Origin of the sequence: Streptomyces sp. NBC_01515 (assembly GCF_045040345.1) — a bacterium.
Lineage (GTDB): Bacteria > Actinomycetota > Actinomycetes > Streptomycetales > Streptomycetaceae > Streptomyces.
Genome location: NZ_CP109416.1, coordinates 4967011 through 5197696 on the forward strand (window position 1 = coordinate 4967011; position 230686 = coordinate 5197696).

A 230686-nucleotide genomic window follows, 5' to 3' on the forward strand; every position below is an offset into this window, starting at 1 on the left:
ACAAGCTGGGCAGCTGAGCCACGGAGCCACGGAGCCACCAAGTCTCCCGCGGCTACGGCACGTTCACGGGGCGTGCCGTAGCCGCGGGTCGGGATCGTCAAGTCGAGGCCGTGTCACCTCAGTTCGCGTGGAACCTCGCCGGTGCGTTCGTCGGGTTGCCCCCGGTCGGCAGAGCCTGCTTGGAGCAGGTGGAGAGGACCTTGACCATCGCGGCCTTCTCCGCCGAGGTGACCCACAGCCCGTACTTCTTCTTCACGGCGACCTGCGCGGCGACATACGTGCACCGGTACGCCTTGGGCGGCACCCAGGTCGCCGTGTCGCCGTCGCCCTTGCTGCGGTTGGGGCTGGCGCCGACGGTGAGGAGGTTGAGCGGGTCGTTGGCGAGAGCTATGCGCTTGCTGGCGTCCCAGTACTTGGCGCCCTTCTGCCAGGCGTCGGAGAGGGCGACCAGGTGGTCGATGTCGACGAGGCTGGCGCCGCGCTTGTAGACGACTTCCTTGCCGGAGTACGGATCGGATTCGAGGACGCCGTACGACACCTTGCAGTCGCCGTCGGTGAACTTCACCTGCTTCAGGTCCCGTTTGAGGATGTCGTCCCTGGTGTCGCAGCTGTTGGAGTCCGTGTCGGCCCAGGCGGTGCCGAACCGTTCACGGGAGTAACCGGTCTTCGGCGCACGCCCCTTCACCGTCAGGGACTCCGCGGCGGTCAGGGCCGCGCCCCCGCCGGAGCCCGTGCCGGAGCCTCCTCCGGCCGTCGCCTCGGGCCCGGAGTCGCCCGTTCCCGTGGTGTCCGTCTTGCATCCGGCGACCGACAACATGACCAAGGCGGCAATTGCCGCCCCACCCCTCAGACGCATCACGTGCGCCCCTCCCCTTGCTCACCCGGCCCCGCCCCTGAGAGGGCGGATATTGCCTGGTCCCACGGTAGCGGCGGACGCGTCACGGGCATACGGGACCTAAGTCCCCATGGCACGCAACTCGCCTGTATCGCAGCGGTGGAACAGGCCGAAGTACCGGCTTCCCTCACCCCCTCTCCTTACTCCCCTTACTACGCCCCGGATTTCACGCTCTCTCAGACCGTCGGACCGTCAGACCCGCACCCCCTCAGACCTTGCCGATGCCCAACGTCGACTCCGAGGGCAGCAGCCCGGACCCGAGTACGGCGACCCAGAACTCGCCCAGCAGGTCGGCGAGTCGGTCGGTGTCGGTCCGGCCGAGGAACTGCCATGGCGTGGCGGCCAGTTGGTCGGTGCGGCGCTCGATCTCCTGGCGCAGGTCGCGGCCCGCCCGCGTCGCCGTACCCATGTCGTCTATGACGCCGCGGACGACCAGCCGTTCGCGGGCCGCCGCCCACTCGTCCCGGCTCCAGCCCCGGCTCTCGAAGCGCTGGACGGAGGCGGCTCCGATCGCGGCGAAGGAGACCAGGGACTCGACCGGGTCGAGGTCGGCGACGAGGAGGGCGGCGAGGTGGCCGTCGCCACGGTGTTCGCGCAGGATCGTGGCCGCCTGCCACAACTGGAGGTGGGGTTCCGCGGGCCAGGCCAACTCGGCGTTGGCGGCGGCGAGGGGGCGGCCGGCGGTGTTCGCCGCCTCGGCGGCGCGGCGGGCGAGGGTGGCGGCCTCCGCCAGCTCGGGGCTGTCGACACGGTCGCCGAATATCGCGCGGTAGGCCCGGTCCATGCCGCGCAGCCTCGCCTTCAGTACGGCGTCCGGGCTCGCGGTGCTCCACGCCGAGTCCATGTGCTCGGCGACCATGCGGGGGTCGAAGCTGTAGAAGGCGGAGGTCACCCGCTCACCGCCGACCGGGCCCAACGGCGCGGCGCGCAACGGGAAGTAGCTCGGCCAGCGCTCCCCGGTGTCGTATCCGAGCGCGGCGGCCTCCGCGAAGACCTCCGGCGCGTAATACAGCACCGCGTGCAGGGGTTCGAGCAGATGCCAGAGCCGGCGCACGCGGCCCAGTTCCACGGTGGGGAGGCTTTTCGTGGTCTCCACTCCACGCACGCTTTCCGACATGACGTAACTCCTCGTCGCGTCCCGGTCGTTCCACAACTTGACACTGACAAGATTGCCCCACCCGCCCGAACTTGTCAATGCCTAGATTCGGCGTACGCTGCTGACCATGAGCACAGCCAAGCCCGCGAAGACGGACGAGAGCACCAAGACTTCCGAGGGCAGCCGCCGCCCGTACCACCACGGCGATCTGCGCCGCGCGATCCTCACCGCCGCGCTCGACGTCATCGCCGCCGACGGCCCGTCCGCGCTGAGCCTGCGGGATCTCGCCCGCCGTGCCGGTGTCTCGCACGCGGCGCCGGCGCATCACTTCAAGGACCGCACAGGGCTGTTGACGGCGATCGCGGCGGAGGGCTTCGGGCTGCTGGCGGGCGCGATCGGGGAAGCGGCGGACCTGAAGGACGCGGGCGTCCGCTACGTGCGCTTCGCGCGCGAGCATCCGGCGCACTTCCAAGTGATGTTCGCGCCCGAGCTGTTGCGCGACGGCGACCTCGAACTCACCACGGCCCGCGCCCTCGCCACCGACGCCCTGCGCCACGCCGTCTCCGCCGTACCCCCCGAGGGCCGCGGCCCCGACGACCGTCTCGCCGGTGTCGCCGCGTGGTCCCTGGCGCACGGCTTCGCGACGCTGCTCCTGGGTCACAACCTGGACGGAGCGGTGGGTGAGCAGGATCCGGAGGAGGTGTTCCGGGTGCTGGCGGGCATGCTGTTCCGCCCGGCCTCCGGCCTGACCCCGCCCCCCGTCTGACGCAACCGACCAGCGGGCACCTCTGCCCCCGACCGACCGGCAGACGCCTCCACGCCCCCGGCCGACCGGTCCCCCTACGGCTCCCTGCAGCTCTCGCTACGACTGCCTACGACCCCAGGATCGTCGCCAGGAACTCCCCCACCCACCCCAGCAACTCCCGCCCGACCAGCGGCTTCCCGCCCACCTTGGCCGTCTTCGGGCGGGGTACCAGCACCTGGTGGGCGGCCGGCTTGATGACGGTGCCCGGGTAGAGGCGCTTGAGGCGCAGCTCCTGGGACTCCCTCAACTCCACCGGTGCGAAGCGGATGTTGGTGCCCTGGAGGACGATGTCGCCGACACCGCACGCGCGCGCGAGCATGCGCAGGCCCGCCACCAGCAACAGGTTCTCCACCGGTTCGGGCAACTTGCCGTAGCGGTCGACGAGTTCCTCGCGTACGGCCTTGATGTCCTCCTCCGTGTTGGCGGAGGCGATGGACCGGTAGGCGGAGAGGCGCAGGCGCTCGCCGGGAGCGTAGTCGTGCGGGACGTGCGCGTCGACCGGGAGCTCGATCTTGACCTCCAGGGGCGGCTCCTCCTCGACACCGCCCTCCAGGGAGGCGCGGTAGTCCGCGACGGCCTCGCCGACCATGCGGACGTACAGGTCGAAGCCGACGCCCGCGATGTGGCCGGACTGCTCGCCGCCCAACAGGTTTCCCGCGCCCCGGATTTCGAGGTCCTTCATCGCCACGTACATGCCCGCGCCCATCTCCGTGTGCTGGGCGATGGTCGCGAGGCGCTCGTGGGCCGTCTCCGTGAGGGGCTTCTCCGGGGGGTACAGGAAGTACGCGTAACCCCGCTCGCGGCCACGCCCCACTCGCCCACGCAGCTGGTGAAGCTGCGACAGGCCGAAGTTGTCGCCTCGTTCGACGATCAGCGTGTTGGCGTTGGAGATGTCGATGCCCGACTCGACGATCGTCGTCGACACCAGGACGTCGAACTTCTTCTCCCAGAAGTCGACGACCACCTGCTCCAGCGACTGCTCCGACATCTGGCCGTGGGCGGTCGCGATGCGCGCCTCCGGGACGATCTCGCGCAGTCGGGCCGCCGCGCGGTCGATCGACTCGACGCGGTTGTGGATGTAGAAGACCTGGCCCTCGCGCAGGAGTTCGCGGCGGATCGCGGCGCCGATCTGCTTCTCCTCGTAGGGGCCGACGAACGTCAGCACAGGGTGACGCTCCTCCGGGGGCGTCGTGATCGTCGACATCTCGCGGATGCCGGTCACCGCCATCTCCAGGGTTCTGGGAATCGGGGTGGCGGACATCGTCAGGACGTCGACGTTCGCGCGCAGCTTCTTCAGCTGCTCCTTGTGCTCGACGCCGAAGCGCTGCTCCTCGTCGACGATGACCAGGCCGAGGTCCTTGAACTTGGTCTCGGAGGAGAACAGGCGGTGGGTGCCGATGACAAGGTCCACGGAGCCCTCCCGCAGGCCCTCCAGGGTCGCCTTCGCCTCCGTGTCGGTCTGGAAGCGGCTCAACGCCCTTACGTTGACCGGGAATTGCGAGTACCGCTCGGTGAACGTCCCGAAGTGCTGCTGCACGAGCAGGGTCGTCGGGACGAGGACGGCGACCTGCTTGCCGTCCTGTACGGCCTTGAAGGCGGCCCGTACGGCGATCTCGGTCTTGCCGTAGCCGACGTCGCCGCAGACCAGCCGGTCCATCGGGATCGACTTCTCCATGTCGTCCTTGACCTCGGCGATGGTGGTCAACTGGTCGGGCGTCTCCACGTACGGGAAGGCGTCCTCCAGCTCGCGCTGCCAGGGCGTGTCCGCGCCGAACGCGTACCCCGGGGCCGCCATCCGGGCCGAGTACAGCTTGATGAGGTCGGCCGCGATCTCCTTGACGGCCTTCTTGGCGCGCGCCTTGGTCTTCGTCCAGTCCGCGCCGCCCAGGCGGTGCATGGTAGGGGCCTCACCACCGACGTACTTGGTGATCTGCTCCAGCTGGTCGGTGGGGATGTACAGCCGGTCGCCGGGCTGGCCGCGCTTGGCGGGCGCGTACTCGACGACCAGGTATTCGCGCGTGGCCGTCTGCACCGTGCGCTGCACCATCTCGATGTAGCGGCCGACCCCGTGCTGCTCGTGGACGATGTAGTCGCCCGCCTCCAGGGTGAGCGGGTCGATGGTCTTGCGACGGCGGGCCGGCATCCGGACGCCGTCCTTGCCGGCGGCCTTCTGCCCGGAGAGGTCGGTCTCGGTGAGGACGGCGAGCTTCAGCGCCGTGTCGACGAAGCCGTAGTCGATCGAACCGGTCGCCACGTGCACCACGGAGGGGGCGATCTCACCGAGTTCCGTCTCCAGGCGAGCCGCCACGCCCTCGGTACCGAGGACCTCGACCGTGCGGGCGGCGGGGCCGTGGGCCTCGGTCACGAAGACCGTGCGCCAGCCGTCCGCGAGCCAGCCCTTGGTGTCCGCGAGGGCCTTCGCGGTGTCGCCCCGGTAGGTCTCGGGGGCGTGCATGCCGAGCTTCAGGGTGTCCGCGTCCAGCTCCTCGTCGGCCGCGAACGGCGACACCGACCACCACATCATGTCCAGCTCGCGCGCCCGGTCCCGTACGTCCGCGATGGCCCACAGGGAGGCAGCGCCGACGTCGATGGGCGCCTCGCCGCCACCGGCGGTCGCGGCCCAGGACGCCTGGAGGAACTCGTGCGAGGTGGCGACGAGATCGGACGCACGCGTGCGTACCCGCTCCGGATCGCATACGACGGTCATCGCGCCCTTGGGGAGCACGTCGAGCAGCAGCTCCATGTCGTCGACGAGCACCGGGGCAAGGGACTCCATGCCTTCCACGGCGATGCCCTCGGCGATCTTGTTGAGCAGCTCGCCCAGTTCGGGGTGCTGTTCGGCGAGGGCACGCGCACGCGTGCGGACGTCTTCCGTCAACAGGAGTTCACGGCAGGGGGGTGCCCACAGGCCGTGTTCGGCGACCTCCAGGGAGCGCTGGTCGGCGACCTTGAAGTAGCGGATCTCCTCGACGTCGTCACCCCAGAACTCGATGCGCAGGGGGTGTTCCTCGGTGGGCGGGAACACGTCCAGGATGCCGCCGCGCACCGCGAACTCGCCGCGCTTCTCGACGAGCTCCACGCGCGCGTACGCGGCGGCGCCGAGCGCGTCCACGATCGCGTTCAGGTCGGCGCTCTGGCCCGTCCGCAGGGCGACCGGCTCCAGGTCTCCGAGCCCCTTGACCTGCGGTTGCAGGACGGACCGCACGGGCGCCACGACGACGGAGACCGGGCCCGTCTCCGGGTCGTCCTCCCTGGGGTGGGCCAGACGGCGCAGGACGGCGAGGCGGCGGCCCACGGTGTCGCTGCGCGGGCTGAGGCGCTCGTGCGGGAGGGTCTCCCAGGACGGGTAGTCCACGACGCCGTCCGGCGGGAGCAGTGAGCGCAGGGCTGCCGCCAGGTCCTCGGCCTCCCTGCCCGTCGCGGTCACCGCGAGGACGGTGCGGCCGGTCTCCCTGGCGAGCGCTGCCACGGCGAAGGGGCGGGTCGCCGGGGGGCCCACCAGGTCGACGTGCATGCGGTTGCCGTCGGTCGCGGCGCGGGTGGCTTCCGCGAGGGCGGGGTCCTTGACTACGGCGTCGAGCAGACCGTGCAGGCTCATGGAGGGCTTTCCGTCTGGGGGTGGGCAACACGAAGGGCCCGACGCGGGTGGTGGGCCGGGGGGTATCCAGCGTACGTCGGTGCGGTGGCTGACGCCGGGGCTGTGGATAACCCCGCTTTCTCCGCACCCTGCGCTGGTGTTGACGTACCAGGGGGCTCCGCCCCCTGGGCCCCCGGGCCTGTGCCCACCCACCACCCGACTCGGTCCGCCCCAAAGTCACCCCTCAAAAGCAAAAACAGCCCCTCAAGGGCACCAAACAGGCCCAGCCCGACAACAAAACAAACCCGGCGCCGAGAAGTCCCCCGTGACTTCTCGGCGCCGGGCCTGCCCCCGTTGGACAGTGGCTCAGTTGGCTACTCGGTGGCGATCGCGTTCAGCACATTCATCCGCCCCGCCCGGAACGCCGGGATCAAGGCCGCGAACAAGCCCACGAACGCCGATCCGATGAAGACCGCGATGATCGTCCCCCAGGGAATCTCCAGGACCTTCAGCCCCTCCAGGGCGAGCAGCCGCTGAGCCGTGGCCCCCCAGCCCATCCCCAGGCCGAGGCCGAGCAGCGCTCCGAAGAGGGCGATCACGACCGACTCCATGCGGATCATCCGGCGGAGCTGGCGGCGGGACATGCCGATCGCCCGCATGAGGCCGATCTCCCGGGTCCGCTCGACGACCGACAGGGCGAGGGTGTTCACGACACCCAGGACCGCCACGATGATCGCCAGAGCGAGCAGACCGTAGACCATGTTCAGGAGCTGGCCGATCTGGTCCTTGAGTTCCTGCTTGTAGTCGGTCTGGTCGCGGACCTGGTACTGCGGGTACGGGTCCATGGCCTTCTTCAGGGCCGCGTACGCCTGCTTCTCCTGGCCGTCCTTGGCCTTGGCGAACATGATCTCGTTCGGCGGGACCTTGTTGGCCGGGAGGTACTTCTGCATCGTCGCGATGCTGGTGTACCGCGCGCCCTGGTCGATGGCGACGTCGTCGTCCGTGATCGCCGCGACCTTCAGCTTCGCCGTCTCGCCGCCCTTGAAGGCGACGCTGATCGTGTCGCCGACGTGGACGCCGTGCTTCTTGGCGTACTTGGAGCCGACCGACATCGCGTTGGTGCCGTAGGCGGCGGACAGGTCGCCGGCCGTGGTGGCGCGGCGCAGGTCCTGGGCGTAGGACGGGTCGGCGGCGGTGATGCCGTCGGTGTCCTTCTGGCCGTCGGGCGAGGTGAGGGTGGCGTCGATGTCCTTGTAGCGGGTGACGTGGACGAGGTCCGGCGACTGTTCCATCGCCTTCTCCGCCTGCGGCACGATCCGCTGGTTGCCCTGGACGATGAAGTCGGCGCCCACGGACTTGTCGAGTTCACTCGTCGCCGAGGCGACCATCGAGGAGCCGACCACCGAGAGGCAGGCGACCAGCGCGAGGCCGATCATCAGGGCCGCACCCGTAGCACCCGTACGCCTGGGGTTGCGGAGCGCGTTGCGTTCGGCCAGGCGCCCCACCGGCCCGAAGGCCCGCAGCAGGACCACACTGATGACCCGTACTACCCCGTTGGCCAGCAGCGGGCCGATGATCACGAAGCCGATCAGCGACAACACGACGCCCGCACCCAGGACCAGCGAACCGTCCGTCGCCTTCTTGGCGGTGGCCGCCGCGAACAGGGCGGCGACACCGGCCCCCGTCAGCACCAGGCCGATCAGACCCCGTACCCAGCCCGCCTTGCCGTCGGCCGGTGTACCGGCGTCGCGCAGCGCGGCCATCGGGGAGACCTTCCCGGCGCGGCGGGCCGGCAGGTAGGCGGCCAGGATCGTGACGATGACACCCAGCAGCAGGCCGAGCACCGGGGTGGTCCACTTCACCGTCAGGTCCCGGGTCGACAGGTCCATGCCCGCCGCGCTCATCAGTTTCATCAGGCCTACGGCGATGCCGACACCGGCGCCGACACCGAGGATGGAGCCGACGATGCCGAGCAGGGTCGCCTCGACCAGCACCGAGCGGTTGACCTGCCCGCGGGAGGAGCCGACCGCCCTCATCAGGCCTATTTCGCGGGTCCGTTGGGCGACCAGCATCGAGAAGGTGTTGATGATGAGGAAGATGCCCACCAGGAACGCGATCCCGGCGAAGCCGAGCATGGCGTACTTGATGACGTTCATGAACTGGCCGACGCCCTTGCGGTTCTCGTCGGCGTTCTCCTTGGCCGTCTGGATCTTGTACGTCCCCGTCGAGGCGAGGGTCTGTGCCACGTTCTGCTTGAGCTGAGTGTCCGTCACACCGCTCGCGGCGGTGACGCCGAGCTGGGTGAACCGGCCTGTGGCGCCCAGGAGTTCGTGCTGCGCGGTGGCGGTGTCGAAGTAGACGACGGCCGCACCGGGGTTGGTCACCTTGAAGGTGGCGATGCCGACGATCCTCGCGGTGAAGTCACCGGTCTGCGAGATCGTGCGCAGCGAGTCGCCCATTTTCAGGTGGTGCTTGTCGGCGGTGTCGGCGTCGACCATGACCTCGGTCGGGCCGCGCGGGGCGTGGCCGGAGGTGATCTCCATCGAACGCAGGTCGTTCTTCGTCCAGTTGCCCGCGATGGTGGGCGCTCCGGTCGACGATCCCATGTTCTTGTTGGCGCTGTTGACGACGGTCACGTTCATCGAACTGACGCCGCCCTCAACGGACTTGACGCCCTGGGCCTTCGCCACCTGCGCGACCGTGGAGGCCGGCAGCGACTCGGGCAGTCCGTTCTGCGGGGTGCTGCCGTCGGCCTTGGCCGCCTTCGGCAGCACCGTCACGTCGGACGCGGTGGCCGCGAAGAGTTTGTCGAACGTCGTGTTCATCGTGTCGGTGAACACCAGCGTGCCGCAGACGAACGCGACCGACAGCAGCACGGCTATCGCGGAGAGCGCCATCCGCCCTTTGTGCGCGAAGAAGTTGCGCATCGAGGTCTTCATGACGGTCATGACGTACGCCCCCGCGCGTCGAAGTCCTTCATGCGGTCGAGGACGGCGTCCGCGGTCGGCTTGAACATCTCGTCGACGATCCGGCCGTCCGCGAGGTACAGGACGCGGTCCGAGTACGACGCGGCCACCGGGTCGTGCGTGACGATCACGATGGTCTGGCCGAGGTCGTCCACGGAGCGGCGCAGGAAGCCCAACACCTCAGCGCCCGCACGGGAGTCGAGGTTTCCGGTCGGCTCGTCACCGAAGATGATCTCGGGGCGGGCCGCCAACGCCCGTGCCACGGCGACGCGTTGCTGCTGTCCGCCGGAGAGCTGGTTGGGCCGGTGCTTGAGCCGGCTCGACAGACCGACCGTGTCCACGACCTGCGCCAGCCAGCCCTTGTCGGGCTTGCGGCCGGCTATGTCCATGGGCAGCGTGATGTTCTCGATCGCGTTCAGCGTCGGCAGCAGGTTGTACGCCTGGAAGATGAACCCGATCCGGTCCCGGCGCAGTTGGGTGAGCTTCTTGTCCTTGAGGCCGGTGATCTCGGTCTCGTCCAGGTAGATCTGCCCGGAGGTCACGGTGTCGAGCCCGGCGAGGCAGTGCATGAGCGTGGACTTGCCGGACCCCGAGGGGCCCATGATCGCGGTGAACTGGCCGCGGGCGATGTCCACGTCGACATGGTCGAGGGCGACGACGCGGGTCTCCCCGGCCCCGTACGCCTTGACGACCTGCCGCGCTCGCGCGGCAACGGCCGTACGCCCTCCAGTGCCCCCGTGCCTGGGAATGGTCACAGCCGATGTCACGGTATGTCTCCTAAGTCGGTCGGCAGCAGAGCGTGCCGGTGTCCGGTCGATGCGGTTCAAGTGGTTACGACGATGAGTCTGGCGGTGGGAGGGGGTCCGGCGCGCTGGTGCTCAGCGCAGTCTTTCCCGGGGGAAAACCCCACCCTCCTGGGTTCGGCCTGCCGCCCCCCAGCGGCATAAAGCCAGGTTAAGGACGACCCCCCGCCCTTCTCCTCCTCCGCCGGTACGAACCCTCCCCGGGTCGTAGTGGGGAGGGACCCCTAGGGGGTCTCCACCGACGGGTGGAGCCGTTCTCGGGGTCCGGTCCACCCACCGGCCCGGCCGGCTTCCGGCCTGCCGCTACGTGAGGGTCAAGTGGGAAGCTGGTGCGCGGCAGATAGATGCAAGGGGAAAGGAATCCTGTGGACCAGGGGGACAGGGACACCGACGCCGATACCGAGATACGAACCGAGGCGGCCGAGCAGCCCACGCCGGCGCCTCCCGACCGGCGCAAGCGCGCGGTCGTCGCGGCCCTCATGCTCGCGATGGCCCTGGCCGCCCTCGACTCCACCATCGTCTCGACCGCCGTACCGCAGATCGTCGGCGACCTCGGCGGCTTCTCCGTCTTCTCCTGGCTGTTCTCCGGCTATCTGCTGGCCGTGACGGTCACCCTGCCCGTCTACGGCAAGCTCTCCGACACCTTCGGCCGCAAGCCGGTGCTGATCGTCGGGGCGGCGGTCTTCCTCGCCGGTTCGCTGCTGTGCGCGGTGGCCTGGAACATGGGCGCGCTGATCGCGTTCCGGGTCGTACAGGGCCTGGGCGGCGGGGCGTTGCAGGGCACCGTGCAGACACTCGCCGCCGATCTGTACCCGCTGAAGGAACGCCCGAAGATCCAGTCCAAGCTGTCCACCGTGTGGGCGGTGTCGGCGGTCGCGGGCCCGGGAGTGGGCGGACTGCTCGCCGCGTACGCCGGCTGGCGCTGGATCTTCCTCGTCAACCTCCCTGTCGGAGCGGTGGCGTTGTGGCTGATCGTCCGCCACCTCCACGAGCCGGAACGCGCCCGCACCTCCCGCCCCCGCATCGACTGGGCGGGCGCACTGGCCGTGTTCGCGTGCGGAGGCGTACTGATCACGGCGCTGGTGCAGGGCGGGGTCGCGTGGTCCTGGCTCTCGGCACCCTCAATGGCCTTGTTCGGTACGGGACTTGCGCTGGCCGGACTGGTGGTCGCGATCGAGCGCCGGGCGGCCGAGCCCATCATCCCCGGGTGGGTGTGGCGGCGCCGTACGATCGCGGCCGTCAACTTGGCCCTGGGCGCACTGGGGTTGCTGATGGTGGCGCCGAGCGTGTTCCTGCCGACGTACGCGCAGTCGGTGCTCGGGCTGGCACCCGTGGCGGCCGGATTCGTGCTGTCCGTATGGACGTTGAGCTGGCCGGTGTCGGCCGCGCTGAGCCAGCACGTGTACCGGCGGATCGGTTTCCGCAACACGGCGATGCTCGGGATCGGGACGGCGACGCTGATCCTGTTCGCGTTCCCGTTCCTGCCGTATCCGGGCGCGGCCTGGCAGCCGATGGCGCTGATGCTGCTGCTCGGCGCGGCCCTCGGACTCTTCCAACTCCCGCTGATCGTCGGGGTGCAGTCGACGGTGGGGTGGGAGGAACGGGGCGTGACGACCGCGTCCGTCCTGTTCTGCCGCCAGACCGGCCAGACGATCGGCGCGTCCGTCTTCGGGGCGGTCGCGAACGGGGTGCTGGCGTCCCGGCTGGGCGGCGCGAGCGACCTGGACTCGGTCACGCGCGGCCTCGACGGGGGTGCGGTTCCCGAGGCGACCCGGCGGGCGATCGCGGACGCGGTGCACGCGGTGTACATCGGCGCGGGGTGCGCGGCGGCGGTGGCCTTCCTGGTGCTGCTGTTCCTGGCACCGCGACGCTTCCCGGTCCTCAAGGAGCAGTGAGCGGGCCCGAGTTGGGCGGCGCCGCGTCAACACCCGAGGTCAGCGGGTGTTGACGCGGGGGCGTCCCCCGACCGCCCAGTTCGGCGAAAACCACCCACATCCCCCAACCGGCGAGTAACGTGCGTGACCCCCGCCGCCCACTCCCTGCGGTCCGCCGCCACGGACCCGAGCCACGCAAGGAGCACGGGATGTCCTACGACCCGTACCCTCCGCATGATGCGCACCGCCCGGATGATGTGCATTCGTCACCCGACCCGTACACCCCGTACGACCCCGAGATCGCCCGCTACACCCCGTACGACCCGGACGCCGACCCGTACACCCCGTACGACCCCGACTCCGTCCCCTACACCCCGTACGACCACGCACCACCTCCGACACCACCCGCGCCCCCGCCGCCACGCACCTCCCCGCCCACCGTCACCTACCCCTGGCAGCCGCCCCCGCCGCCACCCGAGCGCCGCCGTCTGCCCCGTCGCCCCGCGCTCGGCAATCACAGCGATCTGCGCATCCTGCGCGGCGCGTACCGGCGTCAGCGGCGGGTGGCGACCAGCGCAGCGCTCGGCTACTTCTGCCTCTTCCTCGGACTCTCCGCGTTCGCGCCCTCGTTGATGTCGAGCACCGGCACCGGCGGTGTGCCCACCGGGCTGCTGCTCGCGCTGGCCCAGCTGCCCGTCACCTGGCTCGCGACAGCGCTCTACGAGCGCACGGCCCGGCGTCGCGTCGACCCCCTCGCGGACCGCTTCCGCAAGCAGGCCGAACTGGACGCGAGACGGGAGGCGGCACGATGACCGCAACGGCCGCGATGACGACGGTGACCGCGATGACCGGCCTCAGGGACTCCTCGCAGACCATGTCGCTGGTGGCCTTCACCTCAGTCGCCACGATCACCCTCCTGCTCTGCGTGATGACGGGTCCGGACCGCGACGACCTCGACGAGTTCTACACGGGCTACGGCTCCCTCTCTCCACTCCGCAACGGCCTTGCCATAGCGGGTGATTACATCTCCGCGGCGAGCGTGCTGGGCGCGGGCGGGGTGATCGCCCTGTACGGCTACGACGGGGTGGTGCTCGCGCTGAGCACGGCCCTGTCGCTGATGCTGCTGATGTTCCTGCTGGCCGAACCGCTGCGCAACGCGGGCCGGTTCACGATGGGCGACGCGCTGGCCCGCCGGATGCCGGGGCGTTCCGTACGGATCGTCGCGTGCGCGGTGACGATCATCGCCCTGCTGCCGCTGATGCTGGTCCAACTCGCGGGCGCCGGACAGCTGTTGGCGTTCATCCTCGGTTTCTCCAGCGACTTCCTGCAGACCGGCTGCATCATCGGCCTGGGCGCGCTGATGATCAGCTACGCGGCGATCGGCGGCATGAAGGGCACGGCCCTCATCCAGATCCTGAAGATCGTGATGCTGCTCGGCTCGGGAGCGGTGATCGCCGTACTCCTGCTGAACCGGTTCCACTGGGACCTGGGTTCGTTCTTCGACACGGCGGCGGAGCGCAGCGGCGCCGGACCGGCCTTCCTGCGCTCGGGACTTGAGTTCGCCGGAGGCCCAAGTCCCCGGCTCGACATGATCAGTTCGGAGCTGACGGTGGTGATCGGCGGCGCCTGCCTGCCGCACATAACCATGCGCATGTACACCGCGTCGAGCGCCCGGCAGGTGCGGCGGTCGATGTCGTGGGCGGTGTCGAGCGTGGCGATGTTCGTGGTGATCGTGACGGTCGTCGGGTTCGGCGCGACGGCGCTGCTCGGCCGGGCGGCGGTCGCGCGGGCCGACCCGCAGGGCAACACGGCGTATCTCCTGGGCTCGCGGGCGGTGTTCGGGGCCGGCATGTCGACGACGGAGACCCTCCTCTTCACCACCGTCACCACGGCCGTCTTCCTCACCCTGCTCGCCTCCGTCGCCGGGATGATCCTCGCCTGCGCCAACTCCCTTGCCCACGACGTCTTCGCGACCCGCGTCCAGGACATGCCGGTCCGCCGCGAGATGACGCTGGCCCGCTACTCGGCGCTGGCGGTGGGCGTTCCGGCGATCCTGCTCGCGACGCTGGTCCAGCACCGGGGCCTGCAACCCCTGGTCACCCTGTCCTTCTGCCTGGGCGCCTCGGCCATAGCGCCCGCCCTCGTCTACAGCCTCTTCTGGCGCCGCTACACCCGAACGGGCCTGCTCAGCACGCTCATTGGCGGCACGCTCGCGGTCCTCCTCCTGATGCCGGCCACGAACCTGGTCTCCGGCTCGCCCACCGCCGCCTTCCCCAACGCCGACTTCAACTGGTTCCCGTTCACCACGACGGGCCTCGTCACGATCCCCCTCGGCCTCGCCTGCGGCTGGCTGGGCACGGTCGCCTCGGGCCGCCGCGAGGAGGAGGAACAGCGCAGGCGGTACGACGCGATGGAGGGCTGGATCCTGGCGGGCGCGGTACGGAGAGACAGCGGCGAGCCGCACGGAGAGCCACCGCATGACCGACGCAAAAGACCCGCATGACCGGTGTTGTAGCCGTGCATGACTCGTTCTTTGCCACACCACCACCCCGACTCCCGCTGTTCACCGCTCCTTTCCAGACTCTGCACGTCCGAGCGTGAAGGTCCCTGCATCAGCGGGAGTTGAACATGAGCCACGGCCACAGTCACGGCGACCACGGTCACCACCATCACCACCACGGGGACGGCGACACCTCGTCGCTGCCGCCCGCCCTCGACACGTCCATCCCGGACACCGAGTTGACGCCCGGTCAGCTGTCGCGGAGAGGCATGCTGCGCCGAACGGGCCTGCTGGGCGCGGGACTCGCGGCGGGCGGCGTGCTCGCCGGCGCGGGGGAGGCAGCCGCGTCGGTACAGCAGGCGGCGCAGCAGCAGGCGGCCAAGTCGTCGAAGGGCAACGGCCGTTACCTGTGGCTGGCGGGCGACCACCACATCCACACGCAGTACAGCAGCGACGCGAAGTACCGGGTCATCGACCACGTACGCCAGGCGAACGCGCACGGCCTGGACTGGATGGTCATCACCGACCACGGCAGCGTCGCGCACGCCAAGATCGGCGTGGAGAAGGTCAATCCGGACATCGTCGAGGCCCGTGACCAGACCGACGACACCCTTGTCTTCCAGGGCCTGGAGTGGAACATCCCGGGCGCCGAGCACGGCACGGTGTTCGTGCACCCCGGCGCCAACGAGGTAGCCGTACTCAAGGAGTTCGAGAACTCCTTCGACGGCAGCGTGAAGAACGCGAGCGGCAACTCGCCCGCCAACGAGGCCCTCGCCATCGCGGGCGTCGACTTCCTCGCCGACCAGGTCCGCCGCCGCAAGGTCAAGGACGCCCTGTTCCTCGCCAACCACCCGGCGCGCAAGGGCATCGACTCCCCGCACGAGATCCGGGGTTGGCGCGACGCGCAGCCCTCGATCGCCGTCGGCATGGAGGGCGCCCCCGGCCACCAGGCGGGCGGCATCCCCAAGCCGAACGGCCCCGGCGGCGGGCGCGGGATCTACGACGGCAGCCCGAGCGCGGACTCGTTCCCCGGTTACCCGCTGGAGAGTTACCGCACCTGGGGCGGCTTCGACTGGATGACGTCGACGGTCGGCGGCCTGTGGGACAGCCTCCTCGCCGAGGGCAAGCCCTGGTGGATCACCGCCAACTCCGACTCCCACAACGTCTACGCGGACACGGCGGTTCGCGGCCCGGGCGGCGACTTCAACGCCAACGGCCGCTACGAGGACCCGGTCTACGGCACCGGCATCAGCCTCACCGACACCGACTTCTGGCCCGGCCAGTACTCCCGCACCCACGTCGGCGCGACCTCCTTCGCCTACAAGGCAGTCATGGACGGCATCCGCGCGGGCCGCGTCTGGGTCGACCACGGCGGCCTGATCAGCGGCCTCGACGCCCGCCTGTCCTACGGCGGCCGCGAGGTCACCCTGGGCGGCACACTGCACGTACGCCGAGGCGCGCAGGTGGACCTGACCATCAGGATCAGCCTGGCCAACGGCCCCAACTGGGCCCAGTTCCAACCGACTCTGGCCCGCGTCGACGTCATCCAGGGCGACGTCACCGGCCCGGTCGCGGACAAGGACGTCTTCGCCACCCCGAAGACGAAGGTCGTCAAGTCCTTCGAGGTCGACAGGTCCACCGGCACCGTCCGTCTCACGTACTCCCTCGGCCGCCTCGACAAGCCGGTCTACGTCCGCCTCCGCGGCACCGACGGCAACCGCTCCGCCGTGGGCATCAACGGCGCCTCCGTAGACCCCGTAGGCCCCGCGATGGACGTCCTCGGCGACGCCGACCCGTGGAAGGACCTCTGGTTCTACTCCAACCCGATGTGGGTCCTCCCCGCATGACCACCCCCTACGACCCGTCCGGCGTCCACCCCGTCATCGGGGTGGACGCCGGCACGACGACGCTCCGCGAGGCGGACCACCTGATCCGCGACCTGGCGATCTCCCTTGCGCTTCCACCGGGGACGGTCGCGTGCACACACCTGATCCGGACGGAGGGGCGGAGGGGTACGGCGGTCTCACTCGCCCTGCCGGAGGGCGGAGAGTCGGCGGAGGAGGTCTGGCGACGGCTCACGGCAACAGAGATGGGCGCGGCCCTGGGCGACCGTAGACACGGCCCCGCCGAGGCGGCCAACACTGCCGCCATGGCAGCTGGCGAGCACGCGGCGCGCCGGTCAGGCCGAGCCGTTCTTTTCCCGGGCGTGGATCAACTCACCGGCACGGTCACGGTGGCCGACCTCCTGCGACTGTCCGCCGTGGACAGAGTGATCGTGGTGGGCGCGACGTCGGGCGACGGCCCCGACCCCGTCATACCCGTACAGACACAGGACCACGTACGCCCCGAATGGCGCGAAGGGCAACTGGTCCTGGCTCTGGTACCGGCCGCAGGAAACACCCTCGCCCCCTTCGAGGTCCCCAACCCGACACCATGCTGCGCCGACCACACCAGCTAACCCAGGGGCGCGGGGCTGTGTTCAATTTGCGGCTACCGCCGCGTGGGCGCGACCAGCCCCCACCGGGCCCGCACACAACCACAACCGCGCCCCGTCACATCACTCCGCCGCAGCCCGCCCCGTAAGCGCCGTCAAACTACTCCGCACATGATCCATGTGCGCCTGCACGTCATCCCAGGTCTCCCCATGCTCGCGCAGCACCCGCTCCGTATCCCGAGCAACCCGCTCCGCCCGCACCCGAGCCTCCGCCACCACCTCGGCCGCCCGCTCAGCCGCCTCGTCCTGTCGCCGCCGATCCGACAACTCCGCCTCGGCGAAGGCCTGTTCAGCCTCCCCCAACGCGGCCTCCGCGAGAGCCACCCGCTCGGCATACTCCGCATCCAGCGCAGCCGCCCGCGACGACGCCTCCCGCTCGGCCGACGCCCACCGCTCGTCGTGCTCCTTGGCCTGCTCCCCCAACATCGCGGCGGTACGCTGCCGCACCTCACGCAAGGCGGAAAGCGCCTCGGTCCGCCCCTCCTTCACCTCACGCCGAGCCCCGATCCGAATGTCGTCGGCCTCGGCACGGGCGGCGAGAAGCCGCTGCCGAGCCCGTTCCTCGACCTCCGCACGGAGCGCGTCGGCGTGCTCCCGCGCAGCCTGGAGCACACCCGCGGCGCACGCCTCGGCCTCCGCGACCCGCTCCTCCGCCGCACGCCGCGCGGACTCCCGTAGAGCGGCGGCTTCCTCCGCCCCCAGCTGGAACAGCCGCTGAGCCCGCTCGCCCAGCGTCTCGTACGTCTGCGGAGCGAGCCGGGACACGGCGACCCGCATCCGCTCGGCCTCCGCCTCCATGTCCTTGCCCAGTACGGTCAGCCGCGCGGCCCGTTCCCAGGCCACGTCCCGGTACCGCGAGATCGCCGCCGCGTACGCGTCGACCTGGTCGGGGCGGTAGCCGCGCCCCCGTACGGCCACGAAGCCACGTGGTGACACCGATGCGCTGCTCATCCTGGAACCCCTCTCCATACGACGGACACGACATGATGATTTGCCGCATATCTTGATGGATCGGGCGTAAGTGTTCATAACGCGACACTCCGCAGACAGGTCACGGGCATCACGCGACGCAAAAGGGCCGGACCCGATCAGACGACCGGGTCCGGCCCTTCAATCCTTCAATACGGCCTGTTCAACAGACCGTCGGCGTCACAACAACCCGTCCCACATCTGCTCCAGCAACACCGACCACCAGCTCTCCGGCGAACCGAGCGCCGCCGGATCCAGCGAAGCGAGCTGCGCCTGGAAGTCGACGGTCCACCGGCCCGCCTGCTCCTGGTTGAGCCCGTACCGCAGTCGCCACATCCGGCCGAGCAGCGCCAGGCAGCGCGCGAACTCGGGCAGCCCCGTGTTCACGAACTGCGGCGGTACGGGCGCACCGCCCGGCCCCGCCTCCACCGGCACGGCGACGATGTTGGCCGTGCCGTACTGGACGCAGATCGCGCGGCCGAAGTCGCTGCCCATGACGAGGTAGGAGCCCGCGTCGGCGGACGGCCGCACCCCGCGCTCCTGCGCGAGTTCGGCCAACGTCGGTACGGGGCGCCCCGGTTGGGCCTGCGCCCAGAAGAACGGGCCCATGTCCATCGGCAGTCCCGCCGCGACCAGCGTGTGCGCGACGACCGGCGGTACGCCCTGCCGGGACACCGCCGCCTGCTCGAAGCGGAACACGCCCGGCCCGAACGCGCCCGCCAGTTCCTGCGCGATCGCCTCCGGCGGGATCGGCGGCGTCGGCTGCACCGGCGGCAACGGCGCCCGCACCGGGGCGAGTCGGGCCGGCCCGTCGGCGACCTGGTGCAACTCGCCCTGGTGGGCGATCAGTTCGCGCATCCCCTGCTGCCGGCTCGCGTGATCCGTGCCGTACGGCGCGATGCTCGCGATGCGGGCCTGCGGCCACTGTTCGCGGATCATCCGCGCGCAGTACGCGCCCGGCAGCTCGCAGGACTCCAACTCCGTGTGCAGTTCGAGGACTTGGTCCGGCGGGATGTTCATGCCGCGCAGCTCGTGGAAGATCTGCCACTCCGGGTGCGGCGTCCCCGGCGCGGACCGCCGGATCAGCTGCTGCTCGGACCCGTCCGGCGCGCGGTACCGCAACACGGCCTGATAACCCGGCCCTACGGTCGGCAGCCCCTGCTGCGGATAGCCGTAGGCGGGCTGCTGCTGCCCGGGGAACGGCTGCCCCGGCGCGGGCGGCATGCCCTGACCGGGCATGGGCTGCCCCGGCGGCGGCATGGCACCCGGAGGCATCGCCCCCGGCGGCATACCGGGGGCGCCCAACGCACCGGGCGCGCCCGGGAATTGCGGCGGCGGAGGCACCCCGGGCCCACCCACCGGAGGCCCGGCGAGCATGGTCTCCGCGTGATGCACGGCACCGTGGGCACCGCCCTGCGAACCGGCGTTTCCGGGAGCGTTCGGCGGCTGGGGCGCACCGGGAGAGCCGGGGGCACCATGACCACCAGGCGTACCCGGAACACCCGGTGCACCGGGCGCATGCGGCACACCAGGGGCACCCGGAGGCCTCGGCCCCGCCGCCCCGGGCCCACCCTGCCCCGGATCGGCAAGCATCGTCGCGGCATGGTGCACCCCACCCGGAGGCGTACCCCCGGGAGTATTCGGAGCACCGGGCACACCGGGCGCACCAGGCGGCTGCGGCGCACCGGGCCCCGCCTGACCGCCCTGACCTCCCTGCCCGCCAGGCCCGTCCGGCCCGAGCCCCGAAACCATCTGCGTCGCCACATACCCACCCGGCGGCGGAGGAGGCGGAGGCGATGCGGGCCCACCACCCGGCCGCGCACCCGGCGTCCCCGGAGCACCCGGCGGCGGAGGCGTCGTAGAACCACCGCCCCGACGCGGCGGAGGCGCCGCCTTGCTGGTCGCGGCGTCGGCGATGTCCCCGGCGTTGGGCGCGAGCGCCCGCCCAGGTACCCCGGGCCCACCGGGAGGCTGAGGCACATTACCGGCACCTTGGGGATACCCGTACGACGGCGGAGCCGACTGCGGCGCACCCTGCGGATACCCGTACGACGGCGGCGTGTCGCCCTGAGCCGCACCACCAGGTCCACCAGGCCCCTGTGAACCACCAACCCCACCACCGGAGTTGGAGCTGGAGCGGGACTCATCGAGTGCCGGAGACATTGCCGTACGCGGGAGTTGGCTGCCCCCGGAGATGAGCGCGGTCTTGGCGTCGGGCGGGGTGTTGTCCTCGGGCTCCCGCAGCGGCGGCGCGAACACGGTCGCGGGCAGCGGTACCGAACGGTCCTCGCCGGAATCCGCGTTGGTGTCGGTGCCCGCCCAGGGAGTCGCCCCGGCAGGCACGGCGGGCGCGTCGTCCGGCACCCCGGACCCGCCGGCGTCGGGCCACGCCGAAGCGGCGGGCACCCCGGCCTGCGTCTCCGGAAGCGAACTCCGCGCCGAACTCTGCACCCCAACACCCGCACCAGCAGCCGGAGTTGAAGCCGACTCCGCCCGCCGGTCCGGAATCCCCAGTTTGTCCGCCGCCTCCTGCAACCACTCCGGCGGACTCAGCAGGAACGAGGTCTGATTCAGGTCCACCCGCGCGGGAGCGGCCGGTACCGCGTCGGCGATCTCGTCGGATCGGCCGTACTCCTCCTCGTAGCGGCGGACGACCTCACCCACCGGCAGCGCGGGCCACAGCGTGGCCTCGCCGCTGTCGCGGGCGAGGACCATCCGCTGTGCGCCGCCGTCCGAACGCGGTCCGTCGGCGCGGTCCTCGGCCCAGATCACGAAGCCGAGTTCGAACTCCCGCACCCGCACCTCGCGATGCTGGTACGACGGCACATCGCCGTTGATCCACTCCTCGGCGCGCTCCTGCGCCTGCGCGAAGGTCACCATCGGTCAGCTCACTCCCCCGCCGCGGACGCCGAGGCCGCGGACGACACCGGAACGGACTGGGCGAACCCGCCGTCCACCATCAGATTCGCCACCGTCTCCAACTCCGGGGGATTTCCCGCGAGTCGGGCGAGGAACTGGTCGAAGTCGTCCCCGGCGGGCAGCAGCAGCCGCTCCACGCGCAGGGCCGGCGCCCAGGACGGATCGACGTCGCGGGCGTCGTCGTAGGCACAGAACCACACGGAACCGATCCGCTGCCCCTTCACCTTGACGGCGAGCAGGCCGCCCTGGACGAAGCCGACGGCCAGGTAGTCCTTGGTGAGATGGTCGCGCAGGCATTTGTTCACGTACACAAGGTCGTTGACGGCGGCCTCGTCGCGGACCGTGAAGAACGGCTGGTCGATCAGCAGCCCCAACTCGGCGTCCAGCGCGGTGCCGATGGGCGCGGAGCCGCCGGCCGCCTTGAGGAACGACCGGTAGGCGCCCGGGAGTCGGTAGCCGAGGTCCTCCTCGACGCCCTGCACCTGCGCCTCGGTCACCGCGACCGTCGACTTCGGCAGTCCGAAGTGCGCGGGGCGGGTCTCCTGGAGCGGGCGGGTGCCGCGCTTGTCGTGGTCGACGGCGGCCGTGGCGATCCCGCCGTGGTGGCGCAGCAGCGCCTTCACGTCGACGGGGACGAGTGCGAGGCGCCGGGTGCCGACCACGTGGTGCCAGGTCCAGCCGTGCGGGGTGGCCACCGCGGGCACGGTGTCCCACAGCTCGTGCCCGGTCGCGGCGAGGGCCGCGTTCGCCGACACATAGTCCGTCAGCCTCAACTCGTCGACGCCGAAGCCCTCCGGAGGCTCGGCGATCTCGGCGACCGCGCGCGCGTACGGCGAGAAGTCGGGGTAGCCGTGCTCGTCCATCCGCACCCCTCTGGGGTGGCGGGCCGCCCGGACCGGGTCCGGGAAGTGCACGACCTGCCCGGCGTAGGCCGCGTTCGGTGGCGCGGCTCGCTGCCCGAGCCGACCTGTCGTCATGGCGGTTGCCCCCTGCGGCATTCAGTACGATTCACAACAGGCGCATGTCCAACTCGCCCCGCTGTGCCCCGTATCGACTGTCTCGTCTTCTTGACGTCTGCGTTCGACCGTCTCCCCGCGTGTCTCCACGCGTCGACCGCATGGATCGCGGTGCGGACAGCCTATGCGGTACGGCGACACCGGTCACCGGCAGCGGTCGGCCGCACCCGCTCACCGCTCCCCTCACCGAACGCACCGCATCCGTCACCGAACCCCCACTTCCGTGACCTGCCGTCACCCCGTCGTGACAGCCCGCCGAAGCCCTGGCGTGTCGCACCGCCCCAGCTACCGCACCAGCCACGGCATTTGGCACTCTGTGACCCGCCGGGGGATGCTCGGGAGGGGATGACGATCATGAACGCGACGCAGACGGGACCGCACACCGGGGCGCACACCGGACCTTCAGGCGACCCCCGGGTCGGCTGGAGCGCCACCGAGGCCCGGCAGGCGCCGGCCCTCAACCACCGCCGTGACGGCATACTTCCGACCGTCGCCGCCGCCCTCTCCGTGCGCGGCGCCACCACCCTCACCGGCACCGCCGCCCGCGCCGACCAGGCGCCCGCGCTGCACCCGCTCGTGCAGGACTTCCTCGACACCCTCACCAGCGCCCAGCGCGACCGGTTCACCGGCCGCTGTGCCGAGGCGATCCTCATCTCCCGGCACATCACCGCCGCCGACGAGGCCCGCAGCAAGCGCGCCGCGCGCAAGCCGATGACCAACGGCGAGGCCCGCAAGACCCTCAAGCAGGCCAAGCTCACCGCCCGCCGCATCCGCGAGGACGGCGACCCCCTGCACGGCAGCTTCGCGACCCCCTGCCGGGCCTGCACAGCCCTGAGCGCCCACTTCGGCGTCCGAGTCGTAGACCCCGCGACAGATTCCGACTGACCCCACCCCCACAAAACCAAGGCAAGACAGCACCAGCACAGAACTCCAGCACGACGGCTCCACGGCTCCACGGCACGACCAGCACGACCGCACCACCGGCACCACAGCCCCACCGCACCACAGCCCCACCGCACCACAGCCCCACCGCACCACAGCCCCACCGCACCACCGGCACCACAGCCCCACCAGCACCACCGTCCCTGACGCCGACGATCGAAGGCAGATGCAAGCCGACCGCGACCGCCACTACTCCACGCGCTTCTCCGTACCCGTGGACGCCGCCCTGCGCGCCGCGGGCTGGCAGCCCGGCCGCTGGGACATAAAACAGGCCGAGATCTGGGCGGACACCCTGCGCGACCACACCTCGCCCGCGGGACACCAGCACGCCGTCTTCCCGGCGGCGGTGGAGGCCTGGGCCGAGTTCGGCGGCCTGCGCATCACACCCTCCGGCCCCGGCCGCCAGATCTCCCCCGTGGCGCTCCACCTGGACCCCCTGCACGGCCTCCACATGGCCCGCACCCTCGGCGACCTCGGCCGCGCCCTGGACACCGACGTCAGCCCCCTGGGCGAGGAACCGGACACCCAGTCCCTCCTGGCCATCGACTCCGAGGGCCGCGTCTACGCCCTGGACCACACCGGCGACTGGTACCTGGGCCCCGACATCGACCAGGCCCTCGCCACCCTGGTCTCCGGCATAGAACCGGTACGCCTCACAGCGGGCTGACCGCACCCAGGACGGCCGCAGCCCTCGTACGGCGAGAAGGCGACGTGTCGGGGGGTGTCCGCCCGCAGCGGTCGGCGCTCAACACCGCCCACACTCTTGCAGGAACCTTGCCGCGCCGATCCGAGGACGGAGACCCCCCGGCGCGGCGCCGACCCCCAACGCACCGCGGGCAAACCACAACGCACCCGCACAGAGCCACGAGTCGGCACCCCCACAACCCAGGGGCGCGGGGAACTGCGCGACCAGCCCCCACCGGGCCCGCACCCGACAACTCAAGCCGCCGGAATAACCGCCGAAACCCGAAACCCACCCGCATCCGTAGGCCCGGAAACAAACACCCCGCCCAACGCAAGCACCCGCTCCCGCATCCCCACCAGCCCGTTCCCCCCAGAGGGCAACCGCGCCGCAGACGCAGACGCCAGCTCAGGCGGCGGCTCGTTCTCGACCTGCATCGCGATCTCCGACACCCGATGCGCGAGCCGTACGTGCGTCTTCGCACCCGCCGCATGCTTGTGGACGTTCGTCAACGCCTCCTGCACCACCCGGTAAGCGGTCTGCTCGATCTCCGCGGCGTACGAGCGGGTCTCGCCCTCCACCGAGAGATCCACGGCCATCCCGGCCGCCGCGGACTGCCCGAGCAGTTCGTCCACGTCGGACAGACACGGCCCCTCGCCCGCACCCTCGCCCGCGCCCGCCCCCGCCCCCTCGTCGTCGACGGCCCGCGAAGCCGCAGCCGCAGCCGCCGCGGCCACACCCACCGCGACCAGCGGCACGGCCGCCCGCTCACGGACGTCCCGGCTGTCCCCGCTCCTCAACACCCCGAGCATCTCCCGGAGTTCGGTGAGCGCCTGCCGCCCCATGTCCCCCACGAGCGCCGCGTTCTTGACGGCCTTCTCGGGATCCTTCCGAGCGACGGCCTGCAGCGCCGCCGCATGCACGACCATCAGACTCACCCGATGCGCGACGACGTCGTGCATCTCCCGCGCGATCCGGGTCCGCTCCTCGCCCCGCGCCCACTCGGCACGCTCTTCCGCCCGCTCCGCGAGGAGTTGGAGCTCCCGCTCCAGACTGTCCGCACGCTCCCGGAGACTCTCCATCAGCCGCCGCCTGGCACCCACGTACAGCCCGAGCAGCACGGGCGGCGCGGTCATCCCGACCGCCGTGGTGATGGAGGCGAACGGAACGAACCAGTCCCCCAGTTCCCACGTCCCCCGCTGCATGTCCTGGCGTACCCGCACGAACATGACGATCAGCATCCCGAGGAACGACATCCCGGCCAGCGACCCGATGATCCGGCGCGGCAACTCGGAAGCAGCCAGGGTGTACAGCCCCACGATGCCCATCAGGTAGCCCATCTGGGCCGGGGTGATGGCGATGGAGACAAGCACGACCGCGATCGGCCACTTCCGCCGGACGATCAGCGCCGCCCCGGCCAGCACCCCGAAGACGACTCCCACCGCGGCCGGGATCCCCGCGTCGTGCGCGAACCGGACCCCCTCCGCCCCGCACTCCGCGGCGGACCCCGCCGCGAGCCCCGTGTCCAGCACCGCACTGCGCCACCTGGTCCACCACCACGGCCCTCCCCGGGCCGTGGCATGGTCTTCCCCCGTCGTGGTCATGCCTCCAGCCTACGGGCGCACGGGCGCGCTTTTCCGGTGAGTTTCCGACGACCGGCCCACACCCCAGCACGTACCGACCCCACACCACAGCCCGTACCGACCCACACCACGGCCCGTACGGACCCACACCACAGCCCGTAATCGAACAGCCACGAACCCGATCTCCCGGGACAAGTCCCGTCGCACGGAGGGCATCACGTACGGCATAGTGTTCTGTGCCCACTCGGCGACCAGGCTGAATGTCTGTTTCAACCGAGTTTGATCCCCCGTGGTGTAATCGGCAGCACCGTGGCTTTTGGTGCCATTTGTCCGGGTTCGAGTCCTGGCGGGGGAGCAACAACCTCTTCCAGCAACCCTGTTAGGGCCCTGACAGCACTGTCAGGGCCCACTCTCATGTCCCCCATGAAACGCCCCGGTATCCTGCGAATGTCCACCCCCCAGCATTCCGAAGCCGAAGGGCAAACCCGTGAGCGCCATTCGCCCGGCAGCCGTCGTCGTCCTCGCAGCGGGTGAGGGCACCCGTATGAAGTCGGCCACACCGAAGGTCCTGCACGAGCTCTGCGGCCGGACCCTCGTCGGTCATGTGCTGGCCGCCGCCCGCGAGTTGGAGCCGGAGAACCTGGTCGTCGTCGTGGGCCACGCCCGCGAGCAGGTGACCGCGCACCTCGGCGCGACCGACCCCGGCGTACGGACCGCGGTCCAGGCCGAGCAGAACGGCACCGGGCACGCCGTACGCATGGCGCTCGAAGAACTCGGCAGCGTCGACGGCACCGTGGTCGTCGTCTGCGGCGACACCCCCCTCCTGCGCGGCGAGACCCTGCGCACCCTCACCGCCAACCACTCCGCCGACGGCAACGCGGTGACCGTGCTGACCGCGGAGGTCCCGGACGCCACCGGCTACGGCCGCATCGTCCGCGACGGCGCCTCCGGTGCCGTCACCGCGATCGTCGAGCACAAGGACGCCTCCGACTCGCAGCGCGCGATCCGCGAGATCAACTCCGGAGTCTTCGCGTTCGACGGGCAGTTGCTCGCCGACGCCCTCGGCAAGGTCAGGACCGACAACAGCCAGGGCGAGGAGTACCTCACCGACGTCCTCGGCATCCTGCGCGAGGCCGGACACCGGGTCGGCGCCTCCGTCGCGGGCGACCACCGCGAGATCGCCGGCATCAACAACCGCGTGCAGCTGTCCGAGGCGCGCCGCATCCTCAACGACCGGCTGCTCACCGAGGCCATGCTCGGCGGGGTCACCGTCATCGACCCGGCGACGACCTGGATCGACGTCGACGTCACCTTCGCCCAGGACGCGATCGTCCACCCCGGCACCCAGCTGCACGGCACCACCCACATCGGCGAGGGCGCCGAGGTCGGCCCCAACACCCGCCTGACGGACACCACCGTCGAGGCCGGCGCCCGCGTCGACAACACCGTCGCCGTCAGCTCGCACATCGGCCCGCAGGCGTCCGTCGGGCCGTTCGCCTATCTCCGTCCCGGCACCCGGCTCGGCACGAAGAGCAAGATCGGGACGTACGTCGAGACGAAGAACGCGACGATCGGCGAGGGCACGAAGATCCCGCACCTCTCCTATGTCGGGGACGCGACGATCGGCGAGTACACCAACATCGGTGCCGCCAGCGTCTTCGTGAACTACGACGGCAAGGACAAACACCACACCACCGTGGGATCGCATTGCCGGACGGGTTCGGACAATATGTTTGTGGCACCCGTCACGGTCGGGGACGGCAGTTACACCGCCGCCGGCTCCGTGATCACGAAGGACGTACCGCCCGGTTCGCTGGCCGTGGCCCGTGGCCAGCAGCGGAATATCGAGGGCTGGGTGGCCCGCAAGCGTCCGGGCAGCGCGGCGGCGAAGGCCGCGGAAACGGCTTCCCGCCAGGGCGAGAGCGAGAACTGACCGGAAACGGGCGCGTCGAACACGGCGTACCGTGATAAACGCACACCCAGTTGAATGACCTCTGAGGAGACAGTGCTGTGACCGGGATCAAGACGACCGGCGAGAAGAAGATGATGTTCTTCTCCGGCCGCGCCCACCCCGAGCTTGCCAAGGAGGTCGCCCAGCAGCTGGGTGTCGGGGTAGTCCCGACGAAGGCCTTCGACTTCGCGAACGGCGAGATCTACGTCCGCTTCGAGGAGTCGGTGCGCGGTGCGGACTGTTTCGTGATCCAGAGCCACACGGCTCCCATCAACCAGTGGGTCATGGAGCAGCTCATCATGATCGACGCGCTCAAGCGCGCGTCGGCCCGCTCCATCACCGTCATCGTGCCGTTCTACGGCTATGCCCGGCAGGACAAGAAGCACCGCGGCCGCGAGCCGATCTCGGCCCGCCTGATCGCGGACCTGATGAAGACGGCGGGCGCGCACCGCATCCTCACCGTCGACCTGCACACCGACCAGATCCAGGGCTTCTTCGACGGGCCCGTGGATCATCTCTTCGCCCTCCCGCTCCTCGCGGACTACGTGGGCTCCAAGGTCGACCGCAGCAAGCTGACCGTCGTCTCCCCGGACGCCGGCCGCGTGCGCGTCGCCGACCGCTGGTGCGACCGCCTCGGCGCGCCCCTCGCGATCGTGCACAAGCGGCGCGACAAGGACGTGGCGAACCAGGTGACCGTCCACGAGGTCGTCGGTGAGGTCAAGGGCCGCGTCTGCGTCCTGGTCGACGACATGATCGACACCGGCGGCACGATCTGCGCAGCCGCGGACGCCCTGTTCGCGCACGGCGCGGAGGACGTCATCGTGACGGCCACCCACGGCGTGCTCTCCGGCCCGGCCGCGGACCGTCTGAAGAACTCCCGCGTCAGCGAGTTCGTCCTCACCGACACCCTCCCCACCCCGGGCGAGGTCGGCGCCGACCTCGACAAGATCACGGTCCTGTCGATCGCCCCGACCATCGCGAGCGCGGTCCGCGAGGTCTTCGAGGACGGCTCGGTGACGAGCCTCTTCGACGAGCACTGAGACAGCCCGTCGTAGATCGATTTCTGTTACGGCCTCCCCGCCGAGTAAGCTGCCACAGTTGCTCGGCGAGGGAGGCCGTACCGGTTTTGGGGTACGGCGGTCCGTTATCGACGCGCTCTTCGTAGCAGGCCGATGTTCGGCCGGGTGACCGCCTTCCCCGACTGTTCTACGAGGAGTGACCATGGCCGACGTCAAGCTCGCCGCCGAGACCCGCACCGAGTTCGGCAAGGGTGCCGCCCGCCGTATCCGCCGTGAGAAGAAGGTCCCCGCCGTGGTCTACGGCCACGGTGTCGACCCGCTGCACATCACCCTGCCGGGCCACGAGCTGCAGCTCGCCCTGCGTACCCCGAACGTCCTGCTCACCCTGGACATCGAGGGCACCACCCAGCTCGCCATCCCGAAGGCCGTCCAGCGTGACGCCATCAAGGGCTACCTGGAGCACGTCGACCTGCTCACCGTGAAGAGCGGCGAGAAGGTCACCGTCGAGGTCTACGTCCACACCGAGGGCGAGCTGGCCCCGGGCTCCTTCCTGCTGGAGCACGTGCTGAGCACGATCACCGTCGAGGCCGAGGCCACGCACATCCCCGAGTCGGTCACCGTGTCCATCGCGGGCCTGGAGGCCGGTGCCGCCATCGCCGCCAAGGACATCCCGCTCCCGGCCGGCACCACGCTGGCGATCGACGAGGACGCGGTCGTCCTCCAGGTCCTGGCCGCCCAGGCGGAGGAGGCGTCCGCGGACGCCGAGGCCGAGGGCTCCGAGGCCTGATCCGCACCGCTCACCGTTTCGTCAGCCGCTGTTCCCACCGGGAGCAGCGGCTGGCTGCCTGAGGTCCAGGGGATGTCCCCCGAAAAGCACAGCAAGGAGACATGGACGTGACGACCGACGCCAATGCCCCCTGGCTGATCGTGGGACTCGGCAACCCCGGCCCCGAGTACGCGAACAACCGGCACAACGTGGGCTTCATGGTGGCCGACCTGCTGGCCGAGCGGATCGGCGGCAAGTTCAAGCGGGCCGGGAAGGCACAGGCGCAGGTCCTGGAGGGCCGGATCGGGGCGCCGGGTCCGGCGAGCCGCCGGGTCGTGCTGGTCAAGCCGACGTCGTTCATGAACCTGTCGGGCGGCCCGGTCAACGCGCTGCGCGACTTCTACAAGGTGCCGCTCGCGAACGTCGTCGCCGTGCACGACGAACTCGACATCGACTACGGCACCCTCCGCCTCAAGCTCGGCGGCGGTGACAACGGCCACAACGGCCTGAAGTCGATGACGAAGGCGATGGGCCCCGACTACCACCGGGTGCGGTTCGGCATCGGACGACCGCCGGGCCGGATGCAGGTCGCCGACTTCGTCCTGAAGGACTTCTCTTCCACGGAGCGCAAGGAACTGGACTTCCTGGTGGACCGGGCGACGGACTCCGTGGAGTGCCTGGTGAGCGAGGGACTGGAGCGGGCGCAGAGCGCGTACAACTCCTGAGCCGTCCGACTCACCCGGCTCACCCGTCTTGCCCGACTTAACCGGCTTGTCCCATGCGGGAGTTGACCGCGCGTGCGGGTATGGCCAATGATCCCCGCCATGAACTTCGGACGGCTCGCGGCGATGGGCACGGTGACCGTGCTGATCCTGATCGCCGGGGTGTGGGGTTCGTGGCCGACCGCGCACAACGTGATGCTCACCAAGGGCCGCGAGAGCGGCACGATCCAGGTCACCGCGTGCGGCGACGCCACCTGCACCGGCCCGTACACCCCGGTCTCGACGGGATCGAAGGCCCGCGCCGAGGTCGTCATCGACCACACGGTCGCGGTCAAGAAGGGCCAGACGTACGCGGTGGTCGTGCGGCCCGGTACCGACGAGGTCATGCGCTCCGGTCCCGCCGGCGTCCTCTACGCCTGGGTCCCCCTCGGCGGCGCCCTGTTGCTCGCCTCGGTGGTGGTCGCGGGCGGGCTGCGGCTGACCCGGGCCGCGTGGGTGCTGGCGGGGACGGGGATCGCGCTGCTGACGGCGGCGTTCGTAGCACTCTGACGGCAGCGGTCCGTCGTACGACATGAAGGTGCCCCCGAGCTTCTACGACAGCTCGGGGGCACCCTTCGTCCGTATCCGGTCAGCCGGTGTTGCGCAGGCCCGCCGCCACACCGTTCACCGTGAGGAGCAGGGCCCGGCTCAGCAGCGGGTCGGGCTCGGCGCCGGCCGCCGCCTCGTCGCGCTGGCGCTTCAGCAGGGTCACCTGGAGATACGAGATCGGGTCGAGGTAGGCGTCGCGAATGGTGAACGTCTGCTTCAACACCGGGGTGGCGTCGAGGAGTTCGGCCTCACCGGTGACGCGGAGCACCTCGGCGACGGTCAGATCGTGCTCGGCCCGGATGGTGTCGAACACGTGCTTGAGGTCGTCCGGGACGAGGGTGTCGACGTAGTGCTGGGCGATCCGCAGGTCCGTCTTCGCGAGGGTCATCTCGACGTTGGAGATGAAGTTGCGGAAGAAGTGCCACTGTTCGTGCATCTCGTCGAGCACGCCCTCTCCTCCCAATGTCGCCGTCAGGCCCGCCTCGCGCAGCGCCTTCAGGCCCGAGCCGACACCGAACCACCCCGGCACGATCTGCCGGGACTGGGTCCAGCCGAACACCCACGGGATCGCGCGCAGTCCGTCGAGCGAGACGCCCGAGCCGGGGCGGCGGGAGGGCCGCGAGCCCAGGTGCAGATCGGCGAGCTGGTCCACCGGGGTGGAGGCGAGGAAGTACGTCGGAAGGTCCGGGTCCTCGACCAGCCTGCGGTAGGCGGCGTGGGCGGCGTCGCTGACCACGTCCATGGCCGCGTCCCAGCGGGCCAGCGCCTCGTCGGACTGGCGGGGCGAGGTGTGCAGCGCGGAGGCCTGGAGGGTTGCCGCGACGGTCAGTTCGAGGTTCTCGCGGGCCAGTGACGGCACGAGGTACTTGTCGGAGATGACCTCGCCCTGCTCGGTCACCTTGATCTCGCCCTCCAGCGTTCCCCACGGCTGGGCGAGGATCGCGTCGTGGGACGGACCGCCACCGCGGCCGACGGTTCCGCCGCGACCGTGGAACAGGCGGAGGCGGACACCGTAGCGGTGCGCCACGTCACGCAGGCGCCGCTGCGCCCGGTGGATCTCCCACTGGCTCGTCGTAATGCCACCGAACTTGGAGGAGTCGGAGTACCCGAGCATGACCTCCTGCACATCCCCGCGCAGCGCCACGAGCCGCCGGTAGGACGGGTCGGACAGCATGTCCTCAAGGATGGTGTCGGCGGCCTTCAGCTCGTCCGTGGTCTCCAGCAGCGGGACGATGCCGACCTTCGCCCACCCGGAGTGCAGGTCGATCAGCCCGGCCTCGCGGGCCAGCACGGCGGCGGCGAACACGTCGTCGGCACCCTGGCACATCGAGATGATGTACGACTCGATGACCTCGGGCCCGAAGACGGCGAGGGCCTTCTTGACGGTCTCGAAGACGCCGAGGGTCTTCTCACCGGCCGCGTCGACGGGCGCGGGGGTGGGCGCCAGCGGACGGCGCGACCGCAGCTCCTTGGCGAGCAGCTTGGTGCGGTACTCGCGGGGCATGTCGGAGTACCGCCAGGACTCCTCGCCGAGCCGGTCGAAGAGCTGGCCCAGCGCGTGGTGGTGGGCGTCCGCGTGCTCGCGTACGTCCATGGTGGCGAGCTGGAGGCCGAACGCGCCGAGCGTGCGGATCGTACGGTCCATGCGGCCGTCGGCGAAGAGGCCGCCGCGGTGGGCGCGCAGCGAGGTCTGGATCAGGGTGAGGTCGTGCAGCAGCTCGGCGGTGCCGAGGTAGTCGCGGCCGTCGTCGTGCGGGGTGCCCTTGGCCAGCCGGCTCTTGGTGTTCTCCAGCTTCTGCCGGATGCAGGTGGCCTTGAGGCGGTACGGCTCCTCGGCGTTGAGGCGCTTGTAACGGGGGCTGATCTCGGGCAGCCGCTCCAGGTCGGTCCGGAGGGAGGTGAGCAGCTCCTCCGTCGCGCCCGTGTAGCGGATGGAGTTGGAGAGGAAGCCGCGCAGCTCGTCGATCGTCTCCAGGGCGTCGTTGATGCCGTGCTCGTGCTGGAGGATCAGGACGTCCCAGGTGACCTGCGGGGTCACGTTCGGGTTGCCGTCGCGGTCGCCGCCGATCCAGGTGCCGAAGGTGAGCGGGCGGGTGTCGTCGGGCAGCTTGACGCCGACGCGCTCCAGCTCGGCCGTGAGGTCTTCGAGGACGTCGCCTACGGCGCCCGCGTGCAGCTCGTCGAGGTAGTAGATGGCGTTGCGGGCCTCGTCGGCGGGCTCCGGGCGAACGACCCTCAACTCATCCGTCTGCCACACCAGGTCGATGTTCTCGGCCAGCCGGGTGTCGTAGCGGCGGCGGTCGGACTCGATGACCGGGGTCTCCAGGAGCGTGGCGATGCGCCGGAGCTTGTTGAGGACGGACCGGCGCGCGGCCTCGGTGGGGTGCGCGGTGAAGACCGGGCGGACGTTCAGGTTCTTGACCGTCTCGCGCAGGTGGTCGGGGTCGGCGTCCTTGAGGCGGTCGGCCGTGCGGGCGAGGAGACCGCCCTCGGCGGCCCGCCGGGCGCGCAGCTCGCGGCCGCGGTGCACCTGCTCGGTGACGTTGGCCAGGTGGAAGTAGGTGGAGAAGGCGCGGACCAGCTTGGCGGCGGTCTCCAGCTCCGTGCCGCGCAGCAGCTCGGCGGCGGCCTCGCCGTCCTCCCGGGTGAGGCGGCGGACCTTCTCGACCAGTTCGAGCAGTTCGGGGCCCTCCTGGCGGACGAGGGTCTCGCCGAGCAGGTCGCCCAGTCGCCGGATGTCGGCGCGCAGCTCATTGTTGGTCGTGGTGGCCTGGTCGTCGGCACTGCTCACAGGTGCGGCTCCTTGCAGTGTTTGAAGCTCGTCTGGAGGGAACCCGGACGGCGGTCCCACGGCGGCTGCCGCATACGGGACGGACATCCGGGAAGAAAACAGAGCGGACCGCGCTGTCCGACCGACACCCAGGATAGGTGTCCACTCTGACGCGCGGTCTCACGGGCTTCGTCCACCGGTCGACGCGCTGCCATACTTACGTCGCCGTAGGTTACGGAACCGTAGGGAAGTCCATGCTGAACTGTTGCGGCCCGGCTCCCGCCGTCCGACGCTCCGCCTCCACCTCCGAACCCCACAGGGGACGCCCATGACCACGAGCTCCGATGTGATCGACGACGCCCCGCGGGCGAACGACGACGGCACGCCGCTCCCCGCCGCCACGCGGGGTGGCGAGAAGAAGGGGTCGCTGGAACAACTCACTCTTCTCCTCTTCATCACCGCCCCGTTCCTGGCCCTGCTCGCGGCGGTGCCGCTGGCGTGGAGCTGGGGCGGGGTGAGCTGGCTGGACCTCGGCCTGCTGGTGTTCTTCTACTACCTGGGCTGCCACGGCGTGACGATCGGCTACCACCGGTACTTCACGCACGGCTCCTTCAAGGCGAAGCGCCCGCTGCGGATCGCGATCGCGATCGCCGGGTCGATGGCGGTCGAGGGGCCGCTGGTGCGCTGGGTGGCCGACCACCGCAAGCACCACAAGTTCTCCGACGCGGACGGCGACCCGCATTCGCCGTGGCGCTACGGCGAGACCGTGCCGGCGTTGATCAAGGGCCTGTGGTGGGCGCACATCGCATGGATGTTCGACGAGGAGCGCACGCCGCAGGAGAAGTACGCGCCGGACCTGATCAAGGACCGGACGATCCGGGCGATCTCCCGCCAGTTCATCTTCTGGACGATGCTCTCGCTCGCGCTGCCGCCGCTGATCGGCGGACTGGCGACGATGTCCTGGTGGGGCGCGTTCACGGGCTTCTTCTGGGGCTCGCTCGTGCGGGTCGCGCTGCTGCACCACGTCACCTGGTCGATCAACTCGATCTGCCACGCGGTCGGCAAGCGCCCCTTCAAGTCGCGGGACCGCTCGGGCAACGTGTGGTGGCTGGCGATCCTGTCCTGCGGCGAGTCCTGGCACAACCTGCACCACGCCGACCCGACGTCCGCGCGGCACGGTGTGATGCGCGGCCAGCTCGACTCCTCGGCGCGGATCATCCGCTGGTGCGAGCAGCTCGGCTGGGCCTATGACGTGCGCTGGCCGTCACGCTCACGTATCGATTCGCGCCGTATCTCCGGTACGGACGGCTCTCAGCCCCGGAAGGAGTCGGCGGAGGCGGCATGATTGACGCCGTGGCGACCGATCCCAGCAGCACCCCGAGCAACGAGAAGCCCCGACGCGCGCGCCGCACCCGGATGACGGGAGCCGAGCGCCGGGCCCAGCTGCTGGAAGTCGGCCGCACGCTCTTCGCGACGAAGGGCTTCGAGGCGACGTCGGTGGAGGAGATCGCGGCGAAGGCCGGGGTCTCCAAGCCGGTGGTCTACGAGCACTTCGGCGGCAAGGAGGGCCTGTACGCGGTGGTCGTGGACCGCGAGATGCGCCGCCTCCTCGACATGGTGACCAGCTCCCTCACGGCCGGCCACCCCCGCGAACTCTGCGAACAGGCGGCCTTCGCCCTCCTCGACTACATCGAGGAGTACACGGACGGCTTCCGCATCCTGGTCCGCGACTCCCCCATCCCCCAGTCCACGGGCTCCTTCGCGTCCCTGATCTCGGACATCGCGACGCAGGTCGAGGACATCCTGGGCCGCGAGTTCAAGAGCCGGGGCTTCGACGCGAAACTCGCCCCCCTCTACGCCCAGGCCCTCGTCGGCATGGTCGCCCTGACCGGCCAGTGGTGGCTGGACGTCCGCCGCCCGAAGAAGGCGGAGGTGGCCGCCCATCTGGTGAACCTGGCCTGGCACGGGCTGGACGGGCTGGAGTCGAAGCCGCATTTGATAGGGCGCCGAAAAAGCTGAACCCGTAGGTACGGAGAAAAACCCGTAGGTACGGAGACAGTGGCGGGGCCCCCGCTTCTCAGCGGGGGCCCCGCCACTGTCGTCCACCGCAGGCGCGTCAGCGCTTGAAGGCGTCCTTGGCCTTCTCCTTGGCCTCGCGCGCGTCACCCTTGGACTTCTCGACCTGCCCCTTGGCCTTCAGGCTCTCGTTCCCCACGGCCCGGCCCACGGTCTCCTTGACCTTGCCCTTGGCCTGCTCCTTCTTGGCCTTGGCCTTCTCGTCCTTCGCCACGGTTCATCAACTCCCGGTCGGATCGGAACTCGGTACTCGGAAACTCGGCGCCACCGACCGGGTAGCCGCGAAGGCGAGGGGCAAACACCGATCAGACGTCGGGCTCCAGGAACTCCAGCCGATTCCCCACCGGATCCTCCGAGTAGAAGCGCCGGTACCCCGGCAGGTCCGCGTCCCAAGTGACCGACGCCCCAAGGGACTTCAGCCGGGCCGCATACGCCTCGATGCCGGTCACGCGGAGCCCGGGGTGAGCCTTCTTCGCGGGCCGGAAATCGGTCTCGATCCCCAGGTGAAGCTGGACAACCCCCGCCCCGAACCAGCACCCACCCCGCGCCGCCGGCACCGGCGGCTTAGGGATCTCAGCCATGCCCAGGACGTCGACGTAATACCTCCGCAGCGCGTCCTCCGACCCCGCCGGAGCCGCCAGCTGCACATGGTCCACGGCCGCGAGCATCCCTCACGCCTCCTTGCGGGCCACCGCGAACAGGCGGCGGAACGGGAGGACCGTGCCGTAGTCCGCCGTCGGGTACGCCTCGCGGAGCAGGTCGCGGTACTCCGTCACGAAGGCGTCCCTCGCCTCCGGGTCGTCCGCCAGGGCGGTCAGGGCCGGGCGCAGGCCGGTGCCCTTGACCCAGTCGAGGACGGGGTCGTCGCCGGGGAGGATGTGCTGGTACGTCGTCTGCCAGACGTCCGGCGCGCAGCCCAGGCGGGCCAGGTGGTCCAGGTACACACCGGGCGCGTGGACCGAGTCCTCACGGCGCAGCACCTCGCCCAACCGCGCCTTCCAGCGGGCGCTGCCGGCCAGTTCGCGCATCAGGGCGTGCAGGGGGGCGTCGATGTTGTCCGGCACCTGGAAGGCGAAGGTGCCGCCGGGGGCCAGCGCGGAAACCCAGTCGCCGAACCGGTCCAGGTGCCCCGGCACCCACTGCAGCGCCGCGTTCGACACGATCAGGTCGTACGTCTGCGACGGCGTCCACTCCGTCGCGTCCGCGTGGGCGAAGTCGAGCCGGCCGCCGCCGGGGGTGGGACCGGCGTAGGGCTCGGTCTTCGCGAGCATCTCGGGCGAGTTGTCGTAGCCGGTGATGTGCGCGGTGGGCCAGCGGTCGGCGAGGACGGTGGTCACGTTGCCGGGGCCGCAGCCGAGGTCGGCGATCCGGGGCGCGGCGCCGGGGAGGTCGGTGACGCGGGCGAGGAGGTCGGCGAACGGGCGGGCGCGGTGGCCGGCGTGGCGCAGGTACTGAGCGGGGTCCCAAGTCGTCATGCCGTCCACTCTCCTCGGCCATATATCTTGATGTCAAGAGACTCCGAATCGAGAGGCTTGATATCAAGAGACTTCATGTCGACACAACCACTACACTGATCGTCATGGAGGACGAGGTCGATCGGCTTGTCGCAGCGTGGCGCCGGGAGCGCCCCGACCTCGACGTGGAGCCACTTGAGGTGCTCAGCCGGGTGAGCAGACTGGCCCGGCACCTGGACCGGGCCCGCCGGCTGGCGTTCGCCGAGCACAGCCTGGAGCCCTGGGAGTTCGACGTGCTGACGGCGCTCAGGCGCGCGGGCAGCCCCTACCAGCTCTCCCCCGGCCAGCTGCTGACCCAGACCCTGGTCACGTCCGGCACGATGACGAACCGTATCGACCGGCTCGCGAAGAAGGGCCTGGTCGAGCGGCTCCCCGACCCCAGCGACCGCCGGGGCGTGCTGGTCCGCCTCACCGAGGAGGGCCAGGACCGCGCGGACCAGGCCCTGGCCGGCCTGCTGGCCCAGGAGCGCGCGATCCTCGCGGAACTCTCCCGCGCCCAACGGGGCGAACTGGCAGACCTGCTACGCCAGTTGACCGCCCCGTTCGACAACATCCCCGGCTAGATCGACGGGACCCACCCCCACGCGGCACACAAGGGTGAAGTGGACGCCCAACTGCCCACCACGCGCGGAACCCTCCCGCACCCAACAGGCCGAACCAGCAGACCCGCTGAGCCAATTGACCACCCCGGCCCCGTTCGCCAACATCCCCGGCCAGACCGACGGGACCCACCCCCACGCGGCACACAAGGGTGAAGTGGACGCCCAACTGCCCACCACGCGCGGAACCCTCCCGCACCCAACAGGCCGAACCAGCAGACCCGCTGAGCCAATTGACCACCCCGGCCCCGTTCGCCAACATCCCCGGCCAGACCGACGGGACCCACCCCCACGCGGCACACGAGGGTGAAGTGGACGCCCAACTACCCACCACGCGCGGAACCCTCCCGCACCCAACAGGCCGAACCGGCAGACCCGCTAAGCCAGTTGACCGCCCCGGCCCCGTTCGACAACATCCCCGGCCAGATCGACCGGACCCACCCCCACGCGGCACACAAGCGTGGAGCGGACGCCCCACCAGCCCGGCACGCGCGGAACCCTCCCACGCCCAACAGGCCGAACCAGCAGGCCCGCTAAGCCAGTTGACCGCCCCGGCCCCGTTCGACAACATCCCCGGCCAGATCGACCGGACCCACCCCCACGCGGCACACAAGCGTGGAGCGGACGCCCAACCAGCCCGGCACGCGCGGAACCCTCCCGCACCCAACAGGCCGAACCGGCAGACCCGCTAAGCCAGTTGACCGCCCAGGCCCCGTTCGACAACATCCCCGGCCAGGCCGACGGGACCCACCCCCACGCGGCACACAAGCGTGGAGCGGACACCCAACTGCCCACCACGCGCGGAACCCTCCCGCACCCAACAGGCCGAACCGGCAGGCCCGCTACGCCAGTTGACCGCCCCGCTCGACAACATCCCCGGCCAGGTCCACCGGACCCACGCCCGCACGCCGGGCGAGAGCCACCGCCGCGAGGGTGGAGTGGACGCCCAACTTGCCCAGCACGTTTTGCATATGCGTGCGGACGGTGTGCGGGGAGAGGAAGAGTCGCTCGGCGACCGCCTTCCGGCCGAGACCCGCCACCATGCAGCGGAGCACTTCCCGTTCCCTCGGAGTCAGGGACTCCACCAGGCGCTCGCTCTCGGTGCGGTGCTTGCGTGCGGCCGTCAGCTCACGCAGGACGCCGGTCAGCAGGGCGGGTGGCAGGTGCGTCTCGTCGCGAAGCACCCCTCGGATGACGGTTAAAAGCCTGGACAGCGAGCAGTCCTTGGCGACCCAGCCGGACGCCCCGGCCTGCAGGGCCAGCGCGGCCCGGCGCGGATCGTCCTTCTCCGCCAGCACGACCATCCGTACGCTCGGCTGGGCCGAACGGACCCCGGCGACCAGGGAGATCCCGTCCACCAGCCCGTCCTCGTTGCCCGCCTGTACGGGTACGGCGGGCCGGACGCCCGGCACGTTGCCGCCCAGATCGGCGTCCACGAGCAGGACGTCGAATCTGCGGCCCTCGGCGTTCGCGCGCTCCATGCAACGCAGCGCGGCGGGACCGCTGCCCGCCGCGGACACGTCGACATCGGGCTCGGCGGCCAGTGCCGCGGCGAGCGATTCGGCGAAGATGCGATGGTCGTCGACGACCAGGACTCGGATGCGAACCACGAAACCCCCTTCCCCAGGCTCCTGGTGGAGCAGGGGATACCTCATCGTCGGGAGACGAAGTGATGGTTGCGGGTACGACGCCCGGGAGAGGCCGAAGCCGCACGGCCGCCGCCGTGCTGACACTGCTACCCCCACATCGGGCGTCGTACCCGACTTGTCTCGCCCCCTGAACAGCACCGGCCCCCACCGGTGCTGCTCACAGCGTACGGCTGGGGCGCAGCAGCGGAACCCAATTTGCAGAACTGATTGTCCGGCACGTTTATGGTGAGCCGCATGTTTCGTATTGAGACGGAAGTCGACAAGGAGCGACGCGATCTGCTCCGCGCCCGGCTGCTCGAAACCAACACGGCAGCATCCCCGGTGCTGCGCGCCCTGCGCGGAACCCCTCGCGAACGTGAAGTTCCGCTCCAGGTGTGGGCGTTGGACGACGCTGGCGAGCTGGCGGGCGGGCTGGTCGGCCACACCTGGGCGGACTGGCTGCACGTGACGTACCTGTGGGTGGACGGCCGCCACCGCGGCACCGGCCTCGGCTCCCGCCTCCTCGCCGAGGCGGAACGCATCGCCCACGACGAGCGCGGCTGCGGGGCGGCCCGCCTGGAGACGTGGAACTTCCAGGCGCCGGACTTCTACAAGAAGCAGGGGTACGAGGTGGTGTGCGTGATCCCGGACTATCCGCCGGGGCTCACGGAGTACACCCTGACGAAGAGGCTGGACCGGACCAACCCCGGGTGACCAGGCCGCCGGGGACGCGCTCCGTCCGGCCGGGCCGGTGAAGTGGCCGGTTGTGGACGCGCGTTGAGGTCGACCCTCTAAAGTCCCTGGCCGTGACACTCACTTCGACGCAGGGCTCCGGAAAATCCTCGCTGTGGCGTGAGCGGCCGTTCGTGCTGCTCGCCTCCGCCCGCACCGTCTCCGTACTCGGCAACGGATTCGCCCGGGTCGCACTCGCCTTCGCGGTACTGGCGCTGCCCGGCGCCGGACCGGGCCGGCTCTCGCTGGTCCTGGCCTGCCAGGCGTTGCCGCAGCTGGTGTTCATCCTGGTGGGCGGGGTCATCGCGGACCGGATGTCACGCGCCCGCCTGATGGCGCTGGCGGATGTGCTGGGGGCCGGGGCCTACACGGCGCTGGCCGCGATGGTCCTGACCCGGCACGCCCCGCTCCCGGCGATGTGTCTGCTGGCGGTGGCGGCGGGCACGGCGACCGCGCTGTTCGCCCCGGCGATGAACGGCATCATGCCGCTGGTGGTCCCCACTGACCGGTTGCAGCAGGCGAACGCCCTTCTGCGGGTGGGCACCAACAGCGCGCTGCTCCTGGGCCTGTCGCTCTCGGGCGTGACGGTGGCGCTGGTCGGCCCCGGCTGGGCGCTGGCCCTGAACGCCGCGTCCTTCGCACTCAGCGCGGCCCTCACCGCCCGCCTCCCGGTCTCGGCCCGCCCGCCGAAGAAGTCCTCCGGCTGGGCCGATCTCCGGGAGGGCTGGCGGGAGTTCGCGTCCCGGCAGTGGCTGTGGGTCGTGGTGGCGCAGTGGTCGATCGTGGTGGCGGCGCTGAACGCGAACGTAGGAGTCCTCGGCCCCCTGACCGCCGACCGCTACCTCGGCGGAGCCCGCGCCTGGTCGCTCATCGTCGGCGCGCAGGCCCTGGGCACGATCGCCGGCGCGGGCCTGGCCGCCCGCGTCCGCGTCCACCGCCCGATCCTGGTGGCGGTCCTGGCCACGTTCCCGACGGCGCTACCGGTAGCCCTCCTCGCCGTACGGGCCCCCGTCTGGCTGATCGCCGCCGCGATGTTCACGGCCGGCGTCTCCAGCGACGTCTTCGGCGTCCTGTGGGCCACCACCATCCACCGAGAGATCCCCGAGGAATCCCTCTCCCGAGTCAGCTCCTACGACGGCTTCGGCTCCCTGGCCTTCGCCCCACTGGGTCTGCTCATCGCGGGCCCGCTGTCGGCGGCGGTGGGCCTGGGTCACACGCTCGCGGGGTGCGCGGGGCTGGTGGTACTCGCGACGGGGGCGGCGCTGCTGGCTCCGGGGGTACGGAGGCTCACCGCTCCTTGAGTGCGTCCCGGATCCCGGCTGATGCCGAGGGTGTGCGGCCGGGACGGTCACGGAGTTCGGCCCAGCCGACCACATGGCTCCTCCCCCGCCGCACACCCGGACGTCACACGACCCCGATCGCCCGCAGGCCGCACCCCAGGCTCACTCCACCCGCCGCGCCCCCGCCGAAGGCACCGCCGGGAACACCCGAGGCGCCGTGTATCCGGCCGCCGCGAACGCCTCCTCGACCGCCTTCGTGACCGTGTCCGCCTCCGTGGCCTCCACGAGGACGACCGCCGAGCCGCCGAAGCCGCCGCCCGTCATGCGCGCGCCGAGCGCACCCGCGCCGACCGCCGTGTCGACCACGAGGTCCAACTCCGGGCAGGAGATGCGGAGATCGTCGCGGAGGGAGGCGTGGCCCTCGGTGAGGACCGGGCCGATCGCGCGTACGTCTCCCGCGTCGAGGAGGGTGATGACCTGGTCGACCCTGTGGTCGTCCGACACCACGTGGCGGACGTAGCGCCGCACGCGCTCGTCGGAGAGGCGTGCCAGTGACGACTCCAGGTCCTCGTACGCCACGTCCCGCAGGAACGGGACGCCCAGCTGCCGCGCGCCCTCCTCGCAGCCCTCCCGGCGTTCCGCGTACGCGCCGTCGCCGAGGGCGTGCTTCACCCGGCTGTCGACGACCAGCAGCGACAGTCCCTCGGACGCGAGGTCGAACGGGATCTGACGGATCGACAGGTCGCGGCAGTCGAGGTGGAGCGCGTGGCCCTCCTCGCAGCAGGCCGAGGCCGTCTGGTCCATGATGCCGCAGGGGACGCCGACGAAGTCGTTCTCCGCGCGCTGCGAGAAACGCGCCAACTCCGGCGCGGATAGGCCGAGTTGGAAGAGGTCGTTCAGGGCCAGGGCCGTAACCACCTCAAGGGCGGCCGACGACGACAGGCCCGCGCCCGTCGGGACCGTGGACGACAAGTGGATGTCCGCGCCGGTGACTTGATGGCCCGCCTCGCGCAGCACCCACACCACACCCGCCGGGTACGCGGCCCAGCTCGTGTTCGTGCGCGGGGCGAGTTCGTCCACGTGCAGCTCTACGACCGGGCCCTCGATGTCCGCCGAGTGGAGGCGCAGGACGCCATCCGTACGGCGGGACACCGCCGCCACCGCCGTGTGCGGCAGGGCGAGCGGCATCACGAAGCCCTCGTTGAAGTCGGTGTACTCGCCGATCAGGTTGACCCGGCCCGGCGCGGCCCAGACGCCCTCGGGAGCGGTCCCGTACAGCTCCTCGAAGCCCTCACGTACACCCACGTGCGATCCCCTAGCCCTTCGATCAGTTCGATACGTTCTGTGCGAACGCCCACGCGTCCGCGACGATGCCCGCGAGATCCGCGCGGGACGGGTTCCAGCCGAGGCGCTCCTTGGCCCGGGCCGCCGAGGCCACCAGGGTCGCCGGGTCGCCGCCGCGGCGCGGGGCCACGACCTCGGGGATCGGGTGCCCGGTGACCTGACGGACCGTCTCGATGACCTGGCGGACGGAGAAGCCCTCGCCGTTGCCCAGGTTGCAGATCAGATGCTCGCCGGGCGTGGCCGCCTTCAGCGCCAGCAGGTGCGCGTCCGCCAGGTCCGCCACGTGGATGTAGTCACGGACGCAGGTGCCGTCCGGCGTCGGGTAGTCCTCGCCGAAGACCGAGATGGCGTCCCGCTTGCCCTGCGCGACCTGGAGCACGAGCGGAATCAGGTGCGACTCGGGGGCGTGCCGCTCACCGCAACTGCCGTACGCACCCGCCACGTTGAAGTAGCGGAGGGAGACGGCGGCCAGGCCGTGGGCCTCCGCCTCGCTGGTGATCATGAAGTCGACCGACAGCTTCGACGCGCCGTACGGGTTCGTCGGGGAGGTCCGGGCGGTCTCGACGATCGGGACCTCGTCCGGCTCGCCGTACGTGGCCGCCGTGGAGGAGAAGACGAGCTTGCGGACGCCGGCCTCGCGCATGGCGGCGAGGAGGGCCATCGAGCCGCCGACGTTGTTCTCCCAGTACTTCTCCGGCTTGACGACCGACTCGCCGACCTGCGAGAAGGCGGCGAAGTGCAGGACCGCGTCGAAGGACGAGTCCAGCCACTTGCCCGCGTCGCGGATGTCGCCCTCCACGAACGTGGCACCCGCGGGCACGCCCTCGCGGAAACCCGTCGAGAGGTTGTCCAGGACGGTGACCTCGTGGCCCGCCTCCAGCAGGTGCTGGGCGACCACGCTGCCGACGTATCCCGCGCCGCCCGTGACCAGGTACTTACCGCTCATCAACTCGCTACCTCTCGCAGTCGCTCGGCCGCGAACTCCGGCGGCACGTCGTTGATGAACACGCTCATGCCGGACTCGGAACCCGCGAGGAACTTCAGCTTGCCGGACGTACGGCGAATGGTGAAAAGCTCAAGGTGGAGAGCGAAGTCGTCCCTGCTCACCCCGTCGAACTCCTCCAGCGTGCCGAACGGCGCCTGGTGCCAGGCGGAGATGTACGGCGTCGGAGGCTCGCCCTCACCGAAGATCCGGTCGAAGCGCCTCAAGAGTTCCAGATAGACCTTGGGGAACTCTGTGCGGGCCGCCTCGTCCAGCCCGAGCAGATCGGGCACCCGGCGCTTGGGATACAGGTGGACCTCGTACGGCCAGTGCGCCGCGTACGGCACGAAGGCCGCCCAGTGTTCACCCTCAAGGACGACCCGCTCACCGGCGAGTTCGCGCTCCAGGACCGAGTCGAAGAGGTTCTCCCCGCCGGTCGCCTCCTTGTGGGCCGCGAGTGAACGCAACATCAGCGCGGTGCGCGGGGTGGTGAAGGGGTAGGCGTAGATCTGGCCGTGGGGATGACCGAGCGTCACGCCGATCTCCTCGCCGCGGTTCTCGAAACAGAAGACCTGTTCGACGGAGGGAAGATGCGACAGCTCCGACGTCCGGTCCGTCCACGCGTCGAGGACGAGGGCCACCTGTTCCTCGGTCAGCGAGGCGAAGGACGCGTCGTGGTCGGAGGTGAAGCAGACCACCTCACAGCGCCCGGAGTCCCCGGCCAGCGAGGGGAAACGGTTCTCGAACACGACGACGTCGTACGACGAGTCCGGAATCTCGCTGAGCCGATCGCCCGTGGTCGGGCAGAGCGGGCACTGGTCGGCCGGCGGGTGGTAGGTGCGGCCCTGGCGGTGCGAGGCGATCGCCACCGAGTCACCGAGCAGCACGTCCCGCCGTACCTCCGAAGTGGTGACCGTGCGCTCCAGCGGGCGTCGGTCCACCGCGTCGCGCACGGTGTCGTCCCGCAGGTCGTAGTAGATGAGCTCACGACCGTCGGCCAACCGGGTCGAGGTCTTCTTCACGCCGGGCTCTCCATCCGTACGTACATCCACGCCGCATCCGGGCTTCACACAGAACTAAACACATCAAACCACCGATCCCCCCAGTCGTCACCATCAAAATCAAACAAAGAACACCAACCAAAGACATCAACCAGACATCAACCAAGGTGAGCGCTTGATGCAGACCCTGCAGACCCCCACCTCTCTCGCCGCCGAGCTCCGGCTCCCCACCAACGGGCTCGACTACACGATCCTGGCGATCTACTTCGTGGTCGTCCTCGGCATCGGGCTGGCCGCCCGCAGATCGGTGAAGACGAGCCTCGACTTCTTCCTCTCCGGGCGTTCGCTGCCCGCGTGGATCACCGGACTCGCCTTCATCTCGGCCAACCTGGCCGCCACCGAGATCCTCGGCATGGCCGCCAACAGCGCGCAGTACGGCGCGTACACCGTCCACTGGTACTGGATCGGCGCCATCCCGGCCATGGTCTTCCTCGGCCTGGTGATGATGCCCTTCTACTACGGCTCGAAGGTCCGCTCGGTCCCCGAGTTCCTGCTGCTGCGCTTCGACAAGGCCGCACACCTGCTGAGTTCGATCCTGTTCGCCTTCGCCGCGATCCTGATCGCGGGCGTGAACCTGTACGCCCTCGCGATCGTCGTCGAGGCGCTGCTGGGCTGGCCGCAGTGGGTGGCGATCGTGGTCGCCGGTGCGTTCGTGCTCGCGTACATCACCCTCGGCGGGCTGTCGTCGGCGATCTACAACGAAGTCCTCCAGTTCTTCGTGATCCTGGCCGCCCTGATCCCCATCTCCTACCTCGGCCTGAAGAAGGTCGGCGGCTGGGACGGGCTGACCCACAAGCTGGACGCGGCCCACGGCCACAACTTCACGACCGCGTGGGGCGGCACCGGCATCGGCAGCGTGAACCCGCTCGGCGCGAACTGGCTCACGATCGTCCTCGGCCTCGGCTTCGTCCTCTCCTTCGGCTACTGGACGACCAACTTCGCCGAGGTCCAGCGCGCCCTCTCCGCGAAGAACCTGTCGGCCGCCCAGCGCACCCCGCTCATCGCCGCGTACCCGAAGGTCTTCATCGTGTTCCTGGTGATGATCCCGGGACTGGTCGCGGCGGCGCTCGTCCCGAAGATCGGCACCAGCGGCTCGGACCTGCAGTACAACGACGCGATCCCGTACCTGATGCAGGAGTTGCTGCCCAACGGCGTCCTAGGCATCGCGGTGACCGGTCTCCTGGCCGCCTTCATGGCAGGCATGGCGGCCAACGTGTCGTCCTTCAACACGGTGTTCACGAACGACATCTGGGCGAAGTACGTCGTGACGGACCGCGAGGACGAGTACTACGTCCGCTTCGGCCGCCTGATCACGGTGGTCGGCGTAGCGGCTTCAGTAGGCACAGCCTTCCTGGCCTCGTCCTTCTCCAACATCATGAGCTACCTCCAGACCCTCTTCTCCTTCTTCAACGTCCCGATGTTCGTCGTCTTCATCGTCGGCATGTTCTGGAAGAAGGCCACCCCGAAGTCCGGCTTCTGGGGCCTGCTCGCGGGCACGGTCACCGCGATGGTGAACTACTTCTGGATCTACAAGCAGGGGATCATCTCCATCCCCTCCGACCAGGGCGCCAACTTCGTCTCCGCGATCGCCGGCTTCGTCGCCGGCGCGGTGGTCATGTTCGTGGTGTCCCTGTTCACCCAGCCGAAGTCGGCGGAACAGCTTCAAGGGCTCGTCTACGGCACGACGTCACCCGGCATGACCGAGGCACCGGCCGCGGGCGACGACGCATGGTACCGCCGGCCCGCACTCCTCGGCTGGGGCGCGGTGATCCTGGCCGCCCTCTGCTACATCCCGTTCTCGTTCTAGCCGCGGGAGGATTGAGAAAACCATGTCTGAGAACTCAGGGCACTCCGAACACTCAGGGCACTCCGAGCATGACGTCCAGCGCGAGGTCAGTGAGCTGGAGGGCAAGTCGACGACTGCGTCCCGCCTGTTCGATCTACGGCTGATCATCGGGGGGTTGTTCGTCGTCTACGGCGTCATCGTCACGATCGCCGGAATCAGCCCGTCCCAGGCGACGCTGGACAAGGCGGAGGGCGTCAACATCAACCTCTGGACCGGGATCGCGATGTTGCTGCTGGGGATCTTCTTCCTGGGCTGGCTGAAGCTGCGACCGACACCTCCGGTGGAAGTGGCGGAGGTCCCGGAGGAGGAAGAGGGGGCTTAGGTCGGTTGCCGGGTGCGGTGGACTGTGGCTGGTCGCGCAGTTCCCCGCGCCCCTGGGGTGTCGGCGCCGGCGGGGTTGTTCAGCGAGGCTGGTCGCGTCCGCGCGGCGGAGCCGCACATGTCACAGCCCCGCGCCCCCAGGCAACACCCGCTCCGAACAAGGGAGTTGAAGGCTGAGCTCGGTGATCAGAGCTAACGCACCGCGGTGACCAGCAGCGTGTCCGCGGTGCCTGGTCCTTCGGCGGTCGACGGCAGCACGTCAACGGCGGTCTCGGTGAACCCGGCCTCGTCCAAGACCTTCACCCAGCCCTGCTCCTGGAGCACCCACCGACGCATCGTGCACGTTTCCCCTTCCGGGGTCTTCGCCGGAACGGCGGCGGCTACAACGTCCGGCTGTGCGGAAGCGCCGCTCAGGTAATGCGCCAGGGTGGAGAACACCAAGCGTCCGCCCGGCCTGAGAGCAGCGGCAGCCGCAGGCAACAGCTCGCGAGGGTCGGTGAAGTCGAGCGCGCCGAAGACGCTGTACAGCACGTCATACGTACTGACCGTCGCCCGCAGATGCGACACGGCATCAGACGACACGATGCTCAGGCGTGGTGTGAGGTGGCCGAACAGGTCTACGGCCAGCTCGTGTTGGCCCGGCGAGGCATCTACAGCCACGACCTGGGAGGGCCGGTGGTGGATGACGAGGTGGGCGGCGTGCCGTGCGGCTCCGGCGCCGAGGTCCCCGACGACCAGTCCGGACAGATCACCCAGTGCTTCCGGGCCGGGGCCGCTGTCCTGGCTCCAGTTCCAGTTCCAGTGGAAGGTGTCGGGACCGCGCGGTCGTGCTCGGCGCGGGTGCGGCCGTAGTGGTGCCAGAGGTCTGAGGGGGTGGTCGTCACCCGGACAGTCTTGGCGAGCGGGGTCCGGCACCGGGCCGGTTCCGGAGATTCTCACCGCCTCGTGCGCCGGGCCCTGGCCGGAGTCGGCCGCTGTTGGCCAATCCCGTCAGCGGGCCGGGGCAACCCTGTCCACCTGAGAAAATGTGACACTCGCGCGGGAAGTGTCACATTTCCCTGGGGGGGGGGTGGCCGGGCCGCATCGGATTCGCCAACAGCATCCGGAGTCGGCCAGGGCCCGACGGACCCGTCGGTCCGTGCGAGTCGTTGCCGGGGCGGCAGGGGCCGCAGCCCTGGAAGCCGGAAAGACCTGCGCCCCGAGCAATTCCCGACCGCCGAACGCAAGGCCCGGCTGGGCACCGACATGGCGCGCGCATGGTGGGCGTGGCAGCGGCCGGAGCAGACCGCCCAGGCACCGCTCTCCGCGTACCGCGCCAGCCCTGCCGAGGTCCGGGACCGGCCCGCGATCCGCGGCATCGTCCACGAACTCGCAGAGCGGCACCCGCGTACAACCGGCGTCCGTGAGTTGCAGGCAGCTGTACGTCAGCAGGCGAGCTGACACACGGCGAGCCCTGGCGCCGCCTTCCGGCTGCCGATCAGTTACCGACTGGGGGACGCGAGCCGCTTCTTCAGGAACACGGTTCACAGCCGGACGGACCGGCCTTGCAGGCGACTTGATCGGGTGCGGGGGGACTGTGGCCGGTCGTGCCCGCGCGGCGGAGCCGCACACGGAACAGCCCCGCCCTCCTGGGGAGTTGGTGCCGGCCACGTTCTTGGACCTAGGCCACGTCCAGTTCGCACCACACGTACTTGCCGCGCTGCCCGTTCCTCGACAACGGCTGCCACCCCCAGGAGTCGGCGCATGCCCGCACCAGCGCCAGCCCTCTCCCTGCCTCGGCGTCCAACAGGTTCGCCAACTGCCCCGGCGGTTCAGGGGGTTCGGAATCCGCGTCCCACGCCCCGACGCGCAGCACCCCCGCCGACCACCGCACACGGAGCATCACCGGCCCCTTGGTGTGGAGTACGGCGTTGGCCACCAGCTCCGTCGCGAGGAGTTCGGCGGTGTCCACGACCCGGATGAGGCCGTGCGCGGTGAGGACCAGGCGCAGGGTGCGGCGACAGACGGTCACGGCACGGCGATCGTGCGGCACGGAGAGGGAGTACTCCCAGGGCTCGGTTTCGGGCATGCGTGAACTCCATTGGTGGCGTGGGGAGTTGACGCGGTTCACCGGCGGTGGCCTGCCACACCGTCATGGCAGGACGGGGTGGTGCGCTTCCGAGGGTCCGGAAATCCGCAGAGTATGCGTCGCACCACGGACAGTAGGGTCACAATTTGGGACCACGCAAGCCGTTCCCGTAATCTGCCCCTCGAACGAGTTGCCCTCGCGGGGCACTCAGGTACGAGGAGGAAGTCGTGGCGCGCAGGAAAAAACCCACCGCACGCCAGGAACGTCTGGGCGCGGAACTGCGGAAACTGCGTGAGGCCGCAGGGCTCAAGGGGCGCGAAGCCGCCGCGCTGCTCGGGACGGACTCGGCTCAGATGAGTCAGATCGAGTTCGGCACGGCGGGCGTGAGCGAGGAGCGCCTACGGCAACTTGCCGCCCAGTACGCCTGTACGGACACCCAGTTGATCGAAGCGCTGGTGGCCATGGCGACCGATCGGACACTCGGCTGGTGGGAGGAGTACCGGGGTCTGCTGCCCACACCGTTCCTGGACCTCGCCGAATTGGAGCACCACTCCACCTACCGACTCGACGTGGAGTTTCTGCACATCCCCGGGCTTTTCCAGACCGAGGACTACGCCCGCGCCGTCTTTTCGTACCGAGTCCCCGAACTCCCGGCTGACGACCTCGAACTGCGCGTGCGCCATCGTATGGATCGCAAGGCGATCATCGAGGGCACCACTCCAGCCCCCTACGAGGCGGTGATCCACGAGGCGGCGCTCCGGATCAAGGTCGGCGGTCGAACCTGCTCACGAGCTCAGCTCGCCCGCGTTCTCGAATTTTCCGAAGCGGAACACATCACCGTGCGCGTCATCCCCTTCGTCCTGGACGACTTCGCCGGTGCCACGAACGCCATGATGTATGCGGGAGGTGCCGTACCGAAGCTCGATACTGCGGTACGCGACGCACCCCACGGCGCGGCCTTCATCGACTCCGAAGCCCAACTCGGCGCCTTTCGAACGCTCTTCCGTAAAGTGGAGGCGGTGTCACTCGACCCGGAACAGTCGCGTGACCTCATCCATAGGCTGGCGAAGGAACTGTGAGGCGCACCGTGGCCATCCCCAACAACTGGCAGAAGTCGTCCTTCTCCGGCAGCGGCGACGGCAACAACTGCATCGAACTCGCCACCACCCCCACCGCCTTCCACCTCCGCGAAAGTGACGCCCCCACCACGCACCTCACCACCACCCCCACGGCCCTCGCCGCCCTCCTCCACGGCATACGGTCCGAAACACTGACCGCCGGCCGGGTCGACCGTCACGGCTGACCCGTTTCCACGCCGAGGGTCGACCCGCCGGGCGTCGCGGCGGACGTACGTGCGGACATCGTTCCGCGGGGTGCCGTCGTAGATGTCGGTGAGGAAAGCAGTGGGCCTGACATCGAGGAAGGCGTCCTTACGGACGGCTCGGACGACGGCCGCGTGTTCGCGCCTGCTCATGGCCTCCCACGTGACGCGGGACTCCTCCCGCACCCACCGCCGGACCGACACCAGGACTCGCCTACGCGTCCGGCCTCGCCGAATTGGTCAGTGGGCCCGCCCGGTCCAACAACCCCGTCCGCGCCGCCAGTGCCGCCGCCTCCAGCCGCGATCCCACCCCCAGCTTCATCAGCACCCTCTGCACATGGGTGCGGGCCGTCGACGGGGCGATGCCCATGCCCGCCGCGATCAGGCGGGTGTCCTCGCCGTCTGCCACCCGGACCAGGACCTCGACCTCCCTCGGCGTCAGCATCTGCAACAACCGCTGGCCCTCGTCGTCCGGTTGGGCTGCCGGGTTGAGCAGCTCGCTGAAGGCGCCCTGCAACAGCTGCGGGGCTACGGCCGCCTCGCCCGCCCTCGCCTTCATGATCGCCCGCTCCACGCCCTCGATGCGCTCGTCGTGGCGGACGTAGCCGGACGCGCCCGCGGCGAAGGCCGCCGCTATGCCTCGGGGACTCGGGACCGGGCCCAGGACCAGGACCGCCACCTGAGGGCGTTCGCGTTTGATTTTTATCACCGGGTCGAAGATGCCCGGTTCGGCCGGTGTCGCCGTGCCGATCAGGCATACCTCGGGGGCGCGGGTGATCACCAGCTCGGCCGCGCCCGCCGCGGGTGCGGCGGCTGCCAGCACCCGGTGTCCCCGCAGCTTCAGCGCCGAGGCCAGTGCCTCGGCGAGCAATCGGTGGTCGTCGACCACCATCAGCCGCACTCCCATCGAGCAACCCCCCAGTCCCCCCAATGGATGCCCACTATGGATGCCCACCGGTCCCCAAGAACAGAGGGCCCCCAGCACCCCCGCTCTTCATGCCCCCGGAAGCTACACGCTTGTTCGACGTTGCGCTGCCCCTACTGGAGAGAAGTGCCCCAGATCGACGGACTTTTTCGCATTCCTGGCATTCGGGAGTGATGGGGGTGGTGGGGGTCCTGAGGGTCCTGGGGGGGCGTGGTGAGTCAGCTTGTTGTGCCGAACGCGATAGCCAGATCCTTGTCGCCTGTTGACGATGTCGACGCCTTGTCCGCGTAGACCGCCGACATGTAGAGATGGCCCTCCCCGTAGAGGATCTCCGCGTAGTCCGGGAGGAAGGTCGTCTCCGTGCTCCGTACCGTCTCCGTGCTCGGGTTCTCCAGCAGCTTGGTCTCCTTGAAGGAGGAGCCGTCGATGCTGACGATCTGGCCGCCCTTGTCGTACGGCGGGGACTTGTAGGCGATGACGTTGGTGCCGTCCATGCGCAGCGGGGTGATCGTGTAACCGTCGCCCGCGTCGGCGCGCTGGCCGGTCTGCTTGCCGGTGGCGAGGTCGAAGGCGACGATCTCGTTGGTCCGGCTGTAGGAGTCGCCGGAACCGTCGTGTTCTTCGGTGGGCACGTACAACCGGTCGTTCCCTACGGCCAGTTCGGTGCAGTACTCGACGCGCGTGATGCCGTCGCAGCGGGCCGCGTACTGCTTGCCCGGCGCCGAGATGTGGGAGCGCAGGGCGCCCGTCCTGTTGTCGATGGAGAAGAAGTCCGAGATGCCGCTGCCGTCGCCCGCGCTGTCGCCGACGTCGGCCGCGACGACCAGCGGGTCGGTCGACACGATGCTCGCGTACTCGATGCCCTGGGCCATCTTGTAGTCCGAGATCACCTTCCCGGAGACCGGGTCGATGGTCTGGATGTGGAGGGTGGGCGAGTCGTACGTGCCGCACCTGCGCACCGCGACCAGCTTGGCGCCGCCGCCGTAGCCGGCGTCGTAGCAGTCGGCGGTCTTCGGGCTCCACAGGACCTTGCCGGTGGACATGTCGAAGGCGGCGCCGCCGTCGGTGCTGCCCACGGCGACGGTGTTCGCGCTGACGGTGACGTTCTCGAAACTGATCGGCTGGTCACCGGAGTTGGCGGTCTTCGTCCACAGCTTGGTGCCCGCGTTCAGGTCGATCGCGGCGATCTGGCTGCAGCCGTGCGAGGGCTTGTCCTTGGTCGGCATGGCGGGCTCGTAGAGGATGGCCGTTCTGCCGTCCGTCGTGGTGTGCTTCGTGGCCTGGCAGACCGGGCCCGGGAGCTTGATCGTCCACTGCTTCGCGCCCGTGTCGCGGTTGTAGCCGACCACCTCGGCGCTGCCGGTCTTGGCGTACACCTTGTCGGTGAGCCAGGAGCCGGAGGTCACCATGGTGTCGGCGACCTTGGGCATCGGGACCTGGAAGAGGACCTTGGAGGCGGTGTCGGCGGGCACCTTCTCCTTGCCGCCCGAAGTCGTGCCGCCGGTGCCGCCCTTGCCGTTCGTGCCGCCCGTGGAGCCGCCGGCGGTCGCGGTCTTCTTCGTGTCGTCGTCCTTCTTGCCGGACGAGGACGCGTACCAGATCCCGCCACCGACGATCAGCGCGATCGCCACGACCGCGGCGGTGATGATCACCGCGGGCGCCCCGAACTTCCGCCCGCCGCCGCCCGGTTGGCCCGGCTGCGGGTGCAGCGGCATGGTCGGCTGCCCCGGGTAGCCGTAACCCGGCTGCTGGCCATAGGGGTTGGGCTGTTGCGGCTGACCGTACGGCTGCTGCGGTTGCTGCTGCGGCTGGGCGTACGGGTTCGGCTGCTGGCCCGGGTAGCCGTAGCCGGGCGGCGGGGCCTGCGGGGGTCCCTGGGGCTGCTGGGGTGCCTGGGGGTAGCCGTAGACCGGCTGTTGGGGCGGAGGCGCCTGCGGGTGGCCGTAGCCCGGCGGGGTCTGTGGCGGCTGCTGCGGGGGCTGGTCCTGGGGTGGGCCGAAGCCGCCCTGCGGGGGCTGGTTCGGCGGGGGCGGTGGTGGCTGGGTCATGACGAGTACCTCGGGGAGGACGGCGGGGCGGGGAGAAGTCGGGGTCTCACTTGCCGTACGCGAGCATCAACTTCTCCTTCGTGTCGTCATTGCCGTTCAGCCGGGTCGACGAGATGTAGAAGCGCCCGTCGACGTAGTCGATGTCCCGGGAGAAGAAGCTGGACTCGATCTGCGCGGTGCCGGCGGGCATCCGCAGCAGCTTCGTCGTCTTGTGGGAGGAGCCGGTCGTGGGGACGGACACGATCTGGCCGCCCGCGTCGTAGGAGGCGTCGACATAAGCCAGGAGCTTGCCGCCCTCGACCTTGACCGGGACCATCGACTCGGACGCGGGTGACTTGACGCGCCACTTCTCCTTGCCGGTGGCCAGGTCGATCGCCACGATCTGGTTGGCGCCGGTCGTCGCGTCCGTCGGGAGGTACAGGGTGCTCGCGTCGACCGCGACGCCCTGGCAGCTCTGGAGGTCGTTGTCGATGAACGACGAACCGCAGGAGGGCGCGAAGGTGGCCTTGGAGTCGACCTGCGAGCGGACCGAACCGTCGTTCTTCAGCGTCGAGATGTTCCAGTGCTTGTGGTCGGAGTCGGTCATGTAGAGGACGACCGGGTCCACGGAGTAGACGTGGTCCACCGTCCAGCCCTTGGGGATCGACTTGGTCCACCTGGCCTCGCCGGTCGCCGGGTCCAGCTCCTGCACCTCGTCGTGCTCGGTGGAGGAGCCCGCCCCGCAGGACGCGACCGAGATCAGCTTCGCGCCGCCCGCGAACGCGCCCGGGAAGCAGGCCGCGCCGTACTTCTTCTTCTCGTAGAGCTTCTTGCCGCTGTCGATGTCGTAGGCGATCCCCGACTCCGAGCGGCCCACCATGAGCGTCCTGCCGGTGACCGACAGCCCGATGCTGAGCGCGCTGTCGAAGAGGTCGCCGTCCGGGACGACCGCCGTCCAGCCCTTCGCCCCGGTGCTCAGGTCGAGCTGCTGGAGCTGGTTGCACTTGGCGTTGTCGCTGACACCGCTCTCGTACGCCACGACGATCTTGCCGTCGTCCGACTTCACCGGGGTGACCGCGCAGATCTTCTGCGGGAAGGTGACCGTGGGCCAGGTCGGGTTGCCGTTGCCGACGTTGTAGGCGACGAGTTCCTTGTACGCCGCCTTCACCGCCGTCCTGCCGGTGATCCACATGCCGGGGGCGTCGGCGCCGGAACCGGGCGCGTCCGGCGCCTCCTTGTACCAGAGCACCTTCGCCTCGCCGGACTTACGGCCCTCGTTGAGGTTCTCGGGGTCGGAACGGCCGTCGCCGCTGCCGTCGCCGGGGTTGGCGGGGTCGTCGGCCGCGCTGCTGCCGGAGGGCTGAGGGCTGTCGCTCTTCTCGGCCACCGGCTTCTTGTCGTCACCGCCGCCGGTGACCGCCCACACCGTGCCGCCGACGACCAACAGCCCCGCCACCGCTGCCGCGATCACCAGCGCGGGCCGCCCCTTGAAGGGGTTGCGGGAGCCGCCGCCGGGGGGCGGCGGGGTGAACTGGGGCGCGGGCGGCGGGTATCCGTACCCGCCGTAGGGCGGCTGCTGACCGTACGGCCCCGGCTGCTGCGGCTGGCCGTAGGGACCGGGTTGCTGCGGATAGCCGTAGGGGCCGGGCTGTTGTGGCTGCTGCTGTGGCTGCTGCTGTGGCTGCTGCTGTTGCGGGTAGCCGTAGCCGGGCTGCGGCGGAACCGGGGCCCCGAAGCCGCCCGACGGTGGCTGTGGCGGTTGGTTCGGCGGCGCTCCGTAACCGCCGGACGGCGTCTGTTCGGGCGGCTGAGTCATCAGCGGCTCCCCCTCGTTCACTGATTTTTAGCCACGCCCCGAGGTTCGCGAAGGATTCGGAGGCGCGTTCAAGCAGGTCTCAGACGGCCCTTTCTATCACTGAGCTGTCCATGAGGAACGGGCCGGTTCCCCCCTGTTCCCAAGGGAGGACCGGCCCGTGACGCCCCCGTTATGCGCCTTCACTCACCCTTCACGCGTCCTCGGCGAGTTCCAGCCACCGCAGCTCCAGCTCGTCCCGCTCGCCGCTCAAGTCCCGCAGCTGAGCGTCCAGTTCGGCGACTTTCGCGAAGTCCGTGGCGTTGTCGGCGATTTGCGCGTGCAGCTTGGTCTCCTTCTCGGAGACCTTGTCCAACTGCCGCTCGATCTTCTGGAGTTCCTTCTTCGCGGCCCGCTGGTCGGCGGCGCTCACGGCGGGTGCGGACTTCTCCACGACGGGGACGGCGGCGGCGGCGACTTCCTCCATACGGTGGCGCCGCTCCAGGTACTCGTCGATGCCGCGCGGCAGCATCCGCAGGGTCGCGTCGCCGAGGAGGGCGTACACCTTGTCAGTGGTGCGCTCGACGAAGAACCGGTCGTGCGAGATCACGATCATCGACCCGGGCCAGCCGTCGAGGACGTCCTCCAGCTGGGTCAGGGTCTCGATGTCGAGGTCGTTCGTGGGCTCGTCGAGGAAGAGGACGTTGGGCTCGTCCATGAGCAGCCGGAGGAGTTGCAGCCTGCGCCGCTCACCACCCGACAGGTCCCCGACCGGCGTCCACTGCTTCTCCTTGTTGAAGCCGAACGTCTCGCACAGTTGCCCGGCGGTCATCTCCCGCCCCTTGCCGAGATCGACCCGCTCGCGCACCTGCTGCACGGCCTCCAACACCCGCAGCGTGGGCTTGAGTTCGGCCACCTCCTGGGAGAGGTAGGCGAGCTTCACCGTCTTTCCTACGACGACCCTGCCGGCCGCGGGCTGGGTGTCGCCGTCGCTGCGGGCGGCCTCGGCCATGGCGCGCAGCAGGGAGGTCTTGCCGGCGCCGTTGACGCCGACCAGGCCGACGCGGTCGCCGGGGCCGAGGTGCCAGGTGATGTGCTTCAGCAGGACTTTGGGCCCTGCCTGGACGGTCACGTCCTCCAGATCGAACACGGTCCGGCCGAGGCGCGACGACGCGAACTTCATCAGCTCGCTGGTGTCGCGCGGCGGCGGCACGTCCGCGATCAGTTCGTTGGCGGCCTCGACGCGGAAGCGCGGCTTGGACGTACGGGCCGGGGCGCCCCGGCGCAGCCAGGCCAGCTCCTTGCGGACCAGGTTCTGCCGCTTGGTCTCCTCGGTGGCGGCGATGCGCTCGCGCTCGGCGCGGGCGAAGACGTAGTCGGTGTAGCCGCCCTCGTACTCGAAGACGTCGCCCTTCTGCACGTCCCACATCTGCGTGCAGACCTGGTCCAGGAACCAGCGGTCGTGGGTCACGCAGACGAGCGCGGAACGGCGTTCGCGCAGGTGCTGGGCGAGCCAGGCGATGCCCTCGACGTCGAGGTGGTTCGTGGGCTCGTCGAGGACGACCAGGTCCTGGTCCTCGATGAGCAGCTTCGCGAGTGCGATACGGCGGCGCTCGCCGCCGGAGAGCGGGCCGATGACGGTGTCGAGTCCCTGCGGGAAGCCCGGCATGTCGAGCCCGCCGAAGAGTCCCGTCAGCACGTCGCGGATCTTGGCGTTGCCGGCCCACTCGTGGTCGGCCATGTCCCGGATGACCTCGTGGCGGACGGTCGCCTCCGGGTCGAGGGAGTCGTGCTGGGTGAGGACACCGAGGCGGAGTCCGCCGGAGTGGGTGACGCGTCCGGTGTCGGACTCCTCCAGCTTGGCGAGCATCCGGATCAGGGTGGTCTTGCCGTCTCCGTTGCGGCCCACGACCCCGATCCGGTCCCCTTCGGAGACACCGAGCGAGACACCGTCGAGCAGGGCACGGGTGCCGTACACCTTGCTGACGTTCTCGACATTGACCAGGTTGACGGCCATTTCTCTCCTGACAGGGGGGACGGTCAGCCTCCCAGAGTAATGCGCGCCGGAAGGCCGACGATCCGGGCAGGTCAGGCGCGGTGTCCTCGCCGCGAAGCGCCGCCTTCCGGCTGCGGCTCCGTTGTGGCTGGTCGCGCAGTTGGCGGGGAGGGGGAGATGGTGACGGGGAGGGCGGGTCGAACTGGACGGGGGGGCGGGGCGGGGGTCGGTCGAACCGAAGACTCCGGTCAGGCCGAAGGCACGTCGAGGACGGTCGCGCCCGGCGCCGGGCCCGTCGCCGTACGGACCGTTCGGCAGGTGCCGGAGGCTGTCAGGGCCTCCGCCGCCTTCGCCGCCGAGGCGGGGTCGCGGACGAGGAACGCCGTCGTCGGGCCCGAGCCGGAGACGAGTGCGGCGAGGGCGCCCGCGGTGCGGCCCGCGGCGAGGGTGTCGGCCAGTTCCGGGAAGAGCGAAAGGGCGGCGGGCTGAAGGTCGTTGGAGACGGCGGCGGCGAGCGCGTCCGGGTCGCCCTTCGCGAGCGCGTCGAGGAGTGGCTGGGAGGCGACCGGCTCGGGGATGTCGGTGCCCTCGCCCAAGCGGTCGAACTCCCGGAAGACAGCAGGGGTGGACAGCCCACGCCCGGCCATCGCGAACACCCAGTGGAAGGTGCCGCCGGTCTCCAGGACGGTCAGCTTCTCGCCCCGCCCGATACCGAGCGCCGCCCCGCCCACCAGACCGAACGGCACATCGCTGCCCAACTCCGCGCAGATGTCAAGCAGTTCGGCCCGCGAGGCACCGGTACCCCACAACGCGTCGCACGCCACCAGCGCGCCCGCACCGTCCGCACTGCCGCCCGCCATACCGCCGGCGACGGGGATGTCCTTGGCGATGTGGATGTGCACGGCGGGGCTACGGCCGTACCGCTCGGCGAGTGCTACGGCCGCCCGCGCCGCCAAGTTCGTACCGTCCAGGGGGACTTGGGCCGCGTCCGGGCCCGCGCAGGTGACCCGGAGTTCGTCGGCGGGGGTCACGGTGACCTCGTCGTAGAGGCCGACCGCGAGAAAGACGTTGGCCAGGTCGTGGAACCCGTCGGCCCGCGCGGCACCCACCGCGAGCTGGACGTTGACCTTGGCGGGAACGCGGACGGTGACGCTCACTGCTGACCCTGCTCCTTCGGGGGTTCGGGGGTCGTCCCCCGGGATGATGCGGCCTCCGCGATGCGCGTGAACTCCTCGACCGTGAGCGACTCGCCCCGCGCCTGCGGCGAGACCCCGGCGGCGACCAGTGCCACCTCCGCCGCTGCCGCCGACCCCGCCCAGCCCGCGAGTGCCGCCCGGAGGGTCTTGCGGCGTTGGGCGAAGGCCGCGTCCACCACGGCGAAGACCTCGCGCCTCGTAGCTGTCGTCTTCAGGGGCTCGGGGCGGCGGGTCAGCGCCACCAGGCCGCTGTCCACGTTCGGGGCGGGCCAGAAGACCGTGCGGCCGATGGAGCCGGCTCGTTTGACCTCGGCGTACCAGTTCGCCTTGACGGACGGGACGCCGTACACCTTGGAACCGGGCGGTGCGGCCAGGCGGTCGGCGACCTCTGCCTGGACCATCACCAGGGTGCGTTCGATGGTCGGGAAGTGTTCCAGCATGTGCAGGAGGACCGGTACGGCCACGTTGTAGGGGAGGTTGGCCACCAGCGCGGTCGGGGGCGGGCCCGGCAACTCCGTCACCTGCATCGCGTCCGAGTGCACCAGCGCGAAACGGTCCGCCCGGTCCGGCATCCTCGCCGCGATCGTCGCCGGGAGCGCGCTCGCGAGGGTGTCGTCGATCTCCACGGCGGTGACCCTGTCGGCGACCTCCAGGAGCGCCAGCGTGAGTGAGCCGAGCCCGGGGCCTACCTCCACCACCACGTCGTCGGGGCGGACGTCCGCGGTGCGGACGATGCGGCGGACCGTGTTCGCGTCGATCACGAAGTTCTGGCCGCGCTGTTTTGTGGGGCGGACGTTTAGGGCTGCCGCCAGTTCGCGGATTTCGGCGGGGCCCAGGAGGGCGTCGGGGTTGCTGCTCACGTCCCTAGGTTACGGGGCGGGGCCGCTGCGCTGGGCTTGGCCGTCATTCGGCTGCGGGTCCGCTGTGGCTGGTCGCGCAGTTCCCCGCGCCCCTGGGGACTGGGGGCTGGCGCCCCCAAGCCCCCATCCTCCATCCCCATCCCTCAGCCGTGCAGTCTCGTCCCGCAATGCGGCCACGGGCTTGAACCCCGGCGCACGTACAGCCTCTTCGCCCGCAGCGTCTGTTCCTCCGCGCTCGCGTCCTGGGGGCGTCCGCTGCCGCCCAGGCTGTGCCAGGTGTGGGTGTCGAACTGGTAGAGGCCGCCGTAGGTGCCCGACGGGTCCACCGCGCCGGGGCGGCCGCCGGACTCGCAGGTCGCGAGGCCGTGCCAGTTCAGTTGGTCGGCGCCCTGTACCGAGGTGGGCATGGCCTTCGTGCCGACCTTCACCAGCTGCGAGCGAGGCTCCCGCACCAGTTCGTCGTCCACCCGCCGCGGCTTCTCCTTGACGCCGTTGACCGTGCGGAGGGTGTAGGTGACCCGGCGCAGGCCCGGCTGGCCTGCCCGCTCCACCACCTCTGTGCCCTTGAACAGGGTGGGGTCGTCGGTGCGTTCCACCTTGAAGGGGATCGCCTCCTCGCGGACCTCGCGCGTGCCCGTCACTCGCAGGACCGTGATCGTCTGGCCGTCGCGCGGGAAGCTGGTGGGCGGGACCGAGGTGGTGTCCTCGCCGTGGAGGCCGATACCGGCCTCCTGGACCGCCTCGCCGACCGTCGCCGCGTTGGTGCGGATCGTACGGGCGCGGCCGTCGGCCATGATCGTGACGGTGCGTTCGGTGCGGACGTCGAGGGCGAGTCCGGCGCGGCCGATGGGCTGGGAGCGCGAGGTGGAGACGTAGGCGCCCTCGGCCCGTACGCCGAGTTGTTCGAGGGCCCCGTCGACCGTGCGGGCCGTGGTCCACACCTCGCGCCGGTGGCCGTCGATGGTGAGCCGCACGGGGCGGCCGTAGCGCACCGCGACCTCGTCGCCGCTGGCGAGGGGCGCGTCGCGGCCGGGGGCCACCACGTCGTGGGCGCCTACGTCGACGCCCTGCTGGGCGAGGAGTTCGGTGACGTCGTCGGCGAAGGTGTGCAGGGTGCGCGGCTTGCCGTCGACGTTCAGCTCGATCGCCTTGTCCTTGGCGACGAACGCGGTCGTGCCGCCGGCGAGGAACGCGACGACCAGCGCCTGCGGCACCAGCCGGCGCATCGCGGAGCCGGAGTCGGAGCGCTCGGCTCTTCGCCGCCGCCCGTGCCGGGCCGGCGGCTCGCTCCCCGGCGGGACGGTTCCCGTCTGCCGCGGGAACACGGGTTCGTACGCCTCGTAGGCGGGGCGGTACGTGTCCTCGTACACCTCGGTGGGCCCGTCGGTGTACGCGTCGGCGCGCACACCGCGGTCGTACGTCTCGTAGGTCTCGTAGTTGCTCACGCCGACACGCTCCAGAAGGCCACGGGGGTCCGGATCGGGCCAACAGAACCTAGCGGAGTGACCGTCACTCTCCAAAGCGGCACGGCTACCCAGAGTTGTGTTCGATGGAGCCTCGAAGCGTCGTGCGGACTCTCAATAGCCGAACGCCCGGGCCGTGTTGGCCGCGAGCGCCGTCGCCAGCGCGTCCTCCTCGATGCCCCGTACGGCGGCCATCGCGCGCACCGTGACCGGAACGAGGTAGGGCGCGTTGGGCCGTCCGCGGTACGGGGCGGGGGTGAGGAAGGGCGCGTCGGTCTCCACCAGGACCAGCTCCAGGGGGGCCACGGCGAGCGCGTCCCGCAGGTTCTGGGCGTTCTTGAAGGTGACGGTGCCGGCGAAGGACATGAAGTACCCGGCGCGGGCGCAGAGTTCGGCCATCTCGGCGTCGCCGGAGTAGCAGTGGAAGACCGTGCGCTCGGGGGCGCCCTCCTCCTTGAGAACGCGGAGGACGTCGGCGTGGGCGTCGCGGTCGTGGATGACCAGGGCCTTGCCGTGCCGCTTGGCGATCTCGATGTGGGCGCGGAACGACTTCTCCTGGGCCGCCTTGCCCTCGGGCCCGGTGCGGAAGTAGTCGAGGCCGGTCTCGCCGACGCCCTTGACCTGCGGGAGTCCGGCGAGGCGGTCGATCTCCGCGAGGGCTTCCTCCAGGGCCGCCTCACCACCGGGTACGCGCGCGCCCTGCCGGGACCAGCCGTCGGGGTCTCCGTGGACCATGCGCGGGGCTTCGTTCGGGTGCAGGGCGACCGTCGCGTGGACGGCGTCGTACCGGGCGGCCGTCTCGGCGGCCCAGCGGGAGCCCTTCAGGTCGCAGCCGACCTGGACGAGCGTCGTGACGCCGACCGACGCGGCCTTGGCGAGCGCCGCGTCCACCGTGCCGGACTGCATGTCGAGGTGGGTGTGGGAGTCGGCGACGGCCACCCGGAGGGGTTCCGGGAGCGGCGGCGCCGCGTTCTTATCGCTACTACCGCTACCGCTGGAGGAAGGCATGCCCCGATCCTACGAAAGGGGCATGCCCGCCCGGTCGTCGGAGCCGGTCAGCTCGCCTTGCGGTGGAACGGGTGCAGGAGGTCGGAGAGGTGCCAGTGGTGGTCCTCGCGCTCCGGCAGCGGGGTCACGGCGGCGTCGTCGCCGTCCGCACCCTCCGCTGCGGTGGCGGCCCGGGGCCGCGGCGCCTGGTACTGCCGCTGCGCGGCCTCCCGTACCGACGAGACCTGGCCCGCGCGCATGATGCGTACGACATGCCCGTCGCAGTTGAGGCAGGCGGGCCGGCTGAGCGGTGACGGCACGACCTGACCCTCCGCCACGTACATCACGAACTGGTGGCCGTCGGTGTCGACGTGGTGCTCTATCTCGTACGACTGCTCCCAGCCGTGCCCGCACCGCATGCAGGCGAAGGAGTACGACTCGTTGACCACGGCCGTGGCAGCGCCACGGACGCCGGTCTGCCCTGCGATCTCACTCATGCCAGCTCCTGCTTGCTTTCCGCTGGACAAGCGCCCCCGGCGAGGGGATTCCCCCCGGAATCCCGTTGGAGGCGAGGGACGGGTGCGTCCCTTCATCCAGTGGACGCCTCCAGCAGGGCGAATGCATCAGTCCTGTCGACTGTTGGAGGCGATTTGGACTTTCCTTGTCGAATCGCCCCGTCAAGGCGGTTCGGGCTTTGCACTTCGTGACCGCGCTTTGCCCCGTCATGGGGCGCGCGCTCATGGGAGTCGCGCCTCGCTCAGAGGAACTTTCGCCGCAGGTCAGATGGGGTTTCCGCGCGACCCCGGCGGGGGTTCTCGCGCGAGGCCCGGCGCGGCAGGGGTGCTTGTACGAAGCCCGGCGACAGCGGTTCCCGCACAAAGTCCGACAGAAGTTCGCGTGTACCGCCGCAGGAATCCCACGTGTACCGCCACAGGAATCTCGCGTGCGCCCCGCAGGAATCTCCCGTACGCCCGCCGGGAGTCCCGCGTGCCCTCAAACGGGTTTCTGCGCGCTCTTCGCCGCCACCACCGCATCGAACACCTCGCGCTTGGGAACGCCCGCCTCGACGGCCACGGCGGCGATCGCCTCTTTACGCCGCTCCCCCGCCTCCTCGCGCACCCGCACCCGCCGTACCAGCTCGTCGGCGCCGAGTTCCTCGGCCTTCTCGGGGGCGCCCTCGACGACGACGGTGATCTCCCCCCGCACACCCTCCGCGGCCCACTCGGCCAGCTCGCCGACCGGGCCGCGCTTGATCTCCTCGTACGTCTTCGTCAGCTCGCGGCAGACGGCGGCCCGGCGCTCGGCGCCGAACACCTCGGCCATCGCGGCGAGGGTGTCGTCGAGCCGGTGCGGTGCCTCGAAGTAGACGAGGGTCCGCCGCTCACCGGCCACCTCGCGCAGCCGCGACAGGCGCTCTCCGGCCTTTCTCGGCAGGAACCCCTCGAAGCAGAACCGGTCCACCGGCAGCCCCGACAGCGCGAGCGCGGTGAGCACGGCGGACGGTCCCGGTACGGCGGTGACCTTGATGTCCTTCTCCACGGCGGCGGCGACCAGCCGGTACCCCGGGTCGGACACGGACGGCATCCCGGCGTCGGTCACCAGCAGCACGCGCGAGCCGCCGAGCAGCGCCTCGACCAACTCCGGTGTCCGCGCCGCCTCGTTGCCCTCGAAGTACGACACGACCCGCCCCTTGGGCTGCACCCCCAGCGCCTGCGTGAGCCGCCGGAGCCGTCGCGTGTCCTCGGCGGCGACCACGTCGGCACCCGCCAGCTCCTCGGCGAGGCGCGGCGGGGCGTCCGCGATGTCGCCGATGGGGGTGCCGGCAAGGACCAGAGTTCCGGGAGCAACTGTCACGTTTCCATCCTCTCAGGGGAGAGAGGCGGGACTCACACAGACCTGTTCCCTACGATGGCGCGGTGACCAGTACCGCGTCCTCCACGGACACCCGGCAAGGGCAGGCCCCGCAAGACCAGCGGCCGTCGTGGCAGCAGCGGCTGCGCCGATTCGGCTACACGGCGGGGCCCAGAAGCGACGTACGGGACCGGCTGGTGCCGCCGTACGCGGAGCCCAGCCCGCGGTTGTGGGCGGCGCTCGGCTTCTCGCCGGCGCTCGTCGACCGCATCAACCGCTGGTCGGGCTGGGGCGGCCCGCTGCTGGTCACGCTCATGGCCGGCGTGATGCGCTTCTACCACCTGGGCAGCCCGAAGGCGGTGATATTCGACGAGACGTACTACGCGAAGGACGCGTGGGCGCTGGTCCACCGCGGCTTCGAGGTCAACTGGGACAAGAACGCCAACGACCTGATCCTCCAGCACAACGGTCACATCCCCATCCCGACCGACGCGGCCTACGTCGTGCACCCGCCGGTCGGCAAGTACGTGATCGGCCTCGGCGAGCTGATCTTCGGCTTCAACCCCTTCGGCTGGCGCTTCATGACAGCGCTGCTCGGCACCCTCGCCATCCTGATGCTGTGCCGCATCGGCCGCCGCCTGTTCCGCTCCACGTTCCTGGGCTGCGTCGCGGGCGTCATGATGTCGCTCGACGGCCTGGCCTTCGTGATGGCCCGCACCTCGCTCCTCGACGGCGTCCTGATGTTCTTCGTGGTGGCCGCGTTCGGCTGCCTGCTCCTGGACCGGGACAGGGCCCGGGCGAAACTCGCGGCGGCGCTACCGGCCGACGCGGACGGCCGGGTCCGCCCGGACGCGCACATCGCCAACACCCTCTCCCTCGGCTGGCGCCCCTGGCGCTGGATGGCAGGCCTGACCCTCGGCCTCGCGATGGCCACCAAGTGGAACGGCATGTTCTATGCCGCCGCCTTCGTGGTGATGGCCGTGCTCTGGGACGTCGGCTCCCGCAAGGTCGCGGGCGCGAGCAAGCCGTACGCCGCGGTCCTCAAGCACGACGTGGGCCTCGCCTTCATCTCCACCGCCCCGGTCGCGATCTCGGTCTACGTCCTCTCCTGGCTCGGCTGGATCCTCTCCCCGGCCAACGGCACCGGCGGCTACTTCCGCAACTGGGCCGCGACCGACGGCAAGGGCGGCTTCTGGAGCCACTACATGCCCGACTGGGCGCGCAGCCTGTGGCACTACGAGCACGAGGTCTACGAGTTCAACGTCGGCCTGCACTCCCCGCACACGTACATGTCCAACCCGTGGAGCTGGCTGGTCGACGGCCGCCCGGTCTCGTACTTCTACGAGTCCCCGTCCCCCGGCGCGGACGGCTGCCCGGCGAGCGCGGGCGAGAAGTGCGCCCGCGAGGTCCTGGCCATCGGCACCCCGCTCCTCTGGTGGGCGGCCTGCTTCGCGCTCCTGTACGTCCTGTGGCGCTGGGCGTTCCGCCGCGACTGGCGAGCGGGCGCGATCGCCTGCGGCGTAGCGGCCGGCTACCTCCCCTGGTTCATGTACCAGGACCGCACGATCTTCTTCTTCTACTCCATCGTCTTCCTCCCGTTCCTGTGCCTGGCGGTCGCGATGCTGATCGGCGCGGTGATCGGCCCACCGGGCTCCAGCGACACCCGCCGGGTCACGGGCGCGGTCGGCGCGGGCGTACTGGTCCTGCTGGTCACGTGGAACTTCATTTATTTCTGGCCGCTGTACACGGGGACGGCGATCCCGATCGACCAGTGGCGGTCCCGGATGTGGCTGGACACCTGGGTGTAGCCGCCTCCGTGGGCCGGGATGTCGGATCCGGCACCACGACCGACCCTGAACCCCCACCCCCGGTTGCCCGATATCCCCCACCGTTCGCCGTACGTTCACATACGTGGCCCACCCGGCGGCGCGATTCAGTCAGCTGATCTCCGTTAGGACAACAAAAGGCAACACCCCTCACAGCTTTCCCCCACGCCACCTACAGTTCGAAGGACTGATAACGGGGAGGGACAGGGGCATGCGCAAGGGGGTAAAGGCCGCCGTCATCGGCAGCGTGTTCGCTGTGATGGTGGGCGGGGCGGGGTACGGGGCGTTCAACGTGGTGTCCGCGTTGGGGAGTTCGGACGCGGTGGACGGGATCGGTGGGGGCTCCGCCAAGAAGACCGGGCCGCCCAGCGGCGGTGAGGTCGAGGAGACGACGAAGAAGTTCTTCGCGGCCTGGGAGAGCGGGAACGCGGTGACCGCCGCGTCGTACACGAACAACGACGCCGCCGCCGACCTCGTCCTGGAGTCGTACAGCGGGGCCGGTCACATCACCAAGGTGAAGATCACGCCCGGTACGGCGACCGGGGCCACCGTGCCGTTCGGCGTGCGGGCGACGGTGTCGTACAAGGGCATCTCCAAGCCGCTCAGTTACAGGAGTCAGCTGACCGTCGTACGCGGGAAGACGACCGGGCGGGCCCTCGTCGACTGGCAACCGGCCGTCGTGCACCCGGAGTTGAAGACCGGCGACACGTTCGTCACCGGGGAGTCCGCGAGTCCGGCGATCGAGGCCGTGGACCGGGACGGGGTCGCGGTGACGAAGGAGAAGTATCCGTCGCTGGGGCCGATCCTCGACGAGTTGCGCGCCAAGTACGGTGACAAGGCGGGCGGTACGCCCGGTATCGAGCTGTCGATCAAGCACGACGTCGCGGACTCGGCCGCCACCACGCTGGTGACCCTGGAGAAGGGCAAGGCCGGCAAGGTGCGCACGACGCTCAGCGCGAGCGTGCAGGCCGCCGCCGAGAAGGCCGTGACGAAGTACTCGGAGTCGTCCGTCGTGGCCCTGCAGCCGAGCACCGGGCAGGTGCTGGCGATCGCCAACAATCGCGCCGACGGCTTCAACGCCGCGTTCCTGGGGCAGTTGGCGCCGGGCTCGACGATGAAGATCATCAGTGCCGCCACGTTCATCGACAACGGCATCACGACGATGAACGGCCCGGCGCCCTGCACGCCCGACGCGGTGTGGCAGAGCCAGACCTTCCACAACCTGACCGGTCTCAAGCCGGACTTGAACGCCACGCTCGCCGACAGCTTCGCCCGCTCCTGCAACACGGCCTTCGTGAAGTACGCCGACTCGGTCAAGGTGGATTCCCTGACCAAGGAGGCCGAGGACCGCTTCGGGCTCGGCCGGGACAACTGGAAGACCGGCATCCCGTCCTTCGACGGCTCGGTCCCCGCGTCCGGCGGCCCGGACACCGCGGCCAACCTGATCGGCCAGGGCCAGGTGCAGATGAGCCCGCTGAACATGGCGTCGGTGACGGCGACCGCGAAGACGGGCACGTTCCGGCAGCCGATCCTCGTCGCGCAGAGCCTCGACGACCGCCAACTGGCCACCGCCCGGGGCCTGTCGGCGAGTACGTCGGCCCAGCTGCGGGCGATGATGAACCGCACCGCGATCAGCGGCACCGCGGCGGGCATCATGTCCGGGCTCGGCGGCAGCATCGGCGCGAAGACGGGATCCGCCGAGGTGGACGGGCAGTCCAAGTCCAACAGCTGGTTCACCGGCTACCGCGACGACGTGTCGGCGGCGGCCATGACCCAGGACGGCGGCCACGGCATCGACGCCGCGGGCCCGATCGTCCGGGCGGTACTGGCGGCGGGTGGCTGAACTCACCCCCGTGAGACGGGAACTCACCCGCACAGGACGGGACTCTAAGGTGTGCCCCATCGTTGGGGCGTGTGAGGGCTGAGACAGGGCCGAGTGACGGCGGGGGCCCAAAGGGATTCGCGGAGGATCGGGAACTGTGGGCACGAGGGGCAAGAAGAAGGTCGTCGCCGAGCGGCGCAAGGCGAGACCCGCCGTGGTCGGCGGGGTGATCGCCGTGGCCGTCGTCGGCGCGGGCGTCGGCGCCTACGCGCTGTACGACGGCGGCGCCTCGGCCGAGGCGGGCACGTCGACCACCGCCGACCACAAGGCGATCAAGACGGGCCCGCTGTCGGCGACCGAGGTGCAGACGACCGCGAAGCGCTACCTGGCCGACTGGCAGCAGGGCAAGGTCGCCCAGGCCGCCGCGACGACGGACAAGTCAGCGGCGGCCGCCGCCCTGCTCACCGGGTACACGAAGAACGCCCACATGAAGGGCATCACCGTCACCGAGGGCGCCCGCACGGGCACCAAGGTCCCCTTCTCCGTGAAGTGCACGGTGTCGTACAAGGGCATCAACAAGCCCATGACGTACGCCACTTCGCTCACCGTCGTGCGCAGCGCGAAGGACGGCAAGCCGTACGTCCAGTGGCACGCCTCCGTCGTCCACCCGGACCTCGCGGACGGCGACACCCTGGTGACGGGCGAGTCCGGCACCCCGCCGGTCAAGGCCTACGACCGTGACGGCGGCGAGCTGACGGTCGCCAAGTACCCGTCACTGGGGCCGGTGTTGGACGGGCTGCGGGAGAAGTTCGGCAAGAAGGCCGGCGGCAAGGCGGGCATCGAACTCCAGGTGATCCGGGGCAAGACGTCCAAGCAGTCCGACAAGACCCTCGTCGAGCTGAGCAAGGGCACCCCGGGCAAGGTGAAGACGACGCTCAGCCCGACGCTCCAGGCGGCGGCCGAGACGCAGGTCAACAAGCAGAAGAACTCCTCGGTCGTGATGATGCGCCCGTCGACCGGCGAGATCCTGGCCGTCGCGAACGCCTCGCACGGCTTCAACGTGGCCTTCCAGGGCTCCCTCGCCCCCGGTTCCACGATGAAGATCGTGACGTCGACGATGCTCTTCGAGAAGAACCTGATCACCCCGGACGCGTCGCACCCCTGCCCCAAGACCTACAAGCTGGCGGGCTGGACCTTCCACAACGACGACGACTCGGAGATCAAGAAGGGCACGTTCAAGATGGCCTTCGGGGCCTCCTGCAACAACGCCTTCATCAACTTCGCGCCCAAGCTGTCCAACAGCGACCTGACGACGGAGGCCCAGCAGGTCTACGGCCTCGGCATGAACAACTGGGCCATCGGCGTCCCCACCTTCGACGGCTCGGTCCCCGTGCAGAGCGGCGCGCAGATGGGCGCCTCGCTGATCGGCCAGGGCGGGGTCCGCATGAACCCGCTCAACATGGCGTCGGTCGCCGCCACCGTCGACACGGGCACCTTCCACCAGCCGTACCTGGTCTCCCCGACGGTCGACAACCGCACGATCGCGAAGGCCTCGCGCACGATGTCGTCGACGACGCAGTCGGAGCTGAAGGAGGTCATGAAGTACACGGCGGACTACGGCACGGCGGCGCAGGCGATGTCCGGGCTCGGTCCGGACTACGGCGCGAAGACCGGCTCGGCGGAGGTCGACGGCCAGAAGAAGCCCAACGGCTGGTTCACCGCGTACAAGGGCGACCTCGTCGCCGCGGGTGTCGTCCAGGCGGGCGGCCACGGCGGCGACACGGCGGGCCCGATCGTGGCGGCCCTGCTCAAGCTGGGCAGCAGCCTCGGCGGCTGACCCGCGGCTTGAGCCCGCTGAGCCCCTGAACGTTCCGGGGCTCAGCTGATTCCTCTGTGAGACTCGGCTGGTCCTCTGCGCGGGTCAGCTGATCCTCTGTGCGGGTCAGCTCGCGACCGGCGTGGTGGCCGTATAGGTCCGCCGCAGAAACCGCATGATCGTCTTCGTCTCGAACTGGACGACGGAGACGCCCTGTTCGGAGTGGAACTCGACCACGGCCTGCACCCGCCCGCACGGCCACACCCGCACCTCGCCGCTGCCGGCCGGGGCACGCAGCCCCTGCTCCAGCAGCGCCCGGTCGAAGGTCCATTCATGCGGTCCGGGCAGGCCGATACGGACGGCTCGGGGATCGGATTCGGGGTCGTACCGCAGGACGACGGGGACCGCGTCTCGGTCCAGCCGGTCCACGTCCTCGTCGGTGACGATATGGGCTCGCGCGTACTGTTCGACTACGGACATCGGGCGGCCCCTTACGCTGAGTGACCTGTGTGAAAGCTATGCATCCGCTTCCACTACCCAAATGTCGCACATTTTCTCGGGAGCGCCCTCCGGGGCGACAGATCTCACATGTCGGCGCGAGACTGTCTAGCTCTTGCAAAGGACTCGCAACAACCATCTAAAATCATCCCGTGCATGTGCCTGACGGATTCATAGACGCCCCCGTATCCGCCGCGACCGGTGTGGTCGCCGCGGCCGCCATCGCCGTGAGCCTGCGCGGTGCCCGCCGCGAACTCGACGAACGGACGGCGCCGCTCGCGGGCCTGGTCGCCGCGTTCATCTTCGCCGTGCAGATGCTCAACTTCCCGGTCGCGGCCGGCACCAGCGGCCACCTCCTGGGCGGCGCGCTGGCCGCGATCCTGGTCGGCCCCTACACCGGTGTGCTCTGCGTCTCGGTCGTCCTCCTCATGCAGGGCATCCTGTTCGCGGACGGCGGCCTGACCGCGCTCGGCGTGAACATCACCGACATGGCGATCACGACGACGGTGGTCGCGTACGCCGTCTTCCGCGGCCTGGTGAAGGTGCTGCCCCGCACCCGCCGCTCGATCACCGCCGCGTCCTTCACCGCGGCCCTGCTCTCCGTCCCGGCCGCCGCCCTCGTCTTCACCCTCCTCTACTCGCTCGGCGGCACCACCGACGTCTCCCTCGGCAAGGTCGCCACCGCGATGATCGGCGTCCACGTCCTCATCGGCGTCGGTGAGGCCGCGATCACCGCGCTCACGGTCGGCGCCGTGATCGCCGTACGCCCGGATCTCGTCCACGGCGCACGCGGCCTGGAGCAGCGCCTCAAGCTGCGCGTGAACGGCGAACTCGTGGACGCGACACCGCAGTTGGAGCCGGTCGCCGCCCCCCGGACCTCCCGCCGCGGACTGTGGATCGGCGGCCTGGTCACGTCCCTCCTCCTCGCCGGTTTCGTCAGCTTCTACGCCTCCTCGAACCCCGACGGCCTGGAGAAGGTGGCCGCCGACCACGGCATCGACCAGAAGGCGAAGGAGCACACCTCGGCGGACTCCCCGCTGGCCGACTACGGCGTACGCGACGTCGACGACGCCCGGCTCTCCGGCGGCCTCGCGGGCGTGATCGGCGTGGGCGTCACGGTCGTGGCGGGCACGGGCGTCTTCTGGGCGGTCCGCAAGCGTCGCAGCACCACCTCGCAGGTGGCCTGACATGGGCGCGGGCCACGCCCACCGCCTCTACCGGCACGGCCACTCCCCCGTCCACGCGCTGCCCCCGCACACCAAACTGGCCGCCGTCTTCGCCTTCGTGGTGGTCGTGGTGTCGACCCCGCGCGAGGCGATGTGGGCGTTCGGCGTGTACGCGGTACTGCTGGGGCTGGTCGCGTACGCGGCCCGCGTGCCCGCCGCCTTCCTGCTCCGCCGTCTGCTGATCGAGGTCCCCTTCGTCGCGTTCGCGGTCCTCATGCCCTTCGTCGCGGAAGGCGAGCAAGTCACCGTCCTGGGCGTGCAGTTGAGCGTGAACGGCCTCTGGGGCGCGTGGAACGTCCTCGCCAAGGGCACCTTGGGCGTAGCCGCCTCGGTCCTCCTCGCCGCGACCACCGAACTCCGCGAACTCCTCCTGGGCCTCCAGCGGTTGAAGCTCCCGCCCCTCCTCGTCCAGATCGCGTCCTTCATGATCCGCTACGGCGACGTCATCACGGACGAGATGCGGCGGATGCGGATCGCCCGCGAGTCACGGGGTTTCGAGGCCCGGGGCATCCGTCACTGGGGCGTGCTCGCGAAGTCGGCGGGCGCGCTGTTCATCCGCTCCTACGAGCGCGGGGAGCGGGTCCATCTGGCCATGGTGAGCCGGGGTTACACGGGTTCCATGCCGGTGATCGACGAGGTGACGGCGTCCCGGGCCCAGTGGTCGTACGCCTTCGCTCTGCCCTGTACCGCCTTTGCCGTATGCCTGTTGGGATGGACGCTGTGACCGGTTCGCTTTCGTTGGAGGTCTCCGGGCTGGCCTTCGCCTACCCCGACGGCCAACAGGCCCTGTTCGGCGTCGACTTCACCGTCGCGCGCGGCGAACGGGTCGCCCTGCTCGGCCCGAACGGCGCCGGCAAGACCACCCTCGTCCTGCACCTCAACGGCATCCTCACGGCCGGCGCCGGAACGGTGACGGTGGCCGGACTCCCGGTCGGCAAGCGGCACATGGCGGAGATCAGGCGCCGGGTCGGGATCGTGTTCCAGGACCCCGACGACCAGCTCTTCATGCCGACGGTCCGCGAGGACGTGGCGTTCGGCCCGGCGGCGGCCGGGATGAAGGGCGCCGAGCTGGAGCAACGGGTGCGTACGGCACTGGAGTCGGTGGGGATGGCGGACTTCGCGGACCGTCCCCCGCACCACCTGTCGTTCGGGCAGAGGCGGCGCGTCGCGGTGGCAACAGTCCTGGCGATGGAACCGGAGATCCTCGTCCTCGACGAGCCCTCCTCCAACCTCGACCCGGCCTCCCGGCGCGAACTGGCCGACATCCTGCGGTCGTTGGACGTGACGGTGCTCATGGTCACGCACGACCTGCCGTACGCACTGGAGTTGTGCCCGCGCGCGCTGATCCTGAGCGAGGGCGTGATCGCGGCGGACGGGAAGACCGGCGAACTGCTCTCCGACGACGCGTTGATGCGGGCGCATCGCCTGGAGCTGCCCTTCGGGTTCGACCCGCGGTCCGTGACAACGGGCCCGCTGACTTGCTGACCTGCTGACCTCGGGTTACCGACGGTTCCTACCCCCTCGTAGCCAGGGGTTCGTTACCGGTCAGTATCTTGTGCACGATGCAGTTGCGCGCTCTCGTGCTTTCCGTCCCCGGGGGAGGTCCCGCCATGACCGACGACACCGCTGCCACCGCCGCCACCGCTGTCACCGCTGTCGACACCCGCCCGACGAAGATCATGTACGTCGCCGAGGCCACCGCCCACGGCGGCCGGGACGGCTTCGTCAGCAGCCAGGACGGCCAGCTCGCCCTCCAGGTCGCGATGCCCCCGGCGCTGGGCGGCGACGGCAACGGCACCAACCCCGAGCAGCTCTTCGCGGCCGGCTACAGCTCCTGCTTCCACAACGCGCTGGTCCTGGTCGGCCGTAGGGCGGGCTTCGACCTGACCGGTTCCACGGTCGCCGCGAAGGTCGGCATCGGCCCCAACAAGCAGCGCGGCTACGGCCTCGCGGTCGCCCTGAGCGTGTCCCTGCCGATCCTCGACCAGGACATCGCGGCGAAGCTGGTGGACGCGGCGCACGAGGTCTGCCCGTACTCGAACGCGACCCGCGGGAACATCGACGTGACGATCCTGCTTGGTTGAAAGAGGAGAGCGGTACGGCGGAACATCGGAACGAGGGGCACGGACGTGGACGTGAACGGCGTGGTGGCCGAGGGCTTCGAGCCGGTCAGGGACGCGTTCGTACGGAACTTCGAGGCGCGCGGGGACCGCGGCGCGGCGGTGACGGTGTACCGGCACGGGCACCGGGTCGTGGACCTCTGGGCGGGCACGAAGGACATCGACGGCACCGCTCCCTGGGAGCAGGGCACGGCCCAGATCGTCCGCTCGGCAACGAAGGGCGTGGCAGCCGCCGTACTCCTGCTGCTGGCGCAGCGCGGGGAACTGGACCTGGACGCTCCGGTGGGCGAGTACTGGCCGGAGTACAAGGCGGCCGGCAAGGAGCACACCCTGGTGTGGCACCTGCTGGCCCACCGCGCGGGCGTGCCGGCGCTGGACCGCCCGTTGACCCCGGAGCAGGCCGCCGACCCGGTGCTCAGTGCGACGGCGGTGGCGGCGCAGGCACCGGCGTGGGAGCCGGGCACGGACCACGGCTACCACGCGCAGACGTACAGCTGGCTGACCGGTGAACTCGTACGCCGGGTGACGGGCAGGTCGATCGGCGAGTGGATCGCGGACGAGATCGCGGGCCCGGTCGGGGCGGACCTCTGGGTGGGCCTGCCGGCGTCCTCGGCGAGCCGGGTGGGCCGGGTCGCACAGCTGGAAGCCGCGACAACGGACCCGGGCACCCTCCGCACCCGCCCCAAGCGCTCGGTCTCCGAGGCGTACGCGAACCCCGACTCCCTCACCCGGCGCGCGTTCGGGGCGATCACCCCCATGCCGGACGAGAACGACCCGGCGTACCGGGCGGCCGAACTCCCCGCGTCGAACGGCATCGCGACGGCGGACGGCCTGGCCCGTGTCTACGCGTCACTGATCGGTGAAGTCGACGGCGGGGTAAGCCTGTTCACCCCGGCGACGGTCCAACTGGGGCGCACAGAACGCTCGTCGGGCCCGGACCGCGTCCTCGTGATCACCACCCGCTTCGGCCTGGGCTACATGCTGCACGGCAGCGCGTCCCCCCTCCTCTCGGAGTCCTCCTTCGGCCACCCGGGCCGAGGCGGCGCACTGGGCTTCGCCGACCCCGAGTCGGGCATCGCGTTCGGCTACGTCACGAACGGCTTCCGCAAGAGCGTGACGGCGGACCCGAGAGCGCAGGCGCTGGTGCGGGCGGTACGAACGTCTTTGACGTCGGCGGAATGAACCGGCCCGACCGAAGGGTTCCCTGTCCATGACGCCCAAGAACGCCGACACCGACGCCACCACCACCACCACCGCCACCGCCACCGCCACCGCCACCGCCACCGACGCCCGGACGATCACCAACCCGCCCACGCTCCACGACCCGACCCCGTTCGGCTACAGCCACGCGGTCTCGGCACCCGGTGAACTCGTCTTCATCGCCGGCCAGTACGCCTCCGACGAGACGGGCACACCGGTACCGGGCGACTTCGCGGCACAGGTGGAGTTGGCGTTCACCCGCCTACGGTCGGCGCTGGCGGGAGTAGGCCTGGACTTCGAACACGTGGTCCGCCTGGGCACGTTCATCGTCGACCACGACCTCACCAAGCTGGAAACCCTGGGCAAGGCCCTGCACGCGAACTTCGGCGACCGCCTACCGGCCCAGACCCTCAGCGGGGTCGCGTCCCTCGCCCTGCCGGGCATGCTGTTCGAGGTGGACGCGGTGGCGGTACGACGTCCCTGACGGGCAGCCCCGCGCTACCGAAGGAGTTGCAGACTCCAGGTGTCCGCCTCCGGACTGCGCCGGTGGAAGACGTGCGGCTGAACCGGGTCGCACACCACCAGCAGGACGTCTCCCTCGCCCAGCACGACCTCGCGTTCGCCCCATGTGGAACGTCTCCTGCGATATCGAAGAACCTCAAGCCGCAGTACGTGCGGGCCTGGAGGAAGAGGAACGAAACGAACCTTCCGGATACTGGTCCGATCGACGCCAGAACTGACGCCCGCCTTCACTGACGGACACCAGGCACCACTTGGGCGACATGCTGCGGGGAGGATCGCGCAGGTCGACCTGGATCAACAGGCCGGTCCAGCCCCGGCGACGGGCCTTGCGGACGACACGGCGGGAGCGCCACTTCAACCGACCGCCGAAGAAACCCTCCACCCGCACCGTGACGTCTCCCACGCTTCCCAGGCTGGCAGGGACACACCGGAACCAGAAGCATGGCCCGGCAAAGAACGGACGAGGACTCGGGCCCGTCAACTCGCCCGCAGCATCAGCCCGATCCCGGCCACGAGCAGCAATGCCGCGGCGATACGGGGCGCACCGAACCGTTCCTTGAAGAAGACGGTGCCGATCGCCGCGCCGACGATGATCGACGACTCGCGCAAGGCTGCGATAGGGGCGAGTTCGGCGCGGGTCTGGGCCCACAGGACGAGGCCGTACGCCGTGAAGGACAGAGCCGCGCCGAGGAAGCCGACGGCGGCGAACGGCCTTAGTTTCGCGGCGAATTGGCCCCGCCAGCGATGCAGTGCGTACGCCGGGATGACCAGGCCCTCGATCACCATCAGCCAGGAGATGTACCCGAGCGAGGACCCCGAGGTGCGCACGCCCAGCCCGTCGACGACGGTGTACGCGGCGATCGCCACCCCCGTCGCCAACGCGGCCCCGATCGCGGGCCAGTTGGGCCGCCGCCCGCGCATTCCCCACAGGGCGACGCCGGTCAGGCCCGTGCACGACAGAGCGATACCGGCGGCGGCCCAGGCGTTCGGCACCTCGTGGGCGAAGACGGCGGCCAGCACGGTCACGAGGAGGGGCGCTGTACCGCGCGCGATCGGATACGCCTGCCCGAAGTCCCCCAGCTGGAAGGACTTCATCAGCAGCACGAAGTACACGACGTGAATGACGCCCGACACGATCAGATACGGCCATGCTCCCGCCGCCGGAAACGCTGCGAACGGCGCCAACGCCAACCCGATCACCGTCCCGCCGCCCGCGATGAGCGTGAAGCCGACGAGCTTGTCCGTGATGCGGTGGGCGAGGGCGTTCCAGCAGGCGTGGGTGACAGCGGCAAGCAGAACAGCGGCGGCGACCTCCGGAGTCACGAGGACTGCTCGCGCACATCCACCAGGGTGGCACCGGCGTACGCGACAAGCTCCTTGGGCTCCATGGGGAACACGGCATGCGGATTGCCCGCGGCGGCCCAGACGACATCATGCGCGAGCAGCGAACGATCGGCGAGCACACGAGTCTTCGTACGGTGCCCAAAGGGCGGCACGCCCCCGATGGCATACCCGGTCGTCTCCCGTACGACGTCCACCTTGGCCCGAGTGACCTTCTCCACCCCGAGTTCCCGCCGGACAAGCTCCACATCCACTCGGGACGCCCCGTCCATGAGCACCAGTACCGGGACCCCGTCCGCCGCGAAGATCAACGACTTGCAGATCTCACTCAACTCGCATCCGATCGCGGCGGCGGCCTCGGCTGCGGTACGGGTGGCGTCCGGAAACCGCCGAATACGACCGAGCAGATCCGCGAGCCCCAACTCCCTTAGCGCCTCGGCGAATCGGGGGTTGGCGCCGGTGTTGTCGTCTTCGGTGTTGTTCATGCTCATGGGGGCACGGTAGCGGTGGGTGTACTGGGCCTGCGACTGAGTTCCGACCGTCGGACCGCCCGCTTCTTGGTCAGTGTCGGGATTGCGGGAGCCGAGTAAAGGGCGCTCCCTGCGGTCGCGTCGGCTGCGCCGATTGCGCTGCGCTCCACCCTTGACTCGTCTCCCGCAATCCCGTTGTGAGAAGCGAGCGGGCGGCCCCGAGGGATGGGTGGCCAGGCGCGAATCCCGTCGGGTGGGCTGCGTTCCGGGCCGGGGTGTGGGGACGCGGTCGCGTCTCGCCAGCACGCCGGGCCGGCTCAGCGGCTACCGGCCGGTGGGGACTTGCCGCGCAGCAGGCCAGGAGGCCAAGTGGCAAGGGGCGCCGGGGAGTCCATGGCCGAGGGGAGGGAGTGGTAGGCGGAACTGAACCTCGGGCACGCATCAGGACTCCAGGCCCAGGCCTGGGCGAGGGGAGGCGTTCACACCCCGCCCGCCCGCCAGGTCGGGCCGGCGACTACCGGCCAGTGGGGGGAGAGTACGGGCGGGGACTGACCCCACGGGCATGCGTGCAGACCCCGGGCCGGGGCGGAGGGGTGTGCACGCGCCTCGCCTGTACGCCGGGCCGGCTCAGCGACTACCGGCCGGTGCGGCGCGCGGGGACCAACGCCACAAGCATCGGGCCATGGGCAACAAGCAGTGGGCGATGGGCAGTTCCGGGCCACGGCCCTGGAGGGAGGCTCCGGACTGGTACTGGGCGGCGGACCAGGCGATGTCCTGGGTGGTGGCCTGGACAGTGACTCCCCGTCCGTCGGTCGGCTCTCCCCGGGCCCCGGGACACCCGGTCCGCAGAAATGTGACAGTCGAAGCGAGAGTGTCACACTTCGCGGACCCACCTCCCCCCTCCCCCTCCTCGCCCCGGCCTCCGGTCCTGCCCCCTCAGGAGACTGAGGTCTTTTCTAACCGGTCAAAGGCCGCGACGGTGGTTAGATTTACCCCCGGCTTCCAGCAACCACCCACCCGGCCTCGGCCGCTGAGCCGGGGCGGGGCGTGCTGACGAGGCGGCAGCACGCCCCCATGCCTCATGCACCCGTGCTCTCTCTCCACCCCCACCGGCCGGTAGCCGCCAAGCCCACCCAACGTGCAGGCGAGACACGAACGCACCCCAGCGCACCGGCCCGGATCCAACCATGAAGGAGCAGTCCCCACCGCACATCCCACCCCACCGACGGGCAGCCGCTAAGCCCACCCGGCGCGCTGGCCAGGCGCGGACACGTACCCTCGCACCGACCCGGATCTACCCAAGGTGGCAGTCCCCACCGCGCCTCCCGCCCCACCGGCGGGTAGCCGCCGAACCGAGGCGGCGTGCTGGCCAGGCGCGGACGCGTCCCGTCGCACCGGCCCGGATCAAACCAGGGGGCAGCCCCCCACCGCACCCTCCCACCCCACCGGCGGGTAGCCGCTGAGCCAGCCCGGCGTGCAGGCGAGACGCGGACGCGTCCCCTCGCACCGGCCCGGATCAGCCCAAGGCAGCAGCCCCCCACCACACCCTCCCACCCCACCGGCGGGTAACCGCTGAGCCGACCCGGCGTGCAGGCGAGGCGCGACCGCGTCCCTCCACTCCGGCCCACGACCCAGCACAGGCAGGGGCCCACCCACCTTGGCCACCCATCCTTCCGGGCCGCTCGCTCGCTTCTGAAACGGGCTGGAGCGGCCCTAGTCAAGGGTGGAGCGGAGCGGAATCGGCGTAGCCGACGCGACCGCAGGGAGCGCCCTTTACTCGGGCCGCGGAAGCACGACACTGGCTGAGAAGCGAGTGGCCCTACGACCAGGTGACTTCTTTTGCCTGGGCGACAGCAGCCGTACGTCCCGGCGCCTCGTGGTACTTCCAGTACAAGTTCGTGTGGGCGATGACCTGCTCCGGCGGCGGCGCACCCCACCCGCTCAAGTCCGACGTGGTGTGGGCATCGCTGACCAGTGTCACGTCGTAGCCCCGTACGAAGGCGCCGTGAATCGTGGAGCGGATGCAGGCGTCGGTGGACGCGCCGGCCACCACCAGGCGTCCGACCCCGGCCTCGGCCAGTACCTGTTCCAAGGACGTGCCCTCGAAGGAGTCGGGGTAGCTCTTGGGGACGAGGGGTTCCGGGTCGCGGCGGGTCAGTTCGGGGACGTACTGCCAGGCCTCGCTGCCCTGGGGCACGTTCTCGTCGAAGTGCTGGACCCAGACGACCGGCACGGATTCCTCACGGGCCCTGTCGACGAGTCCGGCGATGTTGGCGACGACCGCGTCACGCCCGTACGCGTCGGCCACGACACCGACCTGGACGTCGATCACCAGGAGTGCGGTGTTGGGGCGTTCTGTGAGTGTGGTCATGCTCAACACGCTAGTGCGGCCCACTGACATCCGCCCGGCCCGGACCGGCCCCGCGACCGACGCGATCTGCCGCGCCACCCGAACTCGGTGACGCGGCAGATCAGTTGCCCGGTGCCTCAGTGCCTCGCGGCAGCCGCCTCAGGCCCGGACCAACTCCCGGTCCTCGTCGGGATCCGAGTCCTTGGAGTCCAGCTCGCGCAGGCCCTCGCCCTCGACGTCCACGTTCGGCAGCATCCGGTCCAGCCACTTCGGCAACCACCACGCCCGCTTGCCGAGCAGTGCCAGCACCGCCGGAACGATCGCCATGCGGACCACGAACGCGTCGAAGAAGACGGCGACCGCCAGGCCGAAGCCGATCATCTTGACCATGGACTCGCTGGAGGTGATGAAGCCGGCGAAGACCGCCATCATGATGACCGCCGCGGCCGTGACGACCCGGGCACCGTGCCTGAACCCGGTGACGACGGCCTGGCTGGGCTTCTCGCCATGGACGTACGCCTCGCGCATCCGGGTCACGAGGAACACCTCGTAGTCCATCGCCAGGCCGAAGACCACGCCCACCAGGAAGATCGGCATCATCGACATGATCGGGCCGGTCTCCTCCACGCCGATCAGGCCCGACAGCCAGCCCCACTGGAAGACGGCGACGACCGCGCCGAGCGAGGCGAGCACGCTGAGCAGGAAGCCGAGGGCCGCCTTCAGCGGGACCAGGATCGAGCGGAAGACGACGATCAACAACAAGAACGCCAGGCCTACCACCAGGGCCAGGTACGGGATCAGGGCGTCGTTGAGCTTCTGCGAGAAGTCGATGTTCATCGCCGTGGTGCCGGTGACCAGCACCTGCGCGTCCGTGTCGGCCTTGATGCCGGCGCCCTCGTCGCGGATGGAGTGCACCAGGTCCTCGGTGGTGACCGACGACGGCTTGGAGTCGGGCACGACGGTGATCGTCGCGGTGTCACCGGCCTTGTTGAACATGGCCGGACTGACCGAGACCACGTCGTCGAGGGTCTTGATCTTGTCGGTCACCGTGGTGGCGGCGGCCTTGGGCGCGTCGCTGTTCTTGGCGTCCACGACGATCATCAGCGGGCCGTTGAAGCCGGGGCCGAAGCCCTCCGCGAGGAGGTCGTAGGCCCGTCGCTGGGTGGTGGACGTCGGCTGCGAGCTGTCGTCGGGCAGACCCAGCTGGAGCTGGCTGGCCGGCAGCGCGATCGCGCCGAGGCCGAGCACGCTGAGGATCAGGACGGCGGCGGGGCGCCGTACGACGAAGCTCGCCCAGCGGGTGCCCATGTTCGGCCTGGCCGCCTTGGCCGCTTCCTTGGCACTGCCGCCGCCCAGCCACTTGGCCTTCTCGCCGGTGGGCTTGATCCTGCGGCCCGCGTAACCGAGCAGCGCCGGGATCATGGTCAGCGCGATGAACACCGCGACCACGACCGTGCCCGCCGCCGCGACACCCATCTTGGTCAGCATCGGCACGTTGACGACCGCGAGACCGGCCAGCGCGATGACGACCGTGAGACCGGCGAAGACCACCGCCGAACCCGCGGTGCCGACGGCCCGGCCGGCCGCGTCCTCGCGTTCGCGGCCCTCGGCCAGCTCGGCCCGGTAGCGGGACACGATGAACAGCGCGTAGTCGATGCCGACCGCGAGGCCGATCATCATCGCCAGCGTCGAGGTCGTGGATCCCAGGTCCAGCGTCTTCGCCAGGACTGTGATCGTCGAGACGCCGATCCCCACCCCGATGATCGCCGTCAGCAGCGGCAGGCCGGCCGAGACCAGCGAACCCAGGGTGATGAGGAGGACGACGGCGGCCAGGGCGATACCGATGATCTCGCCGACGCCCATCTCCGCGGCGGCCTGGAGCGCGTCACCGCCGACGTCGACGGTCAGCCCGGTGGCCCGGGCCTGGGACGCGGTGTCCTCCAGGGCGTCCTTGCTGGAGTCCTTGAGTTCCATGCCGGCGACGTCGTACTTCACCGAGGTGTAGGCGACCGTCCCGTCCTTGCTCACGGCGTTCGTGGTGAACGGGTCGGAGACGGAGACGACTTCGGAGCCGTCGGCCAGCTCCTTCACCGTCTTCTCGACGGTGGCCTTGTTGTCGGCGTCGGTCATCTTCTCGCCGCTCGGCGCCTTGAAGACGACACGCGCGGTGGCGCCGTCCGAACTGGAGCCGGGGAAGCGCTGGTCCAGCAGGTCGAAGGCCTTCTGGGCCTCGGTCCCGGGTATGGAGAAGGAGGTGGATCCGGCCGCGGGCGCGCTGGCCGCGCCGACTCCCGCGAGGGTCAGCAGCGCGATCCATAGAAGGGCGACGTAGTGCCGTCGCCTGAAGGCGAGACGGCCGACTTTGTAGAGGAACGTGGCCACGAGGGCGTACTCCCGGTCAGGTCGTGGGGTTCTTCGGGGCAGGGGTGATCGACCGGTTGGGGACACGGTTGATCGGCCCGACGACGTGAGCGGTTACGTCAGGTGGGCGCGCAGGGTGACTACAGGGGTGGGTGAATCAGGTGCTGGGTGAATCAGGTGGTGGGTACCGGTGCGCCCAGTGCGGGGAGCACCACGGCGTCGATGTACGACAGCAGGAAGGCCTGGGTGGGCGGCTGCTCGTCGATCATGGTGCGGGCGGCGAACCCGCCGATCATCATGTGCACGATGTACTCGATCGCCGGGTTGTCGGCACGGACCTCACCCCGGTCGATCGCCCGCTGGAGCATCGTCTGGAACTCCGCCATCTCGGGTTCGACGAGGTGTTCCCGGAACGCCTGAAGGAGGTCCGGGCTGCCGTGCATCGCCATGGCCAGGCCCCGCATGAGCGCGGAGTTCTGCTCCATCTCGCAGTCGTCCGACCGCATCGTGAGGGCGTGCAAGTCACCCCTGAGCGAACCGGTGTCGACGGCGGCGGCCGATGCGCCGGGCTTGCTGTGCCGCACCGCTTTGGCCACCAGCTCGGCCTTGCCGCCCCACTGACGGTAGAGCGTCGCCTTGCTGGACTTGGTGCGGGCCGCTACGGCGTCCATGGTCAGGGCGTCGTAGCCGACTTCCCGGAGCAGGTCGAGCACGGCCGCGTACAGCTCGGCCTCGCGCTCGGGTGTGATGCGACTGCGACGCGCCGTTGCGACTTCAGTCATGCCACTCACCTCTCCGGATCCGAACGAGACGGTTTCGTACCGCCTCGCGTAGTCATGAATGTAGCGCACTCTCCAACGAAACGAAACCGTTTCGTACGTGTGGAGAGTCACCCGCCGAGTCGCCCGCCGGGCAGCCGCCGGGTCACCCCGGCGATTTTTCATAAGTTGCCCGGGCCCGTCCCCCGGAAAAGCATAGGGAGGTGAGCTATCTGCGCCTGCCGCACCTCAGTGGCGACCTCCTGAGCTTCGTGGCCGAGGACGACCTCTGGCTGGCCCCTCTCGACGGCAGGGGCCGCGCCTGGCGGCTCACCGTCGACCGCACGAAGGTCGGCCACCCCCGCTTCTCGCCCGACGGCCGCCACATCGCGTACACGAGCTGGCGCAGCCTGGTCCCGGAGATCCATCTCGCGCCGGTCGAGGGCGGCCCCGGCCGCCGGCTCACGTACTGGGGCAGCGCCGACACCCAGGTCTGCGGCTGGACCCCGGACGGCGACATCCTCGCCGTCGCCTCGCACGGCGAGCCGTTCTCGTACTTCACCTGGGCCCACAAGGTCCCCACCGACGGCGACCCCGGCGGCCGGCTCCCCTGGGGCCCGGTCTCCGACATCCAACTCGCCGACGTCGACGGCGAACTCCAGACCCTGCTCCTGACCGGCACCCCACCCCACGAACCGGCCGCCTGGAAGCGCTACCGCGGCGGCGCCATGGGCCGCCTCTGGCTGCACGGCCGCCGCCTCCTCGCCGACCTCGAAGGCCACCTGCACTCCCCCATGTTCATCGACGGCCGCATCGCCTTCCTCTCCGACCACGAGGGCATCGGCAACCTCTACTCCTGTTCCTACGACGGCTCCGACCTCCGGCGCCACACCGACCACGACGCCTTCTACGCCCGGCACGCGGCGAGCGACGGCACCCGGGTCGTGTACCAGTGCGCCGGTGACCTGTGGATCGTCGACGACCTCTCCCCAACATCGGTCCCCCGCAAGCTGGACGTGCGGTTGAGCGGCCCGCGCGCGGGCCGCCGTACATACCAAGTACCCGCCGCCCAGCACGTCGACGGCATCTCGGTCGACGAGACGGGCCGCGCGAGCGCCGTCGTCGTACGCGGCAGCCTGTACTGGCTCACCCACCGCGACGGCCCCGCCCGCACCATCACCGACACCCCCGGCGTCCGGGTCCGCCTCCCCGAGATGTTGGGCTCCGGCGGACAGGTCGCCTACGTCACTGACGCGGACGGCGAGGACGCGATCGAGATCGCCTACCTCCCCCGCGCCACCGGCGAACGCGAGCCCCGCCGACTCGCCTCCGGCGAGGTGGGCCGCGTACTGGAGTTGGTGTCGGACACGGCCGGCGAGCGCCTCGCGATCGCGGCCCACGACGGACGGCTCCTGCTCCTGGACGCCACGGAGGACTCCAACGGCGAGGTGACCGAGCTGATCTGCTCGGTCAACGGCCCGGTAAGGGACCTGGCCTTCTCTCCGGACGGCACCTGGCTGACCTGGTCCCACCCCGGCATCGGCCGCTCGCTCCGCCAGATCAAGATGGCGCGGATAAAGGACCGTCTGATCGTCGACGTCACCAACGGCCGCTTCGAGGACGAGAATCCGGTCTTCACGCGGGACGGCCGCTACCTCGCCTTCCTCTCCTGGCGCGGCTTCGACCCGGTCTACGACGTCCACACCGGCGACCTGTCCTTCCCGCTCGGCTGCCGCCCCTACCTCGTCCCCCTCTCCTCGGCCACGCCCTCCCCGTTCGCGCTGACCCCGGAGGGCCGTCCGGCCGCCGGGGGCCTGGACGCGGCGGAGGACGACGACGGCGCGGACGGCGCGGTGACCGTGGAGGTGGAAGGACTGGAGAACAGGGTGACGCCCTTCCCCGTCTCCGCCTCCAAGTACTCGGCGCTGTACCCGGTTTCGGGCGGCGGACTGGTCTGGCTGCGCTGGCCGATCTCGGGCGCGCTGGGCGAGACCTTCGCCAACCCGGACGACACGAGCGGCCGTCCGACCCTCGAATACTTCAACATCAGCAAGGCGAAGAAGTCCGAACTGGTGGACCACCTCGACTGGTTCGCGGTGAGCGGAGACGGCTCACGCCTGGTAGTGGTGGACGAGGACGAACTGCGCGCGGTCCCCTCCACAGAGTCCGGCGACAGCGACTCGACGGTCTGGATCGACCTCCGCCGCATCCTCCACGAGGTGGACCCGCCCGCCGAGTGGCGCCAGGCGTACGAAGAGGCGGGCCGCCTGATCCGCGCGTACTACTGGGACCCGCGGATGTGCGGCATCGACTGGACGGGGGTCCTGGACCAGTACCGCCCGCTGATCGAACGGGTGGCATCCCCCGACGACTTCGCGGACCTGCTCCGTGAAGTCCTGGGCGAGTTGGGCACGTCCCACGCCTACGTCACCGCGTCCCGCCGCAACGAGGGCCCGCCCCACTACCAGCGCCGACAGGGCCTGCTGGGCGCCAACTTCGTGCGCAGGGAGGGTGGTTGGGCGGTGGCGCGCATCCTCCCCGGCGAGTCCTCCGACTCCAAGGCCCGCTCCCCCCTCGCCGGCACCGGCATCCGCGAGGGCGCGATCCTGACCCACGTGGACGGCCGCCCGGTGGACGAACTCACCGGCCCCTACCCTCTGTTGGCAGGCGCGGGCGGCACGACGGTGGAGCTGACCTTCACCCCGGCGGAGGGCGAGGGCAGGGCCCGCCGAGTCGCCGTGGTCCCCCTGATCGACGAACGCCCCCTGCGCTACCAGGACTGGGTGGCCAAACGCCGGGCGGTGGTAAGGGAGTTGAGCGGCGGCCACTGCGGCTACCTCCACATCCCCGACATGGGCGGCTCCGGCTGGGCCCAGTTCAACCGCGACCTACGCCTTGAGGTGTCCCGCCCGGCCCTCATCGTCGACGTCCGCGGCAACGCGGGCGGCCACATCAGCGAGCTGGTGGTCGAGAAACTCACCCGCACGATCCTCGGCTGGGACCTGACCCGCAACGCCCAACCGGTGTCGTACGCGTCAAATGCCCCCAGGGGCCCGGTGGTTGCCCTCGCCGACGAGGCAACCTCCTCGGACGGCGACATGATCACGGCTGCCTTCAAACTCCTCAAACTCGGCCCGGTGGTAGGCCAACGAACCTGGGGCGGAGTGGTCGGCATGACCGGCCGCCACCAACTCGGCGACGGCACGGTGATCACGGTCCCGATGAACGCCGCCTGGTTCGACGCGTACGGCTGGTCCGTGGAAAACCGGGGCGTGACCCCGGACTTGGAGATCCTCCGCACGCCGTTGGACTGGGCAGAGGGACGGCACGCGCAACTGGACGACGCAATCAAGCTGGCGCTCGACCTCCTGGCCATCCACCCGGCGGCAACCCCGCCCGACTACTCGGCGGTCCCGGACCGAAGCAGGCCAAAGTTGCCGCCACGTTCTTGAGAAGGGGACGCCAACTCCCTTCTTCTTTTAGGGGCGCGGGGAGCTGCGCACCCAGCCCCCACCGGGCCGGCACCCGAAAACGAAACGTGGGGCACCCCCAAACACAGGGCGCCCCACGCAACCAGACCTCAACTACGCGTCGTAGTCCTGGTCCATCTCCTGGTCCATGCGCTCCCGCGCACCCTGCCCCGTACGCTCAACGTCCTCGTCCCGCTGCTGACCGCGGTCCCGCGCCTGGTCCTTGCCCTGGTCCATACGGTCCTTGGCCTTGTCCGCGAGGTCCTTGGCCTTGTCCTGGAACTGGTCCTTCATACCCATGTGGGTTCACTCCCGTACTGATGGGGGGGATTTGCGGAGCCCCTAGGTGGGGCCTCGACCAGATTCACACGCCAGGACAAACCCCGCATTTCGATCAGTCACCCTCCGTGACACGCGCAGTGGCCCGCGCCGCTTCGTCCGCCGCCCCACCCGCCCCCACAAGCCCCGACCGCATCCCGTCCAGCCGAGACCCGAACCGCCGCATCTCCCGCTGCCCCACCGACCCGATGACCCCCGGCAGATACCCCCGCACCCCCTGCATCCCCCGCAACCACCACTGCCCGTACACATGACTCGACCGCCGCTCGATCCCGGCGACGATCCGATCCACGGCCGGCCCCAGCGGATACGTCTTGTTGGAGGGCCAGGGCAACCGCTCCCTCAACTCCCGCATGACCGCGTCCTGATCAGCCCCCCGCACCATGTCCGTGTCGGTCCACGACAGATACCCGACCCCGACCCGCACCCCCTTGTAACCGACCTCGGCCCGCAGACTGTGCGCGTACGCCTCGACCCCGGACTTGGACGCGCAGTACGCGGTCATCATCGGCGCCGGCGTGATCGCGGCCAGCGAGGCGATCTGCAGCAGATACCCCCGGCTCTCCATCAGCACGGGCAGAAACGCCCGCGCGGTCACGGCGGACCCGATCAGATTGACCTCGATCACCCGCCGCCAGGCGACCGGATCGGAGTCGAGGAAGGGCCCGCCGTTGGCGACACCGGCGTTGGCGACGACGATGTCGACCTTCCCGAACCGCTCCTTGACCTCGGCCGCGACCCGGGCCATCGCCTCGTGATCGGTGACATCGGCGTACCAGTGATCGCTGTCGGTGTGCAGCCGCTCGGAGACCTGCTTCAGCGCATCCGGTTCCAGCCCGACGAGCGCCAACTTGGCCCCGCGCGCGGAGAGTTTGCGGGCGAGCAACTCCCCGACACCCCGTGCGGCCCCGGTCACGACCGCGACCTGCCCTTCCAGACTCACCCTGCTGCTCATGCACCCTCCTTGACCTGATCGCCTTGATCGCTCTGATCGCTCTGACTGAACTGCACGTACGTCGCGGCCAGTTCACGGATCCTCGCGCTGACCGACTCCGGCGCCTCGACGGGCGTCATATGACCGAGCCCGGGAAGTTCGGTGATCCCAACGCAGTTGGGCAACGCGGCGACCAACGCCCGCGCATGCACCGGCGGCGTCATCCGGTCCGCCGTACCAACGACGACCGCCGTCGGCACCGCCAACTCCCGTACGCCGCCGTCGAGATCGAGCGAGTCGAGCACCCGCGACCACGCGTACCGCACCGCCCGCGGACACGCGTGCACGATCCGCGCACACGCCTCGACCATGTGCGGGGTCGAACCGGGGCCCATCGTCCCGTACTTGAGGATCCGCCGCGCGGTCGGCGTGACCGGCCCGAGCGGTGCCCGCGTCCCCAGTATCTTCCGGGTCAGCCGGGTCCGCATCCGCCCGGCCCGCAACGGCACCACGAGCGACTCGTCGACCAGCCGCGAACTCCCCGTACTGCACAGCAGAACGGCCGCCGCGTGCTCCCGGAACCCCGCCCGCCCAACCGCCGCGAGCACGGCCATCCCGCCCATGGAGTGCCCCGCGACCACGGCCTTCTCCCCGGGCGCGAGCGTCTCCTCCAGTACGGCTTCCAGGTCGTCGGCGAGCGCGTCGGTACTGTGCGCGACGGCCACCGGACTGCGCCCGTGCCCCCGCTGGTCGTAGGCGATGACGCGGTGATCGACGGACAGGTCCCGTATCTGCGCGGCCCAGAAGGCCGTGGAGCAGCACCAGCCGTGCGCGAGGACGACGGCGGGCGCGTCCTCGGGCCCGTGCACCTCGACGTGCAGCCGGGAGCCGTCGGCCGAGGTGGCGGTGAGTTCGCGGGCGGGGACGGGCGGGGCGTACGGCCCGGCGGCAACGTGCATGAGACGGCTCACGCGCTCGCCACCTCCGCCTCGACCTCCGCCTTCCTTTCGGTCTTCGCCCGGACCACCTCGTACTCCGTGAGGTCGACTCGCCTGGTGGCCTTGCGGAATTCGGCCGTGGTCCCGGGCCAGATGGTGGTGTTGCGGCCGGACGCGTCCATGTACCAGCTGGTGCAGCCGCCCGTGTTCCACACCGTGCGCTTCATACGGTCCTGTACGCGCCGGTTCCACGCGCTCACCGCGCTCGGCCGGGCGTCGAGGGCGACCCGGCCGCCCAGGACGTCCAACTGCCGTATGTAGTCGGCGAGATAGTTCAGCTGGGACTCGATCATCAGGATCATGGAGGACGTCCCGAGGCCGGTGTTGGGCCCGATGACGGTCATCCAGTTCGGGAACCCGGCCGCGGACGAGCCGCGCAGCGCCTGCATTCCGCCCTGCCACGCCTCGGCGAGCGTGCGCCCGTCCGCGCCGACGACCCGGTCGGCGATCGGCATGTCCGTGACGTGGAAGCCCGTGCCGAAGACGATCGCGTCGACCTCGGCCGTGGTGCCGTCGGCCGCGACGACCGTCGAACCGCGGACCTCGCTCAACCCGCTTGCCACGACGTCGACATTGGGCCGCGCGAGGGCCGGGTAGTAGGTGCGGGAGAGCAGGATGCGCTTGCAGCCGATGCGGTAGTCGGGGGTGAGTCTGGCCCGCAGCGCCGGGTCCTTGATGGCGCGGGCCATGTTCTTCTTCGCCAACTGCTCCACCAGGACAAGCTCGTTGGGCCGCTTGGTGAAGGCCTGGGTCTGCAACTCCCGTATGCCCCACAGGAGTCCGCGCCGGGCCTGGGTGGTGAAGGGCAGCGCGCGGTGTACGGCGCGTTCGGCGGCGCTGATGGGGCGGTCGACGCGGGGCATCACCCAGGGCGGGGTGCGCTGGAAGAGGGTGAGGCGCTCCACGTCGGGCTGGATCGCCGGCACGATCTGGATCGCGGAGGCGCCGGTGCCGACCATGGCGACGCGCTTGCCGCGCAGGTCGTAGTCGTGGTCCCAGCGGGCGGAGTGGAAGACCTTGCCGGGGAAGGAGTCGAGCCCCGGGACGTCCGGGACCTTGGGGTCGGACAGCGGCCCGGTGGCGGAGACGACGAGGTCCGCGGAGTAGGAACCGGCGGTGGTCTCGATGTCCCACCGCAGCCGCTCCGCGTCCCAAGTCATCATCTTGACCTCGGAGTTGAAGCGGATGTGCGGCCGGATCCGGAAGACGTCCGCGACGTTCTCCAGGTACGCGCGGATGTGCTCCTGCCCGGAGAAGGTGCGCGGCCAGTCGGCGTTCGGCGCGAAGGAGAACGAGTACAGATGGGACGGTACGTCGCAGGCGCAGCCGGGATAGCTGTTGTCCCGCCAGGTCCCGCCCACGCTGTCGGCGCGCTCCAGGACGACGAAGTCGGTGACGCCCTCGCGCCGCAACCGCACCGCGGCCCCCAGCCCCCCGAACCCGGACCCGATCACCGCCACCCGCACATGCTCGCGTTCGTGTTCGTGTTCGGTCATCCCGTGCCCTCCATACGACCCACGCAACCGCGCCAGTGAACACTGGCGCAATCGGAGCGTAGGGCAGCTTCGTACTCATGGGTAGGGGTCGGGACGACGAAAGTTACCGACGGTACGACGTAGGGTGCGGGCGTGGCGGAGAAGGCAGAGCAGGCGGAACCGGCGGAGAAGCGCGAGTACCGCATGGAGGAACTGGCCGAGGAGGCCGGCATCACGGTGCGCACCCTGCGCTTCTACCGCGAGCGCAAACTCATCCACCCGCCGCGCCGGGAAGGCCGTATCGCCTGGTACGACGAGACCCACCTGGCCCGCCTGCGAACCATCTCGGCACTTCTGGAGCGCGGCCACACCCTCAACGGCATCGCGGAACTCGCCGAGGCCTTCGACCACGGCCGCAACGTGGGCGAGCTGCTGGGCCTCGGCGCCCCCACCGAGGAGACGCCGGTCCGGCTCACCCCGGAAGCCCTCGCCGACTACTTCGGCGACCAGGCGACCCCGGAGAACTTCGCCGCCTCACTCGAACTCGGCTATCTCGGCACCGACGGCGGCGAGATCGTCCACATCAGCCGCCGTCTCCTCGACGTCACGGCCGCCCTGGTCCGCGAGGGCATCCCCCTCGCCGACGTCCTCAGCGCGGGCCGCCGCGTCCGCGCACACACGGACGCCCTCGCCGAACTCTTCACCGACCTCGTCATCTCCGGAAACCGCTCGGCGGAGGACCTGCAACGCCTACGACCACTGGCGAAGAGTGTCGTAGAGGCGGAGTTGTCGATGGCGATGGACCGCCGACTCCAGGCCGGCGGCGGCGACCAGGGACCTCAGAGGTCGTAGACCACCGTCACGGGCGCGTGGTCCGACCACCGCTCGTCATGCGTGGCCGCGCGCTCGACATACCCCTTGACCGCCTTGGCGGCGAGCCCGGCCGTCGAGACGTGATAGTCGATCCGCCATCCGCTGTCGTTGTCGAACGCCCGCCCCCGGTAGGACCACCAGGAGTACGGCCCTTCCACGTCCGGATGCAGGGCGCGTACGACGTCGACGTATGCCCCGTCGTCCGCGTCGAAGACGCTGCTCAGCCACTCCCTCTCCTCCGGCAGGAAGCCGGAGCTCTTCTGGTTGGCGCGCCAGTTCTTGAGGTCGGCAGGCTGGTGGGCGATGTTCCAGTCACCGCAGACGACGACCTCGCGCCCATCCGCGGCGGCCCGGTCACGCAGCCCCTTCAGATAGACGAGGAACTCGCCCATGAAGCGCACCTTCTCGTCCTGCCGCTCGGTGCCGACCTCGCCGGAGGGCAGGTAGAGGCTGGCGACCGTGACACCGGGGAGGTCGACCTCGACGTACCGACCGCTCCCGTCGAACTCGGCCGACCCGAAGCCGACTTGGACCCGGTCCGGCTCGCGGCGGCTGTAGAGGGAGACGCCCGCACGCCCCTTGGCGGCGGCCGGGGCATGCACGACGTGCCAGCCCTCGGGGGTACGGACGTGCTCCGGCAACTGCTCCGGCTCGGCCCGCACCTCCTGCAGACAGAGCACATCGGCGGAGGTCTCCGCGAGCCACTCCACGAAGCCCTTCTTCGCGGCGGCCCGCAGTCCGTTCACATTGGCAGAGGTCACAGTGAGCACTCGGGCACAATACCGGCACACTGGACGGAGTCCAGATCCGCCCTGCACAGACCCTCACGGGCCCGCACAGAACCCCGCAAACCCTCCCTACGCATAGAAGTACGATAATCGGCATGAATATACGAACCGTCCCGTTCGACCACCCCGACGCCGTCAAGCTGAACGACCAGGTCCAGGCGGAGTACCACGACCGCTACGGCGACGGCGGCGACGCCACGGCCCTGGACCCGTCGGACTTCACCCCGCCGAACGGTGTGTACCTGATCGCGTACGACGAGCACGACGACCCCGTGGCCACCGGCGGCTGGCGCTCCCAGGACGCGAACGGCGAGGGCAACAAGGACGGCGACGCCGAACTCAAGCGCATGTACGTGATCGAACAGGCCCGCGGCCTGGGCCTCGCCCGCCGCATACTGGCCGCCCTGGAGGACGACGCCCGCACGGCCGGCCGCACCCGCATGGTCCTGGAAACCGGCACCAAGCAGCCGGAGGCCATCGCCCTCTACACGTCCAGCGGCTACGAGCCCTGCGTGAAGTTCGGCTACTACCGCTTCCACGACGACAGCCGGTGCTTCGCGAAGACCCTGTGAGCCCTTGCGACTCCCACGACGGGGTCGTTCAGTGCCCGTGGTCCGCGGAGCGACTCATCGGGATATCTCGGCCGTAGAGATGGCCGCAGAACCGTAAGAGCGGAAAGACACCCGGGCGTCCAGATCGAGGCTGTTCGCGCCGGCCGGGGACGGTATCCGGAGCACCCTGTCGAGCACCGGCCCCAGTCGACCACAGCCCGAAGTCCTCGGCGCCGCAAACCGGTTGTCCGCGACCCCGAAGGCAACGACCAACGGGTCCTGTGACACGACAGTCGACGCCTTGGTCTCCTTGAGCACCAGCCGTATCGGATCCGCGTCGGTACCGATGGAGCACCCGGACGGCACCGCGGGCCCCGAGAGCCGGAACGTCAGGTCCAGCTCTCCGCGCCGCTCGTCGTTCGACTGGAAGTCGAAATAGCCCGCGTACCGGGGCGTGATCGCCAGCGGCATACCCCGGACCCGCACAGGTATGGCCGTCATCCCGCCGAAGACCTGGCGGAATTCACCGTTCACCGTGCCCTCGGCGAAGGTGATCGCCATGGCCCCACCGAGCGACTGATCGATACGACCGAGGGTCAGATGCCCGACGGCGGTCATGGCTTCACAGCGCCAGGCCGCGGGTTCGGCGCCTACAGGCAGCGCGGAGAGAGCCGGACAGGCACCGAAATCGGCGCCCCGCGCAATGGCCGTAGCGCCAGCCGCATGGGCCGGTCCCGCCGCGGCGCCCGCCCCCAGGGTCAGAGCGGCCAGCGACACGGCAAGGCGTCGAACCAGGCGGGCTGTGCGAGCGACACGAAGCATGGCGACCTCCGAATGAAGCGTCGAGTGGAGCGAGTTGAAGGAGCGGCTGCCCTCCGCCAGCATTGCAGACTTTTCTCTGCATAGAAAGACTTGCAGAGAAAAATCTGCAGAGGATCGGCTGTAGGCTGCCGCCGTGAGCACATCGCAGGAGTCCCCCGAGCCGGATCTCAAGCCGAACCCCGAGTCGGCTCCGGACCCGGCCCCCGAGCCAGACGACGCCCGCCGCACGGTCAGCGACCCGGCCGCGCTCAAGGCACTCGCCCATCCCCTGCGCCTGCGGATCCTGCGTCACCTCGGCATCCACGGCCCGGCCACCTCGACGACCCTCGCCGCCGCCCTCGGCGAGAACACCGGAACCCTGAGCTACCACCTGCGCCGACTGGAGCAGGGCGGGTTCATCGAGGACGCCCCGGACCAACCCGGCGGACGCGAACGCTGGTGGCGAGCGGTGCGCGGCCTGGACGTGCGCAGGCCCGCGCAGGACGAGATGACGGACGGCGAGCGGGCCGTAGCGAGCACACTCGACCGGTTGAGGATGGAAGAGGACGTCGAACTCGCCCGCCGCTTCATGGCGGAGCAGGCGAACGCGAAGGGGTGGATGCGAGGCTCACGGAGCCTCAGCCATCTCACCGCGGAAGAACTCGGCGCCTTCCACGACGCCTACCTGGACCTACTGGCCCGCTTCTCCCACGGCCCGGAAGACGCATCGCCCGGAGCCCGCCCCGTCCATCTACGGTGGTTCGGACTCCCCGCCGAATGAAGCGGCGGCGACTGCCGAACGACAGTCGAGGAAGGGCCGTTGAACGCCAAAGAGCCCCAGCCGGATCTCTCCGACTGGGGCTCTGAGCTGCGGTGGACCTGTGGGGATTTGAACCCCAGACCCCCTCGATGCGAACGAGGTGCGCTACCAGACTGCGCCACAGGCCCTTGCAACGAGTGAAACTCTAGCATCCCCGTCAGGGTGCTTGGAAATCCGTTCCTTGCCTGGTCACTCGTTGGCAGCGCGGGGTCGTTCGCCGTCCTCGTACTGGTCGAACAGGGGCGTACGGCCCCGCTCGCGGGCGCGGCGGGCGGAGGCTGCGCGACGGGCGTCGGTGCGGCCGTCCGCCGTCATCTTGTCCTCCGACAGGTCCTCCGCGTCCTCGTCCAGAACGTCCCCGGTGTCGCGGGCATCGCGGTCGTCCCGCGCGGCGGACTGCGCCTCCTGCTCCGGTGCAACAGAGCTGGAGCGGGCCGAACTCCACGCGTCCGGCGCCCCGAGGTCCACATCGGACGTGGCGCGCGGCGCGACCGGCGCGGTGACGTACGTCGGCAGCGGTACCGGTACCGGGTCCCAGCTGTCGCCCTGGCCCGGCCGGCGCTGTCGCTCGCGCTGCTGGTCGACCCACTCGGCGTGGTCGGTCTGCTCGACGAGGGCGCGACGGTCGGCGGCGAGTGCGGACAGCCCGGGGTCCGTCGCCGGTTCCGGGCCCTCCTCGGCGTCGTCGATCCCGGCGTCCACGGACGCGCGCCTGCGCGGCTGACGCTCCCTCAGTCGCTGCGCGGCGATCTCGGCGCGGCGCCGGTCCATCTGGTAGGCGAAGCGGCGGCGTTCCTGGGTGCGCAGGTAGGCGATGTACCCGCTGAGCAGGATCGCCGGTACACCGGGCGCCCAGAGCAGGGAGAGCCCGCCGACCGCCGCGACGATCGCGCCGAGCGTGAAGGCGAGGAAGAGCATCACGGTGGTACGTCGACGGCGCGCGAGCACCTTCACACGCCGGGCGCGCGCTGCCGCGGCCTCTTCGGCGGGCGAACGCCGCGCTACCGGGACGCGCTTGCGCGCAGGCGCGGAGGCGGGTGCGGGTGCGGGTGCGGACTTGGGTGCCTGGGCCGGCACGGAGGCTTGGTGCGGCGCCGACTTGGGCGCCTGCTCACGCGCCGGTTCACGGACCGGCTCGCGCTCGGGTTCGCGCGCCGATTCCCGTGCCGCCGCGCGCTCCGATTCACGGACCGCCGCGCGCTCCGATTCACGGACCGCCGCGCGCTCCGATTCACGGACCGCCCCGCGCTCCGGTTCTCGCGCCGCTTCCGGCCGCTCCTGGCTCTGCTGCCGGACGGGCGCCTTCACCTGGGGACGGGCCGGGGGCATGGCGAAGGCCCGGACGTCCACCGAGTCGGTGACGGCGTCCGGCACGACGGCGCTGGACTCCTCCTCCTCGGTGGAGCGCGCCCGCAGGTCCTTGGCGTACCGGCGCTCCATCCCCGCCCGTCCGGACAGCAGCCGGATGGCGGTGCTGAAGCGTTCCGTCGGACGGGCCTCGTTCAGCTCGTCCTGCCTACGGAGCCACATCGGCACCAAGTAGGCGGCCCAGGCCCCGACAATGACTGCGTAGATGAGGCCGCTGCTGCTCACGCCTCACACGGTAGAGGGGTTTGCGTGAGGCCATCTGCCAATTGAGTCGGTGTGTCGCACGATCTGGCTGATATTTCGAGCTTTTTTTGTGATGGATGCGATCAACAGGCCGCCGAGTTGGCGAATTCATTGCCCCAAGACGGTCATTCGTCGATCACTTTCGAACACTTATTCCATTTCTGGGCTTCGGATCCAACGGGCTTGCCGCTATGCCGGATTGTCGTGCGGGGTGCTCCGGGAGCGTGCCCGCTGCCAGCGGGCCAGCAACCCCTCGGGCACCTCTTCCGCGGTGAGCGCGAAGACCAGATGGTCGCGCCAGGCACCGTCGATGTGGAGATAACGGGGCCTGAGCCCCTCCTCACGGAATCCGAGTTTCTCGACGACCCGGCGGCTGGGGCCGTTCTCCGGGCGAATGCAGACCTCGATGCGGTGCAGTCCCACGGCTCGGAAACAGTGGTCCACGACGAGGGCCACGGATGTCGGCATCACTCCGCGGCCGGCCACCGACTCGTCCACCCAGTAGCCGATGTGACCCGAGCACATCGAGCCCCAGGTGATCCCGGCGACCGTCAACTGCCCGACCAGGCGCCCCTGGTATTCGATGACGAACGGCAGCATCCGGCCCGAGTTCGCCTCCGAGCGGAGATGCCGGACCATCTGCCGGTAGGTCGGCCGGTGCGCGATCGGCCCGCTGGGGGTGGGCGGCGGAATCGTCGCCTCCCAGGGACGCAGCCAGTCCCGGTTGCGCCGGTTGACATCGCGCCAGACGCGCTGGTCGCGCAGTTTTATCGGCCTCAGGACGATGTCGCCGTCCACCAGCACGGCGGGCCAGGATGGGCTGTTCAGCTCGCACCCCCACTGGTGTCGGCGGGTCTGGTGTGATCGCCGCCTCGGATCTGGTCGACGGCGTGCGCCAGCAGGGGCTCCAGGACGGCGAGGCCGTCCCTCACCCCGCCGGTGGACCCCGGCAGGTTGACGATCAGTGTGCCCCGGGCGACTCCGGCCAGGCCCCGGGAGAGCGCCGAAGTCGGCACCTTCTCCCGTCCGTACGCCCGGATGGCCTCGGCGATGCCCGGCACCTCGTAGTCGATCACCGCGCGGGTCGCCTCGGGGGTGCGGTCGGTGGGCGAGACGCCGGTGCCGCCGGTGGTGACGACGGCGTCGTAACCGGCGTCTACGGCGGCGCGCAGGGCGGCCTCCACCGGGTCGCCGTCGGGGACCACCTGCGGTCCCTCGACCGCGAAGCCGAAGCTCTTGAGGCCGTCGGCGATCAAGGGGCCGCCCTTGTCCTCGTAGACCCCGCCGGCGGCCCTGTTGGAGGCGGTGACCACCAGGGCGCGGTACTCCGCGGGCAGGGCGCTGTCGGGCGTCATGTCCGGCTCCAGTCGCCCGACTTGCCGCCCGTCTTCTCCTCCACGCGCACGTCCGTGATGACCGCTCCCTTGTCGACCGCCTTGACCATGTCGATCACGGTGAGCGCCGCTACGGAGACCGCGGTGAGGGCCTCCATCTCGACACCCGTGCGGTCCGTCGTCTTCACGGTGGCCCGGATCCGTACGGCGTCGTCCGCGACCGACAGATCCAGTTTCACACCAGACACCGACAACGGGTGGCAGAGCGGGATGAGGTCCGGGGTGCGTTTGGCACCCATGATCCCGGCGATGCGCGCGGTGGCCAGGGCGTCGCCCTTGGGGACGCCCTCGCCGCGCAGCAGTTCGACCACGCGGGGCGAGACGAGGACGCGTCCGCTGGCGGTGGCGGTGCGCGCGGTCACGTCCTTCCCGGACACGTCGACCATCCGGGCGGCGCCCGCGTCGTCGATGTGCGTCAGTCGGTCGTGCGCAGGGGGTCCAGGGGTTTCCCCCCGGAAAGGCTCAGTCATGCTGTGTGGCGCTCCCGGTCCGGGCGTGTTGTGCGCGACACGGTACCGCCAACCAGGAGTACTCAGCCGAGCAGGACCACTTCGACCTCGGTGCCGGGTTCCACGGACTCGACGTCCTCGGGGACGACGATCAGCGCGTCGGCGAGCGCGAGGGCCGCGACCAGGTGCGATCCGGCGCCCCCTACGGGGGTGACCTCGCCGTCGGCGTACGTCCCGCGCAGGAACTGTCTGCGCCCCTTCGGGGAGGTCAGCGCCTTGTCCGTGGTGAGGGTGGCCCGGGTCCTGGGGCGGTGGACGTCGTCCAGGCCCATCAGGGCGCGGATCGCGGGCCGGACGAACAGCTCGAAGGAGACGTACGACGACACCGGGTTGCCGGGGAGGGCCAGCAGCGGGATGTGGTCGGGGCCGATGGAGCCGAAGCCCTGGGGTTTGCCGGGCTGCATGGCGAGTTTGCGGAAGTCGATCCCGGCGCCCTCCTCGTCCTCGTCCCCTACGGAGGACAGCGCTTCCTTGACGACGTCGTACGCCCCGACGCTGACGCCGCCGGTGGTGACCATGAGGTCGGCGCGGACGAGCTGGTCCTCGATGGTGTCGCGGAGGGTCTCGGCGTCGTCGGCGACGGCACCGACCCGGTAGGCGATGGCTCCGGCGTCGCGGGCGGCGGCGGTGAGGGCGAAGCTGTTGGAGTCGTAGATCTGGCCGTCGCCCAACTGCTCGTCGGGCTGGACGAGTTCGCTGCCGGTGGACATGACGACCACGCGCGGGCGGGGGCGCACGCGGACCGTGCCGCGGCCGATCGCGGCGAGCAGGGCGATCTGCGGCGGGCCGAGGACGGTGCCGGCGTCCAGGGCGCGGTCGCCCGCCTTCACGTCGCTGCCCTTCGCGCGTACGTGCGCGCGTGCCTCCGCCGAGCGGTACACGTGCACGTGCCCGGTGGCCGCCTCGGGGTCCTGGCTGCGGGCCCGCATGCCGGTGACCGGGCCGCCGCCGAGGCCTCCGTCGGTCCACTCCACGGGGACAACGGCCTCGGCGCCGGGCGGGAGCGGGGCGCCGGTCATGATGCGGGCGGTCTCCCCCGGGCCCACGTGGAGCGGCTCGGCCTGGCCCGCCGCGACGTCGCCGACGACCGTCAGGACGGCCGGGAACTCCTCGCTCGCGCCCGCGACGTCCGTGACCCGCACCGCGTACCCGTCCATCGAGCTGTTGTCGAAGGGCGGGAGCGAGACCGGCACCGTGATGTCCTCGACCAGGACGCAGCCCTGGGCGTCGAGCAGTTGCAGCTCGATGGGTTCCAGGGGGCGGACGGTCGCGAGGATGTCCTCCAGGTGCTCGTCCACCGTCCAGAGGTGGTCGGGCCCTGCGGTGCGGGTCGCGGCGGTGCTCAACGTTGCTACATCTCCTCGGCTACGTAACTGCGAAGCCAGGCCCGGAAGTCCGGTCCCAGGTCTTCACGTTCGCACGCGAGTCTGACAATGGCACGCAGATAGTCGCCCCGGTCGCCGGTGTCATAGCGGCGGCCCTTGAAGACGACGCCGTGCACCGGGCCGCCGACCTTCTCGTCGGTGGCGAGCTGCTGGAGGGCGTCGGTGAGTTGGATCTCGCCGCCGCGGCCGGGCTCGGTCTTGCGCAGTATGTCGAAGATGTGGGGGTCGAGAACGTAGCGGCCGATGATCGCGTAGTTCGACGGGGCGTCGGCCGCGTCCGGCTTCTCGACCAGGCCGGTCACCTTGACGACGTCGTCGTCCGCGGTGGCCTCGACGGCCGCGCATCCGTAGAGGTGGATCTGCTCGGGTGCGACCTCCATGAGGGCGACGACGCTGCCGCCGTGCTGCTCCTGGACCTCGACCATGCGCGCGAGAAGGGGGTCGCGGGGGTCGATGAGGTCGTCCCCGAGGAGGACGGCGAAGGGCTCGTGGCCGACGTGCGGGGCCGCGCACAGGACGGCGTGGCCGAGGCCCTTGGGGTCGCCCTGGCGGACGTAGTGCATGGTCGCGAGGTCGCTGGACTCCTGGACCTTGGCGAGCCGGCTCGCGTCGCCCTTCTTCTGGAGGGCGGATTCGAGCTCGTAGTTGCGGTCGAAGTGGTCCTCAAGGGGGCGCTTGTTGCGTCCGGTGATCATGAGGACGTCGTCGAGCCCAGCCGACGCGGCCTCTTCGACCACGTACTGGATCGCGGGCTTGTCCACGACCGGCAGCATCTCCTTGGGAGTTGCCTTCGTGGCCGGCAGGAATCTGGTGCCGAGACCGGCTGCGGGGATGACAGCCTTGCTGATCCTGGGGTGCGACTGAGTCATGCCCGAACCTTATCCGGTGCCTTTGTGCAGAATCTGTGGCTCCGGTTAAAACGCTCTCATATGAGCCTATTAGGAAGGGTACGGGTGGGACCTGTGCGTCAGCTAGGACGTGAACCCGAGCCTGACAAGCGAATGTTGCGACGAGAGTTCCTCACGGTGAGGAACAGGTTGACGGCCGATGACGTGCGGGAGGCCGCCTTCGCACTCGCCCGCCGTGCCCTGGAACTACCCGAGTTGGCGCACGCGCACACAGTGGCGGCGTACGTCTCCGTAGGGAGCGAGCCCGGAACGCTCGCGCTCCTGGACGCACTCCGCGCGCGGGACGCCGAGGTCCTGCTCCCGGTGCTTCTCCCGGACAACGACCTGGACTGGGGCTCCTACGACGGCGAGGGCTCGCTCGCACGGGTCCAACACGGCGGAAAGATGACCCTGTTCGAGCCGTCCGGCAAGCGGCTCGGCCCGGACGCCGTGACGGCCACCGACGTCGTCCTGTTGCCCGGTCTGGCGGTCGACGGGCGCGGGATGCGCCTGGGGCGCGGCGGAGGGTCGTACGACCGCGTGCTGGCGCGGCTGGAGCGGGCGGGTGTCCATCCCGCGCTGGTGGTGCTGCTGTACGACTCCGAGGTCGTCGAGCACGTGCCTGCGGAGGCGCACGACCGGCCGGTGCGGGCGGTGGTGACGCCCTCGGGTGTGCGGCGTTTCCTGGGGAACTGAAATGGCCCTCCACGCGTGCGTGGAGGGCCATTTCGGGTTGTCCGGTTGGTCAACGAGTCACGGTTTCAGCACCAGGGTGTCGCTCGTGCTGCCGTCGACCGCCTTGGACGAGAACGACCAGGGCAGCAGTTCACCGTTGACCCACTTGCTGGTCTGGTCGGTGTAGTGCGCGCTGTAGGCGTGTCCGGAGGCGCCGGTGAGGTTGATCCACTTGGACTTGTCGAAGTCGTCGAGGTTCACCACCATGCGCATCGACGGCACCCAGACGACTCCGTAGCCGCCCGCCGCGTTCCAGCCGGTCGCGTTGACCGTGGCCTCGCCGCCGCTGAGCTTCCAGGGGCCGCGGTTGAGGACGTACTGGACGATGGCGGGGCCTTCTACGCCCAGGGTCTGGTTCTTCAGGAACAGGCGGTGCAGCCGGCCCCAGCTCCAGGTGTCGATGTCCTTGCCGAGCTTGGCGGTCAGCTCCCAGCGGGCGTCGATCATGGCGCGCTTGAACAGCTGGTTCATGTTGCTCGCCCCCGGGCGGTTGCCCGACTTGGGGGTCTTCCACCAGTCGTTGGTGGGGTCGTCCATGAGCTTGCGGACGACCTCGAACCAGCGGTCGCCGCCGTCCGGTTGGGCCTGGTCGGCGTCACGCTCGCCGCACTCGCGCACCTTCTGGTTGTCCTCGTCGGCGGGACCGGTGGTGTCGACCGGCGAGACGAACAGGCACTGGCCCTTGACCCGCAGCTCCTTGGGCAGCTTGTTGCCGAAGGCGAGCTTGAGAATGTTGCGCCACACCGAGTTGAAGTAGGCCGCCGCCGCCGAGTCGGCGTCCTGGGTGTAGTCCCAGCCCTCCAGGAGCTTCTGCGCCTCGCGCACGTCCGGGTCGGGCTCGTCGATCTTCAGCAGCTTGGGCACGAGCAGCTTGGCGATCTCGCTGCTGTCGTCGAGCTGCATCTGCCGCATGTCGTCGGTGGAGATCTTGCCGCCGCCGTCGATCTTCGACTGGATCAGATCGGTGATGCGCTGGCTGCGGGTGCCGTAGCCCCAGTCCGTGGTGAGCGTGTACGGGTACTTGTCCTTGTCGATCACGGCCTGGTTGGCGGTGACGATGTAGCCGCGCTTCGGGTTGTACTCGTACGGCAGGGCGGCCTGCGGGATGTAGCCGGTCCAGTCGTACTTGGAGTCCCAGCCGGGCACCGGCAGCGAGCCGTCGCCCTTCCCGCGGATCGGGATCCTGCCGGGCAGCGTGTAGCCGATGTTGTTCTTGGTGTCGGCGTAGACGAGGTTCTGCGAGGGCACGTCGAACTTCGCGGACGCGGAGCGGAACTCGCTCCAGTCGGACGCCTTGTCGATGGCGAAGACGGCGTCCATGGTGGTGCCCGCGTCCTCGGCGGTCCAGCGCAGGGAGATGCCGTAGCCGTCGCCTCTGTCGGGGGCCGCGGTGTCGACGGCGGCCTTCTTGCCGACCTGCACCAGTTCGTCGTTGCGGTCCGAGAGCAGCGGTCCGTTGTTGGTCTCCCGGACGACGATCTTCTTGGAGGCGCCGCCGGCGACCTTGATGGTCTCCGTGCGGGTCGTGAAGGGCTTCGTCGTGCCGTCGTACAGGTAGCCGTCGCCGGAGAGCTTCTCCAGGTAGAGGTCGGTGACGTCGACCCCGGAGTTGGTCATGCCCCAGGCGATGTCCTGGTTGTGGCCGATGACGACGCCGGGCATGCCCGCGAAGGTGTAGCCGCTGACGTCGTACTGGCACTTGCTGGAGATCACGCGGCAGTGCAGGCCCATCTGGTACCAGACGGACGGCAGCGACGCCTCCAGGTGTGGATCGTTGGCCAGGAGGGGCTTGCCGGTGATGGTGTTCTTCCCGGCGACGACCCACGAGTTGGAGCCGATGCCCTGGCCGTTCACGCCGACGGCGGTCGGGAGGTCGTCCAGGACGTTCGAGAGGCCCGCCAGCTGGCTCGTGAGGGCCGAACCGGACGAGGACGACGTCGAGCCCGTCGTGCCGCTCGTGGACGTGCTGGAGGAGCTGTCACCGCCGTCGAAGGTCTTGGTGTACTCGTCGTACTCGCCCTCGGTGACGATCGGCTGGTTGCGGCTGTACGGGTAGTCCGGGTACAGGTCAGCGATCTGCTGGGGGCCGAGGCGGCTGGTCATCAGGGCGCGGTCGATCTCGTCCTTCATGTTGCCGCGCAGGTCCCAGGCCATCGCCTTGAGCCACGCGACCGAGTCGACCGGGGTCCACTTCTCCGGCGTGTAGTCGTACTTGAAGCCGAGAGCCGCGTACTCCAGGGAGATGTCCTTGCCGTCCTTGCCCTTGAGGTAGGCATTGACTCCCTTGGCGTACGCCTGGAGGTACTTCTTCGTGGAGGCCGACAGCTTGGTGTCGTACTCCTTCTGAGCCACCCGGTCCCAGCCCAGGGTGCGCAGGAACTCGTCGTCCTTGACCTGGCTCTTGCCGAACATCTCGGACAGCCGCCCGGCGGTCATGTGCCGGCGCACGTCCATCTCGTAGAACCGGTCCTGCGCCTGGACGTAGCCCTGCGCCATGAACAGGTCCGCGTCGGAGGACGCGTAGATCTGCGGGATGCCGTAGCTGTCGCGCTTGACGTCGACGGGGCCCGACAGGCCGTCGAGCGTGATCGAGCCCGTGGTCTGCGGAAGGGAGGCACGGACCGTGCTGACGGACCAGTACGCGCCGTAGGCGATGCCCCCGATGATGGCCATTACCAGAACAAGCACCAGTAGACGGGCTTTGCGCCCCTTTTTCCTGCCGGACTTGCCGGGCTTATGACCCGATGAGGCGGTGGTGTTGGGGGGCATCGCTGTCCTTGCTGTCCTAACGCGAGCGGCAGGGCGGGCTGTGCTTTTGACTGAGCGCTGGAGCAACCATAGGCGCAGGGTCCCGAGCGACTTGACGCGGAGTCGGGTACCGACGCGGACGGGCGTTCGATCTTGCCTCGCGAAGTGTCAAGAAAGCGTCAAGAGTTAGGTAAGGTAACGAAGTACTTGGATGCATGGCGCCGCAGCCTCGCGTCCCCTGTACATGTGCTGCCGCCCTGCACGCGCGTCAGCCGAGGAAGGGAAGGCCACTGACTGTCCACCACCTCGACCAGCTGCTGCTCGTCTGCTCGCTCGTCCTGCTCGTCGCCGTCGCGGCGGTCCGGATCTCCTCGCGCAGCGGGCTCCCCAGCCTGCTCGTGTACCTGGGGATCGGCGTCGCCATGGGCCAGGACGGCGTCGGCGACATCCACTTCGACAACACCGAGCTGACCCAGGTCATCGGGTACGCGGCCCTGGTCGTGATCCTGGCCGAGGGCGGCCTCGGGACGAAGTGGAAAGAGGTCAGGCCGGTCCTCTCGTCGGCCGCCACCCTGGCGCTGGCGGGGGTGGCGGTGAGCGTCGGCGTCACGGCGGCGGGCGCGCACTACCTGGTCGGCCTCGACTGGCGGCAGGCGTTCATCATCGGGGCGGTGGTGTCCTCGACGGACGCGGCGGCGGTCTTCTCCGTGCTGCGGAGAATCCCCCTCCCCGCGCGCGTGACGGGCACCTTGGAGGCCGAGTCCGGCTTCAACGACGCCCCGGTGGTCATCCTGGTCGTCGCCTTCTCCACGGCCGGCCCGGTCGAGCACTGGTACATGCTGGTGGCCGAGATAGCCCTGGAGCTGGCCATCGGCGCGGCCATGGGCATCGCGGTGGGCTGGCTCGGCTCCTGGGGGATGCGGCACGTGGCGCTGCCCGCCTCCGGCCTCTACCCGATCGCCGTCATGGCGATCGCGGTCACCGCGTACGCGGCGGGCGCCCTGGCGCACGGCAGCGGCTTCCTGGCGGTCTATCTCGCCGCGATGGTGCTCGGCAACGCCAAGCTGCCCCACTGGCCCGCCACGCGCGGTTTCGCCGAGGGGCTCGGCTGGATCGCCCAGATCGGCATGTTCGTCCTGCTCGGCCTGCTGGTCACCCCGCACGAGCTGGGGGACGACGTCTGGCCCGCGCTCCTGATCGGCCTGGTGCTGACGATGGTGGCCCGGCCGCTCAGCGTGGTGGTGAGCCTCACGCCGTTCCGGGTGCCCTGGCAGGAGCAGACCCTCATGTCCTGGGCCGGGCTGCGCGGCGCCGTGCCCATCATCCTGGCGACGATCCCCATGGTGAACGGCGTGGACGGCAGCCGTCGCATCTTCAACATCGTCTTCGTCCTGGTCGTCGTCTACACCCTCGTCCAGGGTCCGACGCTGCCCTGGCTGGCGCGCAAGCTGAAGCTGGGCGAGGGGGCGGAGGCCGCCGACCTCGGCATCGAATCGGCGCCCCTGGAGCGGCTGCGCGGGCATCTGCTGTCCGTCGCGATCCCCGGGGAGTCGAAGATGCACGGCGTCGAGGTCAACGAGCTCAGGCTGCCGGCCGGGGCCGCGGTCACCCTCGTCGTACGCGACGGAAAATCGTTTGTCCCGCTGCCCTCGACGGTCCTGCGGCGCGGGGACGAACTCCTCGTGGTCGCCACGGACCCCGTCCGGGACGCGGCGGAACGGCGGCTGCGCGCGGTGGGTCACGGCGGCAAGCTGGCGGGGTGGCTGGGCACGGACACGACAGGCGCCGGTCGTTAAGGGCATGTTTCGTACGGTTCACATGTTCACCAATCACAGGTGAACGCGCGCGTGGTGCCCGTTTTCACAGGCTCACCGACCTTCATCACCTGTACGATGAAGGCACATTCTGATCGAACCAACTCTGCCTGACGCAGTGCTGGCGCGACCGTATGGCGGCCGAATCCCTCTCCGCGTGGGCACCGGTATCTACCGCAGTTCCGCGCAAGAGGACAGCTCTCGGCGCCCCCCGCACAGGGCGCGCTACCAGGTGGCAGAAAGGCACGGGCCGTGGCATCCACGGTCACCTCCGGGACGGGATCCCGCCCCGGATACGGGCAGCTGCTGCGCACGCGTGGCGCCTGGACGTTCCTGCTCCCCGGCTTCGCGGCACGCCAGCCGTTCGCGATGCTCACCATCTCCATCGTGCTGCTCGTGCAGCACACCACCGGCTCCTACGGCGCGGCGGGCGCCGCCGCAGCCGTCACCGGCGTCTCCATGGCCCTGTTCGCGCCCTACAGCGGACGGCTGGCCGACCGCCACGGACAGCGGGCCGTCCTGCTCCCCGGCGTCCTGCTGCACACCCTGTCGGGCCTCACGTTCACGGCCCTCGCGCTCGGCCACGCGCCCCTGTGGGCACTGTTCGTGGCGGCCGTACCGGCCGGCGCCTCGGTGCCGCAGATCGGGCCCATGGTGCGCGCCCGCTGGGGCGTGAAGCTCCAGGACTCCCCGCTGCAGAGCACCGCGGCGGCCTTCGAGTCGGTCACGGACGAGCTGACCTTCGTCTTCGGCCCGCTCCTGGCGACCGCCCTGTGCACCGCCGTGAACCCGGCCGCGGGCCTGATCACGGAGGCGGGGCTCACCCTGATCGGCGGCCTGCTGTTCGCCGCCCGGAAGACCACCCAGCCCAAGGTGGCCCTCGTCGGGCACGCACGCGTGGAGCACGTTTCCGCACTGAGCATCCCCGGGGTGCGCGTGCTGATCGTGACCTTCCTGGGCATCGGTTCCGTCTTCGGCGGCATGCAGGTCTCCCTGGCCGCCTACACCGAGTCGATCGGCGAACCCGGCCTGAACGGCGTCCTCTACGGCACGTTCGCCGCCGGCAACATGCTCTCCGGACTCGTCTGCGGTGCCGTCGCCTGGAAGGTCGCCCCGCAGCGCCGCCTCCTGGTCGGCTACGCGGCGCTAGCGCTGACCGCGTCCGCCCTGTGGACCGCCCATTCGGTGCTGCTCCTGGCCGGTCTCGGTCTCCTGGTCGGCATGTGCATCGCGCCCGCCCTGATCACCGGCTACACGCTGGTCGAGGGGCTCGTCCCGGCCGGCGCCCGCACCGAGGCCTTCACCTGGCTGACCGGCGCGGTCGCCCTCGGCCAGGCCGCCGCCGTCACGGTCGCCGGACAGCTGGAGGACCGCCTGTGGGGCGGCGCCGGTTTCCTGGTGCCGATGGCCGGTACGGTGCTCGCCCTGGGGACCCTGGTGGCCCTCCGGTCACGCCTCGCGACCCGGCCCCACAGCCGCACCGTGGCACGTGGCGTCGGTCACCGCGTGCCGGTGGCAGTGGACTGATCCCCGGGAATACGTCAGTATGGACGCTCGTTAGCACTCATTGAGTGAGAGTGCCAGGAGGAAGACAACAGTGCCGACCTACCAGTATCAGTGCACCGAGTGCGGCGAGGGCCTTGAGGCGGTGCAGAAGTTCACCGACGACGCCCTGACCGAGTGCCCCAATTGCGGTGGCCGCCTGAAGAAGGTGTACTCCGCGGTCGGCATTGTCTTCAAGGGCTCCGGTTTCTACCGGAACGACAGCCGCGGCTCCTCGTCGAGCAGCTCGCCGGCCACCCCGAAGCCGTCGACGTCCTCGGACTCGAAGCCGTCCACCCCCTCGACCTCGTCGTCCTCCTCGGACTCGAAGTCGTCGAGCTCGGGCTCCTCGTCCAGCAGTAACAGCTCCGCCGCGTAGGACCTTTCCGCGGGACCCTGTCGTCGTACGACGACAGGGTTTTCGGCGTTTCCGGAGCCGGTTCCCGCCTCCGTTCCTGCGGCTTTTCGACGGCGGCTAGGGTGCTGGCCATGGCGAACGCAGAGATCGGCGTAATCGGTGGCTCCGGGTTCTACTCGTTCCTCGACGACGTGACCGAGATCCAGGTGGACACCCCCTACGGACCGCCCAGCGACTCCCTCTTCCTCGGCGAGATCGCCGGCCGGCGGGTCGCGTTCCTGCCCCGGCACGGGCGCGGCCACCATCTGCCGCCGCACCGCATCAACTACCGGGCCAACCTCTGGGCGTTGCGCTCCGTCGGCGTGCGCCAGGTCCTCGGCCCGTGCGCGGTGGGCGGGCTGCGCCCCGAGTACGGGCCGGGCACGCTGCTGGTGCCGGACCAGCTGGTGGACCGTACGAAGTCCCGGACGGGCACGTACTTCGACGGACTCCCGCTGCCCGGCGGCGCGGTGCCGAACGTGGTGCACGTGTCCCTGGCCGACCCCTACTGTCCGACCGGCCGGGCGGCCGCGCTGAAGGCGGCGCGCGGCCGGGACTGGGAACCGGTCGACGGCGGCACGCTCGTGGTGATCGAGGGCCCGCGCTTCTCGACCCGCGCCGAGTCGTTGTGGCACCAGGCGCAGGGCTGGTCGGTGGTCGGCATGACCGGCCACCCCGAGGCAGCGCTCGCCCGTGAACTGGAGCTCTGCTACTCCTCGTTGACCCTGGTCACCGACCTCGACGCGGGCGCCGAGACCGGCGAGGGCGTCTCCCACGACGAGGTCCTGCGGGTGTTCGCGGCCAACGTGGACCGGCTGCGGGGCGTGCTGTTCGACACGGTGGCCGCGCTGCCGGAGAACGGGGCGCGGGACTGCCTGTGCGCGAACGCGCTGGGCGGGATGGACCCGGGGTTCGAGCTGCCGTAGCCGCGGTAGGTGCCGTAGACGCTGCGGCTGGGGATGCGGAGAGGGCCGGGGATGCGGAACTTCCCGTTCGGGTGAGGGAGTTGTCCACAACCGGCGGGTAGCACACGGGCTCCGGCGGGCCTCGGCGGATTGCCGCATCGTGGGACCGCAAGCCGATCCCTCGTCGCAGGTGGTGGTCCCCATGTCCCTCTCCCCTCCCTCCCCTCTCTCCTTCCCTCGCCCGTTGGGCGTCGACGCTCCGCCCACGTGCGAGGTGCCGCACTTCGCGCCGGTGCGGGTGCGCGGCGGTCGCGGTCAACTGCGCCGGTTGCTACGACACCGGAGGCGGGCCGTGGCCGCGGGGCTGGCGCTGACCGCAGCCGCTCTCGTGGCGGCGGGACCGCGTGATGCGGCGGAGGCGCGGCACGGTGAGCGGCCTCGCGGGCATCCGGTGGTCGATGCGGTACGGCAGCGCCGGGCGGTCGAGTGGGTGTCGGCGCCGGTGCGGATCGCCGACGCCGGCACGGTCCGGCTGTTGCGGGCCGGTGACCGGGTGGATGTGATCGCCGCCGAGGAGTCGGCGGCGGGCGGTGAGGCTCACGTGGTCGCGCGCGGGGCGCGGGTGACGAAGGTGCCCGAGCCGCTCGAAGTGGCGGACGGCGGCGGGGCGTTGGTGGTGCTGTCGGTGCCGCGCTCCACGGCGGCGCGGCTGGCCGGCGCGAGCGCCACGGCACGGCTGGCGGTGACACTGTGGTGAACCGCACGCTACGTGTCGTGGTCCGGGCCTTCCGTCGCCTGTGCGAATTCGTGTCAAGTCCCTCGTTCGAGTTACTGAATTGGACAGGGCGGCCGGGCCTTGACGTAGGTTGCGGAGCTGTTGGTTCCACCCCCCGCGCGTGCGAGAAGAGGCTCCGAGTTGAGCGAGAAGAAGAAGGAATCGGGCGTCTGGCAGGGCTTCAAAGCCTTCCTGACGCGCGGGAACGTCGTCGATCTGGCAGTCGCGGTCGTCATCGGCGCCGCCTTCACGAACATCGTCAACTCGGTGGTGAAGGGGATCATCAACCCGCTCGTCGGGGCGATCGGCACACAGAACCTGGACACCTACAGCTCGTGCCTGAGCAGCAGTTGCTCGGGCGACAAGGGCATCCAGCTGATGTGGGGCTCCGTCCTGGGAGCCGCCCTCAGCTTCGTGATCACCGCGGCGGTCGTCTACTTCCTGATGGTCCTGCCGATGTCGAAGTACCTGGCCCGGGCGGAGGCCCAGCGGAAAGCCAAGGAGGGCACGCACGAGGTCATCGAGATCACCGAGCTGGAGGTCCTCAAGGAGATCCGCGACGCGCTCGTCGCGCAGCGGGGCGAGGGACACCGGGAGCCGTAACCGACGGCTCAGGCACGGCTGACGGTTCGGATACGACCGGCGGCTCAGGCGTGGCCGACTGCTCAGATGTGGTGGGGCGGCTTCTCGTCGAGGAAGCGCTTCAGGTCGGCCGCGCTGTCGCCCTCGGGCCGCTCGCCCCACCCGCGGTCCGTGTCGTCCGAGGACGGCCGGCTCAGCGGGTCGTCGAAGACCAACGCGGGCTTCGGATCGCGCGGCTCGGGTGCGGGGACGGTACTCATGCCTCCAGGGTACGGCCCCCGGCGGACGTTATCTGCTGTGCTTGGCCCCATGACGTCCGAGACTCACAGTCCCCAGCGCCCCCTACGACCCCTGCGCCCGCTCACCGCCCGGGGCCGGGACGAGCCGCACCGGGTCGCTTCACCGCTGGAGCTGTTCTTCGACCTGTGTTTCGTGGTGGCCATCGCGCAGGCGGGCCTCCAGCTGGCGCACGCCGTCGCGGAGGGGCATGCGGGCGAGGGCGTCCTGAACTACGCGATGCAGTTCTTCTCGATCTGGTGGGCCTGGATGAACTTCTCCTGGTTCGCCTCGGCCTACGACAACGACGACGTGCTGTACCGGGTCGTCACCCTGGTGCAGATCGCCGGTGTCCTGGTCCTCGCGGCCGGGGTCTCGCGAGCCTTCGACCAGCACGACTACGTGGTCGTCTGGCTCGGCTACCTGATCATGCGGCTGGCGATGGCAGCGCAGTGGCTGCGGGCGGCACGGGCGGCACGGGGCCCGGAGCGGACGATGGCGTTGCGGTACGCGGGTGGCGTACTCCTCTGCCTGGTCGGCTGGCTGGGGCTGGTGGTCCTGCCGGAGCACGCACGGGTGTGGGTGTTCCTGGTGATGGTGATCGCGGAGCTGTGCGTGCCGCTCTACGCGGAGAAGGACTACACGACGCACTGGCATCCGCACCACATCTCCGAGCGGTACGGGCTGTTCACGATCATCGTGCTGGGCGAGACGATCGCGGCGGCGACGGTCGCGGTGAAGTCGGGGGTGGACGAGAACGACGCGCTGGGCGAGTTGCTGCCCATCGCGGCCGGCGGCCTGTTGATCGTGTTCGCCGCCTGGTGGATCTATTTCGTGGTACCGATCCACGGACATCTCCGCTCCAACCGGCAGGCGTTCCTGTGGGGTTACGGCCATTACCTGATCTTCGCCTCGGCGGCCACGATCGGTGCGGGCCTGGAGGTGGCGGTCACGGAGGCGGTCGGCAAGGCACATATCTCCACCCTGGCGGCGTCCGCCGCTGTGACCCTGCCGACGGCGCTGTACCTGCTCACCGTCTGGGCGCTCCACGCCCGCCACTACAAGGTGGGCCTCGCTCAGCAACTGGTCCTCCCGGTGGCCGCGTTGCTGGTGATCTGCTGCACGTTCCTGGGGCAGTGGGCGGTACTGGCAGCGGGGCTGGTGTCGGCGCTGACAGTGGCGGTCGGGGTGACGTTGACGGCACGGATGGCTGCCGCCGGGGAGAGCGGGGGCGGGACGACGGTGCCGGTGGGCTGACGACGGCTGGACCGGCCGAGCGCGCTGGAGCGACCGGTGCGGCAGCGACTACACCCGCTGAGCCCACCGCCACCAGCACGGCCACCACACGTGCTGGACCGGCCGCCACCGAAACAGTCGCCGAAGCTCAGTCGACCGGCGCGGGAACAGTGGCCCAAGCCGGGTTGACCGTTTGCGGATCACCGGCGCGCACCGTACCGACAGTCCCCGAATCAGCCGGGTGCTGGGCAAGACTGACCTCCATGACAGTTGACGCGTTGACGGATGTGGCCGGGGTGCGGGTGGGGCACGCGACGCGGGCGGGGGGCGGTTGGCTCACCGGGACCACCGTCGTGCTGGCGCCGGAGGGTGGGGCGGTGGCTGCCGTGGATGTGCGAGGTGGTGGGCCCGGTACCAAGGAGACCGACGCGCTCGATCCGCGGAACCTCGTGCAGCGGGTCGACGCGATCGTGCTGACCGGCGGCAGCGCGTACGGGCTCGATGCCGCGTCCGGGGTGATGGCCTGGCTGGAGGAGCAGGGGCGCGGGGTGCGGGTCGGCGTGGACCCGGCGCACGTCGTACCGGTGGTGCCCGCGGCCTGTGTCTTCGACCTGGGGCGAGGCGGCACCTTCCGGGCCAGGCCGGACGCGGCCACCGGGCGGGCGGCGGTCGAGGCCGCCGCGATCAGTGGGCCCGGGGTGCGGGTGCGCGAGGGGTGTGTGGGCGCCGGTACGGGGGCGGCGGTCGGGGCGCTGAAGGGCGGGGTCGGGACCGCGAGTGTCGTGCTGGAGTCGGGGATCACGGTGGCGGCGCTGGTGGTGGCCAACGCGGCGGGGTCGGCGACGGACCCCGAAACGGGCGTGCTGTACGGGGAGTTGTTCGGGGGGAGGGTGAAGTATCCCGAGCCACACGTCCATGAGACCGCGCGGCTGCGCCTCGCCGAGGTAGCCGCCAAGAACGCGCCTCCCCCGCTGAACACCACGCTCGCGGTGGTAGCCACGGACGCCGAACTCACCAAGGCGCAGGCCCAGAAGCTCGCCGGCACAGCGCACGACGGCATCGCGCGCGCCGTACGTCCGGTGCACCTGCTGAACGACGGGGACACGGTGTTCACGCTCGCCACCGGGACCCGTCCGCTCGACGCCGAGAACCCCCTCGCCCTCAACGCCGTCCTGGCGGCCGGCGCGGACGTCGTGACCCGCGCGATCGTGCGCGCGCTACGCGCCGCCGAGCCGGTGGACGGACCGGGCGGAACATGGCCGTCGTACGAGGTGCTGTACGGGAGACGCTAGACACCCTGCGGCGACAGGCACCCGGGCCTGCCCCCGCAGCGACCGGCGCAGGCACCCGCGCGCTCGTCCCGTCGACGGCAAGCACCACATCGCCTCCGCAGCGGCAGGCACTGGTGTCCGGTCCGACGGCGGGTGGCCGACGCTCCGGGATCGCCCCGTTCTCTGCTCTGGCCCTCCCGTCTCTGGAGGCGGGAGCATTTCTAACCGGTCAAAGGTCGCTAAGGTGGTTAGATTTGTCCCCGGCTTCCAGCAACTACCCACCCGGGGTTGGCCGCTGAGCCGGCCCGGCGTGCTGGCGAGACGCGGACGCGCCCCCTCTACTCCGGACCGCGACGCAGTACAGGTAGGGGCCTGCCCACCTTGGCCACCCATCCTTCCGGGCCGCTCGCTCGCTTCTCCAACGGGCTGGAGCGGCCCTGGTCAAGGGTGGAGCGCAGCGGAATCGGCGTAGCCGACGCGACCGTAGGGAGCGCCCTTTACTCGGGGCGTGGAGGGCCGACGCTGGTTGAGAAGTGGGTGGCCCCGCCCCGCACATGTCCCGGTTCTGTCACCGGACGGCGTCCATGGGGAACGCGGGGAACCCGTGCAGGGGCGCGGCCCCTCTTTGTCCACGCATCGCAGCGGATCACGCATCACGCGTCACGCATCACGTACATCCCACGAACCTGGAGCAGCCCGTGACAACGCCGGACATAGCAGCGCGGCGCGTACTGGGGGCCATCGCCGCCCTGGTGGTCGGCACCCTCACCCTCAGCGCGTGTGGTGGCAGCGCCAGCGCGGACGCCAACAGCGACAACAAGGGCGGCGGCAACACGACCGCCAGGACGTCCACCGCGAAGATCGCCATCTCCGCCAAGGACGGCTCGACGAACGCGTCCATCAACTCCACCGGCGTACAGGTCAGCGACGGCACGTTGACCGACGTGAAGATGACCGTCGCGGGGTCGGGGCAGGTCGTGGACGGTGCGATATCCGCGAATGGGAGCACCTGGAAGCCCAAGGAGCAGTTGGATCGCGGGACCAAGTACCAGATATCGGCCACCGCGAAGGACTCCAGCGGGAAGACCGCGGCCGCCAACTCCATCTTCACCACCGTCACTTCGAGCAACAGCTTCATCGGGACGTACACCCCGGACAACGGGACGACGGTCGGTGTCGGGATGCCGGTGTCGTTCACCTTCGACAAGGTGATCAGCGACAAGAAGGCCGTGCAGTCGCACATCACGGTGACGTCCAGCAGCGGGCAGCAGGTCGTGGGGCACTGGTTCGGCGCGCAGCGGCTCGACTTCCGGCCGCAGGACTACTGGAAGGCCGGTTCCAAGGTCACGATGAAGATCGACCTGGACGGCGTGGAGGGCGCGAACGGCGCCTACGGCGTGCAGAAGAAGACCGTGACGTTCGACGTCGGGCGGTCGCAGGTCTCCACGGTCGACGTCAACACGCAGACCATGACGGTCGTACGGGACGGCCAGACCTTCAAGTCCCTGCCGATCTCGTCCGGCAGCCCCGAACACACCACGTACAACGGCCAGATGGTGATCTCCGAGAAGTTCACGCAGACGCGGATGGACAGCCGGACGGTCGGTCTGGGCGGGGAGTACGACATCCCGGACGTGCCGCACGCGATGCGTCTGACCTCGACGGGGACGTTCATCCACGGCAACTACTGGTACAGCAAGTCCAACCCGCCCTTCGGCCGGACGGGCACCAGCCACGGCTGTGTCGGGCTCGCGGACGTACAGGGCGCGCAGGGCGCGACGAACGCCAAGTGGTTCTACGACAACTCCCTCATCGGGGACGTCGTGATCGTGAAGAACTCCCCCGACAGGACAGTGGACCCGGACAACGGACTCAACGGCTGGAACATGGCGTGGAGCGAGTGGACCGCCGGAAGTGCCGCCTGACCGGCGGGTTTTGACGGAACTTCGGGCCGCGCGGGAACATCTCGCGCGGCCCGCGCGTTTTCCGGGCATACGTTTTCTCGGTTCACAGGAATGATGTCCGACCGAGGGGCTACGGTATGCACCCACAAGGTGACATGCAGCAACGCCGGGAGAAGCCTTGAGCGTTCCGTACGACACGGCAGCGTACGAACAACCCGAGTCTCCGGAGGAGTACCTCGCGCGACTCCTCGGCCGCGCCCTGAACTCCTTCGAGTTGCCGGACGAGACCATACGGCGTCTCGACTGCGCGCTGGCGCACGACAGTTCGCTGTACTCCGCGCACCACAGCGCCGGCCTGCACCGGGAGACGTACCGGCACACCTGGCTGCTCGCCGACGGCTCGGCGCTGACCCTGTGGGAGCTCGTCCACAACACCGTGCTGGGCAGAGACACCCAGCACGAGGTGTACGTCGACGAGGAGGAGCTGCGCATCGCGACCGCGCGGCTGCCGCTGCCGCCGGACACACCGGAGACCCCGGACTTCGAACTGCCGGTGATGGTGCAGCTGGCGCCGTTCCCGGAGCCCCGGCACACGTATCTGGCGGACGACTCCGCGGACCACGCACGCCGTTTATTGCGCCGGGCGGAGAACGTGGACCGGCCGGACGACGAGACGGCCGCGCTGCTGGAGACGGCGTTCGCGCACCAGATCACGCAGGCCTTCGGCCGCCCGTTCCGAGCGGGCCGTGCCGCGCTGTGCTTCTCGCTCTACGAGCACGCGTTCCTGCTGCAGGACGGCGCGGAGATCTCCCTGTGGGAGGTCGAGCACACGGCGACGCCGGACGGGCGGCACATGTGCGAGGTGTACGTCAGCGAGGACGCGGCCCGCGACGCCATGGAGCGGCGGGCGGCGCAGGTCTCCTAGCAGCCCCGAGCCAGCCCGCTCAACGCCCGTCGCTGAGCTGTCGTACCAGACCCGCGAAGGCGTCCCGCTCCGCCGGGGTCAGTTCGACGGACTCCACGTGCGGCGCGGTGTGGCGCTGGTTCGGGAGGCCGTGGAGCGGGTAGGCCGCGTGCCATGCGGTGGGCTCGACGAGGGAGCGGCGCAGGACGCGCGTCAGGCCGAACACCCAGGCGACGGTCGCCAGGGCGAGAACGGCCGCACCGGTCAGCTGGAGGATCGAGACGTGCTCAGGCATGCGTTCCAGTAGACACCACGGTCCGGGACCGTGGTCCCGGACCGTGACGTATCTCGCAGTTGCCGTGAACACCTCACGGTGGCCCAAAAGAGGCCGGACAGAGGCCGGACAGAGCCCGGAAAGGGGCTAGACGGCGACCGGCTGCTTCGTGTCCGCCGTAGGGGCGGATATGTCCTCCGGTGCTCCGGGGGCCGCGCTGCCGGCGGCCTGCTTGCGCATGCCCTTCAGTACGACGACCAGGGCCGCCGTGACGCACATGCCGACCGCGATGGCGATCAGGTAGAGGAACGCGTGCCCGATCAGCGGGACCACGAAGATGCCGCCGTGCGGGGCCCGCAGGGTCGCGCCGAACGCCATCGACAGGGAACCGGTGATCGCGCCGCCCACCATCGCGGACGGGATGACCCGCAGCGGGTCGGCCGCCGCGAACGGGATCGCGCCCTCGGAGATGAACGAGGCGCCCAGGACCCAGGCTGCCTTGCCGTTCTCGCGCTCGGTCTCGGTGAAGAGCTTGCCGCGCACGGTCGTCGCCAGGGCCATCGCCAGCGGCGGGACCATGCCGGCCGCCATGACCGCGGCCATGATCTTCATCGCGGAGTCGCTCGGGCTGGAGACCGCGATGCCCGCCGTGGCGAAGGTGTACGCGACCTTGTTGACCGGGCCGCCGAGGTCGAAGCACATCATCAGGCCGAGCAGGGCGCCCAGCAGGATCGCGTTCGAGCCGCTGAGGCCGTTGAGCCAGTCGGTCATGCCCTTCTGCGCCGAGGCGATCGGTTTCCCGATGACCACGAACATCAGGAACCCGACGATCGCCGTGGAGATCAGCGGGATCACCACCACCGGCATGATCCCGCGCACCGCCTTCGGGATCTTCACCTTCTGGATCGCCAGCACCACACCACCGGCGATCAGGCCGGCGGCCAGGCCGCCGAGGAAGCCCGCGTTGATGGTGGAGGCGATCATGCCGCCGACGAAGCCGGGCACCAGACCGGGCCGGTCCGCCATGCCGTAGGCGATGTAGCCGGCCAGCACCGGGACCAGGAAGCCGAAGGCGACGCCGCCGATCTGGAACATCAGCGCGGCCCAGCTGTCGGTCTGCGTCCACACGAAGTGCTGCATGACCGAGGGCGCCGACTTGATCTCGTAGCCGCCGATCGCGAAGCCGAGGGCGATCAGCAGACCGCCCGCCGCGACGAACGGGACCATGTAACTGACGCCGGACATCAGCCACTTGCGCAGCATCGAGCCGTAGCCCTCGCCCGCCTCGCCGCCGCGCTCGACCGGTGTCGGCGCGGATCCGCCGGTGACCTCGCCGCGCTCCGCCTTGCCGCGGACCTCGCTGATCAGCTCGGTGGGACGGTTGATGCCCGCCTTCACGCCGACGTCGACGGTCGGCTTCCCGGCGAAGCGCTCCTTCTCCCGTACGGGCACGTCGTGGGCGAAGATCACGGCGTCCGCCGCCGCGATCACCGCCGGGTCGAGCCGGGTGAAACCGGCCGAGCCCTGCGGCTCCACGACGAGGTCGACGCCCGCCGCGCGCCCGGCGTTCTCCAGCGCCTCGGCCGCCATGTAGGTGTGCGCGATACCGGTCGGGCAGGAGGTGACAGCGACGATACGGAAGGGCTGCGAGGCGGCGCCGGCGCCCTGGTCCTCCGTAGCACCGGCCGCCGGGGAACTGCCCGCCGCGGCGCCGGCGGAGGCCGCCGCCGGCGTCGCGGCGGAGTTTTCGGGGGTGCCCGACGTGGGGGTGCTCGGCACGGGGGTGCCCGACGCGGAGGTGCTCGGCACGGGGTGGCTCGGCGCCGGGGTCTCGTCGCCGCGGATCAGGGCCGCCGCGCTCTCCGCGTCGCCCACCGCGCGCAGGGCGGAGGTGAACTCGGCGTTCATGAGCTGGCGGGCCAGGGCGGAGAGGATCGTCAGGTGGGCGTCGTCGGCCCCGGCGGGCGCGGCGATCAGGAAGATCAGGTCGGCGGGGCCGTCCGGGGCGCCGAAGTCGACGCCCTCGGCGCTGCGGCCGAAGGCGAGCGACGGTTCGGTGACGTACTCGCTGCGGCAGTGCGGGATGCCGATGCCGCCGTCCAGGCCGGTCGGCATCTGCGCCTCGCGGGCGGCCACGTCGGCGAGGAAGCCGTCCAGGTCGGTGACCCGGCCCTGGGCGACCATGCGCTCGGCGAGGGCACGTGCCGCCGCCTCTTTGGTATCGGCGGACAGGTCGAGGTCGACCAGGTCCGCGGTGATCATCTCGCTCATCGCGGGCTCCTTCGCACGCGTATCGCCCGGGGACTGCCGTGGGCGGGGGCGGGGGTGGGGGTGGGGACGGGGACGGGGACGGGAGTACTACCGGACTGCCGGAAGGGGGCGGCTGCTAACAGGGAGCGGAGGTGAGCGGTCGTCGAGACCATGAGCGCGCTCATGTCACCGGCTCCGTCAGGACGCGGTCCACCGGGACGTCCGCCGTGACCGTCACCGCGGCCGGGTCCAGGTCGGCCGGGGTGGGCATCACGCTGCCGGGGAGCTGGACGGCGGCGGCGCCGTGGGCGACCGCCGAGGCCAGGGCTTCGGGGCCGTGGCCGCCGGCGATGAGGAAGCCGGCCAGCGAGGAGTCCCCCGCACCGACATTGCTGCGTACGACGTCGACGCGCGCGCTGCCGAACCAGACACCGGAGCCGTCCACCAGCAACTGACCGTCCGCGCCGAGGCTGGCGAGGACGGCGCCGGCGCCCAACTCCCGTAGTTCTTCAGCTGCCTTGACCGCGTCGCCGACGGTGGCGAGGGGGCGGGAGACGGCCTCCGCGAGTTCCTCGGCGTTGGGCTTCACGACGTCGGGGCGTTCGCGCAGGGCCTCGATGAGCGCGGGGCCGGAGGTGTCGAGGGCGATACGGACGCCGACGGCGTGGGCGCGGGCGACCAACTCGGCGTACCAGGACGGCGCGAGGCCGCGCGGGAGGCTGCCGCAGCAGGCGATCCAGTCCGCGTCACGGGACTGCCGCCGGACCGTCTCCAGGAGCAACTCCTGTTCGGCGGCGGTCAGTTCGGGCCCGGGTGCGTTGATCTTCGTGAGGACGCCGTCCGCCTCGGCGAGGGCGATGTTCGAACGGGTGGCCCCGGCGACCGGGACCGGCGCGACCTCGATGCCCTGCGCGTCGAGCAGGTCCGCGACCAGCGCGCCCGGAGCACCGCCCAGCGGCAGGACGGCGACCGTACGGCGGCCCGCGGCGGCGACCGCGCGGGAGACGTTGACGCCCTTGCCGCCCGGATCCATGCGCTCGCCGGTGGCCCGTATGACCTCGCCGCGATCCAGCGAGGGGACCTCGTAGGTGCGGTCGAGGGAGGGGTTCGGGGTGACGGTCAGGATCATGCGCGCACTACTTCCATGCCGCCGCGCTCCATGGCGGTGGCGTCTTCTGGGCTCAGCCCGCTGTCGGTGATCAGCAGGTCCACGTCGCTCAGGGCGCCGAAGCGGGCGAAGTGCTCCTGGCCGTGCTTGGCGGAGTCCGCGAGCAGCACCACGCGGCGGGCGGCGGACATCGCCGCGCGCTTCACGGCGGCCTCGGCGAGGTCGGGGGTGGTCAGTCCGTGCCCGGCGGAGAAGCCGTTGGCCGCGACGAACACGACGTCGGCGCGGATCTCGCCGTACGCCCGCAGCGCCCAGGCGTCCACGGCGGCGCGCGTACGGTGCCGCACGCGCCCCCCGACGAGGTGGAGCTGCATGCCCGGGTGGTCCGCGAGGCGGGCCGCGATGGGCAACGAGTGGGTGACGACGGTGAGTTCGGCCTCCAGCGGGATGATGCCCGCGAGGCGGGCGATCGTCGTGCCGGCGTCGAGGATCACCGTGCCCTGCGTCGGCAGCTCGGCGAGGGCCGCCTTGGCGATGCGGTCCTTCTCGTCGGCCGCCGTCGACTCGCGCTCGGCGAGGTCCGGCTCGAAGTCCAGCCGCCCGGCGGGTATGGCACCGCCGTGCACCCGCCGGACGAGTCCCGCGCGGTCGAGGGCCTTCAGATCCCGGCGGATCGTCTCCGCCGTGACCTGGAACTCCTCGGCCAGCGAGATCACGTCCACCCGCCCGCCGTCACGGGCCAGCCGGAGGATCTCCTGCTGCCGCTCCGGTGCGTACATGTCCGTTCGCCTCCGACCTGTGCCCGAACTTGTGGTTTCGCTCGGAGGCTACGCTCGGATTTCCGGAAAGTAAACAGGTTCGGGCATTAGGTGGACATGAACGGGCAGAGGGGGCGATCACCCGTGCCGTCAGCTGTGCTGTCAGCGGTGCCGTCAACCGAGCCGTCAGCCGTGCCGTAGCTCCTTGATCCGCTGCTCGGCCGTGAGGATGGCGTGCGCCAGTTCGTCGCGGGCGGCTTCCTGGCGCATCGCCTGTTCGAGCCGGGCGCGGTGCTCCGGGAGGCCGACGCGTACGGCCGTTCCCTGCGCGGGCAGGGCGGTGGCGACATAGCCCCGCACGCTCTCGACGACCCTCGCCAGCTCGAACCGGACGCCTTCGGTGTGGTCGGCCATGCCCGCGAGCATGGTGCCGATCGTGGCGATGTCCTTGAAGTCCTCGGCGGCACAGGGCTTCTGGGTTTCTGGGCGAGGCCGCACTGCGCCTCGTAGAGGTCGGCGGTGTTCGGCCCGCAGTAGGCCGCCGGACCACCCGGCGGTTTGCGTCGAGCGCCCCGCCCCCGTACTGCCTCGGGGCGGGGCGCTCTCCTGGGTTGCCGAACCGCGTCAACTCCCGCTCGGCTCAACCTCCTTGGCCGCCTGCCCGGTCACCTGATCCGCCACCTTCCCCGCCGTCCGTCTCCCCGGCAACGCGAACATCAACAGGAAGATCAAGCCCATCACCGCGGCCACCCAACCCAGCGAGTTCTGGAAGGCGTTCACGAACGCCGGACCCACCTCGGCCGGGGTCAACCGGTCGCCGATCGAGCCGAAGAAGACCACCGACACCAGCCCGAGTCCGAGCGCATTGCCCATCTGCTGAACGGTGTTGATGAGTCCGGACGCCGAACCCGCGTGCTCGCGCGGCACTTCGGAGAGGATCGTGTCGGTCAGCGGGGCGAAGATCAGGCCCATGCCGGCGCCCATCACGACGAGCGGGAGCGCCATCTGCCAGGAGGCGATGGCCAGTTGGTACCGGTCCGCCTCCCAAAGGTAGAGCAGCACGCCCACGGCCATCACCAGCGCGCCGGCCTGGAGGACGTTGCGTCCGCCGAGCCGCGGCACCAGCTTCTGCACGGACATCCCGGCCGCCACCGAGACCGCGATCGAGAACGGTACGCCGGTCAGCCCCGCCCGCAGCGGGCTCCAGCCCAGCCCGATCTGCATGTACAGCGTCCAGACCAGGAAGAAGATGCCGAGCCCGATGCCGAAGACCGTCTGCACGGCGATGCCCACCGCGAAGCTCTTCACCTCGAACAGCGACAGCTCGACGAGCGGCGAACCGTCCCGCGCGGCCTTCCGCTTCTCGTACGCCACCAGCGCGGAGAAGACGCCGATCGAGCCGGACATCGACACGAACCCCCAGGCGGGCCAGCCCAGTTCGTCGCCCCGGGTGAGCGGATAGAGCAGCATCAGCAGGCCGAGGGTGACCAGGGCGACGCCGACGAGGTCCAGCTTCAGGGCGCGCGGCGCCTTCGACTCGGTGATGAAACGGCTGCCGAGGATCAGGCCGGCGATTCCCACCGGCAGGTTGATCAGGAAGATCGGGCGCCATTCGAGACCGAAGAGGTTCCACTCGGTGAGCAGCGCGCCGAGCAACGGACCCGAGACCGCGCCCAGGCCGACGATCGCGCCGAACAGCCCGAACACCTTGCCCCGTTCGTGCGCCGGGAAGGTCGCGTGCACGATCGACAGCACCTGCGGCACCATCATCGCCGCCATCCCGCCCTGGAGGATGCGCGAGGCGACCAGCATCTCCGGGTTCGCGGCGAAGCCGCACAGCGCGGAGGCGAGCGTGAAGCCGCCGATCCCGACGAGGAACAGCCGCTTGCGGCCGTGGATGTCACCCAGCCGCCCGCCGGTGATCAGCCCGGCGGCGAAGGCGAGCGCGTAACCGGCCGTGATCCACTGGATCTGGCTGAACGAGGCGCCCGCGTCCCGCTGGATCGACGGGATCGCGACATTGACGATCGTGACGTCGACGAGGTCCATGAAGGCCGCGGTCATCACGATCGCGAGGGCGAACCAGCGCCGCCGGTCACCGGTGCGTACCGGGTCCGCCACATCCGTCGGGCTGTCGACAAGGGTTTCGGTGGAGGTCATGGCTTGAAGCTATGACCTCATTAGGTCAGATCGTGTCCTAGTTCTACGGCATCCTCGAACTCATGACGACGACGGAGAACCCATGACGACGACGGGGAACTCATGACCACCGACACCCCGGCCCGGCTCCTCCAGCTGCTCTCGCTCCTCCAGACGCCCCGCGAGTGGCCCGGCGGCGAGCTGGCCGGCCGGCTCGGGGTGTCCCGGCGCACGGTCCGGCGGGACATCGACCGGCTCCGCGAACTCGGCTACCCCGTGCAGGCGACGCTCGGCTCCGACGGCGGCTACCGGCTCGTCGCGGGCAAGGCGATGCCCCCGCTGGTGCTGGACGACGAGGAGGCGGTGGCGATCGCGGTCGGCCTGCGCGCGGGCGCCGGGCACGCGGTCGAGGGCGTGGACGAGGCCTCCGTACGGGCGCTGGCGAAGCTGGAACAGGTACTGCCCTCGCGGCTGCGACACCGGGTCGCCACCCTCCAGGCCGCCACCACCCCGCTGACCAGTGGCGACGGCGCGAGCATCGCCCCCGAGACGCTGACCGTGATGGCCTCCACGGTCGCCGGCCGCGAGCGGCTGCGCTTCGCCTACCGCGCCAAGGACGGCACCGAGTCCCGCCGCCGGACGGAGCCGTACCGCCTCGTCTCGACCGGCCGGCGCTGGTACCTCGTCGCCTACGACCTCGACCGCGAGGACTGGCGGACGTTCCGGGTCGACCGGGTGAGCCAGCCCTTCGCGACCGGGGCGCGGTTCACCCCGCGCGAGCTGCCGACCGGAAGCGCGGCGGAGTACCTACGGCAGTCGATGCACCGGCGTCAGGAGACGTACGAGTACGCCGTCACCTTCGCCGCCTCCGCCGATGTCGTCGCGGCCCGCATCCCCGCCTGGCTCGGCACCCCGGAACCGCTCGACGAACACAGCTGCAGCGTGCGCGCCACGACCGGCGACGCGCTGGACTGGCTGGCCGTACGGCTGGCCATGCTGGGATGCGACTTCACGGTGCACGAGCCGGAGGAACTGGTGCGGCACGTAAGGGAGTTGGGGGAACGGTTGAGCCGGGCGGTCAATGGGGGCGAGCGGCAGGCATGAGCCTCGGGGGCACGTGAGCGGGGTTCACACCGTGCCCCGTCCCACCGTGCCCCGTCCCGTCCCCAGCTCGCCCCAGGGAAAGTCCCGCAACGCCCGCAGGTTCCGCAGCGCCGGTTCCACCGGACTCCCCCGCCCCTCCCCGGACGCCCACCCCTCAACAGCCGTCCGTACGGCGGCACTTGCCACGGCGGCGGCGAAGCGCAGCTCGGGGGACAGCACGGGCGGAGCCGGGTCGGCGGCGGTGTCGTCGCCCCTGGGGAGGCGTTCCACGGTGAGGCGTTCCGCCAGGATCTCGCCCAGGGTGCGTTCCGATGCCTGGTAGACCTCCGCCCACACCCGGCGCAGGGCGGGGCTGGATTCGGCCATGCCGATCAACGTGCGGACCCAGGTCCAGGAGTTGACGGAGACGCCCACGCCAGGGGTCAGCGTGTAACGGACCCCGTGTTCCAGGGCCTCCGGTACCGACAGGGCGGCCGGGGCCGCGCGGACCGCCTCCACCCAGCGCTGGGCGCCGGCCGCGTAGAGCGGGGCGACGGCCTCTTCCTTGGTGGCGAAGTAGCGGTAGAAGGTGCGGGGGGCGATGCCCGCGCTCTGGGCGATGTCCTCGGCGCGGGTGGCCCGCAGCCCGTGCCGCACGAAGAGTCCGGCCGCGGCCCGGGCGATCGCCATCCGGGTCTCGGCCTTGCGCCGCTCGGTCAGCGAGAGCGGCGCGGAGGAGACCGAGGGGGCAGCGGGGGAGGCGGGGGTGGAATCCGGTGCTGGGGTGGGGCTGCTCACATCGGCAGGCTATGCCGATGTGGCACAATCTGCCATTCGGCGGGCCACCCCGGGGTTCAGGTACGGGGTGCCCCGCCGTCCCTGCCTGCCGACGCCCCACCCGTCCCTCGGACGAGGAGAACCGGGCCCCGACGCCTGGGGGCTAGGCGCCGAAGCCCGGTTCGGGAGAGTCCCGGCGCCGGGGGGGTAATGCGTCGGGACTTGGCTCAGAGGATCTCGGGGCGTGGCCCCGGACCCGAACTCCTGGGCTCTGAAGTCTTGTTCCCAGGGCCCAGCAGCTTGAAGCGGCGTTACACAGCCATGTTCGCGCGGCCTCCCGCCACCAGGCGTACGCGGTACGGCGCTTACGTCGTTCGTACGCGCCCCCGCGTCCACCGGGCCGGAGGCCGGGGACTCACGCCCCCGGCACGCTCACGACCGCTTACGCCGCCGCGTCGAAGCCGGTCTGGCTGGCCAGCTTCTTCAGTTCCAGCAGTGCGTGCTTCTCGATCTGGCGGATGCGCTCGCGCGTGAGGCCGTGCTCCTTGCCGACCTCGGTGAGCGTGCGCTCCCGGCCGTCCTCCATGCCGTACCGCATCTTGATGATGGAGGCCGTGCGCTGGTCGAGGCGGCCGATCAGGTCGTCCAGTTCCTCGCTGCGCAGCAGGGTCATGACGGACTGCTCGGGCGAGACCGCGGAGGTGTCCTCCAGGAGGTCACCGAACTGGGTGTCGCCGTCGTCGTCCACCGACATGTTCAGCGAGACCGGGTCACGGGCCCAGTCCAGGACGTTGGTCACGCGCTCCGGGGTCGACTCCAGCTCGGCGGCGATCTCCGCGTGCTCGGGCTCCCGCCCGTTCTTGCGGTTGAACTCGCGCTGCACCCGGCGGATCCGGCCCAGCTCCTCCACGAGGTGGACGGGCAGGCGGATGGTCCGGGACTGGTCGGCGATGGAGCGGGTGATGGCCTGGCGGATCCACCAGGTCGCGTACGTCGAGAACTTGAAGCCCTTGCGGTAGTCGAACTTCTCGACCGCGCGCACCAGGCCCGCGTTGCCCTCCTGGATCAGGTCGAGGAGGGGCAGGCCGCTACGGGGGTAACGGCGGGCCACGGCCACGACCAGGCGGAGGTTGGAACGGATGAAGACGTCCTTGGCACGCTCCCCTTCGGCGACCAGGGCTTCGAGCTCGGCGCGGGTGGCGTCCGCCTGGGACTTCTCCTCGCCCTCAAGGACCTGGCGCGCGAACACGCCCGCTTCGATGGTCTGCGAAAGCTCGACTTCCTTGGCGGCGTCGAGCAGCGGCGTGCGCGCGATTTCGTCGAGATACATGCCGACCAGGTCGCGGTCGGCGATCTCGCCGCCATGGGCGCGAACACTGCGCGCCACGCCGGAGGTCTCGCCGGAGGCGGACTTACGACGGGCGACGGCACGGGTTGCCATGCGTGCTCCCTTGCGAATGGGGGTCCCCCCAGGCCCTTTGGCACTGGGGGAGGGTCAGCAGGTGTTCGTCCGATGCTGTGGCACTTGTCCGGTGACTCTTCTCGTGTGCCCTGCATCTGATGGAAACAACGACTGGAATCCGGACAGAATTCCCAACCCGCTCCCCTATTTTTCTGATCTTGCAGTACCCTGTCCGGCCACAAGGGGGTAACGATGTCGTCGGAACGTACAGAGGTGCAGGTCAGGCCAGGAGTCGAGAGTGACCTCGACGCCCTCACGGACATCTACAACCACTACGTGCGCGAGACCCCGATCACCTTCGACACCGCCCCCTTCACACCGGAGGAGCGTCGCCCTTGGCTGCTCTCCCACCCTGAAGACGGGCCATACCGGCTGAAGGTTGCCGTGGACGGGACCTTCCAAGGAAACTCACAGCGAATCCTCGGCTACGCCACATCCAGCCCTTACCGGGCGAAGCCCGCCTACTCGACCTCGGTCGAGGTCACGGTCTACCTCGCCCCCGACGCGGGCGGCCGGGGCATCGGCACGCTGCTCTACAAGGCCCTGTTCGAGGCCCTGGCGGACGAGGACGTGCACCGGGCGTACGCGGGCATCGCACAGCCCAACGAAGCGTCCACGCGGCTGCATGAACGCTTCGGGTTCCGGCACATCGGCGTCCACCGGGAGGTGGGCCGCAAGTTCGGCCGCTACTGGGATGTCGCCTGGTACGAACGGGAGTTGTAGCTCCAGGAGGGCGCGGGTCCGGGCGGGTCAGCCGAACTGCACCGACCGCTTCGCCATCCCCATCCAGAACCCGTCGATCACGGACGGGTTCACGGACTCCCGCGCGTCCAGTTCGCCGGCCGCCTCCGCCGCGCCCATCGCGACGAACAGCGGGGCGAAGTGCTCGGTGCGCGGATGGGCGTAGCGCCCGGCCGGTGCCTTGTGGAGGAAGTCCAGCAGGCCGTCCCAGTCGCGGGACTCCAGCGCGCGCCTGCCCCAGTCGTCGAACTCGGAGGACCAGGTGGGCACTCCCCCGCCGGTGTGGCGCAGCGCGGCGAGGTTGTGGGTGAAGAAGCCGGAGCCGACGATCAGGACGCCCTCGTCGCGCAGCGGGGCGAGCTTGCGTCCGATGTCCATCAGCTTCGCCGGGTCGAGGGTCGGCATGGAGACCTGGAGGACCGGGATGTCGGCGGCCGGGAACATCTCGACGAGCGGGACGTATGCCCCGTGGTCGAGGCCGCGGTCCGGGACGTCCTGGACGGGGATGCCCGGGGCGCGCAGCAACTTCCGTACGGACTCGGCGAGTTCGGGGGCGCCCGGGGCGTCGTAGCGGACCTGGTAGTAGTGCTCGGGGAAGCCCCAGAAGTCGTAGACCAGCGGGACCGGGTCGACCGCGCCGAGGGCGAGGGGGGCCTCCTCCCAGTGGGCGGAGACCATGAGGATCGACTTGGGGCGGGGGAGGTCGGCGGACCAGGCGGCGAGCTCGCCGGGCCAGATCGGGTCGTCCGCGAGGGGCGGGGCGCCGTGGCTGAGATAGAGGGCGGGCATGCGCTCCGGTGCGGCGGTGGACATGACGGTCACTCCCCAGGGTCGGACTCTGTACTGGATCTCTGATGTACTGGATCTCTGATGCTTGAACTCTCAAACTTCCTGACCCGAGCTTACGCCCTGTTTGTTTAACGTTCAAGGAGGGCTCTCGTACAGTGGAGTGCATGAACACGGCACCCGCACCCGCTGACGCGGCGGCACCCTCCGACGAACCCCGCTGGCTCTCCGCCGAGGAGCAGCGTGTCTGGCGTTTCTACATGCACGCCAGCACCCTCCTGGAGGACCATCTGGACCGCCAGCTCCAGCGCGACGCGGGCATGCCGCACATCTACTACGGCCTTCTCGTGCAGCTCGCCGAGGCCCCGCGCCGCCGGCTGCGGATGACCGAGCTGGCCATGAACGCGAAGATCACCCGCTCCCGGCTCTCGCACGCGATCGCGCGCCTGGAGAAGAACGGGTGGGTGCGCCGCGAGGACTGCCCCTCCGACAAGCGCGGCCAGTTCGCGGTGCTGACCGACGAGGGCTACGGCGTGCTCCACCGGACCGCGCCGGGCCATGTGACCGCCGTACGGCAGGCGTTGTTCGCGCGGCTGACCCCGGAACAGCAGAAGTCCCTCGGCGAGATCATGGAGATCGTCGCCGAGGGACTTCAGCCGAACGAAGCGGGTGCGGACCTGCCCTGGCTCCGCTGAGCCGCTCAACTCAACGGAGAACCAGGGCAGTTCCTGGGAGTCGTACGCACGGGGCGTCCCCTTCCCCGTACGTACGGATGGTGCGAAGGGGGTACGACCGGCCGGGCGTCGTCAGTGGGCGACGACCGGGATCTTGAACTCGTCCTCGACGTCGTCACCGGAGGCGACCGGGTCGGAACCCTGCTTGCCCGCGTTGACGAGGACCGAGACGATGACCGCGGCCGCCACCAGCATGCCGACGGCGAACCAGATGGCGTTGGTGTAGCCGTGCACCTGGCCCTGCAGCGCGACGAGCTGCTGCTGGGTCTTGGAGGTACCCGCGCCGGCGATGTGGTCCTTGATGTACGCGGTCGTCGCGGACGCGGCGATCGTGTTCAGCAGGGCCGTACCGATCGCGCCGCCCACCTGCTGCGAGGTGTTGACCATCGCCGAGGCGACACCCGCGTCCCGGGGCTCGACGCCCAGGGTGGCCAGGGACATGGCCGGCATGAACGCCGTACCCATGCCGAGACCGAGCAGCAGCATCGCGGGCAGGATGATCGAGGCGTACGACGAGCCGATCTCCAGCTGCGTCATCAGGAGCATGCCGACCGCGGCGACCAGGAAGCCGGGGCCCATCAGCAGACGGGCCGGCAGGCGGGTCATCAGCCGGGTACCGATCTGGGTCGAGCCGACCATCATGCCGACGATCATCGGCATGAAGGCGAAGCCGGTCTTGATCGGCGAGAAGCCCTTCACGACCTGGAGGTAGTAGGTGAGGAAGAGGAACGTGCCGAACATCGCGATGATGGCGATGCCGAGCGAGAGGTAGATACCGCCGCGGTTGCGGTCGGTGATCACGCGCAGCGGCAGCAGCGGGGCCTTGACCCTGGACTCGACGATCACGAACGAGACCAGCAGGACCGCCGACGCGATGAACAGCGCGATGGTGGAGGAGTCGCCCCAGCCGTCGGTCTCGGCGCGGGTGAAGCCGTAGACGAGCGAGACCAGACCGAGGGTCGACAGGAGCACGCCCGGGATGTCGAGCGGGTTGCGGTTGCGGCCGCCCTCCGGCTCGCGGATGACGAAGTACGCGCCGAGCGCGGCGACGATCGCGAACGGGATGTTCACGAAGAACGTCCAGCGCCAGTCCAGGTACTCGGTCAGCACGCCGCCGAGGATGAAGCCGACGGCGCCGCCGCCACCGGCGATCGCGCCGTAGATGCCGAACGCCTTGGCGCGTTCCTTGGCGTCCGTGAACATCACGGCGAGCAGGGAGAGCGCGGCGGGCGCGAGCAGGGCACCGAACGCACCCTGGAGGGCACGGGCGCCGAACATCATGGCGCCGGTGGTGGCGACACCGCCGAGCGCGGACGCGGCGGCGAAGCCGGTCAGACCGACGACGAAGGCGCGCTTGCGGCCCCACAGGTCGGCTATACGACCGCCGAAGAGCAGCAGACCACCGAAGGCGAGGGCGTAGGCCGTGACGACCCACTGCCGGTTGCCGTCGGAGATGCCCAGGTCGGTCTGGGCGGACGGGAGGGCGATGTTCACGATGGTGGCGTCGAGCACGACCATCAGCTGGGCGAGCGCGATGAACGCGAGCGCCTTCCAGCGGTTGGAATGGGCTTCGTGCTCGGCCTCGGAGGCCTTGTCGAGAGCGCCTGGGGCGCTTCGAGCTGTTTCAGACATGGTGGTACCCACTTCGGGACTTCGTGACGGAAAAATACGGAAGAAGGACGTGGAAAAACGTGGTCGGGGACGGCTCGTCCACATCGACGAGAGCCGGAAGCTTGTTGTTGAGACTGGCGTGACGCTCTGAACTGATCGGTCAGGGCTGCCGGAGATCCTCCATGGTCGCGGCGGTGCCGGGCAGGACCGAGCGGGCCGGGGCCCGCAGTCCGTCCAGGAACAGCTGCAGGTGTCGGTGTACGAAGCGGTCGGCGCTGAGGCAGCCGGTGCCGGCCGGCGGCCGGCTGAGCTGGGCCACGGCGACCATCAGGTCGCCGACTCCCACGTCGGACCGGAGCTGCCCGGCCCTCCTGGCCCGTTCCATGACCTCGTCGATGAGCTCCTCGACCCGCTTGCGCGCGGCTTCCAGGTCCGGGTGGAACTGGTCGAAGGTGCTGGCGATCATCGGGCACAGTGCGCTGATCCGCTCGTCCGCGGAGACGTGCACGAAGCGCTCCAGAGCGGCGAAGGCGTCGCCGGTCTCGTTGAGCGCCTGCTCGGCGGCCTCCGCCGTACGGTCCATGACCGAGACCACGACCTCGCGAACGAGGGCGTCACGGTCCGGGAAGTTGCGGTAAAGCGTTGCGTTGCCGACGCCGGCCCGGCGGGCGATCTCGTCGAGCGGCACATCGGGGCCGAACTCGACGAACATCTCACGGGCGGCGGTGACGATCCGCTCCCGGTTGCGCAAAGCGTCGGCGCGCGGCCGGGTCACCTTTCGCTGTACGGGGGTCGCGGTCGTCACGGCGTGCTCCTGAAGGTCTTGGACTGCTGGGGCGATCCGGGGAAGCACTCCCCGTTTCGCTCGGACACATGGCTAAACGGGGAAACGGTCCCCGGTTATTTCCCGCTCACCGAGACATTTCATGTGACCTGGGTCACATCTCGTTTGGACCCTTCTCCGGCCCCCGCCGACCAGAACCACACGGTCGGTCTCCTCCAGCGCGCGCCCTCGCGGCACACGACACAGGGTGATCGAAAGGGTGCAGCCGGAGACCGGCGGCTGCCGTTGGCGCGAAGGGTCCCTGCATGCAGCCCAGCCGTCGGATACGCCCGCGCCGCGTGGCCGCCCTCGCGTCCGTGACCGTCCTGACCCTCGCGGTCAGCACCTCGGCCGGTACCGGACACCTCACCCCGGGCGCCATGACGGCGGCGGGCCCGGTCGCGCTCGCCCGCACCTCCGCACTCGGCCCCTGCATGATCAACGGCCCCCTGGACGTCCAGATGTCCGAGGGCATCCCCACCCCCGGCGGCTACTCCCGCTCCACCGGCACGGTCCACGCCCTGACCCTGATGGTCGACTTCTCCGACGCCCCCGGCGAGGGCACGGCCATGGACCGGTACCGCGAGTTCTTCCCCAAGACCCAGGAGTGGTTCGCCACCAGCTCCTACGGCCGCCTCGACTACCGCCCCGAGACCCCGGTCACCCACTGGCTCCGCATGCCCAAGCCCTTCAGGTCCTACGGCATAGAGCGCGGCGCGCCCTTCGACCCCGGGTACCGGCAGCTCGTCCAGGACATCGTGGCCGCGGCCGACCCGACGGTGGACTTCCGCCAGTACGACCTCCTGAACGTCCTGGTCACCCCGAACGCGGGCCCCTCCGCCCTGGACACGGTCCTGTCGGTGACGTTCGCCGGCAACACGGAGGCCCCGGTCGCGGACGGCGTCCCCGTCTCCAACGCGTCCTTCGTCTACTCCCGCCAGGACGACGGCTCCGGCTCGTACTCCCAGACCGGATACCGCGTCCTCCCCCACGAGAACGGCCACGTCTTCGGCCTGCCCGACCTCTACACCCAGGAGGGCGGGGGCGCGGTCGGCCACTGGGACATCATGAGCGAGGACTGGGGCGCCAACAACGACCTCCTCGGCTGGCACAAGTGGAAACTCGGCTGGCTGGACCCGTCCCAGGTCAACTGTGCGATGACCAGAGGCACTTCGGAGTACACCCTGACCCCCATGGAACACCCGGGCACCGACGGCACCCGCCTGATCTTCGTCCCCCTCACCCGCCGCACGGGCTACGCCCTGGAGCTGCGCACCCGCGAGGGCAACGACGAGGCGGTGTGCCGCCCCGGCGTCCTCATCTACAAGGTCGAGGCGGACGTGGACACGGGCATGGGCCCGGTGAAGGTGTACGACGCCCACCGGGACAGCGGCGGCTGCACCCGGAGCCCCAACGTCCACGCCGAACTGTCGGACGCCCCGTTCGTGGCGGGCGAGAGCTTCAACGACCCGGGGAGGGGGATCCGGGTGGCGGTGACGGGGGCGGATGCGGCGGGGGACTATCGGGTGACGGTTACGCGGACGCGGTAGGGGACGGGGGTTGAGGGGGAGGCGGTTGAGGGGAAGGGGGCGGGCGTAGAGGTAGGGGGCGTGGCAGGCGGGGGCACGGGGGCGCGGCTTGGTGGAGGGAGCACGGCTCTCCTAAAGCCGGTGTCGCAGGTTCGCCGGAAACGAAGTGCGCCGGGCGCGAGACGGCGTTGGGCCTCCTGCGGTGCGGGTGCCGGGTGCGGGCCCACCGGAGAACTGTCGCGGCGGTGAAGGTCCGGCCCCGGCCACCGCAGCGCCGTCGGCGACGAGGGCCACGGCGCCTCGGGCTTACCGTAGGGCTGCCGAGATTGCCGTACCGGAGAATCGATGCCCACTGACGCCGCTGACCTCACGCTGGTCGATCCTGCCGCCGTCGTGCCCGCCGAGGCGGTCGCGCCGTTGATCCGCGGGGTCGCGGTGGTGCGTCAACTGACCGACTCGGGTGGGATGTTGAGCCTCAGCGGGCTCGAACGGGCCACCGGGCTGGCCCGTTCCACGGTCGACCGGATCACCGCGACGCTCGCGCGCATGGGATACGTCCGTCTCGACGGCCGGGACGCGGTTCTCACCCCTCGGGTCATGGAGCTGGGCAACGCCTATCTCGCCGCCCTGCGCCTGCCCTCACTCCTGGACGCCCACGCGGACGCCCTGGCCGACGAACTGGACGAGTCGGTGTCGCTCGCGGTCGCCGACCGGGACGGCATCCGGTTCATCCACCAGGCCACCCGCCGCCGCGCGATGTCCCTCAGCTTCCGCATCGGCGACCTGCTCCCGGCCGAACGCACCGCGCCGGGACCGCTGTTCGCGACGGAGTGGACGGACCTGGAGTGGCGGCGGTGGCGGGAGCGGCGGGCGGCGGACCCGGGGGACGAGCGCTTCCCGGCCGTTCCCGAACGGTCCTCGCCCGGGGCCGACTTCGAGCGGTGGGTCGTCCAAGTGCGCCAGGACGGCTGGGCGTTGGACGACCAGTTGATCGAACCGGGGCTGGTGGCGGTGTCCGTGCCGGTGCGGGATCCCCGTACCGGCGCGATCGCGTGCGTGGCGAGCGTCGTCAGCCATACGAGCCGGCACACGGCGGAGGATCTTCGCAACTCCCTTCTGCCCAGGCTGCGTTCGGCGGTACGGACGATGGAGGAGGACCTGGCGGCGGACCTGCGCGAGGCTCCGCGGGGCGAGTCCGTCGCCGCGCCCTCCGGACTCGCGACCTGGACGGGGGCGTCCAAGCAGGAGCTCGGCCGGGAGTTCGTCGAGTCCCTGGCCCGCGGGCTGACGGTCCTGACGGCGTTCGGCGAGGGCCGCGCCGAACTGACCCTCACGGAGGTCGCCCAGGCGACGGGCTTGGCACGGGCGACGGCTCGCAGGGCCCTGATCACGTACGAGCACCTGGGCCTGATCGCCGCCTCCGGCGACCGCCGTTTCGCCCTCACACCCCGGGTCCTGTCCCTCGGCTTCCCGCCCCTCTCCCGTACGACCCTCCCCGACCTGGCGCTCCCCCACCTCACGGCCCTCGCCTCCCGCATCCACGAGTCGGCGTCCCTCGCGATCCTCGTCGGCGACGCCATCCAGTACACGGCCCGGGTCGCCACGAGCCGGGTGATGAGCGTGAACATCGCGGTGGGTACGCGGTTCCCGGCGTACGCGACGGCACTGGGACGCGTGCTCCTGGCGGACGCCCCGCCCGCGGAACGCTCCGCCCTGGGTGAGCTGCGCGCGCTGACCCCTCGCACGCTGACCGACCCGGTGGCGCTGGCGGCGGCGCTGGACACGGTCCGTTCGCAGGGATACGCCCTGGTCGACGAGGAGTTGGAGGCGGGCCTGCGCTCGATCGCCGTGCCGGTCCGCGACCGTACGGGCAGGGTGGTCGCCGCCCTGAACACGGCGACCCATGTGACCGGCCGAACGGTCGAGGAGTACGTCCGGGACATCCTGCCCGAGCTGACGGCTACGGCGAGCGCGATCGAGGCGGACGTGCGGGTGGCGGGGCGCTTTACGCGGGTGTCAGCGTCCTGAGCCTGGTGACCGCCCTGCCTTGCCTGTCCCCGCCTTGCCCTGCCCGTCCCCGCCTTGCCCTGCCTTGCCCGTCCGCGCCCTGCCCTCCCCCACCGAACCGGCTCCCCAGATCCGCTACCCTGTCCTGGACCGCCTTCCGGGGCGATCCGTCCCGCCTTCGTAGCTCAGGGGATAGAGCACGGCTCTCCTAAAGCCGGTGTCGCAGGTTCGAATCCTGCCGAGGGCACAGCGCGGTGGTTGTTCGCGCAGGCTTGGTCAGAGGCCCTTCCGTCCGGTGGACGGGAGGGTCTTTGTCGTCTCGGCGGAGCTGCTGCGGCGGACACCTCTGCGGCGGGCCGACCGGCGATTGCCTGGAGGTGGCCTGCCTGGCCCACCTGGGGTTCGCCTCCACGGTCCACTCCTTCGCCCTGGCCCGGCAGCGCTGCGAGGAGGCCATCGAGGTTGCGGCGGGGCACAGTTGGGACACCGAGCCGGTGACCGCGCCGGCGCTGGCGGGGCTCGCCAACGTGCTGGCCCGGACGGGCCGGTTCGACCTCGCCGAGCACTGGCTCGACCGCGCCCGGCAGGCCACGCACGACGAGGGCGAGACCGGTGTCCGCCTGCTGGTGCGTCTCACCGCCGCGATGCTGCGGGCGGCGCGCGGCCAGTGGCACCGGGCGCTGGAGGAGTTCGCGGCGGTCCCCCACCTCGACAACCGGAGAACCCGTAGCGACTTGTACGGTGCGGCCACGTATCCGTGCCTGCCGTATCACTGCCGGCAGATCGTCGCGCACTCCTCCATGCCCGTGTGTGCATCACAGCTGATGCTCAGCTGTTTCCGCACCCCCACACAGAAACAGATCGTGGCATACTTGAAGTATGGCAACCCGGAAAATCACCATCACCGTGCCGGAAGAGCTGGTGGAGTCGATCAAGGAACGCGTCGACGCGCGTGGAGTGTCCGGCTACATCGCGGCCGCGGCCGCTCATCAGGACGCCATGGACCGACTGCGCGAGTTGGCCGGGCGCCTCGAAGAGGAGCACGGCGCCGTGACGGACGACGAGCAGCAGGCGGCGCTGGACCGCATCGCCGCCATCGACGGCTGGCATGACAAGCAGCGATCCAGTTCGGACGAGGCCGCGTGAGTCGCACCACCCGGGCGAAGCCTCAACAACCACGACAGCGCGTGTTCGTGTTCGACTCCGAAGCTCTCTCCAAGGCGGTTCAGGGCGATCGGGAGATGGCCGCGCTGATCAAGACGGCTCCGCAACTGGACATCTCGATCATCACCTCGGCGCTCACGACCTTGGAAGCATGGGACCCTCGCGAAACGTCGAGGCAGGCGCTGTGGAACTGGACGTTGTCCCGGATCCGTGTCGTGCACACGGACGACCAGGTGATCGCCATGGCCCGCTCCATGATGAAGACCGCCGGCCTGCATGGGCACAAGTACGCCATCGACGCCGTTCTGGCGGCGGTGGCCGGGGGGGAAGCCGCGCGGGGAGCTCAGGCAACCGTCTTCACCTCCGACACCGACGACATGAATCAGCTCCTCGCGGAACACTCCGTGCGAGTCGAGAAAGTCTGACGAGACCCGCGCAGCAGGTGTGACCGGGCGTCAGGTTCCGGGCGTCAGGGCTACGGAACGTTCGCCGTATCCACAGCCTCCGCCGTCCCCTCTCCCTCCCCCTCCGCCAGCGCCCGGTTGCGCCGTACCGATGACCAGAACGACCAGCCGATCAGGACGACGCCCACCAGGCCGGTGATGACCTCGTTGATCTGGTACTGGATGGTGACCATGAGGATCACGGCCAGGGCGCCGATCGCGTAGTGGGCGCCGTGCTCCAGGTAGACGTAGTCGTCCAGGGTGCCCTGGCGGACCAGGTAGACCGTCAGGGAGCGGACGTACATCGCGCCGATGCCGAGGCCGAGGGCCATGAGGACGATGTCGTTGGTGATCGCGAAGGCACCGATCACGCCGTCGAAGGAGAACGAGGCGTCCAGGACTTCGAGGTACAGGAACATGAAGAACGCGGCCTGGCCGGCCAGGACCACCGCCGAGCGGTCGCTCTCTCGCTCCCGTTCCTCCTCCGCCTCCAGCCGGTCCTCGAAGAAGCCCGAGAGGCCGCCGACGATCATGTACGTGATCAGGCCGGCGATGCCCGAGATCAGGACCGTCTGGGCTTTGTCCGCGTGCGCGCCGCCGTGCTGGTGGGCGTGGGCCGCGAAGGTGAACGAGGTGATGAGCAGGACGATCAGGGCGATGCAGACCGACAGCATGTCGACCTTGCCGAGCCTGGCCAGGGGGCGTTCCAGCCAGCCCAGCCACTTGATGTCACGGTCCTCGAAGATGAAGTCCAGGAAGATCATCAGCAGGAACATGCCGCCGAAGGCCGCGATCGCCGGGTGGGCGTCGGTGACCAGCTGCTGGTAGCGGTCCTTGTCGGTCAGGGCCAGGTTGACCGCGTCGTACGGATTGAGCTTCGCCGTCACCGCGACGATCACCACCGGGAACGCCAGCCGCATGCCGAAGACCGCGATCAGGACACCGACCGTGAGGAAGATCTTCTGCCAGAAGGCCGACATCTTCTTCAGGATCCCGGCGTTGACCACCGCGTTGTCGAAGGACAGCGAGATCTCCAGCACGGCCAGGATCGCGATGACCCCGAACGCCGTCCAGCCGCCGTACCAGACTCCCAGGGCCAGGCCGAGCGCGGTGACCGCGAACGACCAGCGGAAGGTCTTCAGAAGCACGGGTTGCCCCTTCCTGTTGTCGCGCGGTCGCCCGCGGGCCGGGCATCAACAGCCCCGACCATCATCGGCGTTGTCTACCACGACCGCCTGTCGTACAGGTGACGGGGGCGGATCTCCTACGACCCGACCGGCCCGGAGCGCGAAAGGGGCCCCGGCCTTACGGTCCGGGGCCCCTCGCCGATGGATCGTGCCGCATCGTCACTTCTTCGGCGGCACCTTGCCCGTCGTACGCAGCGTCCCCACCGTTTTGAGGAGGCGGTCCGCCGGCTCACGCAGGCGCTGGTGGGCCAGGACCGTGTTGCGCAGGCCGCGGACCGGGCGGCGCCACAGGCGGTGGGCCGCCGCGACCGGGTGGGGGCGGGTCGCGAAGCCCTCGCCGACCCGCAGTTCGCGGGTCTTGAGCCAGTCCTTCCACTCCTTGTCGCCGCGCCCCAGGTCCATGAGGCGCACGCCGTGCCGGCCCGCCTCCTCGGCCATCCTGAGGTGCATGATCAACCCCGGGGAGTAGTAACGGAGTTCGGGGTCGTACGCCGTGAACCAGGCGGCGAACAGTGTGCGGGACGTCGGGCCGAAGTGGGCCGCCACGGGGCGGTCACCGGCGTAGAGGACCGACAGGACGCCGGTGAAGTGTTCCTCGCGGACGCGGAACAGGTGGTCCACCAGGTCTACGATCCACGGGCGCGCGAAACGGTCCATGCGGCCGGTCCTGCGGTACTGGGCCGACTTCCAGCGCATCAGGGTGTGCAGCACCTCGGGGTCGCGCTCGTCGTAGACGAAGCGCATCTCGCCGAGGTCGCGGCCGAGGCGGCGTTCCTTCTTCAGTGTCGTCTTGGCGATGCCGGGGTACGCGCCGCGCAGCCACTCCGGGTAGGGGACCTCGCCGTCGCCGTCCTTCAGGTCGATCACCGGGGACGCGAAGGTGCCGGTGACGTGGCGGCCGAACGGCTGCTGTTCCTCGACGAGATGGTCGAACTCGAAGACCGACAGGCCGCAGGCCCGCAGGAGTTGCTGGACGTCCCAGGTGACGCCGGGCCGGTGCACGAGCGCCTGGCAGTCGGAGAGGCCCAGGCCGATGGCCCGGCCGACGCCGACGGGGTTGCGCTCGTACGGGAAGAAGCCGACCGGCTCCCCGCCCTCGTGCAGAACCGCCACCTGCGCGCCGCCGCGGTGGCGGCCGACGCCGTCCGCGAACTCCGGTGCCAGGAAAGGGTTCGCGTAGTCCGGCGACTCGTCCATCGCCTTGTGCCAGGCCTGGCGGAGCGTGGTACCGAGCTCCTCCGGTCTGTGGATCGTGATGTCCGCCTTGCCGGCGGATCGCATGGATCGCATGGGCGACCGTCCCCCCACATTTCCCCCACGACGCGTCGTCCGCGTCCTGCCTACGTCTCCCAAGGTACGACGAGACACGAACAGTTCGGCAGGGCTCAAACGTCGCGAAACAGTACGCACGCTGTCAAGGATGCCTGTGGCTACGGAAAAGTACGGATCGCCCTTCCCCGTACAACCGCTCCGGAATGCCGGTGAACACGTGCTTCCCGTACGGGGGTTGACAGCGAGCCCGCCCGCACGGCCCGCCCGTAGGCGGAGAACGCGGCCAGCTCGGGCGGCGGCTTCTGCGGGTTGGGGCGCCGAGGGCCTGGGGCTTCGACGGGGGCTCCCCTCGGCGGGCGCGGCGATGCGACGGCCGGCGTGGGGAGGCGGGGAGGCGGGGCGGTGTTCCCTCGACATGCGTGGCTCTGCGACCGATGGCCGGCGTAGGGAAAGGGAAGAGGACGGGACGCCCGGCACGGTTCTTGTCCGTCCGGGCGGGCGCCCCAACACCCCTCTCCCTTAAGCCGTTTGCACCTCCGGGATCTCCCCCCGCACCTGTCGGCCGAGTACCGCCAGCACCAGGGTCACCGCTACCGACGCCATGGCCGCCAAGGTCATCGCCGTTGCCGGTGAGGTGAGTTGGGCGACCGTGCCGGCGAGGGCCGCGCCGACGCCCTGCATGGTGAGCATGCCCGCGGAGCGGAGGCCGAGGGCGTGGCCTGCCAGTTCGTCGGGGGTGAGTTCCATCAGGCGTTCCTGGAGGACGAGGCTCGCGCCGTAGCCGACGGAGGCGACGCAGACCGCCATGGCGGCCCAGGGCATGCCCGGGTGGAGGGCGAAGAACAGGTACGGGGTGGCCAGGAGGAGGCGGAGGGGGATGTCCAGGCGGGTGCGCAGGGTGCGCGGGACGAAGCGGCCCAGGGTCAGGTCGCCCACGAACATGCCCAGTGCCGCGCTCGCGAACAGCGCGCCCGCGGACCCGGAGTCGTAGGAGACGTAGAGGGATTCGCAGCCGACGATCAGGCCGTTGGGGACCCACATGCCGAGGTAGGTGAGGCGGCGGGGGCGGGAGGACCACAGGAGGGCGTTCGTGCGCCAGGTCGCGGCGACCGACGGGCGGCCCGCCGCGCGGGGTGGGCGGGCGGTCAGTCCGAGGCGGAGGACCAGGGCCGTCGTCGCGTACAGCGCCGCCGCGAGGAGGAGACAGACGCGGGGAGAGAGCAGGGCCAGGAGGGCTCCGCCTGTCGCGAAGCCTGTTACCTGCATCAGGCCCGAGGCCATGTTGAAGACCGAACGGCCCAGCAGGTAGCCGTTCTTGGGCAGGATCTCGTTCAGCAGGCCGCCGCTCACCCCGCCGCCCAGGGAGGCGATCAGGCCCTGGAGGAACACGACGGCGAAGATCGCGCCGATCGGGAGGCCGGGGAGTGCCAGCAGGACCGTACAGACGGCGAAGGCGGTGTTGATGCCGGTCAGGGTGACCCGCGGGGGGAGGCGGTCGGCGCCCGAGAGGAAGAAGGTCGCGCCCAGCATCTGGGCGAGCTGCGGGCCGAACATGCTCACGGCCGACAGTAAGGGCGAGGCCGTCGCCCTGTAGACGAGGGTGGCGAGCGCCAGGCCGCTGATCGTGAGGGCCGCGTTCTGGGCGGCGAAGGAGAAGAAGAACGGGGTGTACTCGGGGGTGCGGAAGAGCTCGCGGTAGCTGCGCATGCGCGGAGTCTGCGGGGGGTGTGGGCGGGGTCCTATTCTTTCGCGCGGACGCGAAACACGGGGGTGGGCGGATGGGGTTGTGGCAGCTCAACGCGGACACCCTCGCGCGGAGCCGGTTCGTGCTGTCGTCGTTCGCGGAGACCTTCGCCGCGCTGAAACTGCTGCACGCGGGGGTGGGCGCGCACCCCGGTGAACAGGTGTGGCTGCGGGACCATCTGCCGGGCTACCGGGCGCTGTTGGCGGCCGACCCCGTCGCCGGGGCGCTGGTGCGGGCCGCGCTCGGGCGGTCCTGGATCGCCGACTTCTTCTGCCCGACCCAGACGGACCGGGAGTCGTTCGCCGAGACCGTCGCCCGGGTGCGGGAGACCCGGCCCGAGGACGCGCGGGACAACCTCCGCGTCTCGCTCGCCGGGCCGCTGCCCGCCGCCCTGGAACGCGACGATCTGCCCGAGCGGGCGGCCCGCCTCCTGGAGTACGTCTGGGAGGAGACCGTACGGCCGTACTGGGCGCGGCGCCGGCGGGTCCTGGAGGCCGATGTGGTCGCCCGGACCGCGCAGGTGAGCCAGGGCGGCTGGGCGGCCGTGCTGGACACGTTGTCGCCGGGGCGGACGCGGTGGCTCGGGGAGAGCCGGCTGCAGATCAATCTGCACGCGAATCCGCCGCGCGAGGTCTCCGGCGCGGAGCTGCTCCTCATGCCGGTCACGCCGAAGGGCGGGTGGGTGTCGTGGGAGGCGCCGGACCGGTACGCCATCGTCTACCCGTGCGCGGGCGTCCTCGCCGACCACGGCTCGCGCGCGGTGCCCGAGGGCCTGGGCGCGCTGCTGGGCCCCTCGCGGGCGGCCGTGCTGATGCTGCTCGGGTCACCGATGAGCACCAGCCAGCTGACCGCCGTGACCGGGCAGGCGCTGGGCTCGGTGGGACGGCATCTGCGGGTGCTGCTGGACGCGGGGCTGGTGGAGCGGCGGCGGGCGGGGCGGTCGGTGCTGTATTCGCGGACGGCGGCGGGGGAGGTCGTGGTGAAGGCGGCGGGGCTGTGAGTACGGGGGTGTGGGGGCCCGTAAGCACAGAGGCTCATGGGCCCGTGGGGGGAACGACATTTACCGGAGTTAGCATCCGGTTATGACGACTACAGAGAACACGGGTCCCCTCGGTGTCGAGATCGGGTCGCTCACGGGCGGCTCGGCGGACCTCTCGCAGTACACGGGCAAGGCCGTCCTCGTGGTGAACGTGGCCTCCAAGTGCGGGCTGACCCCCCAGTACACGGGCCTTGAGCGGCTCCAGGAGCGGTACGCGGCACAGGGCTTCACCGTGCTGGGCGTGCCCTGCAACCAGTTCCTCGGGCAGGAGCCCGGCAGCGCCGAGGAGATCGCCGAGTTCTGCTCGGCGACGTACGGCGTGACCTTCCCGCTGACCGAGAAGGTCGAGGTGAACGGGGACGGTCGGCACGAGCTGTACGACCGCCTCGTCGGCTTCGCGGACGGCGAGGGCCACACCGGTGACATCCGCTGGAACTTCGAGAAGTTCCTGATCGGCCGCGACGGCACGGTGCTCGCCCGCTTCTCCCCGCAGACCGAGCCGGAGTCGGCGGAGGTCGTGGCGGCGGTGGAGACGGCCGTCGCCTAGGACTGCCGTAGGCAGGTGTTGACCTTGCCCCTGGGGCAGGGCTGAGCGTCCTGGTCACCGGGCGGACAGAAACCGCCCGGTGACGGAGGATGGCTGAGGTGGACGACGACGACCTGCTGACCATCGGCGCGTTCGCGGCCCGGGCACGGCTTTCGGCCAAGGCGCTGCGGCTGTACGACCGGCTCGGGCTGCTGGCCCCGGCCCACGTCGACGAGGTCAGCGGCTACCGCTACTACCGCGCCGCCCAGGTCGAACGGGCCCGACTCGTGGCGCTGCTACGGCAGTTGGACATGCCGCTGGCCCGGATCGCCTCGGTGGTGGAGGCCGACGGGGCGGACGCCGCCGATCTCCTCGCCGCGTACTGGACGGACGTGGAGACCCGGGTCGCCGGGCAGCGCACGCTCGCCGAGTACCTCCGTGCACGCCTTTCGGGGAGGAGCTCCGAGATGTACGGAACGTTCGTGGTCGAGACGGTCGAGGTACCGGAACAGGTGCTGATCACCGAGACCCGGCACACCCTCGCGGACGAGTTGCCGGCCTGGATCGGCGCCTCCCTGGGGCGACTTGAGGTCGCGGCGAAGGAGTGCGGGGGCGTGAGCGCGGCGCCGTTCGTCGTCTACCACGCCGAGGTGTCGATGGAGAGCGACGGCCCGGCCGAGGCCTGCGTACCGGTCGCCGACGAGGCGGCTGCGCGGGCGTGGGCCGCACGGCAGGGACGGGCCCGGCAGACGGCGGTCCGGGTGGAACCGGCCCGGCGGCTGGCCTACGCCCGCATCACCAAGGCGCAGGTGGCCCATCCACAGATCCTGGCCGCGTTCGAGGCGGTGGAGCGGTGGGTGGCCGCGGAGGGGCTGCGGTACGCCGGGCCGTGCCGCGAGGTGTACTTCGCGGACTGGGAAGCGGCGGGGGCGGGGGATCCGGTGTGCGATGTGGCGTTTCCGGTGGAGTTCCCCGTGGAGTGAGGCACCGGCCGGCGTACGGCGCCGGGCACAAGCCGAGCCCCCTCGGCCAGGACGGCGGGCCAGTCGAGAGGGCTCTTCTTGAAATGCTTGTACTGCTTGCACCACTTGTACTACTTGCACTGCTTGTCGTGCATGAACTGCACTGTGCTGCTTATGGAGTTGTGAAAGGTGAACCAGCCGCATCAGTGAAGGTCGTGCGCCCCCCGCGCGACATCTGCCACGAAGGCGTTCCACGAGTCGGCGGGGAAGGCCAGCGTCGGACCCCCGTCGACCTTGGAGTCCCGTACGGCCATGGCCGCGAGAACCGGTGACTTGATCTCGACGCATGCGCCGTTCCCGGTGGAGTACGAGGACTTGGTCCACATGTCCGCGGCGCCCTGACGAATTGCCATTTTTGCTCCGGTTATTGCCAGTTGATGAGTGCTGTCACCGCGCGTCACGTCCGGCCACGAACCCTCCGGACGCACAACACGGTTTGCGCCAAAGCCTGTTACTCGATGGCGTGATCGACGCTACTCGCCAACATCGGCGCGCGAAGCGGCCATTCACTCGACCGGGTGGCATATACCCCTGGTGTCTTCCATCCCGCCGGGCGGAAGGTGTACTCTGCGGCACCTTCCGCCAACGGGGCCCCTCAGCGCGCGTATTCCTTCGCGATGTCCGCGATGAACTGACGGGACTGGTCCACGTTCAGGGCCTGCGCCCTCAAGTGCTCGTACATCACGCTGTACTTCTGGACGTCGTTCGCCTTCTCCAGGTACAGGTCGCTGGTGACGCCCTCGATGTAGACGACGCTGGAGTCCGCCGCGTCGGGGAACTCCAGGATCGCGTACTGCCCGTTGAGCCCGGGATGGGCGCCCATGTCGAACGGGATCACCTGCACGGTCACGTGCGGCAGTTGAGACTGCTCGACCAGATGCTCCAACTGGTCCCGCATCAGCGAGCGGTTGCCGACCACCCGGCGCACTGCGGACTCGTCCATCACCGTCCACAGCCGCAGCGGGTTCTCCGGGGCGGAGATCCGCTCCTGCCGGCGCAGCCGCACCTGGACCCGCTTGTCGATATCGGCCGAGGCGGTCTCGGGCAACGCCCCGGTGATCAGCGCCTCGGCGTACTGCCGGGTCTGCAACAGGCCGGGGACGACCTGGGGATCGTAGACGCGCAGGCTCGCCGCGTCCGTCTCCAGGCCGATGTAGACGCTGTACGGGATGTCGCCGAAGGAGTGCCACCAGCCTTGCTGGCGGGAGTCCTTGGCCATCTGCATGAGCGAGTCGACGATGCGGACGTCCTCGACCTCGTAGACCCCGCACAGGTCGCGGACGTCGCGCTGGCTGATGCTGCGCCGCCCGTTCTCCAGCCGGCTGATCTTCGACTGCGACACCAGCAACCGCTCGGCGACCTCTTCGGCCGTCATGCCCTTGAGCTCTCGGAGTCGACGCAACTCCTGGCCCAACCGGCGTCTCCTGACGGTGGGATTGACACTTGACGCCACGGGAACGTGCACCTCCGGCTGCATGCCTCTACTTGCCACTGCCTACTGCTGTGCCTACTGCTGTGCTTACCGCTGCTTGCTGCTCACTGCTTGCCACGCGCTTGCCACTTTGCGTATCTGCTGTTGAGCAGACTGCCACCAAGGTGGTTTCTACCGCTGGGAAACGGTGGATATGCGGCAGGTACGAGCCGGGTTCGGGTTGCCCGAGGCGTCCGCGAAGGCGGCCGTAGATGCGGCCGAGCGGGGTGGAGAGACGTTACGTCTACTCCACCCCGCTCGGACCAGCGGCTCCCGAACCGGGTCTTGGGGACTGCGGTGCGGCGTGTACTGCGGTCGTGCTGTGGTACCGGTCGTGCGGTGCCGGTCGAGCCGCTCCGCGGCGCCGGCGTGTGCCGTGGGACTGCGGCTCAGTGAGCCACGGCGCGCGCCATGGTGCCTCGGTGCGGCTGCATCGGAACACCACGAGCCGGTTCCGGTGGCCTTGATCCGGGCGCGGCCTGACGGCCGGCCGGGGCCGGGCTACGGCGTGGCTGTGCCGCCACTCCGTTCTGGACGTCCATCACGGCGTGCGCCACGAGTCCGCCCATGGGGTCGTGCCTGATCAGGTCCCGCAGCCGGGAGCGGGACGAGCGTCCCTCGTTACCCGGATACAGGTGTTTGCCGAGACCGACCGCGTGCGCCAGTGCGGCGAGCGCGGCTGTCCGCGGGTCCGGTGGCACACCGGTGCGGATCGCGGAATCGAGTCGGCCCTTGATCTCACGGCTGATCTCGTTGTCCGTCGCCTGATAGCGAGTCGTCGGCAGCACCCCGCACATCTGTCCCGCCACGGCATGCACCATGCCGCACCGCTCCAGATGCGAGAGGTAGGTCTGGCGAAGTCCCAGTCGGGGCCCGCCAATCCAGTTCACTGCACGTACCGGAGCGCCACGCCTTCGCAGCAACTCCAACGCGCAGTCCAAAGTCGGATCTCCGGTCGGCCGTGGTACCACCACGGCGATACGATCCCCGTCTGGGGCTATCCGTCCGGCCAGCGCCAGCTCCACTAGCTGTGCTCCGGCCAGACCGAGGTCGAGCGACTGCGGCTGTGCAGTGGTACCCGTGGCCGGGTCCAATGCCAGCAGTAGAAGCTCTTCCGGAAGAGTTCTGCGGCTCCTGCCCATCCATGCCTCCCCGCGTGGATGAATGACAGGGTGACCCCTCTCACATTGGTCTGTCGAGGGTGCGTGACCGCTTCGTGATGGAACCGGCAGGTATGTCGTTCTCGTCTACCGCAGGGGTTAAGCCCGCACACAGGACACTGGTACATGGTTCGGACAACGGTGTTGATGCGTCGTCCGGACTGCGGGTAAGAGGTTTTCCAGCTGACATCCAGCTGGCTTCCAGCTGATTTTGCGGCTGTTTTTGTAGCTAACTCGGTTATCTCGGTCGGTTCGGTTGACGCACGCGGCGCGTGCGGCGCATGGAGGAGGCATCGGTGGCGGGCGAGTCCCCCGACAGGTCGAAGAAGCGCGAGTCGTCGGCAGAACCGACGCCGGGGAGCGCGAGTCCGGTTCCTGAGGCGCGGGGTGAGCGCGATCCCCGGTTGGCGGTGGCCCGCGAGGACGCGACATCGTCGTCGTCCGCGGCTCAGCGCGGGGGCGTGGACACGGCGACGAAGATCTTCTCGATCCGGGAGTTGCGGTCGGAGGAGACCGAGGGGGCGGAGGCCCCTTCCGATTCCGAGGGTGCCGATACGCAGAACCCTTCCGCCAAGAGCGGGTCCGGCGGGCCGGGCGGGCCGGAGGGCGATGCGCGGCTGGCGGCGGCTGTGGCGGCGTGGGTGTCGTCGGGGTCGGCCGGGGAGAGGCCGACCGGTGACGAAGACCCCGAGGACCCTGAGGACCCCGAGGACGCCGTCGAGAAGTCGGCCGGGAGCGAGGCGGCTGACGGGGCTGAGGGCTCGGGGGACGTTGCTACGGCCGAGGGCCCCGAGGACGCGGAGACGCCCGCTGGAGGCCCGGAGACCGGGGACGCCGAGGATGCGGGGGACGTTTCCGTGGCCGACGCCTCCGAGGGCGCTGAGGCCGCTCAGGAAGCCGACGCGGGCGAGCGGGCCGGGGGTGCGGGTGCCGGGGTGACTGGTGACCCTGGGGACGCGGAGCCCGCCGGCGGTGACGAGGCGCGCGATTCGGCTGACGCCGGGGAGAGCGAGTCCGGCGGCGACGGTGACAGTGACGGTGACGTGACCGAGGGTGGGCGGGTCGCTGACGCTGCCGCCGAGAGCAACGCCGGCGCCGGCTCGGAGGACGACTCCGAGGCGGACAAGATGCCCGCGGCCGCGACGACCGGCAAGTCCGGTACGGATGCCGACGCGCGCCCGGAAACCACCGACACCGCCTCGGGCGAGACCGCCGATGCCGGGCCTGCTGAAGCCGAGGTAGACGAGGCCGACACCGCCCCGGAGCCCGCCGAGGGCAAGACGTCCCCCCGAGCAACCGGCGCGAAGCCCAACGGCCGCCCGGAGCCCGCCGAAGGCGACACGCCCTCCGACGCGAGCGGACCGAAGGCTGACGACCGCCCGAACTCGACCGAAGGCAAGGCCTCCACCGACGACCGCCCGAAGTCAGCCGAAGGCGACACGTCCTCCGACCCGACCGGTCCGAAGACCGACAGCCGCCCAGGGTCCGCCGAAGGCAAGGCTCCCACCGGCCCGACCGGTCCGAAGACCGACGACCGCCCGGAGCCCGCCGAAGGCAAGACGCCCACCGACGCAACCGCCCCGAAGACCGACAGCCGCCCGGAAGCCGCCGAAGGCGAAGGTGAACCCGCCCCCGATGCAGTAGCCGCCGAAGGCAAAACGGGCGCGGACCCCCGGACCACCGGCACCGGCACCGGCACCGGCACCAAAAACGCCGCCACTACCACCGCCGACGCCGCCGCCCCCACCGACGCCGCCCCCACCGACGCACAACCGCAAGCCGCCGACGACGAGAAGGCCCCCGCAGGGCCACCCGCACCCGACAACGAGACCCGCACGGGCGGTGCGGGTGGGAACATGAAGGCGGCCGAGGGCGAAGCCGAGGCCGAGGCCGTCGATCACCCCACCACCGTCTTCAAGGCCCTGCGCCCGCCCAAGCCCGCGGTGGACCAGCCGACCACCATGCTCAAGGCCCCCACCGCCCCGCAGCCCCCGAAGCCCCCCAAGACCCTCAAGGCCCCCGAGACCCCCGCCGAACGCACCAGCAGGTTCGTCGCCCTCAAGCCCCTCGACGAGCCCCGCAGGGACGCCACCCGCCCCGTCCCCCAGCTCGGCCCCGAGCACACCACCCAGCAACCGCTCCCCCCGAAGCCCCCGCTGGACCTCCTCGCCGAACTGACCAACACGCCCCCACCCCCGGAAACCCCGGTCCGCACAGCGATCCGCAGGGTCAAGATCTGGACCCCGCTGGTCATCCTCCTGGCGATCGTGTTTGCAGTAGTACAGGCCGTACGGCCACTCCCCACCCCCTCCCTCACCCTCACCGCCGACGACTCGTACACCTTCGACGGCGCCAAGGCGAACCTCCCGTGGCCCAGCGAGGGCCAGGGCTGGATGGACGTCAACGGCATCGGCACGATGGGCGACTTCGGCAAGCAGACCCCGGTCGCGATCGGGTCCGTGGCCAAGGCGATGACCGCGTACATCGTCCTCAAGGACCACCCGCTGAAGGCGGGCACGGAGGGCGAGAAGATCACCGTGGACGCGACCGCCGAGAAGGAGGGCGGCTACGACAAGGACGGCGAGTCCACGCTCAACACCGTGAAGGCCGGCGACATCCTCACGGAGAAGCAGGCGCTCTCGGCGATCATGATCCCCTCGGCGAACAACATCGCGCGCCTGCTTGCTCGTTGGGACGCGGGCTCCGAGGCGGCGTTCATCAAGAAGATGAACGACACCGCGAAGTCGCTGGGGATGACCAACACGACGTACACCGACGCGTCCGGTCTCAAGGAGACGACCGTCTCCTCCGCCGAGGACCAGGTGAAGCTGGGCAACCAACTGGTCAAGATCCAGGCGCTGATGGACATCACCAAGCTGCCGAGCTGGGTCGACCCGTCCGGTCACAAGTGGACCAACTACAACCGCCTGGTGCCGTACAACAACTCGCTCGGCATCAAGACCGGCACCACCACCGCGGCCGGCGGCAACCTGCTGTTCGCCGCCACCAAGGAGGTCGGCGGTGAGACGGCCGTCGTCGTCGGCGCGATCCTCGGCCAGCACACCGCGCCGATCATCGACACCGTCAACGCGGTCAGCAAGACGGCGATGCTCGCGGCGCAGGACGCGATGACCTCGGCGAAGATCCTGAAGAAGGGGACCGTGGTCGGGTACGTCGACGACCAACTCGGCGGTCACACCCCGGTCGTCGTCACCAAGGACGTCGCCGCGGTCGGCTGGGCGGGCCTGAAGGTGAAGCTGTCCTTCGCCGCCGACGCCGTACCGCACACCGCGAAGGCCGGCACCAAGGTGGGCACGCTCACCGTGGGCGACGGTTCGAGCGGTGCCGTCAAGGTGCCGGTCGCCCTCCAGAAGGACCTCGCCGAACCGGCCTTGACGTCCAAGCTGACCCGCCTCGGCTGACCCACGAGGCGCCGCACGTCACCGCGCACGTCACCGCGTCCCGTCGGCGGGCCCCCACCCGGGAGCCCGTCGGCGGGGTGCGTGCTAGCGTCGCGAATCGGGGCACGTCGCCGGTCGAGCGGGACGCGGCGTCGAACAGGCCGGGAACGGGACAGGACGCGGCCGAGAACGGAAGACGGGACACGGGGAGTGCCTTCAGGTGGCCACAGCGGAGCCGACACGTGCCGACGATGCCGATCCGGGCCCGGTAACCGGCCCGCGAATACGCGTACCCGCGCACACCGCGACAGACAGGACGGATGACGCGGCGGCGGCCGGCGCCCAGCACACGGACGACGGCGGGACCCGTGAGAACAGCACGCGCCTGACGCGGTTCGTCGACCGTCTCCGCGCCCCCTTCCTCGCTCACCCGGTGATCGGCTTCACGCTCCTCTCCGGTGTCCTCCACGTCGTCTGGTTCTTCACGTTCGCGAACAGTGGCGGCGACCTCGCGGCACAGGACGCCTGGGCCGAGTTCGTCGGCCGCCACCCGGACTCGGCGTACAACCTCGCCTGGTATGGCGGCATGCACCCGGTGTCGTACAGCGTGGTCTCGCCGTATCTGATGTCGGTGCTCGGTGTCCGTACGACGATGATGATCGCCGGGACGATCTCGGCGGGCCTGCTCACCATGATCCTGATCCGCAGCCGTTCGGTGAGGAACCCGCTGTGGGCCTCGCTCGCGGGTGTCTTCGCGCTGCTGTGCAACGCGGCGTCGGGCCGGGTGACGTACGGCCTGGGCCTGGTGTTCGGGCTCGGCGCGGTGGCCGTGGTGTTCTGCTGGCCGTACCGCTGGCGCTACAAACGCTGGGCGAAGGCCCTGTGCGCGGCCCCGCTGGCCGCGCTCGCGACCATGTCGTCGCCGGTGGCCGGACTGTTCGTGGGGCTGGTCGCCGTAGCCCTGTTCCTGCAGAAGCGACGCCCGGGTGCATGGGCCCTCGGCCTCGCGCCCGCGGCCGTAGTAGCCGTATCCGCCTGGCTGTTCCCGTTCTCCGGTACGCAGCCGATGCTGTTCGGCTCGATGATCCTGCCGCTCGCGTCCGGGGTGATCGTCTACTTCATGGTGCCGCGCGAGTGGAAGACCGTACGGATCACGGCGGCCGTGTACAGCATCGGCGTCATCCTCGTCTGGCTGGTCAGTTCGCAGATCGGCTCGAACATCAGCCGGCTGGCGATGCTGTTCGCCGGGGTGGCCCTGATCGCCGCACTGCCCTTCGCGGTGCCGCGCTCGCGCAAGTGGTACGCGATCGCGCTGGCCTTCGTCGGCTTCAACGGCTGGATCGGCTTCAAGTCGGTCGACGACGTCATCAACACCGCCCCGGCCGCGTCCTGGTCGCACGAACTCGCCCCGCTCGTCAACGAATTGCAGACGGTCGGCGCCGAGCGCGGCCGGGTCGAGGTCGTCCCGGCCGCGTCCCACATCGAGGCCTCCGCGCTCGCGCCCTACGTCAACCTGGCCCGCGGCTGGAACCGCCAGGCCGACATGGAGCGCAACCCCCTCTTCTACGACGACACCCTCAACTCGGCGAACTACCACGAGTGGCTCCAGCGCTGGGCCGTCCACTACGTCGTGCTGCCGAAGGACAAGCTGGACGGCGACGGCGGCGAGCGCGAACGGGCCCTGGTTCAGCGCGGGATGCCGTATCTGAAGCAGGTCTGGGGCGACACGAACTGGCAGCTTTTCCAGGTCACCGACCCGACGCCGCTCGCCGAGCCGAACTCGGTCGTGGACCGGGCGGAGCAGGGCGAGTTGACCATCGAGGTGAAGAAGAAGGGGCGGATCCTCATCCGCATCCCGTACTCGCCGTGGCTGAGCATCGTCGACGCGAAGGGCAAGAGCCTCAAGCCCCCGCAGGAGACCGACGCGTCCAAGCACCGTGCCGAGGGCACGGCGAAGACGTTCGACAACCTCAACGGCTGCCTGATGGAGACGGAGGAGGACTCCAAGGGCGACAAGTGGACGATGTTGCTGGCGCCGAAGACGGGGACGTATCGCCTGGCGGCGCCGTACCAGTTGCCCCGGGGCACTCCCTGCCCCGACGAGCTGAAGTAGTCAGCGGAGCCGGTCCACGTACCTGTCCGTACCTGGCACCGTGGGGATGAACGGTGCCACCAATTCCACGCGCCCCAGGCCGGATTCGGCCACCGGCGTCTCAAGATCCGCGAAGTACTCCGCCCAGCACTCCCGCGGATCCGCCTCCAGGAACCACAGCAACGTGAGCCGGGTGTCGACCCCCTCGACCTGCTTGACGTAGGTCATGCGGTCGCCCGGCAGCGGGGTCGGCCGGAAGACGGTCACCATGGCGGCCGGTGACCCGGCGAGCCGCTTGGGCAGCTGCCGGGAGCGGAGCCACTCCAGCAACTCGGCGCGCTGCTCGGCCGATTCGCTGTCGACGACCTCCAACACCAGCCCGGCGTAAGGGTGGTCGAGGGCGTGGAAGTCCCGCGGGCCCGCCGCGCCGTCCCGGTACACGGTCGCCTCGTGGTCCTGGAACGCGGTGAACACGTGCGTACGGTCCTGGTACACCCGCCCATCCCGATTGAGCCGTTTGTTGATGCCGACGGTCCACTTCATGTGGTCGTCGTAGCGGCCCTCGGTGACCCAGTACGTGGAGAGGTAGCAGCCGGCGGTGACGGGCTCGGCGATCGCCGACTTCTCGGGCCGGCGCAGGAGTTGGAGGTCGCGGGTGGCGACCCAGCGGCGGCCCGAGTACATCCAGGGCATGGCCATCGCACCCGCGTAGTAGTGGTCGTCCTCGTACCAGCGGTTGTAGGCGTACTCGTGGCCGGGATGCGGTTCGACCATGGTGATCAGCGCATGCCCCGGCCGGACTCCGTACGGTCCTACGGCGGCCAGTTCGGCGTACACGTCGCTCCGGGTTTCCTCGCTCACGTCGCTCCCCTTCCGTCCTCCGCCGGTCGCCCATACTCTGACGCCCCGTCAGATAAACCGCCAGACCCCGGGAGGGATCGGATGTCGCTGCTCGCGGGCAAGACCGTCGTCGTCTCGGGGGTCGGGGCCGGACTCGGCCACCAGGTCGCCGCCGCCGTCGTACGGGACGGGGGGAACGCCGTGCTCGGTGCGCGCACGGAGGCGAATCTCGCCAAGTCGGCCGCCGAGATCGATCCGGACGGCGCGCACACGGCGTACCGGGCGACGGACATCACGGACGAGGGGCAGTGCGAGGCGCTCGTGGCGGTGGCGCGGGAGCGGTTCGGGCGGGTCGACGCGGTGGTCCAAGTCGCCGCGTGGGACAGCTACTTCGGCGGGGTCGAGGACGCGGACTTCGCGACCTGGCAGTCGGTGATCGACGTGAACCTGCTGGGGACGCTGAAGATGACGCGGGCCTGCCTGCCGGCGCTGAAGGAGGTGGGCGGCGGCTCGGTGGTGTTCATCGGGACACAGTCGGCCGTAGCCGCCCCGTCCCAGGTGCGGCAGGCGGCGTACGCGGCGTCGAAGGGGGCGCTGACGAGCGCGATGTACTCGCTGGCACGGGAGTTGGGGCCGTACCGGATCCGGGTGAACACCGTGCTGCCGGGGTGGATGTGGGGGCCGCCGGTGGAGGCGTACGTGCAGTTCACCGCGCACACGGAGAAGGTGCCGGAGGCGGAGGTGCTGAAGCGGCTGGCCGACCGGATGGCGCTGCCCGAGCTGGCGACGGACGGGGATGTGGCGGACGCGGCGGTGTTCCTGGCGTCGGAACGGGCGCGGGCGATCACGGGACAGTCGTTGCTGGTCAACGCCGGTGAGCTGATGCGATGAGTTCACATAGCTGAACGCGGAACATCAATCCGAACGATTTTACTCCCCCTTGACCGTGCGCTTACTTGTCGTGCTCACGCGCGACCGCCCACGATGAGCCCCGGGCTGAACCGGCTCAATCGTGGGAGGGCGCATATGAACGGGCTCGACTGGGCCGTGCTCATCGGCTATTTCGGCGTGATGGTGGCGATCGGTGTGTGGTCGCACAAACGCGTCGACAACGTGAGCGACTTCTTCACGGCCGGCGGGAAGATGCCGTGGTGGCTGTCCGGCATCTCGCACCACATGTCGGGCTACAGCGCGGTGATGTTCACCGGCTACGCGGGCATCGCCTACACGTACGGCGTCACGTCCTTCATCACCTGGTCGTTCCCGATCGCGCTGGGCATCGCCATCGGCTCCAAGCTGTTCGCGCCGCGCATCAACCGGCTGCGCTCACGGCTCCACGTGGCGTCGCCTCTCGAATACCTGAAGAACCGCTACAACCTGAAGACCCAACAGGCGCTCGCCTGGTCCGGGATGCTGCTGAAGATCGTGGACGTGGCGGCCAAGTGGGCGGCGATCGCGACCCTGTTGTCGGTGTTCACAGGTGTGTCCCTGAACCAGGGCATCCTCATCACCGGTGCGATCACGGCGGTCTACTGCACGATCGGCGGCCTGTGGGCGGACGCGCTGACCGAACTCGGCCAGTTCATCATCCAGTTGCTGGCCGGCGTCTCCATGTTCGTGGCCGTCGTACTGAAGTTGCACGACAAGGGCATCGGCTTCCTCGGTGCCTGGGACGAACCCGCGCTCCAGGGCCACGGCAAACCGCTCGTCGGCCCCTACGGCACGGTCTTCCTCCTCGCGTTCCTCTTCATCAAGCTCTTCGAGTACAACGGCGGCATGCTCAACCAGGCCCAGCGCTACATGGCCACCAAGAGCCCCCACGAGGCCGAGCGTTCGGCCCGGCTGTCGGCGGCGCTGTGGCTGATCTGGCCGACGGTCCTCTTCTTCCCCATGTGGATGTCCCCGCTCCTGGTCCACGCGCAGAAGCCGGACGGCTCCGACTCCTACGGCCTGATGACGGAACAGCTGCTGCCACACGGCCTGTTGGGCCTGGTGGTCGTCGGCTTCTTCTCGCACACGATGGCGATGTGCTCCTCCGACGCGAACGCGATCGCGGCCGTCTTCACGCGGGACGTGGCACCGGTGGTCTCCGCCAAAGCCCGCGCGTGGGACGACCGTTCGGGCCTCATCGCGGCCCGGGTGACGACGGTCGTCTTCCTCGGCCTGTCGATGTCGGTGGCGACACAGATCAACTCGCCCACGTTCAAGGACATCATCACGGTCGTCATCAAGTGGGTCGCCGGCCTGATGGGCCCGATCGCGATCCCCATGATGCTGGGCCTGCTCCGCCCGTTCCGCAAGTCCGGTCCTACGGCGGCGCTGACGAGCTGGGCGGCCGGCCTGTTCGCCTTCTGGCTGGTCAACTACCCGATCAACTGGGAGGTGGACGGCGGGGTCCCGCTCCAGTACCAGGTGTCGATCCCGCTCGCGGTCTCCCTGGTCCTCTACATCCTCATCGGCTACGTGAAGCCCGAGGACACCCCGGAACGGGACGCGCTGATCGAGAAGATCAACGGCGGTGGGGACGACGACGGCGAGGCGGCGGCCGTGGCGGTACCGGCGCAGGCGGGTACGCAGGCGAGCGCGGGCGACGACGTGGTGGGCAGCCAGTCGTAGCTACGGCTACGCGCCTCTTACGCGCCTCTGGGGTATCTGGCGATCCACCCCGGGGCGGACCCGGCGGGCCCGTGCAACGCGGGCCCCTGGGTCATCTCCACCGCGAAGTCGTCGGCCAGCACAAGCAAGGTGGGACGGCCCTCCAGCTCGGCCAGCCAGGCCGGCGGGAGGGCCGTCTCGCCGTGCAACGCCCCGAGCAGACCACCGGTGAGCGCCCCCGCAGTACCGGAGGGCCCACCGTGATTCACGGCCAGACACAGCCCATGCCGTACGTCCTCGCCGACCAGCGCGCAGTAAACGGCCCCCGCGAGCAACCCGTCCGCGTTCCCCTCCCCCACGAGTTCCTCGACCCGCGCGGAGGTGGGCAGCCCCTGCCGTACGGCGCCGAGGGCGCGCTGGAGTGCGACGGAGACGGGCTGATGCCCGGGTCTGGCGGCAAGCAGGCCGAGCGCCCGTTGCACGGCGGCGTCGAGACTCTCCCCGCGGGCGAGTCCGTGCACGATGACGGCGTAAGCACCGGCGGACAGATACCCGACGGGATGCCCATGGGTCTGAGCGGCACACTCCACGGCGAGCTGCATCACGAGCTGAGGCTCCCACCCCACGAGCAACCCAAAAGGCGCGGAACGAGCGGCGGCTTCCCCGCCCACCTCGCCAGGATTCTTGGGCGCGTCGAGCGTCCCCATCCGCTCATCCCCAAACCCCAACAAACAGGCCCGAGTTGGATCGCGCCGCGCATAAAGCCACTCCTCGCGCGCAAGCCACCCATCATCCTTACGACGCTCATCGGGCCCCCAGTCATGCTGGGTCGCGGCCCACCGCAAATAGGCCCGATGCAGATCGGTAGGCGGATGCCAGGCCCCGGTATCGCGCCGCACCTGAGCGCGGATCAGCCCATCGACGGTAAACAGACTGAGCTGCGTGAGATGAGTGACGGCCCCCCGCCGCCCATACCCGAAGACGAGATCCACGACGCCCTCAGCACCGTAGGCCTCCCGGATCTCATCCCCCGCCAACAGATCCACAGGCGCACCGAGCGCGTCCCCCACGGCGGCCCCGAGCAACGTCCCCCGCACCCGACTCCGAAAATCCTGCTGCTCCACCCGACCCCAGACGGCCGCGGTCGCCGTACTCACCAAGGCCTCCTCGGAGCTCCGTCGTACGTACGAGTCAGTTCAGCACTGTAATCGAACGGGGACGGTGGGTTGAGGGGGTGGAGAGGGGTGGATCGGTACACGGGGTTGGGCCACTCGCTTCTCGGCCGGGGTAAGGGTGGCGCGCCGCCGTCTCGCCGGCACGCCACCTCGGCTCAGCGGCCAACCCCCGGTGGGTAGTGGGTACTTTCTGGAAGCCGGGGGTAAGTCTAACCACCGTAACGACCTTTGACTGGTTAGAAATGACCCCGGCTTCCAAGGAGAGGAAGGGGGCCCGGGCGGGGAGGCGGGTCGGAGAAATGTGACACTTCCCCCCAGGACTGTCACATTTCTGCGGACCGGGTGCCCCAGGGAGAGGCGCTCCTGTCCGTCGCGTCAGTCCCCACCCACTCACCGTTGGCCGCTAAGCCCGCCCGGCGTGCCGGCGAGACGCGAACGCGCCTCCCTCACACCGGCCGACAACGCAGTACAGGTAGGGGGATGCGTACCTGGCCACCCATCCCTCGGGGCCGCCCGCTCGCTTCTCAGACGGGCTGGAGTGCACCGAGTCAAGGGTGGAGCGAAGCGGAATCGCCGCAGGCGACGCGACCGCAGGGAGCGCCCTTTACTCGGGGCGCGGAAGCCCGACACTGGCCAAGAAGCGGGCGGCCCAACGTCCACATCACGACTCAGGCCCACAGCGCTCCCCCCGGGTCCCGAGACAGCACACGAGGAAGAAACCGGTCATGACCACCCCCACGTACGGGCTGCTCATGCTCATGGTGTTGTTCGGGACCGGGTTCATCGCGGTCGGCGGTGAGTGGTTCTCAATGTGGCAGTCGAAGGACTGGAACGGGCTGGAGGCGGCGACCCGGGTGTTCCTGCTGAGCGGGGTCGTGCTGCTCGTCGCGCAACTCCCGGCCAGGAGTTCCGCTACTTGACCACGATCACCTTCGTGCTCGTCGTCCCGAATGCCCACAGTGCCGCGCCGTCCGCCTTGCCCATACGGACGCCGCCCGTCTCCTTGCCCACCGCCGGCGGGGGCGAGGAGCCGTCCACCGCGTTGGAGAAGGCGATGTTGAGGCCGGACTTGGTGGCGAAGTAGACGATGTTCTCGATCTGGACGCCGTCGGAGCCCGTCGTGGCGTCCTTGCGGACCGACACGGTGTATTTGCCGGGGTCGGGGCTCACCGTCCCCGGCCAGACCGCGAACGTACGGCCCGCCTTGTCGCTCGCGTCGACCAGCCAGACCCGTTTCTGGCCGACGGCGTAGACGATGCGCCGCCCGGTACCGGAGGAGGCCGGTACCGCGGCGGCGGCCGTCGCGTGCGGCTTCGGGGACGTGGACGCGTGCGCGGACGCCGACGCGCTCGGGCGGGCGGCGGACGCCTTCGGGTGCGGGCCCTTGTTGGCCTGGACGGCCAGGACCGTGACCGCGGCGATCGCTCCCACCGTCAGACCGGTCACCCAGACCTTGGAGGCAGGCACGGGCACGCATCTCCTCAGCTACTCACAGCCCCCACATCCCGATCGAACAGGGGTCGGATCATCGTACCGGCCCCCGTCCGACCCTCCTCCCGCTCAGTCGAGCACCGGCAGCAGCTCCGGCAGATGCCCGTCCGACACCGCCGCCGTCCGCTGCCGCTCCTCCGGCACCTCGCCGTACAGCGTCGTCCGCGGCCTCGCCGGCCGACCCGCCAGTTCCGCTACGGCGACCAGGTCCCGCACCGACTTGTACGAGCCGTACGACGAACCCGCCATCCGCGAGATCGTCTCCTCCATCAACGTGCCGCCGAGGTCGTTCGCCCCGGAACGCAGCATCTCCGCCGCGCCCTCCGAGCCCAACTTCACCCAGCTCGTCTGGATGTTGGGGATGTGGGGGTGGAGGAGCAGCCTCGCCATGGCCACCACCGCCCTGTTGTCCCGCATCGTCGGGCCCGGGCGAGCGATCCCCGCCAAGTACACCGGCGCGTTGGTGTGGATGAACGGCAGCGTCACGAACTCCGTGAAACCTCCTGTGCGTTGCTGGATGGACGCCAGGGTCCGCAGGTGGCCCAGCCAGTGTCTCGGCTGGTCCACGTGGCCGTACATCATCGTCGACGACGAACGGATGCCCAACTCATGTGCCGTCGTGACCACTTCGATCCACGTCGCCGTCGGCAGCTTGCCCTTCGTCAGGACCCAGCGGACCTCGTCGTCGAGGATCTCCGCCGCCGTGCCGGGGATGGTGTCGAGGCCCGCCTCCTTCGCCGCCGTCAGCCACTCGCGGATGGAGAGGCCCGTGCGCGTCGCGCCGTTCACCACCTCCATGGGGGAGAACGCGTGGACGTGCATGCCGGGGACGCGTTCCTTGACCGCCTTCGCGATGTCGAAGTACGCCGTGCCGGGCAGGTCGGGGTGGATACCGCCCTGCATGCAGACCTCAACCGCCCCGACTTCCCAGGCCTGTTGGGCCCGGTCCGCCACCTGGTCCAGGGAGAGGGTGTACGCGTCCGCGTCCGTACGGCGCTGCGCGAAGGCACAGAAGCGGCAGCCCGTGTAGCAGACGTTGGTGAAGTTGATGTTCCGCGTGACGATGTACGTCACCTCGTCGCCGACCACCGACTTCCGCACGTCGTCCGCGATCCGCGTCAGCGCGTCCAGCGCCGGGCCGTCCGCGTGCAGCAGCGCGAGGGCCTCGGCGTCGGTGAGCTTCGTCGGGTCGTCGGCCGCCGTGGCGAGGGCCTGTCGTACGTCCGTGTCGATGCGCTCGGGGACCATGCCGGGTGCCGCCGCCTCGCGCAGGGCGCCCCAGTCGCCGTAGACCTCGTCGAAGTCGTCACGGCGGTCGGACGTACGGCCCTCCGTGTCGATCGACACATGCAGATCCGTACGGCCGGACGACACGAAGGCCTCTTCCGGCTCCTGCCACGCGTGGCCCTCGACCACCGCGTCCTCACGGGCGAGTCCCGTCTCCGGGTCCGCCAGTGCCCGTACGTGCGGCAGCAGGCGCGGGTCCAGCCAGGGTTCGCCGCGGCCCACGAACTCCGGGTAGACGCAGAGGCGTTCACGGAGTTCGAAGCCCGCTTCCGCCGACTGTTCGCGCAGCAACTCGATCTGGGGCCAAGGGCGTTCGGGGTTCACGTGGTCGATGGTGAGCGGCGAGACTCCGCCCCAGTCGTCGATGCCCGCGCCGATCAGGCGCTTGTACTCCGAGTCGACGAGGTTGGGCGGGGCCTGGAGGCAGGCCGACGGGCCCATGATGTGCCGGGCCACCGCGACCGTCGCCACCAGCTCGTCCAGTTCCGCGTCCGGCATGCCGCGCATCGCCGTGTCCGGCTTGGCGCGGAAGTTCTGGATGATCAGTTCCTGGATGCCGTGGTAGGAGCGGGAGACCTTGCGGAGCGCGAACAGGGAGTCCGCGCGCTCCTCGTACGTCTCGCCGATGCCGATCAGGATGCCGGACGTGAAGGGGACCGACGAACGGCCCGCGTCCTCCAACACCCGTAGGCGTACGGCCGGTTCCTTGTCCGGGGAGCCGTAGTGCGGGCCGCCGGGCTCGGACCACAGGCGGGTCGCGGTCGTCTCCAGCATCATGCCCATGGAGGGGGCGACCGGCTTCAGGCGCTGGAAGTCCGTCCAGGTCATCACCCCGGGGTTGAGGTGCGGGAGCAGGCCCGTCTCCTCCAGGATGCGGATGGAGATGGCGCGGACGTACGCGATCGTGTCGTCGTAGCCGTGCGCGTCGAGCCACTCGCGCGCCTCCGGCCAGCGGTCCTCGGGCTTGTCGCCGAGGGTGATCAGGGCTTCCTTGCAGCCGAGTTCGGCGCCTCGGCGGGCGATGTCGAGGACCTCGTCGGGGGACATGAACATCCCGTGGCCGGCCCGGCGGAGCTTGCCGGGGACGGTGACGAAGGTGCAGTAGTGGCACTTGTCGCGGCAGAGGCGGGTGAGGGGGATGAAGACGCTCTTCGAGTACGTGATCACGCCGGGCCGGCCGGCCGTCCGCAGGCCCGCGTCGCGCACCCGGGCGGCGGACGCGGTGAGGTCGTCGAGGGCCTCGCCGCGCGCCTGGAGCAGCACCGCCGCTTCCGTGACGTCGAGGGCCACGCCGTCACGGGCGCGTTTGAGGGCGCGACGCATGGAGTTCTCGGTCGGGCCGGTTCCGGAGCTCGCGGGAGTCGTCATCCTTCGAGCATACGATCGGCCTGATCAGGCCAAAGAGGGGCGCCCGATTCATCCCGCCGCGGAGTTCGTTACACGGTGTAACGGGCCGCGGCGGCGCGTTCTCCCGCCGGATCCGCCGTCGTTCTCCGGACAGGTGTCGATTTCCTTCCCTTGCACGGGAGTTCACAGCCGACTACCAGAGTCGTAGCAGTCCTGCGAGTCACCCCTGCACGATCCCTGTCACTCACGACACCCCGGGAGCAGCGGCATGTGCGACGACGATCACGGAAACGGCCTGAACCGACGTGCGCTGATCGTGACGGGCGCCACCGCCGCGCTTACGTTGGGGAGCGTGACCTTCGCGAGCGGTGCGGCGACCCCGGCAAGTGGTGCCCAGGAGACGCGGACGGTTCGGGGCACGCTCCCGACCGGTTCGCCCGACTATGTGTACGTGCCCGTCGAGGTCCCCACGGGAGTCGCCGAGATCAAGGTGGCCTACACGTACGACAGACCGTCCGTCCCGGCCGGCACCCAGGGCAACGCCCTCGACATCGGCATCTTCGACCAGCACGGCACCGACCTGGGCGGCAGGGGTTTCCGGGGCTGGTCGGGCGGGGCCCGCACGGAGTTCTTCATCCGGGTGGACGACGCGACGCCCGGCTACCTCCCCGGCCCGGTGCGCGCCGGCACCTGGCACGTCGCGCTGGGCCCGTACACCGTCTCCCCGCAAGGGCTGTCGTACGAGCTCACGATCACGCTCACCTACGGCGAACCCGGCGTCGCGCCGCGGCCGGTGTACCCGCCGGAGCGGGCGAAGGGGCGCGGGCGGGCCTGGTACCGGGGTGACTGCCACCTGCACTCCTGGTACTCCGACGGGCGCCGCACCCCGGCCGAGATCGCGGCGCTGGCGCGGGCGGCGGGCCTGGACTTCATCAACTCGTCGGACCACAACACCCAGTCCTCGCACCCCCATTGGGCCTCGGAGGCGGGCGACGACCTGCTCATCATGCTCGGCGAGGAGGTCACGACCCGTAACGGTCACGTCGTCGCCCTCGGCACCGAACCCGGCACCTTCATCGACTGGCGCTACCGGGCGCGCGACAACCGCTTCGGAAAGTTCGCCCGCGAGATCCGGCGGGCCGGCGGTCTGGTCGTCCCCGCCCATCCGTACGCCACCTGCATCGGCTGCGCCTGGAAGTTCGGCTTCGGCGAGGCGGACGCCGTCGAGGTGTGGAACGGCCCCTACACGCCGGACGACGAGATCGCCCTGGCCTCCTGGGACGCGACCCTCGTGGCATCCGTACGGGAGAACCGGGAGTGGCTCCCGGCGATGGGCAACAGCGACGCCCACCGCGACCCCGACGCGGTCGGCCTGCCCCAAACCGTCGTCCTGGCCGACGACTTGACGCGGGAGGCGATCCAGGACGGCCTCCGCGCGGGGCGTTCGTACGTCTCCGAGTCCAAGAACCTCTCCCTCACCTTCACCGCGTCCGGCGGCCGGGCCCAACACGCGGGAATCGGCGAGCGGTTGAGGGTGGATGCGGACACCCCGGTCACGCTACGGCTGGAAGCCACCGGCGCCCCGCGCTGCACCGTCCGCCTCGTGACCGACCAGGGGGTGCTGTTCACCGGCGATCCGCTGCCGGTGGGCGGTGCGGGGGTGGTCGAGTGGGGTACGACTGCGGCCTACGCGGCGTACGTACGGGCCGAGTTGAGGCACGAGACGGCGGCGGGGGCGGTACCGGGGGCGCTGGCGGCGTTCACCAATCCGATCTTCCTGGGCGAGGCCAAGCGGTGAACCAGGCCCTGCCGTCAGTCACTCAGGTCGACGACAACGGCCGCGTGGTCGGTCGGCCACACCCCGTCGACCGGCCCGTCCCCGGCCCGCCGCACGCCCCGCACATGCCCGGGCCCGTCCTTCCCGGTCGGTTCGACGAAGACGTAGTCGACGCGCACGCTGGGCCCGAACGTGCCCGCCACGTAGGGATTCGCGAGGTCCCAGGTAGCTGAGGGAGCCCCCGGGTCCGCGAAGTCCCAGGCGTCGATGAGGACTTGACCGCCCACGGCCGGCGCGGTCCGGTACCCCCCGAAGAGCCGCACCTCGTCCGAGTCCGGCCAGGCGTTGAAGTCACCGGTGACGACGGCCGGGAAGGGCCCGTCGCCACGGTGGGCAGCGACGAACTCCGCGAGGGCGGTGACCTGTTGGCACCGTACGGCCGAGGCGTCGGTGGCGGAGGAGAGGTGGGCGGTGAAGAAGGGGACGCGGTACCCCGGCGCGTCCAGCCCCGCGTAGAGCGCGAGCCGACCGCCGTCACCATCCCCGGGCGGCAACGGCAGCACGGCCCGCTCGGCGACGGGCCAACGACTGAGGACGGCGTTGCCGATCCCGACGGTGGGATCGCCGAGTCGCCGCTGCCAGAACCCGGGGTCGTGGGAGGCTCCCCAGGTCCAGTGCATCCCGAGTTCCGAGGCGAGCCACGCGGCGAGGTTCACACCTTCGGCATCCCACACCTCCTGCAACCCGACGACATCGGGATCGAGCTCCCGCAACACGGCGAGAATCGCCTTCTGCCGGGCCTCCCAGGGCCCGTACCGCCACCACAGGTTCCATGTCACCACGCGCACGAGATCATTGAAGTCCACGCCCCGTCCGAGCAACAGGAGATCCGGGAAAGATGCCGACACCGAACCCCGAGGCCAAGTACCGCACCATCAGCCGGATCCAGCGCGTGCTGAACTCGGTCACCCGCCGCCTCCCCACCCAGACCGTCCTGGAGACCACCGGCCGCGTCTCCGGCCAACCGCGCCGCACCCCGCTCGGCGGCCGCCGCGTCGGCGACACGTTCTGGCTGGTGTCGGAGTTCGGCGAGCTCTCCCAGTACGTCCGCAACATCAAGGCGAACCCGAAGGTCCGGGTCCGCGTCATGGGCCGCTGGCACACCGGCACGGCCCACCTCCTCCCCGACGACGATCCTCAGGCCCGCCTGCGCACCCTGCCCCGCTTCAACAGCGCGGCGGTGAAGGCGATGGGGTCGAGCCTGCTGACGGTGCGGGTGGATCTGGACAAGTGACAGTGGGCGGGGGACGCGGCCCGGCGGACGGGGGGCTCGGCATCACCCCGGCCACACGATCGCCTGCACCTCGCTGTACGCGTGCAGCGCGTACGAGCCGACGTCCCGGCCGACCCCGCTCTTCTTGAACCCCCCGAACGGCGCCTCCATGTTGCGCCCCACGGTGTTGACCCCGACCCCGCCGGCGCGCAGCAGCCGGGCGACGCGGAAGGCGCGGGCCACGTCCCCCGACCAGACGTAGTCGATGAGGCCGTAGTCGCTGTCGTTGGCGAGGGTGATTCCCTCCTCCTCGTCGTCGAAGGGGACGACCACGACGACCGGGCCGAAGATCTCCTCGCGGACGACCCGCATCTCGGGGCCGCAGTCGGCGAGGACGGTGGGGGCGACGAGGAACCCCGGTCTGTCGGCGGGGCGTTCGCCGCCCGCGACGACCACCGCGCCCTCCTTCCGGCCCAGTTCGACGTACGACTCGACGCGCTCCCGGTGTGCCGCCGAGATCACCGGCCCGACGACCGTGTCCGGCGAGCGCGGATCGCCGACCTTCAACGCCCGCGCATAACCGGCCAGTTGCTCCACGACCCGCTCGTACACACCCCGCTGCGCCAGCACCCGCGTGGGCGCCGTACAGATCTGCCCGCTGTAGAAGGAGAACGTCGTACCGATCCCGGACACGGCGGCCGACACATCCGCGTCGTCGAAGACGACCGCCGCGCCCTTCCCGCCCAGCTCCATCAACTGCCGCTTCATGCCCCGCCCGCACACCTCGGCGATCCGCTGCCCGACGGCCGTGGAACCGGTGAAGCTGACCATGTCGACGTCATCGGACTCGACCGCGGCCTCGCCCACCTCCACCGACTGCCCGTTGACGACGTTCACGACCCCGCGCGGCACCCCGGCCGCCTCCAGCGCCTCGGCCATCCGGTAGACGGACAGCGGGTCCTGCGGCGCCGGTTTCACGACCACCGTGTTGCCCATGGCGAGGGCGGGGGCGATCTTCCCGGCGGGGTTCGCCCAGGGGTTGTTGTACGACGTGATGCACGTGACGACACCGACCGGCTGCCGCACGGCGATCGCGCCCATGACAGCCGCCCGCCCGAACGGCCCCGCCTCGTTGACCTGCGGCGCGATCGCCCACTCGGCCGGCTCCACGGTCGCGTACCGCCGGAACCGGGCCGCCGCGACGCCCACTTGCATGCCCCGCGCGGTCCCGGTCGTGGCGCCGGTCTCCGCCTGGGCGAGTTCGGCGTACGGCACGAGCCCGCGACGGATGATGTCCGCCGCCCGCCCGAGAATCGCCGCCCGCTCCTCGGCCGGCGTACGCGACCACGGCCCGAACGCCTCCCGCGCCGCGGCGGCAGCGGCGAACACCTGCCCCCGCGAGGCCTCCGGCGCCCACCCCACGGTCTCCTCGGTAGCCGGATCGACCACGGCGTAGTACCCACCGTCCGGCTCGACCCACTCCCCCCCGACGAACAACCGCTGCCCATCGGCCACTTGGGAACTCACTTCGTGCTCACCGTCCTGGTGTCCCGCCCCGACCGCAGCACCCGCCCCGGCACGTTCCCGCTCACCACGTCGCCCCGGATGGCCTCAACTCCGTTGACCCACACGGCCGTTATGCCGATCGCCTTGGAGTCCAGCCGCGGACTGTCGCCCGGCAGGTCGTGCACCAGGGTGGCCTTGCCGGCGTCGATCCGCTCCGGGTCGAAGAGCACCAGGTCCGCATGCCACCCCTCCCGCACCTGCCCCCGCTCCCGCAGCCCGAACAGCCGAGCCGGATCATCGGTGAGCATCTTCACGGCCTGCTCCAGCCCCACCAACTTCCGCCCCCGCACACAGTCCCCGATGAACCGGGTCGTGTACGGCGCCCCGCACATCCGGTCCAGATGTGCCCCGGCATCGGACCCGCCGAGCAGCACGTCCTCGTGCTGCCAGGTCTCGGCCCGCAGCGCCCAGGAGGCGGGATCGTTGTCGGAGGGCATGGGCCACAGAACCGTACGGAGTTGATCAGCCGCACAGATCTCGACCAGACACTCGAAGGACTCCTGACCGCGTTCCGCGGCGATGTCCTTGACCACCCGCCCGGTGAGCCCCTCGTTGGCCGCGCTGTACGTGTCCCCGATCACATACCGCCCGAAGTTCGCGAGCCGCCGGAAGACGCCCGCCTCCTTGGAGTTGGCGTTCCGCAGCATCTCGGCGCGTACGTCCGGCTCCCGCAGCTTGGCGATCCGCTCGGGCACGGGCAGGCTGAGGATCGGTCCCCACCCGGGTATCAGGTTCAGCGCGCAGAAGGTGCCGAGGGACATGTTCATCGGCGTGAGGATCGGCATGGTCAGGGCGACGACCCGCCCCCCGGCCTTCCGAGCCCGCTCACTCGCGAACAGCTGCCGGGGCACACGCTCGGGCACGGCGGCATCGATGGTCAGGACGTTCCAGTTCAACGGCCGCCCCGCCACCGCGCTCATCTCGACGAACAGATCGATCTCAGCGTCACTGAACTGATCCAGACACCCGGCGACGATCGCCTCGATCTGCGTCCCCTCGTGCTCCCCGACTGCCCTGGACAGCGCGATGAGTTCGGCGGGAAGTGCGTGCCGGGAGGCGACCGGCTTCCCGTCACCGTCCGAGTGGGTGGAGGACTGGGTGGTGGAGAAACCCCAGGCCCCCGCGTCCATGGCCTCGTGCAACAGCCCTACGATCGCGGCGAGTTGCTCCTCACTCGGCTGCCCACCCACAGCGTCCGCCCCCATCACATACCGCCGCAGCGCACAATGCCCCACCATGAACCCGGCGTTGACGGCGATCCGCCCTTCAAGAGCGTCCAGGTACTCCCCGAACCCACGCCAGCTCCAGGGCGCCCCCTCCTCCAGCGCGACCAGCGACATCCCTTCGACCTTGGACATCATCCGCCGCGTGTAGTCAGCGTCCGCCGGCATCAGCGGCGCGAGCGTGAACCCACAGTTCCCGGCGGCGACGGTAGTCACCCCGTGATTGAGGGAGGGCGTGGCATACGGGTCCCAGAAGAGCTGAGCGTCGTAGTGGGTGTGCGGGTCGACGAACCCGGGCGCGAGGACGAGGCCGTGCGCGTCCTCGACGGTACGGGCCTCCTCGGTGATCGTGCCGATCGCGGCGATACGACCGTCACGTATACCGACGTCGGCAGTGAAGCCGGGCGCCCCCGTCCCGTCGACGACGGTCGCGCCCTTGATGACGTGATCGAGCATGAGCCTTGCCTCCTTGGACTCCGGGGGCGCGGCCCTACCCAGGGGCGCGGGGAACTGCGCGACCAGCCCCCACGCACCCGCACCCCGCGACGAACCCTCAAACCGCCTGACGGAACCGCGTGGTCCGGTGCACAGGATCCGTGTCGATCTTCGGAACCACGTGCTCCCCGATCAACCGAATCGTCTGCAACGTCTCCTCCTTGGGCACCCCCACCGGCAACCCAAAGCTCAACTGATCCGCCCCGGCCTGCTCCCACCGCTTGCACTGGGTGAGCACCTCATCCGGATCCCCACAGATCAACAGCTCCTCCTCCACGAGGAGTTCGACGAACTCCGGCGTGTACTCGGGCAGCGTCTCCGGCCACACCGGGAACCCCTCAGGCCGAGGGAACGTGTCGTGGTACCGGAACACCAGCGAGGGCAGATAGTGCAGCCCCCCACTCGTGGCGATCCGGATCGCCTCGTCATGGGTCGGCGCACAGATCGCCGTCGTGGTCACCATGACGTTGTCGTTGACGAACGCCCCGACCGGCTCGGCGTTCACGATCTCCGTCTTGTACTGCTCCAGCACCCACTCCATGTCGGACACCTTCTGGATGCTGAACCCGAGGACGCCAAGGCCCTTCCTCGCAGCCATCGCGTACGAGGGAGGCGACCCGGCGGCGTACCACATCGCGGGGTGCGCCTTCCCGTACGGCTTGGGGAGGATCTTCCGCGGCGGCAGCTGCCAGTGCTTGCCCTGGAAGCCGACGTACTCGTCCTGGAGCCACATCTTGGGGAACTCGGCGATGGTCTCTTCCCAGATCTCCTTGGTGTAGTTCATGTCGGTCACCCCCGGAATGAACCCGAGGATCTCGTGCGACCCGGCACCGCGCCCGCTGCCGAACTCGAAGCGGTTGTCGGTGAGATGGTCGAGCATCGCGACCTTCTCGGCGACCTTCACCGGGTGGTTGACCTGGGCGAGGGGGTTGAAGATGCCCGACCCGAGGTGGATGCGTTCGGTGGCGTGGGCGAGGTAGCCGAGGAAGACGTCGTTGGCCGAGAGGTGCGAGTACTCCTCCAGGAAGTGGTGCTCGGACGCCCAGGCGTACTTGAAGCCGGACTTGTCCGCCTGGATGACGTACTCGGTCTCCTCCATCAGCGCCTTGTGCTCGGCCAGCGGGTCCGTCTCGGCACGCTTGCCCACGTATCCCTGTACAAAGAGCCCGAATTCCAAGGAGGTTCACCGTCCCAGTCCAGATGGTCCCTATGAGTGCTACGACTTTCTGACGTGCCGTCAGATTCGTCAATAGATGACGCCCCGTCAGATGCTGGCGGGTGCCGTCAGATGACGCTGACCCCGGCCAGCCAGCCCCCGTCGATCACGAACGGCTGCCCGGTGATGTACGACGAGTCGTCCGACGTCAGGAACAGCGCCAGCCGCGCCACCTCGTCGGCCCGCCCGATCCGCCCCAGCGGCACGAGCTTGCGGTACAGCTCGTCCAGCGCCCGGGTCATCTCCTCCGGGTCCGCGTCCGGGTCGAGCCGCGCCGGGTTGGACATCGCGGTGTCCACGGCCCCGGGGCACACGGCGTTGACCCGGATCCGCCGGCTCGCCAGCTCCAGCGCGGCCACCCGGGTGAGCCCGAGGATCGCGTGCTTGGTGGCGGTGTAGGTCCCGACCGCCGCCATCCCCGTGACCGCCGTGTACGAGGCCGTGTTGACGATCGTGCCGCCGTCCTCCATCGCCGACGCCACGGTCTTGATCCCCAGGAAACAGCCCACCTGGTTGACCCGCACGACCTGCATGAACTCCTCAAGCGGCGTGTCCACAAGGGAGTTGAACCGCAGGATCCCGGCATTGTTGACCAGCCCGTCGATCCGCCCGTACACCTCCTTGGCGGCCCGCACGGCGGCACTCCAGTCCGCCTCCTCGCCGACGTCGAGATGGACGTAGGACGCGGACGCGCCCAACTCCTTCGCCAGCGCCTCCCCTTGCTCGTCCAGCACGTCCGCCACGACGACTTTCGCGCCCTCGGCCGCGAACAGCCGCGCCTCCTGCTCCCCCTGCCCGCGCGCCGCCCCGGTGACGATGACGACACGCCCGTCCAGCTTGCCCATGCGGGCCTCCTCGGGATCGGTGGATGCAGGGCATCGTAGCGCCGTATCTGACGCGGCGTCAGATGGCGAGGGAAGGCTCCTTGCGCGCGAGGGAGTCCTTGCACAAGCACACATCACGTGCACAAGCGCACCGTAAGTGACCGGGGAGTAGGGACATTTGACTCTGTCCATACCTCGGCTTGGCTCCAAGAATGCCGGGTATGGCAAAGCGGAGATTGCGCAACAGGAAAGTCAGGTACGTGGCGATCGGCGCGGCACTCGCCACCGGCGGGGTGGTCATCACGCTGCTGCCGTCGGCGAACGCGGCCGACGCGAAGACGCCGGACCAGATCATGACCATGTGCGAGAGGTCCGCGGTGGTCAATGGCGAACAGCGGTCCGTGGAGGATTTCGGCGGCGCCTTCGCGGACGGTTTCCAGGCCGACAACTGCGACTACGTGGAGACGAACTTCGAGACCTTCGACGGGCCCACCGAAAAGGCGTCCATCGACTTCCCCAACTGCAAGCCGAACGCCACCGATCCGGCCAAGGTGTCCATCACCTGGTCGTCGACCGCGGCCCAGGGGCAGGGCAAGTACGTCTCCACCCAACAGGGCGTCGCCGGCGGCCTCTTCGGATTCCTGAGCGGGGCCTGGGCCAAGCACAAGGGCACCCTCGACATGACCGTGAAGTCGGCGACGGCCGGGGACACGGAGGCGCGGGACGTGCCGGTCGGCAAGGTGCTCCACATGGAGTTCACGCCCAAGTTGCAGCGGATGACCGGGGAATGGCGGGTGCGTGTCGACGCCCGGGAGCAGACCACCGTCCTGCCGGCCAGCCCGGAGCAGAACTTCGTGGCCCCGGACGTCGTCGAGGGACCCGTCGTCCTGCCGGGTGCGGCCGGTGCTCCCGGTGTCGTGGACGGCACCTCGAAGGCGGTCCTGGAGGACTGCTGAGCCCCGGCCCACCGTCAGGAATGCGCAGCTCAACTCCCCCACACTTCAACGGAGATACCTATGTCCCGAACCGCCCGCACGAGAAGTCACCGGAGCAAGAAGAAGCGCATCACCCTCGCCCTGGCCCCTGTCGCGGCGCTCGCGGTGATCGTGCCGCTGATGAACCAGGCGAATGCCGCCACCCCGTCCGAAGTGAGCGCCGACTGCTCCTCGGACTCGGACAGACTGGCGAACTGCGAGTTCGTGGACGTCCAGTTCAAGGCGAACAGCCTCGGGCCCAACGAACGCGTCTCCCCGGTGTCCGACAACTGCGGTTCCACGGGCACCGCGACGAAGACCTTCAACGTGAGCACATCGGTGACGAGAACCCTTCAGGTGGAGGAGGGAACCGTCACCGATGCCGGCACGAAACTCGGGAACTCGCTCTTCGAAGTCGGCCTGGAATTCAGCACGTCGACCATCAACATCACGCGTGACGACAAGACGACCACCCTCGCGTTCAGCCGGACGGACACCGTGCAGGCGGACAGCACCGCCTTCTTCATGTGGTCCGCCAAGCGCACCGATGTCAGCGGATTCCTGAAAGCCACGTACAAAGAGGCGCAGGACGGTCAGACGGTGTTCTTCGCGCCGAGCGAGGGAGCGGCGACCGTGCACGTCTTCTATCCGCAGATCCTCAACAACGGAACGCCTGACGGGCGCCTTTGGCTGCGGAATGTGAAATGCGAGACGACCGCCGCCGATGCCGTCCCGAACTCCACGAAGGCCCTCCAGTCCGAGGAGGCCGGATTCGGTCAGGGCGGCGCCAATGTCACCGACGTGGAAATACCGCTGACGGAGGTTCCGGCACCCTGATCCCCGGTTCCCCGGTTCCTCGATTCTCAGGTGCGAAGAACGGGCGTGGCTCCCAGCCAGCGCAGGACCGCGTCCGTGCCGCTCCTGGCGTCCAACTTGGCATAGATGTTGCTGAGGTTGTTGCGCACGGTCTTCTCGCTCAGCCGTAGGCGCTGCCCGATCTGCTGTGCGCCCAGGCCGGTCGACAGCAGCTCCATGATCTGCTGCTCGCGCGGCGAGAGCAGGGCGCGCAGCCGCTCCATCGCCTCGTCGGTCGCGGTCATCCGACGGGCCCCCTCGCGCAGGGCGTCGCACGCCGACGGAGAGAGGTAGGTGTGCCCGACGGTGGCCGCCAGCATCGCCGAGGACATCATCTCGGGGCAGTGGTCGCCCTCGACCAGATAGCCCGCCCCGGCCCGGAACACCTCGACCACCGCCTCGGTGTCCCGGCGCGGACTGACCACGACCGCCGGGACACTCCGGGTGCGGAGAACCTCCAGCAGCCCCGGAAAGGACACGGCCGGGTCCTCGCAGTGCAGCACGACCACGTCCGCCGCGGTCTCCGCCAACCCGTGGTGGGGCGGGGGGACATGCAGCACACGGTCCACGTACGGATCGTCCGGGGGCGGCCAGTCCTCGTGCGGCCAGGTGACCCCGGCGGAGGCCACGGCGACTACGAGCCGCTCGGAGGATCGCACTTCGGGGGTCCTTCCGCCGGAGCCATCACGTCCGTACGTCCGTACATACGCGGCTCGGCGTAACCGTGTTCAAACAGGCCGTGATCAAAGGCGTGATCAGAGCAGCGGCCCCACCTCGGCCCCGAACTCGCCGATCTGGTCGGTGAGTTCGGCCCGGTCGCGGCAGCGGAACCGCACCTGGATCTGGTCCGCGCCCATCGCTCCGTAGGCCCGCAGGGACTCCGCGAGGGCCTCGGGCGCTCCGGTGAGCGTGCGCCGCCCGACCTCCCACCCCGCTTCTCCGATGTACAGCGGCTCGGTGATCGCCCCGAACACGAACGGCCCTTCCACGGCGGCCTCTTCGCGCAGCCGTCGTATCCGCTCGATCTGCGCGGGCAGCTTGTCGCGCGGGTCGCCCTGCGGCAGCCAGCCGTCCGCCTTGAGCGCGGCCCGGCGTACGGCGGCGGGGGACGATCCTCCGACCCAGAGGGGGACGTGTTCCTGCGCGGGCCGGGGCCGCTGCCCGAGCCCCTCGAAGTCGTACAACTTGCCGTGGTGCTCGGGGAATTCGTCCGGCCCGAGCGCGGCACGCAGGGCGTCGATCGACTCGTCGAGGACGGGCCCGCGCCGCTCGAAGTCGACCCCCAGCGCCTCGAACTCCTCCTGTACGTGCCCGGCGCCGACCCCGAGGATCAGCCGGCCCCCGCTGAGGTGGTCGAGGGTGGCGTACTGCTTGGCGGTGAGCAGCGGGTGCCGTAGGCCTACGACCGCGACATGGCTGAGGAGCCGGACGCGCTCGGTGACGCCCGCGAGGTAGGAGAGGGTGGCGACGGGGTCGTACCAGATCGTGCTCATGGCGGCGGCGAGGCGGCGCGGGACGCCGACATGGTCGCAGCCCGCGATGTAGTCGAAGCCCGCCCGGTCGGCGGCCCGCGCGATCTCGACGAGGTCGGCGGGGCCGGCGTCGGCCTCCCAGGGCTCGGCGTAGATGGTGCTCTGGGACTGGACGGGCAGCTGAATGCCGTAGCCGAGGCCGGTCACTTGGGGCCCTCCCACAGGCCGTCCGGGGTGAGGCCCAGCAGGTCGATCGCGTTGCCTCGGACGATCCGCTCGACCACGTCCGGTGCCAGGTGGCCCATCTGGGCCTCGCCGACCTCGCGGGACTTGGGCCAAGTGGAGTCGGAGTGGGGGTAGTCGGTCTCGTAGAGGACGTTCCCGACGCCGATCGAGTCGAGGTTCTTCAGGCCGAACGCGTCGTCGAAGAAGCAGCCGTAGACGTGCTCGGTGAAGAGTTCGGACGGTGGGCGGTGGACCTTGTCGGCGACGCCGCCCCAGGCGCGGTTCTCCTCCCAGACCACGTCGGCGCGCTCCAGGATGTAGGGGATCCAGCCGATCTGGCCCTCGGCGTACATGACTTTGAGGTCCGGGAAGCGTTCGAACTTGCCGCTCATCAGCCAATCCACCATGGAATAGCAGCAGTTGGCGAAGGTGATCGTCGAGCCGACGGCGGGCGGCGCGTCGGCCGAGGTGGAGGGCATCCGGCTGCTGGAGCCGATGTGCATGGCGATGACCGTGCCGGTCTCGGCGCAGGCGGCGAGGAACGGGTCCCAGTCGTCGGTGTGGATGGAGGGCAGGCCGAGGTGCGGGGGTATCTCGGAGAAGGCGACGGCACGGGTACCGCGGGCCGCGTTGCGGCGGACCTCCGCGGCGGCCAACTCCGGGTCCCACAAAGGAATGAGAGGGAGGGGTATCAGGCGGCCGTGCGCGTCCGGGCCGCACCACTCCTCCACCATCCAGTCGTTGTAGGCGCGGACGCAGAGCAGCCCGAGGTCGCGGTCGGCGGCCTCGGTGAACGTCTGGCCGCAGAAGCGCGGGAAGGTGGGGAAACAGAGCGCGGACTGGACGTGGTTGACGTCCATGTCGGCGAGCCGGGACGGGACGTCGTACGACCCGGGACGCATCTGCTCGTAAGTGATGACTTCGAGCTTGATCTCGTCCCTGCTGTAGCCGACGGCGGTGTCGAGGCGGGTGAGGGGGCGGTGCAGGTCCTCGTAGACCCACCAGTCGCCGATGGGGCCGTCGTCGCCCGGCTCGCCCATGACGGGCTTGAACCGGCCGCCGAGGAAGGTCATTTCCTTCAGTGGCGCGCGGACTATGCGCGGGCCGGTGTCCAGGTACTTCTTGGGCAGCCGGTGCTGCCAGACGTCGGCGGGCTCCACGGTGTGGTCGTCGACGGAGATGATCAGCGGGAGCGTCGCCCGGTCGGTGTGCTGGGGGTTCTGGGTGTCCATGGCGCTCACGGTAGCGCCGATCTGACGACCCGTCAGCTAGCTGGATCCGGGTTCGGGATGCTCGGTTGTGTGCGGAACTGTGCGTAGGCCGTGTGAGGGCCTTGTGATATCCCGCGCGGCCACCTGTGACCGGCACCCCCGAGAGCTGACGCATCGGGCGCGGACAAGGCAAACTGTCGTAGTTAACAGGCTTGCCTAGGGGGAACGGCGATGGACGGTGGACCGCGAGTACCGGAGCAGCGGCGCCCCGGGTCCGGCTCGGAGGAGTCGACCGCGCTGCGCTTCAGCGTGCTCGGTCCGGTACGTGCCTGGCGGGGCCCTGTCGCGCTGAACACGGGCTCGCCGCAGCAACGCGCCCTGCTGGCCGCGCTGTTGCTGCGCGAGGGCCGCACGGCGACCGCCGGTGAGCTGATCGACGCGCTGTGGGGTGACGACCCTCCGTCGCAGGCGCTGGCCGCGGTGCGGACGTACGCGTCCCGGCTGCGCAAGGCGCTGGACGCCGGGGTGCTGGTCAGCGAGTCGGGCGGGTATGCCGTACGGGGGCTGCCCGAGGGCGCGTTGGACGTGGCCGCGGTGCACGACCTGGCGAACGGGGCGGAGAAGGCGAAGTCGGCGGGTGACCTGGGCCGTGCGCGGGACCTACTGGGCCGGGCGCTGGCCCTGTGGGACGGCGAGCCGCTGGCCGGGCTGCCGGGGCCGTATGCGGAGGCGCAGCGGGTCCGTCTGGAGGAGTGGCGGCTCCAACTCCTCGAATCCCGCCTCGACATGGACCTGGAGCAGGGCTGCCACGCGGAGGCCGTCAGCGAGTTGACCGCCCTCACCGCGACCCATCCGCTCCGCGAACGCCTCCGCGAGCTGCTGATGCTCGCCCTGTACCGCTCGGGCCGCCAGGCGGAGGCCCTGGCCGTGTACGCGGACACCCGGCGTCTGCTCGCCGACGAGCTGGGCGTGGACCCGCGCCCCGGCCTGCGCGAACTCCAGAACCGCATCCTCCAGGCCGACCCGGGCCTCGCGGAGCCCTCCGCACCGGCGGCGGAGACCGTGACGGCACCGGTCCGCCCCCACCAACTCCCGGCGACGGTCCCGGACTTCACCGGCCGCGTGTCCTTCGTGTCGGAACTGAGCGACGTCCTGGCCTCGGCGGAGGGCCGCGTGATGGCGGTGTCGGCGCTCGCGGGAATCGGCGGGGTCGGCAAGACGACCCTCGCCGTCCACGTGGCCCACCAGTCCCGATCCGCCTTCCCCGACGGCCAGTTGTACGTCGACCTCCAGGGCGCGGGCTCCCGGTCCGCCGAACCGGAGACCGTACTGGGCGCGTTCCTGCGGGCGTTGGGCACCGCGGACTCCGCGATACCGGACTCCCTGGAGGAACGCTCCGCGCTGTACCGGTCGGTGCTGGACGGCCGCCGGGTGCTGGTGCTGCTGGACAACGCCAAGGACGCGGCCCAGGTACGGCCCCTGCTGCCCGGCACGGAGGGCTGTGCCGCGCTGGTCACCTCCCGGGTCCGGATGGTGGACCTGGCGGGAGCCCATCTCGTCGACCTCGACGTGATGTCCCCCGAGGAGGCCCTCCAGCTCTTCACGCGGATCGTGGGCGCCGAACGCGTCGCCGCCGAACGGGAATCGGCCCTCGACGTCGTCGCGGCCTGCGGCTTCCTCCCGCTCGCGATCCGCATCGCGGCCTCCCGCCTCGCGGCCCGCCGCACCTGGACGGTCTCCGTCCTCGCCGCCAAACTCGCAGACGAGCGCCGGAGGCTGGACGAGTTGCAGGCCGGCGACCTCGCCGTGAAGGCCACCTTCGAGCTGGGCTACGGCCAGTTGGAGCCGGCCCAGGCCCGCGCGTTCCGCCTGCTGGGCCTCGCCGACGGCCCGGACATCTCCCTCGCGGCGGCGGCGGCGGTGCTGGACCTCCCGGTCGAGGACACGGAGGACGTGCTGGAGTCCCTCGTAGACACGTCTCTTGTCGAATCGGCGGCTCCCGGGCGGTACCGGTACCACGATCTGGTGCGGCTCTACGCGCGTGCGTGCGCGGAACGGGACGAGTCGTCGCCGACGGAGCGGGGGGCGGCGCTCTCGCGGTTGCTGGACTTCTATCTGGCGACGGCGGCGGGGGTCTACGGCATCGAGCGCCCCGGCGACCGCCTCGTCGACCACCTGGAGGAGACCGGCGTCGACGGACTGGTCTTCCCCGATCGCCGCGCCGCCCAGGACTGGCTCTACAGCGAGGCGATGCCGCTGCTGGCCTGCGTACGGCAGTCGGCGGGCGGGACGACGCTGCGGCGCGCCGTCGACCTGCTGTGGGCCGCGGTCGACCTCGCGGAGTCCGGGGCGAACTTCAAGGAGTACGAGGCCGCCGGCACCACCCTGCGCGACGCGGCACGCGACGCCGCCGACAGCCGGGCGGAGGGCCGGGCCGTCCTGGTGCTGGCCAACGCCCGCCATTTCTCGGGGCAGTTCGAGCAGGCCCACCAGGAGGCACGGCAGGCGCTCGCCCTGTCGGAGGCCGCCGACGACGCGCTGCCGTGCTGCTGGGCGGCGAACCTCCTGGGCATCTACTCCTTCTACCAAAGCCGCTACGACGAGGCCGAGGAGTTCCTGGAGCGGGCCATCGCGAGCTTCCGCGCCTGCGGGGACCTCTCCGGCGCCGCGTCGGCGCTGTGCAACCTCTCGCGCCTGCACCTGCAGACGGAACGTGCCGACAGCGCGGTCGGCCTCGCCCGCCAGGGCACCGAGATGTACGAGGAACTCGGGCACACCCTCAAGGCGGCCAACGGCCACTACGCCCTCGGGCTGGCCCTCGGCAAGAACAGCCAGCCGGCCGACGCGGTCGCGCATCTGGGGCAGGCGCTGACCGTGTTCCGCGCGAGCCGGCAACGCCTCTGGGAGGGCATGACCCTCTTCCGCCTCGCCGAGGTGGACCTCCTGGCCCGGCGCCCCGCCCAGGCCGCGGCCAACGCCGAGATGGCGCTGACCCCGCTCCGCGAGATCGGCGGCGAATGGCGCCGCGGCAACGTCCTCACCGTCCTCGGCAAGGCCCTGAACGGCATCGGCCAGTCCGGCCGCGCCCAGGTCTGCTGGACCGAGGCGCTGGAGATCTACGAGCGGCTGGAGTCACCGGAGGCGGAGGAGGTCCGGGGCCTGCTGACGCCGGCGGGGGCGGACTGCGCCTGAGGCGTTGTCGGGGCCGGGGGCGTTCATCAATCGTTTATCGCCGCACGGCACTCTTCTGGGTATCGGGCCGTCGCGTCGGGGGGCAGACGGACCGGCGGTGAGGCCACCACTTCCGAGATCTAGAGTGGCGGCTCCAACGGCCCATCCGGTCACCCCCGGGGGAGTGACCGGATGGGCCCGCGACAGTTCGAAAGCGATCTCCAACGAGGGGCAGCACGATGAGCGACATCACGAACGACGACGGCACGGTCACGCCCGACAACACCCACATCACCGACGCCAAGCTGACCGGCGGCCTCAAGCCGCTCAACACGCACATCACGGACGTCGAGAGCGTCGTGGCCGCGGACGACGACGGCACGGCCACACCGGACAACACGCACATCACGTCCGACCCCAGCTAGACCTTCTCCCAGCACGGGGGATCGGCCGCGACGGCCCAGGGGGAGCCGTCGCGGCCGATGTGCGTCCGGGGGCGGGCGGGGTCGCGCGCCGGGCCGGCCGTACCGCAGGACGACCAGGACGACAGGGGCCGCTCACAGCCCCCGCAGCTCCCCCTTGACCACCTTCCCGCTCGCGTTCCGAGGCAGCTCGCCCACGAACTCCACCACCCGCGGCACCTTGTAGTTCGCCATCTCCCGTCGCGCCCAGGCGATCAGGTCGTCGCCGGTCAGCGTCACGCGCGGGCGCCGTACGACGTATGCCTTGCCGACCTCGCCCAGCCGCGCGTCCGGTACGCCGATCACCGCCACGTCGGCCACGTCGGGATGGATGCCGAGGAGCTGTTCTATCTCCGCCGGGTACGCGTTGAAGCCGCCGACGATGAACATGTCCTTGATCCGGTCGGTGATCCGGAGATTGCCCGCGTCGTCCAGGACGCCGACGTCACCGGTGCGCAGCCAGCCGTCCTCCCCCAGCACCTCCGCCGTGGCCGCCGCGTCCTCGTAGTAGCCCCGCATGACGTTGAAGCCGCGGACCAGCACCTCGCCCGGGGAACCGGGAGGCGCCTCCACCCGCACCTCGGTCCCCGGAATCGCGCGCCCCGATGTCGACGCGATGACCGCCGGATCGTCCCCGCGCCGGCACATCGTCACGATGCCGCTGGCCTCCGAGAGGCCGTACGCCGTCAGCACCGTCCCCACGCCCAGCTCGCCCCGCAACCGTTCCACCAGCCGCAACGGCACCACCGCCGCGCCCGTGACCACCAGCCGCAGCGCCGAGAGGTCGTGCGCGTCCCGGGCCGGGTGGTCGAGGAGGGACTGGTGGAGGGTGGGCGGGCCCGGCAACACCGACACCCGTTCCGCCGCGATGTTCGCGAGCACCGTGTCGACGTTGAACACCGACTGCGGGATCATCGTCGCGCCCCGCATCAGACAGGCGATCACGCCCGCCTTGTAGCCGAAGGTGTGGAAGAAGGGGTTCACGATGAGGTAGCGGTCGCCCTGTCTCAGCCCCGCCAGGTCGCTCCAGATCTCGTATCCCCGCAGCGTCTGCGCGTGCGTGATCACCGCACCCTTCGGCCGGCCGGTCGTACCGGACGTGAAGATGATGTCCGAGACCGTCGAACCGTCCAACTCCCGCTCCCGTTCCCGTACTTCCGCCGCGCCCACCCCCTCCCCGCCCGCCAGGAAGTCCTTCCAGGTACGGAAGTCGGCGGGCGCGTCATCGGCCAGCACCACCACCTGCTCCAGCGCCGGAAGTCCGGGCAGCGGACCGTCCCCGGCCCCCTCCCCCGCCGCGCGCCGCAGCGACGCCACGTACGACGTCCCCAGGAACGTCCCGGTCACGAACAGCAACCGCGCCCCGCTGCTGCGCAGCACATACGCGGCCTCGCTCCCCTTGAACCGCGTGTTCAGCGGCACCAGCACCGCGCCCGCCGACACCGCGCCCAGCGCCGAGACGATCCAGTCCGTCGAGTTCGGCGCCCAGATGCCGACCCGGTCGCCGACCTCGACCCCGGCGGCGATGCAGGCGGCCGCCGCCCGCTCCACCCGGGCGCCCAGTTCGGCGTACGAGATCCGGGTCCGGCCCTCCACCACCGCCTCGGCGTCCGCGTACCGTTCCGCGGCCGAGCGCACCAGGCCCGGGACGGTGTCCCACTCCACGTTTCCGCGCATGAACGGCCTCCCCACACCCACTAGCTGACTACCCGTCAGATTAGCTGTAGCCTGACGCCCTGTCAGCAGCCCCGGTGTCACGCGGAGGTGCACAGAACATGGCCGGACAGCGCATGGCCGGACTGAAGGACGCGACCGCGATCGTCGGCATCGGACAGACCTCCTTCGCGAAGCAACTCCCCGAGGACGAGCGGACCTTGGCGTGTCGTGCCGTACTCGCCGCCCTCGACGACGCGGGCATCGCCCCGGGCGAGGTCGACGCCCTCGCCTCCTACACGATGGAGGAGACGGACGAGGTCGAGCTGGCGAAGGCGGTCGGCTTCGGGGACCTGACCTTCTTCAGCAAGGTGGGATACGGGGGCGGGGGTTCATGTGCGACCGTCGCCCATCTCGCCACCGCCATCGCCGCCGGGCAGGCCACCGTGGGCGTCGCCTGGCGGTCCCGGAAGCGCGGCAGCGGGGCGAGACCGTGGACCAACACGACCCGCCAACTCCCCACCCCCGCCCAGTGGACCCGCCCCTTCGGCCTCCTCCGCCCGGCCGACGAGATAGCGATGCTCACCCGGCGCTACATGTACGAGTACGGCGCCACCCGGGATCACCTGTTCAACGTCGCCCTCGCCTGCCGGAACAGGGCCAACCAGAACCCGGCCGCGATCATGTACGACCGGCCCCTCACCCGCGAGATGTACATGACCTCCCGCTGGATCAGCGAACCCCTCTGCCTCTTCGACAACTGCCTTGAGACGGACGGGGCGTTGGCCTGCGTGGTCGTCTCCCGCGAACGCGCCCGCGACTGCCGGCGCACCCCCGTGTACGTCCACTCCGCCGCGCAGGGCCTCCCCGCCCAGCACCACGGCATGGTCAACTACTGGAACGACGACCCGCTCACCGGCCCCGCCTGGACCGCCGCCCGACACCTGTGGAAACACGCCGACTTCACCCCGCAGGACGTCGATGTCGCCCAGATCTACGACGCGTTCACCGCCCTCGTCCCGCTCTCCCTGGAGGGCTACGGCTTCTGCGGGCGCGGCGAAGGCGGCGCCTTCACGGAGGGGGGCGCTCTGGAGATCGGCGGCCAACTCCCCCTGAACACCGGCGGCGGCGGCCTCTCCGAGGCGTACGTCCACGGCTTCAACCTGATCAACGAGGGCGTACGGCAGTTGCGCGGCACCAGCACCGCTCAGGTCCCGGACGCCGCCACCTGCCTGGTGACGGCGGGCGAGGGCGTCCCCACCTCCGCCCTGCTGCTCACGAAGTGAAATGAGGAGTCGACCGCCATGCTCACTCCGTTCACCGACACCGACGGCGCCCCCTTCTGGCAGTACGCCCGCGCGGGCGAACTCCGCGTCCAGACCTGCGCCGACTGCGCCGAGCCCCGCTTCCCGCCCCGCCCCTGCTGCCCCCACTGCCAGTCCTTCGCGAGCGAGTGGCGGCGGGTGAGCGGGCGGGGGAAGGTGTGGTCGTACGTCTTCCCGCATCCGCCTCTTCTCCCCGACTACGCGGCCGTCGCGCCCTACAACGTGATCGTCGTCGAGCTGGTCGACGCCCCGCGGATCCGGCTGGTCGGCAACCTCGTCAGCGAGGCCGGGGCCGCGATCAACTCCCTTGCGCCGGGCCGGATTCGGATCGGGGCGCGGGTGCAGGTCGTGTTCGACGCGGACGGGCTCCCGCAGTGGGTTCTGGAGCGGTCATGACGCTCGGCATCTCCGTCGACAAGGCCACCGGCGTCGCGGTCGTCACCCTCGACCGGCCGCGCAAGCTCAACGCCATCGACCTCACCACGGCCGCCGAACTGGCCGCAGTGTGGCGGGAGTTGCGGTTCGACGACTCCGTACGGGCCGTCGCCCTCACCGGCGCCGGGGAGCGCGCCTTCTGCACCGGGCTCGACCGGGACGCGGTGGTCCCGCAGCCCGACTCGCCCTATATGCAGGACGATCCGCTGCTGCACATCGGCCCGAAGGCCAACGACCTGTGGAAGCCGGTGATCTCCGCCGTGCGCGGGATGGCCTGCGGCGGGGCGTTCTACCTGCTGGGCGAGAGCGAGTTCGTCATCGCCGACCCGACCGCCGTGTTCTTCGACCCGCACACCACGTACGGCATGGTCAGCGCCTACGAGTCGGTGCTGATGGCGCACCGGATGCCGTACGGCGAGGTCGCGCGGATGATGCTCATGGGGACGGCGGAACGGATCTCCGCGCGGCGGGCGTACGAGCTCGGGCTGGTCTCCGAACTCACCGAACCCGGGCGGGCGTTGGAGGCGGCCGTGGCCTGCGCGACCGTCATCGCCGGGTATCCGACCGAGGGGGTCCAGGGGACGGTGCGGGCGTTGTGGGCGGCGAAGGAGGCGGCGCGGGCGCAGGCGTATGCGCAGGCGCCGCCGCTGATCGCCCTCGGCAATCTCCCGACCGAACGGCAGGCGGAGTTGTTCGCCGACCGGAAGAACGGCGGCTTCCGGACCCGGTGAGCGGCACTGAGGGGCGTCACCGATCGGCCGTGGCCCGTGGATCGACCTCGCAGTGATCGAGCCGGTCCAGGGCCCCTGTACTGGCGGCGGCCATCCGGAGGGTCGCCTTGCCGTTCGCGGGCACCGACACCTGGCTGCCGGCGTCGGCCAGGGTGAACCCGGTCCTGTCCTTGTACGCGACCTTCACGGTGAAGAGCGCCTCGCGCCCGTTCGGGTTCCTGACCTCGACAGTCGTGTACGGGTCGGCAACGCTCGCGCACCGCTTGAGCACCGCGGTGCCGTCCTTCAGAGGCCGGGCGGTGGCGGACGAGGTCGCCGTGGGGGTGGAACGGTAGGTGGGCCGCGAACGGTGCGTCGAGCCGTTCGTCGTACCGCCCGACGATGTCGACGTGTCGTGGTCCTGGCTGGAGCTGCTGCACCCGCCCCCGCCCTCGCTGCTCCCGTGACGGCTGTGGCTGTGGTGCCGTCCCGTGGAGAAGCCGGTGAGGGTGAGTACCGTCAGTGCCAGTACCGCCGTGAATCTGAGCGTGCGCCCCCGCGTGTGCATCCGATCATGGTACCCACCTGGGTCAACTGGCACCGCTCACGCGGTCCTTGCGGTGCCCGTGCCCTTCTCCGCGTCGAGGGCGTACACGCAGCGGTCCTTGCTGCACGCGTACACGACGCCGTCCCTGACCACCGGTGCGCCGGTGATCTCGCCGCCGGTGGCGAGCTTCCAGCGGAGGCGGCCGTCGTCGGACTTGAGGGTGTAGAGGAGGTGGTCGGTGGAGCCGAAGTGGATACGGCCCTCGGCGACCGCGGGGGTGCCCACGATGTCGCCGCCCGCCTGGAAGCGCCACTTGGGTGTACCGGTGACCGCGTCGAGCGTGTAGAGCCCTTTTCCGCTGCCGACGTGGACGTGGCCGGCGGCGACGAGGACCGGTTCGATCGACGCCCGCGACTCGGTCGCGATGCGCCAGCGGTCGCGGCCGTCGGCGGCGTCGAGGGCGTAGACCGTGCCGAGGTAGTCGGCGAGGTAGATGCCGCCGCCCGTGACCGCGGGGCCGGGGGCGAAGGTGGGCGGACAGAGGAAGACGGCCGGGGCCTCGAAGTGCCAGCGGACCCGGCCGCTCGCCACCTCGACGGAGAGGACGCGGGTGCCTGCGGCGACGTAGACCTGACCGTCGGGGGCGGGGGTGATCCGTACGGGTACACCGCCGCAGGAGGCCGCGTCGCCGATCGGGTACGCCCAGCGCTCGTCGCCCGTCCGGGCGTCCAGGGCGCGGAGGCAGGCGTCCTGCCAGACGTAGACGGTGCCGTCGTGCACGGCCGGGCCCGCCTCCGGGGACTCGAAGTCGGTCTGCGCGCCGGTCAGCTGCCACAGCTTCTGTCCGGTGGACGCCTCCCAGGCCTGCACCCCGCCGCCGCGTGTGCCGGTGACGACGGTGCCGCGCTCGGCCTTGAGGGAGTACACCCAGGCGTCGGTGGACAGCCGCCACAGGTCGCCGCCCTCGCGGGCGTCCAGGGCGAAGAGGGTGGGGCCGTCCGAGGCGTGGATACGGCCGTCCGCGACCGCCATCGACCAGGCGACGTCCCGGGTCTTGAAGGAGCGGCGGCCGGTCTGCACGTCCAGGGCGTGCACCTCGAAGGAGGTGACGTAGACGAGGTCGCCGGCGACGGTCGGGGTGCCCCAGACGTCGTTCGACATGCGGAACCGCCAGGGGCGCCAGCCGGCGGCCGTTTCCGGGGGCAGCGCGGGGGGCGGGGGTACGGCGGCGGGGTCGGCGCCGTTGACGCCGGGGCGGGGCCGGGACCAGGAGGCGACCAGGCCGGCCTCCGGAGGGGGTGCCTTCACGGCGGCGGCGCGGGCGTCGGCGACACGGGGACCGGGGCCGATGGGGACCGGGGCGCCGGCCAGGCGTACGGGCCCGGTGTCGGGGGCGCCGACCGGGACGGGCACGACGGGGTCGTGGGAGGGCGGGGGCGGTACGGCGGCGCGCCCGCCACCACCGCTGCGCCCGGCGGTGGGCGTCGGTTTCACGGGCGGGCGACCGCCGCGCCGGGTCTCGATCAGGGTCACCGCGCGCTCGGGCAGCCAGGCCGAGGCCGTACCGCTGTCGTCGGAGCCGGAGCCGAAGAGGTGCGGGGCGAGCTGGGCCTGCAGGTCGGCCGGGTTGGGCCGGCCGGTGGCCTCCATCTGCATGCAGGACTCGATGAGGGGGCGCAGCTCGTCCGGGAGTCCCTGGAGGTCGGGACCCTCGCGCAGCAGCATGAAGACGGTCTCGACGGGGTTGGCGCCGTGGAACGGGGGATGTCCGGTGGCGGCGAAGACGAGCATCGAGCCGAGCGAGAACACGTCGCTCGCGCCGGTGACGCTGCGGGAGTCCTTCGCCTGCTCGGGAGACATGTAGGCCGGGGTACCCACGGCCACATTCGTCATCGTCAAACGTGTGTTCGACACACCGGAGGCGATACCGAAGTCGATGACGCGCGGCCCGTCCTCGACGACGAGCACGTTGGACGGTTTGAGGTCACGGTGAACGAGACCCGCGCCGTGAATGGACTGGAGCGCCTCCGCGACCCCCGCCGCGAGCCAGCGCACCGCCTGGGCCGGCATCGGCCCGCACTCGTTCACTATCTCTTCGAGGGAGGGCGCGGGCACGTACGCGGTGGCCAGCCAGGGCACGGCGGCCCGCGGATCGGCGTCGACCACGGCGGCCGTGTAGAACCCGGAGACCGCCCGCGCCGCCTCGACCTCGCGCGTGAAGCGGACCCGGAAGAGCTGGTCCTCGGCGAGTTCCGTCCGCACGGTCTTGATCGCCACCCGCCGGCCGGACGCCGAGCGCGCGAGATAGACCAGCCCCATGCCGCCCGCGCCCAGCCGTCCCAGCACCTCGAACGGCCCGATCCGCCGCGGATCGTGCTGCGTCAGCTGATCCACCACTTGCCTGCCACCTCCCCGTACGGGCCACGCCACCCACATATGTACGCGACCCCGTGCAGCGTCTCACCACCGCACCGCCATGGCGGCACGCACCCTGATTCTTCCTGGCCGGGCCACAGGTTGCGAACCCGGCGACTAATCGGGGTGTCTCGCCATATCTCCGGACAAACATCCAGGTGTCAGCGTTGCGGTCAGCGTTGCAGCAGTGCGAACGACGCCCCTTGATTGTCCGTGACGACCGCCACTTTCCCGTACGACGTCTCGAAGAGCGGAACCTGAACCCGCCCCCCGAGCCGGTGCACGGCCCCCAGCACGGCCTCGATGTCCTCGACCCGGAAGTGCACGAGGAAATGCGGCGGCATCTCCACCGGGAAGACGTCGGAGACGGGAGCGCGCCCGAAATCAGGGGCGGCGTCCGGTCCGAACAAGGCAGCTGTGAAAAGTCCGCCGTAGAAAGTGTTCGCGGCCTCCGTGTCGCGGGTGTACAGCTCGGCCCAGCCGAAGGTGCCCGCCTTGTGCCGGGTGCCGAAACCGGAATGGCGGGCGGCCTGCCACAGCCCGAAGACGGCCCCCTCCGGGTCGGCGGCGAGGACGGCGGTGCCCAGCTCCCCCAAGGAAACCGGCGCCATCACGACCTGCCCGCCGGCCTCCCGGATGCGCCCGCTCAGCCGCACCACGTCCGGTGTCGCGAAGTACACCGTCCACACGGTCGGCATCCGCCCGTCCGCCTTGTGGGCGAGCGCCGCGACGGCCTCGCCGTCCTTGCGGGCCCATACGGAGCCGCCGTACGCCTCCTCGAAGGTCCACCCGAAGAGCTCGCCGTAGAACCGCCTGCCCGCGGCCAGGTCCGGCAGCTGCGCGTCCAGCCAGCAGGGGACGCCCTCTCCGTAGGTCTTTTCCTTCGCGGATGCCCTGTTTTCGGCCATACCGTCAAAGTAACGGCGCCGCACGCACCCCGCAGACCAGGCACACCACCCTCTCGACCCCCGTGCACCCCATTTGCAGTCGGCCGAATCGCGCTCCGATCACCCCTCGGTAAGCTGACGGCATGACAGGACAAGTGCGTACCGTCGACGGCCGCGTGGCCGGCCGGCGTGGGCAGGCGACCCGGCAGAAGCTGCTCGACTGCCTAAGCGAGATGCTCAGCTCCTCCCCTTACCGGGACGTCAAAGTCATCGATGTCGCCCGGAAGGCGGGGACTTCACCCGCGACCTTCTACCAGTACTTCCCGGACGTCGAAGGCGCCGTCCTGGAGATCGCCGAGCAAATGGCCACGGAGGGCGGTCAGTTGACCGAACTGCTGGCCGGCCGGTCATGGGTCGGCAAGGCGGGTTGGCAGACCTCCCAGGAACTCGTGGACGGTTTCCTGGAGTTCTGGCGCAGGAACGACGCGATCCTCAGGGTCGTCGACCTCGGAGCCGCCGAGGGAGACAAACGGTTCTACAAGATCCGGATGAAGATCCTGAACTCCGTGAACAACTCCCTCTCGGACGCGGTGGCCGAGTTGCAGGCCAAGGGCAGGGTCGACAAGGACGTGAACCCGGCGGCGATGGCCGGTTCACTGGTCGCGATGCTCGCGGCCGTCGCCTCGCACCAGAAGGGTTTCCAGACGTGGGGCGTCAAGCAGGCTGAACTCAAGCCGAACCTGGCGCTGTTGGTCCACCTGGGCGTGACCGGCAAGAAGCCGACGAAGTAGGAGCTGTTCCTGCTTCCAGGTCCCAAGTCCTGTCTCGTGGGCGGTGGTTCACTCCGGTGGACCACCGCCTGCCCTGCGTCTACGACGAGTTCACCGCCGCACGACCCGGAACAGCCGGATCTCCCGCTCCACCCGCTTCTGGTACGTGGCGTACGGCGGCCAGAACGCCAGCGCGGTCTTCCACACCTCCGCCCGCTCCTCGCCCTCCAACAGCCGTGCGGTGACCGGGATTTCCTGCCCCTTCCAGCTGATCTCGGCGTCGGGACAGGCAATGAGATTGTGCGTCCAGGCGGGATGACCGGCACGTCCGAAGTTGGACCCGACGAGCACCCAGCCGCCCTCCTCCGGCATACAGGCGAGGGGACTGCGCCGCGCCTGCCCGCTCCGCGCCCCGGTGGAGGTCAGGATCACCCCCGGCAGCATCTGGGCGCTGAGCAGCACCTTCCCGCGCGTGAGCCGGTGCACGGTCCGGTCCATGGCGGGGATGACATGCGGGGCGATCCGCGCGAACGCCCGGGTCGACGACACCTTCTGCACCGCACGCACACCGATCACACCGTCACCTCGCGGTTCTCGAAAAGGTGCGCGCCCTCGGCGGCGTACGCCCGCAGCCGGTGCACCGGCCCGAACAGCAGCTCGTCACCGGCGGCACGCTTGAAGTAGAGATGGGCGTCGTGCTCCCAGGTGAACCCGATCCCGCCGTGCAGCTGAATCCCCTCGGCGGCAGCGATCCTGAGGGCCTCCAACGCCTGGGCGAGCGCGAGCCCACCGACCCGCTCCTCCTGGCCGATCGCCCAAGCGGCGTAGTAGGCAGCCGACTTGGCCGCCTGCACCTGCACGTACACATCGGCCAACCGGTGCTTCACCGCCTGGAACGACCCGATGGCCCGCCCGAACTGCTCACGCTGCCCGACGTATTGGACGGTCCGCTCCAACGCCCGGTCGGCGGCCCCGACGGCTTCGGCGGCGAGGACGGCGGCGACGGTGTCGCCCGCGGCGGAAAGCTCCCGTAGGACGTGCGGACCGTCGTCGTCACCGAGCAACTCGGCTTCGACATCCCGTAGTTCGATCCGAGCCTGGGGCCGGGTCGCGTCGAGGGAGGTCTGCCGTACGCGCACGAGCCCGTCCGCGTCCCCCGCCACCAGGAACAGCAGTGTCCGCGACCGGGCGAAGCCCCCCGCATGGGCGGCGACGAGCAGCAACTCCGCGCTGTGCCCGTCGAGAACCTGCGCGACCTGCCCGTACAACCGCCACCCGGAGTCTCCGGCCTGCCGGGCCTGCACCCCGCCCGCGCGCCCGCCCCCGGCCCACTCGCCGCCGTTGGGGCCGGTGAGGGTGAGGGCGGTGGTGAGGGCGGTGCCGGGTACGGCGAGGGCGGCGGTCAGGGAGCCGGCGGCGATGCGGGGCAGCAGGCGGGCGCGCTGGGCCTCGGTGCCGAGGGCGAGGACGAGGGGTGCGGCGAGCACGGCGGTGGCGAGGAGCGGGGAGGGGGCCAGGAAACGGCCCGTCTCCTCTGCCGCGAGGGCGAGTTCGGTCGCCGTGCAGCCGACACCGCCGTAGGCCTCGGGGAGGGCGAGTCCGGGCAGGCCCAGTTGCCGGGCGAGGGCGGTCCACAGGGCGGGGTCGTGTCCGGCGGGGGTGTCGACGGCGGTGCGCAACTCCTGGGAACCGCACCGTTTTTGGAGCAGTTCGCGGAGGGTACGGCGGATCTCGTCCTGCTCGGCGGTGAAGCTGGCGTCCATGGCACTTCCCTCCAGATCTGACGGTCCGTCATATTAGGAGTCCGGGCACGATATGCACAGAGGGAGGAGCGCCTCATGACACCGGGGAGCCGCAAGGTCGCCGTGGTGGGCGTCGCCCTGTCCGACTGCGGACGCGTCGACGACACGACCCCCTACGCCCTGCACGCCCAGGCGGCCCGCCGCGCGCTGGCGGACGCGGGCCTGGGCAGAGAGGTGGTGGACGGCTTCGCGTCGGCGGGCCTGGGCACCCTGGCCCCGGTGGAGGTGGCCGAATACCTGGGCCTGCGCCCGACGTGGGTCGACTCCACCTCGGTAGGCGGTTCGACGTGGGAGGTGATGGCGGCCCACGCGGCGGACGCGATAGCGGCGGGCCACGCGAACGCCGTCCTACTGGTCTACGGCTCGACAGCCCGAGCCGACATCAAGGCGGGCCGCCGCACCGGCAACCTCTCCTTCGGCGCGCGGGGCCCCCTCCAGTTCGAGGTCCCCTACGGCCACACGCTGATCGCCAAGTACGCGATGGCCGCGCGCCGCCACATGCTCGAATACGGCACGACCATCGAGCAGTTGGCGGAGGTGGCGGTACAGGCCCGCGCGAACGCCGCCCTGAACCCCGAGGCGATGTTCCGCGACCCGATCACCGTGGACGACGTCCTCTCCGGCCCGATGATCGCCGACCCCTTCACCAAACTGCACTGTTGCATACGGTCCGACGGCGGGGCGGCGATCCTGCTGGCAGCCGAGGAGTACGTACGGGACTGCCGTACGGCACCGGTGTGGGTGCTCGGCACCGGGGAGCACGTCTCGCACGCGGCGATGTCCGAGTGGCCCGACTTCACGGTGTCACCGGCGGCGGTGAGCGGGCGGCTGGCCTTCGAACGGGCGGGAGTTGGGGCATCGGAGATCGACTTCGCGGAGATCTACGACGCGTTCACCTACATGACATTGGTGACGCTGGAGGATCTGGGTTTCTGCGCGAAGGGCGAGGGGGGTGCCTTCGTGGAGAAGGGGCGGCTGCGGGTGACCGGCGGGGAGTTGCCCGTGAACACGGATGGCGGCGGACTGTCGGCCCAACACCCCGGGATGCGGGGGCTGTTCCTGCTGGTGGAGGCGGTGCGGCAGTTGCGGGGGGAGGCCGGGGCCCGTCAAGTGACGGGCGCGGACGGCGACTTGCCGCGACTCGGAGTCGCCTCCGGAACGGGCGGCTGGTTCTGCTCGTCGGGGACGGTGGTGCTGGGGCGGGACTGAGCCATCAGGGACTTCCAGGACCGGTTCCGCTTGAAGGGCAGTTCGAAGATCCGGGAGAACAGCCATGCCGTCAGCACCGAGACGGGCAGTCCCAGGAGAAGCGTGAAGCAGAACGTGGGCATTCCGGGCGCGACGAAATGCGGGGCCACTCGGCGGATGACGACCAGGACGATCGGCAGGTGGATCAGGTAGAGGCTGTAGGAGGCATCGCCGAGAACCTGAAGGGGCCGGGCGGTCAACAACCGTACGAGAAAGGCGGGTTGGCCGGTGGCGACGGCGGCGATCAGCATCGTCATGGCGGGAGCGATGGCGAGATCGATCCAGAAGTAGTGGTTCACGGTCCAGACGGAACCCTGGACGACGCCGACTGCCCCGACAGGCAGGGCGGCCAGGACGGCGAACCATCCCCACGGCAAACGCCGAACCCGCTCGGACGCGACCACGACCCCCGCACCCATCACACCCGCGACGAACACGGGGGCGAGATGCGGGGCGAGCCAGTTGTCGCCCTCGACCGGGTTCGCACCGGTGGCCAGCAGCCCGCGGACGATCACCGGGAGCGTCACGCACGCGACGGCGGCCGCCGCGCCGAACCGCCGCCGGACAAGGAGGACGAGGGGGAAGAGGAGATACAACTCGGCCTCCACCCCGATCGACCAGAACGCCCCGTTCGGGGTCGGGGCGAAGAACACATCCTGAAGGACAAGGCCGTAGACGAGAATCGACGAGCCGTCGGGGGGCCCGTAGTGCGAGGCAGGCACCACGAACAGGGAAACGACGAGGCTGATGGCCAACGCCGCCCAGTACGGCGGCAGGATGCGCCAGGCGCGTCGGCGCAGGAACTGGGTGACACCGCCGGACCGCCAGCCGTGCCGCGCCGGGGAGATGGCGAGGGAGAAGCCGGACAGCACCAGGAAGAAGACGACGGCGAGGCGGCCGAACATCAGCACGTCCAGCACCCGGGGCGCCGAACTGTTGGGGTACCCCGGGAAGGTGTACAGCCAGCAGTGGAACAGCACCACGTACAGCGCCGCCAGCCCGCGGAGGCCGTCCAGCCCCAGCACCTGCCGACGCACAGGTGCCACGCTCGCTCTCACATCCACTGAGACTGAAATCGTCCGGCCCTTCCTTCGACGCCGCCGCCCTCAGCGAGTGGTACGCGGCGCCCGGCCGAGCAGTTCAACGGGCAGGGCAAGCGGCTACCGGTCGGACCGGACGGTGACGACGGCCTTGTCGTTGGCGGAGTCCGGGTCCCGATCGCCGACGTACCAGTCACGGACTGGAGCCTTGTCCTGGAGGGTCAGGGTGCCTTCGCCCCCGTCGCCGAGGAGCATCGTGAACGTGAGGGTCTGGGTCCTGCCGGGCTTCAGGGCGTTGATGTCGCAGGTGTAGGCGTAGGCGCCGCGCTCGCAGTAGGGCTCGTAGGCGCCGTCGTCGTACTCGCGCATGGGCTGCTTCACCATGGTCGTGCCGAGCGGCGGGCCGAACACGAGCTGTTCCGTGGCGCCGGCGTCGGCGGGGCCGTTGTTGCGGACGGTGAGCTTGAAGGTGCGTTTGGTGCCGGGGGCGCCGTACAGGTTCACGTCGGAGACGGAGTAGTCGGCGTGGGTGTCGAGCACCACGTTCGTCCAGCCGCCGCCCTTGGCGTAGGTGCCCTTCTCGGCGGCGGTGACTTCGGGACGAAGGGCCGGACCGTCACCGTGGTCCCCACCGGCTATGACACCCCCGTATTCCGGTCCCATGTCCAGCGCCCGGGCCTCGCTGTTGAAGGAGGCGTACATCCGCGCCTTGGGCGTACGGAGCCGGAGCGCGGGCCGGACGGTCACGGTCTGTCCGGGCGCGATGCGGAGGTCCGGGAACTCGCAGACCGTGATGTGGCCCTTGTAGAAGCTCGGATAACGGCAGTTGGCGTACCGCGCCTCGAACTCCAGCTGTTCGAGACCGACTTCGAGCACCAATCCCCTGACCGGCACCTCGCCGGTGTTCCGCACCACGATCGGCTCGCTCAGCACGACCCCCGGACGAACCCCGCTGATCGCCTTCGTGGCCAGTACCTCGACGACCGGCTCGCCTACGACGGCTTTCGTCCGCGCGGTGACCTTCTTGCCGCTCCGGTCCGTGTACGTGTATCGGACTTCCCCCGCGTCCCCCGGCTTGCTGCCCTTCGCCGCAACCAGGGACACCCCTCCGTCCGACCTGCTGTCGTACGCGGAACCCACCGCGCACGTCATATGTGTGGGGCTGCCCGTACAGTTCCCGCCCTTGCGCAGCACGACCGCGTTCTTCGCACCGGGCAACACGTCCACGGTGAGGGTGCGATCGGCGGACCCCTTGCCACCGGCGTGCACCTTGCCGTCATCGACGGAAAAGTGGAACGGCTCCTTGTCATGAGGACCGGACTTGTCGCCGACCGGGCGGAGGTAGAACACCTCGGGCGCGGTGATCGAGGGCGCCTTGTCGGTTGCCGCGCCGCCGCAGGATGTGAGCGCCGCGAGCAGGAAGGTGACGGCTGCCCCGGCGCCGGCCGCGCACTTCAACCGGCGGCGCACGTTCACAGTCTCCCCGCCCTCTCCTCAACGAACTTGGAGATCAACGTACCCCCTGCCTACGACTCGACGAGGACGAGATCGCGGCCCACTCCGGTACCCACGAGCCCCTCACCAGTGGACGTTGGGCCACTCGCTTCTCAGTCAGTGTCGTGCTTCCACGGCCCGAGTAAAGGGCGCTCCCTGCGGTCGCGTCGGCTACGCCGATTCCGCTGCGCTCCACCCTTGACTCGGTCCGCTCCAGCCCGTTTCAGAAGCGAGCGAGCGGCCCGGAAGGATGGGTGGCCAAGGTAGGCAGGCCCCTATCTGTACTGGGTCGCGGTCCGGCGTGGAGGGGGCGCGTTCGCGTCTCGCCAGCACGCCGCCTCGGCTCAGCGGCCAACCCCCGGCAGGTAGTTGCTGGAGGCTGGGGGTAAATCTAACCACCGTCGCGGGCTGTTACTGGTTAGAAGGGACCCGGCATGGGCGGACCCGAGTGGGTAGCTGCTAGAAGCCGGGGGTAAATCTAACCATCATCACAACCATTGAACGGTTAGAAATGAACCCAGCCTCTGGAGACCTCTAGCGACCTCTGGAGACCTCTAGAGGGGGCAGGGTCACCACGGGAGGTTTCCGGTGCGGTCGATGACGTGGCCCGTCGGGCCGTCGGGGCCGATCGTTGCGAGGGTGACGATGGGCTCTGCGCCATCGGTGACGCTATGGCCGAGGCCGCCGGTGAAGTCGGTTGCGGTCTGGCCGGGGTCTGCGGCGTTGACCTTTATGCCCTTCAGTTCCTTGGCGTACTGGGTCGTGAGCATCGTGACCGCGGCCTTCGAGGCGGAGTAGAGGGGCAGGGCGTACTGCGACTCGATCCGCGCCGGGTTCTGGGTCAGGCTGAAGGAACCCATCCCGCTGGACACGTTGACGATGACGGGGTTCGGCGATGTGCACAGCAGCGGGAGGAAGGCGTGTGTGACGCGCACGATGCCGACGACGTTCACGTCGAGTACGGCGGTCATGTCGGCCGCGGTGTAGTCGTCGACGGGGCCGACCCTGCCCAGGACGCCGGCGTTGTTGACCAGGACGTCGATCGTTCCCTCGTGCGCGGCGACATCCGCGGCCGCTGCCTGGACCGAGGCGTCGTCGGTCACGTCGATCTGGACGAACCGGGCGCCGAGCGAGGTGGCCGCTGCCTGACCGCGCTCACGGTCGCGGGCGCCGAGGAGGACGGTGTGCCCGGCCTCGACGAGGCGACGGGCGGTTTCGAGACCGAGGGACTTGTTGGCCCCGGTGATGAAGGTGGTGGTCATGCCTGCTGCTCCTTCTGGTCCGAACAGCACGGTCGTGCGCCGGCCGTTCACGACTCGACACTGAGCCCTGGGGAGCGTCGGCGGGAGCTACGGGACTTCCTGGTACGGCGCGTACCACCCGGCGGCCCGGTCGGTCCGCCGGAGGTGGCTGCTGGGTGCGCGGGCCCTCATCCCTGCGGAGACATCCTCTGGACCCCTATGGCCGCAGGCTCTGGACCCCGATGGCCGCGAGGAGTTCGAGTTTGCTGCGGGCGTCGGTGCCTGGCTGCGGCGTGTACACCACGAGGCGGAGGTTCGTGTCCTGGGTGGTGAGGATGTCGGAGTTCAGGGCGATGTCTCCGGCATCCGGGTGCTGGACGAGTTTGTGCGCGCTCTGGTGACCGCCCACCGCGCGGCGGCTCCACAACTCGCGGAACCGTGGGCTGGGGTTCAGCCTCGACACCAGCGCCGCGAGGTCGGGATCGTCGGGGTACCGGCTCGTCGTCGCGCGCAGGTCGGCGACGAGGGACTCCTCGAACGTCGCCCGCTCGGCCGCCGTCTGCCGGACCCGGGGCAGCTCGCCCAGGAACTGCCAGACCAGGACGTTGCGGTCCCCGACACCGTGGACCGTGGGATCGCCGAACGTGGCCGCGAACAGCGGATTCCAGTGCAGCAACTGCCAGGTGGCGTCGTAGATCGCCAACGGGTTGCCGGCGAGCTGGTCGACGATCCGGTACAGGCTCCCCGGGATCATGCGCGGAACCCGCGCCGGATCCGCCGCGTGACCGGCCATCCGCAAAAGGTGAGCGTGCTCGTCGTCGGACAGGTGCAGGGCACGAGCCAGTGCCGAGCAGACCTGCGCCGAGGGCGTCGCCACCCGTCCCTGCTCCAGCCGGACCACGTACTCGACCGAGATACCGGCCAGCGTCGCCAACTCGGCGCGCCGCAGACCGGGGACCCGCCGGGGCGAGCCATGCGCGAAACCCACCATCCCGGGATCCAGCCGGTCCCGCCACGTCCGCAACGCGGCACCGAGTTGATCCATGCCCACCATCCTCCCGCACACCCCGCCCCACCGAGTGGTACGCGCTGTAGCTGTACCAGGAAGTCCCGTAGCTGCCGCCGACACTCCCCCGGACTCAGTGTCGAGTCGTGAACGGCCGGCGCACGACCGCACAACCGCGCCACGGGAAGCTCGGGCCAAACCGGACTCCAGGGTCAACCAGCCACGTTCGTCACCTTCCAACGCTGGAGACCCGCGAGGCCCTCGAAAACCACCTGCACGCAGCCGCACGCTAAAAACCCGGCGACGCAGACGACCACCCTCGGGATACTGGTCGCCCATGGATGAGGTCGAGGTCGTCGTCGCCCATTCCGAGCGCGCGACCCTGCGCGTCGGCGACATGTTCTTGAAGGTGGACGGCGATCAGGCGCGCATCGACGCCGAGGTAGAGGCGATGGCTCTGGCGCCGGTCCCCACCCCGAAGATCCTGTGGCACAAGCCGCACGTGCTCGCGATCGCCGCACTCCCGGGAACGACACTCGGCCGCCTAGGCGGCCCGTCGACCGGATCACCGACGGCATGGGCCGCGGCGGGCGCCGCCATCCGAAAGCTGCACGACGCACCCCTCCCTCCCCGCCCCGGCCAGGCCGGCCGGAACATCGTCGCGCTGACGGCGGAACTCGACGCCGAGTGCGAGCGGCTGGTGACGAGCAACGTCCTGCCCGCCGACCTGGTCACCCGCAACCGCCAGGTCGCCGAGGCCGCACTCCGCCCGTGGACCCCGGCATTCACCCACGGCGACCTACAGATCGCCCACATCTTCGTCGACGACAACGACGAGGTCACCGGCATCATCGACTGGTCCGAGGCAGGCCAGGGCGACGCCCTGCACGACCTGGCCACCTTCACCCTCGGACACGAGCAACACCTCACCGACGTCATCACCGGCTACGGCACCGACATCGACCTCGACGTAATCCACGCCTGGTGGTCACTACGAAGCCTGCTGGCAATCCGCTGGCTAACCGAGCACGGCTTCGACCCCTTCGCACCAGGCTGCGAGGTCGACGTACTGAAATCCCACATGTGAGCCCGCGAGGCCCCCCGACCCTGCCACCTCTGAAAGCCGGGGCCTCTTCTAACCAGCAAAAGCCCGCGACGGTGGTTAGATTTACCCCCAGCTTCCAGCACCCACCCACCCACCCCCACCCAGGGTTGGCCGCTGAGCCGACGCGACGTGCCAGCGAAACGGCAGCGCGCACCCCCCTCGCCCCAGCCCTCTCTGGAAACCGCAACTACCCACCCGGGGTTGGCCGCTGAGCCGGCCCGGCGTGCTGGCGAGACGCGAGCGCGCCCCTCTACTCCGGCCCGCGACGCAGTACAGGTAGGGGCCTGCCCACCTTGGCCACCCGTTCCTCCGGGCCGCTCGCTCGCTTCTGAAACGGGCTGCCGCGGCCCTAGTCAAGGGTGGCCCGCAGGGCCATCGCCGAAGGCGACGCGTAGCGCAGCGGAGCGCCCTTTACTCGGGCCGCGGAAGCACGACACTGGCTGAGAAGCGAGTGGCCCAACGTCCACGTACCAACTCGCCAGGCATCAACAGGGCCCCGCCTCAGGACACACCAAGAACGCAGAACTCGTGCCCCTCCGGATCCGTCAGGCACGTCCACGAGACATCGCCCTGACCGAGATCGAGGTCACTCGCCCCAAGCCCCTTCAACCGCCCCACCTCCGCCGCCTTGTCGTCACCGGGATACGGCATCAGATCAAGATGGACGCGATCCGGCACGGCCTTCGCACCAGGCGTGCGGAGGAACTCCAGATACGGCCCGACACCCCCGGCGGAGCGCAACGACGCCTGATCGTCGGAGACTTCAAGCACAGCCCAGTCCATCGCCTCACCCCAGAACCCTGCCATGGCACGCGGATCCACACAGTCGACGACGACCGCAGCGATCGGCCCGGCGTCCCGGTAGATCTCCCGAGGCTCCAGCACGCAGAACTCGTTGCCCTCCGGATCGGCGAGCACGGTCCACGGGACGTCGCCCTGGCCCACGTCGACGGGCGTCGCGCCGAGAGACCGTAGACGCGCGACCAACTCCGCCTGGTGGGCCGTAGAGGTGGTCGCGAGATCGAGGTGCAGACGGTTCTTCGTCGGCGTCTTGGATTCCGGGACGGGGATGATGTCGATGCCGAGCCCGACCGGTTCGGGCCAGACGAGGCCGCCACCCGGGCCGACGTACGTGGTCACGCCAGGGCTGAAGACACTCCAGCCGAGCGCCTCCGCCCAGAACCGACCAACCGCCAAGCCGTCAACGGCCTTGATGTTCACCTGCACGGGACGCAGCGCCATGCCGCCGATCCTATGCACCACCCGCACTCAGCCGACCGGCCCCACCGGACCCGCCGGACCCGCGGCCATCCGTATCCCCCGAAACGGACGGACGCGGGCCCGGCTACCACCAAGTCTGGACCGCCGGATAGCCAAACCGGAAGGGGATTCCAGAAACCTGCTCTAGAAATTCACTCTAGAACCGAGTTCCCAATACGCTGTCCCGCATGAGCCCCAAGCAACACCGCGGCGAGGTCACCGCAGACCTGCTCCTGGACGCCGCGCTGCGCCTGTTCGCGGAGCAGGGCGAACAGGGCCTCACCGTCAACGCCGTGACCAAGTCCAGCGGTGTCAGCCTCGGCAGCCTGTACCACCACTTCGGCAGCCTGGACGGCCTGTTCGACGCGCTGACGGAGCGCTGGCTGAGCCGACTGCTGGGTGAGTTGATCACCGCGCTCCAGGCGACCCGCACCGCCCGCACGGGCATCCGCGCGATCGTCCGGACGCATCTCGCCTTCGTCCGCGAACACCGGGACGCCGCGCTGCTGTTGCACTCCGCCAGAACCGACCAGCGGAACATGATCCAGGCCAGAGAACTCCGCGACTCCCAGGAGGCCAGGCTCTCGGTGTTCGCCACCTGGGTCCAATCCCACGTGGATTCAGGCGAGTTGGCCCAGCTGCCGCTCCCCCTGCTCGAATCCCTCGTCCTGGGCCCACTGATCGGCGTCGTCCGCCGCTGGCTCTCCGGCGTCGACGACATCGAACTCGACCTCGACGAGGCCGCCCGCGTCCTCCCGGACCGCATCTGGCGCTCGGTCGCCGCGAACCCGAAGTGACGTAACCAGTGGAGCAGTTGGTGATGTGGCTCTGGACAATCCGGGGCGAATTTTGACACGGTCGACGACATGCCCCTCAGCGCAGACCTCGCCTTCCACGCCGCCCAGAGCGCGTACTCCGACCCCGGCGCCCTCGCCCACCTCTACGCCGGACTCCCCCGCGACCCGGCCCAACTCGCCCGCATCACCCGCGACTTGCTCATCCACCGCCTGGAAGGCGGCTTCTACGACCACACCCACCCCACCGACCGCCTCCACAACGACGCCGAGACCCGCTACATCGACGACATCCTGCGAATCCTCGTCGACCGCGACCCCGCCCCGCTCACCGTGCGACGCGAACCCGGCGACCGGTTCGTCGGAGTGTGCCGGGACTTCTCACTCCTGCACTGCTCGTTCCTGCGGCAGCTGGGCGTCCCGGCCCGCATCCGTTCCGGTTTCGCCGACTACTTCAACCCGCCCGACACCGACGTCTCCAAGCTCTTCCACGGCGACCACGTCGTCACCGAGTACTGGCACGACGACCGCGGCTGGCTCCTCGCCGACTCCCAGCTCACCGACCCGACCGTCACCGCCCACTGGAACGTCGACTTCGACCCGATGGACGTACCCCGCGACCGTTTCCTCGTCGCGGGCGAGGCCTGGCAGGCCATCCGCACGGGCGGCGCCGACCCGACGACCTTCGGCCTGCACCCGCCGGAGGAGGGCCCGTTCTGGGGCGAACGATTCGTCGCAGGCAACATCCGCCTCGACCTCGCCGCCCTGAACAAGGTGGAGACCCTGTTGTGGGATGTGTGGAGCGAGGACGAGGGCAAGCCCGGGGAGCCGCTGCCGGAGTCCTCGCGCGAGTTCTACGACCGTGTCGCCCCCGCCGTCAGCGGCGAGATCTCCGTCGACGCCGTACGGAAACTCTTCACCGAGGACGACACCCTGCGCACCCCGCCCACCGTGACCTGCTACGCCCCCTTCAACGGCCCCAGCGAAGTCACCCTGCGCCAAAGCTGAATCTCACGCCACCGTCCGCAGCCCCCGCACCTGAGCCGCCCCCATCCCCCGCACCACCCGATGCGCGCACACCGCCGCCAGCAACTCGCCCAGCAGATCCGGGTCGTCGATCTCCAGGCCGAGCAACGACTCGATGCGTTCGAGGCGTTGGTAGAGGGACTGGCGGCCGATGTGCAGGAGGGCTGCCGTGCGGGTCGGGGAGCAGCCGTGGCGCAGGTGTACCTCCAGCGTTCGTACCAGGTCGCTCGGGTGGGCCGCCTCCCACGCCAGCAGCGGACCCAGCGCGTGCTGCACCAGCCTCGCCAGGCGGTCCCGGTTCGCGTCGATGCCGCCGCGGGTCAGCTCACGTTCCAGGGCCAGAGCTCGCGCCGAGGTCACCAACGGGCCCTCGGGGAGGGCGGGTTCGGCCGCCGGGACCGTCAACGCCAGCTCCAGGGTCGTACGCGCCGCCCGCAACGTGTCGCTCCAGCGCAGCCAGCCGCTGCCGACCTCGACCGTGTGCCCTACCGCGACCGTAAGGCCGGGTTCGGCAGCCGTACGGAAGGCCTCCTGGACCGCCCGGATGGGGTCGCCCGAGACGGACCCCGGAAGCGCGAGCAGGGCCAGGACGTCCCCCGGGAACGCCGCCCGCAGCACGCTCGCGCCGCCCAGCAGCCGTACCGCCCGGTCCACCGCCGTCACCTCGCGCGCGCCGTGCACGGAGACCCCGATCAGGCGGGCGCCGGGGCCGGGGTGGAAGCCGGCCAGGGCGGACCTCGCCTCGACCTCCGGCTGGTTCAGCGCGGCCCGGTCGGCGAGATCCGCCAAGAGCGCTGCCGTGTGGTCGTCGCCCCACGGTCGTACGACGGAACGGCCCGACAGGCCGCGGGCGACGATCGCCCGGTTGGCCGCCTCGGTGATCCGTACGAAGGGCACGACCCGGTGGAGGGCGAGCAGGGGAAGGCCCAGGCGGCGGGCCTCGTCCGTGACCTCCTCCGGCATCGTGGGCAGGGAGCGGCCGATCTCCACCGCCAGGCCGGCGGCACCCCGGGCCGCCAGTTCGCGGACGTAGCGGCGGCGGATCTCGGCGTCCGTGTCGGTGAGGCCGAAGCCGTTGGTGAGGAGGAGTTCGCCGCCGTCGAGGAAGTTCGCGCCCTCGTAGACCTCGCTGGAGTGCACCCAGCGCACGGGGCGGTCGAGCGCGGCCTCGCCGGCCAGGAGTTCGGGCTCGGTGGCACGGACCGGGTCGAGGGCCAGGACCTCACGGAGGGTGAGTGCGGGCACGGGCACCTCCAGGGGCGCTGACAGTTCGTCCGGGTACGGGTTGCGGGGAGAGTACTTTCCGCACGTTGCCCTCGTGTTTCGCCCACTGGAGAGTGAAGACATGAAGCCTTTGGATCAGGCACAGGCGAACGCCTGGCTCGCCACCGCCGTCGCGGAGGCCCGCGCCGGGCTCGGCGAGGGCGGCATCCCGATCGGCGCCGCGCTCTACGGCGCCGACGGCACCCTGCTGGGTCGCGGCCACAACCGGCGCGTCCAGGACGACGACCCCTCGATGCACGCGGAGACGGCCGCGTTCCGGGCGGCGGGACGGCAGCGGTCGTACCGGGGGACGACCATGGTCACGACCCTCTCGCCCTGCTGGTACTGCTCCGGGCTGGTGCGGCAGTTCGGGATCTCGCGGGTCGTCGTCGGTGAGGCCGTCACCTTTCACGGCGGGCACGACTGGCTCGCCGAGCACGGTGTGGAGATCGTCCTCCTCGACGACCCCGAGTGCACCTCGCTGATGCGCGACTTCATCAAGAACAACCCGGCACTCTGGAACGAGGACATCGGTGACTGAGCCCCGCACCCCCCGCATCCCCACCATCGACCTGAAGCCCTGGATCTCGGGGGACGAGCAGACGCGCAAGGACATCGCCCGTACCGTCGACGACGCCCTCCAGACCGCCGGGTTCCTGCTCGTCACCGGGCACGGGGTCGACCCGGGTCTCCGGTCCCGGATCCGGGAGGCCTCCCGCGCCTTCTTCGCCCTCCCCGTCGAGGTGAAAGAGGCCTACTCCGCCAAGGTCGGCGGGCGCGGCTGGCTCGGGCCCGGTGCCGAGGCCAACGGGTACTCGGAGGGGACCGAGACCCCGCCCGACCTGAAGGAGTCGCTGACCTTCGCCACGCACCGGCCCTTCGAGGACCCGGAGATCAACGCCGAGTGGTACGCGCCCAATGTGTGGCCGGACGAGGTGCCCGAGCTGCGAGCGCTCTGCGAGGAGTACCTCGACCGGATGGGCGAGTTGGAGAAGCAGTTGCTGTCGCTGCTCGGGGTCGCGCTCGGGCTCGAACCCGACTTCTTCTCCCAGCACATGGACCATCCGACGTACGGGTTCAACATCAACTGGTACCCGGGGGTGGAGGTCGTCGGGGAACCGGAGCCGGGGCAGTTCCGGATCGGGCCGCACACCGACTTCGGGACCGTGACGATCCTCGACCGGCAGGCCGGGAAGGGGGGACTGCAGGTCTTCACCGACGAGGGCGGGTGGGAGGACGCCCCGTTCGATGCGGAGGCGTTCACCATCAACATCGGTGATCTGATGGCCCGTTGGACCGGCGACCGGTGGCGGTCCGGACGGCACCGCGTGCTGCCGCCGCCCGCCGACGCCCCCGCCGAGGAGCTGATGTCGCTCGTCTACTTCGGCGAGTGCACCCCGGGCACGCTCGTGGAGTCCGTGCCCGCGCCGGTCGGGCGGGTGGCGTACGAGGCCGTCGACTCGCATGTCTATCTGCGGGAGAAGCTGGACTCGATCACCGTCGACTGAGACCGCCGCCTTCTCCTGTCGGCTATGTCCACTGTTCCGATATTTTCGTAACACAACGGACACCACGCGATCTGGTCCGAAACAACTCCCCCTATTTACCCTGGTGTTGATAGACAGGTTCCGGTGCCGGGCGACCGCTCAGGGGGAGATGCGGTGGGAAGAGGGCTGCACGGACGCGGGGCGCTGTTCGAGGCACAGCCGCCCGGTCTCGCCTCGCGCCTGATCGGCCTGCGGCCGTACGAGCTGCTCACCTCGCCGTACGAACACCCGGAACCGCCCTTCGTGGTGCTCGCGGGCGCGCGCGGGCTCGGCAAGAGCATGGCGCTGGCCGAGCTGCGGACCGCGTACCGCGGGCACACGCCGGTCGCGCTGATCGACTGCGAGGCGGACCGGCTGACCCGGCTGCCGGACGGGCGGCCCGCCGCGACCTGGTCGCCGGTGTGGCAGGCGCTGACGACCGTCGCGGAGCAGCTGCGGGAGCCGGTGGTGCACGGCGCCGGGAGCATCGACTTCCCGCGCCTGGAGGCCGGGTTGCTCGCCGTGTGCGCGACCGGGTGGGGCTCGCAGGACGAGGACAGTGCCCGCGAGGAGGCCCGGCGCATCCTGCTGCTGAGCGATCCGGCGCGGCGCTGGGCGGTGATCGCGCAGGGCTGGGCCGGCAAGGTCGCCTCCCGGCTGATCGCCAATCTGTCGGGTACGGGGCCGGTGGGCCAGGCCGTCATCGAGGCGACCCTGGACACCCTCTTCGACCTGGTGTGGACGCCGAACGGGCTGCTGAAGGCGGGCGCGGACTGGTACAGCGCCTACCCGGGCGCGAGCGGTGACGCCAAGCGCGGGCTGATCGAGATCGCCCGGGACTTCCGCGCCGACGGCACCTCCCGCGCGGACGCCGAACGCTGGCTGCTGCGCGCCCTGTTGGCCGATCTGGGCGACACGTACCGGCGCCGGTGGGAGCGGATGCGGCGGGTCGGGCGGCCCGTTGTGCTCGTCGACAACGTGCAGTCGGGGCCCGGTCCGGGGCTGATGAAGGCCGTGCTGAGAGAGCGTGCCGACGGCACCAGTGACCAGGTGGTGTTCTTCGCCGGGCTGCGCGGCCGGCGTCACCCCGAACTGCCGGACGCCGTACGGCATCCGCTGCCGGAGGTGGCGCGTGCGAGCGGGTGGGTGCCGGGGGCCTCGCCCTCGTCCCGGGCCCTGTTGGTGACCTTGCCTGCGCTGACTCCCGAGGAGGCGCGGCGCGTCATCGCCGACGTGTGCGCCACCGACGCCGACGGTTCTACGCGTGTCGAGGTGCCGCCCCAACTGCCGTACGCCATCCACCGGTTGACGGCCGGCAGTCCGCTGGGGGCCGCGGTGCTCGGGCAGGCCGTACGGCAGAACCGGCCCGCGGGGGCGGTCAGTCCGGGTGAGCTGCTGACCGCCGGGCTGAGGCCGGACGGGGACGCGGAGCACGAACGGCGGCCCGTGTACCGGGAGTTGCTCGACCGGCTGGTGCCGCCGGGGCTCGCGGAGGAGCTGGCCGTGCTCGCCACCGCGCACGACGGGGACTCGGCGCGAGCCCTGGCCGAGGCCCGGCTCGGGGACAGTTTCGGGGCGGCCGGGGTGAACCGGCTGCGCACCCAGCTCACCGCCGAGGGACTCCCCCCGGCCGAGGGCTACTTCGTCGGCGACCCCTTCCTGCGCACCCTGCTCCTGCTCCGCCTGCACCTCGACGACGCCGACCACGGCCGCTGGCGTGCCGTCCACCGCTCCCTGCTCTCGCACTACGACGGCCTGCCCGGCAACCCGGACACCCCGGCCCGCGCCCGCTACCGCCTGCACCACGAACTCGCCCTGGGCGACACGGCGGACGCGGTCGCGTACCTGCGGAACACCTTCCGCACCATCACGCCGTACGCCTGGCTGGAGACGCTGCTGTTCGTCACCGCCGCGCCCTACTACCACGCGCACGATCCGCACGGCCGGGACATCGGCGCGCCCGGCGACCACCGCAAGGCCGTCGCGCTCGCCCGCACGGACGCCGAGGAGGACCCCCCGTCCGGCGTGGACCCGGCCCTGCATCTCACCGTACGGCGGCTGCTGCACGCGGTGTGGCAGGTGACGGATCCGCTGGTGCTGCCGGACGAGGAGGTCGCGGGGCGGATGCACTTCGATCTGGAGCAGTTGTCGAACATCTGGCCCGCGGGCAGCGAACCGCTGTGGCGGGCCGCCCAGCAGTGGCCCGAACAGGCCCTGGCCGGGCGCCCGTTGAGGGTGCCGGGCGGCGACGACCGAGACGGGGGCGGGCGATGAGAGCGTGGCTGCACGAACTGGTCCAGCGGATCCGGACGATCCCGATCTACCGCTACACGGCCCTGGTCGTCGCCGCCGCGCTCGTCTTCGGGCTGGTCCAGCTGACCCGCACCCTCCTGCACGACGACCGCACCTGCGCGGCCGGGGTGGCCCGGCCCGAGGACAGCGGCGAGTGCGTGGGGGTGTCGACCTCGTCGTTCGACTTCGGGCAGCGCCGGTTCGCCGCCACCATCAAAGCGGTGGACCGCGAGAACCGCTCCCTCAAGGCCGGTACGTACGTCACCGTCGCCCTGTACGAGCCGTTCAGTTCGAGCGACGCCGACAACCTGAACGACGTGCTGCACGAGTTGCAGGGCGCGTATCTCGCGCAGTACCGAGCCAACCACGACGACAACGGCGAGACCCCGTACATCCGGCTGGTGCTCGCCAACCCCGGTGCCGACGGCGCCTATTGGGAGCGGACGGTCGACCGGCTCTCGGCGATGACGGACTCCTCCGACCGGCTGCGCGCGGTCACCGGGATAGGGACGAGCACCGAGAACAACAAGAAGGCCGTGGCGCAACTGACCCGGCTCGGCATCCCGGTGGTCGGCTCCTCCATCACCGCCGACGACCTCGCCAACGGGCAGCGGGGCAAGGACCCTTACCCCGGGCTCGCCCGCGTCTCCCCCACCAACACCGACGAGGCCCGCGCCCTCGCCGCCTACGCCAAGGTGACCGCCGACCGGGCCCTGCTGGTCTACGACAAGCCCGGCGACCCGTACACGAAGACCCTCCAACAGGCCTTCGCCACCCTGCTCAAGGGCTCGCCGTACGGGTCGTGGCCGTTCACGCCGCCCGCGAACCGGAGCGAGGAGGGCAGTACGCCCAACACCTTCCGCCAGATCACCGACCTCGTCTGCGACACGGACGCCAAGCTGAACACCGTGTTCTTCGCCGGACGGCACACCCAACTCCGCCAGTTCATCAACGCGTTGGGCCGGCGCGGCTGCCAGTCCCGCACGTTCACCGTGCTCACCGGCGACGAGGGCTCCTACCTCACCGGCGACAAGAAGCTCGACCGCACCGCCCTCCAACACGGCGTCGCCGTCCGCTACACCGCCCTCGCCCACCCGGACGCGTGGGTCAACAAGGCCCCGGCGACCGGCGGTTCGGCCCAGGACACACAGGACCTCGACAAACTCCTGACCACCGCCAGGACCTCCCCCGTCGGCCCGATCGGCCCGGTCTCCCTCGACGACGGCCAGGCGATCATCGCCTACGACGCGATGCGCCTCGCCGTCCACGGCATCCGCGAGGCCACCCCCGACCAGCAGAAGATCCCGCCGCTGGCCGACGTCGGCCTCCAATGGCCGCAGGTGAAGGGCTCGTTGCGGGTGAACGGGGCGAGCGGCTGGATCTGCCTGGACGTCCACGGCAACCCGTACGACAAGGCCGTACCGATAGTGGAACTCACCCCGAAGGGCGGCTCCCGCTTCGTGCGGATCGCCTGGCCGGAGGACAGGCCACCCGCGAAGGACTGCCTGCCTCCGGCCTGAACGCCCTTGATTCCTACGGCCGTTCGCCCGCCTTGTCGACGATGGCCCGGCGCAGGACGGCGGTGTCGGCGGTGACCGTGCCCTTCTTCACGTCCGAGTAGTCCTTGGTGGCCACCGAGCGCTCACCGAGGAATTCGTAGGTCTTCGCGTCGAAGATCCACTCCTCCCGGGTCGGGTTGTCGGGATCGTCGCGGCCGATGGCGACACCGGACCGCCCTGCGGCGTCCTTCACCCCCTTGGCCGCCGTCACACCGGGAATCCTGGCCACGGCCCGGAACAGCGCCGCGCTCTGCGCCGGCGGCACGATCGAGTCGTGGAGCAGATCCCCGACCAGCACGAACATCGCCTGGTACTTCTCCTGGCCGCTGTCCTTCGGGGCGGTCTTGGCGAGGTACTGGTACATCGCGTCGGCGTCGGTCGGCAGCGTCTTCACATGGTTGTAGTAGGACGAAACGTCCCAGCCGCCCTTGCCCGACTTCAGCCAGTCCGGCTTCACGTCGACCGGGATGGAGTACGGTTTCCGGCCCGCCTCCCGCACCAGCCCGACATGGAGACCGTCCACCGACATCCACACCTCCTGCCGGTGCAGCGGCGGGATCTTCGTCGCCTTGCCCTCCTCGTACCCGGCGTAGGACACCTTGCTGTCCACGTACACGAACTGGTCGTCGCGGACCGTGCCGTAGGACTTCTCGTGCTCGGCCGCCAGCGCGATGTCCTCCAGAAGCGCCGTCGTCGACTTGCTCGGCGGCTGCGCGGTCGCCGAGGAGGAGCCGGAGGACGGCAGGACGACGAAGGTGACGGCCGCCGCGGTGGCGACGGCGGTCGCGGCGATCGCGGGCCGCAGCCACTTGTTCCGCCGGGGAGCGGGCGCACCCTCCTGGACGGGTGCGGTCTCGTGCCGGATCTCGGTCATCAGATGCTCCTTGAGGAGTCGGTGACGGCCCGGCGGAAGGTCTCTCTCGGGAAGTTCCGGGAGTTGATTCATCGTTGTCCCTCCCTCAGGGGCCCGACCGCACTGCCGCGGTCATCTCTCATCTGTCCGTCCCGCAGGGGGAGTTCCCTGCTTTCGATATGTTTCGCGAGCTTTGCGCGCGCCCGCGAGAGCCGCGACCGTACGGTGCCCACCGGCACCCCGAGCGCCTCGGCCGCCGCCCGGTAGTCGAGGCCGGACCACACGCACAGGGCGAGCACCTCGCGCTCGGCGCGGCGCAGGGTGGCCAACGCGGTGCGTACGAGGCCGAGTTCGGCGGTGTCGTCGAGGCGGGCGGCGACCTCGTCGGCGAAGTCGCGCTCGACCTCGTCACGGGGCAGCCGCGAGACCGCCGCCGCGTGTCTTCGGGCGGCGCGGCGGGTGTTGCGCGTGACGTTGGTGGCGATGCCGAGCAGCCAGGGCCGTAGCGAACCGCCCTCCTCGTCGACCTTGCCGCGCAGGCGCCAGGCGTCCAGGAAGGTCAGCGACACGATGTCCTCGGCCTGCGCCCAGTCCCCCGTGAGCCGGAAGGCGTGGTTGTAGACGGAGCGTGCGTACGCGTCGAAGAGCTCGCCGAAGGCGTCGTGGTCCCCCGCGCGGATGCGTTTCCTCAGCCGCAGATTCGTATCCACACCCTTCTACCTGTCCGTACGACGAAGGCCGGTTCCGGTGACCCATGTCACACGGAACCGGCCTTCGCCGTACGGGAGTTGCGGCTTCGGGTTACGGCTTACACGCCGGCGTAGGAGTGCTTGCCGCCGACGAAGATGTTGACGCCGTAGTAGTTGAAGATCCAGCAGCCGAAGGCGATCAGGGCCAGGTAGGCGGCCTTGCGGCCCTTCCAGCCGGCCGTGGCGCGGGCGTGCAGGTAGCAAGCGTAGGCGACCCAGGTGATGAACGCCCAGGTCTCCTTGGGGTCCCAGCCCCAGTAGCGGCCCCAGGCCGACTCGGCCCAGATCGAGCCCGCGATGATCGTGAACGTCCACAGCGGGAAGACGGCCGCGTTGACGCGGTAGGAGAACTTGTCGAGGTTCGCCGAGGCGGGCAGCCGCTCCATGACGGAGGTGGCGAAGGCGCCGGGCTTGCCGCCGGTCGCGAGCTTGTTCTCGTACGAGTCCTTGAAGAGGTAGAGCAGCGTGCCGACGGCGCCCACGTAGAAGACCGCGCCGCAGATGATCGCCGTCGAGACGTGGATGTACAGCCAGTACGAGTGGAGGGCGGGAACCAATTGATCGCTGGCGGTGTACAAGACAGTGACGGCGATGCCGAGATCGAGGAGGACCGTCGTGACCAGGAACAGGCCGAGCCAGCGCACGTTCTTCTTGAGCAGCAGCAGCGTGAGGTACACGCCGACGGCGACCGTGGAGAAGGTGATGTTGAACTCGTACATGTTGCCCCAGGGCGCCCGCTCCACCGAGGCCGCGCGGGCGAGAACGCCGCTCAGCTCCACGAGGAACGCGAGAACGGTGAGGGACACGGCGATACGGCCGTAGAGGTCGCCCTGTTCGTCCCCGCCGTGCGCGCCGGGACCGTCCGGCACGTCGCGCGAGCCGGACGCGGCCCGGACGACGACCTTCGGCCGCTCCAGCACGGTGGTGCCGCCGGCGTTCTGCACGGTGACGGCGGGCGCCGCCGCCTTCTTCGCGTCGGCACCGGTCAGCGCGGCGGCCGTACGGCCGATCTTGCTGCGGCTGCCGAAGGTCCATTCGGCGATGTACGCGAAGAAGGCCAGGGTGTAGACGGCCATCGAGGAGTAGATCAGCGTGTTGCTGAGGTTGGCCAGGTGCTCGTTGGTGGCGGCGGCCAGATTGGTTACGGAGGCGAAATCGGTTGCGGCGGCGAGAGTCACTTCTCAGCCCCTTCGGCGGGTACGGGCGGTTCGACGCCGGAGTCGGAGTCGTGGGTGTCGGCGTCGGAGGTGGGGGTCTTGGGGTCGTCGTCAGACGTCGGATCGGCGTCGGTCTTCGTCGGGCCGGTGCCGGGCGTGGGCGAGCCGGTCTCGGATTTGGTCGAGCCCCCGTCCGTCTTCGCCGGAGCCTCGTCGGTCTTCGTCGGGGCCCCGGCGGTCTTGGTCAGGGCCTCGTCGGTCTTCGCCGAGCCCTGGTCGGACTTCGCCGAGCCGGTGCCGGGCGTGGGCGAGCCGGTGGCGGACTTCGTCGAGACCCCGTCCGTCTTCGTCGGGGCCCGGTCGTGCACCAGGGCGGCCAGGTCGCCGAGTTCCTCGGGGAGTTTCGCGGACTCGCTGCGGCCGAGGCCGGCCATTTCGACGACCGTCACCCCGTCGGCGCTGCGCGTGGCCCGCACCCAGACGCGGCGGCGCTGGATGAACAGGGAACCGGCCAGACCGACGATCGCGGTGAGCGCGCCGGTCAGGGCCCAGGTGGTGCCGGGCTGCTGGACGACCTGGAAGCCCGCCCACTCCTTGATCTGCTTGTCGAAGGTGATCGACCCGGCGCCGTTGGGCAGCTTCATCGTCTCGCCGGGCAGCAGCTGGGCCTTGAGGATGTTGCCCTTGGCGTCCTTGAACTGCTTCAGGTTCTTCGTGTCCAGCTGGTACACGTTCTGCGGGATGCCCGCGTTGACGCCGAGGTCACCGTGGTAGCCGGTCACGTTGAGCACCGGGTAGTCGAGCCCGGGGTACTGGGAGAACATCGTGCCGCTGCCCTTGGCGTAGGTCGGCACGAACAGGGCGGCGAAACCGAGCTGTTCGGCGACGCCCTGGGCGTCCTTGTAGCCGTCGAGGACCTTGATCGCGCCCTGCGAGGTGATGTTGGAGTCGATCGGCAGCATCGGTACGGCCTGGTGGAGGACCACGTTGCCCTTGCCGTCCCGGACGGTGACGACGGGGGCGTAGCCGTGGCTGACGAGGTAGACCTTCGAGTCGCCGATCTCCAGCGGCTCGTTGACCTTGATCGTGTGCTTCTCCGCCTTGCCGTAGGCGCCGAGGCTGTAGGTGATGTCGGCCTGGAAGGTGCTCGGGGTACCGCGGTTGGGGCCGGTGCGCTCGTACGTGCCGATGAAGTTCTTCAGGTTGAAGCTGAAGGGCACGAGGTCGTCGTCGCTGAAGAGGTTGCCGGACTTGAAGTCGTCGTACTGGGTGAGGGTGTTGGAGAAGCCGTCGCCCTCGACGATCAGCTTGTCGCCCTCGGACTTGAAGAGCTGGCCCCAGGCGAAGGCGATCAGCATCACGATCAGCGCGAGGTGGAAGAGCAGGTTGCCGGTCTCGCGCAGGTAGCCCTTCTCGGCGGCTACGGCGTCACCGTCGACGTGGGCCCGGAAGCGCCGCTTCTTCAGCGTCGCGAGGGCGACTTCGCGGACCTGCTCCGGCTCGGCGGCGGTGCGCCAAGTGGCGTACGCGGGAAGGCGGTTGAGACGCTTGGGCGCGCCCGGCGGACGGCCGCGGAGCTGGCCGACGAACTGCCAGGTGCGCGGGATGATGCAGCCGACGAGGGAGACGAACAGCATGACGTAGATCGCGCCGAACCACGCCGAGCTGAAGACGTGGAAGAGGCCGAGCTTCTGGTAGATCGGCCCGAGCGTCTTGTGCGCGTCCTGGAACTCGGAGACCTTCAGCGCGTCGGTGCCGGACTGCGGGATCAGCGAGCCGGGGACCGCGCCGAGCGACAGCAGGAACAGCAGCATCAGCGCGACCCGCATCGAGGTCAGCTGGCGCCAGAACCAGCGCGCCCAGCCGAGCACTTCACGACCGGTCCAGGCGAGCCAGCCGGTCAAACCGGGGGCGCGGTTGCCGCCGAAGGAGCCGGGCATGGCGGTCTCGACGGGGGCCGTGGAGAGCTGGGAGCCGGCGGCGCCGAGGTCCTGGTCGTCGCCGGAGGGGTCGGCCCGGGGCGTCTCGGCGGGCGAGTCGGCGGTCGTCTTGCTCATCGATCAGATCCCTACAGTGAAGCCGTCGGACCAGCTCTGCATGTCCTGCACCAGCGCGTCCCAGGCGCCGGTGAGCAGCAGCACGCCGGTCACGATCATCATGGTGCCGCCGACGCGCATCACCCAGACGTAGTGGCGCTTGACCCAGCCGAAGGCACCGAGGGCCTTGCGGAACGCGACCGCGGTGAGGACGAAGGGGACACCCAGGCCGAGACAGTACGCGACGGTCAGTATGGCGCCGCGACCGGCACTCGACTGGTCCATGGAGAGCGCCTGCACCGACGCGAGCGTCGGACCGATGCACGGGGTCCAGCCGATGCCGAAGAGCGCCCCGAGCAGCGGAGCCCCTATCAACCCGGTCGTCGGCCGCTTGTGGAATCGGAACTCGCGCTGGGTGAGCCAGGGCATCATCCCCATGAAGAACACACCCATGAGGATCATGAGCACGCCCAGCACCTTGGACAGGACGTCCCTGTTCTCCTGGAGCGTCTGCCCGAAGAAGCCGAACAGGGCCCCGCCGGAGACGAACACGATGGTGAAGCCGAGGACGAAGAGAGAGGCGCCCGCGACCATCCGCCCGCGCCGGGCGTCACCGAGGTCGGTGCCGGTGACTCCCGTGACGTAGGAGAGGTAGCCGGGGACGAGCGGGAGGACGCACGGGGAGAAGAAGGAGACGAGTCCGCCGAGCACGGCGATCGGCAGCGCGAGCAGCAACGCCCCGCTGCGGACCGTGGTGTTGGGCTCGGTAACTGCTGCCAGCAGCACGTCAGCTCACTTCTCCGCGATGACCGGGTCGAGCATCTCGCGGAGCTTGTCCTCGCTGAGTGCCTGGAGTGCGCGGGCCGCGATCTTCCCGTCCCGGTCGATGACGATCGTGGAGGGGATGGCCTGCGGGTTGAGCGTGCCCTTCTTGAAGCGGAGCATCAGCCGGCCCGTCGGGTCGTAGAGACTCGGGTACGGGACCTGGTACTTCTTCTCGAAGGCGACGGCCGGTTCGGTGCTGGTGTCACGGGTGTTGAGGCCGACGAACTGGACGTCCTTGTCGGCCGTGGCCTTGGCGACCTGGACCAGGTTGTCCGCCTCGGCGCGGCACGGGGAGCACCAGGAGCCCCACACGTTGACGACGAGGACCTTGCCCTTGTAGTCGGCGGTGTTGAGGGTCTTCCCGTCGATGGTCTTGCCGGACAGGTCGGGGGCGGCCTGGCGGTCGCCCTTCTTGACGGTCGCGATGCCGTCGGAGCCGGTGATGAAGTTGGTGTTGCCCGAACCTCCGGAGGTCCCTCCGGAGCTGCACGCGGACAGCACCAACGCGGCGACGGCTACACCGGCGGTCGACAGGACGGGGCGGCTACGGGCGCGACTGGCGGCACTCATGTGAAAAGTTTCGCATGCCCGTTCTGGGGATCTTGCGCGCCCCCCTCACGGGCGGAAAACCGCATTTCAGGCGACGCTTCAGGCGGCATTTCGGGCAGCGCTTCAGGCGGCGCTTCCGGCGGCCGACGAGGAACTGCTCGGGCTCGCGGCCAGGAACGACTTCCAGCCGCCGGACGGGGCCTGGCCGACGTCGAGGGTGCGCAGCTGGGCCAGCACCTCGGGCTTCTGCACGTCGATCCAGTCGGTGAACTGCTTGAAGGAGACGAGCCGTACGTCCTCACCCTTCTCCCTCAGCTGGGCTATGTGCTTGAAGGCCTTCTCGACGGCGTCCATGTAGATGCCGCCGTTCCAGTGCTCGAAGTGGTTGCCGATGAAGAAGGGGGCACGGTTCGACTCGTACGCGCGCTGGAAGCCGGATATGTAGGCCTGCGCGGCCTGGGTACGCCAGCCCGGGTAGTTGTAGGCGGGCGCGTTGGTGGAGTTGACCGACTGGTTGGCCAGCATGTTGTAGTCCATCGAGAGGACCTCGAAGCTGTGCCCGGGGAAGGGGACGGCCTGGAGCGGGTAGTCCCAGACGCCGTTGCGCTTCACGGGCCAGACCTGGCGGCCGCCGGGCGAGGAGGCGTCGTAGCGCCAGCCGAGGGAGCGGGCGGTGGGCAGCAGGTTGTCCTGGCCGAGGAGGCAGGGCGTGCGACCGCCGACGAGTTCCTTCTCGTAGTCGAAGGGCAGGGACGGCAGGTCGTGCCAGCCGGTGTTGGTGCGCCACTCCTTGACGAAGGACTTGGCCTGGTCGATCTCGCTGCGCCACTGCTGGGGCGTCCAGTTGCCGACCGTGCCGTAGCCGGAGCAGAAGTGGCCGTTGAAGTGGGTGCCTATCTCGTGGCCCTCCAGCCACGCGCGGCGGACGTTGGTCAGGGTCGCCTTGACGTGTTCGTCGGTGAGGTAGCCGATGTCGGAGGCGCCTTGCGCGTTGTTCGGCGGGTTGTACAGGCGCTTCTTCGACTCGGGCAGCAGATAGATGCCGGAGAGGAAGAAGGTCATGCTCGCGCCGTGCTGCTTGGCGAGGTCGAGGAAGCGGGGGAACAGGCCGTTGCCCACCTCGCCCGCGCCGTCCCAGGAGAAGATCACGAACTGCGGCGGGGTCTGCCCCGGCTCCAACGGCACGGGCTTCGCGGGCTGCTTGGGCTGCGCGCCGGTGAAGGACGTGGAGCCGTCGCCGATGGGCTTGGCCCGGGGTTCCATGGACTTGGTGGGCCCGCCGGAGGAGCCCTTACCGGAACCGCCGGAGGAGCCGGAGGAACCGGAGGAGTTCGACCCGCCGGAGCCGAGCGTCCCGCACCCCGCGAGTCCTACGGCCGCCGCGGCGCCCGCACCGACTCCGAGCGCTCCCCGTCGAGTGAGACTCCGCATTGCTTCCCCATCCGTCGCGTCCTCTGTGGTCTACCTGTGAGAGGACGCGACGGGCAAGAAAGTTCGCCGTGAACGATGTGGGTTGCGAAACAAATGTCACAGAGCTGTCCCGACGAGCGGCTCCGAGGAGTGAACGGACCGCGATTGTCAGGCGCCGAACGCTTTGTCCTTGCCCTTGACGGGCTTCGCGCCGGCGAGGAGGTGGGCCGGGACGAGATCGCGGGCCGGCTCGGTGTAGCCGACGGACACGATCTTGTCGCCGCGGTAGGTGAAGGTCGTCAGGGACGCGAGCGTGCACTGCCGCTTGCGCGGGTCGTGCCACAGCCGGCGCCGCTCGACGTACGACCGCACGATCCAGATCGGCAGCTGATGGCTCACCAGCACCGCCTCGTGACCGCGCGCGGCGTCCTTGGCGGCGTCCAGCGCGGCCATCATGCGGACGACCTGGTCGACGTAGGGCTCGCCCCAGGACGGCTTGAACGGGTTGACGAGGTACTTCCAGTTGTCCGGCTTCTTCAGCGCCCCGTCGCCGACGCCGAAGGTCTTGCCCTGGAAGACGTTGTCGGCCTCGATGAGCCGCCCGTCGGTCGCGAGGTCGAGCCCGTGCGCCTTGGCGATCGGCGTGGCGGTCTCCTGCGCGCGCTCCAGCGGGGAGGCGACGACGTGCGTGACATCGCGGGAGGAGAGGTGCTCGGCGACCCGGTCGGCCATCTGCCGCCCCAGCTCGGAGAGGTGGTAGCCGGGGAGACGGCCGTACAACACCCCTTCGGGGTTGGCGACTTCGCCGTGCCGCATCACGTGGACGACGGTGATGTCGGTGTCACTGCTGGTCATCGGGTGGCCTCCGCCGCCGCTCGGGCCGCCGCCGGGAGGGCGTCGGCGATCCGCTGGATGGCCCGTTCGTCGTGGGCCGTGGAAACGAACCAGGACTCGAAGGACGAGGGGGGCAGATAGACCCCGCTCGCCAGCATCGAGTGGAAGAACGCGGTGAAGCGGTACGACTCCTGCGCCTTGGCGTCCTCGTAGTTGCGCACGCTCCGGTCGGTGAAGAACACGGAGAACATGCTGGAGGCGTTCTGGATCCGGTGCGCGACACCTTCCTTGGTGAGCGCCTCGGTGACGAGCGACCGGATCTGCGCGGACACGGCGTCGATCGTGTCGTAGGCCGCGTCGTCGAGGAGCCGCAGCTGGGCGAGGCCGGCGGCGGTGGCGACGGGGTTTCCGGAGAGGGTGCCGGCCTGGTAGACGGGCCCGGCGGGGGCGAGGTGGGCCATGATGTCGGCGCGCCCGCCGAACGCGGCGGCGGGGAAGCCGCCGCCCATCACCTTGCCGAAGGTCATGAGGTCGGGCGTGACCCCGTCGATCCCGAACCACCCGGCACGGCTGGTCCTGAACCCGGTCATGACCTCGTCGGAGATGAAGAGGGCACCGTTCTTCCGGCAGGCGTCCTTGAGCCCCTGGTTGAACCCGGCAGCCGGCGGCACGACCCCCATGTTCCCGGGAGAAGCCTCCGTAATGACGCACGCGATCTCACCGGGATGCCGGTGGAAGGCCTCGTTCACGGCTTCGAGGTCGTTGTACGGCAGGACGATCGTGTCGCCGGCCTGGGCGCCGGTGACGCCGGGGGTGTCGGGCAGCGCGAAGGTGGCGACGCCACTGCCCGCGGCGGCGAGAAGGGCATCGACGTGACCGTGGTAACACCCGGCGAACTTGATGACCTTGGGCCGCCCGGTGAACCCGCGGGCGAGCCGGATGGCGGACATGGTCGCCTCGGTCCCGCTGCTGACGAGCCGCACCTGCTGCACGGGCTCGACGCGGGCGACGATCTCCTCGGCGAGCGCGACCTCGCCCTCGCCGGGGGTGCCGAAGGAGGTGCCGCGGGAGACGGCGTCGTGGACGGCGGCGATCACGTCGGGCTGGGAGTGCCCGAGGATCATCGGACCCCAGGAGCAGACGAGGTCGACGTACTCGCGCCCGTCCGCGTCCGTCAGATAGGGACCGTTGCCGGAGACCATGAACCGGGGCGTGCCGCCGACGGCGCGGAAGGCGCGCACCGGGGAGTTCACGCCGCCCGGCGTGACGACCGACGCACGGTCGAAGAGAGCCTGCGAGACGGGGGCGTCGTAGGGATACGGCAGGGCAGGCGGCGCTCCACTCGCCCCGCCGCTGGACGTTCCGCTGGGCGTTTCGCTTGGCGTTCCGCTTGACGTTTCGGTCATGACCTGCGACTTCTCCGGCTTCTCGGACTTCTCGGGATGAGCTGGGGCTCCGGTGACTCAGTGACCTCATCAGGGTAGGCGGCGGGAGACCGGGCAGGGGCCCCCACCCGTCTGCGAGACTGGGACCTGATACACACAGACACACACAGCTCATGCGGGCGACGGTGTTCAGGGCTTGCGCAGATCCTGCGGACAGGTGTTTCAGCGCACGTTTCGGCGGGCGGCCGTGGGGGAGGTCACTGACACGATGATCGGGTTGCGCGGCGAGGGTCACGCGTCCTGGAAAAGCAGTCGGGTGGAGATATGCATCGCGGTGGCGGACTGGGCGAGGGGACTGACGACCTGGGTCCTCGGCGTGCCCGGCGGGGGAAGCACCGGCGTGACGAGGAGGAAGCCGCCGAGGCGCGGCGGGGCGGGCCTGGATCGGGGTTGGGTCCGGGATCGGGTCCGGGATCTGGTTCGGTTTCGGGTGAGTCGGATCGGGATGAGCGACGTATCGAACGTCGGATCGATCAGTTGCGGGCGGGGAGCAGGAATGGTGGTCGGGTGGGGGTGACCTACAAATACTTCGGCGCGCCCGACGGTGCGACCGCGGCCCGCGTCCCGATCTCCATGCGCCCCGAGGAACTGGGCGGCGACGAGCTCGGGATGAACGGCATGTTCACCAAGATCAAGCCGGAGACGATGGCCGCGATGGTCCTCACCGGCATCGAGGGCGTCCCGCTCAACAAGGTGCCCCCGCTGGAACTGGTGGTCCTGCACCCGGACTACGCGGTCGTCAAACTCCCGATGACCGTCGTCGACCCGCTCCGCGGAATCGGCGAGGAGGCGGTCGGCGCGGCGGCGTTCATCTGGTCGACGGTGCCGGACCGGGGTGGGCCTCGGGACGCGTTCAATGTGTACCAACTGCTGCACGAGTGGCAGGACTTCAGCCACCGGTTGCATGAGGCGGGGCATCAGCCTTATTGCCTTGTTTGGCCGTGAGTTGAGAGTTCGTGGTGTGTGTGGGGCGGGGTTCTCGGACCCCGCCTTCTTCATGTCCCGGGACGCAACTACCGGCTGCCTGGAGTGGGGATTCCAACGAGATGGCCTTCTCGCTCCACAGCCAACATGGTCGCCAGTTCACTCGGGCCGCTCGCGCTCAACGCCCAGAGGCTGCTGACCCGTCGGGCCCACTGCCAGAGCCGGTCGCCCGTATCCACAGGTGTGTGGAAGGGCAGAACGGTGATGCCATGGGCGGCGAACGGCTGGTGGTCGAGGTAGCGCAGGCCGCCGGTGCCACACAGGTAGTAGGTGCTGCCGGTGGCTACGGCGAGGTCGGCCAGTCGCTCGGACCGGCCCCGGCGGGTCGGGATCGCGCTGCTCTCCAGTACCTCACCGCTCCAGCCGAGGGCAGTGAGCAGGGCAACGGTCGATGTCCTCGCAAGGTCTGCCACGCGGTCCGTGTTCTCGAACCGATCGAGGACCACGTCCAAGACCTCACGCACGACAGGCCAGTAGCGGCTGCGGCCGTAGTACTGGCGAATCAGCAAATGGGCTGTTCGACGAGACCGGCGCGGACCAGCGAGCAGCGCCTGGTTGACGAGCGTCGAGCGTCCGTTGGACAGGCGCGTGGGAAGCGTGAGCCACTGCTGCCTGCTCGGGTCGTCGAGGGCCGCGAGCCGGGTGCGGTGCTGGTAATCCCGGCGCGCGAACTGAACATCGTCGAGGACGATCCACCGGTCAGCGGCGAACAGCTTGGCCAGCGTGGACAGCCGGGGAAACAGATTCGACTGATGGATCGCGCACACTCCACCACTCGCCCCAAGTCGGCGTGTGTCAGCTGTTGATGAGGCGGCTGTCGAAGCCGGCGTCCAGAAGGCGCTCGTAAGCGTCATACACATCCCCCGGTACGTCCTGCTCGACGGCGAACCCCAACTTCGGGTAATCGATCACCCGTTGCAGGTCCCCGACGAGCATGTCGACAACGAGCTTTTCGTCGCCGATGGACTTGATGTAGTCGTCCAACTCCAAAGGCTCGGAGGCGCAGACGACTTCGGCCTCGGGCCACAACTTGCGGCAGGTCGCGTACGAGCGGCGCTCCATGTACGGCTTGGAGATCAGCAGCAACGACTCCACTTCCAGGCCCGCCTCCGCCAGCAACTCCCGGGAAAAGGTGATGTTCTGGCCGGTGTTCGCCGCCTTCGACTCGACCAGGATCGCCTCGTCCGGCACGCCCAGACTCAGGGCGTGCTCGCGGTAGTGGACGGCCTCGCCACGCGGGAAGCGGGCGCGGGTGGTGGGGCTGTTGCCGCCGCTGAACACCACGACGGGGAAGAGGCCGGCGCGGTAGAGGTCGGCGGCTGTGGTGGCCACGCCCAGGTCGTGGCTGCCGAGTCCGATCGCCGCCGAGCAGGAGCGCGCCTCGTGCCCCATCTGGTGGTAGTTCCAGATCAACGTCGCGTCGTGGAACTGCTCGTCGGTGATCTGACGCTGTTGGTGCTCCGGCACTGGCACTCCCTGACTCATCCCTGCTGGCCCTCTCGGATGCCCTCGATGCTGCGCAACTGGTGGCTCAGCCCGAACTGCCGGGCCACCTGCGCCGCCTGATCGAGGACGGACAGCCCATCATTCCGGGTCGCCGCATCCGACAGAAGGATGTGCCCGTACGCGGTGTCCAGCCGCACCCGCTGCATCGGCGAGTCGACCGTGCCGGTGGTGCGCGCGATGTCGATGTAGTGCAGGGCCTGCTTCAGGTCGCCGGCGCCACGGTGGGCCAGGGCGAGCTTCTGGTGTGCCACTGACCAGTCCTCCGGCTCACCGAGTTCCTCGAAGTCGCGGGTGGCAGCAGCCATGACGTTGGTGGCGTACTCGTTGTTGCCCTCCTTGCTCAGCGCCGTGCCGATCCACAACCGGGACCGGGCCCGGTCCCGTCGGCTGAGCCGCTGGTCGGCGGCGAGTTCCTCGTACCATCGGGCGGGGGCTGCAGCACGGAATCGAGTCCCGCGTGCTCGCGTTCCGGGAGCATTCACAGTTGCGTGGACGCGGGAACTCGCTGCCCTACGCTGAGCTGCCGAACGGGGTGAACCCGAACACCCATCCCAGTCGGCTCACTCCGTGGTAGGCCAGCGGATCTCCAGGTTCGTGATCTCCTGGGTCGCGTCCGCTTGGCCCTCCGCCGCCGACAGGTCGACCACCGTTTGGGTGAAGAGGTGATGGGCCCGCGGGTCCACCAAGTCCGTCAGCGCCGCTGGCCCACCGTAGCTCCCACGCAGCAGCCATCCCGGCCCGTCGCACCCGATGATCCGCGTCGGCTGAAGCACTCGCTGCCCGTCCTTCACAACATAGATCCGCGCACGGACCTCGGATCCGAGACTGCTCTCGGCCTCCTCCGCCGTACCGCCCTGATCCCGGATCCCCTGGATGATCTTCGGGAGGGTCTTCCTCCAGGCCGGCCCCACCGGAACCCTGAACGCCTGGACGCTGAAGGCGGCATCACCGAGAGAGACGATCACCCCGACGGCACGCCCACCAGCCATCAGCGGATGCATACCCGCGCCCTCCAACAGCGGCACCCTCAACACGCCGTAGTCGAGCCGCTCCACTCCGGCGGACACCGGCGTCTCGGTCGCGTCCCAGGGCCCGAACTCGCCGTCCCTCATCTGAGGACGCGTCATCTCGCCGGAATCAAGCACCTCGAACCAGAGCTCTTCCGCCTCCGACAACAGAACGTCGAGGGTGCCCGCCGACGCATCGGGGCGCTGAACGTACTCTACGAGCCGGGCAACAATCTGATCCCAGCTTTTAGTCGCGTCCTCGACGCCCAGTTCAATCGCGCGCAAGTCTCCCGAGATCAACCCGGCCAGTAGCGTGTCGTCCGACTCCGCGATCCGCTCGACGAACGACGGGTCCTCAACTGCGGCAATACCAAGAGCCATGACGAGGAGCACGCCCGGAGTCAGTCGATCCCAGACACCGAACTCCGCAGAGGCAAGGCTCTCTGAGGACAGGACCCCGTCCCGACCGTATTGCTCGACGATTCCCTCAGCATCCGCTCTGGCCTGGTTCACCGGCCACCCTCCGCTGCCCTTCGTGCTCTGCGCGCCAGCCCCTTCTTGAGCGCGTCGAAGCCGAAAGTAGCGGTCACAACCACCGCGCTGACCAGGTCTACCGCCCCGCTCGCCACCCCTGATGTGATCACCGACCCCCTGCTCAACGCTGGGCAGTTCCCCGACCGCGCCAGTCTTGAACTCCGCGTGTTCTACGCCCGCTTCGGCCGTGACCTCGGCCGACTGGCGTTCTTGTCGCCAAACAGCAGGTGGGCGCCGCCGGAAATTAATCCACCGGAACCTATCTGCCTACTGCCAGGGAATCCTTCCCCGTTCGATCAATCAAGCACTACAGCCCATACGCCGAGAACCTTAGCGAAGTCCGCAGTTCGAACGATCAGATTCGGTGATCCAGTCCTGCTCGACATAAGTCCGTCAGTATCCGGATCGACATCTTCACTGAACTTTCTTCCCGTAACAGGCGAGCCCATACCATTCCGGCAGAAATACTCAGACTTCCACCTTCCGCAAGCTATCGGAGATTCTCACAGTAGCTATTAAAGGCTGGCTCACTCATATTCCTAAGCTCAAATTCGGTAACCCAACGATGAGTCGACGCAATCCGGCCCAACTCCCTCCCGAACGCAATGAGGATGCCACGCCCTTCTTCCTGGTTCTCAGATACCCTGATCGCCAACTGGAGCGCCCGCTCCGAATCGGCTTGGGAAATCACCCGGAGTGCCGCGATTCTGTGGGAGGCTTCAACTGATGGGTCGAGGATCATTTCAATTTGATCGGGCTCTTGGCCGCCCATCACCCCCCCAAACGCTTCATTTAGAGACTGCATGACTTCATCTGTTGCTGACCTCGGAAGGCGGACGGTGTGGTGCGCTCGTTACCATCGACTATTGCCTTCAGGGGCCCCGACAGCCTCACCAGAATCAGAATCCGGTGAGGCTGTAAGAGATTCCTGATCAGGTCGGCTGATTCATCTCCTTTCCAGGGCCGGAACATCAATCTCCGAAAATCCACAGATATCTATGAGTATCTGCCAGGACGAATTTGCAGTACTCGACCAGTCGACTGATGGAGGTCTCAATGTCCGCCACTCCCGGCGACCAGGAATTCAATTCCTTCATGAGCGAACGGACCTGAAGAGAATTGAAGACTGTATCCCCATACGGATCAATGTGACCCAAGAGGGGAAAACGCTCACGGTCGATCCCCTGGAGTAGCGGATTGATGCTCCCGAGCGAGACCAGTGGGGCCAGCACTGCACCGTCTCCGCCCCTCACCTGCATCTTCAGCGACATCCGTCAATACCCTCGTATATCTCTAGGAAGCCCTGGATGCATCGTCTTCAGCTTCAAGGTATCCGCATCACGAATGACGGTGTAGACCCTCGTTCGCGCTCCCATTTCGGTCTGCCCGATGAAATCAGGAGCTTCGATGATTGTTCGGATCGAGTGACTGTCAGCGTGATACTTCCCTACGGCGCTACCAGACCGGGCAGCCAGATTCTCCAAATCGACCTCGCCATCGAAGAGACTCGATGTTTCGTCGACCATATGTCCACCTTCAATGTGGCGAGGTTCAACGTGTCGAGGGCCGGTACGTGACCCCGAAGCGGAACTCCCGCTGCCGGCCGGGCTCCAGGGACAGGGCGTCGGCGTGTTCGGGGCGGTTGTAGGCGTCGGTGGGTACCTCGACGGGTTCCAGGGCGATGGAGGCTCGCCGGTCGCGGGCGAGGGTGTCGCCGGTGAACACGTGCATGTAGCCGCCGTACTGCCACACCCGTAGGGCGGCTCCGGTCGCGGGGTCGCTCAGTACCGTCTCGGTGCGGACGCCGGGTCCGGGGGCTAGGTCTGCGAAGCAGGCGTCGATGACCGCGTCGCCTAGCCTTCTGGGCGTACGGAAGTCCAGGTCGGGGCGGCGGTCCAGGGGCAGCAGGGCCTCCTTTCCGCGCAGGGGGATGAGGGAGGCGTCGGTGCGGATCAGGGTGCGGGCGGGGATCTGCAGGACCAGGTCGTCGACGGGGCGGGACAGGGTGAAGTACGGGTGCCAGCCCGACGCGTAGGGGGCGGTGGTCTCCCCTACGTTCGTCGCCCGGATCTCGATGCCCAGCTCGCGGCGGCCGATCGTGTACTCCACGTCGAGGTCCAGCGCGAACGGGTAACCGGGGTACCTGTCCGGTCTGATGCTCGTGCTGCGCAGCAGCAGCCTCGCCGAGTCGGGCGTCGTGGTGGCCCCGACGAGCCGGAACGGCGCTTCGCGTGCGAAGCCGTGGTAGATCGTGCGGTCCCCGACGCGGGCGGGCAGCAGGTCGTGGCCGTGGCCGCCGTGGTGGTAGCGGCCGTCGGCGACACGGTTGGAGAACGGGGCGAGGAGGCCCGCCCGTACGCCGTCCTGCGACCGCAGTTCCGCCTCGTCGCGGTAGCCGTCCGTCAGTTCAACCAGTGCAGGAGGTTCGGTCGGTTCGGTCGGTTCGGTCGGTTCGGTCGGTTCAGTGAGCTGCCCGGGCGCTTCGCGTGCGACCTGCCAGCTCAGCAGCGTCGCTCCGCGCAGGGCGAGGACGGCGCGGGCGGTACCGTCCGGCGCGGAGACGGTCACGGTGGGTTCGTCGCCGAGGCGGCCTTCGGTGATCCGGTACTCGTAGGGCATCCGGTACTCGTAGGGCATCCGATGCTCGTCGGCCGTCCCGCCCCCGCCTGTCACCCGGCCTCCGGAACCAGCCCCTTCGCCCTCGCCACGGCCAGCCTCTTCACCCCCGCCACGACCCGTCACCCCGCTCCCCGAACCCGCCCCTGCACCCCGGTCACGACCCGTCACCCGACCTCCGGAACAAGCTTCTTCGCCCCCGTCATAATCGCCACCGCGTCCTCCATCGAGTGCGACTGCGGGGTGATGACCCCGGCGCAGCCGCCGAGGCGCTGGATGTGGATGCGGTCGGCGACGTCGAAGACGTTGGGCATGTTGTGGCTGATCAGGATGACGCCGAGGCCCTGGTCGCGCAGGTCGCGGACGAGTTTGAGGACCTGGCCGGTCTCGCGGACGCCCAGCGCGGCGGTGGGTTCGTCGAGGATGACGACCCGGCCGCCGAAGGCACCCGCGCGGGCGACGGCCACCGACTGGCGCTGGCCGCCGGAGAGGGTCTCCACGGCCTGGTTGATGTTCTGCAGGGTGCTGATGCCCAACCGCTTGATGTGGTCGGCCGCCTGACGCTTCATCTCGCCGGTGTCGAGCATGCGGAACACCGAGCCGAGCACACCCTTGCGGCGGATCTCGCGGGCGAGGAACAGGTTGCTGGCGATGTCCAGCGCCGGGGCCACGGCGAGGGTCTGGTAGACCGTCTCGATGCCGGCCTCGCGGGCGTCCTGCGGGCGTTTGAAGTTCACCTCGGAGCCGTCGACCAGGATGCTGCCCTGATCGGGGACGAGCGCCCCGGAGAGGCACTTGATCAGGGTGGACTTGCCGGCGCCGTTGTCGCCGATGACGGCGAGGACCTCGCCGGGGTAGAGGGTGAGGTCGACGTCGTTCAGGCCGACGACCCGGCCGAAGACCTTGACCAGGCCCTTGGCCTCAAGAACGGGCGCGGGGGCGGGAACAGGGGCGGGGGCGGGAACAGGGGCAGGGACAGTCGTCATGACTTCACACTCCTTATCCACTGGTCGACGGAGACAGCCGCGATCACCAGCACGCCGACCGTCAGGACTTGGTAGTTGGGGTCGATCCCGGCCAGCGCCAGCCCGTTGACGAAGACCTGGACGATGAGCGCGCCGATCAGCGAGCCGAGCACCACACCGCGTCCGCCGAACAGACTGGTGCCGCCGATGACTACGGCGGTGATGGACTGCAGGTTGGCGTTGAGGCCGCTGTTCGGGTCGCCGCCGCCGACCCGGCCGACCAGGATCCAGGCGCCCACCGCGATGGCGAACCCGCCGACCACGTACGCGCTCAGCAGCACCCGGTTGACCGAGATGCCGGCCAGGCGGGCGGCCTCGATGTCGTCGCCCACGGCGTACAGGTGCCGGCCCCAGGCGGTGTAGCGCAGCGCGTAGCCGATCACCGCGTACAGGGCGATCATGAGCAGGACGCCGGTGGTCAGGTTCAGTTGCCCGATGGAGACCGTGTCCGCGCTCCACATGAGGATGTTGCCGGGCTGCAGGGAGACGGTCTGGCCCTTGGCGTAGATGAGCGTGATCGCGGTGAAGATGCTGAGGGTGCCGAGCGTGACGATGAACGGTGGCAGCTTGATCTTCGTCACCAGCAGCCCGTTGACGGCCTGCGCGGCGATGGCTACGGCCGCTCCCGCGAGCAGGGCGAGCACGCCCGGCACGCCGTTGTCCGCGACGAGCTTCGACATCAGCAGCGAGGCCAGCACCATGACCGCGCCGATGGACAGGTCGATGCCGGCCGTGAGGATGATGACGGTCTGGCCGACGGCCAACGAGCCGATGACGGCCACCTGTTGGGCGACGAGCGACAGGTTCTGCAACGCGTAGAAGCGGTCGTTGATGAGGGAGAACACGATGGCGGCGAGTACCAGGACGATCGCCGGGCTGAGGGCCGGCTGGCGGTGCAGCACCGACTGGATGCGCTGGGCCGGCGTGGCGGGCCGGTTGAGGAAGTCCTCCGCCGGCGCCGGTGTCGCTTCACTGTCCACGTGGGTGGTCACAGGGGGTCCTTCCGGTTCTGTCCCTCGTGTGGGCCTTCGTAGGAACGAACTGATGAGGTACGGGCCATGAGAGGCACGGGCTCATGCGGTACGGCCATGCGGTACGGGCCATGCGGTACGGGCTCGTCGGCTCGTGCGGTGCGGGTGGGTCGCCGGTGCCGGTGCCATGACGGCTACCGGCACCGGCGACCCACCTGACCGACCGGGTCAGCTGCCCCAGCAGGCGGAGGCGGCCTGCGTCGGGGACTGGACCGTCAGACCCCCGAGGGACTTGGCGGCGACCAGCGCGGTGCCGGTGTCGTAGAACGACTTGCCGTTGGTGACGCTGGGCTTGCTGCCGCCGCGGGCCAGCTTCGCGATGGAGCTGACGCCGAGGGCCGCCATCTTCCCCGGGTACTGCACGGCGTCGGCGGCGAACTTGCCGCTGGTGACGTTCTTCAGGCCCGAGCAGCTGCCGTCGATCGCGTAGATCGCGACGCTCTTCTCCTTGTTCGCCGCCTTCAGCGCGTTGTACGCGCCCTCGCCCGCCGGCTCGTTGATCGCGTAGACGACGTTGATGTCCGGGTTGGCCGACAGGCAGTTCTCCATCGCGGTGCGTCCGCCGTCGATGGCGCCCTGGGTCGGCTGGTGACAGGCGATCTTGTACGTGCCGCCCGTGCCGCCGGTGTACTTCCCGGACTTGGCCTCCTTGCCGTTCTCGGTCTTGCTGCCCGGGTCGATACCCATGCCCTCCAGGAAGCCGTGGTCGCGGTCGATGTCCACCGAGACGACCTGGTTGTTGAACAGGTCGAGCATGGCGATGACCGCGGGCTTGCCGTTCAGGGCCGCCGCCGCGTACTGGCCGTCGAGCTTGCCCGCCTGCTCGTTGTCGGTGGCGTAGGTGATGTCCGCGACGTTCGCCGGGTTCGGTGCGGTGTCCAGGGCGATCACGAAGAGGCCGGCCTGCTTGGCGCGCTTCAGCGCGGTGTTCACCGCGTCGCCGTTGGTGGTGATCAGGATGCCCTTGTCGCCGCGCGAGACGGCGTTGTCGATGGCGGTGATCTGGGTCTGGGTGTCGCCGTCCGACGTTCCCGCCGCCACCGTGAGGCTCACCTTGTCCTTGGTGGCCTGCGTCTTGGCGTCCTTCTCCATGCTCACGAAGTACGGGTTGCTCAGCGTCTTCAGGATCAGTGACACGCCCACCTTCCCGCTGCCGGACGACGAGGAGCCCGAGTCGGAGGAACCGCAGGCCGCGAGGGTGGCGCCGAGGCAGAGGGTGACGCCGACGGCTGCCGCCCGGGTGCGCCGGCTGCGGAGGCCCGACGCCTGGCTGGAGGAGAGGTTCATGACGTGATCCCTTTCGAGCCGTCCCTTGGTCGACGCTGAGACAACGTTGACTCGACGGGATAGTGGGCCCGTATGGACGAGCGCGTCAAGTCACTGGTAAACATGCGTCGGCAACGAGTCGGTAACGCAGAATCGGTTGGAGACAACGATGACCCTGGGTGAGCCGCCGTCGCCGTCCCCGCGCAGCCGTCCCACCATGCGCGAGGTGGCGGCACTGGCAGGCGTCGCCATCAAGACGGTCTCCCGCGTGGTCAACGAGGTGCCCACCGTCGATCCGGTCATCGCCGCCCGGGTGCGTGACGCGGCCGACAAACTGGGCTACCGGCCGAACCTGACCGCCAGCAGCCTGCGCCGCGGGGACGGCCGTACGGCCACGATCGGGATGCTCGTCGAGGACTCCGCGAACCCTTTCTCGGCGGCCCTGACCCGTACCGTCGAGAACGTGGCACGGGGGCGCGGAGTGCTCGTACTGGTCGGGAGCCTGGACGAGGACCCGGCCCGGGAACGGGAGTTGGCCCGCGCCCTCATCGACCGGCGGGTCGACGGCCTGGTGATCGTGCCGGCCGGGCGCGACCACAGCTATCTGATCAGCGAGCAGCGGTCGGGCACCCGTATGGTCTTCGTCGACCGCGAGCCCAGCCTGCTCGACGCGGACACCGTCGTCTCCGACAACCGGCAGGGCGCCCTCACCGCCGTCAACCACCTGCTGAAGGCGGGCCACCGCCGCATCGCCTACCTCGGCGACCGCGCGACCATCTCCACCGCCGGCCAGCGTTTCGACGGCTACCGGCACGCCCTGGAAATCGGGCACATCGAGTACGACGACGAGATCGTCCGGCACACCGGGGCCAGCGAGGAATCCGCGATCGCCGCGACCCGGCGGCTGCTGGCGCTGCCGAACCCGCCCACCGCACTGTTCACCAGCCAGAACCTCGTCACCATAGGAGCCGTACGAGCCCTGCGCGCCCTCGGTCTGCAGGACACCGTCGCCCACGTGGGCTTCGACGACTTCCCCCTGGCCGACCTCCTCAGCCCGGGGATCTCCGTCATCGCCCAGGACGTCGAGCAGTTGGGCAGGACAGCCGCCGAGATGCTCTTCCGCGGACTGGACGGCGACCAGTCACCCACCCGCACGGTCACCATTCCGACCCGGCTGATCGAGCGGGGCTCCGGCGAGATCCCGGCACCGGCGCTACCACCGAGCGCGTCGAACTGACGGTCTCCCGGAAGGCGTCCTACGGCCGACGGGAACTTCGGGAACCGTATTGCCCGGTGTGGCCCTGACCCCGACGGCAGGCGTGTCAGGATGATGATCTGACAGCGACTCTTCAAGACGGAGCCCGGCCTCATGACCTCTCCCAGCGGGGACGGCAGTGGCGCGCAGCCACTGATCATCGACACCAGCAAGCCCCACCCGGCCCGGATGTACGACTACTTCCTCGGCGGCAAGGACAACTACGAGGTCGACCGGGAGGCCGCCGAGCAGTTCATCAAGGCGGCGCCGGAAGTGCGGGAGGGCGTGCGGGCCAACCGGCGCTTCATGCACCGGGCCGTCCGGCACGTCGTCGAGGAGGGCGGGGTGCGGCAGATCCTCGACATCGGCACCGGCCTGCCCACCGAGCCGAACGTGCACCAGATCGCGCACGCCATCGCCCCTGACACGCGGATCGTCTACGTCGACAACGACCCGATCGTCAGCACCCACTCGATGGCCCTCATGGAGGACACCGACACCTCCGTCATCCTGGCCGACCTGCGCGACCCCCGCTCGATCCTCGACCACCCCGAGGTCCGCAAGGCCATCGACTTCGACCAGCCGGTGGCGGTCCTGCTCGTCGCCGTCGTCCACTTCCTGTCCGACGACGGTGACGATCCCTACGGCATCGTCGCCACCCTGCGCGACGCGCTGCCGGCCGGTTCCTACCTCGTCCTGTCGCACGCCACGGGCGATGTCCACGAGGACGGCCGCCACGACGCGGCGTCCGTCTACAACCGGGCCACCGCCACCCTCAACCTCCGCGCCCACGCCCAAGTCCTGGACTTCTTCGGCGACTTCACCCTCGTGGACCCGGGCCTGGTCCGCGTCACCCACTGGCGGCCCGAGGCGACTCCGGCCCCCGGCGCCGCGCCGATCGGCATCTACGGCGGGGTGGCCCGCAAGGACAACTAGCCACCGGCGCCCCGCAGTCAGTCACCTATCGTGATCGTCCTGCCCTCCCGACCGGGCAAGGAGAAGCCCAGCACGGTGCTCGTGTCGCGCAGGGTTTCCGGGAGGGCGCCCGCCGCGCCGGCGCCTCGGGCTCGTTCGAGGCGCTGGGGACGGGTCAGGGTGAGGCCGAAGTCCTTCGTGAGACCGGCGCCGTCCAGCAAGTCGCAGAGGAACAGCATGTGTTCGTCGAGCGGCACCTGTTCGGCGCGGACGGCCCGGACGCCGTTGAGCAGGGCGCTACGGAGGACGGGGTCCGGGTGGTGCCGGGTTCTGGCGAGGAGGCTGCCGGGGGTGTGGCGCAGTGCCCCTCGTCCGGTGAGGGCGGCCGTGTGCAGTGCGAGTGCTTCTCGGCCGCGTTCCCTCAGCCAGCGGGTCACCGTCAGGGGGCGGGGGGTGAGGGTGGCGGTGCGGGTGTGCAATGCGGAGAGCAGGTCGTCCGCCCAAGTCAGGCCTGTGCTGGTTGCGTTGGGCCCCAGTTCGATCTCGCCCCGCAGTTGGTAGATCTCCAGGCCCAGTTTCCTGGTCTTCCTCGGTCTGGCCAACAGCCTTCTCCGGAGGGCCAGTTCGCCGAGTTCAGCTGCCGCGCAACCTGCCGCCGTCTGGGCGGAGTTGGGCACCCTGCCGTTCTCCCCGTGCGACAGCAGGGTGAACTCCTCGGGCAGGGACAGGCGTTGGAGCGGCGCGGGTCCGAACATGCGGTGCATTCTGCATGGCGGGGCGGCCGTCCGGGGTCAGGTCGCGGTACCGGGCAGGTCGAACCACACCGCCTTGCCCTCCGGGCGGGACAGGCCGTCGTACGGTACGGCGGTGCCGCGGCCCCAGCTGCCGCCGGTGAGGGCGTCGACCTGGAACAGACCCCGGCCGTATCGCCCAGGAACTGTGAAAGGGCCAGCCGTGCCCCCTCGCCCTCCGCGAAAGCGACCACCCCGCCACGGTCCTCACCCCCACCCCCATCGCCCTCCACGCCCACCGGCGTGATGGTGGAGCCAGCTGCACCCCCGACTGGGCAGCTCACCCCCTCGTGGCGGCAGTCCGGCGACGGCATCGTTGATCTCGCAAGGTCAAGGTCAACGATTCGCCGGAAGGAAACCGACCGCCATGACTCACACCGCCGTCTCCCTCACCAAGGACGCCCGTACCGTCCAGCCGTCCCCCGCCCGGCACACCCCGCACACCACCCCTCGCGTGATGCCCCTCTGGCAGGCGATGGCGCACCTGTTCGCCCCGGCCGACGGCACGGTGCGGCCGTGAACTCCCGCGTCACCCGCCCCTATTGAGACGCGCCCGCCGCACCTCCCACTCCCGTTCGGCCACGGCGAGGCCCTGCTCCAGCGTCTCGACGAACGCCGCCCGGGTCACCGTCGCCACCGACTCGGTACCCGCGGCCGTACCCCGATCGCCGTGCAGCCGGCAGGCGAGGTGGATCCAGTCGCCGTCGGGGAAGGCGTACGCCCACACGTCGTTGGTGCACTCCCCCCACTCCAGGAAGTCGCAGGCGAAACCCGCCGGTCGCGCGCCCGGTGTGCGGAAGCGCCGCAACTCGTCGGTGAGCTCCTTGACCAGCAGGGGCGGATAGAACGCGTTGTCCCACGTGTTCACATGCAGCCCGCCGACGAAGACATCGACGCACAGCAGATGCGCGTCCCGTTCGAGGTGGAACTCCAACCCGAATCCGGCCCGCGTCCCGAACAACATGCCTGCCTCCCCCATGCCCGCCCCGCTCGACCCGACCCTACTGATCCACTCGCGGCGCACAGCCGACAAGCGCCGACAAAAGCGCCGCGAAAGCCAGGCCCGCGGAGTCACCCGCAGTGCACCCGGCGTTCATGTCATCCGCGAAACATGCGCCACATGAGACGTTTCACCCCCACCCTGGTCCTCGGCATGACCGCGCTCCTGGCCACCCCCTTCGCCGCCCAGGCCTCCCCCGGCAACGGCAGCGACAACGCCCACACCGACAGTTACGGCACCAAGGCCGTGTACGCGCCGGAGCAGAACTCCCGCTCGTACCAGAAGGTCCCGGTCGGCTTCACCCCCGTGTTCACCGAGAACGTGTCGCGGCACGGGTCCCGTTCCGCGACCGACAGTTCGGACGGGGACCTGATCCTCGCGCTCCTGGACAAGGCGCAGACCGAGGGGCAACTCACCGCGAAGGGGCGGGAGTTCGGGCCGAAGGCGCAGGCCCTCGAAGCCGCCATGAGTGCCGTCGGGTACGGCGACCTCAGCGCGCGCGGCAAGGAGGAGATCCACGACACCGCCGTACGGACGGCGAAGCGGCTGCCGACCCTCTTCGCGTCGATCGCGAAGAACAAGGAGCCCATAGATGTGGTCAGTTCGGGGCAGGGGCGTGCCGTCGACAGCGCCAACCTCTACGGCGCCGCCCTCGCGCAGACCGACCCCGACCTGACCTCCCTCATCGGCGCGACCCGTACCGACAAGGACCTCCTCTACTTCCACAAGGCCGACGGCGGGGCCGCGTACCGCGACTACATCGCCAACGACAAGCGCCTCGCGGCCACCCTCAAGGCGGTCACCGACCAGCCGGCCACGCACCGCGCCGCCCGCGACGTACTGAAGAAGCTCTTCAAGCCCGCGTTCGTGGACCGGATCACGGCGGGCGAGTTCGCGTCGATCGGGACCGACGTCGAGGCCGCCACCGCCGTCTACAACCTGTACGCCATCGCCCCCGCGATGAGCGAGGAGAGCCCGGGCGGCAAGGGCTGGGGCATGGACCGGTACATCTCGGCGCGCGACGCCGACTGGTTCGGGTACATCTCCGACGCCGAGGACTTCTACGAGAAGGGGCCCGGCTTCGCGGACAGCGACATCACGTACAAGATGGCGAACGTCCTGCTCGACGACTTCTTCAAGAAGGCCGAGGCCAAGCGCGACGGCACGAGCGACCTGGGCGCCGAACTCCGGTTCACCCACGCCGAGGAGATCATCCCGCTGGCCGCGCTGATGGGCCTGCCGGGGAGCACGAAGGGCGTCACCACGGCCAAGCCGTACACCTACGGCAGCAACCCGTGGCGGGGCGCGGCCGTCGCGCCGCTCGGCTCCAACATCCAGTGGGACGTGTTCCGCAAGGGCAACACCTACCTCGTCCGCATGCTCTACAACGAGAAGGAGACCGCCTTCAAGGCCGGCTGCCGCCCCGTCTCGAAGGGCAGCAAGTTCTACGACCTGAACGAGCTGGAGCGTTGCTTCGGGCGCACGGGGTCGACCGGCTGACCGGCCGTACGCGGCACGGGGGGATCCCCCTCCCGCCCCCACCACCCCCTCCGGAGAAATGTGACACTCACCCACCCAAGTGTCACATTTCTCCAGGACACCCTCCCACCCCGAACCCGTCAGACCCGGCCGCGTGGCCCGGTTCCCGGGCCGGTCACACCGCCCACCGTGAACCCGATCACCGACCCGCCGCCCTCCCGCCGTAGCGCGAACGGTGCTCCCCCGTGGGCCAGGGCCACCTCGCGGACGATCGAGAGGCCGAGCCCCGAGCCGGGGAGCGAACGGGCGTCGGCCGCGCGGTAGAAGCGGTCGAAGATGCGGAAGAGGTCGGTCTCGGAGACTCCGGGGCCCCGGTCGAGGACCTCGACGCGGACCGTACCGGGGCGGGCCGGGCCCGAGATCGAGATCTCGATCGGGGTCTGGCCCGCGCGGTCGAACTTGGCCGCGTTCTCCACGAGGTTGGAGATCGCGCGCTGGAGCATGCCGGGGCGGCCGTCGGTCGTCGTGTCGCCGCTCGCGCGGACGGTGATGTCACGGCCGGTACGGCGACGGGCGACGCCCGCCACGTCCTCCGCGATGTCCGCGAGGTCCACCTGCTGGGGCGGTTCGGTGTCGGACTGGCCCGCCGCCAGGTCCACCAACTCGTTGACCAGGTCCGTGAGTTCGCGGGCCTCCTGCGAGAGATCGGCGACCAGTTCCTCGCGCGTGGCGGGCGGCAACTCGTCGATCCGTCGCAGCAGGGAGATGTTGGTACGGAGGGAGGTCAGCGGGGTGCGGAGTTCGTGGCCCGCGTCCTGGATCAGGCGGCGCTGGTCCTCCTCCGACTGCGCGAGACGGCCGAGCATCCGGTCGAAGGCCCTGCCCAGGCGGCCCACCTCGTCGTAACCGGTGACCGGGACCTGGACGCCCAGACGACGCGTGCGGGCCACGTCCTCGGCCGCCGCGGTGAGGATGATCAGGCGCCGGGTGATACGCCGGGCCAGCCACCAGCCGCACAGCCCCGCGAGCACGACCACCGCCGCCATCAGCACGAACGTCCGCTGCTGCAACGCCCGCAGCAGATCCTCCGTATCGCTGAACTCCTGCGCCACCTGCACCGCGCCCCGCCCGGAGCCGAGCGAGACCGTCGCGATGCGGTACACGTCCTCGGCGACGGCGACGTCCTTGTGCTCCACCGTCTTCCCGGCCACCCGCTCGCCCGCGATCGCCCGGTCGTCGCCGGTGACGGGCAGCGCGGGGCTGCCGCTGTCGAGGACCCCGCCGTCCCGCCCGAGCACCTGCACATCCGTACGGGCGGGCCGCACGATGTCGTGGCCGGGCGCGGAGGAGGAGAAGTCCTCGGTCGTCATCCGGTGCGTCCGCACCTCGTCCTGCAGATCCTGCACGACCTGGTCGAACACGGACTCCTGGTCGACCCGGACCAGCCGGGCCGCCGCGCCGTACGACAGCACGCCGACGAGCAGCGTGACCGCCGCGGTCACCGCCGCGAAGGACAGCACGAACGTGGTGCGGAGTGAAACCAGTCTGGGTCGCCTGGTGGCCACGAACCGCCGCAGGCGGCCCACTCAGTCCTCCCGCAGCACGTAACCCACGCCACGCACCGTGTGGATCAGCTGCGGCGCGCCGGGCTCGTCGAGCTTGCGGCGCAGGTAGCCGACGTAGACGGCGAGGTTCTTGGAGCCGGGGCCGAAGTCGTAGCCCCAGATGCGGTCGTAGATCGTGGAGTGGTCCAGGACGATGCCCGCGTTGCGCACGAGCAGTTCGAGGAGCTCGAACTCGGTCCGGGTCAGCTCCAGTTCACGCTCGTCGCGCCAGACACGGCGCGCCTGGAGGTCCATGCGGAGACCGGCCGCGGTGATCTGCTTGTCGGCGGGCGTGGTCGTGTACGTCGTCTGCGGGCCATCCCGTAGTACGTCCGTGGAGGCGCCGGAGGTGATGGACGGGCCGGGGACGCCGTTCGCCGGGACCGGGCTGGTGCGGCGGAGCAGGGCGCGCAGCCTCGCGAAGACCTCCTCCACGTCGAAGGGCTTCACCACGTAGTCGTCGGCGCCCGCGTCCAGGCCCGCGATGCGGTCGGCGGTCTCCACGAGTGCCGTCAGCATGAGGATCGGGGTGCGGTCGCCCTCGGCGCGCAGCACCCGGCAGACCTGGAGGCCGTCGATGCCGGGCATCATCACGTCGAGGAGCAGGACGTCCGGTGGAGTGCGGTGCGCCTGCGCGAGCGCCTCGACACCGTCGGCGACCGCGGTCACCTGGTAGCCCTCCAGGGTCAGGGCCCGCTCCAGGGCATGACGGATGGCACGGTCGTCTTCGGCGAGCAGCACAGTCTGGGGCACGTCACCCAGTGTGCCAAGGCCTCCGGCGGTTGACCGGCGGGGGCAGGTCTACGATCACCCTTTTTACCTGGCTCTCACCGAGGTGGGCGCAACCCGGGCCTTGCTCCTACCGTCTTCTCACGGTCGGGTGCGGCCGGTGTCCCTGGGGGCTGCGCCCCCCAGACCCCCATCGGCCCCGACGGGGCCTCGTCCTCAAACGCCGGACGGGCTGATATTCAGCGCCGCCAGTTGGTCCGTGAACGGGACGACCGTCGGCTTGCTCGCCGGACGCGCTCCCGACAGGCCCTGCATCAAGGCCCCCAACTCCCCCGCCGCCCGCTCGATCCGTTCCGGCAGTCCCTCCGCGCCCCAGTCCTCGGACGCGGCGTAGACCCCGGTCGGGACGACCACGGCACGCAGGTAGGCGAAGAGCGGGCGGAGGGCGTGTTCCAGTACCAGGGAGTGGCGGGCGCTGCCGCCCGTCGCCGCGATGAGCACCGGCTTTCCGACCAGCGCGTCCTTCTCCAGCACGTCGAAGAAGGACTTGAACAGTCCGCTGTACGACGCCGAGAACACCGGCGTGACGGCGATCAGACCGTCCGCCTCCGCGACCGCGTCCAGGGCGGCCGCCAGCTTCCTGCCGGGGAAGCCGTTGGTGAGGTTGTGGGCGATCTCGACGGCGAGGTCGCGCAGTTCCACGACCTCGATCTCCGCCGGCGCAACGCCCGCCGTGGCGGTCGCCAGCCGGTCGGCCAGCAACCTCGTGGACGACGGGACGCTCAGCCCCGCCGAGACGACTACGAGCTTCATGCGACGGTCACCTCCTGAACGGACTCGGCCGCCTTGGCGGCCTTGAGAGACTCGTGCGTCGGCGCCTCCGGCACATCGGCCGGACGGTTCGCCGCGAACTCCTTGCGCAGGACCGGTACGACCTCCTCGCCGAGCAGGTCGAGCTGCTCCAGGACCGTCTTGAGCGGCAGCCCGGCGTGGTCCAGCAGGAACAGCTGGCGCTGGTAGTCACCGGCGTAGTCCCGGAAGGCGAGGGTCTTCTCGATGACCTCCTGCGGGGAGCCGACGGTCAGCGGGGTCTGGTCGGTGAAGTCCTCCAGGGAGGGCCCGTGGCCGTAGACCGGCGCGTTGTCGAAGTACGGGCGGAACTCGCGCACCGCGTCCTGGGAGTTGCGCCGCATGAAGATCTGGCCGCCGAGTCCGACGATCGCCTGCTCCGGCGTGCCGTGCCCGTAGTGCGCGTACCGCTCCCGGTACAGCTCGACCATCCGCTTGGTGTGGTCGGCCGGCCAGAAGATGTTGTTGTGGAAGAAGCCGTCGCCGTAGAAGGCGGCCTGCTCGGCGATCTCGGGCGAGCGGATCGAGCCGTGCCAGACGAACGGCGGTACGTCGTCCAGCGGACGCGGCGTCGAGGTGAAGCCCTGGAGCGGGGAGCGGAACTTGCCCTCCCAGTTCACGACGTCCTCGCGCCACAGGCGGCGCAGCAGGGCGTAGTTCTCGATGGCGAGGTTGATGCCCTGGCGGATGTCCTGCCCGAACCAGGGGTAGACCGGGCCGGTGTTGCCACGGCCCATCATCAGGTCGACCCGGCCGTCGGCCAGGTGCTGGAGCATCGCGAAGTCCTCCGCGATCTTCACCGGGTCGTTGGTGGTGATGAGGGTGGTGGAGGTGGAGAGGATCAGCTTCTCGGTCCGCGCCGCGATGAAGCCGAGCATCGTGGTGGGCGACGAGGGCACGAACGGCGGGTTGTGGTGCTCACCGGTCGCGAAGACGTCGAGCCCGACCTCCTCGGCCTTCAGCGCGATGGCGACCATGGCCTTGATGCGCTCACGCTCGGTCGGCGTCCGTCCGGTGGTCGGGTCCGGTGTGACGTCGCCGACGCTGAAGATCCCGAACTGCATGGTCGTTCACCCTCCAGGTTGTTGATTATTCAACTATACCCCCCAACGGCCACCCCGCCGCACATATTCCGCCCGGCACCGCCGCCGCCCTCCGGCCGTTGTCAGTGGCTCGTCCTACGATCCCCTCATGGCCGCCGCCCGCCGTGACACCGGAGGAACAGCCGACGACACCCGAGGAATCGTCGACCCCGCCGAACTCCTCGCCCGCGTGCACTTCCGCCGCCCCGAACCCGCCGAAGCCCTCCGCCCGTACATCGAGCACTACTGGCTGATCGACTGGGACCTGACCGAGCCCTACGTCTCCCACGTCGTCCCGCACCCGGCCGTGCACATCGTCTTCCAGCACCTCGCCGGCGAGGACGCCTTCGTCGAGGTCGCGGGCATCCCGAACGGCCTCTTCGCCCAGAAGCTGGAGGGACGGGGACGCGTCTGCGGCATCAAGTTCCGGCCGGGTGCCTTCCGCACCGTCGCCCCGGACCGGCCGGTGTCCGAGTGGACCGGGCAGCGAGTGCGGCAGCCCGACGTGTTCCCGGACATCGACCCCGCCACGGTCCTCGACCTGCCCGACGAGACCGCCCGCGTCGCCGCCCTCGACACCTTCCTGCTCGCCCTCGACCCACAACCCGACCCACAGGCCGACCTCGCGACCACCCT

Annotated in this window: 196 protein-coding genes, 3 tRNA genes and 6 pseudogenes (2 of these 205 running past the window's edge); 89 read left to right on the top strand and 116 right to left on the bottom strand. The window is 70.0% G+C overall.

The features are described 5' to 3' along the window. A protein-coding gene (locus OG407_RS22060; protein WP_405860471.1) for a hypothetical protein crosses the window boundary here: on the top strand, positions 1–17 show its 3' portion. Its footprint begins 733 nt before the window's first position; 17 of the gene's 750 nt are visible here — the last part of the coding sequence; the start codon falls outside the window, past its left edge; the stop codon is at positions 15–17. 101 nt (positions 18–118) lie between these two features. Here the strand turns inward: OG407_RS22060 and OG407_RS22065 are convergent, their stop codons facing one another. Next, a complete protein-coding gene (locus OG407_RS22065) occupies positions 119–856 on the bottom strand; it encodes an HNH endonuclease family protein (RefSeq protein ID WP_365305593.1) in 738 nt (245 codons plus the stop codon). A 247-nt stretch (positions 857–1103) separates the two neighbouring features. After that, the gene (locus OG407_RS22070; protein ID WP_405860473.1) at positions 1104–2012 is read right to left on the bottom strand and encodes an SCO6745 family protein; all 909 of its coding nucleotides are present in this window, start codon (positions 2010–2012) and stop codon (positions 1104–1106) included. Between the two features lie 106 nt (positions 2013–2118). Between OG407_RS22070 and OG407_RS22075 the strand changes: the two genes are divergently transcribed. Next, positions 2119–2757 (top strand): TetR/AcrR family transcriptional regulator, encoded by a 639-nt coding sequence (locus OG407_RS22075; RefSeq protein ID WP_405860475.1) that lies wholly within the window; start codon positions 2119–2121, stop codon positions 2755–2757. 106 nt (positions 2758–2863) lie between these two features. Here the strand turns inward: OG407_RS22075 and mfd are convergent, their stop codons facing one another. From mfd to OG407_RS22090, 3 genes are all read right to left on the bottom strand, one after another. Further along, the gene (mfd, locus tag OG407_RS22080; protein WP_405860477.1) at positions 2864–6394 is read right to left on the bottom strand and encodes a transcription-repair coupling factor; all 3531 of its coding nucleotides are present in this window, start codon (positions 6392–6394) and stop codon (positions 2864–2866) included. Positions 6395–6747: 353 nt separating this feature from the next. Then, on the bottom strand, positions 6748–9321 hold the full coding sequence (locus OG407_RS22085; RefSeq protein ID WP_405860479.1) for an ABC transporter permease: 2574 nt from the start codon (positions 9319–9321) through the stop codon (positions 6748–6750). Further along, positions 9318–10106, bottom strand: coding sequence for an ABC transporter ATP-binding protein (locus tag OG407_RS22090; RefSeq protein ID WP_403588985.1), 789 nt, complete (start codon positions 10104–10106; stop codon positions 9318–9320). The genes OG407_RS22085 and OG407_RS22090 overlap by 4 nt, the downstream gene beginning before the upstream one ends. A 380-nt stretch (positions 10107–10486) precedes the next feature. Here OG407_RS22090 and OG407_RS22095 point away from each other — a divergent pair, with 380 nt between their 5' ends. The 5 genes from OG407_RS22095 (at position 10487) to OG407_RS22115 (ending at position 16974) form a co-directional block, all read left to right on the top strand. After that, positions 10487–12037: an MFS transporter gene (locus OG407_RS22095; protein WP_405860481.1), complete on the top strand. Its 1551-nt coding sequence runs from the start codon at positions 10487–10489 to the stop codon at positions 12035–12037. A gap of 278 nt (positions 12038–12315) precedes the next feature. Continuing rightward, positions 12316–12828: a DUF485 domain-containing protein gene (locus tag OG407_RS22100; protein WP_405868537.1), complete on the top strand. Its 513-nt coding sequence runs from the start codon at positions 12316–12318 to the stop codon at positions 12826–12828. Continuing rightward, positions 12825–14519, top strand: a complete 1695-nt coding sequence (locus tag OG407_RS22105; protein ID WP_405860483.1) for a cation acetate symporter — start codon at positions 12825–12827, stop codon at positions 14517–14519. Before OG407_RS22100 ends, OG407_RS22105 begins: the two co-directional genes overlap by 4 nt. A gap of 125 nt (positions 14520–14644) precedes the next feature. Further along, entirely contained in the window at positions 14645–16363 is a 1719-nt protein-coding gene (locus OG407_RS22110) for a PHP domain-containing protein (RefSeq protein ID WP_405860485.1), read from the top strand. After that, a complete protein-coding gene (locus tag OG407_RS22115) occupies positions 16360–16974 on the top strand; it encodes a hypothetical protein (RefSeq protein WP_405860487.1) in 615 nt (204 codons plus the stop codon). The genes OG407_RS22110 and OG407_RS22115 overlap by 4 nt, the downstream gene beginning before the upstream one ends. Before the next feature lie 99 nt (positions 16975–17073). Here OG407_RS22115 and OG407_RS22120 read toward each other — a convergent pair whose 3' ends face one another. The 3 genes from OG407_RS22120 to OG407_RS22130 form a co-directional block, all read right to left on the bottom strand. Next, complete coding sequence (locus tag OG407_RS22120; RefSeq protein ID WP_405860489.1) at positions 17074–17961, bottom strand: cellulose-binding protein; 888 nt, start codon at positions 17959–17961, stop codon at positions 17074–17076. A gap of 198 nt (positions 17962–18159) precedes the next feature. Continuing rightward, the gene (locus tag OG407_RS22125) at positions 18160–20859 is read right to left on the bottom strand and encodes an SUKH-4 family immunity protein (RefSeq protein WP_405860491.1); all 2700 of its coding nucleotides are present in this window, start codon (positions 20857–20859) and stop codon (positions 18160–18162) included. A gap of 8 nt (positions 20860–20867) precedes the next feature. Then, complete coding sequence (locus OG407_RS22130) at positions 20868–21875, bottom strand: SMI1/KNR4 family protein (protein WP_405860493.1); 1008 nt, start codon at positions 21873–21875, stop codon at positions 20868–20870. A 384-nt stretch (positions 21876–22259) separates the two neighbouring features. Here OG407_RS22130 and OG407_RS22135 point away from each other — a divergent pair, with 384 nt between their 5' ends. Next, the gene (locus tag OG407_RS22135) at positions 22260–22799 is read left to right on the top strand and encodes a YwqJ-related putative deaminase (RefSeq protein WP_405860495.1); all 540 of its coding nucleotides are present in this window, start codon (positions 22260–22262) and stop codon (positions 22797–22799) included. Between the two features lie 223 nt (positions 22800–23022). After that, on the top strand, positions 23023–23523 hold the full coding sequence (locus tag OG407_RS22140; protein ID WP_327403468.1) for an SUKH-3 domain-containing protein: 501 nt from the start codon (positions 23023–23025) through the stop codon (positions 23521–23523). A 272-nt stretch (positions 23524–23795) separates the two neighbouring features. Here OG407_RS22140 and OG407_RS22145 read toward each other — a convergent pair whose 3' ends face one another. Next, positions 23796–25142 carry a sensor histidine kinase gene (locus OG407_RS22145; RefSeq protein WP_405860497.1) on the bottom strand — a complete coding sequence of 449 codons (1347 nt, stop codon included), beginning with the start codon at positions 25140–25142 and terminating at the stop codon, positions 23796–23798. A gap of 262 nt (positions 25143–25404) precedes the next feature. On the opposite strand from OG407_RS22145, the gene OG407_RS22150 reads away from it, so the two are divergent. From OG407_RS22150 to OG407_RS22175, 6 genes are all read left to right on the top strand, one after another. Continuing rightward, a tRNA-Gln gene (locus OG407_RS22150) sits at positions 25405–25476 on the top strand. Between the two features lie 132 nt (positions 25477–25608). Next, complete coding sequence (gene glmU, locus OG407_RS22155) at positions 25609–27054, top strand: bifunctional UDP-N-acetylglucosamine diphosphorylase/glucosamine-1-phosphate N-acetyltransferase GlmU (protein ID WP_405860499.1); 1446 nt, start codon at positions 25609–25611, stop codon at positions 27052–27054. Positions 27055–27131: 77 nt separating this feature from the next. After that, positions 27132–28112: a ribose-phosphate diphosphokinase gene (locus OG407_RS22160; protein ID WP_019064636.1), complete on the top strand. Its 981-nt coding sequence runs from the start codon at positions 27132–27134 to the stop codon at positions 28110–28112. A gap of 181 nt (positions 28113–28293) precedes the next feature. Further along, entirely contained in the window at positions 28294–28878 is a 585-nt protein-coding gene (locus OG407_RS22165; RefSeq protein WP_403588973.1) for a 50S ribosomal protein L25/general stress protein Ctc, read from the top strand. 101 nt (positions 28879–28979) lie between these two features. Then, entirely contained in the window at positions 28980–29582 is a 603-nt protein-coding gene (gene pth, locus OG407_RS22170) for an aminoacyl-tRNA hydrolase (protein ID WP_318016797.1), read from the top strand. A 99-nt stretch (positions 29583–29681) separates the two neighbouring features. Next, positions 29682–30128: a hypothetical protein gene (locus OG407_RS22175; protein ID WP_403588971.1), complete on the top strand. Its 447-nt coding sequence runs from the start codon at positions 29682–29684 to the stop codon at positions 30126–30128. Positions 30129–30207: 79 nt separating this feature from the next. Here the strand turns inward: OG407_RS22175 and ppc are convergent, their stop codons facing one another. After that, on the bottom strand, positions 30208–32958 hold the full coding sequence (gene ppc / locus OG407_RS22180) for a phosphoenolpyruvate carboxylase (RefSeq protein WP_405860502.1): 2751 nt from the start codon (positions 32956–32958) through the stop codon (positions 30208–30210). Between the two features lie 307 nt (positions 32959–33265). On the opposite strand from ppc, the gene OG407_RS22185 reads away from it, so the two are divergent. Both OG407_RS22185 and OG407_RS22190 read left to right on the top strand, forming a co-directional pair. Next, a complete protein-coding gene (locus OG407_RS22185; protein WP_405860504.1) occupies positions 33266–34282 on the top strand; it encodes an acyl-CoA desaturase in 1017 nt (338 codons plus the stop codon). Next, entirely contained in the window at positions 34279–34956 is a 678-nt protein-coding gene (locus OG407_RS22190) for a TetR/AcrR family transcriptional regulator (RefSeq protein WP_019064642.1), read from the top strand. Before OG407_RS22185 ends, OG407_RS22190 begins: the two co-directional genes overlap by 4 nt. A gap of 97 nt (positions 34957–35053) precedes the next feature. On the opposite strand, the gene OG407_RS22195 is transcribed toward OG407_RS22190, so the two are convergent. The 3 genes from OG407_RS22195 to OG407_RS22205 form a co-directional block, all read right to left on the bottom strand. Next, positions 35054–35227, bottom strand: a complete 174-nt coding sequence (locus OG407_RS22195; protein ID WP_403588967.1) for a CsbD family protein — start codon at positions 35225–35227, stop codon at positions 35054–35056. A gap of 91 nt (positions 35228–35318) precedes the next feature. After that, positions 35319–35681, bottom strand: a complete 363-nt coding sequence (locus OG407_RS22200; protein WP_403588966.1) for a VOC family protein — start codon at positions 35679–35681, stop codon at positions 35319–35321. Positions 35682–35684: 3 nt separating this feature from the next. Then, a complete protein-coding gene (locus tag OG407_RS22205) occupies positions 35685–36488 on the bottom strand; it encodes a trans-aconitate 2-methyltransferase (protein WP_405860507.1) in 804 nt (267 codons plus the stop codon). Positions 36489–36592: 104 nt separating this feature from the next. On the opposite strand from OG407_RS22205, the gene tamR reads away from it, so the two are divergent. Beyond that, complete coding sequence (gene tamR, locus OG407_RS22210; protein ID WP_328682685.1) at positions 36593–37090, top strand: MarR family transcriptional regulator TamR; 498 nt, start codon at positions 36593–36595, stop codon at positions 37088–37090. Here the strand turns inward: tamR and OG407_RS22215 are convergent. From OG407_RS22215 to OG407_RS22225, 3 genes and pseudogenes are all read right to left on the bottom strand, one after another. Continuing rightward, positions 37049–37147 (bottom strand): annotated as a pseudogene (locus tag OG407_RS22215) (DNA-binding response regulator); the annotation flags it as partial. The gene tamR and the pseudogene OG407_RS22215 sit on opposite strands and share 42 nt — an antisense overlap. A gap of 512 nt (positions 37148–37659) precedes the next feature. Then, positions 37660–37770, bottom strand: a pseudogene (locus OG407_RS22220) (DNA-binding response regulator); the annotation flags it as partial. Between the two features lie 198 nt (positions 37771–37968). After that, positions 37969–38736 carry a response regulator transcription factor gene (locus OG407_RS22225; protein WP_033284298.1) on the bottom strand — a complete coding sequence of 256 codons (768 nt, stop codon included), beginning with the start codon at positions 38734–38736 and terminating at the stop codon, positions 37969–37971. Positions 38737–38997: 261 nt separating this feature from the next. Between OG407_RS22225 and OG407_RS22230 the strand changes: the two genes are divergently transcribed. Then, positions 38998–39468, top strand: coding sequence for a GNAT family N-acetyltransferase (locus OG407_RS22230; protein ID WP_405868539.1), 471 nt, complete (start codon positions 38998–39000; stop codon positions 39466–39468). 92 nt (positions 39469–39560) lie between these two features. Next, on the top strand, positions 39561–40787 hold the full coding sequence (locus OG407_RS22235; RefSeq protein ID WP_405860509.1) for an MFS transporter: 1227 nt from the start codon (positions 39561–39563) through the stop codon (positions 40785–40787). 141 nt (positions 40788–40928) lie between these two features. Here the strand turns inward: OG407_RS22235 and galK are convergent, their stop codons facing one another. The 3 genes from galK to galT are packed head-to-tail and all read right to left on the bottom strand — an operon-like array spanning position 40929 to position 44114. Further along, positions 40929–42071 (bottom strand): galactokinase, encoded by a 1143-nt coding sequence (gene galK / locus OG407_RS22240; protein ID WP_405860511.1) that lies wholly within the window; start codon positions 42069–42071, stop codon positions 40929–40931. A 22-nt stretch (positions 42072–42093) separates the two neighbouring features. Next, positions 42094–43056: a UDP-glucose 4-epimerase GalE gene (gene galE, locus OG407_RS22245; protein WP_405860513.1), complete on the bottom strand. Its 963-nt coding sequence runs from the start codon at positions 43054–43056 to the stop codon at positions 42094–42096. Next, positions 43056–44114, bottom strand: coding sequence for a galactose-1-phosphate uridylyltransferase (gene galT / locus OG407_RS22250; RefSeq protein WP_366496974.1), 1059 nt, complete (start codon positions 44112–44114; stop codon positions 43056–43058). The genes galE and galT overlap by 1 nt, the downstream gene beginning before the upstream one ends. A gap of 157 nt (positions 44115–44271) precedes the next feature. Between galT and OG407_RS22255 the strand changes: the two genes are divergently transcribed. Both OG407_RS22255 and OG407_RS22260 read left to right on the top strand, forming a co-directional pair. After that, positions 44272–45960, top strand: coding sequence for a sodium:solute symporter family protein (locus tag OG407_RS22255; protein ID WP_405860515.1), 1689 nt, complete (start codon positions 44272–44274; stop codon positions 45958–45960). 22 nt (positions 45961–45982) lie between these two features. Continuing rightward, a complete protein-coding gene (locus tag OG407_RS22260; RefSeq protein ID WP_405860517.1) occupies positions 45983–46321 on the top strand; it encodes a hypothetical protein in 339 nt (112 codons plus the stop codon). 191 nt (positions 46322–46512) lie between these two features. Here the strand turns inward: OG407_RS22260 and OG407_RS22265 are convergent. After that, a pseudogene (locus tag OG407_RS22265) lies at positions 46513–47204 on the bottom strand (class I SAM-dependent methyltransferase). 269 nt (positions 47205–47473) lie between these two features. On the opposite strand from OG407_RS22265, the pseudogene OG407_RS22270 reads away from it, so the two are divergent. Further along, positions 47474–47760: pseudogene (locus OG407_RS22270) on the top strand (transcriptional regulator); the annotation flags it as partial. A gap of 220 nt (positions 47761–47980) precedes the next feature. Here OG407_RS22270 and OG407_RS22275 read toward each other — a convergent pair. After that, positions 47981–48388, bottom strand: a complete 408-nt coding sequence (locus tag OG407_RS22275) for an ATP-binding protein (RefSeq protein WP_405860519.1) — start codon at positions 48386–48388, stop codon at positions 47981–47983. Between the two features lie 227 nt (positions 48389–48615). Between OG407_RS22275 and OG407_RS22280 the strand changes: the two genes are divergently transcribed. Both OG407_RS22280 and OG407_RS22285 read left to right on the top strand, forming a co-directional pair. Next, on the top strand, positions 48616–49467 hold the full coding sequence (locus OG407_RS22280; RefSeq protein WP_405860521.1) for a helix-turn-helix domain-containing protein: 852 nt from the start codon (positions 48616–48618) through the stop codon (positions 49465–49467). Further along, positions 49464–49691 (top strand): DUF397 domain-containing protein, encoded by a 228-nt coding sequence (locus OG407_RS22285; protein WP_405860523.1) that lies wholly within the window; start codon positions 49464–49466, stop codon positions 49689–49691. Before OG407_RS22280 ends, OG407_RS22285 begins: the two co-directional genes overlap by 4 nt. A gap of 232 nt (positions 49692–49923) precedes the next feature. On the opposite strand, the gene OG407_RS22290 is transcribed toward OG407_RS22285, so the two are convergent. The 10 genes from OG407_RS22290 to rsmI form a co-directional block, all read right to left on the bottom strand. Next, positions 49924–50616: a LuxR C-terminal-related transcriptional regulator gene (locus OG407_RS22290; protein WP_405860525.1), complete on the bottom strand. Its 693-nt coding sequence runs from the start codon at positions 50614–50616 to the stop codon at positions 49924–49926. A gap of 236 nt (positions 50617–50852) precedes the next feature. Further along, a complete protein-coding gene (locus tag OG407_RS22295; protein ID WP_405860527.1) occupies positions 50853–52682 on the bottom strand; it encodes a PQQ-binding-like beta-propeller repeat protein in 1830 nt (609 codons plus the stop codon). A 46-nt stretch (positions 52683–52728) separates the two neighbouring features. Further along, positions 52729–54477 carry a PQQ-binding-like beta-propeller repeat protein gene (locus tag OG407_RS22300; RefSeq protein ID WP_405860529.1) on the bottom strand — a complete coding sequence of 583 codons (1749 nt, stop codon included), beginning with the start codon at positions 54475–54477 and terminating at the stop codon, positions 52729–52731. Between the two features lie 190 nt (positions 54478–54667). Next, positions 54668–56470 carry an ABC-F family ATP-binding cassette domain-containing protein gene (locus OG407_RS22305; protein ID WP_405860531.1) on the bottom strand — a complete coding sequence of 601 codons (1803 nt, stop codon included), beginning with the start codon at positions 56468–56470 and terminating at the stop codon, positions 54668–54670. A 227-nt stretch (positions 56471–56697) separates the two neighbouring features. Next, positions 56698–57606, bottom strand: coding sequence for a 4-(cytidine 5'-diphospho)-2-C-methyl-D-erythritol kinase (locus tag OG407_RS22310; RefSeq protein WP_405860533.1), 909 nt, complete (start codon positions 57604–57606; stop codon positions 56698–56700). Further along, complete coding sequence (rsmA, locus tag OG407_RS22315; RefSeq protein ID WP_328682645.1) at positions 57603–58505, bottom strand: 16S rRNA (adenine(1518)-N(6)/adenine(1519)-N(6))-dimethyltransferase RsmA; 903 nt, start codon at positions 58503–58505, stop codon at positions 57603–57605. Before rsmA ends, OG407_RS22310 begins: the two co-directional genes overlap by 4 nt. 143 nt (positions 58506–58648) lie before the next feature. Next, a complete protein-coding gene (locus OG407_RS22320; protein WP_405860535.1) occupies positions 58649–59950 on the bottom strand; it encodes a ubiquitin-like domain-containing protein in 1302 nt (433 codons plus the stop codon). A gap of 132 nt (positions 59951–60082) precedes the next feature. Further along, positions 60083–60976 carry a TatD family hydrolase gene (locus tag OG407_RS22325; RefSeq protein ID WP_405860537.1) on the bottom strand — a complete coding sequence of 298 codons (894 nt, stop codon included), beginning with the start codon at positions 60974–60976 and terminating at the stop codon, positions 60083–60085. Between the two features lie 47 nt (positions 60977–61023). Next, entirely contained in the window at positions 61024–61452 is a 429-nt protein-coding gene (locus tag OG407_RS22330) for a hypothetical protein (RefSeq protein WP_405860539.1), read from the bottom strand. A gap of 496 nt (positions 61453–61948) precedes the next feature. After that, positions 61949–62809: a 16S rRNA (cytidine(1402)-2'-O)-methyltransferase gene (gene rsmI / locus OG407_RS22335; RefSeq protein ID WP_328682636.1), complete on the bottom strand. Its 861-nt coding sequence runs from the start codon at positions 62807–62809 to the stop codon at positions 61949–61951. A gap of 62 nt (positions 62810–62871) precedes the next feature. Between rsmI and OG407_RS22340 the strand changes: the two genes are divergently transcribed. The 3 genes from OG407_RS22340 (at position 62872) to OG407_RS22350 (ending at position 68291) form a co-directional block, all read left to right on the top strand. Beyond that, entirely contained in the window at positions 62872–64614 is a 1743-nt protein-coding gene (locus OG407_RS22340) for a dolichyl-phosphate-mannose--protein mannosyltransferase (RefSeq protein WP_405860541.1), read from the top strand. Between the two features lie 229 nt (positions 64615–64843). Beyond that, positions 64844–66475 carry a penicillin-binding transpeptidase domain-containing protein gene (locus OG407_RS22345; RefSeq protein ID WP_405860543.1) on the top strand — a complete coding sequence of 544 codons (1632 nt, stop codon included), beginning with the start codon at positions 64844–64846 and terminating at the stop codon, positions 66473–66475. Between the two features lie 136 nt (positions 66476–66611). Next, complete coding sequence (locus OG407_RS22350) at positions 66612–68291, top strand: penicillin-binding transpeptidase domain-containing protein (RefSeq protein ID WP_405860545.1); 1680 nt, start codon at positions 66612–66614, stop codon at positions 68289–68291. Between the two features lie 105 nt (positions 68292–68396). On the opposite strand, the gene OG407_RS22355 is transcribed toward OG407_RS22350, so the two are convergent. After that, complete coding sequence (locus OG407_RS22355; protein WP_405860547.1) at positions 68397–68750, bottom strand: SsgA family sporulation/cell division regulator; 354 nt, start codon at positions 68748–68750, stop codon at positions 68397–68399. Between the two features lie 170 nt (positions 68751–68920). Here OG407_RS22355 and OG407_RS22360 point away from each other — a divergent pair, with 170 nt between their 5' ends. The 6 genes from OG407_RS22360 (at position 68921) to OG407_RS22385 (ending at position 73798) form a co-directional block, all read left to right on the top strand. Continuing rightward, positions 68921–69955, top strand: a complete 1035-nt coding sequence (locus tag OG407_RS22360; RefSeq protein ID WP_405860549.1) for an energy-coupling factor ABC transporter permease — start codon at positions 68921–68923, stop codon at positions 69953–69955. A 1-nt stretch (position 69956) separates the two neighbouring features. Beyond that, on the top strand, positions 69957–70718 hold the full coding sequence (cbiQ, locus tag OG407_RS22365; protein WP_405860551.1) for a cobalt ECF transporter T component CbiQ: 762 nt from the start codon (positions 69957–69959) through the stop codon (positions 70716–70718). Then, a complete protein-coding gene (locus tag OG407_RS22370) occupies positions 70706–71479 on the top strand; it encodes an energy-coupling factor ABC transporter ATP-binding protein (RefSeq protein ID WP_405860553.1) in 774 nt (257 codons plus the stop codon). The genes cbiQ and OG407_RS22370 overlap by 13 nt, the downstream gene beginning before the upstream one ends. A 125-nt stretch (positions 71480–71604) precedes the next feature. Further along, on the top strand, positions 71605–72078 hold the full coding sequence (locus OG407_RS22375; protein ID WP_405860555.1) for an organic hydroperoxide resistance protein: 474 nt from the start codon (positions 71605–71607) through the stop codon (positions 72076–72078). A gap of 45 nt (positions 72079–72123) precedes the next feature. Further along, complete coding sequence (locus OG407_RS22380) at positions 72124–73296, top strand: serine hydrolase domain-containing protein (protein ID WP_405860557.1); 1173 nt, start codon at positions 72124–72126, stop codon at positions 73294–73296. Positions 73297–73324: 28 nt separating this feature from the next. Next, positions 73325–73798, top strand: a complete 474-nt coding sequence (locus OG407_RS22385; protein WP_405860559.1) for a RidA family protein — start codon at positions 73325–73327, stop codon at positions 73796–73798. A gap of 515 nt (positions 73799–74313) precedes the next feature. On the opposite strand, the gene OG407_RS22390 is transcribed toward OG407_RS22385, so the two are convergent. The 5 genes from OG407_RS22390 to OG407_RS22410 all read right to left on the bottom strand — a co-directional run bounded on the left by OG407_RS22390 (position 74314) and on the right by OG407_RS22410 (position 81140). After that, positions 74314–75159: a DMT family transporter gene (locus OG407_RS22390; protein WP_405860561.1), complete on the bottom strand. Its 846-nt coding sequence runs from the start codon at positions 75157–75159 to the stop codon at positions 74314–74316. Beyond that, on the bottom strand, positions 75156–75668 hold the full coding sequence (locus OG407_RS22395; RefSeq protein ID WP_405860563.1) for a YbaK/EbsC family protein: 513 nt from the start codon (positions 75666–75668) through the stop codon (positions 75156–75158). The genes OG407_RS22390 and OG407_RS22395 overlap by 4 nt, the downstream gene beginning before the upstream one ends. 1798 nt (positions 75669–77466) lie before the next feature. Beyond that, a complete protein-coding gene (locus OG407_RS22400; RefSeq protein ID WP_405860565.1) occupies positions 77467–78018 on the bottom strand; it encodes a cysteine hydrolase family protein in 552 nt (183 codons plus the stop codon). A 138-nt stretch (positions 78019–78156) separates the two neighbouring features. After that, entirely contained in the window at positions 78157–80379 is a 2223-nt protein-coding gene (locus tag OG407_RS22405; protein ID WP_405860567.1) for an MMPL family transporter, read from the bottom strand. A 152-nt stretch (positions 80380–80531) separates the two neighbouring features. Next, on the bottom strand, positions 80532–81140 hold the full coding sequence (locus OG407_RS22410) for a TetR/AcrR family transcriptional regulator (RefSeq protein WP_405860569.1): 609 nt from the start codon (positions 81138–81140) through the stop codon (positions 80532–80534). A gap of 200 nt (positions 81141–81340) precedes the next feature. Between OG407_RS22410 and OG407_RS22415 the strand changes: the two genes are divergently transcribed. After that, a complete protein-coding gene (locus OG407_RS22415; RefSeq protein ID WP_405860571.1) occupies positions 81341–84568 on the top strand; it encodes a S41 family peptidase in 3228 nt (1075 codons plus the stop codon). Positions 84569–84700: 132 nt separating this feature from the next. Here OG407_RS22415 and OG407_RS22420 read toward each other — a convergent pair whose 3' ends face one another. From OG407_RS22420 to OG407_RS22435, 4 genes are all read right to left on the bottom strand, one after another. Continuing rightward, positions 84701–84886, bottom strand: a complete 186-nt coding sequence (locus OG407_RS22420; protein ID WP_328682605.1) for a hypothetical protein — start codon at positions 84884–84886, stop codon at positions 84701–84703. A gap of 94 nt (positions 84887–84980) precedes the next feature. Next, the gene (locus OG407_RS22425; RefSeq protein ID WP_405860573.1) at positions 84981–85880 is read right to left on the bottom strand and encodes an SDR family oxidoreductase; all 900 of its coding nucleotides are present in this window, start codon (positions 85878–85880) and stop codon (positions 84981–84983) included. Then, positions 85877–86830 carry an alpha/beta fold hydrolase gene (locus tag OG407_RS22430; RefSeq protein WP_405860575.1) on the bottom strand — a complete coding sequence of 318 codons (954 nt, stop codon included), beginning with the start codon at positions 86828–86830 and terminating at the stop codon, positions 85877–85879. Before OG407_RS22430 ends, OG407_RS22425 begins: the two co-directional genes overlap by 4 nt. Continuing rightward, complete coding sequence (locus tag OG407_RS22435) at positions 86827–88353, bottom strand: flavin-containing monooxygenase (protein ID WP_405860577.1); 1527 nt, start codon at positions 88351–88353, stop codon at positions 86827–86829. Before OG407_RS22435 ends, OG407_RS22430 begins: the two co-directional genes overlap by 4 nt. A 183-nt stretch (positions 88354–88536) precedes the next feature. Here OG407_RS22435 and OG407_RS22440 point away from each other — a divergent pair, with 183 nt between their 5' ends. Further along, entirely contained in the window at positions 88537–89184 is a 648-nt protein-coding gene (locus tag OG407_RS22440) for a MerR family transcriptional regulator (protein ID WP_405868541.1), read from the top strand. Here OG407_RS22440 and OG407_RS22445 read toward each other — a convergent pair. Next, positions 89172–89975, bottom strand: coding sequence for an exodeoxyribonuclease III (locus tag OG407_RS22445; RefSeq protein ID WP_405860579.1), 804 nt, complete (start codon positions 89973–89975; stop codon positions 89172–89174). The genes OG407_RS22440 and OG407_RS22445 overlap by 13 nt on opposite strands. Before the next feature lie 113 nt (positions 89976–90088). Here OG407_RS22445 and OG407_RS22450 point away from each other — a divergent pair, with 113 nt between their 5' ends. Then, complete coding sequence (locus OG407_RS22450; RefSeq protein WP_405860581.1) at positions 90089–90565, top strand: GNAT family N-acetyltransferase; 477 nt, start codon at positions 90089–90091, stop codon at positions 90563–90565. A gap of 54 nt (positions 90566–90619) precedes the next feature. Here OG407_RS22450 and OG407_RS22455 read toward each other — a convergent pair whose 3' ends face one another. Continuing rightward, positions 90620–91429 (bottom strand): hypothetical protein, encoded by an 810-nt coding sequence (locus OG407_RS22455; protein ID WP_405860583.1) that lies wholly within the window; start codon positions 91427–91429, stop codon positions 90620–90622. 70 nt (positions 91430–91499) lie between these two features. On the opposite strand from OG407_RS22455, the gene OG407_RS22460 reads away from it, so the two are divergent. After that, positions 91500–92126 carry an ArsR/SmtB family transcription factor gene (locus OG407_RS22460; protein ID WP_405860585.1) on the top strand — a complete coding sequence of 209 codons (627 nt, stop codon included), beginning with the start codon at positions 91500–91502 and terminating at the stop codon, positions 92124–92126. 93 nt (positions 92127–92219) lie between these two features. Here OG407_RS22460 and OG407_RS22465 read toward each other — a convergent pair. The 7 genes from OG407_RS22465 to galU form a co-directional block, all read right to left on the bottom strand. Beyond that, positions 92220–92293 (bottom strand) — tRNA-Ala (locus tag OG407_RS22465). 61 nt (positions 92294–92354) lie between these two features. Next, complete coding sequence (gene glpR, locus OG407_RS22470) at positions 92355–93758, bottom strand: gephyrin-like molybdotransferase receptor GlpR (protein WP_405860587.1); 1404 nt, start codon at positions 93756–93758, stop codon at positions 92355–92357. A 207-nt stretch (positions 93759–93965) separates the two neighbouring features. Then, positions 93966–94580, bottom strand: a complete 615-nt coding sequence (locus tag OG407_RS22475; RefSeq protein ID WP_327403388.1) for a GNAT family protein — start codon at positions 94578–94580, stop codon at positions 93966–93968. Between the two features lie 20 nt (positions 94581–94600). Beyond that, on the bottom strand, positions 94601–95131 hold the full coding sequence (locus OG407_RS22480; RefSeq protein ID WP_405860589.1) for a molybdenum cofactor biosynthesis protein B: 531 nt from the start codon (positions 95129–95131) through the stop codon (positions 94601–94603). Beyond that, on the bottom strand, positions 95128–95640 hold the full coding sequence (gene moaC, locus OG407_RS22485) for a cyclic pyranopterin monophosphate synthase MoaC (RefSeq protein ID WP_328682584.1): 513 nt from the start codon (positions 95638–95640) through the stop codon (positions 95128–95130). Before moaC ends, OG407_RS22480 begins: the two co-directional genes overlap by 4 nt. Before the next feature lie 62 nt (positions 95641–95702). Then, positions 95703–97025, bottom strand: a complete 1323-nt coding sequence (gene glp, locus OG407_RS22490) for a gephyrin-like molybdotransferase Glp (RefSeq protein ID WP_403588918.1) — start codon at positions 97023–97025, stop codon at positions 95703–95705. Positions 97026–97030: 5 nt separating this feature from the next. Beyond that, positions 97031–97933: a UTP--glucose-1-phosphate uridylyltransferase GalU gene (gene galU, locus OG407_RS22495; protein WP_033285666.1), complete on the bottom strand. Its 903-nt coding sequence runs from the start codon at positions 97931–97933 to the stop codon at positions 97031–97033. Between the two features lie 132 nt (positions 97934–98065). Here galU and OG407_RS22500 point away from each other — a divergent pair, with 132 nt between their 5' ends. Further along, on the top strand, positions 98066–98647 hold the full coding sequence (locus OG407_RS22500; RefSeq protein WP_405860592.1) for a 5-formyltetrahydrofolate cyclo-ligase: 582 nt from the start codon (positions 98066–98068) through the stop codon (positions 98645–98647). A 57-nt stretch (positions 98648–98704) separates the two neighbouring features. On the opposite strand, the gene OG407_RS22505 is transcribed toward OG407_RS22500, so the two are convergent. After that, positions 98705–101455 carry a penicillin acylase family protein gene (locus OG407_RS22505; RefSeq protein ID WP_405860594.1) on the bottom strand — a complete coding sequence of 917 codons (2751 nt, stop codon included), beginning with the start codon at positions 101453–101455 and terminating at the stop codon, positions 98705–98707. Positions 101456–101649: 194 nt separating this feature from the next. Between OG407_RS22505 and OG407_RS22510 the strand changes: the two genes are divergently transcribed. The 6 genes from OG407_RS22510 (at position 101650) to mscL (ending at position 107470) form a co-directional block, all read left to right on the top strand. Next, positions 101650–103230 (top strand): potassium/proton antiporter, encoded by a 1581-nt coding sequence (locus OG407_RS22510; RefSeq protein WP_405860595.1) that lies wholly within the window; start codon positions 101650–101652, stop codon positions 103228–103230. A 270-nt stretch (positions 103231–103500) separates the two neighbouring features. Beyond that, positions 103501–104775 carry an MFS transporter gene (locus tag OG407_RS22515; protein WP_405860597.1) on the top strand — a complete coding sequence of 425 codons (1275 nt, stop codon included), beginning with the start codon at positions 103501–103503 and terminating at the stop codon, positions 104773–104775. 70 nt (positions 104776–104845) lie between these two features. After that, positions 104846–105169 (top strand): FmdB family zinc ribbon protein, encoded by a 324-nt coding sequence (locus OG407_RS22520; RefSeq protein WP_365305682.1) that lies wholly within the window; start codon positions 104846–104848, stop codon positions 105167–105169. Between the two features lie 110 nt (positions 105170–105279). Next, positions 105280–106113 carry an S-methyl-5'-thioadenosine phosphorylase gene (locus OG407_RS22525; RefSeq protein ID WP_329350491.1) on the top strand — a complete coding sequence of 278 codons (834 nt, stop codon included), beginning with the start codon at positions 105280–105282 and terminating at the stop codon, positions 106111–106113. 181 nt (positions 106114–106294) lie between these two features. Continuing rightward, the gene (locus OG407_RS22530) at positions 106295–106849 is read left to right on the top strand and encodes a hypothetical protein (RefSeq protein WP_405860599.1); all 555 of its coding nucleotides are present in this window, start codon (positions 106295–106297) and stop codon (positions 106847–106849) included. Between the two features lie 159 nt (positions 106850–107008). After that, the gene (gene mscL / locus OG407_RS22535; protein WP_403588910.1) at positions 107009–107470 is read left to right on the top strand and encodes a large conductance mechanosensitive channel protein MscL; all 462 of its coding nucleotides are present in this window, start codon (positions 107009–107011) and stop codon (positions 107468–107470) included. Positions 107471–107532: 62 nt separating this feature from the next. Here mscL and OG407_RS22540 read toward each other — a convergent pair whose 3' ends face one another. Continuing rightward, on the bottom strand, positions 107533–107709 hold the full coding sequence (locus OG407_RS22540) for a hypothetical protein (protein ID WP_106971187.1): 177 nt from the start codon (positions 107707–107709) through the stop codon (positions 107533–107535). Between the two features lie 49 nt (positions 107710–107758). Between OG407_RS22540 and OG407_RS22545 the strand changes: the two genes are divergently transcribed. From OG407_RS22545 to OG407_RS22560, 4 genes are all read left to right on the top strand, one after another. Beyond that, positions 107759–108982: a low temperature requirement protein A gene (locus OG407_RS22545; RefSeq protein WP_405860602.1), complete on the top strand. Its 1224-nt coding sequence runs from the start codon at positions 107759–107761 to the stop codon at positions 108980–108982. 242 nt (positions 108983–109224) lie between these two features. Further along, positions 109225–110253: a P1 family peptidase gene (locus OG407_RS22550; RefSeq protein WP_405860604.1), complete on the top strand. Its 1029-nt coding sequence runs from the start codon at positions 109225–109227 to the stop codon at positions 110251–110253. A gap of 677 nt (positions 110254–110930) precedes the next feature. Beyond that, positions 110931–112157 carry an Ig-like domain-containing protein gene (locus tag OG407_RS22555; RefSeq protein WP_405860606.1) on the top strand — a complete coding sequence of 409 codons (1227 nt, stop codon included), beginning with the start codon at positions 110931–110933 and terminating at the stop codon, positions 112155–112157. Between the two features lie 157 nt (positions 112158–112314). Next, positions 112315–113061 (top strand): DUF6227 family protein, encoded by a 747-nt coding sequence (locus tag OG407_RS22560; protein ID WP_405860608.1) that lies wholly within the window; start codon positions 112315–112317, stop codon positions 113059–113061. Between the two features lie 19 nt (positions 113062–113080). Here OG407_RS22560 and OG407_RS22565 read toward each other — a convergent pair whose 3' ends face one another. From OG407_RS22565 to OG407_RS22590, 6 genes are all read right to left on the bottom strand, one after another. Further along, entirely contained in the window at positions 113081–113335 is a 255-nt protein-coding gene (locus OG407_RS22565) for a hypothetical protein (protein WP_405860610.1), read from the bottom strand. 126 nt (positions 113336–113461) lie between these two features. After that, positions 113462–115585 (bottom strand): fructose-specific PTS transporter subunit EIIC, encoded by a 2124-nt coding sequence (locus OG407_RS22570; protein WP_405860612.1) that lies wholly within the window; start codon positions 115583–115585, stop codon positions 113462–113464. Between the two features lie 160 nt (positions 115586–115745). Then, positions 115746–116693 (bottom strand): 1-phosphofructokinase, encoded by a 948-nt coding sequence (gene pfkB / locus OG407_RS22575; RefSeq protein WP_327403370.1) that lies wholly within the window; start codon positions 116691–116693, stop codon positions 115746–115748. Beyond that, entirely contained in the window at positions 116690–117451 is a 762-nt protein-coding gene (locus tag OG407_RS22580) for a DeoR/GlpR family DNA-binding transcription regulator (protein WP_327403369.1), read from the bottom strand. Before OG407_RS22580 ends, pfkB begins: the two co-directional genes overlap by 4 nt. Positions 117452–117616: 165 nt before the next feature. After that, on the bottom strand, positions 117617–117928 hold the full coding sequence (locus tag OG407_RS22585; RefSeq protein ID WP_405860615.1) for a hypothetical protein: 312 nt from the start codon (positions 117926–117928) through the stop codon (positions 117617–117619). Positions 117929–118054: 126 nt separating this feature from the next. Beyond that, entirely contained in the window at positions 118055–119590 is a 1536-nt protein-coding gene (locus OG407_RS22590) for an MFS transporter (protein ID WP_405860617.1), read from the bottom strand. Positions 119591–119692: 102 nt separating this feature from the next. Here OG407_RS22590 and OG407_RS22595 point away from each other — a divergent pair, with 102 nt between their 5' ends. Next, positions 119693–120673: a helix-turn-helix transcriptional regulator gene (locus OG407_RS22595; RefSeq protein ID WP_405860619.1), complete on the top strand. Its 981-nt coding sequence runs from the start codon at positions 119693–119695 to the stop codon at positions 120671–120673. A gap of 24 nt (positions 120674–120697) precedes the next feature. Here the strand turns inward: OG407_RS22595 and OG407_RS22600 are convergent, their stop codons facing one another. Then, positions 120698–121450 (bottom strand): TetR/AcrR family transcriptional regulator, encoded by a 753-nt coding sequence (locus OG407_RS22600; RefSeq protein WP_405860621.1) that lies wholly within the window; start codon positions 121448–121450, stop codon positions 120698–120700. Positions 121451–121871: 421 nt separating this feature from the next. Next, a complete protein-coding gene (locus OG407_RS22605) occupies positions 121872–122870 on the bottom strand; it encodes a sigma-70 family RNA polymerase sigma factor (protein WP_365305699.1) in 999 nt (332 codons plus the stop codon). A gap of 213 nt (positions 122871–123083) precedes the next feature. On the opposite strand from OG407_RS22605, the gene OG407_RS22610 reads away from it, so the two are divergent. After that, positions 123084–123614 carry a GNAT family N-acetyltransferase gene (locus tag OG407_RS22610; RefSeq protein WP_405860623.1) on the top strand — a complete coding sequence of 177 codons (531 nt, stop codon included), beginning with the start codon at positions 123084–123086 and terminating at the stop codon, positions 123612–123614. A 27-nt stretch (positions 123615–123641) separates the two neighbouring features. On the opposite strand, the gene OG407_RS22615 is transcribed toward OG407_RS22610, so the two are convergent. Next, positions 123642–124445 carry a class III extradiol ring-cleavage dioxygenase gene (locus OG407_RS22615; protein WP_318016916.1) on the bottom strand — a complete coding sequence of 268 codons (804 nt, stop codon included), beginning with the start codon at positions 124443–124445 and terminating at the stop codon, positions 123642–123644. Between the two features lie 140 nt (positions 124446–124585). Here OG407_RS22615 and OG407_RS22620 point away from each other — a divergent pair, with 140 nt between their 5' ends. After that, the gene (locus OG407_RS22620; RefSeq protein WP_405860626.1) at positions 124586–125113 is read left to right on the top strand and encodes a MarR family winged helix-turn-helix transcriptional regulator; all 528 of its coding nucleotides are present in this window, start codon (positions 124586–124588) and stop codon (positions 125111–125113) included. Between the two features lie 111 nt (positions 125114–125224). Here OG407_RS22620 and OG407_RS22625 read toward each other — a convergent pair whose 3' ends face one another. Together OG407_RS22625 and OG407_RS22630 are read right to left on the bottom strand one after the other, a co-directional pair. Then, positions 125225–126784 carry an MFS transporter gene (locus tag OG407_RS22625; RefSeq protein WP_405860628.1) on the bottom strand — a complete coding sequence of 520 codons (1560 nt, stop codon included), beginning with the start codon at positions 126782–126784 and terminating at the stop codon, positions 125225–125227. Between the two features lie 139 nt (positions 126785–126923). Continuing rightward, complete coding sequence (locus OG407_RS22630) at positions 126924–127568, bottom strand: TetR/AcrR family transcriptional regulator (RefSeq protein ID WP_366496892.1); 645 nt, start codon at positions 127566–127568, stop codon at positions 126924–126926. 284 nt (positions 127569–127852) lie between these two features. Between OG407_RS22630 and OG407_RS22635 the strand changes: the two genes are divergently transcribed. The 5 genes from OG407_RS22635 to OG407_RS22655 all read left to right on the top strand — a co-directional run bounded on the left by OG407_RS22635 (position 127853) and on the right by OG407_RS22655 (position 132711). Further along, positions 127853–129136 (top strand): M6 family metalloprotease domain-containing protein, encoded by a 1284-nt coding sequence (locus OG407_RS22635; RefSeq protein ID WP_405860630.1) that lies wholly within the window; start codon positions 127853–127855, stop codon positions 129134–129136. A gap of 324 nt (positions 129137–129460) precedes the next feature. Continuing rightward, positions 129461–131143: an IclR family transcriptional regulator C-terminal domain-containing protein gene (locus OG407_RS22640; protein WP_405860632.1), complete on the top strand. Its 1683-nt coding sequence runs from the start codon at positions 129461–129463 to the stop codon at positions 131141–131143. Positions 131144–131296: 153 nt separating this feature from the next. Beyond that, positions 131297–131369 (top strand) — tRNA-Arg (locus OG407_RS22645). A gap of 632 nt (positions 131370–132001) precedes the next feature. Then, positions 132002–132268: a hypothetical protein gene (locus tag OG407_RS22650; protein WP_405860634.1), complete on the top strand. Its 267-nt coding sequence runs from the start codon at positions 132002–132004 to the stop codon at positions 132266–132268. Continuing rightward, on the top strand, positions 132265–132711 hold the full coding sequence (locus tag OG407_RS22655; RefSeq protein ID WP_405860636.1) for a hypothetical protein: 447 nt from the start codon (positions 132265–132267) through the stop codon (positions 132709–132711). The genes OG407_RS22650 and OG407_RS22655 overlap by 4 nt, the downstream gene beginning before the upstream one ends. A gap of 50 nt (positions 132712–132761) precedes the next feature. Here OG407_RS22655 and OG407_RS22660 read toward each other — a convergent pair whose 3' ends face one another. The 3 genes from OG407_RS22660 to OG407_RS22670 form a co-directional block, all read right to left on the bottom strand. Beyond that, a complete protein-coding gene (locus tag OG407_RS22660; protein ID WP_405860638.1) occupies positions 132762–133877 on the bottom strand; it encodes a DUF475 domain-containing protein in 1116 nt (371 codons plus the stop codon). Between the two features lie 198 nt (positions 133878–134075). Then, entirely contained in the window at positions 134076–135197 is a 1122-nt protein-coding gene (locus OG407_RS22665) for a GNAT family N-acetyltransferase (protein WP_403589033.1), read from the bottom strand. Between the two features lie 510 nt (positions 135198–135707). Beyond that, on the bottom strand, positions 135708–136895 hold the full coding sequence (locus OG407_RS22670; RefSeq protein WP_405860640.1) for an MFS transporter: 1188 nt from the start codon (positions 136893–136895) through the stop codon (positions 135708–135710). A 71-nt stretch (positions 136896–136966) separates the two neighbouring features. Here OG407_RS22670 and OG407_RS22675 point away from each other — a divergent pair, with 71 nt between their 5' ends. The 3 genes from OG407_RS22675 (at position 136967) to OG407_RS22685 (ending at position 139480) form a co-directional block, all read left to right on the top strand. Then, on the top strand, positions 136967–137932 hold the full coding sequence (locus OG407_RS22675) for an ArsR/SmtB family transcription factor (RefSeq protein ID WP_405860642.1): 966 nt from the start codon (positions 136967–136969) through the stop codon (positions 137930–137932). An 82-nt stretch (positions 137933–138014) separates the two neighbouring features. Continuing rightward, on the top strand, positions 138015–138518 hold the full coding sequence (locus OG407_RS22680; RefSeq protein ID WP_405860644.1) for a glutathione peroxidase: 504 nt from the start codon (positions 138015–138017) through the stop codon (positions 138516–138518). 89 nt (positions 138519–138607) lie between these two features. After that, positions 138608–139480 carry a MerR family transcriptional regulator gene (locus OG407_RS22685; protein WP_405860646.1) on the top strand — a complete coding sequence of 291 codons (873 nt, stop codon included), beginning with the start codon at positions 138608–138610 and terminating at the stop codon, positions 139478–139480. A 182-nt stretch (positions 139481–139662) separates the two neighbouring features. Here the strand turns inward: OG407_RS22685 and OG407_RS22690 are convergent, their stop codons facing one another. From OG407_RS22690 to OG407_RS22700, 3 genes are all read right to left on the bottom strand, one after another. Continuing rightward, a complete protein-coding gene (locus OG407_RS22690) occupies positions 139663–139872 on the bottom strand; it encodes a DUF397 domain-containing protein (RefSeq protein WP_327403331.1) in 210 nt (69 codons plus the stop codon). A gap of 242 nt (positions 139873–140114) precedes the next feature. Further along, positions 140115–140972 (bottom strand): helix-turn-helix domain-containing protein, encoded by an 858-nt coding sequence (locus OG407_RS22695; protein WP_403588728.1) that lies wholly within the window; start codon positions 140970–140972, stop codon positions 140115–140117. Between the two features lie 407 nt (positions 140973–141379). Then, positions 141380–142132 carry a GPP34 family phosphoprotein gene (locus tag OG407_RS22700; RefSeq protein WP_405860649.1) on the bottom strand — a complete coding sequence of 251 codons (753 nt, stop codon included), beginning with the start codon at positions 142130–142132 and terminating at the stop codon, positions 141380–141382. A 314-nt stretch (positions 142133–142446) separates the two neighbouring features. Between OG407_RS22700 and OG407_RS22705 the strand changes: the two genes are divergently transcribed. Together OG407_RS22705 and OG407_RS22710 are read left to right on the top strand one after the other, a co-directional pair. Continuing rightward, entirely contained in the window at positions 142447–145572 is a 3126-nt protein-coding gene (locus OG407_RS22705) for a D-alanyl-D-alanine carboxypeptidase (protein ID WP_405860651.1), read from the top strand. A 199-nt stretch (positions 145573–145771) separates the two neighbouring features. Then, on the top strand, positions 145772–147664 hold the full coding sequence (locus tag OG407_RS22710) for an MFS transporter (RefSeq protein ID WP_405860653.1): 1893 nt from the start codon (positions 145772–145774) through the stop codon (positions 147662–147664). Here OG407_RS22710 and OG407_RS22715 read toward each other — a convergent pair whose 3' ends face one another. Then, complete coding sequence (locus OG407_RS22715; RefSeq protein WP_405860655.1) at positions 147665–148504, bottom strand: hypothetical protein; 840 nt, start codon at positions 148502–148504, stop codon at positions 147665–147667. Between the two features lie 81 nt (positions 148505–148585). Here OG407_RS22715 and OG407_RS22720 point away from each other — a divergent pair, with 81 nt between their 5' ends. Together OG407_RS22720 and OG407_RS22725 are read left to right on the top strand one after the other, a co-directional pair. After that, a complete protein-coding gene (locus tag OG407_RS22720; RefSeq protein ID WP_405860657.1) occupies positions 148586–149374 on the top strand; it encodes an SDR family oxidoreductase in 789 nt (262 codons plus the stop codon). Between the two features lie 135 nt (positions 149375–149509). Next, on the top strand, positions 149510–151099 hold the full coding sequence (locus OG407_RS22725; RefSeq protein WP_405860659.1) for a sodium:solute symporter family protein: 1590 nt from the start codon (positions 149510–149512) through the stop codon (positions 151097–151099). Between the two features lie 17 nt (positions 151100–151116). Here the strand turns inward: OG407_RS22725 and OG407_RS22730 are convergent, their stop codons facing one another. Continuing rightward, positions 151117–152238, bottom strand: a complete 1122-nt coding sequence (locus tag OG407_RS22730; protein ID WP_405860661.1) for an ADP-ribosylglycohydrolase family protein — start codon at positions 152236–152238, stop codon at positions 151117–151119. Between the two features lie 707 nt (positions 152239–152945). Here OG407_RS22730 and OG407_RS22735 point away from each other — a divergent pair. Continuing rightward, positions 152946–153173: pseudogene (locus tag OG407_RS22735) on the top strand (DUF2165 family protein); the annotation flags it as partial. Here the strand turns inward: OG407_RS22735 and OG407_RS22740 are convergent. Both OG407_RS22740 and OG407_RS22745 read right to left on the bottom strand, forming a co-directional pair. Next, on the bottom strand, positions 153166–153720 hold the full coding sequence (locus tag OG407_RS22740) for a hypothetical protein (protein WP_405860663.1): 555 nt from the start codon (positions 153718–153720) through the stop codon (positions 153166–153168). The pseudogene OG407_RS22735 and the gene OG407_RS22740 sit on opposite strands and share 8 nt — an antisense overlap. Before the next feature lie 93 nt (positions 153721–153813). Beyond that, positions 153814–156399 carry a bifunctional FO biosynthesis protein CofGH gene (locus OG407_RS22745; protein ID WP_405860665.1) on the bottom strand — a complete coding sequence of 862 codons (2586 nt, stop codon included), beginning with the start codon at positions 156397–156399 and terminating at the stop codon, positions 153814–153816. A 247-nt stretch (positions 156400–156646) separates the two neighbouring features. Between OG407_RS22745 and OG407_RS22750 the strand changes: the two genes are divergently transcribed. Then, positions 156647–158176 (top strand): CehA/McbA family metallohydrolase, encoded by a 1530-nt coding sequence (locus OG407_RS22750; RefSeq protein ID WP_405860667.1) that lies wholly within the window; start codon positions 156647–156649, stop codon positions 158174–158176. Between the two features lie 14 nt (positions 158177–158190). Here OG407_RS22750 and OG407_RS22755 read toward each other — a convergent pair whose 3' ends face one another. After that, a complete protein-coding gene (locus tag OG407_RS22755) occupies positions 158191–159003 on the bottom strand; it encodes an endonuclease/exonuclease/phosphatase family protein (RefSeq protein ID WP_405860669.1) in 813 nt (270 codons plus the stop codon). A gap of 50 nt (positions 159004–159053) precedes the next feature. Here OG407_RS22755 and OG407_RS22760 point away from each other — a divergent pair, with 50 nt between their 5' ends. Further along, complete coding sequence (locus tag OG407_RS22760; RefSeq protein WP_405860671.1) at positions 159054–159449, top strand: nitroreductase/quinone reductase family protein; 396 nt, start codon at positions 159054–159056, stop codon at positions 159447–159449. A gap of 42 nt (positions 159450–159491) precedes the next feature. On the opposite strand, the gene OG407_RS22765 is transcribed toward OG407_RS22760, so the two are convergent. The 4 genes from OG407_RS22765 to OG407_RS22780 all read right to left on the bottom strand — a co-directional run bounded on the left by OG407_RS22765 (position 159492) and on the right by OG407_RS22780 (position 164773). Next, positions 159492–160955: an aldehyde dehydrogenase family protein gene (locus OG407_RS22765; RefSeq protein WP_405860673.1), complete on the bottom strand. Its 1464-nt coding sequence runs from the start codon at positions 160953–160955 to the stop codon at positions 159492–159494. Beyond that, on the bottom strand, positions 160952–162673 hold the full coding sequence (locus OG407_RS22770) for an amidohydrolase family protein (protein WP_405860675.1): 1722 nt from the start codon (positions 162671–162673) through the stop codon (positions 160952–160954). The genes OG407_RS22765 and OG407_RS22770 overlap by 4 nt, the downstream gene beginning before the upstream one ends. Positions 162674–162770: 97 nt before the next feature. Next, the gene (locus OG407_RS22775) at positions 162771–163889 is read right to left on the bottom strand and encodes an LLM class flavin-dependent oxidoreductase (RefSeq protein ID WP_405860677.1); all 1119 of its coding nucleotides are present in this window, start codon (positions 163887–163889) and stop codon (positions 162771–162773) included. Between the two features lie 107 nt (positions 163890–163996). Beyond that, entirely contained in the window at positions 163997–164773 is a 777-nt protein-coding gene (locus OG407_RS22780; RefSeq protein WP_405860679.1) for an SDR family NAD(P)-dependent oxidoreductase, read from the bottom strand. A gap of 200 nt (positions 164774–164973) precedes the next feature. Between OG407_RS22780 and OG407_RS22785 the strand changes: the two genes are divergently transcribed. Together OG407_RS22785 and OG407_RS22790 are read left to right on the top strand one after the other, a co-directional pair. Beyond that, positions 164974–165708: a hypothetical protein gene (locus OG407_RS22785; protein ID WP_405860681.1), complete on the top strand. Its 735-nt coding sequence runs from the start codon at positions 164974–164976 to the stop codon at positions 165706–165708. Positions 165709–165768: 60 nt separating this feature from the next. Beyond that, the gene (locus tag OG407_RS22790; RefSeq protein WP_405860683.1) at positions 165769–166563 is read left to right on the top strand and encodes a hypothetical protein; all 795 of its coding nucleotides are present in this window, start codon (positions 165769–165771) and stop codon (positions 166561–166563) included. Between the two features lie 26 nt (positions 166564–166589). On the opposite strand, the gene OG407_RS22795 is transcribed toward OG407_RS22790, so the two are convergent. From OG407_RS22795 to OG407_RS22805, 3 genes are all read right to left on the bottom strand, one after another. Beyond that, the gene (locus OG407_RS22795) at positions 166590–167240 is read right to left on the bottom strand and encodes a response regulator transcription factor (RefSeq protein ID WP_405860685.1); all 651 of its coding nucleotides are present in this window, start codon (positions 167238–167240) and stop codon (positions 166590–166592) included. 96 nt (positions 167241–167336) lie between these two features. Beyond that, the gene (locus OG407_RS22800; protein WP_405860687.1) at positions 167337–168260 is read right to left on the bottom strand and encodes an LLM class F420-dependent oxidoreductase; all 924 of its coding nucleotides are present in this window, start codon (positions 168258–168260) and stop codon (positions 167337–167339) included. Next, a complete protein-coding gene (locus OG407_RS22805) occupies positions 168257–169510 on the bottom strand; it encodes an amidohydrolase family protein (RefSeq protein WP_403588688.1) in 1254 nt (417 codons plus the stop codon). Before OG407_RS22805 ends, OG407_RS22800 begins: the two co-directional genes overlap by 4 nt. A gap of 210 nt (positions 169511–169720) precedes the next feature. On the opposite strand from OG407_RS22805, the gene OG407_RS22810 reads away from it, so the two are divergent. Further along, positions 169721–172681 carry a BTAD domain-containing putative transcriptional regulator gene (locus tag OG407_RS22810; RefSeq protein WP_405860689.1) on the top strand — a complete coding sequence of 987 codons (2961 nt, stop codon included), beginning with the start codon at positions 169721–169723 and terminating at the stop codon, positions 172679–172681. 218 nt (positions 172682–172899) lie between these two features. Continuing rightward, positions 172900–173085: a hypothetical protein gene (locus OG407_RS22815; protein WP_403588684.1), complete on the top strand. Its 186-nt coding sequence runs from the start codon at positions 172900–172902 to the stop codon at positions 173083–173085. Between the two features lie 132 nt (positions 173086–173217). Here the strand turns inward: OG407_RS22815 and OG407_RS22820 are convergent, their stop codons facing one another. Next, positions 173218–174798 (bottom strand): FadD3 family acyl-CoA ligase, encoded by a 1581-nt coding sequence (locus OG407_RS22820; RefSeq protein ID WP_405860692.1) that lies wholly within the window; start codon positions 174796–174798, stop codon positions 173218–173220. Positions 174799–174911: 113 nt separating this feature from the next. Here OG407_RS22820 and OG407_RS22825 point away from each other — a divergent pair, with 113 nt between their 5' ends. Genes OG407_RS22825 through OG407_RS22835 form a run of 3 tightly spaced genes read left to right on the top strand, consistent with a single transcriptional unit; the run spans position 174912 to position 177265 of the window. Next, positions 174912–176060 (top strand): lipid-transfer protein, encoded by a 1149-nt coding sequence (locus OG407_RS22825; RefSeq protein ID WP_405868543.1) that lies wholly within the window; start codon positions 174912–174914, stop codon positions 176058–176060. Positions 176061–176078: 18 nt separating this feature from the next. After that, positions 176079–176495 (top strand): Zn-ribbon domain-containing OB-fold protein, encoded by a 417-nt coding sequence (locus tag OG407_RS22830; protein WP_405860694.1) that lies wholly within the window; start codon positions 176079–176081, stop codon positions 176493–176495. Beyond that, positions 176492–177265: an enoyl-CoA hydratase/isomerase family protein gene (locus OG407_RS22835; RefSeq protein ID WP_405860696.1), complete on the top strand. Its 774-nt coding sequence runs from the start codon at positions 176492–176494 to the stop codon at positions 177263–177265. The genes OG407_RS22830 and OG407_RS22835 overlap by 4 nt, the downstream gene beginning before the upstream one ends. Before the next feature lie 16 nt (positions 177266–177281). Here OG407_RS22835 and OG407_RS22840 read toward each other — a convergent pair whose 3' ends face one another. From OG407_RS22840 to OG407_RS22850, 3 genes are all read right to left on the bottom strand, one after another. After that, positions 177282–177812: a hypothetical protein gene (locus OG407_RS22840; protein ID WP_405860698.1), complete on the bottom strand. Its 531-nt coding sequence runs from the start codon at positions 177810–177812 to the stop codon at positions 177282–177284. A gap of 36 nt (positions 177813–177848) precedes the next feature. Beyond that, positions 177849–180188 carry a PQQ-binding-like beta-propeller repeat protein gene (locus OG407_RS22845; RefSeq protein ID WP_405860700.1) on the bottom strand — a complete coding sequence of 780 codons (2340 nt, stop codon included), beginning with the start codon at positions 180186–180188 and terminating at the stop codon, positions 177849–177851. Between the two features lie 191 nt (positions 180189–180379). Then, complete coding sequence (locus OG407_RS22850; protein ID WP_405860701.1) at positions 180380–181114, bottom strand: VOC family protein; 735 nt, start codon at positions 181112–181114, stop codon at positions 180380–180382. Positions 181115–181248: 134 nt separating this feature from the next. Between OG407_RS22850 and OG407_RS22855 the strand changes: the two genes are divergently transcribed. Next, positions 181249–181884 (top strand): TetR family transcriptional regulator, encoded by a 636-nt coding sequence (locus OG407_RS22855; protein WP_403589031.1) that lies wholly within the window; start codon positions 181249–181251, stop codon positions 181882–181884. A 90-nt stretch (positions 181885–181974) separates the two neighbouring features. Here OG407_RS22855 and OG407_RS22860 read toward each other — a convergent pair whose 3' ends face one another. After that, positions 181975–182439, bottom strand: coding sequence for a nitroreductase/quinone reductase family protein (locus OG407_RS22860; protein WP_405860703.1), 465 nt, complete (start codon positions 182437–182439; stop codon positions 181975–181977). After that, positions 182436–183626: an acyl-CoA dehydrogenase family protein gene (locus tag OG407_RS22865; protein WP_405860705.1), complete on the bottom strand. Its 1191-nt coding sequence runs from the start codon at positions 183624–183626 to the stop codon at positions 182436–182438. Before OG407_RS22865 ends, OG407_RS22860 begins: the two co-directional genes overlap by 4 nt. A gap of 75 nt (positions 183627–183701) precedes the next feature. Between OG407_RS22865 and OG407_RS22870 the strand changes: the two genes are divergently transcribed. Continuing rightward, on the top strand, positions 183702–184874 hold the full coding sequence (locus OG407_RS22870; protein WP_405860707.1) for a thiolase C-terminal domain-containing protein: 1173 nt from the start codon (positions 183702–183704) through the stop codon (positions 184872–184874). Here the strand turns inward: OG407_RS22870 and OG407_RS22875 are convergent. The 4 genes from OG407_RS22875 to OG407_RS22890 form a co-directional block, all read right to left on the bottom strand. Further along, positions 184772–185959, bottom strand: coding sequence for an acyltransferase family protein (locus OG407_RS22875; RefSeq protein WP_405860709.1), 1188 nt, complete (start codon positions 185957–185959; stop codon positions 184772–184774). The two genes, OG407_RS22870 and OG407_RS22875, sit on opposite strands and share 103 nt — an antisense overlap. A gap of 114 nt (positions 185960–186073) precedes the next feature. Beyond that, positions 186074–187423 carry a hypothetical protein gene (locus OG407_RS22880; RefSeq protein WP_405860711.1) on the bottom strand — a complete coding sequence of 450 codons (1350 nt, stop codon included), beginning with the start codon at positions 187421–187423 and terminating at the stop codon, positions 186074–186076. Between the two features lie 593 nt (positions 187424–188016). After that, positions 188017–188709 carry an SDR family NAD(P)-dependent oxidoreductase gene (locus tag OG407_RS22885; RefSeq protein WP_405860713.1) on the bottom strand — a complete coding sequence of 231 codons (693 nt, stop codon included), beginning with the start codon at positions 188707–188709 and terminating at the stop codon, positions 188017–188019. Positions 188710–188905: 196 nt separating this feature from the next. Next, positions 188906–189733: a helix-turn-helix transcriptional regulator gene (locus OG407_RS22890; RefSeq protein WP_405860715.1), complete on the bottom strand. Its 828-nt coding sequence runs from the start codon at positions 189731–189733 to the stop codon at positions 188906–188908. Positions 189734–190031: 298 nt separating this feature from the next. On the opposite strand from OG407_RS22890, the gene OG407_RS22895 reads away from it, so the two are divergent. Further along, positions 190032–190781: a phosphotransferase gene (locus OG407_RS22895; protein ID WP_405860717.1), complete on the top strand. Its 750-nt coding sequence runs from the start codon at positions 190032–190034 to the stop codon at positions 190779–190781. Positions 190782–191300: 519 nt separating this feature from the next. Here the strand turns inward: OG407_RS22895 and OG407_RS22900 are convergent. Further along, a complete protein-coding gene (locus OG407_RS22900) occupies positions 191301–192041 on the bottom strand; it encodes a VOC family protein (RefSeq protein WP_405860719.1) in 741 nt (246 codons plus the stop codon). Positions 192042–192247: 206 nt separating this feature from the next. Between OG407_RS22900 and OG407_RS22905 the strand changes: the two genes are divergently transcribed. Together OG407_RS22905 and OG407_RS22910 are read left to right on the top strand one after the other, a co-directional pair. Further along, complete coding sequence (locus OG407_RS22905) at positions 192248–192856, top strand: TetR/AcrR family transcriptional regulator (protein ID WP_405860721.1); 609 nt, start codon at positions 192248–192250, stop codon at positions 192854–192856. Positions 192857–192925: 69 nt separating this feature from the next. Beyond that, positions 192926–193861, top strand: a complete 936-nt coding sequence (locus OG407_RS22910; RefSeq protein ID WP_405860723.1) for a transglutaminase domain-containing protein — start codon at positions 192926–192928, stop codon at positions 193859–193861. A 3-nt stretch (positions 193862–193864) separates the two neighbouring features. Here the strand turns inward: OG407_RS22910 and OG407_RS22915 are convergent, their stop codons facing one another. Next, the gene (locus OG407_RS22915) at positions 193865–195124 is read right to left on the bottom strand and encodes a PucR family transcriptional regulator (RefSeq protein ID WP_405860725.1); all 1260 of its coding nucleotides are present in this window, start codon (positions 195122–195124) and stop codon (positions 193865–193867) included. 100 nt (positions 195125–195224) lie between these two features. Here OG407_RS22915 and OG407_RS22920 point away from each other — a divergent pair, with 100 nt between their 5' ends. The 4 genes from OG407_RS22920 to OG407_RS22935 all read left to right on the top strand — a co-directional run bounded on the left by OG407_RS22920 (position 195225) and on the right by OG407_RS22935 (position 200480). After that, positions 195225–195683 (top strand): nucleoside deaminase, encoded by a 459-nt coding sequence (locus tag OG407_RS22920; protein WP_405860727.1) that lies wholly within the window; start codon positions 195225–195227, stop codon positions 195681–195683. Continuing rightward, a complete protein-coding gene (locus OG407_RS22925) occupies positions 195676–196650 on the top strand; it encodes an isopenicillin N synthase family dioxygenase (RefSeq protein WP_405860729.1) in 975 nt (324 codons plus the stop codon). The genes OG407_RS22920 and OG407_RS22925 overlap by 8 nt, the downstream gene beginning before the upstream one ends. 153 nt (positions 196651–196803) lie before the next feature. Next, entirely contained in the window at positions 196804–198942 is a 2139-nt protein-coding gene (locus OG407_RS22930; RefSeq protein ID WP_405860731.1) for a hypothetical protein, read from the top strand. After that, the gene (locus tag OG407_RS22935; protein ID WP_405860733.1) at positions 198939–200480 is read left to right on the top strand and encodes an ABC transporter substrate-binding protein; all 1542 of its coding nucleotides are present in this window, start codon (positions 198939–198941) and stop codon (positions 200478–200480) included. The genes OG407_RS22930 and OG407_RS22935 overlap by 4 nt, the downstream gene beginning before the upstream one ends. A gap of 13 nt (positions 200481–200493) precedes the next feature. Here the strand turns inward: OG407_RS22935 and OG407_RS22940 are convergent, their stop codons facing one another. The 9 genes from OG407_RS22940 to hemL form a co-directional block, all read right to left on the bottom strand. Next, positions 200494–201465 carry a CU044_5270 family protein gene (locus OG407_RS22940; RefSeq protein ID WP_405860735.1) on the bottom strand — a complete coding sequence of 324 codons (972 nt, stop codon included), beginning with the start codon at positions 201463–201465 and terminating at the stop codon, positions 200494–200496. Further along, on the bottom strand, positions 201462–202082 hold the full coding sequence (locus OG407_RS22945) for an RNA polymerase sigma factor (protein ID WP_405860737.1): 621 nt from the start codon (positions 202080–202082) through the stop codon (positions 201462–201464). Before OG407_RS22945 ends, OG407_RS22940 begins: the two co-directional genes overlap by 4 nt. Positions 202083–202180: 98 nt before the next feature. Then, positions 202181–203299, bottom strand: coding sequence for a c-type cytochrome biogenesis protein CcsB (gene ccsB, locus OG407_RS22950; RefSeq protein WP_405860739.1), 1119 nt, complete (start codon positions 203297–203299; stop codon positions 202181–202183). Then, the gene (locus OG407_RS22955; RefSeq protein ID WP_405860741.1) at positions 203296–205335 is read right to left on the bottom strand and encodes a cytochrome c biogenesis protein ResB; all 2040 of its coding nucleotides are present in this window, start codon (positions 205333–205335) and stop codon (positions 203296–203298) included. The genes ccsB and OG407_RS22955 overlap by 4 nt, the downstream gene beginning before the upstream one ends. 3 nt (positions 205336–205338) lie before the next feature. Continuing rightward, positions 205339–206100: a cytochrome c biogenesis CcdA family protein gene (locus OG407_RS22960; RefSeq protein WP_405860743.1), complete on the bottom strand. Its 762-nt coding sequence runs from the start codon at positions 206098–206100 to the stop codon at positions 205339–205341. A 6-nt stretch (positions 206101–206106) separates the two neighbouring features. Then, positions 206107–206709: a TlpA family protein disulfide reductase gene (locus tag OG407_RS22965; protein ID WP_405860745.1), complete on the bottom strand. Its 603-nt coding sequence runs from the start codon at positions 206707–206709 to the stop codon at positions 206107–206109. 102 nt (positions 206710–206811) lie between these two features. Then, positions 206812–208119, bottom strand: coding sequence for a hypothetical protein (locus OG407_RS22970; RefSeq protein ID WP_405860747.1), 1308 nt, complete (start codon positions 208117–208119; stop codon positions 206812–206814). A gap of 147 nt (positions 208120–208266) precedes the next feature. After that, a complete protein-coding gene (locus OG407_RS22975) occupies positions 208267–208953 on the bottom strand; it encodes a histidine phosphatase family protein (protein ID WP_327402124.1) in 687 nt (228 codons plus the stop codon). After that, positions 208950–210257 (bottom strand): glutamate-1-semialdehyde 2,1-aminomutase, encoded by a 1308-nt coding sequence (gene hemL, locus OG407_RS22980; protein ID WP_405868546.1) that lies wholly within the window; start codon positions 210255–210257, stop codon positions 208950–208952. The genes OG407_RS22975 and hemL overlap by 4 nt, the downstream gene beginning before the upstream one ends. Before the next feature lie 627 nt (positions 210258–210884). On the opposite strand from hemL, the gene OG407_RS22985 reads away from it, so the two are divergent. After that, complete coding sequence (locus OG407_RS22985; protein ID WP_019061278.1) at positions 210885–211322, top strand: hypothetical protein; 438 nt, start codon at positions 210885–210887, stop codon at positions 211320–211322. Positions 211323–211390: 68 nt separating this feature from the next. On the opposite strand, the gene OG407_RS22990 is transcribed toward OG407_RS22985, so the two are convergent. The 8 genes and pseudogenes from OG407_RS22990 to OG407_RS23025 form a co-directional block, all read right to left on the bottom strand. Further along, positions 211391–212128: a WbqC family protein gene (locus tag OG407_RS22990; RefSeq protein ID WP_405860749.1), complete on the bottom strand. Its 738-nt coding sequence runs from the start codon at positions 212126–212128 to the stop codon at positions 211391–211393. 28 nt (positions 212129–212156) lie between these two features. Beyond that, positions 212157–212846, bottom strand: coding sequence for a YdcF family protein (locus OG407_RS22995; RefSeq protein WP_405860751.1), 690 nt, complete (start codon positions 212844–212846; stop codon positions 212157–212159). Beyond that, positions 212843–213295, bottom strand: a pseudogene (locus OG407_RS23000) (hypothetical protein); the annotation flags it as partial. The gene OG407_RS22995 and the pseudogene OG407_RS23000, both read right to left, overlap by 4 nt. A gap of 132 nt (positions 213296–213427) precedes the next feature. Then, positions 213428–214387, bottom strand: a complete 960-nt coding sequence (locus OG407_RS23005; protein WP_405860753.1) for a DUF3710 domain-containing protein — start codon at positions 214385–214387, stop codon at positions 213428–213430. 1572 nt (positions 214388–215959) lie between these two features. Next, a complete protein-coding gene (locus tag OG407_RS23010) occupies positions 215960–217045 on the bottom strand; it encodes an aldose 1-epimerase (RefSeq protein ID WP_405860755.1) in 1086 nt (361 codons plus the stop codon). A 146-nt stretch (positions 217046–217191) separates the two neighbouring features. Then, positions 217192–218010 carry an ATP-binding cassette domain-containing protein gene (locus OG407_RS23015; protein ID WP_405860757.1) on the bottom strand — a complete coding sequence of 273 codons (819 nt, stop codon included), beginning with the start codon at positions 218008–218010 and terminating at the stop codon, positions 217192–217194. Further along, positions 218007–219041: an ABC transporter permease gene (locus OG407_RS23020; protein WP_365308817.1), complete on the bottom strand. Its 1035-nt coding sequence runs from the start codon at positions 219039–219041 to the stop codon at positions 218007–218009. Before OG407_RS23020 ends, OG407_RS23015 begins: the two co-directional genes overlap by 4 nt. 207 nt (positions 219042–219248) lie before the next feature. After that, positions 219249–220367, bottom strand: a complete 1119-nt coding sequence (locus OG407_RS23025) for a substrate-binding domain-containing protein (protein ID WP_405860759.1) — start codon at positions 220365–220367, stop codon at positions 219249–219251. A 148-nt stretch (positions 220368–220515) separates the two neighbouring features. On the opposite strand from OG407_RS23025, the gene OG407_RS23030 reads away from it, so the two are divergent. Then, positions 220516–221583, top strand: coding sequence for a LacI family DNA-binding transcriptional regulator (locus OG407_RS23030; RefSeq protein WP_405860761.1), 1068 nt, complete (start codon positions 220516–220518; stop codon positions 221581–221583). A gap of 132 nt (positions 221584–221715) precedes the next feature. Further along, on the top strand, positions 221716–222537 hold the full coding sequence (locus OG407_RS23035) for an SAM-dependent methyltransferase (protein WP_405860763.1): 822 nt from the start codon (positions 221716–221718) through the stop codon (positions 222535–222537). A gap of 17 nt (positions 222538–222554) precedes the next feature. On the opposite strand, the gene OG407_RS23040 is transcribed toward OG407_RS23035, so the two are convergent. Further along, positions 222555–223271 (bottom strand): GPP34 family phosphoprotein, encoded by a 717-nt coding sequence (locus OG407_RS23040; RefSeq protein WP_405860765.1) that lies wholly within the window; start codon positions 223269–223271, stop codon positions 222555–222557. A 403-nt stretch (positions 223272–223674) separates the two neighbouring features. Here OG407_RS23040 and OG407_RS23045 point away from each other — a divergent pair, with 403 nt between their 5' ends. Further along, positions 223675–223827, top strand: coding sequence for a hypothetical protein (locus tag OG407_RS23045; RefSeq protein ID WP_405860767.1), 153 nt, complete (start codon positions 223675–223677; stop codon positions 223825–223827). Between the two features lie 9 nt (positions 223828–223836). Here OG407_RS23045 and OG407_RS23050 read toward each other — a convergent pair whose 3' ends face one another. Then, positions 223837–224271, bottom strand: a complete 435-nt coding sequence (locus OG407_RS23050) for a hypothetical protein (RefSeq protein ID WP_405860769.1) — start codon at positions 224269–224271, stop codon at positions 223837–223839. A 156-nt stretch (positions 224272–224427) separates the two neighbouring features. On the opposite strand from OG407_RS23050, the gene OG407_RS23055 reads away from it, so the two are divergent. Beyond that, entirely contained in the window at positions 224428–225807 is a 1380-nt protein-coding gene (locus OG407_RS23055; RefSeq protein ID WP_405860771.1) for a histidine-type phosphatase, read from the top strand. Positions 225808–225926: 119 nt separating this feature from the next. Here the strand turns inward: OG407_RS23055 and OG407_RS23060 are convergent, their stop codons facing one another. The 4 genes from OG407_RS23060 to OG407_RS23075 all read right to left on the bottom strand — a co-directional run bounded on the left by OG407_RS23060 (position 225927) and on the right by OG407_RS23075 (position 230032). Further along, complete coding sequence (locus OG407_RS23060) at positions 225927–227372, bottom strand: ATP-binding protein (protein ID WP_405860773.1); 1446 nt, start codon at positions 227370–227372, stop codon at positions 225927–225929. After that, a complete protein-coding gene (locus OG407_RS23065) occupies positions 227373–228143 on the bottom strand; it encodes a response regulator transcription factor (RefSeq protein ID WP_405860775.1) in 771 nt (256 codons plus the stop codon). 192 nt (positions 228144–228335) lie between these two features. Continuing rightward, a complete protein-coding gene (locus OG407_RS23070) occupies positions 228336–228932 on the bottom strand; it encodes an FMN reductase (protein WP_405860777.1) in 597 nt (198 codons plus the stop codon). Then, the gene (locus OG407_RS23075) at positions 228929–230032 is read right to left on the bottom strand and encodes an LLM class flavin-dependent oxidoreductase (protein ID WP_405860779.1); all 1104 of its coding nucleotides are present in this window, start codon (positions 230030–230032) and stop codon (positions 228929–228931) included. The genes OG407_RS23070 and OG407_RS23075 overlap by 4 nt, the downstream gene beginning before the upstream one ends. 127 nt (positions 230033–230159) lie before the next feature. On the opposite strand from OG407_RS23075, the gene OG407_RS23080 reads away from it, so the two are divergent. After that, on the top strand, positions 230160–230686 hold the 5' portion of the coding sequence (locus OG407_RS23080) for a DUF6597 domain-containing transcriptional factor (RefSeq protein ID WP_405860781.1). 298 nt of this gene lie beyond the right edge of the window; the window shows 527 of its 825 coding nt (coding positions 1–527); its start codon is at positions 230160–230162; the stop codon falls past the right edge of the window.

Coding starts and splice junctions, on each gene's coding strand:
- OG407_RS22900 (WP_405860719.1), bottom strand. CDS start 192,041: ATGGCGCTGCGTCCCGTGCAGGTGAACATCAAGGCCGTTGACGGCTTG.
- OG407_RS22290 (WP_405860525.1), bottom strand. CDS start 50,616: ATGGGAGTGCGGCTGATGGTGGTCGACGACCACCGATTGCTCGCCGAG.
- OG407_RS22675 (WP_405860642.1), top strand. CDS start 136,967: ATGGGGTTGTGGCAGCTCAACGCGGACACCCTCGCGCGGAGCCGGTTC.
- OG407_RS22440 (WP_405868541.1), top strand. CDS start 88,537: ATGGAGGAACTGGCCGAGGAGGCCGGCATCACGGTGCGCACCCTGCGC.
- galU (WP_033285666.1), bottom strand. CDS start 97,933: ATGACTCAGTCGCACCCCAGGATCAGCAAGGCTGTCATCCCCGCAGCC.
- OG407_RS22760 (WP_405860671.1), top strand. CDS start 159,054: ATGCCGACACCGAACCCCGAGGCCAAGTACCGCACCATCAGCCGGATC.
- OG407_RS22550 (WP_405860604.1), top strand. CDS start 109,225: ATGACAGTTGACGCGTTGACGGATGTGGCCGGGGTGCGGGTGGGGCAC.
- OG407_RS22965 (WP_405860745.1), bottom strand. CDS start 206,709: ATGAGTGCCGCCAGTCGCGCCCGTAGCCGCCCCGTCCTGTCGACCGCC.
- OG407_RS22830 (WP_405860694.1), top strand. CDS start 176,079: ATGCTCACTCCGTTCACCGACACCGACGGCGCCCCCTTCTGGCAGTAC.
- OG407_RS22425 (WP_405860573.1), bottom strand. CDS start 85,880: ATGAGCAGCAGGGTGAGTCTGGAAGGGCAGGTCGCGGTCGTGACCGGG.
- OG407_RS23030 (WP_405860761.1), top strand. CDS start 220,516: ATGACCCTGGGTGAGCCGCCGTCGCCGTCCCCGCGCAGCCGTCCCACC.
- OG407_RS22610 (WP_405860623.1), top strand. CDS start 123,084: ATGTCGTCGGAACGTACAGAGGTGCAGGTCAGGCCAGGAGTCGAGAGT.
- OG407_RS22355 (WP_405860547.1), bottom strand. CDS start 68,750: ATGTCCGTAGTCGAACAGTACGCGCGAGCCCATATCGTCACCGACGAG.
- OG407_RS22690 (WP_327403331.1), bottom strand. CDS start 139,872: ATGGCAATTCGTCAGGGCGCCGCGGACATGTGGACCAAGTCCTCGTAC.
- OG407_RS22975 (WP_327402124.1), bottom strand. CDS start 208,953: ATGACCAGCAGTGACACCGACATCACCGTCGTCCACGTGATGCGGCAC.
- OG407_RS22330 (WP_405860539.1), bottom strand. CDS start 61,452: ATGAGTGAGATCGCAGGGCAGACCGGCGTCCGTGGCGCTGCCACGGCC.
- OG407_RS23010 (WP_405860755.1), bottom strand. CDS start 217,045: ATGCCCTACGAGTACCGGATGCCCTACGAGTACCGGATCACCGAAGGC.
- OG407_RS22590 (WP_405860617.1), bottom strand. CDS start 119,590: ATGACCTCCACCGAAACCCTTGTCGACAGCCCGACGGATGTGGCGGAC.
- OG407_RS22200 (WP_403588966.1), bottom strand. CDS start 35,681: ATGCTCGCGGCCGTGGACCATGTGCAGCTGGCGGCTCCGGCGGGGTCG.
- OG407_RS22865 (WP_405860705.1), bottom strand. CDS start 183,626: ATGGACGCCAGCTTCACCGCCGAGCAGGACGAGATCCGCCGTACCCTC.
- OG407_RS22450 (WP_405860581.1), top strand. CDS start 90,089: ATGAATATACGAACCGTCCCGTTCGACCACCCCGACGCCGTCAAGCTG.
- OG407_RS22725 (WP_405860659.1), top strand. CDS start 149,510: ATGAACGGGCTCGACTGGGCCGTGCTCATCGGCTATTTCGGCGTGATG.
- pfkB (WP_327403370.1), bottom strand. CDS start 116,693: ATGATCCTGACCGTCACCCCGAACCCCTCCCTCGACCGCACCTACGAG.
- OG407_RS22825 (WP_405868543.1), top strand. CDS start 174,912: ATGGCCGGACTGAAGGACGCGACCGCGATCGTCGGCATCGGACAGACC.
- OG407_RS22595 (WP_405860619.1), top strand. CDS start 119,693: ATGACCACCGACACCCCGGCCCGGCTCCTCCAGCTGCTCTCGCTCCTC.
- OG407_RS22750 (WP_405860667.1), top strand. CDS start 156,647: ATGTGCGACGACGATCACGGAAACGGCCTGAACCGACGTGCGCTGATC.
- OG407_RS22070 (WP_405860473.1), bottom strand. CDS start 2,012: ATGTCGGAAAGCGTGCGTGGAGTGGAGACCACGAAAAGCCTCCCCACC.
- OG407_RS22785 (WP_405860681.1), top strand. CDS start 164,974: ATGGCAAAGCGGAGATTGCGCAACAGGAAAGTCAGGTACGTGGCGATC.
- OG407_RS22185 (WP_405860504.1), top strand. CDS start 33,266: ATGACCACGAGCTCCGATGTGATCGACGACGCCCCGCGGGCGAACGAC.
- OG407_RS22505 (WP_405860594.1), bottom strand. CDS start 101,455: ATGCCCCCCAACACCACCGCCTCATCGGGTCATAAGCCCGGCAAGTCC.
- OG407_RS22910 (WP_405860723.1), top strand. CDS start 192,926: ATGCCCCTCAGCGCAGACCTCGCCTTCCACGCCGCCCAGAGCGCGTAC.
- OG407_RS22510 (WP_405860595.1), top strand. CDS start 101,650: ATGGCGCCGCAGCCTCGCGTCCCCTGTACATGTGCTGCCGCCCTGCAC.
- OG407_RS22815 (WP_403588684.1), top strand. CDS start 172,900: ATGAGCGACATCACGAACGACGACGGCACGGTCACGCCCGACAACACC.
- OG407_RS22120 (WP_405860489.1), bottom strand. CDS start 17,961: ATGAGCAGCGCATCGGTGTCACCACGTGGCTTCGTGGCCGTACGGGGG.
- OG407_RS22805 (WP_403588688.1), bottom strand. CDS start 169,510: ATGGACACCCAGAACCCCCAGCACACCGACCGGGCGACGCTCCCGCTG.
- OG407_RS22175 (WP_403588971.1), top strand. CDS start 29,682: ATGAACTTCGGACGGCTCGCGGCGATGGGCACGGTGACCGTGCTGATC.
- OG407_RS22455 (WP_405860583.1), bottom strand. CDS start 91,429: ATGCTGGCGGAGGGCAGCCGCTCCTTCAACTCGCTCCACTCGACGCTT.
- OG407_RS22395 (WP_405860563.1), bottom strand. CDS start 75,668: ATGAGCATGAACAACACCGAAGACGACAACACCGGCGCCAACCCCCGA.
- OG407_RS22370 (WP_405860553.1), top strand. CDS start 70,706: ATGGACGCTGTGACCGGTTCGCTTTCGTTGGAGGTCTCCGGGCTGGCC.
- OG407_RS22125 (WP_405860491.1), bottom strand. CDS start 20,859: ATGGTGACCTTCGCGCAGGCGCAGGAGCGCGCCGAGGAGTGGATCAAC.
- OG407_RS22955 (WP_405860741.1), bottom strand. CDS start 205,335: ATGAGCAAGACGACCGCCGACTCGCCCGCCGAGACGCCCCGGGCCGAC.
- OG407_RS22685 (WP_405860646.1), top strand. CDS start 138,608: ATGGCTGAGGTGGACGACGACGACCTGCTGACCATCGGCGCGTTCGCG.
- OG407_RS22540 (WP_106971187.1), bottom strand. CDS start 107,709: ATGAGTACCGTCCCCGCACCCGAGCCGCGCGATCCGAAGCCCGCGTTG.
- OG407_RS22940 (WP_405860735.1), bottom strand. CDS start 201,465: ATGAATCAACTCCCGGAACTTCCCGAGAGAGACCTTCCGCCGGGCCGT.
- OG407_RS23070 (WP_405860777.1), bottom strand. CDS start 228,932: ATGAAGCTCGTAGTCGTCTCGGCGGGGCTGAGCGTCCCGTCGTCCACG.
- OG407_RS22115 (WP_405860487.1), top strand. CDS start 16,360: ATGACCACCCCCTACGACCCGTCCGGCGTCCACCCCGTCATCGGGGTG.
- OG407_RS22420 (WP_328682605.1), bottom strand. CDS start 84,886: ATGGGTATGAAGGACCAGTTCCAGGACAAGGCCAAGGACCTCGCGGAC.
- OG407_RS22110 (WP_405860485.1), top strand. CDS start 14,645: ATGAGCCACGGCCACAGTCACGGCGACCACGGTCACCACCATCACCAC.
- OG407_RS22635 (WP_405860630.1), top strand. CDS start 127,853: ATGCAGCCCAGCCGTCGGATACGCCCGCGCCGCGTGGCCGCCCTCGCG.
- OG407_RS22565 (WP_405860610.1), bottom strand. CDS start 113,335: ATGCCTGAGCACGTCTCGATCCTCCAGCTGACCGGTGCGGCCGTTCTC.
- OG407_RS22650 (WP_405860634.1), top strand. CDS start 132,002: ATGGCAACCCGGAAAATCACCATCACCGTGCCGGAAGAGCTGGTGGAG.
- OG407_RS22130 (WP_405860493.1), bottom strand. CDS start 21,875: ATGACGACAGGTCGGCTCGGGCAGCGAGCCGCGCCACCGAACGCGGCC.
- OG407_RS22400 (WP_405860565.1), bottom strand. CDS start 78,018: ATGACCACACTCACAGAACGCCCCAACACCGCACTCCTGGTGATCGAC.
- OG407_RS22385 (WP_405860559.1), top strand. CDS start 73,325: ATGACGCCCAAGAACGCCGACACCGACGCCACCACCACCACCACCGCC.
- OG407_RS22325 (WP_405860537.1), bottom strand. CDS start 60,976: ATGCCTTCCTCCAGCGGTAGCGGTAGTAGCGATAAGAACGCGGCGCCG.
- OG407_RS22890 (WP_405860715.1), bottom strand. CDS start 189,733: ATGGATCAACTCGGTGCCGCGTTGCGGACGTGGCGGGACCGGCTGGAT.
- OG407_RS22935 (WP_405860733.1), top strand. CDS start 198,939: ATGAGAGCGTGGCTGCACGAACTGGTCCAGCGGATCCGGACGATCCCG.
- galE (WP_405860513.1), bottom strand. CDS start 43,056: ATGAGCGGTAAGTACCTGGTCACGGGCGGCGCGGGATACGTCGGCAGC.
- OG407_RS22305 (WP_405860531.1), bottom strand. CDS start 56,470: ATGGCCGTCAACCTGGTCAATGTCGAGAACGTCAGCAAGGTGTACGGC.
- OG407_RS22165 (WP_403588973.1), top strand. CDS start 28,294: ATGGCCGACGTCAAGCTCGCCGCCGAGACCCGCACCGAGTTCGGCAAG.
- OG407_RS22920 (WP_405860727.1), top strand. CDS start 195,225: ATGAAGCCTTTGGATCAGGCACAGGCGAACGCCTGGCTCGCCACCGCC.
- OG407_RS22480 (WP_405860589.1), bottom strand. CDS start 95,131: ATGACGCCCGACAGCGCCCTGCCCGCGGAGTACCGCGCCCTGGTGGTC.
- OG407_RS22780 (WP_405860679.1), bottom strand. CDS start 164,773: ATGGGCAAGCTGGACGGGCGTGTCGTCATCGTCACCGGGGCGGCGCGC.
- OG407_RS22345 (WP_405860543.1), top strand. CDS start 64,844: ATGCGCAAGGGGGTAAAGGCCGCCGTCATCGGCAGCGTGTTCGCTGTG.
- OG407_RS23035 (WP_405860763.1), top strand. CDS start 221,716: ATGACCTCTCCCAGCGGGGACGGCAGTGGCGCGCAGCCACTGATCATC.
- OG407_RS22260 (WP_405860517.1), top strand. CDS start 45,983: ATGTCTGAGAACTCAGGGCACTCCGAACACTCAGGGCACTCCGAGCAT.
- OG407_RS22105 (WP_405860483.1), top strand. CDS start 12,825: ATGACCGCAACGGCCGCGATGACGACGGTGACCGCGATGACCGGCCTC.
- OG407_RS22190 (WP_019064642.1), top strand. CDS start 34,279: ATGATTGACGCCGTGGCGACCGATCCCAGCAGCACCCCGAGCAACGAG.
- cbiQ (WP_405860551.1), top strand. CDS start 69,957: ATGGGCGCGGGCCACGCCCACCGCCTCTACCGGCACGGCCACTCCCCC.
- OG407_RS23050 (WP_405860769.1), bottom strand. CDS start 224,271: ATGTTGTTCGGGACGCGGGCCGGATTCGGGTTGGAGTTCCACCTCGAA.
- OG407_RS22580 (WP_327403369.1), bottom strand. CDS start 117,451: ATGTACGCACCGGAGCGGCAGCAGGAGATCCTCCGGCTGGCCCGTGAC.
- OG407_RS22905 (WP_405860721.1), top strand. CDS start 192,248: ATGAGCCCCAAGCAACACCGCGGCGAGGTCACCGCAGACCTGCTCCTG.
- OG407_RS22435 (WP_405860577.1), bottom strand. CDS start 88,353: ATGACCGAACACGAACACGAACGCGAGCATGTGCGGGTGGCGGTGATC.
- OG407_RS22295 (WP_405860527.1), bottom strand. CDS start 52,682: ATGACCCAGCCACCACCGCCCCCGCCGAACCAGCCCCCGCAGGGCGGC.
- OG407_RS23040 (WP_405860765.1), bottom strand. CDS start 223,271: ATGTTCGGACCCGCGCCGCTCCAACGCCTGTCCCTGCCCGAGGAGTTC.
- OG407_RS22700 (WP_405860649.1), bottom strand. CDS start 142,132: ATGGGCAGGAGCCGCAGAACTCTTCCGGAAGAGCTTCTACTGCTGGCA.
- OG407_RS22500 (WP_405860592.1), top strand. CDS start 98,066: ATGTTGCGACGAGAGTTCCTCACGGTGAGGAACAGGTTGACGGCCGAT.
- OG407_RS22570 (WP_405860612.1), bottom strand. CDS start 115,585: ATGAGCGAGATGATCACCGCGGACCTGGTCGACCTCGACCTGTCCGCC.
- OG407_RS22605 (WP_365305699.1), bottom strand. CDS start 122,870: ATGGCAACCCGTGCCGTCGCCCGTCGTAAGTCCGCCTCCGGCGAGACC.
- OG407_RS22525 (WP_329350491.1), top strand. CDS start 105,280: ATGGCGAACGCAGAGATCGGCGTAATCGGTGGCTCCGGGTTCTACTCG.
- OG407_RS22085 (WP_405860479.1), bottom strand. CDS start 9,321: ATGACCGTCATGAAGACCTCGATGCGCAACTTCTTCGCGCACAAAGGG.
- OG407_RS23045 (WP_405860767.1), top strand. CDS start 223,675: ATGACTCACACCGCCGTCTCCCTCACCAAGGACGCCCGTACCGTCCAG.
- OG407_RS22680 (WP_405860644.1), top strand. CDS start 138,015: ATGACGACTACAGAGAACACGGGTCCCCTCGGTGTCGAGATCGGGTCG.
- OG407_RS22640 (WP_405860632.1), top strand. CDS start 129,461: ATGCCCACTGACGCCGCTGACCTCACGCTGGTCGATCCTGCCGCCGTC.
- OG407_RS22625 (WP_405860628.1), bottom strand. CDS start 126,784: ATGTCTGAAACAGCTCGAAGCGCCCCAGGCGCTCTCGACAAGGCCTCC.
- OG407_RS22850 (WP_405860701.1), bottom strand. CDS start 181,114: ATGGCCGAAAACAGGGCATCCGCGAAGGAAAAGACCTACGGAGAGGGC.
- OG407_RS22075 (WP_405860475.1), top strand. CDS start 2,119: ATGAGCACAGCCAAGCCCGCGAAGACGGACGAGAGCACCAAGACTTCC.
- OG407_RS22820 (WP_405860692.1), bottom strand. CDS start 174,798: ATGCGCGGAAACGTGGAGTGGGACACCGTCCCGGGCCTGGTGCGCTCG.
- OG407_RS22145 (WP_405860497.1), bottom strand. CDS start 25,142: ATGACCACGACGGGGGAAGACCATGCCACGGCCCGGGGAGGGCCGTGG.
- pth (WP_318016797.1), top strand. CDS start 28,980: ATGGACGTGACGACCGACGCCAATGCCCCCTGGCTGATCGTGGGACTC.
- OG407_RS22230 (WP_405868539.1), top strand. CDS start 38,998: ATGGTGAGCCGCATGTTTCGTATTGAGACGGAAGTCGACAAGGAGCGA.
- OG407_RS23075 (WP_405860779.1), bottom strand. CDS start 230,032: ATGCAGTTCGGGATCTTCAGCGTCGGCGACGTCACACCGGACCCGACC.
- OG407_RS22375 (WP_405860555.1), top strand. CDS start 71,605: ATGACCGACGACACCGCTGCCACCGCCGCCACCGCTGTCACCGCTGTC.
- OG407_RS22135 (WP_405860495.1), top strand. CDS start 22,260: ATGACGATCATGAACGCGACGCAGACGGGACCGCACACCGGGGCGCAC.
- OG407_RS22885 (WP_405860713.1), bottom strand. CDS start 188,709: ATGACCACCACCTTCATCACCGGGGCCAACAAGTCCCTCGGTCTCGAA.
- tamR (WP_328682685.1), top strand. CDS start 36,593: ATGGAGGACGAGGTCGATCGGCTTGTCGCAGCGTGGCGCCGGGAGCGC.
- OG407_RS22745 (WP_405860665.1), bottom strand. CDS start 156,399: ATGACGACTCCCGCGAGCTCCGGAACCGGCCCGACCGAGAACTCCATG.
- OG407_RS22275 (WP_405860519.1), bottom strand. CDS start 48,388: ATGCCCGAAACCGAGCCCTGGGAGTACTCCCTCTCCGTGCCGCACGAT.
- moaC (WP_328682584.1), bottom strand. CDS start 95,640: ATGACTGAGCCTTTCCGGGGGGAAACCCCTGGACCCCCTGCGCACGAC.
- OG407_RS23055 (WP_405860771.1), top strand. CDS start 224,428: ATGAGACGTTTCACCCCCACCCTGGTCCTCGGCATGACCGCGCTCCTG.
- OG407_RS22300 (WP_405860529.1), bottom strand. CDS start 54,477: ATGACTCAGCCGCCCGAACAGACGCCGTCCGGCGGTTACGGAGCGCCG.
- OG407_RS22670 (WP_405860640.1), bottom strand. CDS start 136,895: ATGCGCAGCTACCGCGAGCTCTTCCGCACCCCCGAGTACACCCCGTTC.
- OG407_RS22810 (WP_405860689.1), top strand. CDS start 169,721: ATGGACGGTGGACCGCGAGTACCGGAGCAGCGGCGCCCCGGGTCCGGC.
- OG407_RS22840 (WP_405860698.1), bottom strand. CDS start 177,812: ATGCACACGCGGGGGCGCACGCTCAGATTCACGGCGGTACTGGCACTG.
- OG407_RS22095 (WP_405860481.1), top strand. CDS start 10,487: ATGCAAGGGGAAAGGAATCCTGTGGACCAGGGGGACAGGGACACCGAC.
- OG407_RS22620 (WP_405860626.1), top strand. CDS start 124,586: ATGAACACGGCACCCGCACCCGCTGACGCGGCGGCACCCTCCGACGAA.
- OG407_RS22410 (WP_405860569.1), bottom strand. CDS start 81,140: ATGACTGAAGTCGCAACGGCGCGTCGCAGTCGCATCACACCCGAGCGC.
- mfd (WP_405860477.1), bottom strand. CDS start 6,394: ATGAGCCTGCACGGTCTGCTCGACGCCGTAGTCAAGGACCCCGCCCTC.
- OG407_RS22995 (WP_405860751.1), bottom strand. CDS start 212,846: ATGAGTCAGGGAGTGCCAGTGCCGGAGCACCAACAGCGTCAGATCACC.
- OG407_RS22665 (WP_403589033.1), bottom strand. CDS start 135,197: ATGCGATCCGCCGGCAAGGCGGACATCACGATCCACAGACCGGAGGAG.
- OG407_RS22835 (WP_405860696.1), top strand. CDS start 176,492: ATGACGCTCGGCATCTCCGTCGACAAGGCCACCGGCGTCGCGGTCGTC.
- OG407_RS22770 (WP_405860675.1), bottom strand. CDS start 162,673: ATGCTCGATCACGTCATCAAGGGCGCGACCGTCGTCGACGGGACGGGG.
- OG407_RS23015 (WP_405860757.1), bottom strand. CDS start 218,010: ATGACGACTGTCCCTGCCCCTGTTCCCGCCCCCGCCCCTGTTCCCGCC.
- OG407_RS22970 (WP_405860747.1), bottom strand. CDS start 208,119: ATGCGGAGTCTCACTCGACGGGGAGCGCTCGGAGTCGGTGCGGGCGCC.
- OG407_RS22065 (WP_365305593.1), bottom strand. CDS start 856: ATGCGTCTGAGGGGTGGGGCGGCAATTGCCGCCTTGGTCATGTTGTCG.
- OG407_RS22870 (WP_405860707.1), top strand. CDS start 183,702: ATGACACCGGGGAGCCGCAAGGTCGCCGTGGTGGGCGTCGCCCTGTCC.
- OG407_RS22140 (WP_327403468.1), top strand. CDS start 23,023: ATGCAAGCCGACCGCGACCGCCACTACTCCACGCGCTTCTCCGTACCC.
- OG407_RS22615 (WP_318016916.1), bottom strand. CDS start 124,445: ATGTCCACCGCCGCACCGGAGCGCATGCCCGCCCTCTATCTCAGCCAC.
- OG407_RS23025 (WP_405860759.1), bottom strand. CDS start 220,367: ATGAACCTCTCCTCCAGCCAGGCGTCGGGCCTCCGCAGCCGGCGCACC.
- OG407_RS22255 (WP_405860515.1), top strand. CDS start 44,272: ATGCAGACCCTGCAGACCCCCACCTCTCTCGCCGCCGAGCTCCGGCTC.
- OG407_RS22530 (WP_405860599.1), top strand. CDS start 106,295: ATGTCCCTCTCCCCTCCCTCCCCTCTCTCCTTCCCTCGCCCGTTGGGC.
- OG407_RS22545 (WP_405860602.1), top strand. CDS start 107,759: ATGACGTCCGAGACTCACAGTCCCCAGCGCCCCCTACGACCCCTGCGC.
- OG407_RS22205 (WP_405860507.1), bottom strand. CDS start 36,488: ATGACGACTTGGGACCCCGCTCAGTACCTGCGCCACGCCGGCCACCGC.
- OG407_RS22895 (WP_405860717.1), top strand. CDS start 190,032: ATGGATGAGGTCGAGGTCGTCGTCGCCCATTCCGAGCGCGCGACCCTG.
- OG407_RS22720 (WP_405860657.1), top strand. CDS start 148,586: ATGTCGCTGCTCGCGGGCAAGACCGTCGTCGTCTCGGGGGTCGGGGCC.
- OG407_RS22790 (WP_405860683.1), top strand. CDS start 165,769: ATGTCCCGAACCGCCCGCACGAGAAGTCACCGGAGCAAGAAGAAGCGC.